At 71.3% G+C, this 192833-nt stretch carries 170 protein-coding genes, 1 rRNA gene and 6 pseudogenes; 81 read left to right on the forward strand and 96 right to left on the reverse strand.

Annotated features, from left to right (window positions below; translation table 11 throughout):
* The 5 genes and pseudogenes from ACZ4Z3_RS34980 to ACZ4Z3_RS35000 all read left to right on the forward strand — a co-directional run.
* Window positions 1-478 (forward strand): annotated as a pseudogene (locus ACZ4Z3_RS34980) (2-oxoacid:acceptor oxidoreductase subunit alpha); the annotation flags it as partial.
* Window positions 471-1571 carry a 2-oxoacid:ferredoxin oxidoreductase subunit beta gene (locus ACZ4Z3_RS34985; protein WP_468504828.1) on the forward strand — a complete coding sequence of 367 codons (1101 nt, stop codon included), beginning with the start codon at window positions 471-473 and terminating at the stop codon, window positions 1569-1571. The pseudogene ACZ4Z3_RS34980 and the gene ACZ4Z3_RS34985, both read left to right, overlap by 8 nt.
* A 207-nt stretch (window positions 1572-1778) precedes the next feature.
* Complete coding sequence (locus ACZ4Z3_RS34990) at window positions 1779-2633, forward strand: NAD(P)H-binding protein (RefSeq protein WP_468504829.1); 855 nt, start codon at window positions 1779-1781, stop codon at window positions 2631-2633.
* 129 nt (window positions 2634-2762) lie between these two features.
* Entirely contained in the window at window positions 2763-3791 is a 1029-nt protein-coding gene (gene rarD / locus ACZ4Z3_RS34995; protein ID WP_468504830.1) for an EamA family transporter RarD, read from the forward strand.
* 320 nt (window positions 3792-4111) lie between these two features.
* Window positions 4112-5065, forward strand: a complete 954-nt coding sequence (locus tag ACZ4Z3_RS35000) for a M28 family metallopeptidase (RefSeq protein WP_468504831.1) — start codon at window positions 4112-4114, stop codon at window positions 5063-5065.
* 220 nt (window positions 5066-5285) lie between these two features.
* Here ACZ4Z3_RS35000 and ACZ4Z3_RS35005 read toward each other — a convergent pair whose 3' ends face one another.
* From ACZ4Z3_RS35005 to ACZ4Z3_RS35020, 4 genes are all read right to left on the reverse strand, one after another.
* Window positions 5286-6089, reverse strand: coding sequence for a hypothetical protein (locus tag ACZ4Z3_RS35005; protein ID WP_468504832.1), 804 nt, complete (start codon window positions 6087-6089; stop codon window positions 5286-5288).
* A complete protein-coding gene (locus ACZ4Z3_RS35010) occupies window positions 6079-8673 on the reverse strand; it encodes a hypothetical protein (protein ID WP_468504833.1) in 2595 nt (864 codons plus the stop codon). Before ACZ4Z3_RS35010 ends, ACZ4Z3_RS35005 begins: the two co-directional genes overlap by 11 nt.
* A gap of 7 nt (window positions 8674-8680) precedes the next feature.
* On the reverse strand, window positions 8681-9523 hold the full coding sequence (locus ACZ4Z3_RS35015) for a hypothetical protein (protein WP_468504834.1): 843 nt from the start codon (window positions 9521-9523) through the stop codon (window positions 8681-8683).
* Window positions 9524-9621: 98 nt separating this feature from the next.
* On the reverse strand, window positions 9622-10659 hold the full coding sequence (locus ACZ4Z3_RS35020) for a peptidoglycan DD-metalloendopeptidase family protein (RefSeq protein ID WP_468504835.1): 1038 nt from the start codon (window positions 10657-10659) through the stop codon (window positions 9622-9624).
* A gap of 541 nt (window positions 10660-11200) precedes the next feature.
* Between ACZ4Z3_RS35020 and ACZ4Z3_RS35025 the strand changes: the two genes are divergently transcribed.
* The 12 genes from ACZ4Z3_RS35025 (at window position 11201) to ACZ4Z3_RS35080 (ending at window position 24091) form a co-directional block, all read left to right on the forward strand.
* Window positions 11201-11749: a DUF6668 family protein gene (locus tag ACZ4Z3_RS35025; RefSeq protein WP_468504964.1), complete on the forward strand. Its 549-nt coding sequence runs from the start codon at window positions 11201-11203 to the stop codon at window positions 11747-11749.
* Window positions 11746-12006 (forward strand): hypothetical protein, encoded by a 261-nt coding sequence (locus ACZ4Z3_RS35030; protein ID WP_055717291.1) that lies wholly within the window; start codon window positions 11746-11748, stop codon window positions 12004-12006. The genes ACZ4Z3_RS35025 and ACZ4Z3_RS35030 overlap by 4 nt, the downstream gene beginning before the upstream one ends.
* 373 nt (window positions 12007-12379) lie before the next feature.
* Window positions 12380-12679: a hypothetical protein gene (locus ACZ4Z3_RS35035; protein WP_055521280.1), complete on the forward strand. Its 300-nt coding sequence runs from the start codon at window positions 12380-12382 to the stop codon at window positions 12677-12679.
* A gap of 34 nt (window positions 12680-12713) precedes the next feature.
* Entirely contained in the window at window positions 12714-13496 is a 783-nt protein-coding gene (locus ACZ4Z3_RS35040) for a DUF8175 domain-containg protein (RefSeq protein WP_468504836.1), read from the forward strand.
* A 1-nt stretch (window position 13497) separates the two neighbouring features.
* Window positions 13498-14700, forward strand: coding sequence for a hypothetical protein (locus tag ACZ4Z3_RS35045; RefSeq protein WP_468504837.1), 1203 nt, complete (start codon window positions 13498-13500; stop codon window positions 14698-14700).
* A gap of 162 nt (window positions 14701-14862) precedes the next feature.
* Window positions 14863-16356: an SCO6880 family protein gene (locus ACZ4Z3_RS35050; RefSeq protein WP_468504838.1), complete on the forward strand. Its 1494-nt coding sequence runs from the start codon at window positions 14863-14865 to the stop codon at window positions 16354-16356.
* On the forward strand, window positions 16353-17846 hold the full coding sequence (locus ACZ4Z3_RS35055) for an ATP/GTP-binding protein (protein WP_468504839.1): 1494 nt from the start codon (window positions 16353-16355) through the stop codon (window positions 17844-17846). Before ACZ4Z3_RS35050 ends, ACZ4Z3_RS35055 begins: the two co-directional genes overlap by 4 nt.
* A 167-nt stretch (window positions 17847-18013) precedes the next feature.
* A complete protein-coding gene (locus tag ACZ4Z3_RS35060; RefSeq protein WP_468504840.1) occupies window positions 18014-19765 on the forward strand; it encodes a type IV secretory system conjugative DNA transfer family protein in 1752 nt (583 codons plus the stop codon).
* 34 nt (window positions 19766-19799) lie between these two features.
* The gene (locus tag ACZ4Z3_RS35065) at window positions 19800-20213 is read left to right on the forward strand and encodes a DUF4913 domain-containing protein (RefSeq protein WP_468504841.1); all 414 of its coding nucleotides are present in this window, start codon (window positions 19800-19802) and stop codon (window positions 20211-20213) included.
* 145 nt (window positions 20214-20358) lie between these two features.
* Entirely contained in the window at window positions 20359-20925 is a 567-nt protein-coding gene (locus ACZ4Z3_RS35070) for a hypothetical protein (protein ID WP_468504842.1), read from the forward strand.
* A gap of 7 nt (window positions 20926-20932) precedes the next feature.
* Window positions 20933-22303, forward strand: coding sequence for a tetrahydrofolate dehydrogenase/cyclohydrolase catalytic domain-containing protein (locus tag ACZ4Z3_RS35075; protein WP_468504843.1), 1371 nt, complete (start codon window positions 20933-20935; stop codon window positions 22301-22303).
* Between the two features lie 378 nt (window positions 22304-22681).
* Window positions 22682-24091: an amidase family protein gene (locus tag ACZ4Z3_RS35080; protein ID WP_468504965.1), complete on the forward strand. Its 1410-nt coding sequence runs from the start codon at window positions 22682-22684 to the stop codon at window positions 24089-24091.
* 39 nt (window positions 24092-24130) lie between these two features.
* Here ACZ4Z3_RS35080 and ACZ4Z3_RS35085 read toward each other — a convergent pair whose 3' ends face one another.
* The 4 genes from ACZ4Z3_RS35085 to ACZ4Z3_RS35100 form a co-directional block, all read right to left on the reverse strand.
* Window positions 24131-25114 (reverse strand): ABC transporter permease, encoded by a 984-nt coding sequence (locus ACZ4Z3_RS35085; protein ID WP_468504844.1) that lies wholly within the window; start codon window positions 25112-25114, stop codon window positions 24131-24133.
* Window positions 25101-26132, reverse strand: coding sequence for an ABC transporter ATP-binding protein (locus tag ACZ4Z3_RS35090; protein WP_468504845.1), 1032 nt, complete (start codon window positions 26130-26132; stop codon window positions 25101-25103). Before ACZ4Z3_RS35090 ends, ACZ4Z3_RS35085 begins: the two co-directional genes overlap by 14 nt.
* Window positions 26133-26208: 76 nt before the next feature.
* A complete protein-coding gene (locus tag ACZ4Z3_RS35095) occupies window positions 26209-27561 on the reverse strand; it encodes a LolA family protein (RefSeq protein WP_468504846.1) in 1353 nt (450 codons plus the stop codon).
* 473 nt (window positions 27562-28034) lie between these two features.
* A complete protein-coding gene (locus ACZ4Z3_RS35100) occupies window positions 28035-29045 on the reverse strand; it encodes a polyprenyl synthetase family protein (RefSeq protein ID WP_468504847.1) in 1011 nt (336 codons plus the stop codon).
* 889 nt (window positions 29046-29934) lie between these two features.
* Here ACZ4Z3_RS35100 and ACZ4Z3_RS35105 point away from each other — a divergent pair.
* Complete coding sequence (locus tag ACZ4Z3_RS35105) at window positions 29935-30702, forward strand: transglycosylase SLT domain-containing protein (protein ID WP_468504848.1); 768 nt, start codon at window positions 29935-29937, stop codon at window positions 30700-30702.
* Window positions 30703-30776: 74 nt separating this feature from the next.
* Here ACZ4Z3_RS35105 and ACZ4Z3_RS35110 read toward each other — a convergent pair whose 3' ends face one another.
* The 3 genes from ACZ4Z3_RS35110 to ACZ4Z3_RS35120 all read right to left on the reverse strand — a co-directional run bounded on the left by ACZ4Z3_RS35110 (window position 30777) and on the right by ACZ4Z3_RS35120 (window position 34206).
* Window positions 30777-31583 (reverse strand): HAD family hydrolase, encoded by an 807-nt coding sequence (locus ACZ4Z3_RS35110; RefSeq protein ID WP_099969771.1) that lies wholly within the window; start codon window positions 31581-31583, stop codon window positions 30777-30779.
* A gap of 102 nt (window positions 31584-31685) precedes the next feature.
* The gene (locus ACZ4Z3_RS35115; protein ID WP_468504849.1) at window positions 31686-32888 is read right to left on the reverse strand and encodes an FAD-dependent oxidoreductase; all 1203 of its coding nucleotides are present in this window, start codon (window positions 32886-32888) and stop codon (window positions 31686-31688) included.
* 43 nt (window positions 32889-32931) lie between these two features.
* Window positions 32932-34206 (reverse strand): carboxylate--amine ligase, encoded by a 1275-nt coding sequence (locus ACZ4Z3_RS35120; protein ID WP_468504966.1) that lies wholly within the window; start codon window positions 34204-34206, stop codon window positions 32932-32934.
* Between the two features lie 231 nt (window positions 34207-34437).
* On the opposite strand from ACZ4Z3_RS35120, the gene fahA reads away from it, so the two are divergent.
* The 7 genes from fahA to ACZ4Z3_RS35155 all read left to right on the forward strand — a co-directional run bounded on the left by fahA (window position 34438) and on the right by ACZ4Z3_RS35155 (window position 43254).
* Window positions 34438-35661 carry a fumarylacetoacetase gene (fahA, locus tag ACZ4Z3_RS35125; RefSeq protein ID WP_468504850.1) on the forward strand — a complete coding sequence of 408 codons (1224 nt, stop codon included), beginning with the start codon at window positions 34438-34440 and terminating at the stop codon, window positions 35659-35661.
* Between the two features lie 432 nt (window positions 35662-36093).
* Complete coding sequence (locus ACZ4Z3_RS35130) at window positions 36094-36897, forward strand: GntR family transcriptional regulator (protein WP_468504851.1); 804 nt, start codon at window positions 36094-36096, stop codon at window positions 36895-36897.
* 63 nt (window positions 36898-36960) lie between these two features.
* Window positions 36961-37188, forward strand: a complete 228-nt coding sequence (locus tag ACZ4Z3_RS35135; protein ID WP_030790138.1) for a 4Fe-4S dicluster domain-containing protein — start codon at window positions 36961-36963, stop codon at window positions 37186-37188.
* A gap of 28 nt (window positions 37189-37216) precedes the next feature.
* Window positions 37217-38560: an ABC transporter substrate-binding protein gene (locus ACZ4Z3_RS35140; RefSeq protein WP_468504852.1), complete on the forward strand. Its 1344-nt coding sequence runs from the start codon at window positions 37217-37219 to the stop codon at window positions 38558-38560.
* Window positions 38557-39519: an ABC transporter permease gene (locus ACZ4Z3_RS35145; protein ID WP_468504853.1), complete on the forward strand. Its 963-nt coding sequence runs from the start codon at window positions 38557-38559 to the stop codon at window positions 39517-39519. The genes ACZ4Z3_RS35140 and ACZ4Z3_RS35145 overlap by 4 nt, the downstream gene beginning before the upstream one ends.
* Entirely contained in the window at window positions 39503-40318 is an 816-nt protein-coding gene (locus ACZ4Z3_RS35150; RefSeq protein WP_468504854.1) for an ABC transporter ATP-binding protein, read from the forward strand. The genes ACZ4Z3_RS35145 and ACZ4Z3_RS35150 overlap by 17 nt, the downstream gene beginning before the upstream one ends.
* A gap of 50 nt (window positions 40319-40368) precedes the next feature.
* Window positions 40369-43254 carry a fumarate reductase/succinate dehydrogenase flavoprotein subunit gene (locus tag ACZ4Z3_RS35155; protein WP_468504855.1) on the forward strand — a complete coding sequence of 962 codons (2886 nt, stop codon included), beginning with the start codon at window positions 40369-40371 and terminating at the stop codon, window positions 43252-43254.
* A 115-nt stretch (window positions 43255-43369) separates the two neighbouring features.
* Here ACZ4Z3_RS35155 and recQ read toward each other — a convergent pair whose 3' ends face one another.
* The 15 genes from recQ to ACZ4Z3_RS35230 all read right to left on the reverse strand — a co-directional run bounded on the left by recQ (window position 43370) and on the right by ACZ4Z3_RS35230 (window position 61809).
* Window positions 43370-45523 carry a DNA helicase RecQ gene (gene recQ, locus ACZ4Z3_RS35160; RefSeq protein WP_468504856.1) on the reverse strand — a complete coding sequence of 718 codons (2154 nt, stop codon included), beginning with the start codon at window positions 45521-45523 and terminating at the stop codon, window positions 43370-43372.
* 275 nt (window positions 45524-45798) lie between these two features.
* Window positions 45799-47448, reverse strand: coding sequence for an NADH-quinone oxidoreductase subunit NuoN (gene nuoN, locus ACZ4Z3_RS35165; RefSeq protein ID WP_468504857.1), 1650 nt, complete (start codon window positions 47446-47448; stop codon window positions 45799-45801).
* Window positions 47445-49016 carry an NADH-quinone oxidoreductase subunit M gene (locus ACZ4Z3_RS35170; RefSeq protein WP_468504858.1) on the reverse strand — a complete coding sequence of 524 codons (1572 nt, stop codon included), beginning with the start codon at window positions 49014-49016 and terminating at the stop codon, window positions 47445-47447. The genes nuoN and ACZ4Z3_RS35170 overlap by 4 nt, the downstream gene beginning before the upstream one ends.
* A 5-nt stretch (window positions 49017-49021) precedes the next feature.
* Window positions 49022-50968 carry an NADH-quinone oxidoreductase subunit L gene (nuoL, locus tag ACZ4Z3_RS35175; RefSeq protein WP_468504859.1) on the reverse strand — a complete coding sequence of 649 codons (1947 nt, stop codon included), beginning with the start codon at window positions 50966-50968 and terminating at the stop codon, window positions 49022-49024.
* Window positions 50969-50983: 15 nt separating this feature from the next.
* On the reverse strand, window positions 50984-51283 hold the full coding sequence (gene nuoK / locus ACZ4Z3_RS35180) for an NADH-quinone oxidoreductase subunit NuoK (protein WP_009310327.1): 300 nt from the start codon (window positions 51281-51283) through the stop codon (window positions 50984-50986).
* Complete coding sequence (locus tag ACZ4Z3_RS35185) at window positions 51280-52107, reverse strand: NADH-quinone oxidoreductase subunit J (protein WP_468504860.1); 828 nt, start codon at window positions 52105-52107, stop codon at window positions 51280-51282. The genes nuoK and ACZ4Z3_RS35185 overlap by 4 nt, the downstream gene beginning before the upstream one ends.
* Window positions 52104-52745, reverse strand: coding sequence for an NADH-quinone oxidoreductase subunit NuoI (nuoI, locus tag ACZ4Z3_RS35190; RefSeq protein WP_468504861.1), 642 nt, complete (start codon window positions 52743-52745; stop codon window positions 52104-52106). The genes ACZ4Z3_RS35185 and nuoI overlap by 4 nt, the downstream gene beginning before the upstream one ends.
* Window positions 52738-54102: an NADH-quinone oxidoreductase subunit NuoH gene (gene nuoH, locus ACZ4Z3_RS35195; RefSeq protein WP_468504862.1), complete on the reverse strand. Its 1365-nt coding sequence runs from the start codon at window positions 54100-54102 to the stop codon at window positions 52738-52740. Before nuoH ends, nuoI begins: the two co-directional genes overlap by 8 nt.
* On the reverse strand, window positions 54099-56609 hold the full coding sequence (locus tag ACZ4Z3_RS35200; RefSeq protein WP_468504863.1) for an NADH-quinone oxidoreductase subunit G: 2511 nt from the start codon (window positions 56607-56609) through the stop codon (window positions 54099-54101). The genes nuoH and ACZ4Z3_RS35200 overlap by 4 nt, the downstream gene beginning before the upstream one ends.
* Window positions 56606-57961, reverse strand: coding sequence for an NADH-quinone oxidoreductase subunit NuoF (nuoF, locus tag ACZ4Z3_RS35205; protein ID WP_468504864.1), 1356 nt, complete (start codon window positions 57959-57961; stop codon window positions 56606-56608). Before nuoF ends, ACZ4Z3_RS35200 begins: the two co-directional genes overlap by 4 nt.
* The gene (nuoE, locus tag ACZ4Z3_RS35210; protein ID WP_468504967.1) at window positions 57961-58791 is read right to left on the reverse strand and encodes an NADH-quinone oxidoreductase subunit NuoE; all 831 of its coding nucleotides are present in this window, start codon (window positions 58789-58791) and stop codon (window positions 57961-57963) included. Before nuoE ends, nuoF begins: the two co-directional genes overlap by 1 nt.
* A 29-nt stretch (window positions 58792-58820) precedes the next feature.
* Window positions 58821-60143, reverse strand: coding sequence for an NADH-quinone oxidoreductase subunit D (locus tag ACZ4Z3_RS35215; protein ID WP_468504865.1), 1323 nt, complete (start codon window positions 60141-60143; stop codon window positions 58821-58823).
* A complete protein-coding gene (locus tag ACZ4Z3_RS35220; RefSeq protein WP_468504866.1) occupies window positions 60140-60883 on the reverse strand; it encodes an NADH-quinone oxidoreductase subunit C in 744 nt (247 codons plus the stop codon). Before ACZ4Z3_RS35220 ends, ACZ4Z3_RS35215 begins: the two co-directional genes overlap by 4 nt.
* Window positions 60880-61434: a NuoB/complex I 20 kDa subunit family protein gene (locus tag ACZ4Z3_RS35225; protein ID WP_007383964.1), complete on the reverse strand. Its 555-nt coding sequence runs from the start codon at window positions 61432-61434 to the stop codon at window positions 60880-60882. Before ACZ4Z3_RS35225 ends, ACZ4Z3_RS35220 begins: the two co-directional genes overlap by 4 nt.
* 15 nt (window positions 61435-61449) lie before the next feature.
* Window positions 61450-61809, reverse strand: a complete 360-nt coding sequence (locus tag ACZ4Z3_RS35230; RefSeq protein WP_009310323.1) for an NADH-quinone oxidoreductase subunit A — start codon at window positions 61807-61809, stop codon at window positions 61450-61452.
* Between the two features lie 713 nt (window positions 61810-62522).
* Between ACZ4Z3_RS35230 and ACZ4Z3_RS35235 the strand changes: the two genes are divergently transcribed.
* Complete coding sequence (locus ACZ4Z3_RS35235) at window positions 62523-63350, forward strand: C40 family peptidase (RefSeq protein WP_468504867.1); 828 nt, start codon at window positions 62523-62525, stop codon at window positions 63348-63350.
* Window positions 63351-63648: 298 nt separating this feature from the next.
* On the opposite strand, the gene ACZ4Z3_RS35240 is transcribed toward ACZ4Z3_RS35235, so the two are convergent.
* Window positions 63649-64953 (reverse strand): geranylgeranyl reductase family protein, encoded by a 1305-nt coding sequence (locus ACZ4Z3_RS35240; RefSeq protein ID WP_468504868.1) that lies wholly within the window; start codon window positions 64951-64953, stop codon window positions 63649-63651.
* Between the two features lie 119 nt (window positions 64954-65072).
* On the opposite strand from ACZ4Z3_RS35240, the gene ACZ4Z3_RS35245 reads away from it, so the two are divergent.
* The 4 genes and pseudogenes from ACZ4Z3_RS35245 to ACZ4Z3_RS35260 all read left to right on the forward strand — a co-directional run.
* Window positions 65073-65579 carry a GNAT family N-acetyltransferase gene (locus tag ACZ4Z3_RS35245; RefSeq protein ID WP_468504869.1) on the forward strand — a complete coding sequence of 169 codons (507 nt, stop codon included), beginning with the start codon at window positions 65073-65075 and terminating at the stop codon, window positions 65577-65579.
* A 139-nt stretch (window positions 65580-65718) separates the two neighbouring features.
* Window positions 65719-66042 carry a PASTA domain-containing protein gene (locus ACZ4Z3_RS35250; protein WP_055539333.1) on the forward strand — a complete coding sequence of 108 codons (324 nt, stop codon included), beginning with the start codon at window positions 65719-65721 and terminating at the stop codon, window positions 66040-66042.
* A 227-nt stretch (window positions 66043-66269) separates the two neighbouring features.
* A pseudogene (locus tag ACZ4Z3_RS35255) lies at window positions 66270-66329 on the forward strand (helix-turn-helix domain-containing protein); the annotation flags it as partial.
* 49 nt (window positions 66330-66378) lie between these two features.
* Window positions 66379-66741, forward strand: a pseudogene (locus ACZ4Z3_RS35260) (RNA-guided endonuclease InsQ/TnpB family protein); the annotation flags it as partial.
* A 73-nt stretch (window positions 66742-66814) separates the two neighbouring features.
* On the opposite strand, the gene ACZ4Z3_RS35265 reads toward ACZ4Z3_RS35260, so the two are convergent.
* From ACZ4Z3_RS35265 to ACZ4Z3_RS35300, 8 genes are all read right to left on the reverse strand, one after another.
* The gene (locus tag ACZ4Z3_RS35265) at window positions 66815-68938 is read right to left on the reverse strand and encodes a zinc-ribbon domain-containing protein (protein ID WP_468504870.1); all 2124 of its coding nucleotides are present in this window, start codon (window positions 68936-68938) and stop codon (window positions 66815-66817) included.
* A gap of 124 nt (window positions 68939-69062) precedes the next feature.
* Window positions 69063-69761, reverse strand: coding sequence for a demethylmenaquinone methyltransferase (locus tag ACZ4Z3_RS35270; RefSeq protein WP_468504871.1), 699 nt, complete (start codon window positions 69759-69761; stop codon window positions 69063-69065).
* Between the two features lie 204 nt (window positions 69762-69965).
* On the reverse strand, window positions 69966-70415 hold the full coding sequence (locus ACZ4Z3_RS35275; protein WP_468504872.1) for a hypothetical protein: 450 nt from the start codon (window positions 70413-70415) through the stop codon (window positions 69966-69968).
* Between the two features lie 4 nt (window positions 70416-70419).
* Window positions 70420-71619, reverse strand: a complete 1200-nt coding sequence (gene mqnC, locus ACZ4Z3_RS35280) for a cyclic dehypoxanthinyl futalosine synthase (protein WP_468504873.1) — start codon at window positions 71617-71619, stop codon at window positions 70420-70422.
* Window positions 71620-71710: 91 nt separating this feature from the next.
* Window positions 71711-72559 (reverse strand): prepilin peptidase, encoded by an 849-nt coding sequence (locus ACZ4Z3_RS35285; protein WP_468504874.1) that lies wholly within the window; start codon window positions 72557-72559, stop codon window positions 71711-71713.
* 185 nt (window positions 72560-72744) lie between these two features.
* The gene (locus ACZ4Z3_RS35290; protein ID WP_468504875.1) at window positions 72745-73272 is read right to left on the reverse strand and encodes a GNAT family N-acetyltransferase; all 528 of its coding nucleotides are present in this window, start codon (window positions 73270-73272) and stop codon (window positions 72745-72747) included.
* A 68-nt stretch (window positions 73273-73340) separates the two neighbouring features.
* Window positions 73341-75122 (reverse strand): serine/threonine-protein kinase, encoded by a 1782-nt coding sequence (locus ACZ4Z3_RS35295; RefSeq protein WP_468504876.1) that lies wholly within the window; start codon window positions 75120-75122, stop codon window positions 73341-73343.
* A 158-nt stretch (window positions 75123-75280) separates the two neighbouring features.
* Window positions 75281-76126, reverse strand: coding sequence for a menaquinone biosynthetic enzyme MqnA/MqnD family protein (locus ACZ4Z3_RS35300; RefSeq protein ID WP_468504877.1), 846 nt, complete (start codon window positions 76124-76126; stop codon window positions 75281-75283).
* Between the two features lie 317 nt (window positions 76127-76443).
* On the opposite strand from ACZ4Z3_RS35300, the gene ACZ4Z3_RS35305 reads away from it, so the two are divergent.
* A complete protein-coding gene (locus ACZ4Z3_RS35305) occupies window positions 76444-76647 on the forward strand; it encodes a cold-shock protein (RefSeq protein ID WP_043442843.1) in 204 nt (67 codons plus the stop codon).
* 202 nt (window positions 76648-76849) lie between these two features.
* On the opposite strand, the gene ACZ4Z3_RS35310 is transcribed toward ACZ4Z3_RS35305, so the two are convergent.
* Window positions 76850-77470, reverse strand: a complete 621-nt coding sequence (locus ACZ4Z3_RS35310; protein WP_468504878.1) for a helix-turn-helix domain-containing protein — start codon at window positions 77468-77470, stop codon at window positions 76850-76852.
* A 68-nt stretch (window positions 77471-77538) separates the two neighbouring features.
* Between ACZ4Z3_RS35310 and ACZ4Z3_RS35315 the strand changes: the two genes are divergently transcribed.
* On the forward strand, window positions 77539-78252 hold the full coding sequence (locus tag ACZ4Z3_RS35315; RefSeq protein ID WP_468504879.1) for an AzlC family ABC transporter permease: 714 nt from the start codon (window positions 77539-77541) through the stop codon (window positions 78250-78252).
* A complete protein-coding gene (locus ACZ4Z3_RS35320; RefSeq protein ID WP_468504880.1) occupies window positions 78249-78566 on the forward strand; it encodes an AzlD domain-containing protein in 318 nt (105 codons plus the stop codon). The genes ACZ4Z3_RS35315 and ACZ4Z3_RS35320 overlap by 4 nt, the downstream gene beginning before the upstream one ends.
* A 24-nt stretch (window positions 78567-78590) precedes the next feature.
* On the opposite strand, the gene ACZ4Z3_RS35325 is transcribed toward ACZ4Z3_RS35320, so the two are convergent.
* Complete coding sequence (locus ACZ4Z3_RS35325) at window positions 78591-79409, reverse strand: hypothetical protein (protein ID WP_468504881.1); 819 nt, start codon at window positions 79407-79409, stop codon at window positions 78591-78593.
* Between the two features lie 441 nt (window positions 79410-79850).
* On the opposite strand from ACZ4Z3_RS35325, the gene ACZ4Z3_RS35330 reads away from it, so the two are divergent.
* Entirely contained in the window at window positions 79851-82664 is a 2814-nt protein-coding gene (locus tag ACZ4Z3_RS35330) for a helix-turn-helix transcriptional regulator (protein ID WP_468504882.1), read from the forward strand.
* Between the two features lie 35 nt (window positions 82665-82699).
* On the opposite strand, the gene ACZ4Z3_RS35335 is transcribed toward ACZ4Z3_RS35330, so the two are convergent.
* Both ACZ4Z3_RS35335 and ACZ4Z3_RS35340 read right to left on the reverse strand, forming a co-directional pair.
* The gene (locus tag ACZ4Z3_RS35335; protein ID WP_468504883.1) at window positions 82700-83287 is read right to left on the reverse strand and encodes a 3'-5' exonuclease; all 588 of its coding nucleotides are present in this window, start codon (window positions 83285-83287) and stop codon (window positions 82700-82702) included.
* Window positions 83288-83384: 97 nt separating this feature from the next.
* Entirely contained in the window at window positions 83385-83519 is a 135-nt protein-coding gene (locus tag ACZ4Z3_RS35340) for an ATP-binding cassette domain-containing protein (RefSeq protein WP_468504884.1), read from the reverse strand.
* A 154-nt stretch (window positions 83520-83673) separates the two neighbouring features.
* Here ACZ4Z3_RS35340 and ACZ4Z3_RS35345 point away from each other — a divergent pair, with 154 nt between their 5' ends.
* The gene (locus tag ACZ4Z3_RS35345) at window positions 83674-84156 is read left to right on the forward strand and encodes a hypothetical protein (protein WP_468504885.1); all 483 of its coding nucleotides are present in this window, start codon (window positions 83674-83676) and stop codon (window positions 84154-84156) included.
* Between the two features lie 108 nt (window positions 84157-84264).
* Here ACZ4Z3_RS35345 and ACZ4Z3_RS35350 read toward each other — a convergent pair whose 3' ends face one another.
* Complete coding sequence (locus tag ACZ4Z3_RS35350) at window positions 84265-86271, reverse strand: AMP-dependent synthetase/ligase (RefSeq protein WP_468504886.1); 2007 nt, start codon at window positions 86269-86271, stop codon at window positions 84265-84267.
* Window positions 86272-86537: 266 nt separating this feature from the next.
* On the opposite strand from ACZ4Z3_RS35350, the gene ACZ4Z3_RS35355 reads away from it, so the two are divergent.
* Complete coding sequence (locus ACZ4Z3_RS35355; protein WP_468504887.1) at window positions 86538-87467, forward strand: MaoC family dehydratase; 930 nt, start codon at window positions 86538-86540, stop codon at window positions 87465-87467.
* A 317-nt stretch (window positions 87468-87784) separates the two neighbouring features.
* On the opposite strand, the gene ACZ4Z3_RS35360 is transcribed toward ACZ4Z3_RS35355, so the two are convergent.
* The 6 genes from ACZ4Z3_RS35360 to ACZ4Z3_RS35385 all read right to left on the reverse strand — a co-directional run bounded on the left by ACZ4Z3_RS35360 (window position 87785) and on the right by ACZ4Z3_RS35385 (window position 92265).
* Window positions 87785-88441, reverse strand: a complete 657-nt coding sequence (locus ACZ4Z3_RS35360; RefSeq protein WP_468504888.1) for a TetR/AcrR family transcriptional regulator — start codon at window positions 88439-88441, stop codon at window positions 87785-87787.
* A 77-nt stretch (window positions 88442-88518) separates the two neighbouring features.
* Window positions 88519-88956, reverse strand: a complete 438-nt coding sequence (locus ACZ4Z3_RS35365; protein WP_468504889.1) for a DUF4229 domain-containing protein — start codon at window positions 88954-88956, stop codon at window positions 88519-88521.
* 108 nt (window positions 88957-89064) lie between these two features.
* Window positions 89065-89589 carry a GNAT family N-acetyltransferase gene (locus ACZ4Z3_RS35370; RefSeq protein ID WP_468504890.1) on the reverse strand — a complete coding sequence of 175 codons (525 nt, stop codon included), beginning with the start codon at window positions 89587-89589 and terminating at the stop codon, window positions 89065-89067.
* Between the two features lie 130 nt (window positions 89590-89719).
* The gene (mqnE, locus tag ACZ4Z3_RS35375; RefSeq protein ID WP_468504891.1) at window positions 89720-90883 is read right to left on the reverse strand and encodes an aminofutalosine synthase MqnE; all 1164 of its coding nucleotides are present in this window, start codon (window positions 90881-90883) and stop codon (window positions 89720-89722) included.
* A gap of 60 nt (window positions 90884-90943) precedes the next feature.
* Window positions 90944-91399 carry an Lrp/AsnC family transcriptional regulator gene (locus ACZ4Z3_RS35380; RefSeq protein WP_055513474.1) on the reverse strand — a complete coding sequence of 152 codons (456 nt, stop codon included), beginning with the start codon at window positions 91397-91399 and terminating at the stop codon, window positions 90944-90946.
* Window positions 91400-91521: 122 nt separating this feature from the next.
* Window positions 91522-92265 carry a UbiX family flavin prenyltransferase gene (locus ACZ4Z3_RS35385; protein ID WP_468504892.1) on the reverse strand — a complete coding sequence of 248 codons (744 nt, stop codon included), beginning with the start codon at window positions 92263-92265 and terminating at the stop codon, window positions 91522-91524.
* 90 nt (window positions 92266-92355) lie between these two features.
* Here ACZ4Z3_RS35385 and ACZ4Z3_RS35390 point away from each other — a divergent pair, with 90 nt between their 5' ends.
* A complete protein-coding gene (locus ACZ4Z3_RS35390; protein WP_468504893.1) occupies window positions 92356-92979 on the forward strand; it encodes a rhomboid family intramembrane serine protease in 624 nt (207 codons plus the stop codon).
* Here the strand turns inward: ACZ4Z3_RS35390 and ACZ4Z3_RS35395 are convergent.
* From ACZ4Z3_RS35395 to ACZ4Z3_RS35405, 3 genes are all read right to left on the reverse strand, one after another.
* Window positions 92969-93397 carry a Uma2 family endonuclease gene (locus ACZ4Z3_RS35395; RefSeq protein WP_468504894.1) on the reverse strand — a complete coding sequence of 143 codons (429 nt, stop codon included), beginning with the start codon at window positions 93395-93397 and terminating at the stop codon, window positions 92969-92971. The genes ACZ4Z3_RS35390 and ACZ4Z3_RS35395 overlap by 11 nt on opposite strands.
* 98 nt (window positions 93398-93495) lie before the next feature.
* On the reverse strand, window positions 93496-94398 hold the full coding sequence (gene mqnP / locus ACZ4Z3_RS35400; RefSeq protein ID WP_468504895.1) for a menaquinone biosynthesis prenyltransferase MqnP: 903 nt from the start codon (window positions 94396-94398) through the stop codon (window positions 93496-93498).
* Window positions 94395-95852: a menaquinone biosynthesis decarboxylase gene (locus ACZ4Z3_RS35405; RefSeq protein WP_055513483.1), complete on the reverse strand. Its 1458-nt coding sequence runs from the start codon at window positions 95850-95852 to the stop codon at window positions 94395-94397. Before ACZ4Z3_RS35405 ends, mqnP begins: the two co-directional genes overlap by 4 nt.
* Before the next feature lie 154 nt (window positions 95853-96006).
* Between ACZ4Z3_RS35405 and ACZ4Z3_RS35410 the strand changes: the two genes are divergently transcribed.
* From ACZ4Z3_RS35410 to ACZ4Z3_RS35475, 14 genes are all read left to right on the forward strand, one after another.
* Window positions 96007-96402 (forward strand): PLD nuclease N-terminal domain-containing protein, encoded by a 396-nt coding sequence (locus ACZ4Z3_RS35410; protein ID WP_468504896.1) that lies wholly within the window; start codon window positions 96007-96009, stop codon window positions 96400-96402.
* Window positions 96403-96724: 322 nt separating this feature from the next.
* Complete coding sequence (locus tag ACZ4Z3_RS35415) at window positions 96725-97060, forward strand: gas vesicle protein GvpO (protein WP_468504897.1); 336 nt, start codon at window positions 96725-96727, stop codon at window positions 97058-97060.
* Between the two features lie 54 nt (window positions 97061-97114).
* Entirely contained in the window at window positions 97115-97567 is a 453-nt protein-coding gene (locus ACZ4Z3_RS35420) for a gas vesicle structural protein GvpA (protein WP_468504968.1), read from the forward strand.
* Between the two features lie 9 nt (window positions 97568-97576).
* Entirely contained in the window at window positions 97577-98290 is a 714-nt protein-coding gene (locus ACZ4Z3_RS35425; RefSeq protein ID WP_468504898.1) for a GvpL/GvpF family gas vesicle protein, read from the forward strand.
* A gap of 26 nt (window positions 98291-98316) precedes the next feature.
* Entirely contained in the window at window positions 98317-98580 is a 264-nt protein-coding gene (locus ACZ4Z3_RS35430; RefSeq protein ID WP_468504899.1) for a gas vesicle protein GvpG, read from the forward strand.
* A 30-nt stretch (window positions 98581-98610) separates the two neighbouring features.
* Window positions 98611-99189, forward strand: a complete 579-nt coding sequence (locus ACZ4Z3_RS35435) for an ABC transporter substrate-binding protein (protein ID WP_468504900.1) — start codon at window positions 98611-98613, stop codon at window positions 99187-99189.
* Window positions 99182-100555 (forward strand): SRPBCC family protein, encoded by a 1374-nt coding sequence (locus tag ACZ4Z3_RS35440; RefSeq protein ID WP_468504901.1) that lies wholly within the window; start codon window positions 99182-99184, stop codon window positions 100553-100555. The genes ACZ4Z3_RS35435 and ACZ4Z3_RS35440 overlap by 8 nt, the downstream gene beginning before the upstream one ends.
* Window positions 100552-101127, forward strand: coding sequence for a gas vesicle protein GvpJ (gene gvpJ / locus ACZ4Z3_RS35445; RefSeq protein ID WP_468504902.1), 576 nt, complete (start codon window positions 100552-100554; stop codon window positions 101125-101127). The genes ACZ4Z3_RS35440 and gvpJ overlap by 4 nt, the downstream gene beginning before the upstream one ends.
* Window positions 101124-101477, forward strand: a complete 354-nt coding sequence (locus tag ACZ4Z3_RS35450) for a gas vesicle protein (RefSeq protein WP_468504903.1) — start codon at window positions 101124-101126, stop codon at window positions 101475-101477. The genes gvpJ and ACZ4Z3_RS35450 overlap by 4 nt, the downstream gene beginning before the upstream one ends.
* Window positions 101467-101865 carry a gas vesicle protein K gene (locus ACZ4Z3_RS35455; RefSeq protein ID WP_055540992.1) on the forward strand — a complete coding sequence of 133 codons (399 nt, stop codon included), beginning with the start codon at window positions 101467-101469 and terminating at the stop codon, window positions 101863-101865. The genes ACZ4Z3_RS35450 and ACZ4Z3_RS35455 overlap by 11 nt, the downstream gene beginning before the upstream one ends.
* A 63-nt stretch (window positions 101866-101928) precedes the next feature.
* Complete coding sequence (locus tag ACZ4Z3_RS35460) at window positions 101929-102381, forward strand: nucleoside deaminase (protein ID WP_468504904.1); 453 nt, start codon at window positions 101929-101931, stop codon at window positions 102379-102381.
* Window positions 102374-103384 carry an isopenicillin N synthase family dioxygenase gene (locus tag ACZ4Z3_RS35465; protein WP_468504905.1) on the forward strand — a complete coding sequence of 337 codons (1011 nt, stop codon included), beginning with the start codon at window positions 102374-102376 and terminating at the stop codon, window positions 103382-103384. The genes ACZ4Z3_RS35460 and ACZ4Z3_RS35465 overlap by 8 nt, the downstream gene beginning before the upstream one ends.
* 134 nt (window positions 103385-103518) lie before the next feature.
* Window positions 103519-104388, forward strand: a complete 870-nt coding sequence (locus ACZ4Z3_RS35470) for a hypothetical protein (protein ID WP_468504906.1) — start codon at window positions 103519-103521, stop codon at window positions 104386-104388.
* Window positions 104385-104759 carry a GntR family transcriptional regulator gene (locus ACZ4Z3_RS35475; RefSeq protein ID WP_468504907.1) on the forward strand — a complete coding sequence of 125 codons (375 nt, stop codon included), beginning with the start codon at window positions 104385-104387 and terminating at the stop codon, window positions 104757-104759. Before ACZ4Z3_RS35470 ends, ACZ4Z3_RS35475 begins: the two co-directional genes overlap by 4 nt.
* Before the next feature lie 34 nt (window positions 104760-104793).
* Here the strand turns inward: ACZ4Z3_RS35475 and ACZ4Z3_RS35480 are convergent, their stop codons facing one another.
* Window positions 104794-105237 carry a DUF7848 domain-containing protein gene (locus ACZ4Z3_RS35480; RefSeq protein ID WP_468504908.1) on the reverse strand — a complete coding sequence of 148 codons (444 nt, stop codon included), beginning with the start codon at window positions 105235-105237 and terminating at the stop codon, window positions 104794-104796.
* Window positions 105238-105239: 2 nt separating this feature from the next.
* Window positions 105240-105449, reverse strand: coding sequence for a hypothetical protein (locus ACZ4Z3_RS35485; RefSeq protein WP_055540979.1), 210 nt, complete (start codon window positions 105447-105449; stop codon window positions 105240-105242).
* 123 nt (window positions 105450-105572) lie between these two features.
* On the opposite strand from ACZ4Z3_RS35485, the gene ACZ4Z3_RS35490 reads away from it, so the two are divergent.
* From ACZ4Z3_RS35490 to ACZ4Z3_RS35500, 3 genes are all read left to right on the forward strand, one after another.
* Complete coding sequence (locus tag ACZ4Z3_RS35490; RefSeq protein WP_468504909.1) at window positions 105573-106529, forward strand: helix-turn-helix domain-containing protein; 957 nt, start codon at window positions 105573-105575, stop codon at window positions 106527-106529.
* The gene (locus tag ACZ4Z3_RS35495) at window positions 106477-106599 is read left to right on the forward strand and encodes a DUF397 domain-containing protein (RefSeq protein ID WP_258193965.1); all 123 of its coding nucleotides are present in this window, start codon (window positions 106477-106479) and stop codon (window positions 106597-106599) included. Before ACZ4Z3_RS35490 ends, ACZ4Z3_RS35495 begins: the two co-directional genes overlap by 53 nt.
* Before the next feature lie 73 nt (window positions 106600-106672).
* Entirely contained in the window at window positions 106673-107593 is a 921-nt protein-coding gene (locus tag ACZ4Z3_RS35500; RefSeq protein ID WP_468504910.1) for a hypothetical protein, read from the forward strand.
* A 237-nt stretch (window positions 107594-107830) separates the two neighbouring features.
* Here ACZ4Z3_RS35500 and ACZ4Z3_RS35505 read toward each other — a convergent pair whose 3' ends face one another.
* From ACZ4Z3_RS35505 to hemL, 9 genes are all read right to left on the reverse strand, one after another.
* Window positions 107831-108949: a CU044_5270 family protein gene (locus ACZ4Z3_RS35505; RefSeq protein ID WP_468504911.1), complete on the reverse strand. Its 1119-nt coding sequence runs from the start codon at window positions 108947-108949 to the stop codon at window positions 107831-107833.
* Window positions 108946-109575 carry an RNA polymerase sigma factor gene (locus ACZ4Z3_RS35510; protein ID WP_468504912.1) on the reverse strand — a complete coding sequence of 210 codons (630 nt, stop codon included), beginning with the start codon at window positions 109573-109575 and terminating at the stop codon, window positions 108946-108948. The genes ACZ4Z3_RS35505 and ACZ4Z3_RS35510 overlap by 4 nt, the downstream gene beginning before the upstream one ends.
* 109 nt (window positions 109576-109684) lie before the next feature.
* Window positions 109685-110773, reverse strand: a complete 1089-nt coding sequence (gene ccsB, locus ACZ4Z3_RS35515; protein ID WP_468504913.1) for a c-type cytochrome biogenesis protein CcsB — start codon at window positions 110771-110773, stop codon at window positions 109685-109687.
* The gene (resB, locus tag ACZ4Z3_RS35520) at window positions 110770-112485 is read right to left on the reverse strand and encodes a cytochrome c biogenesis protein ResB (protein ID WP_468504914.1); all 1716 of its coding nucleotides are present in this window, start codon (window positions 112483-112485) and stop codon (window positions 110770-110772) included. The genes ccsB and resB overlap by 4 nt, the downstream gene beginning before the upstream one ends.
* Window positions 112486-112489: 4 nt before the next feature.
* Window positions 112490-113260: a cytochrome c biogenesis CcdA family protein gene (locus tag ACZ4Z3_RS35525; RefSeq protein WP_468504969.1), complete on the reverse strand. Its 771-nt coding sequence runs from the start codon at window positions 113258-113260 to the stop codon at window positions 112490-112492.
* Between the two features lie 28 nt (window positions 113261-113288).
* Window positions 113289-113891: a TlpA family protein disulfide reductase gene (locus ACZ4Z3_RS35530; protein WP_468504915.1), complete on the reverse strand. Its 603-nt coding sequence runs from the start codon at window positions 113889-113891 to the stop codon at window positions 113289-113291.
* A 76-nt stretch (window positions 113892-113967) separates the two neighbouring features.
* The gene (locus tag ACZ4Z3_RS35535; protein ID WP_468504916.1) at window positions 113968-115242 is read right to left on the reverse strand and encodes a polysaccharide deacetylase family protein; all 1275 of its coding nucleotides are present in this window, start codon (window positions 115240-115242) and stop codon (window positions 113968-113970) included.
* A 472-nt stretch (window positions 115243-115714) separates the two neighbouring features.
* On the reverse strand, window positions 115715-116389 hold the full coding sequence (locus tag ACZ4Z3_RS35540; RefSeq protein ID WP_055717429.1) for a histidine phosphatase family protein: 675 nt from the start codon (window positions 116387-116389) through the stop codon (window positions 115715-115717).
* The gene (hemL, locus tag ACZ4Z3_RS35545; protein ID WP_468504917.1) at window positions 116386-117705 is read right to left on the reverse strand and encodes a glutamate-1-semialdehyde 2,1-aminomutase; all 1320 of its coding nucleotides are present in this window, start codon (window positions 117703-117705) and stop codon (window positions 116386-116388) included. The genes ACZ4Z3_RS35540 and hemL overlap by 4 nt, the downstream gene beginning before the upstream one ends.
* 1357 nt (window positions 117706-119062) lie before the next feature.
* Here hemL and ACZ4Z3_RS35550 point away from each other — a divergent pair.
* Window positions 119063-119500 carry a hypothetical protein gene (locus ACZ4Z3_RS35550; RefSeq protein ID WP_003974483.1) on the forward strand — a complete coding sequence of 146 codons (438 nt, stop codon included), beginning with the start codon at window positions 119063-119065 and terminating at the stop codon, window positions 119498-119500.
* 117 nt (window positions 119501-119617) lie between these two features.
* On the opposite strand, the gene ACZ4Z3_RS35555 is transcribed toward ACZ4Z3_RS35550, so the two are convergent.
* On the reverse strand, window positions 119618-121072 hold the full coding sequence (locus tag ACZ4Z3_RS35555) for a glycoside hydrolase family 43 protein (protein WP_468504918.1): 1455 nt from the start codon (window positions 121070-121072) through the stop codon (window positions 119618-119620).
* A 503-nt stretch (window positions 121073-121575) separates the two neighbouring features.
* Between ACZ4Z3_RS35555 and ACZ4Z3_RS35560 the strand changes: the two are divergent.
* The 3 genes and pseudogenes from ACZ4Z3_RS35560 to ACZ4Z3_RS35570 all read left to right on the forward strand — a co-directional run bounded on the left by ACZ4Z3_RS35560 (window position 121576) and on the right by ACZ4Z3_RS35570 (window position 123818).
* Window positions 121576-122298: pseudogene (locus ACZ4Z3_RS35560) on the forward strand (dienelactone hydrolase family protein).
* A 288-nt stretch (window positions 122299-122586) separates the two neighbouring features.
* Entirely contained in the window at window positions 122587-123279 is a 693-nt protein-coding gene (locus ACZ4Z3_RS35565) for a hypothetical protein (RefSeq protein WP_468504919.1), read from the forward strand.
* Between the two features lie 143 nt (window positions 123280-123422).
* Complete coding sequence (locus ACZ4Z3_RS35570) at window positions 123423-123818, forward strand: TOBE domain-containing protein (protein WP_468504920.1); 396 nt, start codon at window positions 123423-123425, stop codon at window positions 123816-123818.
* 42 nt (window positions 123819-123860) lie between these two features.
* Here the strand turns inward: ACZ4Z3_RS35570 and ACZ4Z3_RS35575 are convergent, their stop codons facing one another.
* On the reverse strand, window positions 123861-124352 hold the full coding sequence (locus tag ACZ4Z3_RS35575) for an ATP-binding protein (protein WP_099969843.1): 492 nt from the start codon (window positions 124350-124352) through the stop codon (window positions 123861-123863).
* Between the two features lie 407 nt (window positions 124353-124759).
* Between ACZ4Z3_RS35575 and ACZ4Z3_RS35580 the strand changes: the two genes are divergently transcribed.
* Window positions 124760-125542: a transglutaminase domain-containing protein gene (locus ACZ4Z3_RS35580; RefSeq protein ID WP_468504921.1), complete on the forward strand. Its 783-nt coding sequence runs from the start codon at window positions 124760-124762 to the stop codon at window positions 125540-125542.
* 21 nt (window positions 125543-125563) lie between these two features.
* Here ACZ4Z3_RS35580 and ACZ4Z3_RS35585 read toward each other — a convergent pair whose 3' ends face one another.
* Both ACZ4Z3_RS35585 and ACZ4Z3_RS35590 read right to left on the reverse strand, forming a co-directional pair.
* Window positions 125564-127054 (reverse strand): HAMP domain-containing sensor histidine kinase, encoded by a 1491-nt coding sequence (locus ACZ4Z3_RS35585; RefSeq protein ID WP_468504922.1) that lies wholly within the window; start codon window positions 127052-127054, stop codon window positions 125564-125566.
* Window positions 127055-127065: 11 nt separating this feature from the next.
* The gene (locus ACZ4Z3_RS35590) at window positions 127066-127803 is read right to left on the reverse strand and encodes a response regulator transcription factor (RefSeq protein WP_468504970.1); all 738 of its coding nucleotides are present in this window, start codon (window positions 127801-127803) and stop codon (window positions 127066-127068) included.
* A gap of 256 nt (window positions 127804-128059) precedes the next feature.
* Here ACZ4Z3_RS35590 and ACZ4Z3_RS35595 point away from each other — a divergent pair, with 256 nt between their 5' ends.
* Complete coding sequence (locus ACZ4Z3_RS35595) at window positions 128060-129361, forward strand: glycosyltransferase family 4 protein (protein ID WP_468504971.1); 1302 nt, start codon at window positions 128060-128062, stop codon at window positions 129359-129361.
* A 116-nt stretch (window positions 129362-129477) separates the two neighbouring features.
* On the opposite strand, the gene ACZ4Z3_RS35600 is transcribed toward ACZ4Z3_RS35595, so the two are convergent.
* The gene (locus tag ACZ4Z3_RS35600; RefSeq protein WP_468504923.1) at window positions 129478-132375 is read right to left on the reverse strand and encodes a glycosyl hydrolase family 95 catalytic domain-containing protein; all 2898 of its coding nucleotides are present in this window, start codon (window positions 132373-132375) and stop codon (window positions 129478-129480) included.
* 173 nt (window positions 132376-132548) lie between these two features.
* Window positions 132549-135356 (reverse strand): DNRLRE domain-containing protein, encoded by a 2808-nt coding sequence (locus tag ACZ4Z3_RS35605; protein WP_468504924.1) that lies wholly within the window; start codon window positions 135354-135356, stop codon window positions 132549-132551.
* A 447-nt stretch (window positions 135357-135803) separates the two neighbouring features.
* On the opposite strand from ACZ4Z3_RS35605, the gene ACZ4Z3_RS35610 reads away from it, so the two are divergent.
* From ACZ4Z3_RS35610 to ACZ4Z3_RS35630, 5 genes are all read left to right on the forward strand, one after another.
* Window positions 135804-136802 (forward strand): LacI family DNA-binding transcriptional regulator, encoded by a 999-nt coding sequence (locus ACZ4Z3_RS35610; RefSeq protein WP_468504972.1) that lies wholly within the window; start codon window positions 135804-135806, stop codon window positions 136800-136802.
* 110 nt (window positions 136803-136912) lie between these two features.
* Window positions 136913-139879 (forward strand): glycoside hydrolase family 2 TIM barrel-domain containing protein, encoded by a 2967-nt coding sequence (locus ACZ4Z3_RS35615; RefSeq protein ID WP_468504925.1) that lies wholly within the window; start codon window positions 136913-136915, stop codon window positions 139877-139879.
* A gap of 67 nt (window positions 139880-139946) precedes the next feature.
* On the forward strand, window positions 139947-141251 hold the full coding sequence (locus ACZ4Z3_RS35620; RefSeq protein WP_468504926.1) for an ABC transporter substrate-binding protein: 1305 nt from the start codon (window positions 139947-139949) through the stop codon (window positions 141249-141251).
* Between the two features lie 100 nt (window positions 141252-141351).
* Window positions 141352-142332, forward strand: a complete 981-nt coding sequence (locus tag ACZ4Z3_RS35625; RefSeq protein ID WP_468504927.1) for a carbohydrate ABC transporter permease — start codon at window positions 141352-141354, stop codon at window positions 142330-142332.
* Window positions 142329-143207, forward strand: coding sequence for a carbohydrate ABC transporter permease (locus ACZ4Z3_RS35630; RefSeq protein WP_468504928.1), 879 nt, complete (start codon window positions 142329-142331; stop codon window positions 143205-143207). Before ACZ4Z3_RS35625 ends, ACZ4Z3_RS35630 begins: the two co-directional genes overlap by 4 nt.
* A gap of 145 nt (window positions 143208-143352) precedes the next feature.
* On the opposite strand, the gene ACZ4Z3_RS35635 is transcribed toward ACZ4Z3_RS35630, so the two are convergent.
* Window positions 143353-144438, reverse strand: coding sequence for an LLM class flavin-dependent oxidoreductase (locus ACZ4Z3_RS35635; protein WP_468504973.1), 1086 nt, complete (start codon window positions 144436-144438; stop codon window positions 143353-143355).
* Window positions 144439-144578: 140 nt separating this feature from the next.
* Here ACZ4Z3_RS35635 and ACZ4Z3_RS35640 point away from each other — a divergent pair, with 140 nt between their 5' ends.
* Window positions 144579-145421, forward strand: coding sequence for a DUF6597 domain-containing transcriptional factor (locus ACZ4Z3_RS35640; RefSeq protein ID WP_468504929.1), 843 nt, complete (start codon window positions 144579-144581; stop codon window positions 145419-145421).
* Here the strand turns inward: ACZ4Z3_RS35640 and ACZ4Z3_RS35645 are convergent, their stop codons facing one another.
* On the reverse strand, window positions 145422-145577 hold the full coding sequence (locus tag ACZ4Z3_RS35645) for a hypothetical protein (RefSeq protein WP_468504930.1): 156 nt from the start codon (window positions 145575-145577) through the stop codon (window positions 145422-145424).
* A complete protein-coding gene (locus ACZ4Z3_RS35650; protein WP_468504931.1) occupies window positions 145577-146353 on the reverse strand; it encodes an SDR family NAD(P)-dependent oxidoreductase in 777 nt (258 codons plus the stop codon). The genes ACZ4Z3_RS35645 and ACZ4Z3_RS35650 overlap by 1 nt, the downstream gene beginning before the upstream one ends.
* Before the next feature lie 103 nt (window positions 146354-146456).
* On the opposite strand from ACZ4Z3_RS35650, the gene ACZ4Z3_RS35655 reads away from it, so the two are divergent.
* On the forward strand, window positions 146457-146894 hold the full coding sequence (locus tag ACZ4Z3_RS35655; RefSeq protein WP_468504932.1) for an ester cyclase: 438 nt from the start codon (window positions 146457-146459) through the stop codon (window positions 146892-146894).
* Between the two features lie 79 nt (window positions 146895-146973).
* Here ACZ4Z3_RS35655 and ACZ4Z3_RS35660 read toward each other — a convergent pair whose 3' ends face one another.
* Window positions 146974-148167, reverse strand: a complete 1194-nt coding sequence (locus tag ACZ4Z3_RS35660; protein WP_468504933.1) for an RtcB family protein — start codon at window positions 148165-148167, stop codon at window positions 146974-146976.
* 215 nt (window positions 148168-148382) lie between these two features.
* Between ACZ4Z3_RS35660 and ACZ4Z3_RS35665 the strand changes: the two genes are divergently transcribed.
* From ACZ4Z3_RS35665 to ACZ4Z3_RS35675, 3 genes are all read left to right on the forward strand, one after another.
* Complete coding sequence (locus ACZ4Z3_RS35665; RefSeq protein WP_468504934.1) at window positions 148383-149276, forward strand: DUF3558 domain-containing protein; 894 nt, start codon at window positions 148383-148385, stop codon at window positions 149274-149276.
* A gap of 142 nt (window positions 149277-149418) precedes the next feature.
* Entirely contained in the window at window positions 149419-150408 is a 990-nt protein-coding gene (locus ACZ4Z3_RS35670; RefSeq protein ID WP_468504935.1) for a hypothetical protein, read from the forward strand.
* Between the two features lie 241 nt (window positions 150409-150649).
* Window positions 150650-152017 (forward strand): DUF2637 domain-containing protein, encoded by a 1368-nt coding sequence (locus ACZ4Z3_RS35675; protein ID WP_468504974.1) that lies wholly within the window; start codon window positions 150650-150652, stop codon window positions 152015-152017.
* A gap of 69 nt (window positions 152018-152086) precedes the next feature.
* Here ACZ4Z3_RS35675 and lysS read toward each other — a convergent pair whose 3' ends face one another.
* Window positions 152087-153832, reverse strand: a complete 1746-nt coding sequence (gene lysS / locus ACZ4Z3_RS35680; protein ID WP_468504936.1) for a lysine--tRNA ligase — start codon at window positions 153830-153832, stop codon at window positions 152087-152089.
* A gap of 429 nt (window positions 153833-154261) precedes the next feature.
* On the opposite strand from lysS, the gene argS reads away from it, so the two are divergent.
* Entirely contained in the window at window positions 154262-156049 is a 1788-nt protein-coding gene (gene argS / locus ACZ4Z3_RS35685; RefSeq protein WP_468504937.1) for an arginine--tRNA ligase, read from the forward strand.
* A gap of 66 nt (window positions 156050-156115) precedes the next feature.
* Here the strand turns inward: argS and ACZ4Z3_RS35690 are convergent, their stop codons facing one another.
* A complete protein-coding gene (locus tag ACZ4Z3_RS35690) occupies window positions 156116-156820 on the reverse strand; it encodes a hypothetical protein (RefSeq protein WP_468504938.1) in 705 nt (234 codons plus the stop codon).
* A 59-nt stretch (window positions 156821-156879) separates the two neighbouring features.
* On the reverse strand, window positions 156880-157587 hold the full coding sequence (locus ACZ4Z3_RS35695) for a hypothetical protein (RefSeq protein WP_468504939.1): 708 nt from the start codon (window positions 157585-157587) through the stop codon (window positions 156880-156882).
* A 186-nt stretch (window positions 157588-157773) separates the two neighbouring features.
* Between ACZ4Z3_RS35695 and ACZ4Z3_RS35700 the strand changes: the two genes are divergently transcribed.
* Window positions 157774-158604 (forward strand): DUF4253 domain-containing protein, encoded by an 831-nt coding sequence (locus ACZ4Z3_RS35700; RefSeq protein ID WP_468504940.1) that lies wholly within the window; start codon window positions 157774-157776, stop codon window positions 158602-158604.
* A 187-nt stretch (window positions 158605-158791) separates the two neighbouring features.
* Here ACZ4Z3_RS35700 and ACZ4Z3_RS35705 read toward each other — a convergent pair whose 3' ends face one another.
* The gene (locus ACZ4Z3_RS35705) at window positions 158792-160015 is read right to left on the reverse strand and encodes an aminotransferase-like domain-containing protein (protein WP_468504975.1); all 1224 of its coding nucleotides are present in this window, start codon (window positions 160013-160015) and stop codon (window positions 158792-158794) included.
* A 185-nt stretch (window positions 160016-160200) separates the two neighbouring features.
* On the opposite strand from ACZ4Z3_RS35705, the gene ACZ4Z3_RS35710 reads away from it, so the two are divergent.
* Window positions 160201-161130 (forward strand): phosphotransferase family protein, encoded by a 930-nt coding sequence (locus tag ACZ4Z3_RS35710; RefSeq protein ID WP_468504941.1) that lies wholly within the window; start codon window positions 160201-160203, stop codon window positions 161128-161130.
* A gap of 55 nt (window positions 161131-161185) precedes the next feature.
* On the opposite strand, the pseudogene ACZ4Z3_RS35715 reads toward ACZ4Z3_RS35710, so the two are convergent.
* Window positions 161186-161380: pseudogene (locus ACZ4Z3_RS35715) on the reverse strand (dehydrogenase); the annotation flags it as partial.
* On the opposite strand from ACZ4Z3_RS35715, the pseudogene ACZ4Z3_RS35720 reads away from it, so the two are divergent.
* Window positions 161378-161768, forward strand: a pseudogene (locus ACZ4Z3_RS35720) (hypothetical protein); the annotation flags it as partial. The pseudogenes ACZ4Z3_RS35715 and ACZ4Z3_RS35720 sit on opposite strands and share 3 nt — an antisense overlap.
* Here the strand turns inward: ACZ4Z3_RS35720 and ACZ4Z3_RS35725 are convergent.
* Complete coding sequence (locus ACZ4Z3_RS35725; RefSeq protein ID WP_468504942.1) at window positions 161734-162636, reverse strand: SAM-dependent methyltransferase; 903 nt, start codon at window positions 162634-162636, stop codon at window positions 161734-161736. The pseudogene ACZ4Z3_RS35720 and the gene ACZ4Z3_RS35725 overlap by 35 nt on opposite strands.
* Before the next feature lie 94 nt (window positions 162637-162730).
* The gene (locus ACZ4Z3_RS35730) at window positions 162731-164191 is read right to left on the reverse strand and encodes a helix-turn-helix domain-containing protein (protein WP_468504943.1); all 1461 of its coding nucleotides are present in this window, start codon (window positions 164189-164191) and stop codon (window positions 162731-162733) included.
* Between the two features lie 275 nt (window positions 164192-164466).
* On the opposite strand from ACZ4Z3_RS35730, the gene ACZ4Z3_RS35735 reads away from it, so the two are divergent.
* Window positions 164467-165234 carry a DUF4232 domain-containing protein gene (locus tag ACZ4Z3_RS35735; RefSeq protein WP_468504944.1) on the forward strand — a complete coding sequence of 256 codons (768 nt, stop codon included), beginning with the start codon at window positions 164467-164469 and terminating at the stop codon, window positions 165232-165234.
* A 99-nt stretch (window positions 165235-165333) separates the two neighbouring features.
* Here ACZ4Z3_RS35735 and hemB read toward each other — a convergent pair whose 3' ends face one another.
* The gene (gene hemB, locus ACZ4Z3_RS35740; protein WP_468504945.1) at window positions 165334-166326 is read right to left on the reverse strand and encodes a porphobilinogen synthase; all 993 of its coding nucleotides are present in this window, start codon (window positions 166324-166326) and stop codon (window positions 165334-165336) included.
* 185 nt (window positions 166327-166511) lie between these two features.
* Here hemB and ACZ4Z3_RS35745 point away from each other — a divergent pair, with 185 nt between their 5' ends.
* The gene (locus ACZ4Z3_RS35745; protein ID WP_468504946.1) at window positions 166512-168347 is read left to right on the forward strand and encodes an APC family permease; all 1836 of its coding nucleotides are present in this window, start codon (window positions 166512-166514) and stop codon (window positions 168345-168347) included.
* On the opposite strand, the gene ACZ4Z3_RS35750 is transcribed toward ACZ4Z3_RS35745, so the two are convergent.
* From ACZ4Z3_RS35750 to ACZ4Z3_RS35760, 3 genes are read right to left on the reverse strand one after another with little or no spacing between them, the layout of a single operon-like run.
* On the reverse strand, window positions 168331-170037 hold the full coding sequence (locus ACZ4Z3_RS35750) for a hypothetical protein (RefSeq protein WP_468504947.1): 1707 nt from the start codon (window positions 170035-170037) through the stop codon (window positions 168331-168333). The genes ACZ4Z3_RS35745 and ACZ4Z3_RS35750 overlap by 17 nt on opposite strands.
* The gene (locus tag ACZ4Z3_RS35755; protein WP_055712897.1) at window positions 170034-171062 is read right to left on the reverse strand and encodes a hypothetical protein; all 1029 of its coding nucleotides are present in this window, start codon (window positions 171060-171062) and stop codon (window positions 170034-170036) included. Before ACZ4Z3_RS35755 ends, ACZ4Z3_RS35750 begins: the two co-directional genes overlap by 4 nt.
* Window positions 171063-171067: 5 nt before the next feature.
* Window positions 171068-171676, reverse strand: a complete 609-nt coding sequence (locus ACZ4Z3_RS35760) for a hypothetical protein (RefSeq protein ID WP_468504948.1) — start codon at window positions 171674-171676, stop codon at window positions 171068-171070.
* Between the two features lie 465 nt (window positions 171677-172141).
* Here ACZ4Z3_RS35760 and ACZ4Z3_RS35765 point away from each other — a divergent pair, with 465 nt between their 5' ends.
* Together ACZ4Z3_RS35765 and ACZ4Z3_RS35770 are read left to right on the forward strand one after the other, a co-directional pair.
* Entirely contained in the window at window positions 172142-174691 is a 2550-nt protein-coding gene (locus tag ACZ4Z3_RS35765; protein WP_468504949.1) for a hypothetical protein, read from the forward strand.
* Window positions 174691-175554 carry an immunity 49 family protein gene (locus ACZ4Z3_RS35770; RefSeq protein ID WP_468504950.1) on the forward strand — a complete coding sequence of 288 codons (864 nt, stop codon included), beginning with the start codon at window positions 174691-174693 and terminating at the stop codon, window positions 175552-175554. Before ACZ4Z3_RS35765 ends, ACZ4Z3_RS35770 begins: the two co-directional genes overlap by 1 nt.
* Before the next feature lie 119 nt (window positions 175555-175673).
* Here the strand turns inward: ACZ4Z3_RS35770 and ACZ4Z3_RS35775 are convergent, their stop codons facing one another.
* From ACZ4Z3_RS35775 to ACZ4Z3_RS35800, 6 genes are all read right to left on the reverse strand, one after another.
* Window positions 175674-175850 carry a hypothetical protein gene (locus ACZ4Z3_RS35775; protein WP_468504951.1) on the reverse strand — a complete coding sequence of 59 codons (177 nt, stop codon included), beginning with the start codon at window positions 175848-175850 and terminating at the stop codon, window positions 175674-175676.
* Window positions 175851-175962: 112 nt separating this feature from the next.
* The gene (locus tag ACZ4Z3_RS35780; RefSeq protein ID WP_079049455.1) at window positions 175963-177714 is read right to left on the reverse strand and encodes a bifunctional uroporphyrinogen-III C-methyltransferase/uroporphyrinogen-III synthase; all 1752 of its coding nucleotides are present in this window, start codon (window positions 177712-177714) and stop codon (window positions 175963-175965) included.
* Window positions 177711-178703, reverse strand: a complete 993-nt coding sequence (gene hemC / locus ACZ4Z3_RS35785) for a hydroxymethylbilane synthase (protein WP_468504952.1) — start codon at window positions 178701-178703, stop codon at window positions 177711-177713. Before hemC ends, ACZ4Z3_RS35780 begins: the two co-directional genes overlap by 4 nt.
* Window positions 178700-180424, reverse strand: coding sequence for a glutamyl-tRNA reductase (locus tag ACZ4Z3_RS35790; protein WP_468504953.1), 1725 nt, complete (start codon window positions 180422-180424; stop codon window positions 178700-178702). Before ACZ4Z3_RS35790 ends, hemC begins: the two co-directional genes overlap by 4 nt.
* A complete protein-coding gene (locus ACZ4Z3_RS35795; protein ID WP_055519708.1) occupies window positions 180421-181176 on the reverse strand; it encodes a redox-sensing transcriptional repressor Rex in 756 nt (251 codons plus the stop codon). The genes ACZ4Z3_RS35790 and ACZ4Z3_RS35795 overlap by 4 nt, the downstream gene beginning before the upstream one ends.
* A 317-nt stretch (window positions 181177-181493) precedes the next feature.
* On the reverse strand, window positions 181494-181772 hold the full coding sequence (locus ACZ4Z3_RS35800) for a glutaredoxin family protein (protein ID WP_468504954.1): 279 nt from the start codon (window positions 181770-181772) through the stop codon (window positions 181494-181496).
* Between the two features lie 158 nt (window positions 181773-181930).
* Between ACZ4Z3_RS35800 and ACZ4Z3_RS35805 the strand changes: the two genes are divergently transcribed.
* From ACZ4Z3_RS35805 to ACZ4Z3_RS35815, 3 genes are all read left to right on the forward strand, one after another.
* The gene (locus ACZ4Z3_RS35805) at window positions 181931-182869 is read left to right on the forward strand and encodes an HAD family hydrolase (protein ID WP_468504955.1); all 939 of its coding nucleotides are present in this window, start codon (window positions 181931-181933) and stop codon (window positions 182867-182869) included.
* 404 nt (window positions 182870-183273) lie between these two features.
* Window positions 183274-184104 carry an ECF subfamily RNA polymerase sigma factor, BldN family gene (locus tag ACZ4Z3_RS35810; RefSeq protein ID WP_468504956.1) on the forward strand — a complete coding sequence of 277 codons (831 nt, stop codon included), beginning with the start codon at window positions 183274-183276 and terminating at the stop codon, window positions 184102-184104.
* Window positions 184105-184401: 297 nt separating this feature from the next.
* On the forward strand, window positions 184402-185631 hold the full coding sequence (locus ACZ4Z3_RS35815; RefSeq protein WP_468504957.1) for a DUF5667 domain-containing protein: 1230 nt from the start codon (window positions 184402-184404) through the stop codon (window positions 185629-185631).
* Between the two features lie 66 nt (window positions 185632-185697).
* Here ACZ4Z3_RS35815 and ACZ4Z3_RS35820 read toward each other — a convergent pair whose 3' ends face one another.
* The 9 genes from ACZ4Z3_RS35820 to rrf form a co-directional block, all read right to left on the reverse strand.
* Entirely contained in the window at window positions 185698-186777 is a 1080-nt protein-coding gene (locus tag ACZ4Z3_RS35820; protein WP_468504958.1) for a lysophospholipid acyltransferase family protein, read from the reverse strand.
* 14 nt (window positions 186778-186791) lie between these two features.
* Window positions 186792-187859 carry an NAD-dependent epimerase/dehydratase family protein gene (locus tag ACZ4Z3_RS35825; RefSeq protein WP_468504959.1) on the reverse strand — a complete coding sequence of 356 codons (1068 nt, stop codon included), beginning with the start codon at window positions 187857-187859 and terminating at the stop codon, window positions 186792-186794.
* A gap of 274 nt (window positions 187860-188133) precedes the next feature.
* Window positions 188134-188232 (reverse strand): 30S ribosomal protein bS22, encoded by a 99-nt coding sequence (locus ACZ4Z3_RS35830; protein ID WP_003948845.1) that lies wholly within the window; start codon window positions 188230-188232, stop codon window positions 188134-188136.
* A gap of 168 nt (window positions 188233-188400) precedes the next feature.
* On the reverse strand, window positions 188401-188613 hold the full coding sequence (locus ACZ4Z3_RS35835) for a helix-turn-helix domain-containing protein (protein ID WP_004984898.1): 213 nt from the start codon (window positions 188611-188613) through the stop codon (window positions 188401-188403).
* Window positions 188614-188742: 129 nt separating this feature from the next.
* Window positions 188743-189558, reverse strand: a complete 816-nt coding sequence (locus ACZ4Z3_RS35840; RefSeq protein WP_468504960.1) for a phosphatase — start codon at window positions 189556-189558, stop codon at window positions 188743-188745.
* Between the two features lie 81 nt (window positions 189559-189639).
* Complete coding sequence (locus tag ACZ4Z3_RS35845) at window positions 189640-190812, reverse strand: acetoin utilization protein AcuC (protein ID WP_468504961.1); 1173 nt, start codon at window positions 190810-190812, stop codon at window positions 189640-189642.
* Window positions 190763-191983 carry an MFS transporter gene (locus ACZ4Z3_RS35850; RefSeq protein ID WP_468504962.1) on the reverse strand — a complete coding sequence of 407 codons (1221 nt, stop codon included), beginning with the start codon at window positions 191981-191983 and terminating at the stop codon, window positions 190763-190765. The genes ACZ4Z3_RS35845 and ACZ4Z3_RS35850 overlap by 50 nt, the downstream gene beginning before the upstream one ends.
* Before the next feature lie 54 nt (window positions 191984-192037).
* Complete coding sequence (locus ACZ4Z3_RS35855; RefSeq protein ID WP_468504963.1) at window positions 192038-192682, reverse strand: HAD family hydrolase; 645 nt, start codon at window positions 192680-192682, stop codon at window positions 192038-192040.
* 82 nt (window positions 192683-192764) lie between these two features.
* Window positions 192765-192833: ribosomal RNA gene (gene rrf / locus ACZ4Z3_RS35860) — 5S ribosomal RNA — on the reverse strand; the annotation flags it as partial.

The following is a 192833-nucleotide window of genomic DNA, read 5'->3' on the forward strand; positions in this document are numbered from 1 at the left end:
CATCCCCGGCACCCCCGGCCTGGAACACCGCATCGGCGGCATCGAGAAACAGGACGGCACCGGCAACATCTCCTACGACCCCGCCAACCACGACTACATGGTCCGCACCCGCCAAGCCAAGATCGACGGCATCGACGTCCCCGACGTCGAGGTCGATGATCCGCACGAGGCGCGGACGCTGGTCCTCGGCTGGGGGTCCACCTACGGTCCGATCACCGCCGCGGTGCGGCGGCTGCGGGCGGCCGGGGAGTCGATCGCGCAGGCGCATCTGCGGCATGTGAACCCGTTCCCCCGGAATCTGGGCACCGTGCTGCAGCGTTACGACAAGGTGGTGATCCCCGAGATGAACCTCGGGCAGCTCGCCACGCTCATCCGGGCGAAGTACCTGGTCGACGCCCACTCGTACAACCAGGTGAACGGCATGCCGTTCAAGGCGGAGCGGCTCGCCGCGGCTCTCAAGGAGGCCATCGATGGCTGAGACGACGACCGGTGCGACCGGCTCGTCCGGGGAAGGCACGGGCACGATCGAGGCGCTCTCGCTCGTCCCGAAGGCCGAGGCCAAGCAGTCCATGAAGGACTTCAAGTCCGATCAGGAGGTGCGCTGGTGCCCCGGCTGCGGTGACTACGCGATCCTCGCCGCCGTCCAGGGCTTCATGCCCGAACTCGGCCTCGCCAAGGAGAACATCGTCTTCGTCTCCGGCATCGGCTGCTCCTCCCGCTTCCCGTACTACATGGACACCTACGGGATGCACTCCATCCACGGCCGCGCCCCCGCCATCGCCACCGGCCTCGCCACCTCACGCCGCGACCTCTCCGTCTGGGTCGTCACCGGCGACGGCGACGCCCTCTCCATCGGCGGCAACCACCTCATCCACGCCCTCCGCCGCAACGTCAACCTCAAGATCCTCCTCTTCAACAACCGCATCTACGGCCTCACCAAAGGCCAGTACTCCCCCACCTCAGAGGTCGGCAAGATCACCAAGTCGACACCCATGGGATCCCTGGACGCCCCCTTCAACCCGGTCTCCCTCGCGATCGGCGCCGAAGCCTCCTTCGTGGCCCGCACCGTCGACTCCGACCGCAAACACCTCACCGACGTCCTGCGCCAGGCCGCCGCCCACCCCGGCACCGCACTCGTCGAGATCTACCAGAACTGCAACATCTTCAACGACGGCGCCTTCGAGATCCTCAAGGACCGCCAACAGGCCGAAGAAGCCGTCATCCGCCTCGAACACGGCCGGCCCATCCGCTTCGGCGCGGACGGCACCCGAGGCGTGGTGCGCGACCAGACGACCGGCGACCTGAAGGTCGTCACCGTCACCCCCGACAACGAGGCCCGCGTCCTCGTCCACGACGCCCACGCCCCCTCCCCCACCACCGCCTTCGCCCTCTCCCGGCTCGCCGACCCCGACACCCTGCACCACACCCCCATCGGCGTGTTCCGCTCCGTCGACCGACCCGTCTACGACACACAGATGGCCGACCAGCTGGACACCGCGATCGAGCAGTACGGCAAGGGCGACCTGGCGGCGCTGCTCGCGGGCGGGGACACCTGGACGGTCGTCGGCTGACGGTCGGCGGCTGACGGTCGGCGATTGACCTGCGACGCACATCCGAAGAGGCCCGGTCCGCACGCTCGCCGTGCGGACCGGGCCTCTTCGCATGGGGCCACCACTGGGGCCACCAGGGGGGTACTTACCTGAAAGTGGGTACTTTCGAAGAGTTAGCGCACCTCCTAGGGTTAGTGGCGCACTCGCCCCCCCTGGAGGAGTTTCATCATGAGCATCGTCGTCACCGGAGCGACCGGGCACCTCGGCACGTTCGTCGTCGAGGGCCTGCTGGAGAAGGTTCCGGCCGAGCAGATCACGGCCGTCGTACGCAACGAGGAGAAGGCCGCCGGGCTCGCGTCGCGCGGTGTGAAGATCGCCGTGGCCGACTACAGCGCCCCCGAGACCTTCGACGGCGTCATCTCCGCCGGTGACAAGGTCCTGCTGATCTCCAGCAGCGAGATCGGCAACGACCGCGTCGGGCAGCACACGGTCGTCATCGAAGCCGCCAAGGCCGCCGGTGCCGCGCTCCTCGCCTACACCAGCGGGCCGGGCACCCTGACGGCGGCGCTCGCGGACGACCACCGGGGCACCGAGGAGGTGCTGCTCGCCTCCGGTCTGCCGTACGTGCTGCTGCGCAACGGCTGGTACCACGAGAACTACACCGAGCAGCTCGGCCCCGTCCTGGAGTACAACGCCGTCACGCACGCCGCCGGTGAGGGCCGCGTGTCCTCCGCCGCCCGCGCGGACTACGCGGCCGCCGCGGTCGCCGTACTGACCGGCGAGGGTCACGAGAACAAGACGTACGAGCTCGGCGGCGACGTCGCGTGGAGCTTCGCCGAGTACGCGGCCGAGCTGAGCCGGCAGAGCGGCAAGGAGATAGCGAACAACGCCGTCTCCGTCGACGCCTATGTCGGCATCCTCACCGGCGCCGGCCTCCCCGAGCCGGTCGCCGCGATCCTCGCGGGCGTCGACGCGTCCGTCGAGAAGGGCGAGCTGGTCGTCTCCTCCGGTGACCTCTCCCGGCTGATCGGCCGCCCGACCACGCCGATCGCGGACTCGATCGCTGCGGCGCTCAAGGCCTGAGCGCCCGAATGACGGCCACCCCCCGGCTGTCATGACCGTATGGCGATACGGGCATGACAGCCGGGGGTGGTCGGCGTTACCTTCGTGGGACCTGGGCCGCGGGGCGCGGCCGGTCGAGAAGGAGGGGCCGTGGCGGCGCAGTCGAAGGGCGAACACCGGATAGGTCTGCTGAACGGCTTCGCGGCGTACGGGATGTGGGGGCTCGTCCCGCTGTTCTGGCCCCTGCTCAAGCCCGCCGGCGCGGTGGAGGTCCTCGCCCACCGCATGGTGTGGTCCCTCGGCTTCGTGGGGATCCCCCTGCTGGTGCTGCGCCGCTGGGCGTGGGCCGGTGAGCTGCTGCGGCAGCCGCGCAAGCTCGCCCTGATCGCGGTCGCGGCGGCGGTCATCGCCGTCAACTGGGGCGTCTACATCTGGGCCGTGAACAACGGCCAGGTCGTCGAGGCATCCCTCGGCTACTTCATCAACCCGCTCGTCACCATCGCCATGGGCGTCCTGCTCCTGAAGGAACGGCTGCGGCCCGTGCAGTGGGCGGCCGTCGGCATCGGCTTCACCGCCGTCCTCGTGCTGACCATCGGCTACGGGCGGCCGCCGTGGATCTCGCTCTGTCTCGCCTTCTCCTTCGCCACGTACGGGCTGGTGAAGAAGAAGGTCAACCTGGGCGGCATCGAGTCGCTCGCCGCGGAGACCGTGATCCTCTTCCTGCCCGCGCTGGGCTATCTGCTGTGGCTGGGCTCGAGCGGCGAGTCCACCTTCGGCACGGAGGGCACCGGGCACGCCTTGCTGCTGGCCTCGACCGGGCTGGTCACCGCGCTGCCGCTGGTGTGTTTCGGGGCGGCCGCGATCCGGGTGCCGCTGTCCACGCTGGGGCTGCTCCAGTACATGGCGCCGGTGTTCCAGTTCCTGCTCGGGGTGCTGTACTTCGGCGAGGCCATGCCGCCCGAGCGGTGGGCGGGGTTCGCCCTGGTGTGGCTGGCACTGTCGCTGCTGACGTGGGACGCGCTGCGGACCGCCCGCCGCTGGGGCGGGCCGCGTACGGCGAAGGCGCAGCCGGAGGCCGCGCCGGCACCCCTGTCGGCGCCCGCGCCCGAGGCCGTTCCGGAGGCTGTCGCCCAGGCTGCGCCCGAGGCCGAGGCGGTCGCCCCGAAGACCGCGGGCTGAGGTACGCCCCCGCTTCCTCACGCGCCGCTCGCACCCGCTCCCACCCGCTCGCACCAGACGGTGATCCTTCAGAATCCCCTCCCCCCACACAACGGCGGGCCGCCTCCCCAGCGGCCCGCCGTCGCCCTGTCCGGCCGCTCCGCCATGCCGTCGGCCACGGTTTCGCCCACTGAGTCCGGCATGCGAACACCCGTGGCCGAATACCGCTCTTGACGGAAAGTCAGCCCCGCCCGCACCATCCAGGCACCTCATTCACCGGGATTCGACATGGACACGCCAACAGCGGTCCACGCGGATCCCTTGGAATTCGGAGCCCCCACATGAAGCTCTCTGTTCCAGTCACCAGGCGTGCCGCTGCCGCCGTCGCCGTCGCGGCGGCCACGCTCCTCACCAGCGGGTCCATAGCCGGGGCGGCTCCCGTCCCGGAGGCGGTGACCGCCGCGCCCGACCTGCCCGTGGCCAACGTCAAGGCCCACCTCACCCAGTTCCAGTCCATCGCCACCGCCAACGGCGGCAACAGAGCCCACGGACGCGCCGGTTACACGGCGTCCCTGAACTATGTGAAGGGCAAACTGGACGCCGCCGGTTTCACCACGACCGTGCAGTCCTTCACGTCCGGCGGCCGCACCGGGTACAACCTGATCGCCGACTGGCCCGGCGGCGACACCAACAAGGTCGTCATGGCCGGTTCGCACCTCGACAGCGTCACCTCCGGCGCCGGCATCAACGACAACGGCTCCGGTTCCGCCGCCGTGCTGGAGGCCGCGCTGACCGTGGCCCGCACCGGCTACCAGCCCACCAAGCACCTCCGGTTCGCCTGGTGGGGCGCGGAGGAGCTGGGCCTGGTCGGCTCGCGCTACTACGTCAACAACCTGTCCTCCGCGAACCGCGCCCGGATCAGCGGCTACCTCAACTTCGACATGATCGGGTCACCGAACCCCGGGTACTTCGTCTATGACGACGACCCCACCATCGAGAAGACCTTCAAGGACTACTTCGCGGGCATCGGTGTCCCCACGGAGATAGAGACCGAGGGCGACGGCCGCTCCGACCACGCGCCGTTCAAGAGCGCGGGCGTCCCGGTGGGCGGCCTCTTCACGGGCGCGAGCCGCGCGAAGACCGCCGCGCAGGCCACCAAGTGGGGCGGTACGTCCGGGCAGGCGTTCGACCGCTGCTACCACTCGTCGTGCGACACGACGTCCAACATCAACGACACGGCCCTGGACCGGAACTCGGACGCGCTGGCGTACGCGGTGTGGGAGCTGTCGAAGTAGGAGCGGACAGCTGGGGGCGGGGTTAGGGGCCCGCCGGCCGGGGGCGCGGGTGCCGTGACGGGCACCGGGCCCTTGAGAGCGGAGCGGTGGCGAGGCGATGCGGCGGTGGGTCGGCGCTCGCGCTCCGTGCGGGGGCTTGTTCGTGTCCGGGGCCGGTCGGCGACGCCATGTTGCCGACCGGCCCCGGAGGCGTGTCGGCCGGGTATCAGTGGTGTGTGGGTCAGCGGCGGTGGGGCGCGCCCGGCCCCGGTGCCGGTCGTACGGCGGGGGTCGGCGGGCGGGTGGTCGGTGCGGAAGTCGTGCGGGGGACGGGCGCGGTGCGGGGCGTCGCCGTGCTCGTGGTGGTGGCTCTGCGGGGCGCGATCGCCGTGTGTTCGGCCGTGAGGGTGTGGGACGGGGGCGTCGAGCGGAGGCGGGAGGCGACCGCCGTGGGCATGCGGGAGCCTCGGGTCAGGTCTGCGGCGACCGCGGAGCGGAGGGCGCCGATCCGGGCCAGGTGCGCCCCGAGCCGCTCCGGGCCGAGCGACGCGACATCGACGTTCAGGGCGGCCCGTACGGACGCCGGGTGCGTCGGAATCGGCGCGGCGCCCCTCGCGGGGGCGCGGGCCGGGTCGAGTCCGGCGGAACGCAACGCCGCGGCACGCACACTCCAGGGGGCCTCACCGGAGCTGCGGGGCCGGGGCGTACGGGCGTGACGAGGGCCGGGGGTCCCATGACCGTCGTGGGCGCGTGCCGGTCGGGCGGCCCGGTCATCGAGCGTGCGCCAACTCATCGTGCCGGTCAGCTCGTTGACGTGGACCTCCACGCGGGGGCGAGCGGTGCGCTCCGGGGGTGGGGACGGCCGCCGCCGGGTGGTGCGGTGGCGGGCGGCCTCCGGGAGGGGGGCGGGGGTGGACGGAGGCGCCGGGGTGCGGTCGTTGCCGGGAGCGGTGGTGTTCCGGGCCGCTCCCGGTGCCGAGCCGCGGCCGGCCGTCCGGGGGGTGGCGTGGTGGTGGGGGCCGCCGTGTCCGTTGTCACTGGCCATGGGCGTGCGGGCTCCTCGCATAGGGGTCGGCGTCCAGCGCGCGGGCCCGTTCGGCGAGGCGGCCCATACGGGTGCGGGCCTTCTCCAACTGCTCCACGTCGTCGGCGGCGGGACCGGAGTCCGCGGCCAGCTCGGCCCACACGGCGATCAGGTCGCGGCCCAGGTGCAGCCCCTGGAGCGGGTCACGGATCGCACGCCAGGCCGCCGCCGCGCTCTGGACGTTGCCGTACGCCGCGCGGGGGTCGCGCAGCCGGTGCCGTAGGGCGGCCAGGTCGAGGGACAGATGGAAGGACCTGAGCGCGTCACCGGCCAAGTAGGCGATGTACGCGGTCAGTTCACGCAGGCGGAGCACCTCGGCGTGCTGGGGGCCGAGGGTCGCCGTCGCCTGGGCCACGGTGTGCTCGGCCATCTCCGCGGCCTCCTGGATACGGCCCATCTTCACCGCCTCGTTGATGCGCGAGACGGGCTCGGCGAAGGGCGAGGGGGCCACCGCCCCGTCGGACTCCTCCAGGTCCAGCACGGACTCGGCGACGTCGAACTCGCGCACCGGCGCCGGCTTGGGCCCGGGGTCCTCGTCCACCACTTTCCACTCCGGAGCGGAGTAGGGGTCGGCCGCGGACTCCTCCGGCGGGGCCGGTACGAGGGCGGGTTCCGGCGCGGTCACCTGCACCGGGGTCGGCAGCGGAGTCGGCGGCGCCGCCGGCGGCCAGGGCTGCGGGTCCAGCGAGACCGGCCCCGATTCCGGGACCACGTCGGAGGGGTGGGCGGAGACGTGCTCGGCCGCGCCGACGGCCGGGTACTCCGCCTCCCCATCGGACGTGCGGGCAGGGCCTTGAGGCACCGGGGCCTGGTGAACCGACGCCTGATGCGGAGGCCACGGCTGCGGCTCCAGGGCGGCCGGACTCAGCTCGGAGGCCGGGGCCGGGGCCTGGTCCATGTCCGGGGCCTGAGCCTGGTCCATGTCCGGTGCCGGGGCCTGGGCCTGGGCCGGTACGGCGTCGGTGACCTCGACGGGGGCCTGCGCCGCCGCCGAGTGCCGCCCCGGTGGCCACGGCTGCGGCTCCAGGGCGCTGGGGCTCAGCTCCGGGGCGCTGGGGCTCAGCTCCGGGGCGGGTGCCGGGTTCGGCGCGTGGGAGGGTGCGGCGGGCGACGGGTGGGTGGGTTCGGCATCCGACGTGTAGGCGGATGCGCCACCCCGCGCGGGGCCGAACTCCCCGACCGGGGGTACGGCGACGCCGGTGGACTGGGCCCCCGCCTGGCCGTATTCACCGGTCAGGGGTGCGGCCTCGTGGCCGGGATCCGCCCCTGCCCGGCTGTACGCGTCCGCCTCCGGCACAGCCGTACCGGCGGGCTCGGCCGCCACCCCGCCGTACTCCCCGGCCGCGGGCGCGGCCGTGGAGGCGGGCTGGGTCGTCCCGCCCTGGAGGTGGGGGGCGTCGTCGGAGGTCGTGGCGGTGCCGGGGGGCGTGAGGGGGAGATCGGGGGTGCGGGACGGCCGGGCGAGGGGGCCGTCCGTGGGCTCCGGGACGGCGCGCAGGACGAAGGTCGACGGGGCGACACCGCCCGCCGCCGGCTTCGCCGCGGTGAGCGGCATCGTCCGGGGCTCCCGCTTCGGCTCGGCGGCAGCAGGGGGCTCCGCCGGGGCGGCGCCCGCCTCCTGGCCGGGAGCGGTGGCCTTCGCGGCCGTCAGCGGAAGCGTGCTCGGCTCCCGCTTCGGCCGCTCGGGAGTCACCGGGTGACCGACCGGGTCCCCGGTTGACGGCGTCGGCTTCACCGCCGACAGACGCATCGTGCTGGGCTCCCGCTTCACCTGCGGCTGCGGCGGCGATTGCGACTGCTGGGGCCGCGGCTCCGACGAGTGCGGCTGTTCCGGCGCGTGCGGCTGCCCCTGCGTGTGGGGCCGCTCCGGCGCGTGAGGCTGCTCCGGCGCGTGGGGCTGCTCCGGCGCGTGGGGCTGCGCCTGGGCGTGACCCTGCGGCTGAGCGTGACCCTGCGGCTGCTGGGGCTGACCGTGGTGCTGCTGCGACGGTGCCTGGGCGTGAACCTGCGGCTGGGCGTGCGGGGATTCCGGAGCCGGCGGCTCCTGCTCGGGCATCCCCCGGGCCGCCGACTCCGGTACGGCCCGCAGCACATACGTCGACTTGTCCCGCCGCGGCCCCGGCGCGGCGACCGGCTCGGCCACGGGCGGCGCGGCAACGGGCTCGGCCACCGGCCGCGCGGGCGGGGCCGCCGGCGCGGGGCGGGACGGTGTCGTGACGTCTCCCCTCGGCTCCGCGACCTGGACCGGCTCGCCCGCGAAACGGCTGGAGCCGTCGACGAGGACCTGGAGCGGTACGACGTAGCCGATGCGCTCGTCGTGGACCGTGGCGAGGACCGGGTGGCCGGTGGCGAGTGCGAGCCGGTGGAGGTAGTCGAGCGCGGCGGTCTGGAGGGACTCCCCCGCGGCCACCGGCACCGGCATGCCGCCGACGGTCGCGCCGGCCTCCGCCGAGACGCGCACGTCGATCGGGGTGAGCCCGGCCGGTGCCGGGGCGCGGTTCGCGCGCTTGAGTTCCCGCTTCTGTTCGCGGCTGAGTCGAGTCATCGTTCCCTCACTCGGGTCGGTCAGAAGGAGAAACGGCGGACGGGAGGTCGAAGGACACCGGTGACACGGGAGACACCGGCGACGTGGGAGACACCGGTTTCCCGCCGGCTCCCGTGTACGACGCTGTGGAAGGCGACGCCGTCGGTGACGTCGGTGGTTGCGCCGCGGCCTCCACCGTACGCACATCGTCGACCCGCCACGGCTCGCCCTTCCCCGAACGCACCAGCTTCAGGTACACCGTGGCCTGTGGACCGGTCCCCGTCCAGCCGTCCCGGCCGTGCGCCTCGCCGTCGACGAACACGGCGCGGTACGCCTCGGTCGCGGTGTCGGAGGGCGCGTCACCGTCGTCGTCGAACTCCACCTCGACGGTCGTCCACGCCTTGTGCGCCGCCCAGGAGTTCCAGTTCTCGCCCGCGCCGCTCGCGGGGCGGTACGAACGCTCCGCCTTCCGCTTGTCCGGGGTGAGCCAGCGCGCGGTGCGCAGGACGGCGTCGTGCGGGCTCATGTCGTACTTGGTGTCGTAGCCGTACGCGACCTCGACCCACGCCCTGGAGACGGAGGTGGCGTCCAGGTCGTCCACGCCGGAGGGGCTCGGTACGCGCGCGTCGTCGCCCAGCGGTCTGCCGGACGGCAGCGGGGCCTTGGGGGCGATCGACGGTTCGGCCGAGGCGCCGGGGCCGCCGCCGACCGTCTCGCGGTGGTCCTGCAGACCGCACGCGGTGAGGACCGCCACGCCGGTCACGGTCGCGAGCACCACCGCCCCGGCCCGGCGGAGCCCGCCGGACGCGCCGCGCCCGCCCGCTCCCGTACGGGCGTCGGGCATCCGGCGCCCGTCGCTCCTCCTGACCATCGTCGTCCCCCTCCTCACCTCGGTGTCCTTCCCCGTCGTCATCGTCGTCCCCGACGTCATCGTCCGTGCCGTCACCACAGGCCTCACCACAGGCCTCACTACAGGCCCAGCCAGGGCGCCGGATCCACGTACTTGCCGTTCCGCATCACCTCGAAGTGGAGGTGGGCGCCGGTCGAGTAGCCGGTGGAGCCCACCGGGCCCACGCGCTGGCCGACCTTGACGTGGTCGCCTGCCTTGACGTTGAGGCCCGCGAGCATGTGGTTGTACGTGGTGGAGATCTGGTCGCCGTCGATGGTCCCGTGGGAGATGACGACGCGGTTGCCGTATCCGTTGGTCCAGCCGGCGAAGGTGACCACGCCGTCGCGCGCGGCCAGCACCGGGGTGCCCGCCGCCACGCCGAAGTCGGTACCGGTGTGCAGCTTGCGGACGCCGAGCGTGGGGTGCATGCGCCAACCGTACGGGGAGGTCACGGGCGGGTTGCCGGCCAGCGGCATCGCCATCTGCTTGCCCGGCGGGAGCTTGCCGGGCGGGTCGTCCACCGACTCGTACTTGGCGATCAGGGACTTGATGCGGACGACGTAGTCCTGGGTCTCCTTGTAGGGCGGGATGCCGCCGTACTGCTCGACCGCGCCGGGGCCCGCGTTGTACGCGGCGAGCGCGAGGTCGAGGGTGTCGCCGCTGGCCTGGCCGCGGTCCTTGTAGCCCTGGACCTGCTTGGCCAGCGCGCAGTCGTAACGGCCCTGCGCCATGATCGCGTCACCGGGGTCGTACGGGGATATCCGGCCGTTGCCGTCGTCGTCGCGGCCCCAGGTCTTCCAGGTGCCCGGCATGAACTGGCTCAGGCCCTCGGCGCCCACGGGGGACTGGGCGTTGGGGTTCCAGCCCGACTCCGCCTCGATCTGCGCGGCGATCACGGCCGGCTTGATGATGTCGCACATCGAGCCCGCCTTGAGCACCCACGGCACGTACTCCGCCGGGACCTGCCCGTCCTTGAGGCCGCCGCCGACGCCGCCCTGTTCCTCGGCATCGGCCTGGCCTCCCCCGCTCACCCCGACCATCAAGACCACGGGCATCATCACGGCCGCGACGCAACCGCCGACCACCCAGCGCGTGGCGGACCCACCCCCGTTGGACATCTGCTCCCCTCAGCGTCGAAGTCCAGTCATGTTCCTGCCAGTCCAGGCCGGCCAGTCGAGTCTCTCCGCTCACCCGCGCTCCCCGCGTCACCAGCACGTCACAGGCTCGTAGCAGGAACTCACGCCCCAATTCCCAAGCGCGCGAACCCCGGTGAAGATCGGAGGCAGGCACCGCGCCGAGGCTGATTCGCCTCGGCTTCGCGCGTCGGCGCGGGTCCACGAAAACCGGCCGACACGGCGCGAAGCCGACAGTCGACAGCGGCGACGCCGGACAGCGGTGAACGACGCGGAGGTACGGCGACGATGACGGCATGACAGACCACATGGCTACGGCGGCATGTCGGCGGCTGGGTAAGACTCGGCGGCAACAACCGTTGGCGGCGCGGCGAGTCGGTCAGCGGCGACAACCGCCGGCGGCGTAGCACGCTGTTCGGCGGCAACAACCGTCGGCGGCGCAACACGCTGGTCGGTGGCTCGGTGTGCGCCTGTCGGCGGCTGAGGTGGGCGTTGGGTCAGGGAGACTTCGGGGATGGCTGTGGACATGGGGGAGAGTGGTGATGCGGTGATGCAGGGGAATGCAGGGCAGGCGACGGCCGGGCCGGAGATCTGGGTGCGGGGGCCCGTCGGGGAGGCGGAGGTGCTGCCGCAGGTGCCGGAGCCCCTGACGGCCGCCGGCGCGCGGCGGTTCTCCTGGGTCGCCACACACGGCGGCGCCGGGTCCACCACCCTCGCCGCGGTCTTCGGCGGTCACGACGCGGGCCGCAACTGGCCCCGGCCGGAACACGGTGAGCCCGGATCCGTGCTGCTGGTGGGCCGGACGCACGCCGCCGGACTCGACGCGGTCTCGCACACCCTCGACATCTTCCGGCGGGGCGACGCGCCGCCGGGACTCGACCTGGACGCGATCGTGCTGGTCGCGGACGCGCCCGGGCGGCTGCCGCGGCAGCTCGTCCAGCGCGTCAAGGTGATCGGTTCGGTCGTCGACGTCCACCGCGTGCCCTGGGTGCCCGCCTGGCGCACCGGCGATCTCACCGGCCCTCCGCCGCGGGAGAGCGCGGCGCTGGCCCGTCTCACCGGGAGGACCCCATGAGCCACACCGTGTACGCAGCGGCCACCACCCTGGCCGGGCCTCCGGGGACGGTCACCTACGAGCTGAACTACGTGCTGAACATCCTCGCCTGGCTGGTGACGGCGGCCGGTGTGTGCGGGCTGCTGCTCGTCGGCTCCCGTATGGCCATCTCACTGCGGTCCGGGGAGGGCGACGAGCACCTCACCCAGTTCGCGATGGTGATGGGCGCGTGCATCATCGGGGCGACAGCGGGGCCGATCGTGGACTTCGTGATGTGACGGAGCGTGACTGACAGCGGGTGACGGCCCGTCGGTTCCGGGGGAACCGACGGGCCGTCACCATATCCACACACCCACCCCCTCTTTCGCACACCGGTACGACACACTCCGCTTCGCCGCAGGTCCGGGGCCTGATGACGGCATGTCACTGTCCCGGACATGACGAGCAGTTCCCGTCTGTCACGACCACGTCACCGCCCAGTGGCGGATCACTACATCGCTTGGCTCAGGGTCACCACAGTCGCCAAGCTCACAGGGCGAACGGGAACCCGAGCAGCTGACTCCGGTCCCGCCAGCATCCCAAGCACCCATCCGCTCAAGTGAGTTGACGTCGACCGCTCCGCCGCGGCCGACCGAAACGGGGAGAAACCACATGCTGAACGCGATTGCCACCAAGGCGCAGCAGGCCGTCTACCTGGCCGACGGGACCGTCCCGAACCCGAACCGCGACGCCCCCGGCGCGCTCACCGGCAAGGTCGACACCGTGCTCGGCATCGTCGCCTGGGCCGGTACCGCGGCGGGCGTCGCGGGCGTGCTGATCACCGGCGCGATGATGGCGATCTCGATGCGCCGCGGTGAGGGCTCGGAGCACATGGGCCGCCTCGGCATGGTCCTCGGCGGCTGTGTCCTCGTCGCCGCCGCCGGCCCGCTCGTGAACTTCGTCTTCGCGTAGTCCATCAGCCGGCGAGTCGAAAGGGGGAGCGACGATGCTGAACTCCGGCCGGGCCCGAGGGGGCAGCGGGGAGTGGGAGCAGCCGTTCTGGCAGCAGCGGGGCTGGATCCTGTCGGCCGGGTTCCTGGGGGTGCTGGTCGTCCTCGCGGTGCTCTTCGCGATCACCGGCAACGGCGCCGACGGGTCGTCCGGCGCGTCCGGCGACCCGAACCCCGCACCGACCTCGGACTCGGGGTCCGGGTCCGGCTCCGGTGACGGCGGTTCGAAGGACCGTCCCGCCGGCTGCCGTACCGACGACAGCGTGCAGGCCCGGCCCACCAAGGCGCCGCGCGACTTCCACTGGAAGGCCAACGGCACCGGTCTGGTCCCGGTGTCGAAAACCGCGGGCCCGCTGAAGTACGACGGTCCGGTCTGGTCCTGCTTCGCCCGCACCCCGATGGGCGCCGTCATGGCCGCCCACTCCATCACCGACCACCTCAGCTACGACGGCTGGCGCGAGGTCGTCGACCGGCAGGTCGTGCCGGGCGCCGGCCGTGACGCGCTGGTCAGGACGCGTGCGCAGTCCGGCGACAAGTCGACGACGGGATCCCCGGACGCGGGCGGCTACACCGGCTTCACGGTCCTGACGTACAACCGCTCGCAGGCGACCGTGATGGTCCTCGTCAGCGGCATGGGGAGCGGCGGCTACGGCTCCGCCTCGGTGACCGTGCGCTGGCAGGACGGCGACTGGAAGCTCGTCCCCGAGGCCGACGGCACGATCTACGGCGGTGTGTCGCAGGTGAGCGGCACCGACGGCTTCGTCACCTGGGAGGCGTGACATGGGCTGCTCCTGGAAGATCTACGACTGCGTCATCGAAGAGGGCGGCAAGCAGTTCACCGAGGGTGCCGTCGTCGTCTTCGCGAAGGCGATCGGTGACGGCGCGTCGGAGGTGCTCAAGGCCCTCAACGGTGTCTGGCTGAACATTGATGTCAAACAGCCGGCGGGCAATGTCACCCACGGCAACCCCACGATGGACCCGGGCAGTCCCATCGGCCTGATCACCGCGGAGATCAACTGGATCGTCGCGTACGTGGCGGTGACCTCCCTGCTCATCGCGTCGATCCGGATGGCGATCGACCGAAAAGGCCAGTCGATGAAACAGGCGTTCATGGGGATGTGGAAGGTCATCCTCGTGGGTGCGGCGGCCGTACCGGTGGTCACCGCGCTGATGAAGGCGTCGGACGCGTACGCGGTGGACGTGTACAAGAAGTCCAATCTCGGTAACACGGCCTCCGAGATGCTGGGTGTGCTGACGCTCAGCCAGCCCGGTCTGGTGCTGATCTTCGGTCTGCTGGTGATGCTGTCGAGCTTCGTGCAGATCGTGCTGATGTACATCCGCATCGGTGTGCTGATCATGCTGGTCGGCACGCTGCCGCTGGCCGCCGCCTCCTCGATGACCGGGTGGGGCGAGGGCTGGTGGAAGAAGCACATCGGGTGGCTCGCCGCCTGGCTGCTGTACAAGCCGGCGGCGGCCCTGATCATCTACTCGGCCACGTCCATGACCAAGGACAAGGAGGATCTGGACGCGGTCATCGCGGGCATGGGCATGCTGATCATGGCGGTGTTCGCGCTGCCCGCCCTGCTCAAGCTGATCGTCCCGGCCACCGCCGCCCTCGGCGGCACCTCGGGCGGCACGGTCGCCCTCAACGCCGCCAACAACATCGCCTCTGGCGCGGTCAGCATCGCGGGCAGCGCCGCCGGCAGCGGTGGAGGCGGCGGCGGAGGCGGCTCCGCGGGCCCGCAGGGCTCGCCGTCCGCGGGCGCGGGCTCCTCCGGGGGCGCCGGCGCGGGTGGCGCGGGCGCGGGCGGAGCCGGTGGCGCGGGCGCGGCGGCCGGTACGGCGGCCGCGGGCGCGGCCACGGCGGGCGCGGCCGTGGCGGTCCAGGCAGCCGCGGTCGTCGTACAGACCGGCATGCAGGCCGCGAGCGAGATCACCAACTCCCTCGGCGACAACGACGGAATGAAGGGCCACAACCAGTAGCCCGCCCCCGCGCCCCGGGAAGGAGGGCGAAGCCCGTCCCTTCCAGGGGCGCGGGGAACTGCGCGACCAGCCACGACGGCCTCGCGGCCGCCCGATCTCCCGAAACCCCCGAGCTCGTAGGCACTCGGAACCCACGAACCACAGCCGGAAGAAGGATTCCCCATGTCCACCGACGCCCTCACGCGTCCCACCTACGGAAACTGGCGCCGGCCCCGCCGCCCCGGCCTCGGCCCGTTGGGCCTCCTCGGCACCGTGGTCGCCTTCGGCGGACTCCTCGTCGCGCTGCTCGCCTCACTCGTCTCGCTGACGGCGGCGATCGTCGTCCTCATCCCCGTCGGCCTCTTCCTCGCGCCGCTCGCGCTGCGCACGGTCGACGGCCGCAACGTCTATCAGGTGGTCGCGGTGCGTATCGGTTGGTTCAGGCGCAAGGCGAACGGCTCCCACACCTACGTCTCCGGCCCGCTCTCCCGCCGTACGGGCGGCCGCTACCACCCGCCCGGTCTGCTCGCCCGGACGCGGATGCACGAGGGCCGGGACGCCTACAACCGCTCCTTCGGCGTGCTCCACCACCCCGGCCGCAACCTCTACACCGTGGTGCTGGCGTGCGAGCCGGACGGCGGTTCGCTGGTCGACCCCGAACAGGTCGACATCTGGGTGGCGTCCTGGGGCGACTGGCTCGCCCGCCTGTCGCACGAGCCGGGCCTGCGCGGCGCCCAGGTCGTCGTCGAGACGGCGCCCGACACCGGGACGCGGCTGGCCGCCGAGGTCCTGCCGCGGATCTCACCGGACGCGCCGGCCGCCGCCCGCGCGGTGATGGAGGAGGTCGTCGCCCGCTACCCGTCCGCCTCGTCGGAGATGCACACGTACATCGCCCTGACCTACGGCCCCTCCGGCGGCCCCAAGCGGAGCATCGAGGACGTCATCACCGATCTGTCCATGCGGCTGCCGGGCCTGCTGTCGGGCCTGGTCGCGGCCGGCGGCGGCTCCGCCTACCCACTGTCCGCCGAGCGGCTCTCGGAGGTCGTCCGGGTGGCGTACGACCCGGCCGTCGCCCCCGATGTGCTGAGCACCCGCGCCGAGCAGTCCACCACCGGCCTGGAGTGGGCCGACGCGGGCCCGGCGGCGGCCGTGGAGTCGGTGCAGTCGTACAAGCACGACTCGGGTGTCTCGCGCACCTGGATGCTGACGCTCGCGCCGCGCGGCACCGTCCGCTCCAGCGTGCTGCGGGGACTGCTCGAACCGGCCGCCGGGACGCGCCGCAAGCGGGTCTCGCTGATCTACCGCCCGATCGACCCGGCGACGTCGGCGCGGATCGTGGAGTCCGACCGTCGTGCCGCGCACTTCATGGCGGGCTCCAAGCGCGGGCTCGTCCAGGCGCGCGCGAGCTCCGAGATGCAGGCGGCCGAGCAGACCGCGGCCGAGGAGGCGGCGGGTGCCGGGCTCGTGGAGTTCTCGCTGATGGTGACGGTCACCGTCGACAACGAGGAGCAGCTCCCGGACGCGGCGATCACCGTCCGCAACCTCCAGGCGTCCTCGCGCATCCTGATGCGCCCCGCCGACCGTATGCAGGCCTCGGCGTTCACCTGCACCCTCCCCGTCGGCCTGCTGCCGTGGGAGCACACCCTCGTTCCGTACCAGATCCGGGAGGCGCTGTGACCAGGTCCAGCACGTCCGCCACTCGTCCCGCACGACCCCAGACGGCGCCCCCGCGCGGCTGGCCCGGCCCCGGCGGCGGACAGGTCGGGCACGTCGACCCGCCCGCGCTGTGGCGGGCGACCACCGTCCAGGCGTGCGGGCTGTGGCCCTTCGCGGCGGGCTCCGGCGCGCCCATGACGGGGGTGCCGCTCGGGCAGCACCTCCAGACGGGCGCCACGGTGTGCGGGGACCCCATCTCCTGGTTCACCCGCGCCCGGTACATCTCCAACCCGTCGCTGTTCATGCTCGGCATGCCGGGCCTCGGCAAGTCCACGCTCGTCAACCGCATGCTCATCGGCATGTCGGCGACCGGGGTCACGCCGCTGGTGCTGGGCGACCTCAAGCCGGACTACGCCGACACGGTGCGGGCGCTCGGCGGCCAGGTGATCTCCATCGGGCGCGGTGTCGGCGGCATCAACGTCCTCGACCCCGGCGCGATGGGCGAGGCGGCGGCCCGCATCGGCGGCGAACGCGGCCGGATCCTCGCGGCCGAGGCCCACGGCCGGGTGCTGAACATGGTCGCGGCGCTCATCACGATCGTGCGGGGCCGCCCCATGGACGACCACGAGCAGTCGGTGCTGTCGGCGTGCCTGCACCATCTGACGGAGCGTACGAAGCCGGGGCGGGCGCCGCTGCTGCCCGATCTGCTGAAGGTCCTCGACGAGGGCCCGGACCGGGTCCGCGCGGTGACGCTGGACCGGGGCAACGAGGCGCGCTACCAGGAGGCCGTCGACCCGCTGCACCGTTCGCTGCTGGGTGTGCTGGACGGGCCGCTCGGCGACACGTTCGCCTCCGAGACGTCGACCCGGATCGACCCGGCGTCCCCCGCCGTGTGCGTCGACATCTCCCGGATCGGTGAGGCGGACACGCAGCTCACGGCGGCGGCGATGCTGGCGGCCTGGTCGGACGGGCTCGGCACGGTGGCGGCGGCCCACGCCCTCGCCGACGCGGGCCTCGCCCCCCAGCGCTGGTTCTTCACGGTCCTCGACGAGCTGTGGCGCCCCCTGCGGGCCGCCTCCGGCATCGTCGAACGCATCGACGCGCTGACCCGTCTGAACCGCTCCCTCGGCCTCGGCGACGCGAAGATCACGCACACGTTGAAGGACGCGGAGGCGCTCGGCAGCGAGGCCGACCGGGCGAAGGCGCGGGGCTTCGTGGAGCGGGCCGGGATGGTGGTGTGCGCGGGCCTGCCGCGTACGGAGATGCGGGAACTCGGCGAGATCGTCGGCCTGTCGGAGCGCGAGATCGAACTGGTCTCGTCCTGGTCGTCCCCGCCGGGGTGGGCCAGCACGGGTGGGAACGAGGAACCGCCGGGGCGTGGCCGCTTCCTCATCAAGGTGGGCGGGCGTCCGGGCATCCCGATCAAGGTGTCGATCACGGACACGGAGCGGGAATTGCACAACACGAACACGCGGTGGAACCGGCCGACGTTGTCCAAGGGCGCCTCATAGCTCGGGGGTGCGGGTTCGTCGGCTTGTGCGGGTGCGTCGTGGTTTCTCGCGCACTTCCCACCCACCCGCGGCCGCTCACGCACCCCACGGCCCCACCCCCTGCCGCGCCCGACCGGGGTCGAAGCGGCGAGGAAGCCACATCAACCGACTGACGGGGGAACCAGGACATGAGTACACGCAAGAAGCCGCACAGCACCGCCGACGATCTGCTCCCATGGGTCGTCCCCGGCGTCGCCCTCCTCGCCGGCACCCTGTTCTTCGCCGCCTGGCTCGGCGGCACCCTCGGCGCCGCCCTCACCGGCAACGGCTGGGACCCACCGCCGTTCACCCTGGAGACGATGTCCACCCTCGTGAAGGAGGGCCCGGCGACCGTCTGGCCGACGACGTCCACCGGCGCGATCACCGCCGGCATCGGCACCGTGTTCGGCGCGGCCGTCGCCCTCCTCATCACCCCGGTCGTCCTGATCCGCCGCCGCGCAGCGAAGCCCACCGGTCTGGCCGGCCGCAGGGAACTCGCCGGTCTCCTCCCGAAGGGCGCCGCCGCCCGCGCCCGCCAACTCCGCCCGTCCCTGCCGAAGTCGGGCCGCCTCGACCCGGACGACACGGGCAACCTCCTCGGCGACCTGGAACCCGGCGGCCCCGAGCTGCGCAGCAGCTACGAGGACGTGGAACTGGACCTGATGGCGCCGCGGGCGGGCAAGTCCACCGGCATCGCCGTCCCCCGCGTGCTGCGCGCCCGCGGCAGTGTCCTGCTGACCTCGAACAAGGCGGACGTCTACAGCGTCACCCGCGCCGAACGCGAACGCGCGGGCACGGTGTGGACGTTCGACCCGCAGGGCATCGCCCACACCCCGCGCGGCCTGTGGTGGGACATGCTCGCCGACGCCGCGACGATCGAGGGCGCCCGCCGCCTCGCCGGTCACTTCGTGGGCGCCGTCAACGACGACGCCTCCAAGCGGGACTTCTGGATCTCGGCGGCCCAGAACACCCTCACGGCCCTGTTCCACGCGGCCAACCGCGGCGGACGGCAGGTCGGGGAGGTGCTGGCCTGGCTGGCGGACCCGGCCGACCGTACGCCCGTCGACCTGCTGCGGGACGCGGGCATGGCGGCCCTCGCCGACCAGCTCCAGGGCACCGTCCAGGGCGCGGTGGAGACCCGCGACGGCATCTACGAGACGGCCCGCCAGTGCGTGGCCTGCCTCCTCGACCCGACGATCGCGGCCTGGGTGAGCCCCGACCCGGAACTCCCGCAGTTCCTGCCCGAACGGCACGTCCTGTCCTCGGACACGCTCTACCTGCTCTCCAAGGACGGCGGTGGCTCCGCGGCCGGGGTGATCGCCGCGTGCGCCGACTCCGTACTGCGCGCGGGCGTCGTCGCCGCCGAGCGGATGGGCGGCCGTCTCGACCCGCCGATGACGGCCGTGCTGGACGAGGCCGCGAACGTCTGCCGCATCTCCGACCTGCCCGACCTGTACTCCCACTTCGGCTCGCGCGGCATCAACGTCGTCACCCTGCTCCAGAGTTACCGGCAGGGCACGCGCGTGTGGGGCGACGCCGGGATGGACGCGCTGTGGGGCGCCGCCACCATCAAGCTGCTCGGCGCGGGCCTCGACGACGCGGACTTCGTGGAGAAGGTCTCCCGGCTGGTAGGCGAGCACGACGTGTCGACGGTGAGCTACTCCCGTAGCAAGGACGGCAGGTCGCGCTCCACGTCGTACCGCCTGGAACGCATCCTGCCCGCCGACCGCATCCGCGCCCTCCCCAAGGGCACCGCGCTGCTTCTCGCCACCGGTGTGAAGCCGGCCCTGGTCCGGCTGCGCCCCTGGTACGCCGAGCCCGGCGCCGACCGTATCGCCCTGGCCGCCCAGGCCGAGGTCAAGGCCATCACGGCCCGCGCCACCGAGAGCTTCGTCCGTTGAGCGCGGGCCACGACGCCCAAGAAGGGAGCCCCCGATGACCACGGCTGTGGACCAGCCCGGCGTGGAGGAAGCGGTGTCCGCCTCACCGCCGTTCATCCTCTACCTCGACGGCGCCGAGTACGCGGAGGAGATGCGCAGCCTGGCCGTCTGGGTCGGTGATCTGCTGCTCCCCGTGTACGGCCGTGAGGTCAGCTCCCAGCAGCCCTGGTGCCCGCGCTGGTGGGAGCACCTGGAGGCGGTGGCCCGGCTGCACGCCCTGTGGCTGGCCTGGCAGGAGCTGACCGACCCGTCGGCGGGCCTGTCCGGCCCGGCCGTCTGGCACCGGGACCACCTGGGCCCCGTACTCGCCGAACTCCGCTCCCCGGCGGGCCCGTTCGCGGGCTGCAAGGCGGGCAGCCACCGGGCCAAGCAGCCGCCGGCCGCCGAACCGTACGGGACGGACCCCTGAGGGCGGCGGCCGGCCTCAATACCCTGGACCGGCGCGCGGTGGATCATCGCGCGGCCGGCAGCGGGAACGCGGTCCCGGCCTCTGCCGTACGCGGGTTCCCGGACACACCGACGGCCGCCGTCACACGGCCGACAGGAGAAACACCATGAGCACTCCGACCACCCCGAACAGCCCCACCGATCCCAGCGACGACGGCAACCACAGCAATCACGGCAACCACGACGGCACCAGCAGCCCCGGTGGCTCCGAGGGCTCCACCAACCCGACGCTCCGGTACTTCGAGGACGTCGTCGACTGGCGCCATCGGCGGGCCGGGCGGGCGCACACGCTGGTGCGTGCCGTCCACTCGACCACCACGGGGCGGGTGGTCGCGGTCGTGTCCGAGCTGGCGAGCAACCCCGACGACCGCGGCGTCACCGACGACTTCGGCAGCGTCGCGGACGCCGTGCTGCCCGCGCTGCGGCGGGCGTTCGGCGCGGAGCCGGTGGAGGTGTTCTGGATCGCCCACTTCGGCGCGTTCTCGTACCACGACCCGACCGGGCCGGAGTCCTTCACCCAGATCCTCCTGACGGCGGGCCCGAACGGCCACGTCGACGACCTGACGGGCGACCGGACGTTCACCGTCCGGGACGTCGAGGAGCTCCTCGGCCGCGCGCTCGAACCGGTCGACCGGGTGCTCGCCCGTATCGACCACGAAGCGACCCGGGGGTGAGCCGGCGATGACCGAGCACGTGTCGGGGCGGGATGTCCTGCGCCAGGCGAAGGAGCTGTACGAGCCCTACCGGAACGACGTGGCCCCGACGGGGCAGCGCGTGGCGATCATCCGGTTCCAGCCCGCGGAGAACGATCCCCCGGACTGGAAGATCAAGCTGGAGGCGTCGAAGGTCTCCGCCGAACAGAAGGTGAAGAGTTTCGAGCACCTCGGTTTCCGGGCGGACCATGTGGTGATGCCGCCGGGCACCACGCGTGCGCAGTTCGCGGAGGTGTTGGAGCGGGCCAACCAGGATCCGCAGACCCGCGCGATCATCGTGCAGTTCCCGCCGCCGGCCCATCTCCAGCCGCTCGTCCAGCGGATGGACCCGGCGAAGGACATCGACGCGCTCACCAAGGGCCGCTCCCCCTACAACGCGTGCGCCACGGCCGAGGGCATCTGCCGGGTCGTGGAACCGTTCGCCAAGGACGACCCGGTGATCGCGGTGGTCGGCAGCAAGGGGTTCGTCGGGCAGGGCGTGGTCACGACGCTGCGCGAGCAGGGCCACCGGCTGATGGAACTCGACGCCGGTGACGACCTGCGGCGGGTGCGCGACGCCGACATCGTCGTCTCCGTCACCGGCAACCCCGGCATCCTCGGCCCCGACCACCTCAGGCCCCACCACCGGCTCGTCGTCGACTCCGGGTTCGTCCCGCAGGCGGACGGAAGTGTGAAGGGGGACGTCCAGCGGGAGGCGTACGGCATCCCGCAGCACCTCACTCCGGTGCCGGGGGGTATCGGGCCGGTCGAGATGGCCACGCTCATGGAACGCGTGGTCCGCCGCGAGGTCGACCCCGACGCGCCCTCCTGGAAGGTGGACCCCCGCCCGTACCTGACCAAGGACCAGCTCAGCCAGGGTGCCCCGGGGGCCCGGGGACCGTCCCCCGGGACGGTGACAGCGACCCAGGCCGCGCAGGCGGCCCAGGCGGGCGAGGGCCGGCAGGTGGCGGGTGAGCGGGCTGTGGTGGGTGGGCAGTCGGTGGGACAGCAGGCGGCAGGGCAGCAGGCGGCAGGGCAGTTGGGGGCCGGTGGCTCTCAGGGGCCCGGTCAGCAGGCGTCCGGAGGGCCGGCGGCCGGGGCGCAGACAGCGGGCGGGGCGGCGGGGCCGCAGAACCCCGGGCCACAGGCGTCCGGCTCGCAGGCAGCCGGTTCGCAGGCAGCCGGTTCGCAGGTGTCCGTCGGCAATCCGATCGCGCAGGCCGCGAGACTCCGTACCGGGGCCGGGCACGGGGGTGTCGGCCCCGGTACGGTCAACCCGACCGCCGGGCCATCCGCACCGACCCGCGCCCAGTCGCCGGTCCCACCGAAGCCGCCGACGCCCGGAGGCCCGGGCCGCTGAGCGCGGGGCACCGGCCGCCGGCCCGGGTGCCGACACCAAGCGGACACGGTTGATGAGCGCGAACTTGGCTGGCGAGCGGCGCGGCCGAGCCATGCGGGAGGGAACCTGGAAGACGGGGAAGCCCGCACCACGTGCAGCCAGCGGGGGCGCCGCCCCATCGCCCCCGCTCCAGACAAGGAGCACTTACCCGCCCGCACGCCCCCGCCCGGCTCCAAGCCGGTTGCCACCCGCACACCCCCGCGCACACCGCGCACCCCTCCGCCACAGGAACCCGAGAAGGCCATGCAGCCGCACCGCTCCCAGCCCCACCCTTCCCCCCTCCACGCCCTCTCCCTCGGCCCCCGACCCCTCGGTGCCCTCCCGCCCGGCGGCTTCCCGATGCCGTCGGCCGTGCGGATCGCCGCCGCCGTGCGGGCCGGGGACGTACGGGCCGTCGATGTCGTCGCCGAGTGTCTCGGGCGGATCGCGGCGGCGGAGCCCGCGTTGCGCGCGTTCGCGGAGGTGTGGGCCGAGGACGCGTTGCGGTGGGCGGCCGACGTGGACCGGCGTGTGGCGGCCGGTGAACCGCTGCCGCTGGCCGGCGTGCCGATCGGGGTGAAGGGCCGGTCGGGGCTGCGTGCCGCACCGGCGCGGGCGCTGATAGCGGCGGGCTGCGTCCCCGTCGGCGCGACCTCGGTGCCAGGTCGCGGCACCCTCTGGCAGACGTGGGGCCTCGGCGCCGGTGGCCGTACCGTCAACCCCTGGCGGTCCGACCGGACCCCGGGCGGCTCCTCGGCCGGTTCCGCGGCGGCGGTGGCCGCCGGCCTCGTGCCGATGGCCACCGGTACCGACGGCGCCGGGTCGGTGCGGATCCCGGCCGCGTGGTGCGGCGTCCTCGGCCTGAAGATCACGAACGGCCGACTGCCGTCCGCGGACCGCACGGGGTTGGCAGCACCCGGCGTCCTCACCCGGTACGCGGCGGACGCGGCGGCGTACTGGCGCTGCGTCCGCGGCGAGGACCCCCAGCGCGCCGAACCGTTCACGGATCCGCCGACCACCGCCCTCGGCCAGGACGGCAGCCCGCCTGGCGAGAACACCCTGCCCGGCCAAGACGGCGACCCGCACGGCGAAAACACCCTGCCCGACGAGGACACCTCACCCGCCGAGAGCCCGCCGCCCGGCGACGGCACCCCGGCCGCCGAGGACGCCCCTTCCAGCGACGGCACCCCGTCCACCGGTGGCCCCCTGCCCGGCGACGGCACCCCGTCCACCGGTGGCCCCCTGCCCAGCGACGGCACCCCTCCCCCCATCACCGCCATCTGGTCGGCAGACCTCGGTTTCGCCGAACCCGACCCCGAGCCCGCCGCTGTCGCCCACGCCGCCGCGCTCCGGCTCGTGGACGCCGGCCTCCTGCGTCTCGTGCAACCGGCGCGGCCCCTACGTCTGGACGACCCGGCCCCTGCCTGGCTGGCTCTACGTGACTCCTCGGCCGCGGATGCCGGGGCCGGGCGCACCGCCGTCGACGCGCTCCGAGCCGGGAACGACCTGCGGCTCGCGGCGATCTTCGCCGACGCCGATCTGCTCCTGACCCCGGCCACCCCCAACGCCCCGCACGGCCACGAAGGCCCCGGTGACCGTTACTCGACGGCCCTCACCTGGGCGTTCAACCTCAGCGGCCACCCCGCCCTGAGCCTCCCGGCGGGCTTCGGCTCCGACGGCTGCCCGGTCGGCCTTCAAGTGGTGGCCCGCCACGGCAAGGAGGACCTGCTGCTCGGCCTGGCCCGCGCGACCGAAGCCGCCCTCGCGTAGGCCCCCAGCCCCGTCCCCGTCCCCGCCCCGGCGGAGCCGCTACGTCGTGATGTCCCGGCTCGTGAACCGTGCCCAGGCCGCCGAGCCGAACACCGCCGCGTACAGAGCCTGGAGGCCGAGGTTGCGCTGGAGTTCGTCCCAGTAGACCGGCTCGCGCATGAGGTCGGCGAAGGACAGCCAGTAGTGGGAGAAGAAGTACGGGTGGAGGGCGTCGAGTTGGGGGATCTGGTCGAGGATCTGGACGGTGATGAGCAGCCCGACCGTGGTCGCCATCGCGGCGATGCCACTGTTCGTGAGGGTCGACACGAAGAGACCCAGCGCGGCGATCCCGATCAGTGACGCGGCCACCGCCAACGCGATCAGCAGCGCCCGGAAGAGTCCCTCACCGAAGCTGATACGTGTCCCGGAGATCGTCGTCACCTCGCCGAGGGGGAACAGCAGCGCCCCCACGGCCAGCGCGGAAGCCGCCACGACCAGGGTCGCGACCAGACAGAACGTCATCACCGTGGCGTACTTGGTGAGCAGCAGCCGGGTGCGGCCGGCGGGCGCGACCAGCAGATAGCGGAGGGTGCCCCCGCCCGCCTCACCGGCGATCGCGTCGCCCGCGACGACGCCGACCGCCATCGGCAGGAAGAAGGGGAGCGTCGCGGCCAGTGCCGTGAACACCAGGAACAGCCCGTTGTTGGTGATCTGCGCGATGAACGCCGGGCCCTCGCCACCGCCGCCACCGCCGCCCGGCCCTCCGCCCATCGACGACCCGTCACCGGTCTCGATCTTCACGGCGATGCCGACGAGGACCGGCACGGCCGCGAGCACGGCGAGCAGCGCGAGCGTCCGCCACCGCCGGAAGGTGGTGACCAGCTCACTGCGGAACAGCCCGAACGTCCACAGCAGGCTCGGCGCCCTGCCCGCCCCGCCCGCCCCGGCAACCGCATGAGACGCGGTGGTTGTGTCGCGAGTCGTGGCCGTGTCAGAAGCGGTGGCCCCGCCGGCAGTGATGCCGTCCCGCTCAACCCGCGACATCGAAGCCCTCCCCCGTCAGTGCCACGAACGCGTCCTCCAGCGAGGCCCGTTCGACGCCGAAGCCGCGGACTCGGACGCCCGCGGTGACCAGCGCCGCGTTCAGTTCGGCGAGGTCGCGGTCCGGTGGTTCCCCGGTCACCCGGTCCTCCGTCACCACGACGTCACCGACCCCCTGTTCCTTGAGCACCCGGGCGGCGTCCGCCGGGTCGGGCGTGGTGACGACGAGCCGTCCCCGTGCCCCGGCGGCCAGTTCGGCGACCGGGCCCTGGGTGATCAGCCGGCCCTGGGTCATGACGGCGGCGTGCGTGCACACCTGCTCGATCTCGTCGAGCAGGTGCGAGGAGAGGAAGACGGTGGTGCCGTCGGACGCCAACGCGCGGACCAGGGCGCGGATCTCCCGCATGCCCTGCGGGTCGAGCCCGTTGGTCGGCTCGTCGAGGACGAGGAGGCGGCGCGGTCGCAGCAGCGCCGCGGCGAGGCCCAGCCGCTGTTTCATGCCCAGCGAGTACGCCTTCGCCTTCTTGCCGGCGGCGGCCGTGAGCCCGACCCGGTCCAGGGCGGCCCCGACGCGTGCGCGCCGGGTACGGGGATCGGCGGTCGGGTCGGCGGCGTCGTAGCGGAAAAGGTTGTCGCGGCCGGAGAGGAACCCGTACGGCGCGGGCCCTTCGATGAGGGCGCCGACCTCGGGCAGTACGGTCCGGGCGGCACGCGGCATGGGCCTGCCGAGGACCTCGACGGTGCCGGAGGTCGGCTCGATCAGGCCCATGAGCATGCGGATGGTGGTGGTCTTGCCGGAGCCGTTGGGGCCGAGGAAGCCGAAGACGCTGCCCGCCGGGACGGTCAGGTCGAGGCCGTCCACGGCGAGTTGCCCACCGCGGTAGCGCTTGGTGAGCGCACGGGTGGAGATCACCGCCGCACCGGTGGCCGTCCTCCTGCCCGCGCCCGCGCCCGTGGCCGTATCCGTGTCCGTGTCCGTGTCCGTGTCCGTGTCCGTGTCCGCGGCGGACGGTTCCCGCATGGCTCCCTCATTCACGTACAGGCGCACGCCGTACGGCCGTACACCCGTTCGGGCATACGGCGTACGGCGCACGGGCCTACTTGGCGGCGTCGGCCGCCTTCACCAGCGCGTCCTTGGTGACGGCGCCCGCGTACACCTTGCCGTCATCGGTGAACAGGACGTTGATCAGGCGGGTCTTGAAGACCGTGCCGGAGCCGAAGTCGCCCTTGACCTGGTCGCCGAGGGAGTTCAGGAACCCGTCGACGCGGCTGTCACCGGACGACTCGGAGTCACCGGTGGGCATGCCGCCCTCGGCCCCGCTGTCGATCACGGCGATGGCGCTCCAGCCCTTGCCGATGGTCTTCAGCCCGCCGAGTCCGCTCGCGAACTCCTCCTCGGCGGCCCCGGCCCCCTTGCGGTCCGCGTCCTCGCCGAGCTCCTTCTCGAAGTCCTTCCCGAACTCCTTCTCGAAGTCCTCGCCGAACCCGTCGACCTTGTTGTCGTGGTGGCCGGACTCCTTGATCTCGTCGGCCTCGGTGACCTTCGCACCCTTCGGCGGGGTGAAGTCGAAGGTGGAAGCGCTCGGCTTGCCGAAGTCGACCTCGGTGAAGCCGGCGTCCACGACGGCCGCGCCACCGCTCGCCGGGGTCAGCGTGAACTTCAGCGGCAGCCCCGTCTTCGCGTCGACGGCGATGGAGATCGCGCCGATCGTCGAACCGGACTGCTTGGGCGCGATCACCAGCTTGTACGCGTCGCGCCCGGCGACCTGCGCGGTCCCGTCGACGGTCACGGACGTGGTGTCGTCGACGGCCTTCAGGGCCTCCTCGGCCAACTGCTGCGGGGTGGCGGGCACGTCCTCGGGAACGTCCTCGCGGCCCTTGCCGTCCTTGCCTCCCTTGCCCTCCTCGCCGGCGCCGGTCGCGTGGTACACCTCGTTCGAGGCGCTGTCGTACGCCCACACCTCGTCGCCGTTGTGGATGAGGCTGTACTCCGAGGTCTTGTCCAGCAGGGACAGCTTCTGCTTGTCCGGGCCGTCGGTGGCGATCCGCAACGTGTGGGTGCCGGAGGCGAGTTCGAGCAGCTTGGAGGACGGGTCGGCGGAGGAGCCGTCGCCGGAGGAGCCCTGCGCCCCCAGGCTGTCGGCGAGACCGCCCAGGTCGGGCAGGCCGAGATCCGTGGTGATCTTCACCGTGCCGGACACGCGCTGTACGTCCGAGGCGGCGATCTTCTCGATGAGTTCCTGCGCGCTGATCTTCGGCAGATCGGGGTCGCCGGAGCCGGCGAAGGCCGGGACGAGACCGATGGTCGCCGCCGCCACGCCCAGCACGGTGGCCGGGACGACGTACCGCGCGGCCTTGCGGCGTCGCGCCGAACGCACCTCCTCGGCCTCGGCCGCGAGCACGGCCGCGTCACCGGCGCGGGCGCTGTCGTCGGATTCGTACGGTGCCATGTGTGCCTTACCTCCGTCGTCGGCGGCGGCGTCCACTTAGAGCCGCCATTCTCACCCGAATCGGTGAGGAGTGGTGATACCCATCTGACCAAATCGGCCGCAGGGAATCGTCAGACTCGGGGCTCAACTCCACGTACTGCTACGGGATGACACGGCGACTGCCCGCCAACTGCTTCGGGATGACACGGGCCGACGACGCCCGAGGAAACCCGTAGGGGTCACGGGAACCGACCCTCCCGCGCCGGGGCGATGGCCGGAAGGGCGGAGGGCCGGAGGGGCGAAGGGCCGGCGGGCCGGAGGGGCGAAGGCCGGAAGGCCGGGGACGGTGAAGGCCGGAAGGCCAGGGACGGTGAAGGCCGGAGAGCCGGCACGGCAGAGGCCGGGCAGCCGGCACGGCAGAGGCCGGACAGCCGGCACGGCAGAGGCCGGACAGCCGCACGGCAGAGGCCGGCGGGCGGGGCGGAGGGACGGGGCTAGCCGGCCCGGTGCACCACCGCGTCGCACAGCTCGACCAGGGCCTCCTTGGCTCCGCACTGCGGCAGGGGTGCGAGCACCGCCCGCGCCTCCTCCGCGTACCGGACGGTGTCCCGACGGGCCTGTTCGAGCGCGGGGTGCACCCGGAGGCGGGCCAGGGCCTCGGCGTGGCGGGCGTCGTCGGTGAGGTCGGAGTCGAGCAGTTCGCACAGGGCGAGGTCGTCGGGCTCACCGAGTCGGCCCGCCCGCTCGCGGAGCCGCAGCACCGGCATGGTGGGAACGCCCTCGCGGAGATCCGTACCGGGGGTCTTGCCGGACTCGTGCGAGTCGGAGGCGATGTCGAGGACGTCGTCGGCGAGCTGGAAGGCGACCCCGAGCCGCTCCCCGTACTGGGTGAGGATGTCGACCACGGTCTCGTCGGCGCCGGCCATCATCGCGCCGAGGCGTCCGGCGACGGCGACCAGCGAGCCGGTCTTGCCGCCGAGCACATCGAGGTAGTGGTCGATGGGGTCGCGGCCGTCGCGGGGGCCCGCGGTCTCCAGGATCTGTCCGGTGACCAGCCGCTCGAAGGCCTCGGCCTGGATGCGGACGGCGTCGGGGCCGAGGTCCGCGAGGACGTGGGAGGCGCGGGCGAAGAGGAAGTCGCCGGTCAGGACGGCCAGGGAGTTACCCCAGCGCGCGTTGGCGCTGGGCACGCCCCGGCGGACCTCGGCCTCGTCCATGACGTCGTCGTGGTACAGCGTGGCGAGATGCGTCAGCTCGACCACCACGGCCGAGGGGACCACCCCGGGCGCGTACGGGTCGCCGAACTGGGCCGCGAGCATCACGAGCAGCGGGCGGAACCGCTTCCCGCCCGCGCGCAGCAGATGCTGGGCGGCCTCCTGGATGAAGGGGACCTCGCTCTTGGTGGCCTCGAGCAGACCCTCCTCGACGGCAGCCAGTCCGGCCTGGACATCGGCTTCGAGAGCCTGGTCCCGCGCGCTCAGCCCGAACGGCTCGACGACGGTCACGAGGGTTCTCCTGTCTGCTGGTCCGCTGACGATCACACGGTCGGTCTAGGTCGGTCTCACGGTCGATGACACAGTTTGTCGATCTGTCGCTGCCATCACCCGAGTCAGCGTATCCGGTCACCTTTCGATCACCACGAGCGCCCACGGGTTCGACTTGGACAACACGGATGGGCGCCCGAAATATTCCTGATCAGGAGATATGTCCGCATATCCGGTGGCGCCCACGTCGCACCGGAGGGCACTCCACCCCGGACCCCCACCGCGCACCCACTCGCACACCCGCTCATGCACCCGCACGACCGGCACCCCGATCACACGGTCCGGGATGACCGAAATCCACCCCTGTGCACCACTCTCGCCCCACCCCCGCGCACCACCCAAACCGGCCTTTCGGACAACCCGAGTTGACCGTTTTGCGCGTTACCCGCACTTCACCCCACTCCTCCCGTGAGTTGAGTCACGCGCGCCGAGTGCCACACCTCGCCACACCCGCCCCGTTTCCCCTTTGCAGTAGGCAAGTTGAGGTGCGCAAAGCGCACGAACCCGACGCCCATTTCGGGCAAACTCAAGGTCAACTACACCCATATCCGGATTCGGGGCTTGTTCCCCTCGTGTGCTCTCGCATACGTTCACACCCCGTCCGGACGGACCGCCGAATCCTGCCGCCGCCCGGACTCCCCACCCGACCACTCGACCACGCACGGCAGGAGCGGGGGAACCAGGTAAGCCGCCGGTCCGGCCTTCCCCACCGGACCGGCTCGGGGTGAAGCCACACACGGACCACCGACGCGCGCCGCACGCACGGCGCACGCCGGACGGCCGAGTGCGGCCGGGCGCCTCCCGTCCGAACCCGACAGCTCACCTCGCAGGCGCCGGAGAGGAATCCGCCATGCCCGGACGAGGCAAGCACCGCCGTCCCAGAACCAACCCCTTCACCCGTGGCGTCGTCGCCGCCGGCACGGGCGGCGTCGCCCTCGTGCTGCCGCTCACCGCGGTCGGCACCGCGAGCGCCGCCCAGCCGACCCAGGCCGCCGCCTCCGTGCAGACGGCCGCGCGGACCGCGCCGGCCGTCGTCCAGCCGAAGTCCGTCACCTACACCGTCGCCCGCGGGGACACGCTGTCCTCGATCGCGCGGAAGTACGGTGTCAGCGGTGGCTGGCAGCGGATCTACAAGGACAACCGCAAGACCGTCGGCGACAACCCGCGGCTGATCCACCCGGGCCTGAAGCTGAAGCTCACGGCGACGAAGACGGCGGCGACGAAGAAGAAGCCGGCGGTCACGAACAAGCCGGCCGGTACGGTGGCCCAGGCCACCCCGGCGTCCGCCACGACGTACCCGAACAACCTCGACGGCTGGATCCGGGAGTCGCTGGACATCATGGCGCGGAACGGCATCCCCGGCTCGTACGACGGCATCTACCGCAACATCATGCGGGAGTCCTCGGGCAACCCCCAGGCCATCAACAACTGGGACTCCAACGCCGCCGCGGGCACCCCGTCGAAGGGGCTGCTCCAGGTCATCGACCCGACCTTCGCCGCGTACCACGTGCCCGGCACCGCCTTCGACCCGTTCGACCCGGTCGCGAACATCACGGCGGCGTGCAACTACGCCGCCGCGAAGTACGGCTCGATCGACAACGTCTTCGGCGCGTACTGATCCCGCCACTGATCCCGCCCGGCCCTCGGGCCGGTCCGCTCCCCCCGGGTCACCGCCCCGGGGGGAGCGGGCGTTCAGGCGAACAGCCTCTCCAGCACCACCGCGATCCCGTCGTCCTCGTTCGACAGGGTCACCTCGTCGGCGACGGCCTTGAGTTCGGGGTGGGCGTTGGCCATGGCGACCCCGTGCGCGGCCCAGTCGAACATCGGGATGTCGTTGGGCATGTCCCCGAAGGCGATGGTCTCGCCCGGGGTGAGGCCGAGATGCTCGGCGGCCAGGGCGAGACCGGTGGCCTTGGTGATGCCGCACGGCTGGAGTTCGACGGTGCCGGGTCCCGACATGGTGACCGTCGCCAGCGAACCGACCGCCATGCGCGCCGCCGAGGCCAACTCGTCGTCCGACAGATAGGGGTGGCGCAGCAGCACCTTGCTGATGGGCTCGCACCACAGGTCGTCGCGGCGCGGTACGCGCAGGGCGGGCAGCGTGGGGTGCGGCATGAGGTAGCCGGGCTCGATCAGGGTGAGGCCGTCGACCCCGTCCTGGTCGACGGCCGCGTACACCTGGCCGACCTCCGCCTCGATCTTGCCGAGCGCGGTCTCGGCGAGTTCCCGGTCGAGGGTGACCGACCAGAGCAGCCGGTCCGCGCCGGGGTCGTACAACTGCGCGCCCTGCCCGCACACCGCGAGCCCCCTGCTGCCGAGGTCGTCGAAGAGGGGTCGCACTCTCGGCGCCGGCCGTCCCGTCACCACGAGGTGCTGAGCACCGGCCTCCGTGGCCTGCGCCAATGCGGCGAGGGACCGGTCGGAGAGCGTGTCGTCACTGCGCAGGAGCGTTCCGTCCAGGTCAGTGGCGATGAGTGAATATGCGGTGGGAGCGGCCATGATCAGAGAATACGGATGCCGACCCCCATCGGTTCGCCCGGAACCAGCCGACGTCAACTCCCCTTGCCCGAACCCGTGTTCATCGCCGGGACTCCACAGCCCCTAGCCGTGCGCGCCCGCGAGGTGCCGGGCCAGCCGGGGTGAGGCGAACTCCGTGCCGCACACGAACCGCATCACCGGTCCGTACGAGGCAGCCGCGGGCAGCCCCGTGAAGTACAGCCCGGGGATCGACGACCGGAATCCCGCTCCCAGCACCGGCGTCCCCCGGCTCACCTCCAGCTCCGTCCGCAGCTCATGGCCGAGGAAGCCCATCGCCCCGAGGTCGACCCGGTACCCGGTCGCCGCGATGACGTGATCGGCCGCCATCTCCTCCGTACGTCCGTCGTGCCCCCGCACCACGAGCCGCGGCCCCCCGTCGATGATGCCGCCGCGCACCACCCGGTCGACCTCCCGTACCTCGACGTGCCCCTCGAAGCGCTCGCGCAGCCACCACGCCCCGAGCGGCCCGAGCACCCGGCGGACCAGGTAGTGCCGGGCCTCGGCGGGCAGATACCGGTAGGGGTGCGGGTAGTAGCTGAGCGCCCACAGCGACCAGGCCCGCCCGAACGGTGACTCCGGCCGCAGCCGCGGCTGTTTCCACGGCGGCGCACCGAACGCCACCGCGCCCCGGCCGCGCGCGACCACCCGTACCCGGGCTCCCGCCTCGGCCGCGAGGACGGCCGTCTCCAGCGCGGACTGCCCCGCCCCCACGACGATCAGTTCCTTGCCTGCGAACCGTCCGAGGTCGTGGTGCTGGGAGCTGTGGGAGACCGGCCCGCTCGGTGCGGGCCCGTCGCCGGCCGCCCCCGCCAGCTCGGGCGGCAGGTGCGCGAGCCCGAACAGTCCGCTGGCCACGACGACGGCCCGCGCGGTGAACGACTCCCCCGAGTCCAGCTTCAGTTCGAAGCCGCCGCCCCTGCCGCGGTCCACGGAGACGACGCGTACCCGCTCCAGCTCGGGCACGAGCCGCTGCTGGAACCACTCGCCGTAGGAGATGAAGGTCTCCACGGGGATGATGTCCTCGTCCGTCACCAGCCGGCGGACGCCCGCCGCGTCGCAGTAGTCGCGCAGGGTGTTGCCGCGCTGCGGCGCGTCGATGCTGGACGCGGCCGGTGTCGACTTCAGGAGCATCCCGGCGGGCATGCTGTCCCGCCAGCTGACCATGGGTTCGCCGAAGACGCGGACCGGAATGCCGTGCGCCCGCAGATGGGCGGCGGTGGACAGACCGAACGGCCCGGCGCCGATGACTGCTACCGGTTGAATCACGAAGTCCCTCCCCAGGACGCGATGTGCCTACTTCGTGTGCTGCCTAGCCGTGGAGCCCGAAGCGGTCGCCCCGCCCGACGCGGTCGCCCCGCCCGGTCCGGCCGGACCGGTTGGCCCGCCACAGTTGATGGAGGTGCTTCGCGCCGGGTCGCACGAAGCGCGCGAGCATCGTGAGGAACGGCAGCGGGTCGTCACCCGCGAGCCAGGCCAGCTCCGTACCGTTCGCGCGGGCGGGCGCGTGCGGTGTGGTGTACCCGCTGCGCCGGTAGGCGAGCAGGGCAGGCAGGTCGATGTTCTCCACGATGTACCGCCGCCCGGCGAGCTGTTCCCCCTCCGGCACCGGGCGTCCGGTCAGATCCAGGTGCATGGCGCGTACGACGTCGATGCCCGCCTGGTTCTCGAAGATCCGGAACTGCGCGCCCATCCGCGGATTGAAGTCGAGCAGCTTGTACCGCCCGTCCCGCCGGTCGAAGCGCAGATCCAGGTCGATGACGCCGCTGAAGCCGATCTGCTTGATGAACCGGGCCGCGATGTCCGCCAGTTCCGGATTGTCCACGATGTACGCGTTCGCCGTCATCCCCGCGTGCGGCGGCCACGAACGCACCTTCACCCCGGTGAACAGGGCGAGCGGCGTGGACTCCGCGTCGAAGTAGGCGTGCACGATCCAGTCCTCGGCCTCCTCCCGGGGCAGGTACTCCTGGAGGATCACCCCGGGTCGCTCGCCCCATCCGCGGGCGAGCCGCAGCAGCGCCTCCGGGCTCTCGATCCGGGTGGTCCCGTTGACGGCGGGCTGCCGGCGCCGCTCGAACGCCTCCCGGTTCTTGGCCACCACCGGGAAACGGGCCCGCCCCGCGAACCGCTCGACCTCCTCGTACGACTGAGGAAAGGCGGCGGCGGGGCTGGCGACGCCGTGCTCGACGCACAGCTCGTGCAGCCCCTGCTTGCTGGCGAGGCGGCGCGGCAGCTTGGCGTCGACGCGCGGGAAGAGGAACACCCCGCCCAGCGCGTCCTGGTGCTCGGCGATGAGCACCGCGGCCTCCTCGTCGGTCGGCACGAGCACGCTCGGCCGCCCGATCGCCCGCCCGATCCTGAGCAGCCCCTCGACCAGCGGCTCGGGCTCCTCGGTCCCGGTGGTGGGCCACACGAACGCCCGCCGCAGATACCGCGAGAGGGCGGCCGGCGTGTAACGGTCCTCGGTGATCGCGTACATGGGCACACCGAGCCGCCCCAGGCTGCGGATCGCCCCGACGCCGCCGTGGTGCAGCGGATAGTCACCGAACTTGACGATGAGCCCGGGGACATCCCGATCCACCGGGATCGGCGCATGCCCGGCGCCCCTGGCCACGGGTCCCCCCACGTGTCCCCCTTACCGGACCCGGACCCACCCCGTCCGTGCCCCCACAGGACGCTAAGCCGGAATCATCCACTCCGACCCTCCCCTATCAGGACATTGCGAACTCTTTAGACACTCCCCGTTCCCGTCGTCGCCCCGTAACGTGTGCCGCGACCAGACGGAACGCCGGCACGCACGAGAGCGAGGCAGCACCCCATGCCCCCCTTCGACGTCCCCGAAGGCCACCCCTTCGGTCCGCACAACCTCCCCTACGGCGTCTTCTCCCTCTCGGGCTCCGACACCCGCACCGTCGGCGTCCGCCTGGGCGACCACGTCCTGGACGCGGCGGCGGCGGCCCGCGCCCTGGGTTCCCCGTACGCCGCCCTCCTCGGCCACCCCACCCTCAACCCCCTCCTCGCCGCGGGCCGCACCGCCTGGTCGGACGTCCGCCGGGCCCTCACGGCCTGGGTGACGGTCCCCTCCCACCGCGAGACGATCAGCCCCTTCTTCCACCCCCTCGCCGAGGTCACGCTCCACCTCCCCTTCGAGGTCGCCGACTACGTCGACTTCTACGCCTCGGAGAACCACGCCCGGAACGTCGGCCAGATCTTCCGCCCCGACTCACCGGACCCCCTGACCCCCAACTGGAAGCACCTGCCGATCGGCTACCACGGCCGGTCCGGCACCGTTGTGGTCTCCGGCACCGAGGTGGTACGCCCCTCGGGCCAGCGCAAGGCGCCCGCGGACCCGGCGCCGGTCTTCGGCCCCTCGGTCCGCCTCGACATCGAGGCGGAGGTCGGCTTCGTCGTGGGGACGCCCACCCGCATGGGCCACCCGGTCCCCCTCTCCGCCTTCCGGGACCACGTCTTCGGCGTGACCCTCCTCAACGACTGGTCGGCCCGCGACCTCCAGGCCTGGGAGTACGTCCCGCTGGGCCCTTTCCTCGGCAAGTCCTTCGCCACGTCCGTCTCCCCGTGGATCACCCCACTGGACGCCCTCGACGAGGCCCGCGTGACCCCGCCGCCCCGCACCCACGACCTCCTGCCCTACCTGGACGACTCCACCGAGGACCCCGGCGGCTACGACCTCCGCATCTCGGTCGCCGTCAACGGCCATGTGGTCGCGGAGCCCCCCTTCTCCACCATGTACTGGACCGCCGCCCAGCAACTGGCCCACATGACGGTCAACGGAGCCTCCCTGCGCACCGGCGACCTCTACGGTTCCGGCACGGTCAGCGGCCCCGCCGCGAACCAGCGAGGCTCCCTCCTGGAACTCACCTGGAACGGCCGCGACCCCCTGGACCTCCCCACCGGCAAACGCACGTTCCTGGAAGACGGCGACGAGGTCACCCTCAAGGCCTGGGCCCCCGGCCCGAACGGCACGGACATCGCCCTGGGCGAGGTCACAGGCAGAGTCGTACCGTCCCCGCAGCAGCCGTAGCCCCCGGACGGCGACCGCACGACACGGCCCGCGACGGCTCCGGGAACCGGCCGGAGCCACGGCGGGCGGGCCGCAACGGCTCCCGGAACCGGCCGGAACCACGGCAGGCGGGCCGCCCACGAACGGAAGGGGCCGTGCCGGTGCGCCAAGCCCGTCGCGTGGAGAAGCACAGAGAACAGCCCCCTCGAACCCCCGAGCAGTAGGGCACCAAGCGACGGGCTGACACACCGGCACGGCCCCGCCCCCAACGCACCCCGACGCGAACCGGCCACCCCCACCCCCGCCCGACGCCCACCCACCGGACACCCCCGGTGGCAGATCTTGCCCCCCACCTCCACGAACCCCCAGGTCAGAGCCCTCCCCGCCACCCCGTCAGATGGCGCAACACTCCGGCAACAGAGCTTTCCCCACCATCTCGGTATGGTTCGAAACATGCCACCCACCGACCGCATCCGAGACCACGCCGGCCAGGGCGCGACCACCGTCGCCGCCCACCGCGCACGTCGCCGGCTGCGCGCGGACCAGGCACGCCAACTCGCCGACCTCCTCCGCCGCCAGATCCTCACCGGCGGCTTCGGCTCCGGCACCCTCCCCCACGAGTCCGTCCTCGCCACCGACTACCGCGCGACCCGCAACACCGTCCGCGAGGCCCTGGACCTCCTCCGCGCCGAGGGTCTCGTCGACCGCCTCCCCGGCGTCGGCACGGTCGTCGTCGCCCGGAAGTACCCCCATGGCCTCGACCGTCTGATGGGCCTCGCGGAGACCCTCCGCGAACACGGCACGGTCACCAACGAGGTCCGCACGATGGGCCCCGCCCCGGCCCCCGCCCCCGTGGCGGACCGGCTGCGCCTCCCGCCCGGCACCGACGTCCTCTACATCGAACGTCTGCGCCGCCTCAACGGCCTCCCCCTCTCCCTCGACCTCACCTACATCCCGCTCACCCTCGGCACCCTCGACCTCGGCACGGCGCTGCTCGGCGCCGACCTGGAGAACACGGACGTCTTCCGCCTGCTGGAGACGATCACCGGCCGCCCCCTGGGGCACGCCGAGATCACCCTGGAGGCGGTGAACGCGGACACCCACTCCGCCGCCGTACTCGAAGCCCCGCGCGGCTCGGCCGTCCTGATGCTGGAACGGCTCACCCACCTCGCCGACGGCCACCCCGTCGACCTGGAGTTCATCCGCTTCCGCGGCGACCGCATCTCGATGAGCGGCCTGCTGCACCGCTCGCTGTAGCGCTCGCCGCACCGCTCGCCGTAGCGCCTCACCCTCCTGTTCCGCCCCTCCCTGGAGACAGCCATGCCTTTGGTGCCCCAGCGGGCCGACGTGCCCGTGACCATCGACGAGTCGAAGTGCATCGACGGCTGCACCCTCTGCGTGGACATGTGCCCGCTGGACTCCCTCGCGATCGACGAGAGCAACGGCAAGGCGTACATGCACGTCGACGAGTGCTGGTACTGCGGCCCCTGCGCGGCCCGCTGTCCCACCGGCGCCGTCACCGTCAACATGCCCTATCTGCTCCGCTGAACGCTCCGGTGAGAGGTCCCGAACTCCCATGAAGATCAAACCAGTTGTCGCCGCCTTCCTGGTACTGGCGCCCCTGACGGCCTGCGGCGGCAACGCCGCGGCCGGGGACGACGGCGCCACGGTCACCGTCACCGTCGGCTACCAGTCCAAGACCATCAACACCGTCACCGCCGGCACCCTCCTGCGCTCCCTCGGCTACTTCGAGAAGCAGCTCAACGCCCTGCACGACGGCCACACGTACAAGGTCGAGTGGCAGGACTACGCCACGGGCGCCCCCATCACCGCCCAGATGACCGCCGGGAAGATCGACATCGGTTCGATGGGCGACTTCCCGCTCCTCATCAACGCGGCCCGCGGCAAGCAGCTCAACCGGCCCACCCGGTTGGTCGCGGCGACCGGCTACAACCTGCGTGGCGGCCTCAACACGATCGTCACGGCTCCCGGCTCGAAGCTGAGCACCCTTGAGGACCTGAAGGGCAGGAAGGTCTCCACGAGCGTCGGCTCGGCCGCCGACGGCACCCTCGTACGGGCCCTGCGGGACGCCGGCCTCGACGCGAACGAGGACATCGAGAAGCTCAACCAGCAGCCGGCGGTCGGCGCGTCCGCCCTCTCCGCGGGCAGCGCGGACGCGCTCTCCCAGTTCGTCGCGTGGCCGGGCCTGCTGGCCTACCAGGGCAAGGCGAAGGCCCTCTACGACGGCGCGCAGCTGAACCTGCCGACCTTCCACGGCGTGACGGCCCGCGAGGACTTCGCGAAGCGGCGGCCCGCCGTGCTGGAGGCGTTCCTCAAGGCGCAGGCCAGGGCGACGGACTACCTGAACGACCACCCGGTCGACGCCGCCGAGAAGGTCGCCGAGGCGACGGGACTCCCCGCGGAGGTCGTCTACCTCTACAACGGCGCGCACGGCATCGCCACGTTCGACCCGGCGCTGAAGCCGGCGCTGATCGCCGCGCTGAAGAAGGACGTACCGATCCTGAAGGCGGCGAAGCTGACGGGCGACGTCGATGTGGACGCCTTCGTCGACGACCGGTACGCACGCAAGGCGCTGGGCGCGTCGTACGCGAAGCGTCTGGCCGCGACGCCGGCGCCGGCGGGGAGCGAGGTCTGGCCCAAGGACGCCGAGGAGACGAAGACGTTCAGGACCCCGGCCGAGCTCCTCTCCTACGTCGCCGGGCACAAGGACGACATCCGCGCCGCGTACGTGCCCGACGCGACGACCGGCACCCAGTGGTTCGCCGACAAGGCGGTCTGGGTGGCCGACGGCGGCCGGCTCCTCCCGTTCGTCGCCCCGGCCACGGCGAAGGCGTACGTGAGCGCCCATCCCGGAGCCCGGGTCATCACGTACGCGGCCGCCCTGGAGCAGGCGTCGTGACCGCCGGCCGAGGACCGACGGGACCCGGGTCGCGCCCCGCGCGACGCCGCCCCCGCCCCGCCGCCCGCTACGGCTTGCGCGCCCTCGCCCTCCTCGCGGCGCTCGCCCTCTGGCAGGCGCTGACGAGCCTGGACGTCGACCTGTGGCTGCGGTTCTCGCAGTTCCCCACGGTCACGGACGTGGCGCACGCCTTCGCGGACCGGGTGTCGGGCCCCGACTACTGGACGGACCTGGCCGACAGCCTCACCCGTATCGTGACGGGCTTCCTCCTGGCCGCGGTCCTCGGTGTGGCCGTGGGCGTCCTGATCGCCCGCTCGCGTCTCGCCGAGGACCTGCTCGGGCCCGTCCTGGAGGTGATCCGCCCCATCCCGGCGATCGCCCTGGTCCCGGTCGCGATCCTGCTCTTCCCGTCGAACGAGCAGGGCATCGTCTTCATCACCTTCACCGCCGCGTTCTTCCCGGTCCTGGTCTCCACCCGGCACGCCGTACGGGCGCTCACCCCGGTGTGGGAGGAGGCGGTCCGCACGATGGGCGGCGGCCGGTGGCGGGTGCTCACGTCGGTCGTGCTGCCGGGCGCGCTACCCGGCATCTTCGGCGGTCTGTCGGTCGGGATCGGTGTCTCGTGGATCTGTGTGATCTCCGCCGAGATGATCTCCGGCCAGTACGGCGTCGGCTACCGCACCTGGCAGGACTACACGATCGTCAACTATCCGGGGGTCTTCGTCGGCATGGCCACGATCGGTGTGCTCGGCTGGCTGACGTCGACGGCGGTGGAACTGGTGGGCCGCCGTCTCACCCACTGGCTGCCCCGCACGTCGGACGCCCCCGCGCCCCGGCCGCGCCCGCCCCGGCCCACCCCCGCGTCTTCCGTTCCGGCCCCCGCCCCCCAGGACGGCACGGCCGACAGGCCCGGCACCGGCCCCAAGCCCGAGGAGGCCCGCGATGAGCACCTCGTCTGACACGCGCGGCGCCCGCGGAACTCAAGGCGCCGGCGGAACTCCTGGCACCCACGGGACTCAAGGCGGCCGAGGCACCCGGCTCACACTGCACGCGGCCGAGTTGGGCCGTCCCGACGCCGTGGCGCTGACGGACGTCGACCTGGACGTCGCCCCCGGTGAGATCCTCACGGTGGTCGGCCCGTCGGGCTGCGGGAAGTCGACCCTGCTGCGAACGCTGGCCGGTCTGCTGCCGCCGCTGGACGGACGGCTCACCCAGGACGAACGCCTGCTGGTCGGCCCGTCCGCCGACCGTGCCCTGGTGTTCCAGGAGGACGCCCTCCTGCCGTGGCGCACGCTGCGGGCGAACGTCGAACTCCCCCTCGCCATACGGGGCCTGCCGCGCGCGGAGCGCCGTACCCAGGCGGAGGCGTGGCTGGCCAGGGTCGGACTCGCCGAGCACGCCCGCCAGTTGCCGCACCGCGTCTCCGGCGGCCAGCGCCAGCGCGCCCAACTGGCGCGCGCCCTCGCCGGGCGCCCCCGCGCCGTCCTGATGGACGAACCGTTCGGCGCGCTCGACGCCCAGACCCGGGCCGGTATGCAGGACCTGCTGGTGGAGGTGTTGACGGGCACGGGCGCCACGGTCGTCTTCGTCACCCACGACGTGGACGAGGCCCTGTTCCTCGGCGACCGCGTGGCCCTCCTCGGCGCCGGCCGCCTGACCGCCGTACGCGACGTCCCGCACCCCCGCGACCGCGCGGCCCACGACTCCCCGGCCCTGGCGGCCCTGCGCCACGACGTCCTCACCTCCCTCGCTTCCTGACGCCCCGACACCCCGGTTCCCAGGTTCCCCGGTTCCCGAAAGGCCCTCTGGTGGAGATCCCCGCCCTCACCGACGCCGAAGAGCTCACCTGCGACGTCCTCGTCATCGGTGGCGGCACCGCCGGCACCATGGCCGCCCTGACCGCCGCCGAGCACGGCGCGAACGTCCTGCTCCTGGAGAAGGCGCACGTCCGGCACTCCGGCGCCCTCGCCATGGGCATGGACGGCGTCAACAACGCCGTCATTCCCGGCCGCGCCGAACCCGACGACTACGTCGCGGAGATCACCCGTGCCAACGACGGCATCGTCGACCAGTCCACGGTCCGCCAGACCGCGACCCGCGGTTTCGACATGGTGCGGCGGCTGGAGTCGTACGGGGTGAAGTTCGAGAAGGACGAGCTGGGCGAGTACGCCGTCCGCCAGGTCCACCGCTCCGGTTCGTACGTGCTGCCCATGCCGGAGGGGAAGGACGTCAAGAAGGTCCTCTACCGGCAGCTGCGCCGCCGCGAGATGCGGGAGCGGATCCGCATCGAGAACCGGGTGATGCCGGTGCGGGTGCTGACGGCGGGCGAGGGCGCGGACCGGCGGGCGGTGGGCGCGGCGGGCTTCAACACCCGCACGGGGCGGTTCGTGACGGTCCGCGCCGGCGCGGTGATCCTGGCGACGGGCGCCTGCGGCCGCCTCGGCCTGCCCGCCTCCGGCTATCTGTACGGCACATACGAGAACCCGACGAACGCGGGCGACGGCTACGCCATGGCGTACCACGCGGGCGCCGAGCTGACCGGCATCGAGTGCTTCCAGATCAACCCGCTGATCAAGGACTACAACGGCCCGGCCTGCGCCTACGTCGCCAACCCCTTCGGCGGCTACCAGGTCAACCGGCACGGCGAACGCTTCGTCGACTCCGACTACTGGTCCGGGCAGATGATGGCGGAGTTCGCCGCCGAGATCGCCTCCGACCGCGCCCCGGTCTATCTGAAGCTCAGCCACCTCCCGGAGGAGTCGGTCTCCGCGCTGGAGTCGATCCTGCACACCACGGAACGCCCCACCCGCGGCACCTTCCACGCGGGGCGCGGCCACGACTACCGCACCCACGACATCGAGATGCACATCTCCGAGATCGGCCTGTGCGGCGGCCACTCCGCCTCGGGCGTCCGCGTCGACGACCACGCCCGGACCACCGTCCCACGCCTCTACGCCGCCGGCGACCTCGCCTGCGTCCCGCACAACTACATGATCGGCGCCTTCGTCTTCGGCGACCTGGCGGGCGCGGACGCCTCCCGGTACACCCCGTACGAGGGCGAGTTGCCCCCCGAGCAGCTCCGTGAGGCGCACGAGCTGATCTACCGCCCGCTGCGCAACCCGGACGGACCCCCACAGCCCCAGGTGGAGTACAAGCTCCGCCGCTTCGTCAACGACTACGTGGCGCCCCCGAAGTCAGGCGCCCGCCTCTCCCTCGCCCTGGGTGCCTTCGAACGCATGCGGGACGACATCGCCGCCATGGGTGCCCGCACCCCGCACGAGCTGATGCGCTGCGCCGAGGTCACCTTCATCCGCGACTGCGCCGAGATGGCCGCCCGCGCGTCCCTGGCCCGCACCGAGTCCCGCTGGGGCCTCTACCACGACCGCCTGGACCACCCCCACCGCGACGACGCCTCATGGTTCCACCACCTCGACCTGTACAAGTCCCCGTCCTCCGGCGCCATGGAGTTCACCGCCCGCCCCGTGGCGCCCTACCTGGTCCCCGTCGAGGAGTTCACCCCCCTCGGCGGCCCTTCCCGCCTCCTGGGCGAGGTCCACGCGGAGGACGTGGCCACGGCCGGGGCGAGGGAAGCGGCACCGGTGGCACGGGATGGGGGAGCGAGCCCGCAGGGCGGCCCCGGCTCACCCGACGCGTCCGGCGCGTCCGGCGCGTCCGGCGCGTCCGACCCGCTCGGCTCGGAGAGGGAGCCCCTCTCCATCACCGCGCAGGCCACGCACGCCGCTCCCCCGCTCTCCTCCGATCCCTCCGCCCGTCTCCTCGAACTCGTCGCCCTGGCCGAGGAGCAGCCCGAACTCCCCTCCCTGCGGCCGTACTTGTCGGACCCTTCGCCTGCCGTGCGGCGCGAGGCCGTCGCCGTCCTCACGGAGACACTGCCGCCGGGCACCGGCCCCGCCCTGGCCGAGGCGCTCCGGGACGACGACGCCGAGGTACGCGCCGCCGCCGCGGCCTCCCTCCGGGAACTCGTCGAGACGCTCCCGCCGGACCAGGCCCTCCGGGACGGTCTGGCGGCCGCCCTGACCGAGTCCGACGCGACCGTCCGCGCGGCCTCGCTGGACGTACTGCGCGCGCTGCGCCTCGGTGACACCACGCTGTTCGCGGCCTCGTTGGCCGACGCCGACACCGCGGTCCGCATCGAGGCCGTACGCGCCCTCGTCTCCGTCGACGCGGCCGACGAACTCGCCCGCGCCGCGACCACCGACCCGTCCCGCGAGGTCCGCGTCACCCTCGCCAAGGCACTGGCCACGGTGGTCACCAACCAAGCGGAACCCCCCACGACCACCGCCACGCGTACGACTCCCCGGACCACTCTCACCGCCCTCACGGCCCTCACCACCCTCGTCGACGACCTCGACGCCCTGGTGCGCGCCGCCGCCTACGGCGCCCTGGGCACGGTCGGCTGCCCACCGCCTCTCGCCGCCCTCGCCGTGACCGCCCTGTCCGACCCCACCTGGCAGGTGCGGGCCGGCGCCGCCACCGCCTTGTCCGCCGCGGACACCGCCGTCGCGGTCCCGGCCCTGGCCCGGGCCCTCACGGACCCGAACGCGGACGTCCGCAAGGCCGTGGTCCTCTCCCTGACCCGCCACACCACCGCCGAGGAGGCCCGCGCGGCCCTCACCACAGCCACGAAGGACTCCGACGCCGACGTCAGGGCCTACGCGTCACGGGCCCTGTGACCGGGGCGGCGGGCGCTGTCGGGTGTCCCGAGCAGCGCCTCGACCGCCGGCGTCGGGGCAACGACCACCGCACCCGGCAGCTCCCCGGACCCGACGTCGACCGAAGCGGCAGACCCTAGGCCCAGTCGTCGTAATCGGGCTCCGGCTCGTCCTCCGGCCAGTCGAAGGAGCCGTCCGCACCGTCCGCACCCCCGACGCCCCCCTCACGCGCCGAGCCTCCCGCCGTTCCGGAAGCCGCCGAGCCTGCCGTCCCCGTGGACGCGGTCGGCGGTGTCTCCTGGGACGTCCCGCCGCCGAGCGACGCGAGCACCCCGAGCACGCCCTCCCCGTACGTGGCCAGCTTCTTCTCGCCGATGCCGCTGATGGTGCCGAGTTCGGCCACCGACGCGGGTGCGGTCGCGGCGATCTCCCGGAGCGTGGCGTCGTGGAAGATCACGTACGCCGGGACGCCCTGTTCCCGGGCCTGCTCGGCGCGCCACGCCCGCAGCGCCTCGAAGACCGGCAGCAACTCCTCCGGCAGTTCCGCGACGGCCGCCTTGGCCTTCCGCTCACCGCGCCCGGACCCCGACGAACCCGAACCCGAGCCCGACGCCGACCGCGAGGTCACCGGCTTCTTCGGCTCCTTGCGCAGCGCCACCTCCCGCTCCCGCCGCAGCACCGCCCCGCTGTCCTCGGTGAGCACCAGCGTGCCGTACTCCCCTTCCACGGCGAGCAGCCCCTGTGCGAGCAACTGCCGTACGACACCGCGCCATTCGCCCTCGGACAGCTCCGCGCCGATCCCGAAGACGGACAGCTGGTCGTGGTCGAACTGGATGACCTTGGCCGTCCGCTTGCCCAGCAGAATGTCGACGATCTGCACGGCCCCGAACTTCTGCCCGCGCTCCCGCTGCAACCGCACCACCGTGGACAGCACCTTCTGCGCCGCCACGGTGCCGTCCCAGGTCTCCGGCGGTACGAGGCAGGTGTCGCAGTTGCCGCAGCCGCCGGGGTCCGGTTCCTGGCCGAAATAGCGCAGGAGCTGTCCGCGCCGGCACTGGGCGGTCTCGCACAGCGCCAGCATGGCGTCGAGGTGGGCGGCGGCCCGGCGACGGAACGCCTCGTCGCCCTCTCCGCCCTGGATGAGCTTGCGCTGCTGTATGACGTCGTTCAGCCCGTACGCCATCCAGGCCGTGGACGGCAGTCCGTCACGCCCGGCGCGGCCGGTCTCCTGGTAATAGCCCTCGACCGACTTCGGCAGGTCCAGGTGGGCGACGAACCGTACGTCGGGCTTGTCGATGCCCATGCCGAAGGCGATCGTGGCGACGACCACGAGCCCTTCCTCGCGCAGGAACCGCGCCTGGTGCGCCGCGCGGGTGCCCGCGTCGAGCCCGGCGTGGTACGGCACCGCCTCGATGCCGTTGGCGCTGAGGAACTCGGCCGTCCGCTCGACCGAGTTGCGGGACAGGCAGTACACGATGCCGGCGTCACCCGGGTGCTCCTGCCGCAGGAAGGACAGCAACTGCTTCTTCGGGTCGGCCTTGGGCACGATCCGGTACTGGATGTTGGGCCGGTCGAAGCTGGCCTCGAAGTGCCGCGCGTGCGGCATGGCGAGCCGCTCGGTGATCTCCCGGTGCGTGGCGCGGGTCGCGGTGGCCGTGAGCGCGATGCGCGGTACGTCGGGCCAGCGCTGCCCCAGCAGGGACAGGGTCAGGTAGTCGGGCCGGAAGTCGTGTCCCCACTGGGAGACGCAGTGCGCCTCGTCGATCGCGAAGACGGAGATCTTGCCGCGGGCGAGGAGGTCGAGGGTGGCGTCGAGGCGCAGCCGCTCCGGGGCGAGGTAGAGCAGGTCCAGCTCACCGGCGAGGAACCGCGCCTCGACGACGCGCCGCTCGTCGAAGTCCTGCGTGGAGTTGATGAACCCCGCCTGCACGCCGAGGGCCCGCAGCGCGTCCACCTGGTCCTGCATCAGCGCGATCAGGGGAGAGACCACGATGCCCGTGCCGGGGCGGACCAGGGCCGGGATCTGGTAGCAGAGGGACTTGCCGCCGCCGGTCGGCATGAGGACGACGGCGTCACCGCCCGCCACCACATGGTCGATGATCGCTTCCTGCTCGCCCCGGAAGGCGTCGTAGCCGAAGACACGGTGGAGCACGGCCAGCGCCTCGCTCTCCGCCGGCCGCCCCGTGCCCGGGCCCGCCGCCGGTGTCGTCCCGCTGTCGTCCGCCCATGGGGTGGTCGGGGCGGCCTCGCCGTCGTCCGGCCCTGCCGTCGTCCTGTCCTCGTCCGCCATCACACTCGTCCCGCCCGTCCCGATCATCGTCCGTCCCCCGTGCCTGCGTGCCCCGTGCCTCGCGCCCCGGGCTCCGTGCCGTCCGCGCTTCCTCCAGCCCCTGCCACGATAGGCGCCCGCACCGACAGCCTCAGAGTTATCCACAGGCTCCACTCTTCGGAGACCTTGGCCCTCTCCCCGGAGTCCTGGGAGAGGACACCCGCGCCACCCACACGAAAGGGACCCGGCCCCCCGAGGGCCGGGTCCCCTTCGCCTCGTCGCCGCCGAGCTGAGCGTCAGCGCACGAACACTCCCGCCTGGCTCGCCAGATCCAGGAAGTACTGCGGCGCCACGCCGAGGACGAGCGTGACGGCCACGCCGACCCCGATCGCGGTCATGGTCAGCGGTGACGGCACGGCGACCGTCGGCCCCTCGGGGCGCGGCTCGCTGAAGAACATGAGCACGATGACGCGGATGTAGAAGAACGCGGCGATCGCCGAGGAGATCACACCGACGACGACGATCGCGCCGGCGCCGCCCTCCGCGGCCGCCTTGAACACGGCGAACTTGCCCGCGAACCCGGAGGTCAGCGGGATGCCCGCGAAGGCCAGCAGGAACACCGCGAAGACGGCCGCGACCAGCGGTGACCTGCGTCCGAGCCCGGCCCACTTGGAGAGGTGGGTCGCCTCGCCGCCCGCGTCCCGCACGAGCGTGACCACGGCGAACGCGCCGATCGTCACGAACGAGTAGGCGCCCAGGTAGAACAGCACCGACGAGACGCCGTCCGGAGTGGTCGCGATGACACCGGCGAGGATGAAGCCCGCGTGCGCGATCGACGAGTACGCGAGCAGTCGCTTGATGTCGGTCTGGGTGATGGCGACGATCGCGCCGGCCAGCATGGTGACGATGGCGACGGCCCACATGACCGGCCGCCAGTCCCAGCGCAGGCCCGGCAGGACGACGTAGAGGAGCCGGAGCAGCGCGCCGAACGCCGCCACCTTCGTGGCCGCGGCCATGAATCCGGTGACCGGGGTGGGGGCGCCCTGGTAGACGTCGGGCGTCCACATGTGGAACGGGACCGCGCCGACCTTGAACAGCAGGCCCATGACGACCATGGCGGCGCCGATGAGGAGCAGCGCGTCGTTGCCCATGGTGCCGGCGAGGGCGGGGCTGACCTCGCCGACGGTGCCGTCGACGACCCGGGCGATGGTGCCGTACTTCACGGAGCCCGCGTAGCCGTAGAGCAGGGCGATGCCGAAGAGGGTGAACGCGGAGGCGAAGGCGCCGAGGAGGAAGTACTTGACGGCGGCCTCCTGCGACATGAGCCGCTTGCGGCGGGCCACGGCGCACAGCAGGTACAGCGGGAGCGAGAAGACTTCCAGGGCGATGAACAGGGTCAGCAGGTCGTTCGCCGCGGGGAAGATCAGCATGCCGCCGACGGCGAAGAGCAGCAGCGGGAACACCTCGGTGGTGGTGAAGCCCGCCTTGACGGCGGCCTTCTCGCTGTCGCTGCCCGGCACGGACGCGGCCTGCGCGGCGAACGAGTCGACGCGGTTGCCGTGCGCCGCGGGGTCGAGGCGCCGTTCGGCGAAGGTGAACACGCCGAGGATGCCGGCGAGGAGGATCGTGCCCTGGAGGAACAGGGCCGGTCCGTCGACGGCGACGGCGCCCATCGCGACGATGCCCGACTTGGTCGTGGCGTATCCGCCGGCCGCGAGCCCGATCACCGCGGCGAAGGCGGCGGCGAGCGCGACGACGGACAGGAAGACCTGGGCGTAGTAGCGGGTCTTGCGGGGGACGAACGCCTCGACCAGCACGCCGAGGACGGCCGCCCCGATGACGATCAAGGTGGGCGACAGCTGCCCGTATTCGATGTCCGGCGCGCCGATCTTGTCGATCGGCTCGGCCGCCGTTGTCCACAGGCTGTGGACGGCTGATGCGCTCACTTGGACGCCTCCACCTCGGGCTGGGGGTCCTTCTTCTGTACGTCGGACAAGGTCTGCTTGACCGCCGGGTTGACGATGTCGGTGACGGGCTTCGGGTAGACACCCAGGAAGATCAGCAGAACGATCAGCGGGGCGACCACGACGAGTTCCCGCACCCGCAGATCGGGCATGCCCTCGACCTCCGCCTTCACCGGGCCCGTCATCGTCCGCTGGTAGAGGACGAGGGTGTAGAGCGCGGCGAGGACGATGCCGACGGTGGCGATGATCCCGATGACCGGGTAGCGGGCGAACGTCCCGACCAGGACCAGGAACTCACTGACGAACGGGGCGAGCCCCGGCAGCGACAGGGTGGCGAGACCGCCGATCAGGAAGGTGCCGGCGAGCACCGGGGCGACCTTCTGGACGCCGCCGTAGTCGGCGATGAGCCGCGATCCGCGCCGGGAGATCAGGAACCCGGCGACCAGCATGAGGGCCGCGGTCGAGATGCCGTGGTTGACCATGTAGAGCGTCGCGCCCGACTGACCCTGGCTGGTCATCGCGAAGATGCCCAGGATGATGAACCCGAAGTGGGAGATCGACGCGTAGGCGACCAGCCGCTTGATGTCGCGCTGGCCGACCGCGAGCAGCGCCCCGTAGATGATGCTGATCAGGGCGAGGACGAGGATCGCGGGCGTCGCCCAGGTGCTGGCCTCCGGGAACAGCTGGAGACAGAAGCGGAGCATCGCGAAGGTGCCGACCTTGTCGACGACCGCCGTGATCAGGACGGCGACCGGGGCCGTCGACTCCTGCATGGCGTTGGGCAGCCAGGTGTGCAGCGGCCACAGCGGCGCCTTCACCGCGAAGGCGAAGAAGAACCCGAGGAACAGCCACCGCTCGGTGCTGGTCGCCATGTCCAGGGTGCCGTTGGCGCGGGCCTCGGCGATCTGAGTGAGGGAGAAGTTGCCGGCGACCACGTACAGGCCGATGACCGCGGCCAGCATGATCAGGCCGCCGACCAGGTTGTAGAGGAGGAACTTCACCGCGGCGTACGACCGCTGGGTGGACGCCGCCTTCTCGCCGTGCTCGTGGGCCCGGTCCCCGAAGCCGCCGATGAGGAAGTACATCGGGATGAGCATGGCTTCGAAGAAGATGTAGAAGAGGAAGACGTCGGTGGCCTCGAAGGAGATGATCACCATCGCCTCGACCAGCAGGATCAGCGCGAAGAAGCCCTGGGTGGGCCGCCACCGCTTGCTGCCGGTCTCCAGGGGGTCGGCGTCGTGCCAGCCCGCGAGGATGATGAACGGGATCAGCAGCGCGGTGAGCGCGATCATCGCGACGGCGATGCCGTCCACGCCCAGTTCGTACCGGACCCCGAAGTCCTTGATCCAGGCGTGGGACTCGGTGAGCTGGTAGCGGTCGCCGCCGGGGTCGAAGCGGACCAGGACGACCGCGGCGAGCACCAGGGTGGCCAGCGAGACGATCAGCGCCAGCCATTTGGCGGCGGTCCGCCGGGCGGCCGGTACGGCGGCCGTGGCGATGGCTCCCAGGGCCGGGAGCACCGCCGTCGCTGTCAGCAGAGGAAAGGACATCGGTATCAGACCGCCCTCATCAGCAGGGTCGCGGCGATGAGGATCGCAGCGCCGCCGAACATCGAGACCGCGTACGACCGGGCATAGCCGTTCTGGATGCGGCGCAGCCGCCCGGAGAGGCCGCCCATGCCGGCCGCGGTGCCGTTGACGACACCGTCGACCAGGGTGTGGTCGACATAGACCAGGGATCGGGTGAGGTGCTCTCCGCCGCGGACGAGGACCACGTGGTTGAAGTCGTCCTGGTACAGGTCGCGGCGGGCGGCCCGGGTGAGCAGCGATCCGCGCGGGGCGACGACCGGGACGGGGCGGCGCCCGTACTGGAGCCACGCGAGGCCGACACCGATGACCATCACGGCGACCGTGGACGCGGTGACGGCGCCGGCGCTGATCGGCGGGTTGCCGTGCGCGTGCTCGGTGACGGGTTCCAGCCAGTGGATGAACCGGTCGCCGATGCTGAAGAACCCGCCGGCGAAGACCGATCCGACGGCCAGCACGATCATCGGGATCGTCATGACCCTGGGCGACTCGTGCGGGTGCGGTTCACCGTGGGCGCCGTGGTGCTCGGCGGCGGGCTCCACGTCCGGCTCCGCCGGGGAGGCGGTCCGCCGGTCGCGCCAGCGCTCCTCGCCGAAGAACGTCATCAGCATCACGCGGGTCATGTAGAACGCGGTGATGGCCGCGCCCAGCAGGGCCACACCGCCGAGGATCCAGCCCTCGGTGCCGCCCTTGGCGAACGCCGCCTCGATGATCTTGTCCTTGGAGAAGAAGCCGGACAGGCCGGGGAAGCCGATGATGGCGAGGTAGCCGAGGCCGAACGTGATGAACGTGATCGGCATGTACTTGCGGAGGCCGCCGTACTTGCGCATGTCGACCTCGTCGTTCATGCCGTGCATGACCGAGCCGGCGCCGAGGAACAGCCCGGCCTTGAAGAAGCCGTGCGTCACCAGGTGCATGATCGCGAAGACGTAGCCGATGGGGCCGAGACCCGCGGCGAGCACCATGTAGCCGATCTGCGACATGGTCGAACCGGCGAGGGCCTTCTTGATGTCGTCCTTCGCGCAACCGACGATCGCACCGAACATCAGCGTGACCGCGCCGACCACGGTGGTCACCAGTTGGGCGTCCGGGGCGGCGTTGAAGATGTCGGCGGAGCGGACGATCAGATAGACGCCTGCGGTGACCATGGTCGCGGCGTGGATGAGGGCCGAGACCGGGGTCGGGCCCTCCATCGCGTCCCCGAGCCAGGACTGCAGCGGCACCTGGGCGGACTTGCCGCACGCGGCGAGCAGCAGCATCAGGGCGATGGCGGTGAGCTTGCCCTCGGTCGCCTCACCGGTGGCCTCCAGGACCGGCCCGAAGGCGAACGTCCCGAAGGTGGTGAACATCAGCATGATGGCGATGGACAGGCCCACGTCGCCGACGCGGTTGACCAGGAAGGCCTTCTTCGCGGCGGTGGCGGCGCTGGGCTTGTGCTGCCAGAAGCCGATGAGGAGGTAGGAGGCGAGACCGACGCCCTCCCAGCCGACGTACAGCAGCAGGTAGTTGTCGGCGAGGACGAGCAGCAGCATCGCCGCGAGGAACAGGTTCAGATAGCCGAAGAAGCGGCGTCGGCGCTCGTCGTGCTCCATGTATCCGATGGAGTAGACGTGGATGAGCGAGCCGACTCCGGTGATCAGCAGCACGAACGTCATCGACAGCTGGTCGAGCTGGAAGGCGACGTCCGCCTGGAAGCCCCCGACGGGGATCCAGCTGAACAGGAACTGGTGCATCGCACGGTTCTCGGGGTCCTTGCCGAGCATGTCGGCGAAGAGGACCACACCGACGACGAACGAGGCGGCGGCGAGGACCGTGCCGATCCAGTGGCCGACGGCGTCGAGACGCCGGCCGCCGCACAGCAGGACGGCGGCTCCGAGCAGGGGCGCCGCGATCAGCAGCGCAATCAGGTTCTCCACGATTCTTCCGACCCCTTACAGCTTCATCAGGCTGGCGTCGTCGACCGAGGCCGAGTGGCGGGAACGGAACAGCGACACGATGATCGCGAGTCCGACCACGACCTCCGCGGCGGCGACGACCATCGTGAAGAAGGCGATGATCTGGCCGTCGAGATTGCCGTGCATACGGGAGAACGCGACGAGGGCGAGGTTGCAGGCGTTGAGCATCAGCTCGACGCACATGAACACCACGATCGCGTTCCGCCTGATCAGGACGCCGGTGGCGCCGATCGTGAACAGCAGGGCGGCGAGATACAGGTAGTTGACGGGATTCACTTCGATGCCTCCCCGCTCTTGCCGCTGTTGGTGCGCTCCAGGCGGTCCTCGGCGCGCTGCTCCAGGGCCTTGAGGTCGCTCAGCGCCTCGGTCGACACGTCGCGGACCTGGCCGCGGTCCCGCAGCGTCTTGCTGACGGTGAGCTCGGACGGGGTGCCGTCGGGCAGCAGGCCCGCGATGTCGACCGCGTTGTGCCGGGCGTAGACGCCGGGGGCCGGCAGCGGCGGGAGGTGCTTGCCCTCGCGGACACGCTGCTCGGACAGTTCCCGCTGGGTCTTGGCGCGCTCGGTGCGCTCGCGGTGGGTGAGCACCATGGCGCCGACGGCGGCCGTGATCAGCAGGGCGCCGGTGAGCTCGAAGGCGAACACGTAGTCGGTGAAGATGAGGGCGGCGAGGCCCTCCACGTTGCCCCCGGAGTTCGCCTGGCCGAGGCCGTTGAACTCGGTGAGCGCCGCGTTGCCGATGCCCCCGACGAGCAGGATGCCGAAGCCGAGGCCGCACAGCAGGGCCAGCCAGCGCTGGCCCTTGATGGTCTCCTTCAGGGAGTCCGCCGCGGTGACGCCGACGAGCATCACCACGAACAGGAACAGCATCATGATCGCGCCGGTGTAGACGACGATCTGCACGATGCCCAGGAAGTAGGCGCCGTTGGCGAGGTAGAACACCGCCAGAATGATCATGGTGCCGGCCAGGCAGAGCGCGCTGTGCACGGCCTTCTTCATGAACACGGTGCACAGCGCGCCGATCACCGCGACGGTGCCGAGCACCCAGAACTGGAAGGCCTCACCGGTGGAGGTCGTGTAGGCGGCGAGTTGGTGCGTCATCGGCGGATCACCTTCTCCGACGCGGGCTCGTCCTCACCGAAGGTGGAGGCGCCCTCCTGCGGCACCTCGCCCTTGGAGAGGGCGACCTGCCGCTCGGTACCGGGCGCGGCCTCGGTGACCAGGCCCCGGTAGTAGTCCTGCTCGTCGGTGCCCGGGTAGATCGCGTGCGGCGTGTCGACCATGCCGTCGTCGAGCCCGGCGAGCAGCTGCTCCTTGGTGTAGATGAGGTTGGCGCGGCTGGAGTCGGCCAGCTCGAACTCGTTGGTCATCGTGAGCGCGCGGGTGGGGCACGCCTCGATGCACAGTCCGCACAGGATGCAGCGGGCGTAGTTGATCTGGTAGACGCGGCCGTACCGCTCGCCCGGCGAGTAGCGCTCCTCGTCCGTGTTGTCCGCGCCCTCCACGTAGATCGCGTCGGCGGGACAGGCCCAGGCGCACAGCTCGCAGCCGACGCACTTCTCCAGGCCGTCCGGATGGCGGTTGAGCTGGTGTCGGCCGTGGAACCGCGGGGCGGTGGTCTTCTCCTGTTCCGGGTACTGCTCGGTCAGCCGCTTCTTGAACATGGCCTTGAAGGTCACGCCGAAGCCGGCGACGGGGTTCTGGAAACCCGGCTTGGTCTCCTTGGGCTCATCAGCCATCGGACGCCTCCCTCCCATTCGAAGATCCGTCACTGTCAGTATCGGACCCACCACTGACAATCAGCTCCCGCTCACGGCGCGGACGCCTGCGCGGCACCGGCGGGAGGATCTGTCCGGGCAGGGGCGGTACGGGGTATCCGCCGGCCATCGGGTCGAAGGCGGCCGGTTCGGCGGGCTGGTCCTGGCTCTCGCGCTTGTCGCGGAAGATGTCCGCGACGAACGACAGCAGGAACAGCACGACGACGGCACCGGCGACGTACAGCGCGATCTGGGCGAAGTCGTAGTTCTCGTTGCGCAGGGTCCGCACGGTCGCGACCAGCATCAGCCAGACCACGGAGACCGGCAGGAGGACCTTCCAGCCGAGCTTCATCAGCTGGTCGTAGCGGACGCGCGGGAGCGTGCCGCGCAGCCAGATGAAGAAGAACAGCAGCAGCTGCACCTTCACCACGAACCAGAGCATCGGCCACCAGCCGTGGTTGGCGCCCTCCCAGAAGGTGCTGATGGGCCAGGGGGCCCGCCAGCCGCCGAGGAAGAGGGTCACCGACACCGCCGAGACCGTCACCATGTTCACGTACTCGGCGAGCATGAACATCGCGAACTTGATCGACGAGTACTCGGTGTTGAAGCCGCCGACCAGGTCGCCCTCGGACTCCGGCATGTCGAACGGGGCGCGGTTGGTCTCGCCGACCATGGTCACGATGTAGATCACGAACGAGACCGGCAGCAGCACGATGTACCAGCGGTCCTGCTGGGCCTCCACGATCGCCGACGTCGACATCGACCCGGAGTAGAGGAACACCGAGGCGAACGCGGCACCCATGGCGATCTCGTAGGAGATCATCTGCGCGCAGGACCGCAGGCCGCCCAGCAGCGGGTAGGTGGATCCGGAGCTCCAGCCCGCCAGGACGATGCCGTAGATGCCGACGGAGGCGACCGCGAGGATGTAGAGCATCGCGATCGGCAGGTCGGTGAGCTGCATCGTGGTGCGCTGGCCGAAGATCGAGATCTCGTTGCCCGCGGGGCCGAAGGGGATCACCGCGATCGCCATGAAGGCCGGGATGGCCGCGACGATCGGCGCGAGGACGTAGACCACCTTGTCCGCGCGTTTGACGATGACGTCTTCCTTGAGCATCAGCTTGATGCCGTCGGCGAGCGACTGGAGCATGCCCCAGGGGCCGTGCCGGTTGGGGCCGATGCGCAGCTGCATCCAGGCGACGACCTTGCGTTCCCACACGATGGAGAACAGCACGGTGATCATCAGGAAGGCGAAGCAGAACACCGCCTTGACGACGACCAGCCACCAGGGGTCGCGGCCGAACATCGAGAGGTCTTCAGCGGCGAGGGAGTACGCGCTCATGCCTCCACCTCCTCGGGGGCCTCGGCGGCGAGCGTCGCGGGGCCGATGCGGACGAGTGCGCCGGGCAGTGCCCCGGTGTCGGAGGCGACGCCCGAGCCCGCGGAGTTCAGCGGCAACCAGACGACGCGGTCGGGCATGTCGGTGATCTGCAGCGGGAGTGCGACCAGGCCCTCGGGCCCGGTGACCGCCAGCAGGTCACCGTTCTTCACGCCGGCCTCGGCGGCCGTCGCGGCGGACAGACGCGCGTGCGCGGCGTGCCGGGTGCCGGCGAGGGCCTCGTCGCCGTCCTGGAGGCGGCCCTGGTCGAGCAGCAGCCGGTGTCCGGCCAGGACGGCCTCCCCGGCGGCGGGCCTCGGCAGCCCGGCGGCGATCTCCACGGGCTCGGTCGCCCGCGAGCCGTCCCAGGCGCCGAGCCGGTCCAGCTCCGCGCGCGTGGTGCGCAGGTCCGGCAGCCCGAGGTGGACGTCCATGGCGTCGGCGAGCATCTGCAGCACCCGCCCGTCGGTGGGTGCCAGACGGCGGGTCATCTGGTCGGGCTTCAGCGCGGCCTCGAACGGCCGGACCCTGCCCTCCCAGTTGATGAAGCTGCCGGCCTTCTCCGCGACGGCGGCGACCGGCAGGACGACGTCGGCGTGGTCGGTGACCTCGCTGGGCCGCAGTTCCAGGGAGACCAGGAAGCCCACCGAGGCGAGCGCCTCACGCGCGCGTGCCGGTTCGGGCAGGTCGGCGACCTCGACGCCGGCCACCACCAGGGCCCCGAGCTCTCCGGTGGCGGCGGCCTCGACGATCTGCCCGGTGTCGCGGCCGTAGCGCAGCGGGAGCTGGGCGACGCCCCAGGCGGAGGCGATCTCCTCACGCGCGCGTGGGTCCGTGGCCGGGCGGCCGCCCGGCAGCAGCGACGGCAGCGCGCCGGCCTCGATGGCACCGCGCTCCCCGGCCCGGCGGGGGATCCACACCAGCCGGGCGCCGGTCAGGGCGGCGGCCCGTACGGCCGCCGTGAGTCCGCCCGCGACACCGGCGAGCCGCTCACCGACGACGATGACGGCGCCCTCGGTGCGCAGCGCCGCGGCGGCCTCGGTGCCGTCCCCTTCGAGTCCGGCGCCGCTCGCGAGGGCGTCCAGCCACTCGGTCTCGGTGCCGGGCGCGGCGGGCAACAGCGTCCCGCCGGCCTTCTCCAGGCCCCGGGTGGCGTGCGTGGCGAGCGAGAACACCCGCATCTTGTGCTTGCGCCAGGCCTTGCGGAGCCTCAGGAAGACACCGGGTGCCTCCTCCTCGGCCTCGAACCCGACGAGGAGGACCGCGGGGGCCTTCTCCAGCGTGGCGTACGTGACGCCCTTGCCGTCGAGGTCGTGGCCGCGGCCGGCGACCCGGGCGGCCAGGAAGTCGGCCTCCTCGCCGCTGTGCACCCGCGCGCGGAAGTCGATGTCGTTGGTGTCGAGCGCCACGCGCGCGAACTTGCTGTACGCGTAGGCGTCCTCGACGGTGAGCCGGCCGCCGGTCAGGACACCGGCCCTGCCGCGCGCGGCGAGCAGCCCTTGGGCGGCGGCCTCCAGGGCCTCCGGCCAGGACGCCGGTTCCAGGACGCCCTCCTCGTTGCGGACGAGGGGGGTGGTCAGCCGGTCGGGGCGCTGCGCGTAGCGGAACCCGAAGCGGCCCTTGTCGCAGATCCACTCCTCGTTGACCTGGGGGTCGTCGGCGGCGAGCCGCCGCATGACCTTGCCGCGCCTATGGTCGGTGCGGGTGGCGCAGCCGCCGGAGCAGTGCTCGCACACGGACGGCGAGGAGACGAGGTCGAAGGGCCTGGAGCGGAATCGGTACGCCGCCGAGGTCAGCGCGCCGACCGGGCAGATCTGGATGGTGTTGCCGGAGAAGTACGACTCGAACGGGTCGCCCTCGCCTGTGCCCACCTGCTGGAGCGCGCCCCGCTCCAGCAGTTCGATCATCGGGTCGCCGGCGACCTGGTTGGAGAAGCGGGTGCAGCGGGCGCACAGCACGCACCGTTCGCGGTCGAGGAGCACCTGCGCGGAGATCGGTACGGGCTTCTCGTAGGTGCGCTTGCGGCCCTCGAAGCGGGACTCGGACTGGCCGTGCGACATGGCCTGGTTCTGCAGGGGGCACTCGCCGCCCTTGTCGCAGACGGGGCAGTCCAGGGGGTGGTTGATGAGCAGGAGCTCCATCACCCCCTTCTGGGCCTTCTCGGCGACCGGGGAGGTGAGTTGAGTCCTGACGACCATCCCGTCCGTACAGGTGATCGTGCAGGACGCCATGGGCTTGCGCTGGCCCTCGACCTCGACGATGCACTGGCGGCAGGCGCCGGCCGGGTCGAGGAGGGGGTGGTCGCAGAAGCGGGGGATCTCGATGCCGAGCTGTTCGGCGGCCCGGATGACCAGGGTGCCCTTGGGCACGCTGATGTCGACGCCGTCGATGGTCAGCGAGACGAGATCTTCCGGCGGGACCGCCGCCTCGCCGCCCGCGGCGGAGCCGCTGGTGGATGGCAGTACGGTCATGCGTTCACCTCCGCGTGCTTGTCCTTGTCGGCCCAGGCGGTCGACTTGGCGGGGTCGAAGGGGCAGCCACGGCCCGTGATGTGGTCCTCGTACTCCTCGCGGAAGTACTTCAGGGAGGAGAAGATCGGGGAGGCGGCGCCGTCGCCGAGGGCGCAGAACGACTTGCCGTTGATGTTGTCGGCGATGTCGTTGAGCTTGTCGAGGTCGCTCATGACGCCCTTGCCGGCCTCGATGTCGCGCAGCAGCTGGACGAGCCAGTAGGTGCCCTCGCGGCAGGGGGTGCACTTGCCGCAGGACTCGTGGGCGTAGAACTCGGTCCAGCGGGTGACGGCACGGACGACGCAGGTGGTCTCGTCGAAGCACTGGAGCGCCTTGGTGCCGAGCATGGAGCCCGCGGCGCCCACTCCTTCGTAGTCGAGGGGGACGTCGAGGTGCTCGTCGGTGAACATCGGGGTCGAGGAGCCGCCCGGTGTCCAGAACTTGAGGCGGTGGCCGGGACGCATGCCGCCGCTCATCTCCAGCAGCTGGCGCAGGGTGATGCCGAGCGGGGCCTCGTACTGGCCGGGGCTGGCGACGTGGCCGCTGAGGGAGTAGAGCGTGAAGCCGGGGGACTTCTCGCTGCCCATCGACCGGAACCATTCCTTGCCGCGGTGCAGGATGGCGGGAACCGACGCGATCGACTCGACGTTGTTCACGACAGTGGGACAGGCGTAGAGGCCTTCCACGGCAGGGAAGGGGGGACGCAGTCGCGGTTGACCGCGGCGGCCTTCGAGCGAGTCGAGCAGCGCGGTCTCCTCACCGCAGATGTACGCGCCCGCGCCCGCGTGCACGGTGAGGTCGAGGTCGAGTCCGCTGCCCAGGATGTTCTCGCCGAGGTAGCCCGCCTCGTAGGCCTCGCGTACGGCCTCGTGCAGCCGCCGCAGGACGGGGACGACCTCACCCCGCAGATAGATGAAGGCGTGCGAGGACCTGATGGCGTAGCACGCGATGACGATGCCCTCGATGAGGCTGTGCGGGTTCGCGAAGAGGAGCGGGATGTCCTTGCAGGTCCCCGGCTCCGACTCGTCGGCGTTGACGACGAGATAGTGCGGCTTCCCGTCCCCCTGAGGAATGAACTGCCATTTCATTCCGGTGGGGAAGCCGGCGCCGCCGCGACCGCGCAGGCCGGATTCCTTGACGTACGCGATGAGGTCGTCCGGCGTCATGGCGAGCGCCTTGCGGAGTCCCTCGTACCCGTCGTGCCGCCGGTAGACGTCCAGCGTCCAGGACCTGTCCTCGTCCCAGAAGGCCGACAGCACGGGTGCGAGCAGCTTCTCGGGGCTGGTGCCCTTGATCTCGGGTGCCAACGTCATCACTCCCCCTCCTCGGCGTCGTGCCCTGCCGGGTGGGCCGGGTCGGAGGCCGATGTCTCCTGCGGCGCGTCGTGCGAGCTGAGGTGCTCGCCCGGTGACGGCTCGTGCACCGTGTCCTGCGGCTCGTCGTGCGGGCCGCCGTCCCGCGGGTGGACCACGCGCGCGGTGCCGGCCTCTCCCTTGGCCAGGCGCAGGCCCACCAGGGAGGCGGGTCCGGCGCCGCCGGTCGCCTCGACGGCCCCGGGCCGCTCGTCGGGGAAGCCGGCGAGGATGCGCGCGGTCTCCTTGAAGGTGCACAGCGGTGCCCCGCGCGTGGGCTCGACCTGGACGCCGGCCCGCAGGTCGTCGACGAGCCGCTTGGCGCTGTCGACGGTCTGGTTGTCGAAGAACTCCCAGTTGACCATCACGACCGGCGCGAAGTCGCAGGCCGCGTTGCACTCGATGTGCTCCAGGGTGACCTTGCCGTCGTCGGTGGTCTCGCCGTTGCCGACGTTCAGGTGCTCCTGGAGCGCCTCGAAGATCGCGTCGCCGCCCATCACCGCGCACAGGGTGTTGGTGCAGACGCCGACCTGGTAGTCACCGCTCGGCTTGCGCCGGTACATGGTGTAGAAGGTGGCGACCGCGGTGACCTCGGCCGTCGTGAGGCCCAGCACCTCGGCGCAGAACCGCATGCCGGTGCGGGTGACGTGGCCCTCCTCGGACTGCACGAGGTGCAGCAGCGGCAGCAGCGCGGACCGGGAGTCGGGGTAGCGGGCGACGACCTCGGCCGCGTCCCGCTCCAGCCGGGCTCGAACGTCGTCCGGGTAGTCGGGCGCGGGCAGCTGGGGCATGCCCAGGCTGACTCCCTCGGGGGTGGTGGTCACCGGTCGACGCCTCCCATCACGGGGTCGATGGACGCGACGGCGACGATGACGTCGGCGACCTGGCCGCCCTCGCACATCGCCGCCATGGTCTGCAGGTTGGTGAAGGACGGGTCGCGGAAGTGGACCCGGAAGGGGCGGGTGCCTCCGTCGGACACGACGTGCACCCCGAGTTCGCCCTTGGGTGACTCGACCGCCGCGTACGCCTGTCCCGGCGGGACGCGGAAGCCCTCGGTCACCAGCTTGAAGTGGTGGATCAGGGCCTCCATGGAGGTGCCCATGATCTTCTTGATGTGGTCCAGGGAGTTGCCGAGGCCGTCCGGTCCGAGGGCGAGCTGGGCGGGCCAGGCGATCTTCTTGTCCTCGACCATGACCGGTCCCGGCTGGAGCCGGTCCAGGCACTGCTCGACGATCCTGAGCGACTGGCGCATCTCCTCCAGCCGGATCAGGAAGCGGCCGTAGGAGTCGCAGGTGTCGGCGGTCGGGACGTCGAAGTCGTACGTCTCGTAGCCGCAGTACGGCTGGGCCTTGCGCAGGTCGTGCGGGAGGCCGGCGGAGCGCAGGATCGGGCCGGTGGCGCCGAGGGCCATGCAGCCGGCCAGGTCGAGGTAGCCGACGTCCTGCATACGGGCCTTGAAGATGGGGTTCCCGGTGGCGAGCTTGTCGTACTCGGGGAGGTTCTTCTTCATCTTCTTCACGAACTCGCGGATCTGGTCCACCGCGCCGGGCGGCAGGTCCTGGGCGAGTCCGCCGGGCCGGATGTACGCGTGGTTCATGCGCAGGCCGGTGATGAGCTCGTAGATGTCGAGAATGAGTTCACGATCACGAAAGCCGTAGATCATGATCGTGGTGGCGCCCAGCTCCATGCCGCCGGTGGCGATGCACACCAGGTGGGAGGAGAGCCGGTTCAGCTCCATCAGGAGCACGCGGATGATCGAGGCGCGGTCGGGGATCTGGTCCTCGATGCCGAGGAGCTTCTCGACCGCGAGGCAGTACGCCGTCTCGTTGAAGAACGGCGTCAGGTAGTCCATGCGCGTCACGAACGTGGTGCCCTGCGTCCACGTGCGGTACTCGAGGTTCTTCTCGATGCCGGTGTGGAGGTAGCCGATGCCGCAGCGGGCCTCGGTGACGGTCTCGCCGTCGATCTCCAGGATGAGCCGGAGCACACCGTGGGTGGACGGGTGCTGGGGGCCCATGTTGACGATGATGCGCTCGTCGTCGGACCTCGCCGCGGTCTCGGCGACCTCGTCCCAGTCGCCGCCGGTGACCGTGTAGACGGTGCCCTCGGTGGTCTCGCGCGGAGTTGCGTGCTGCGTGCTCATGAGTACGACCTCCGCTGGTCCGGAGCCGGGATCTGGGCGCCCTTGTACTCGACGGGGATGCCGCCGAGGGGATAGTCCTTGCGCTGCGGGAAGCCCTGCCAGTCGTCCGGCATCATGATCCGCGTCAGCGCGGGGTGGCCGTCGAAGACGATGCCGAAGAAGTCGTACGTCTCGCGCTCGTGCCAGTCGTTGGTCGGGTAGACGGGGACGAGCGACGGGATGTGCGGGTCGGCGTCGGGGGCGGAGACCTCCAGGCGGATCAGCCGGTTGTGGGTGATCGACCGCAGGTGGTAGACGGCGTGCAGCTCGCGGCCCTTGTCGCCGGGGTAGTGGACGCCGCTCACGCCGGTGCACAGTTCGAAGCGGAGGGCCGGGTCGTCGCGGAGGGTGCGGGCGACGGTGGGCAGGTACTCGCGCTCGATGTGGAAGGTGATCTCCCCGCGGTCGACGACGGTCCTGTCGATCACGTTCTCGGGGACGAGGCCCTGTTCCTCCAGGGCACCCTCCAGTTCGTCGGCGACCTCGTCGAACCAGCCGCCGTAGGGGCGGGTGGCCGGGCCGGGGAGCCGGATGGAGCGGACCAGGCCACCGTAACCGGAGGTGTCGCCGCCCTTCTCGGCGCCGAACATGCCGCGCTGGACGCGGATCTCCTCGCCGCCGTCGCCGCGCTGGCCGGGGAGGTTGGAGGCGGAGAGGTCCTTCTCGGGGTTGGGTCCGCCGTTGCCGTTCGCGGCGCTCATCGCAGCAGCCCCTTCATCTCGATGGTGGGCAGCGCCTTGAGCGCGGCTTCCTCGGCCTCGCGGGCCGCTTCCTCCGCGTTCACGCCGAGCTTGGACGACTGGATCTTCTGGTGGAGCTTGAGGATCGCGTCCATCAGCATCTCGGGCCGTGGCGGGCAACCGGGGAGATAGATGTCGACGGGGACGATGTGGTCGACGCCCTGGACGATCGCGTAGTTGTTGAACATGCCGCCGGACGACGCGCAGACCCCCATGGAGATCACCCACTTCGGGTTCGGCATCTGGTCGTAGACCTGCCGCAGCACCGGCGCCATCTTCTGGCTGACCCGGCCGGCCACGATCATCAGGTCCGCCTGGCGCGGCGAGCCGCGGAACACCTCCATGCCGAAGCGCGCCAGGTCGTAGCGGCCCGCACCCGTGGTCATCATCTCGATGGCACAGCAGGCGAGGCCGAAGGTGGCGGGGAAGACGGACGCCTTGCGTACCCAGCCCGCGGCCTGCTCGACGGTGGTCAGCAGGAAGCCGCTCGGCAGTTTTTCTTCGAGTCCCATGGTCTTAAAGGCCCCTCAGTCCCATTCCAGGCCGCCGCGACGCCAGACGTACGCGTAGGCGACGAAGACGGTGAGCACGAAGAGCAGCATCTCCACGAGCCCGAAAACACCCAGGGCGTCGAAGGTGACGGCCCAGGGGTAGAGGAAGACGATCTCGATGTCGAAGACGATGAAGAGCATCGCCGTCAGGTAGTACTTGATGGGGAAACGCCCGCCGCCGGCCGGCGTGGGGGTGGGCTCGATTCCGCACTCGTAGGCCTCGAGCTTGGCCCGGTTGTAGCGCTTCGGGCCGATCAGCGTGGCCATGATCACGGAGAAGATCGCAAAGCCTGCCCCGAGGGCTCCCAGTACGAGGATGGGCGCATAGGCGTTCACCGCTCCTCGCTCCTCTCAGTCGGCACTGACTGCTGGCGGTTGCGTGGACCGGCTCTCCGCCCCACCTGTCCCACGAACACCGCCCGTCCCGGCGAAGATCGCGAACATGTGAAGCAGGTCACAAGCCCAACTGCCCCGCATCTTATGCCTGCGGGTCTGTGATCTGCGACACGGGGTGCGGCACCGAGTTTGTGATCTCCACCACCTGACGAAGGATCATGAAGTCGGATGAGCGGCGATCTTCATACACGAAGCGCCAGAGTGATCACCAGAAGTGACAATTTCGATCGTTGTCGCAGGTGAGAGGGTGCGTCTCTATATCAAGAGGGTTCCTCTGCATGCAAATTGGTGCTGGACGGGAGCGCTTGCTAGAGGACCGCGTTCACACACCAGAGGGAGACGCGGTGACGAATGTGGACGCGTGCACGCGTTCACGAGCGTCGGCGACCGGCGATCATCAACACGAAGCGGCCACATCGGTGATCACTCTGTGACCTGCGCCACATCGGATCGAGATCAAATCAGCCGGGCTTGGCCACTCGGTGCGATCGATGGTAAGCGCAGGGCAATTCGGACGTAATCACGAAAGCGCATGATCACGGGCTTGACCGGCCGTGTCCGCTTTGCCCGTTACGCCGTCAATAAAGAGTGACGCGCAGGGAATTTGGGGCGTCCGTTGAACAACTGTGGCGCACCACACGTTGCTTGAAGGTATGGACGAGCCCCTGGTACCGCTTGTACCCATGTCCCACACCGCTCACATACGCAGCCACCGGAAACCCCGCCGCAACGCGTCGTCCTCGATCGTGGTGCGCGCCGGAGTCGCCGGTGGCATCCTCAGCACCGTGGCCGTGGCCGGCGCTTCCGCGCAGGCCGTCGCCGCGGAGTCGGTGACGCAGACCCTCGAACTGCCCACCCTCACGGCCGACCTGGCCACGCAGGCAGCGCAGTCCGCGGACGCGACGCAGCAGATGGCGGCCGACTACCAGCTGCAGGCCGAGCGTGACGCGGCCGCGGAGGCGGCGGCCAAGCAGGCCGACAAGGACCTGGCGAAGGCCAAGAAGGAAGAGGCCCGCAAGAAGGCCGCCGAGGAGGCGGAGCGCAAGGCCGCCGCCGAGCGCGCCTCGCGGGACAGCACGCGCACGACCCTCACCACGAACTCCGCCTCGACGGCCCCGCCGGCCAGCGGCAGCGTCGAGACGGTCATCGCCTTCCTCGAGGCCCAGTTGGGCGACGCGTACGTCATGGGCGCCACGGGGCCCAACGCGTGGGACTGCTCGTCGCTGGTGCAGGCCGCGTTCAAGCAGGTCGGCGTGAGCCTCCCGCGGGTCTCTCAGGACCAGTCGATGCAGGGCACGGACATCCCGCTGTCCCAGATCCAGCGCGGCGACATCCTGTACTGGGGCGGCAAGGGTTCCGCCTACCACGTGGGTGTCTACCTCGGTGGCGGCAAGTACCTCGACGCGGCGAACCCCTCCAAGGGTGTCGTCATCCAGGACCTGTCGGGCTACCCGGCGTCGGGCGCGGTGCGCGTGCTCTGAGCCGTCCGCCGACCGCTCGCCGTACGGAAGGGCCGTCCGCCCCTTGGGGCAGGCGGCCCTCCGGCATGCCCGCGTACGGGCCGTGGCGGGCCCTGGGAGGGCCGTTCGGTGCGGGCCGAGGGCGCGCTGAGGGCTGGGGCGGCGAGAGGGCTCGCCGGTGCACTTCAGGCGCTCCGGCCCCGCAACCGGTGACACTTCCGGGCGTTGCATGACGAAAGGGACGTCGGCGAAACGGCCTCGAATGCCTCCGGCCCCGGAGCTCTCGCGTCCGGGGCCGGGTACGGGGCTTGTTCGGCCGTCAGGCCTTGGGGGCCACCTTCGAGAGGCCGTTGATGACGCGGTCCATCGCGTCGCCGCCGGTGGGGTCGGTGAGGTTGGCGAGGAGCTTCAGCGTGAACCTCATCAGCATCGGGTGGGTGAGGCCCCGCTGCGTGGCGAGCTTCATGATCTTGGGGTTGCCGATGAGCTTCACGAAGGCCCGGCCCAGCGTGTAGTAGCCGCCGTAGGTGTCCTTGAGGACCTGCGGGTAGCGCTGGAGGGCGAGTTCGCGCTGGCCCGGGGTGGCGCGGGCGTGCGCCTGGACGATGACGTCGGCGGCGATCTGGCCCGACTCCATGGCGTAGGCGATGCCCTCGCCGTTGAACGGGTTCACGAGGCCGCCGGCGTCTCCGACGAGCAGCAGGCCCTTGGTGTAGTGGGGCTTGCGGTTGAAGGCCATGGGGAGGGCGGCGCCGCGGATCGGGCCGGTCATGTTCTCCGGGGTGTAGCCCCACTCCTCCGGCATCGAGGCGCACCAGGCCTTGAGGATCTCGCGCCAGTCGAGCTCCTTGAAGGCGGCGGAGGTGTTGAGGACGCCCAGGCCGACGTTGGACGTGCCGTCGCCCATGCCGAAGATCCAGCCGTAGCCGGGCAGCAGGCGGTCCTCGCCCGGGCCGCGCCGGTCCCACAGCTCCAGCCAGGACTCCAGGTAGTCGTCGTCGTGGCGGGGGGAGGTGAAGTACGTGCGGACGGCGACGCCCATCGGGCGGTCCTCGCGGCGGTGCAGGCCCATCGCGAGGGAGAGTCGGCTGGAGTTGCCGTCGGCGGCCACCACCAGCGGCGCGCGGAAGGTGACTTCCTGCTTCTCACCCGAGTCCGGGTCGCCGAGCTTGGCCGTGACGCCGATGATGCGGCCCGTGCGGTCGTCGACGACGGGACCGCTCACGTTGCAGTTCTCGTGGAGGCGGGCGCCGGCCTTCTGGGCCTGGCGGGCGAGCTGCTCGTCGAAGTCGTCGCGCTTGCGGACGAGTCCGTAGTCGGGGTACGAGGCGAGATCCGGCCAGTCGAGCTGGAGGCGGACCCCGCCGCCGATGATCCGCAGCCCCTTGTTGCGGAGCCAGCCGGCCTCCTCGGAGATGTCGATGCCCATGGACACCAGCTGCTTGGTCGCACGGGGCGTGAGGCCGTCGCCGCAGACCTTCTCCCTCGGGAAGCTGGTCTTCTCCAGCAGGAGCACGTCCAGCCCGGCCTTCGCCAGGTAGTACGCGGTGGTGGAACCGGCTGGCCCGGCCCCGACGACGATCACATCGGCGGTGTGTTCGGTAAGGGGCTGGGGCTCGGTCACGACGGGTTCTCCCCAAGAGGTAGTTGGAGCACTGGAAGACCAGAAAACATGTGCCGACAGGCATCGGACATGGGCAGTCTATTCAGCGGAACCTGATCATCGGCTGAAGGGCTGCCCCTGTGAACCGAGCTCTGCCCGACGTACGGCTGCGCGTCCCCACCGACGAGGACGCCTTCGCGTGGCACCGGATCTTCGACGACCCCGACGTCATGGAGTTCCACGGCGGCCGGGCCGCCGAGCTGTCCGTCTACGAGGAGCTCACGGCGCGCCAGCGTCGTCACGACGCCGAGTACGGATTCTGCCTGTGGACCATGCTCGACGAGGAGGGCCGGGCCATCGGTTTCACCGGCGCCCAGCCGTGGCCGCGGACCTGGGGGCCGGCCGGCGAGATCGAGATCGGCTGGCGGCTCGCCCGCGACCACTGGGGCAAGGGGTATGTGACGGCCGCCGCCCTGCTGACCCTGGAGCGGGTAAGGGCGGCCGGCGTCCGGAACGTCGTCGCCATGGTCAACGCCCGCAACGAGCGCTCGATCGCGGTCACCCGACGGCTGGGCATGGAGCTGGCGGAGAGCTTCACGACGCCCGTCACGCAACAGGTGGGCCACTGCTACCGGCTGGCCCTCTGAGCCGCCGACGGGGGTTCCGGGCCCCCCCAACCCCCCGTTTCGTGACGCAGGGTAGCGATTTTCGACAGATCGCCACGCAGCGCTTCCGAACGGGCACCCCCGGCGGCTACCCTGCGGGTACCGCTGGGGGTGAACGTCTGTGCGCTTGACACCCAAGTCATTCGAAGTGCGTGTGCCTCGGTTCGTCGGTCTGATGGCCGTGGACGCGCGTGAGACGGCCGCGGCGAGCGGAGTCGGGCTGGCCGCCGGTGACCGGCCCGACGTCGAACTCGCCGTCGTGGACTACGTCGTACGGCAGTACCCGCCGCCGGGCGTCGAGGTGCCGCGAGGCGCGGTGGTGACCGTCTGGTTCGAGCTCGGCGACGACGGCGGGGGCGTGCGCGAACCCCGGCGCGGCGGCCCTCCTCCCGGGTTGCGCAGGGAGTTGGACGAGCCGGGGGAACCGTTCTCGCTGCGGCGATAGGGCCGCGGCGGCGCGGCGCGCGCTTCCGCCGCCCCGCCCGGCCTCCGCTGCCGGGACTCATTGGCAGTGCTCCGGCCTTCAAGCCGGGAGGTGAAGCGAATCCTGTGGTGGCGACGCGGAGCGTCGCGGTGTTGCTCCGGCGGAGCCGGGCAGTGCGCGGTACCGGTGACATCTCGCGCACATGCTCCCAGTGGCGGCGGGTGTTCGAGGTTTCCAAAGTGATCGTCATGCGCCTCCGGTACGCGTTCAGGCTCTATCCGAATGCCGGTCAGCGCGCCGCGCGGGCCAGGGCTTTCGGATGCGCCCGCGTGGTGTTCAACGACGCGGTACGTGCCCGTGCACGATGCCGGATGGGCGCAGTTCATCAGCATGCTGGAATACAAAGCGCAGCGGTACGGCCGCACCCTGGTCAGGATCGGCCGGTTCGAACCGACCTCCCAGACCTGCCACGCCTGCGGCGTCGTAGACGGGCCCAAACCCCTGAACGTGCGGGAATGGACCTGCAACTCCTGCGGCACCGTCCACGACCGGGACCACAACGCAGCGATCAACGTGAAGACGGCCGCCGGACTGGCGGTATCGGCCTGCGGAGCGCCGGTAAGACCGGGAGCGATCCCGGCACAGCGCGAAGAAACAGGAAGCCACGGATTCCCGACCGGAAACCATGCCGCGATGGGGGCACCCCCTGCTCGAACGTAGTTGAGAGCTCGGGGGAGGCACAGCAACCAGTCAAGGAAGGCCAGAATCCTCGCCCTTCAGGGCGAGGAGCAAGTCATTTCTGCAGGAACAGGATCGCGACCGCAACTCCCCCGCCGACCACGAAGGCCGCCGCGATGGTGAGGATCCACATCAGCGCCCGGCCGCGCGGCTTCGCGACGGGCCCGGCCGGGAGCTGATGGCCGAGCTCGACCATCGGAACCTCGTACGGCTCGACGGGCTGGGACGGATGCGCCGCCGACTGGCCCTGCGGAGCCGGCTGGTCCTGCGGGGTCGGAAGGCTATGTGGTGTCGGAAGGCTATGTGGTGTCGGCAGGCTGGGCGGGGTCGGAAGGCTGGGCGGCGTCGGCAGGCTGGGCGGGTCCGGCAGGCTCTGCGAGGTCGGGGGCCAGGACGGGGTGCCGTAGGCCGCGGGGCCGCTCGGCATCGCCGGGAACGGGGGCGCGATCACACCCGTGCGGGCGCCGGCCATCTGCACCAGATAGGGGGCCAGGAACGCCGCCGCGAAGATCCAGACGAGGCCGAAGAGCATGGCCTCGGCGAGGTTGAGGCCCACGTCGACCTGGCCGGCGGCGGAGAGCCCGCCCCCGAAGTCGGTCGAGGCGGAGCCGGACGCCTCCATGGCGAAGCCGCTGATGCCGGCGAGGAGGAGGAAGAGGCCGAAGAAGACACCGGCGGCGAGGAGTTGCTCACCCCGGCCCGAGGACCGGCGGGCGGCCAGGACGCCGAGGACCAGCGCGCAGACCGCGCCGAGCGCCAACGCGCCCACGACCGCCCAGTCGTTGACGGCGTCACCCAGCTCGGACAGCCCGAACGACTCGCGTTCGTAGCCGCCGTAGGGGCTGGACCCGCCGAGGCCGTAGTCGCCGGAGGAGCCGTCCCCGTACGAGTCGTCGCCGTACGACGAGTCGTCCCCGTACCGCGAGCGGCCCGCCTCGCCCTCGACGGACGCGCCCCAGGAGATGCCGAGGAAGGCCACGGCGATGTTGGGCAGGATGAACAGCACGATCAGCAGTGGATTGACGTCGTCCTCCCAGTCGGCCTGGAGCTCGTCGCTCGACGCGAGGGTGATGAGGGCGACGAGCGAGCAGAGGGCGAGCACGATCGCCATGGCGCGTACGGCCGTTCCGGTCGCCCGGAACAGGGAGCGCGGCCCGGGGCGCACGGCCAGCCAGGCGGCCAGGTCGTCGCGGTGCAGCACCCCGCCCGAGACGGCGGCGGTGAGCACCAGCGCGCCCAGCGCGGCGAGCCAGGGTGACGTGGAGACCTCGGCGAGGGCGACGGTCGGCTGGGCGAACAGCCCGAGCAGCAGGACGGCGACGGTCACCAGCAGTGTGACCCGCAAGGCCGCTTCGAGCCCGGCGGAACGACCGGGGACACCAGGAGCGCCGGGAGTGCCGGGTGCGCCGGGGGTGACGCCGCCGGGGACGGTCCAGCCGACGCCGGGTCCGGCGAAGCCGGCGTACCCGGCACGGGTCGCCAGACGGGTACGGAGTTGACGTACGCCCAGGTACAGCGCGACGGCGAACAGGAGGGTCACCGTGAGCGGGACGAGGGTCAGGGTGAAGCCGGCCTCGATGGTCCGGAGTTCGCCGGAGTAGCCGCCGCCGGTCTCGGAGACCTCGAAGCCGCCGCCGACGCCCTGGAGGAGCGAGGCGAGGGCGATGCCCATGCGGTCCCCGAAGCCGACGATGTCCTCCTCGTCCTGGCCGTAGTCGGGGATCGCGAGGGCGACGGCGCTGCCGAGCAGGAACAGCACCGGCCAGAGCGCCGCGAGGGCCGACCCGGCCCAGTCACCCCGGAAGGCCCGCCCCAGGAAGGCGCCCAGCGGCGACGGACGGGCGGGGACCGGGGCGAACTCGGGAGGAGGTGGCGGCGGCCCGACGGGGGGCACGCCCGCGGCCGGCCCCGGCGGCGGTGGAGGCGTGCCGGGGGGCGGGGCCGCCGGAGGGCCGGCCGACGGAGCTGCTGGCGGAGCGGCCGACAGGGTCGACGCGGGCTCGGTCGGCGGGGCGGGTGGCGGAGTCGGGGGTGCGCCCGGGCCGGCGGGCGCGTCCGGTGCCGGGGGCGCCGAGGGGACCGGTATGCGTTCCCGCCCGCACTTCATGCAGTAACGCGCGTCGTCGGGACCGGGGGCCCCGCAGTGCGGACAGTAGGACGTCATGGAACGCTCCGTCATCCAGAGAACTCGTGCCGTGATCAGACATGGGCACACGGGTGCCGCGTGTGCGGTGACATATCAAACGGACGGCGTTTTCCGTTGACCGGTTCCCATCAACAGGGCGCCCTTGGGGGCATCCCCCTTACGGGTGAACCTTGAACCCCCGGTGCAGGGCGACGACCCCTCCGGTGAGGTTCCGCCACGCGACCTTGTCCCAGCCGGCCTTCTGCAACCGCTCGGCGAGACCGGCCTGGTCGGGCCAGGCGCGGATGGATTCGGCGAGGTACACGTACGCGTCGGGGTTGGACGACACGGCACGCGCGGTCGGCGGCAGCGCGCGCATCAGGTACTCGGTGTAGACGGTGCGGAACGGCGCCCAGGTCGGGTGCGAGAACTCGCAGATCACGACCCGCCCGCCGGGCTTGGTCACCCGGTGCATCTCGCGCAGTGCGGCGTCCGTGTCCTGGACGTTCCGCAGGCCGAAGGAGATGGTCACCGCGTCGAAGGTGTCGTCCTTGAACGGCAGCCGCGTGGCGTCGCCCGCGGTGAACGGCAGCCAGGGGGTGCGTTCCTTGCCGACCCGGAGCATGCCGAGGGAGAAGTCGCAGGGGACGACGTACGCGCCGGTCCGCGCGAAGGGCTGTGAGGAGGTGCCGGTGCCGGCCGCCAGGTCCAGGACCTTCTGGGCGGGGCGGGCGTCCACCGCCCGCGCGACCTCCTTGCGCCAGCGCCGGTCCTGCCCGAGGGACAGCACGTCGTTGGTCAGGTCGTACCGTTCCGCCACTCGGTCGAACATCGAGGCGACTTCGTGCGGCTGCTTGTCCAGGGATGCGCGGGTCACGGGCCCATTGTGGCAGTAGGGGCCGAGCGGCCTCGCAGCGCCCGTCCCGGCGACCACGGGGCGAATGACGCTCTGACCGACTGCAGCGGGGTCGAGCGGGAGGACGGCGCGTTCGCGGAGGCGTTCTCGGGATGAGCGGGGCGGCGGCGCCCCCGCCACGGCGCCCCCGCCACGGCGCCCCCGCCGTCAGCGGCGCCCGTGCCGTCAGCGGCGGCGGTGCACCAGGCGGCCCGCGCAGACCGTCGCCACGCAGGTGCCCGCCTCGTCGAAGACCGCCAGGTCCGCCCGGCCGTCGTCGACGATCGCCGGCGGGCGGGGAGCGGCGAGCACGACGACGTCGTTCCGTTCGGCGGCGGCGCGGAGTTCGGGGATGTCCGCGTGGTCCGCCAGCACGGCGGTCGCCCCGGACTTCAGCACCACGTGGACGCGTTCCCGGGGGGTGGGCGCGTCGGGGAGCGGGCCCTCGTGGACGCGGGCGGGGCCGAGCACACCGGGCCACCGGCGCACGCGGGCGCCCGGGAACCGCTCCTGGATCTCCTCCAGCGGTCCCGCGGCCCGGACCCGGATGCCCTCGACGACCACGGCGCCGTCCTTGACGGGCTCCGGGTCGTCCCAGGTGAGGCGTAGCTCGTCGGCGGCGTGGATCGTCAGCATGCGGCTAGTTGGACGCGAGGATCTTCAGCTCGGGGTGGGCCGTGCCGCCCTCGATCGCCGTGGAGGAGATGTGGGACACCACGCGCGCGTCGACCGGGTCGTTCGCCGGGTCGTCGTGGACCACGAGGTGTTCGTACGTCGTGGAGCGCTGGGCCGGGACCCGCCCCGCCGTGCGGATCATGTCGATCATTTCCTGGAGGTTGGAGCGGTGCTTGGCACCGGCCGCCGAGACGACGTTCTCCTCCAGCATGACCGAGCCGAGGTCGTCCGCGCCGTAGTGCAGCGTGAGCTGGCCCGCGTCCTGGCCGGTGGTCAGCCAGGAGCCCTGGATGTGGGCGATGTTGTCCATGAACAGCCGGGAGATCGCGATCATCCGCAGGTACTCGAAGATCGTGGCCTGGGTGCGGCCCTTCAGATGGTTGTTCATCGGCTGGTAGAGGTACGGGATGAAGGCGCGGAACCCGCCCGTGCGGTCCTGTACGTCACGGATCATGCGCAGGTGCTCGATGCGCTCGGCGTTGGTCTCGCCGGTGCCCATCAGCATGGTGGAGGTGGACTCCACACCCAGGTTGTGCGCGGTCTCCATGATCTCCAGCCAGCGCTCGCCGGACTCCTTGAGCGGCGCGATGGCCTTGCGGGGACGCTCGGGGAGCAGCTCCGCGCCGGCGCCCGCGAAGGAGTCGAGGCCGGCGGCGTGGATCCGCTGGATCGCCTCCTCGACGCTCACCTTGGAGATGCGGGCCATGTGCTCGACCTCGGACGCGCCGAGGGAGTGGATGACCAGCTGCGGGAACTCCTTCTTGATGGCGGCGAAGTGCTTCTCGTAGTAGTCGACGCCGTAGTCCGGGTGGTGGCCGCCCTGGAACATGATCTGGGTGCCGCCGAGTTCGACGGTCTCCGCGCAGCGGCGCAGGATGTCGTCGAGGTCGCGGGTCCAGCCCTTGTCCTTGGCCGTGGGCGGGGCGTAGAACGCGCAGAACTTGCACGCCGTGACGCACACGTTGGTGTAGTTGATGTTGCGCTCGATGATGTACGTCGCGATGTGCTCGGTGCCCGCGTACCTGCGGCGGCGGACGGCGTCGGCGGCGGAGCCGAGCGCGTGCAGCGGAGCGTCGCGGTAGAGGTCGAGCGCCTCCTCCGGTGTGATCCGCCCACCCTCGGCGGCACGGTCGAGAACGGACTGGAGGTCGGCCTTCTCGGTCACCGGGAGCGTCCCTTTCGTAAGGGTTGGACGGACCACGCCAGCCTACGCCAGCCGCCTCGAACGGCCGACGTCAGCCCGGACGTCCCTGACCTCACGCCGCGTAGGCCTCCAGGAGCAGGCCCAGGTACGCCCCCGCGATCATGAACGGACCCAGGGCGACGAGCTGTCGGCGTGCCGCCCGGCCGCGGACGGCTTGGACGACGGTCCAGACGCTGCCGACGAGCGCGCCGGCGAAGGTGCCGACGTACAGGGCGCCCCAGCCGTACCAGCCGAGGACCGCGCCCAGGCCCACGGCGAGCTTCACGTCGCCGAAGCCGAGGGCGAGGGGGCGGACGAGGAAGAGGAGGAAGTACGCCCCGCCGAGGGTGAGGGCGCCGAACAGCGCGGTGCGCCATTCGCCCGCGTGTTCGGGGAGGAGGGCGGCGCCGCCCAGCAGAAGGAGCGCGAGGGCGGCGAAGGGGAGGGTCAGCGGGTCGGGGAGGCGCTGGACCTTGAGGTCGATCAGGACGAGGAGAACGCCGAGCGGGGCGAGAAGAAGCCAGACCGCGAGCTCCGGGCGCACGCCGGTGGCCAGGGCGAGCGTGGCGCAGACGAGGGCGGTGAGGAGGGAGACGGTGGGGGTGCTCGGACCGTAGGTGCAGGGGGTGGGGGCCGGGGGTGTCGGGGCCGGGGGTGTGGGGGCCTGGGGCGCGGTGGAGTCAAGGGTCGTTGTGGCGGGGCCGGTTGTGGTGGCGGTTGGGGTGGGGGCCGTGCAGCGGGCCCGGCCCAGCCAGCCGCGGGCAGGGCCGGTGAGGGGGTGGCCCGCGGGGCATGTGGTCTGCCAGGGGGAGTCTTCGTCGACCGCGAACCGGTAGGCGGGGCGGGGCAGGAGGGCGCCCGCCGCCACGCCCCAGAGGGCGGCGACTGCCGTCAGGGCGATCAGCCAGAGATCCGGATCCACGGAGGTCAGCCTAGGGGGATGGGGCGCGGGGGCCGCGGGGGTTTTCCGCTCCCGCCGCCCCTACCCGTCCCGTCCTCCAGGGGCTGCCGCCTCTTCGACCCCGCGCTCGCCGTTCAGCTCGGGGTGCGGGGGTTTCATCCGCGGGTGCGGGAACGGCGTGGGCTCGTCGCGCGGTTCCCCGCGCCCTATCGGGTCGCGGGTGCCGCGTAGCAGCGGACCTTGACGGTCTGCTCGGGGCTCCAGCGCTGTTCGAGCGTGGCCAGGCGGTGCCAGCCGAGGCGTTCGTAGAGGGCCGCGGCCGCGGCGTCGGACTCGACCACGTCGAGCACCGGGTGCAGGCCGCGGGCCCGTGCCTCCGCCGTGGCCCGCGCCACCAGCAGCGCACCGATCCCGTGGCCCCGGGCGGCCGGGGACACGAACAGCCGGTTGACCACGGCGGTCGTCTCGGCGCCTGCCCCCGTGCGGGCGGCCCAGAGGCCGGGCGCCGCGTCCGTGTCGTCGGCGCGGGACAGCCCGATGTGGCCGACGACGCGGCCGTCGAGCTCCGCCACCCACGCGGCGACGAGCGGGTCCGGGGTCAGCCAGGTGTGCGGGTGCTCGGGCCAGTTCACGGGATAGCCGTCCTGCTCGTGGACCGCCGCCAGGATCCGCGTACAGGAGTCGAGGTCGTGGTCGGTCCTGGGCCGGACGCTCGGCGGGTGAACCGGGGGCATGCCGGGGGCACTGTCGCTGATCACCACGGCATCGGACCACGGCCCCACGCCCGCGACCAGTGAATTTCCTACTTCAGCCTCGTCAACCGGGCCGTCGGGTCGCCGGCGTCCGCGTTGTCCGCCGCGTACTGGAGTGCGTCGCCGTCGAGGGTGAGGGTGACGACATGGGTGTTGCTGGTGCAGGTGCCGGGGTTGTTCTCGGTGTCGGCGATGCTGGTGGCGAGGACGTGCGCGTCCGTCACCTCCTTGAGGACCAGCTTGTCGTCGCAGGCGCCGCCCAGGGGGTCGACCGAGCGGAAGGTGCCGAGGTCCTTTCCGACGACGGCCTGTCTCAGGGTGACCCGGAAGGTGCCGGCGGGCAGCTTGCCGTCCAGGGCGTAGCCGTCGCCCTCCCACGTGCCGAGGTACTTCGCCGGTACGTCGCCCTTGGTGTCGCCCGGGACCTCGGAGGCGTCCGCGCTCGCCGACGGTGCGGGGGCCGCACTGTCGCTGTTGCCGTCGTCCTCGCTCCGGAGCATCCCGAAGACGAACACCGACCCCACGCTGACCGCCGCGAAGGCCCCCGCCACGGCCAGCGCGACCGAACAGCTCACTCTCCGGCCGCGCCCGCCGGCCTCGGTCGTCGAGGCGGCGGCCACGCTCAGGGAGATCTTGCCGGGCGCGGCCGGCGGCGGCACGGTGTCCGCCACCGCGGCCTCCGCGCGTGCGCCGGGCACGTACGTGGCGGGACCGGGGTGCGCGGGCGGCGCCGACGGCATGGACGGCGCTGACGGCAGCGACGGCGACATGACGGGCGGCGGCCCGAACGTCCCGCTCACCCCACCCATCCCGCTCATCCCACTCATCGCGCTCGCCCCGCCGCCCGACGTGGCGTCCCTCGGCGTCGACGTCGACGTACCTGGCTCCCCCACCGAAGGGCTGCTGAATCCCACCGGCCCGGAGGGGCCCGGTTCCGTCGCGTCCAGGTTGAGGAGCTGGACGGCGCTGCGGCCGACCTGTTCGACGAGGGAACCGGGGAGCCAGCCGGCCGTGACCAGGCGGGCGGCGCCGTCGGGGGCGAGGGCGCGGGCGACCTCGTCGGGGGCGGGCCGGGCGCCCGGCTCCTTCGCGAGGCAGCGCTCGACCAGGTCCCGCAGGTCGCCCCGCAGACCGTCCAGCCGGGGCGGCTCGTGGACGACCTTGTAGAGGAGCGCGGCGGAGGAGTCGCCCGGGAAGGGGGACTCGCCGGTCGCGGCGTAGGCGAGGACCGCGCCGAGGGAGAAGACGTCCGCGGCGCCGGTGACGCCGTGGCCGAGGATCTGCTCGGGGGACATGTAGCCGGGGGAGCCGATGGAGACGCCGGTCGAGGTGAGGGAGGCCGTGCCGTCGGTGGCGCGGGCGATGCCGAAGTCGATGAGGAGGGGGCCGTCCACGGTGAGCAGTACGTTGGAGGGCTTCACGTCGCGGTGGACCAGGCCCAGCGCGTGGACCGCGGAGAGGGCCTCCGCGAGGCCGGCGCCCAGCACCCGGACGGTGTGCTCGGGCAGCGGGCCGCCGTCCGCGACGGCCGCCGAGAGGGAGGGGCCGGCCGCGTACCCGGTGGCCACCCAGGGGACGGACGCCTCCGGGTCGGCGTCGAGGACGGGCGCGGTCCAGGCGCCGCCCACCCGCCGGGCGGCCTCCACCTCGCGGCGGAAGCGGGCGCGGAACTCCTCGTCCAGGGCGAAGTGCGGGTGCACGACCTTCACGGCGACGGTGCGGCCGCCGGCGCTGCGCCCGAGGTAGACCCGGCCCATCCCGCCCGAACCGAGCCGGCCGAGCAGCCGGTAGGGACCCACGACCGTGGGTTCGCCGACGTCGAGCGGCTGCATGGCCCCCACCCCTCCCCCGTGCGTCCACTCCAGGACTCCCCAGCAGCGTAGTGCCGTACGCCCGGAGGGGAATGCGAACGCCGACCGTCAGTCCCACAGAACCCGGAATTCGTCAAACGAATTTCCGGCGACGGCCCGGTGGCCGGCGGAGGAAATGCTCAGGAAAGGAGATCCACCTTCACATCCGCCGGAAATCCCGTCGTGGGCCCGACCCGGCGCGCGAACTCGGCGACGGCCCGCAGCTGCGGGTCGCCGAAGCGGAAGTCGAGGGTGGTGAAGTAGCGCTCCAGGACCCGCTCGTCGAAGGCCTCCCAGCGGGCGGCCTGCTCCGCGACCTTGGCGACCTCGACCAGGGACAGGTCCCGGGAGGCCAGGAACGCCTCGTGGACCTGCCGGGTGACCTGCGGGTTCCGCTCCAGGTAGTCCCGGCGCGCCGCCCACACCGCGAAGACGAACGGCAGCCCCGTCCACGCCTTCCACATGGCGCCCAGGTCGTGCACCTGAAGGCCGTAGGCGGGGCCGTCGAGCAGGTTGGCCCGCAGCGCCGCGTCGCCGATCAGTACGGCGGCCTCCGCCTCCCGCATCATCAGCGAGAGGTCGGGCGGGCAGGTGTAGTACGACGGCCGCACGCCGACGTTCTCGGCCAGCAGCAGCTGGGCGAGGCGTACGGAGGTGCGCGAAGTGGAGCCGAGGGCGACGCGGGCGCCGTCCAGGCGTTCGAGGGGGACCTGCGAGACGATGACGCAGGACATCACCGGGCCGTCGCAGCCGACCGCGATGTCGGGGAAGGCGACCAGGTCGTCGGCGTTGCGGAGGAACTCGACGAGGGTGATGGGGCCGATGTCGAGGTCTCCGCGCACCAGCTGCTCGCTGAGCTTTTCCGGCGTGTCCTTGGTCAGCTCGAAGTCGAGGAGCGTGCCCGTTCTGGCGAGCCCCCAGTACAGGGGCAGGCAGTTCAGGAACTGGATGTGGCCTACGCGCGGCCTGGTGCGAGAATTGTCCACATCGCGAGACTAGACCGCATGGGGTACGGTCCGGGGTCCGGGGTACGAGCGGCGGGCACGAGGCGATCGAGGGACGGTCGTCAATCCGGCGCAACGATCACTCAAACATCTGGGTGACGTGATCTTGACCTCTATTGCTTTCGGCTGCCCGCGTGCTAGGCTCGCCGCAAGTTGCAGTTTGGTTTCCCTTGCAGTACAGAGCCTGCGGAGCATGTAACCGCAGGCTCTAGTCGTTTTCAGACGTATGCAGTTGTGCGGCACTGTTTCACACTTGCAGGTTCTGGAGCAGGGCGACCCTTTGGGCCCAAGGAGGGCTTATGGCTACCGGAACCGTTAAGTGGTTCAACGCCGAAAAGGGCTTTGGTTTCATCGCCCAGGAAGGCGGCGGCCCCGACGTCTTCGTTCACTACTCCGCGATCAACGCCAACGGGTTCCGTTCGCTTGAGGAGAACCAGCAGGTCTCCTTCGACGTGACCCAGGGTCCGAAGGGCCCGCAGGCGGAGAACGTCACCGCCATCTGAGACCGTTCCAGTCTCTGATCCGGACCTGAAAGCAGTACCCAAGGAGTCCCGCGCCGCACGGCAACGGGACTCCTGCCTTTTTCCGGCCCTTTTCTGAATGGGGCCGCGCCTTCCCGAGGGGCCGCGCCTTCCCGATGGACCGCGCCTTCCCGATGGACCGTGTCTTCCCGATGGACCGCGTCTTTTCCATGGACCGCGTCTTTCAGATGTGCTGCATGACGAGCACGAACGACGTCCCCGGCGCCAGCGCCTCGTACGAGTGCGGGACATCGCCTCGGAACGCCATGTAGTCGCCCGGCCCGAGCACGACCTCCTCGCCCCTCGGGCCCGCCTTCACCCGGCCCGTGCTCACGGTGAGGTGCTCGACCGTTCCCGGGATGTGCGGCTCCGACTCCCGCACCGAGCCCGGTTCCAGCCGGGTGCGGTAGATGTCGCGGCGCGCGCCGGGCGGGCTCGCGGACAGCAGGACCGCCGTGTAGCTGGAGTGCTCGGAGTGGACCGTGGGCCCCTCGCCCGCCCTGATGACCTGCACCGCCGGCGCGGGCGGCTCGATCAGCGCGCTGAACGGAACCCCGAGCGCCACGCCCAGCGCCCACAGCGTCTCCATGCTCGGGTTGCCGCTCGCCGCCTCCAACTGGGACAGCGTGGACTTGGCGATTCCGGCGCGTTTGGCCAGCTCGGAGAGGGAGAGTCCGGCGCGTGTGCGCTCCCGGCGGAGGGCGGCGGCGATCCAGTCGAGCGGGAGGCGAGCCGGGGGCTTCCCGTCGTCCCGCGTCTCGCCCCGTGTCTCTCCGGCTCCGTTCTCGGGCGCTGTGTCGGCCATGTCGTTCGCTCCAGAAGTACGATCGTTCGCCTTGACGAACAAGGTGTCTGCTGTTCATTGTAGAAAACATGCGTTCGCTTCTCCGAACAGGCGGCGTCCGGCGTCCGGACGTACCCGACCCCGAGCTGCTCCGCGACATCGCCCTGGTGTGCGCGGCCGGTGGTGTCGTCGGGCTCTCCTTCGGCGCGATCTCGGTCGCGGGCGGGCTGCCGGTGTGGGTGCCGGTGGTGATGTCGCTCGTGGTGTACGCGGGGGCGGCGCAGTTCAGCGCGGTGGGGATCCTGTTGGCCGGGGGCGGCCCGTTCGCGGCGGCGGCCACGGGGCTGCTGCTCAACACGCGTAACGCGGCGTTCAGCCTGGCGGTCGCGGACGTCCTGGGCCGGGGCAGGCTCGCCCGACTGGTGGGCGCGCACCTGATCACCGACGAGACGGCGGCCTTCGCCCTGGCCCAGCGGGATCCGGTACGGCGCCGGGTCGCGTTCTGGGTCTCCGGGATCGGCCTGTTCACCACGTGGAACGTGTGCGTCCTCGCGGGCGCGCTCGCCGGGTCCGCCCTGGGCGACACCGCCACGTACGGCCTCGACGCCGCCTTCCCCGCCGTGCTGGCCTCGCTCGTCCTGCCCGCCCTGCGCGAACAGCCGCCAGTACGGCGCGCCGCGCTGCTCGGGGCGGTGGTGGCGCTGGCGGCCACTCCGCTGACCCCGACGGGAGTCCCGGTCCTCCTCGCGCTGGCCGGTCTGCTCCTCTGGCGGCCCTCGGGGCGGCGGGAGGCGGCGGCATGAGCGGTGGGGTCGTCGTCGCGATGCTGGTCCTGGCGGTGGGGACATACGCCCTCCGGCTCACCGGGCCGCTCCTGCACGGGCGGGTCGAGATCCCCGCACGCGTCCGGGAACTGCTGGCCGCCGCGGCCGTGGTGCTGCTGGCGGCGCTGCTCGCCACGGGCGCCCTGACCGAGTCGGCCGACTTCGCCGGCTGGGCCCGCCCCGCGGGGGTGCTGGTGGGAGGCGTACTGGCATGGCGGAGAGCGCCGTTCGCGGTGGTGGTGCTGGGGGCGGCGGTGACGGCGGGGGCGCTGCGGGCACTGGGGGTGCCGTAGGCGTCGGGGTGTGTCCGCGATGACCTATCCGCCCCTGGCGACCAGTTCCTCCATTACTCGGCGGACGCGGACACCCGGGCCCAGGTCGGGTTCGAGGCCCTTGCCTTTCAGGAGGGCGGTGAGGGATGCCTGGACGACCTCGGCGCCCTCGGGGGCGACGTGCTCGGAGACCTCCAGCCACTCCAGCGGCCCGGCACCCGCCGGGCTGCCGTCCAGCGTCCAGTGCTCCAGCGTGACCTCGTGGTGGTCGAGCCGTACGCCGCGCCGGTGGACCGCGTGGACGGGTCCGAGGACGTCGAGCGAGCCGAAGCCGACGCTGACGTCGGCGCAGTCGGCGAGGAAGGCCCGTTGCCGGTCGGAGAAGACGAGCTCCAGCGGCTTCGCCCCCGTGGCCGCCGCCTCCACCGCCGCCCGATCGCAGTCCGAGACGAGCGTGGCGGACAGGACCCGGCGGTCGCCGGACCAGGTGTCCGCGAGGTGGAAGGAGTCCGGTCCCTGCTCGCGGAAGCGCAACCAGCGCTCCGAGAGCCGGGACCGGCGGCAGGGCCGCAATTCCGCGGTCGCGGCCCCGACCCGCCCGCTCCCCGCCCGTAGGCGCAGGATCAACCCCGCGTCCAGAAGCGGCAGATGACCTGGCGCCGTGGAGCGGGCGAGAGCCTCACAGAAGTAGACGCGGCGCCGGGCTCCCCCGGTGTCCGGCGCCAGCGCCCGGGTCGCGGCGGCCGCGCCCGCACCCGAGAACGTCACCTTGATCTCGACCGAGTCGAGCCGGTCGAGCGAATCCGACCGGCCCGGCCGGTCGGACCCGGAGGTGAGATCCCCGCGTTCCACGGATGCCGGCATGAGCCGTCCCCCTTGTTCCGCGACCTCGTTCATCCCCTGGTCTTCCCTCGGTCCCCTGAATCCCTCGGGAAGTCCTTCGGGGTTCCCCCTTGCACTGATCCCTTTCGATTCCCTGCTGTTCCCGACTACCTGCTGTGCTCGGCTACCTGCTGTTCCTGATTCCTGCTGTTGCCGATTTCGTGCTGTTTCCCTTGATTCCCTGTGCTGCGCGGTTCCCCGATCCCCCGTTCAACGAGGTGCCGCGAGACATCATTGAAGCCCCCGACGGACCGGGCCCGCTTCCGGGAAGTCCCTACATCTCGCCCCGACCGATCCCGGCTTCCACCTTCTTGGCCCGCCCTCCGCGCGGCATGATGGACGACGCGGGGCGGGCGCGGGCGGGCACCAGGGGGTGGCGCATTGTTACGGGGACTCGTCGGTCGGGAGCGGGAACGCCGGCTGATGGACGACCTGCTCGTGGCGGGTGGGGCGGGTGGGGCGGCGCTGCTCCTGTGGGGCGAGCCCGGCATCGGCAAGACGGCTCTCCTCGACTACGCGGCGGAGCGGGCGGCGGCCGGAACGTCGGGCTCCGCACCGGTGACGCTCCTGCGGGCCCGGGGCATCGAGACCGAGACCGTGCTCCCGTTCGCCACTCTCGGCGACCTCCTCATGCCCTATTCATCCCTTTTCAGGGAACTCCCCGGAGCGCAGCGCGCCGCCCTGGAGTCGTGTCTCGCGCTGGGCGGTGACCCCGCCGACCCGCCGGGCAATCCGTACGCCGCCTGCATGGGCGCCCTGAACGTCCTCGCCGCGCTCGGCGACGAGCGTCCCGTCGTCGTCCTCGTCGACGACCTCCACTGGGTGGACCCCTCGTCCCAGCGCGTCCTGCTGTTCATCGCCCGCCGCCTCTCCAGCGAACGCGTCGCTCTGGCGCTCGGCTCCCGCGAGGACCACGGGGAGTCGGGGCCGCGCCGCAGCATCCCGGCCGTGCAGGTGGGCGGGTTGACGGCGGAGGAGTGCGCGGAGCTGCTGGCGGGGACGAGAGCGGGGGCGGCCGGCGCCGGCGGCCGGGCGGCGGGTGATGCCGTGCGGCGGCCTGGTGTCGCGCCCAGCGTGCTCGCGGACCTCGTGCGTATCAGCGGCGGCAACCCGCTCGCCCTGCGGGAGATCGCGAGCGGGCTGACGGAGGAACAGGCGCGTGGGGAGCGGCCGTTGCTGGACCCGCCGTCCCTCGGCAGTCATCTGGAGCGCGCCTGGGCGACCCGTATCGACGCGCTGCCCGACCCGGCACGCCGAGCGCTGGTCGTCCTCGCCGCCGGTCGCTCGACCGCGGCGGGCCCGCTGCGGAAGGCGCTGGAGGCGGCCGGGCTGTCGCTGGACGCCCTCGCCCCCGCGGAGGAGGACGGACTGATCACGGCGACGGCGGACGGCCTGGACTTCCACCATCCGGTGCTGCGCGCCCTGGTCCTGGGCCGGGCCCCCCTCGCCCTGCGCTACGCCGCGTTCCAGGCGCTGGCCGAGGTGAGCACGGGCCCGCTGCACGCCTGGTACCGGGCGTCCGCGACCTCCGGCCCCGACGAGGACACGGCGGCCGCGCTCGCCGAGGCCGCGCTGGAGGCCCGGCGCCGCAGCGCGTTCGGGGAGGCGGCGCTGGCCTGGCGCCGGGCCGCCGACCTCACGCCCGAGCCGGCCGCGCGCGCCGGGCGCCTCCTCAACGCCGCGTCCGACGCGCTCCTCAGCGGCTCCCCCGCAGGACCCCAGTGGTGCGAGGAGGCCGTCCGCATCACCCCCGACCCGGCGATGCGCGCACGGATCCAGGGCCTGCTGGGCCGGATGTACACCTGGAAGGGCGAGACCGCGCAGGCGTACGGCCTCCTCGTGAACGCCGCCGACGCCGTACGCGACAGCGACCCGACCCGCGCCTGCCTCCTCCTCGCCGAGGCCACGGCCGCCGCCCGCCTCGACGGCCACGTCCCGGCGGCCGTACGCGTCGCCGAGGAATCCCTGGCCCTCGCCTCCGGGTCCGGCCCCGAGCGCTGGTACAGCCTCACCCTCCTCGGCGGTGCCCTCGTCATGGCCGGCCGTACCGCGGAGGGGCGCGCGATGCTGGAGTCCGCGGACCGGCACGGCGCGGGCGACCCCGTACGCGACCAGCAGGTGTACGCGATCGCCGGGCAGGCGTGGAGCCGTGTCGAGGAGTTCACGCGGGGCCGCGCCCTGCTCAACACGGCGGTGGAGTCGGCGCGACGCCACAGCGCGGTCGGGGTCCTGGGCTTCACCCTCGCCGTACGGGGCGAACTGGAGACCCGGATCGGCCAGTGGGCGTCCGCCCGCGGCGACCTGACGGAGGCGCTGCGCTGGGCGGAGGAGCTGGGCCAGCTCACCTGCGTCAGCTACGCCCTGTACTGCCTGGCCCGTCTGGAGGCGCTGCGCGGCGACCGAGTGGAGTGCGAGGAGCATGTGGCGCGGGCCCGGCGGGAGTGCGGGGCGTACGGCATCGGCTGCCAGGAGTTCCACATGACGGCCGTACTCGGCCTGTCGGCCCTGGCGTACGGCGACCACGAGGCGGCCGCCGACCAGTTGGAGCAGACGTGGTCACTCGCCGTGGAGCAGGGCATCGGCAACCCGGAGGTGGTGCCGTTCGCGGCGGACCTGGCGGAGGCACACGTACGGGCCGGGAACGCGGCGCGGGCCGGTGAGGTGGTCGCGTGGCTGGAGGAGCGGGCGAGGGAGACGGGCCTGGCCTCGGCGGAGGCGGCGGCCGCACGCGTACGGGGCCTGCTGGCGGGGACACCGGAAGAGGCGGAGGCGTGTTTCGTGGCGGCGCTGAAGGCGCACGGGCGGACGACGGGCCCGTTCGACTGGGCGCGGACACTGCTGTGCGAGGCGGAGGTGCTGCGCCGCCACCGGCGCCCGGCGGCCGCCCGGTCGCCCCTGTCGTCCGCTCTGGCCTGCTTCGAGCGCCTGGGCGCGGTGCCGTGGGCGCGGCGGGCGGCGAGCGAACTGGCGGCGGCCGGGGGTCTGCCGGCCACCGCCCCGTCCGGGTCCGGTTCCGGTTCCGGCGGCATGGGCGGGGTCCTGGACCAACTGACACCCCAGGAGTTCCAGGTGTCACGGGCGATCGCGAGGGGCCTGAACAACACGGAGGCGGCGGCATCGCTGTTCGTGTCACGGAAGACGGTGGAGGCGCATCTGACGCGGATCTACCGGAAGTTGAAGGTGCGGTCGCGGACGGACCTGACGAGACTGCTGACGGCGGCGGACCTGGTGGATTGAGAAGGGGCTTCTGGACGGGCGGATCGCGAAGGCTTCTAGACGACTGTCGCCGTGACCGGCCACGCTCCGCGGTCCAGCAGATCGAGGACGAGTGCGGCGATGTTCCACGCGTCGTCCTCGCCACGGTGATGGCGTCCTTCCAGTGGCAGTCCGGCGATCTGCAGGGCGTTTTTCATGCCGGGTTTCTTGCGCAACCCGTACGCCGTGGCGAAGACGGCCTTGGCGTTGGTGTGGGTACGCTCCGTCGGATGGCCGAACGGGTAGGCCACCCCGTCGGCCTGGCTCTGCCGGGCGAATTGCAGACGGTCGTACTCGCCCCAGCTCGCCCAGGGACGCTCCCCGGCCCCGTACTCCTCGACGAGGATCCGGCAGGCCTCCGCGAAGGTGACGCCCCGTTCGACTTCGGCTTGGGTCAGTCCCGTCAGCTCAGTGCAGAAGTCACTCACCGTCGATCGGGCGGGCCGCACCAGGAGACGGTGCCGGGACACACGGCGCCGGGCCGATACGTCCACGACGGTGAGACCGACCTCGATGATCTCGCTCACGGAGCCGGGCGGCGGCTGCCCGTCCCAGCAGGTGGCTTCCACATCGATGACGTTCAGCAGGGCGGATGGGTGACTCACGGAGCGAGGGTAGGGATCCGGGTCCGGAGCAGGCACCTCAATTTCTGAGCGCCCCCGTCCCATCAGCTACCGCGACCCGAGCTGTACGGGCCGGCGCTCACGGGAGCTGATCCGTCAGCGCCCGGGCCAGTGTCGACTTGCCCGCGCCGGGGTCGCCGAGGAGGACGAGCTCCCGCCCGGCGCCGATCGCGCCGTCACCACCGGCATCGACCTGATGCGCGTCCTGCCCCATGGGGCGACGGTAGCGCCACGGGCTTCGCCGCGTGCTCACCGCGACAATTCCGGTGGGAATCGCCCTCCGTGCAACCGTAGCCGTCCGCCAGGGATCTACCGGGGAGACCGCCTCCGGGACGGCCGACGGCGGGACCAACGAGAGGACGGGACTGATGCGCAGACGGGTCTTTCTCTGGTGTGCGGGCGGTGTGCTCGTCGCCGCCCTCGCCGCCGGGGGCGTGTGGTGGAACGGGATTCGTGCGCCGTACGCCCTCGCGGACTCGCCGCGGATCGATGTGACCGTGCGGGCGGAGAGGTCCAGGTACCCCGACGTACGGGAGACCGCCGAGGACGTGGACACCCTCGTCCGGGTCTACGTCCAGCGGCTCGGAGCCGGGGACACGGAAGGGCTCACCCGGCTCGCCGCACCCTCGTACCAGGGGGTGGAGGCAGCGGCTGCCGACGCGGTGCACACCTACGGGAAGGCGGCGAGCGGGCACGTCGAGGTGACCGTGCTGGAGGGGGTCGTCGACTACCTCAACCCGGTCCGGGTGACCTTCGAGAAGACCGGTCAGCAGCAGGAGTTGCTCCTCGTGAAGGACGGCGGTCACTGGTGGCTCGCGCTGGGTGAGGGCGACCCTGCCGGTGGGGCGTAGGCGGCGGGTCGGCACTCCCTGACTCTCGCACAGCCCCCGTCTGAGGCCGTGGGCCCACCACCGGGGGGGGCGACCGGTCGGATCCCCCGGGGCGGCCGGTTGGCCGTCCTACCTCTCGTACAACCCCTCGATCTCCGTCGAGAACGCCTCCTCGATCCTCTCCCTCCGCAGCTTCATCGACGGGGTCAGATGGCCCGCCTCCTCCGTGAAGCCGCCGGGGAGGACGGTGAAGCGGCGGATGGACTCGGGGCGGGAGACGAGGCGGTTGGCCTCGTCGACGGCGCGTTGGAGGACCCTCAGCAGTTCCGGGTCGTCCACGAGGAGTTCCGCGGGCACGGCGTGCTTGCCGTTCATCTGGCGCCAGTGGGTGATGCCCTCGGGGTCGAGGGTCAGCAGGGCGGTGACGTAGGGGCGGCGGTCGCCGATGACCATGGCCTGGGCGATCAGCGGATGGGAGCGGAGCCAGTTCTCCAGCGGGGCCGGGGCCACGTTCTTGCCGCTGTCGGTGACCAGGATCTCCTTCTTGCGGCCGGTGATGGTGAGGTAGCCCTCCTCGTCGAGCCGGCCGATGTCACCGGTGGCGAACCAGCCGTCGGGGCCCGTCGGGACGACTCCGCCGGCCTGCGGGTCCCAGTAGCCGCGGAAGATCTGGCCGCCGTGGAGGAGGACCTCGCCGTCGGCGGCGATGCGCACGCGCGTGCCGGGCAGCGGCCAGCCGACCGTGCCGAGGCGGGGACGGACCGGTGGGGTGACCGTCACGGCCGCCGTGGTCTCCGTCATGCCGTAGCCCTCGAAGACGTCGATGCCGGCGCCGGCGAAGAAGGCGGCCAGGCGGCGGCCGAGCGGGGAGCCGCCGCAGATGACGTAACGGACCCTGCCGCCGAGCGCGTTGCGGATGCGGCGGTAGACGAGGGGGTCGTAGAAGGTGCGGGCCGCCCTGAGGAAGGCGGTGGGGCCGGGGCCGGTGCCGTGCTGCTCGGACTCCAGTGCCTCCCCGTAGCGGCGGGCCACGGCGGCGGCGCGGTCGAAGGAGGAGGCGCGGCCCAGGCGTTCGGCGGAGGCGCGGGCCGTGTTGAAGACCTTCTCCAGGACGTACGGGATGAGCAGCAGGAACGTCGGCCGGAACGACTTCAGGTCGGCCAGCAGGTCCTCGGTGCGGAAGCTCGGCGAGTGACCCACGCGGATCCGGGCCCGCATGCACGCGATCGCCACCATGCGGCCGAAGACATGGGCGAGCGGGAGGAAGAGGAGCGTCGACGCCTCCTCGTCGGTCTTCGCGCGGAAGATCGGGTAGAGGAGGTCGATCGCGTTGTCGACCTCGGCGAAGAAGTTGCCGTGGGTGAGGGCGCAGCCCTTGGGGCGGCCGGTGGTGCCCGAGGTGTAGATGAGGGTCGCGAGGGTGTCGGGGCCCAGCACCCCGCGCCGTACGGCGACTTCCTGGTCGGACACGTCCCGGCCCCGCTCGGCGAGGCGTTCCGTGTGGCCCTTGTCGAAGACCCACATGTGGCGGAGGTCGGGGAGGCGGTCGAGTTCGGGGCCGAGGGCGGCGGCCTGGGCGGACGTCTCCACGGCGAGGGCGACCGCGCCGGAGTCCTGGAGGATCCAGCGGGTCTGGAAGACCGAGGACGTGGGGTAGATGGGTACGGTGACGAGGCCCGCCGCCCAGGCCGCGAAGTCCAGGAGCGTCCACTCGTACGTCGTCCGCGCCATGATGGCGATACGGTCGCCCGGCATCAGGCCCTCGGCGATCAGGCCCTTCGCCACGGCGAGCACCTCCGCCGCGAACTCGGCCGCCGTCACGTCCCGCCAACGCCCGTCGTCCCCACCTGGGTTGCCGCCGCCGTTGCCGCTGCCGTTCGTGTCCTCACGGCCGTCCCCGGGGCCGCCGACCCGGTCGTCCTTCCCGTTGCCCCTGCCGTCGCCCCTGCCGCTGTCCTTGCGGCTGAGGACGACCGCGCCGGGCTCGTGGTCCGCGTTGTCGAAGGGGATGTCCGCGAGGGAGCCGTAGGTGCCGGGCGTGACCAGCGGGGGGATGTACGCCTCTCGTACCGTGCCGTCCAGCCGCTTCAACTCGGGTGCCACGAGCAGGGGTTCGCTGCGATCGAGGGGGGACACGGGCGGCTCCTGGGCGTTCGGTGTGCCCGGATCGTACGGGGCCGGTGTGTGAGGTTCGTGTGAGTGTGGGGGTGGTCCGGGGATGTTCCGGGGGCGGGGATGTGCAGTGTCGTGCGGCGCTCCGCCACAGGTCAAGGCGGCGTCAAATTACCTGAGAGTCGTTCATCTCCCCTGCTCGCACACCCTGCTTCCGGGAGCTTTACCTCGGGTAACCTGACTGGGGAGTAAGGAAGTGCGCCGCACCGGGGAGAAGGGGAAACCGTCCGATGCCTCAGCTCACCCTCACGGACCCGCCTCTTCTCCCGCCCCTCCTCGCGCGGGGCGCCCTGCTCTCCCCGTGCAAGAGCCGCAGGCTGCCCCGTACGGCCGGCCCGCACGGCGACGGCACGGTCGGCCGCCTCGATCACCTCGACCGGCTCGTCCTGCCCGGCGTACGGATCGACCTCGCGCGTCTCGCCGCGTACGAACGGGTCTGCGGCTTCCCCACCGGCGAGGACGCCGTCCCGCTCACCTATCCGCACGTCCTCGGTTTCCCCCTCGCCATGCGGATCATGTCCGGCCGCGACTTCCCGCTGCCCCTGCTGGGGCTCGTCCACACCTCGATCGAGATCACCCGCCGCCGCCGGCTGCCGGCCACCGGGGAGTACGAACTGACCGTGTACGTGGACGGGTTGACGCCGCACCGCCGGGGCACCGAGGCCACGGTCGTGACGGAGGTACGGGACACCGGCGGTGAATGCGGCTGCGACGAGATCGCCTGGGAGTCCCGCAGCACCTACCTCGCCCGGCACCGGGTGGACGACGCCCCGAGCCTCACCCGTGAGAGCAGGCGGTCGGCGGCCGCGCCGCTCCCCGCGCTCGCCGAGTGGCGGCTCGGCGCGGACGTGGGGCGGCGCTACGGGGCGGTCTCGGGCGACCGCAACCCCATCCACCTCCACCCCCTCGGCGCCCGCCTCTTCGGGTTCCCGCGCGCCATCGCCCACGGCATGTGGACCGTCGCCCGCTGCCTCGCCGAACACGGCACACCCCCGGCGGCCCTGGTCCGCGCGGAGTTCCGCGCGCCGGTACCCCTCCCGAGCACCGTCACCTACGCGGCGGACGGCCGCCCCGGCGGCGACTTCGAACTCCGCGGCACGGAGCGGAAGGGCGGGGGGCGGGTGCATGTGACGGGAAGCGTGTACCCGCTGATCCAGTGAGCGGTGGCGGACGTCACCGCCCGAGACCACTGGCGGAGGTCATCGGCAGAGGTCAGCGGCGGAGGTTGTCGCCGAAGGTCAGCGGCGCATCGTGCGGGGCGCCCCGTAGGCGCGAGCGGCGTCCGGCCGCCAGTTCGTGACGGCCCGCAGTGCCCATTCGACCGGGCCGTACCGGTACCGCACGAGCCAGCGTCGGCGCAGCTCCAGCCAGGATCCGTGGTGGGGCCGGCCCCACGGGTCGGCTCCACCGGTCGTCGCCGGGTCGACCCGCGGCTCGCCGGGGAACGTCCGGCAAGGCGCCGGCGGACGCGGTGGACCTACGGCGTGGCCATGTCGGCCGGTGGGGTCCAGGGGTGGCCGTCCATCAGGTTGCCGAGGCCGGACCAGGCGAAGTTCATGAGGGTGGCGGCGGCCTGCCTTGCCGTGAGGCCGGGCGTGGCGTTGGCCCAGGCCGCGAGGGCCTCGGCGGCGCCGACGAGCGCCTCGGCGAGGCCGGCGACCTCGCGTTCGGGGAGGGACGGGTCGCGGCGGGCGTCTCGGGCGGCGACCAGGATCAGCCCCGTCACGAACGCCACCATCTCCTCGCGCATCGCCGCGACCTCGGCGGCGAAGGGTTCACCGTGTGTACGGGCCTGGAGGTGCAGGACGGCCCAGGCGTCCGGGTTGCGCGCGGTGTGCGTGAAGAACGCCCGCAGCCCCTCCCAGAGTTGCCGGTCGGCGGGCAGCCGGGGGTTGACGCCCTCGCGTACGGCGGTGGTGAGCGCCTCGGCCTCGCGGCGGATGCAGGCGGTGAAGAGGTCTTCCTTGGAGTTCAGGTACAGGTACACCAACGGCTTGGACACGCCCGCCAGTTCGGCGATCTCGTCCATGGAGGCGGCCCGGTAGCCGCGCTGCCCGAACGTCCGCACGGCCGCGTCCAGCATCTGCTGTTCCCGTACCGCCCGGGGCATCCGTTTGTTCTTCACAGCACCCATGCGGGCAAGCGTACGGTTTTGCCGCCGGGAAAGATCCCGGCCGTTTCCGGGGCGGCCGCCTGGCCACCCTGGCCCGCCTAGGAAGCCTTGACGCCCTCGGAAGCCTTGACGCCCTCGGAAGCCTTGACGCCCTCGGAGTCCGGGCCGCTCTCGGCGGCCTTGGCGTTCCCGGCGTCGGTGTCGTCGGCGGCGTCCTTGGCGGGGGCGCCGCCCGGGGCCGGGGTACGGGTCGCGTCGTCCGCCTCGTCCTCCTGGTTGCGGTTGGTGGCGAGGTTGGACTTCACGCGCTCGATGGAACGGTCGAGGCGCGGGGCGATCCGCTCCGAGGCCCGGTCGCGCTCCTTGCGGAGGGCGACGAAGCTGATCGGTGCGGAGACGACGAGGGCCAGCATGATCATCCACATGCCGTTGGAGGCACCGAGACCGCGCGGGGCGATGCCGGAGTAGACGAGGGCCCAGACGACCACGAAGCAGCCCACGAAGATCCCGAGGCGCATCAGTGTGTAGCGGAGCATCTCAATCCACTCTTCCGTTTCCGTACCGGACGTTCCCAAAGGCCACCGTCCAGTGAAGCACGGTCGGGGGGCGATCTTGCACGGGGGTGCGGGCGGTGCGGGCGCGGCTCAGGTCAGGGACAGGAGCATCGTGATGTCGTCGCGGTGGTCGTCGGGAGCGACCCGGATGGCGCCGGGGACGCGGCCGACCTCCTTGTAACCGCACGCCGCGTAGAAGTGCTCCAGGCCGAGGCCGCCGCGGCAGGTGAGGCGGACGGCGTCGATGCCGTCGAAGCCGCGGGCCGCCTCCTCGGCCGCCTTCATGAGGTCGCGGCCGTAGCCCTTGCCCTGGTGGGCGGGGTGCACCATCACCGTGTACAGCCAGACCCAGTGCGTCATCAGGCGGTGCGTGTTGAAGCTGAAGAACGCGGTGGCCGCGGGCGCGCCGGCCGCGTCGAACCCGACCAGCAGCCGCTGCCGGCCCTCCACCATGCCCACCATGTGCTTCACCAGCTCGGGCCGTATCGCCTCCGGCGCCACCGGCGCCACGAACCCGACGGCACCACCGGCGTTGGAGACGTCCGCCCAGAGACCGAGGATGCCGTCGCGGAGGTCGGGGGTGAGGGGAGGGTCGAGCTGGAAGGCAAGGGTCATGGACCGAGATTCGCACAGTCGGGCGGGCCGCAGGCCCGTTCCCTTCAGGGGCGCGGGGAACCGCGCGAGAAACCCCGCACCACCCGCACCCGCCGACGAACCCGCACCCCCGAGCCACCAGGCGCCCCGCTCACACCCTCATCGGCTGAGGAGACTCCCGCCGCAGCCGATCCGCCCCCTCGTACTCCCGGATGATCTCGTACCGCGTGTTCCGCTCCACCGGCCGGAACCCGGCGTCGCGGATGAGGTCCAGCAGGTCCTCCCGGGTCAGCTTGTTCGGCGTGCCGTAGTTGTCCGCGTCGTGAGTGATCTTGTACTCGACGACCGACCCGTCCATGTCGTCGGCGCCGTGCTGGAGCGCGAGCTGCGCGGTCTGGACGCCGTGCATCACCCAGAAGACCTTCACGTGCGGGACGTTGTCGAACAGCAGCCGCGACACCGCGAAGGTCTTCAGCGCCTCCGCGCCCGTCGCCATACGGGTCCGCGCCTGGAGCCGGTTGCGTACCTTGCCGTCCCGCACGTCCACGAAGTCGTGCTGGTAGCGCAGCGGGATGAAGACCTGGAAGCCGCCGGTCTCGTCCTGGAGCTCCCGCAGCCGCAGGACGTGGTCGACGCGGTGCCGGGGCTCCTCGATGTGGCCGTAGAGCATGGTGCACGGGGTCTTCAGACCCTTCTCGTGCGCCAGACGGTGGATCCGCGACCAGTCCTCCCAGTGGGTGCGGTGGTCCACGATGTGCTGGCGGACCTCCCAGTCGAAGATCTCCGCGCCGCCACCCGTCAGGGACTCCAGGCCCGCGTCGATCAGCTCGTCGAGGATCTCCGACGCCGACAGCCCGCTGATCGTCTCGAAGTGGTGGATCTCCGTGGCCGTGAAGGCCTTCAGCGAGACGTTCGGGAGGGCCGCCTTCAGCTCCCGCAGCGAGCGCGGGTAGTAGCGCCACGGCAGGTTCGGGTGCAGGCCGTTGACGATGTGGAGTTCCGTGAGGTTCTCCGACTCCATCGCCTTGGCGAGCTTGACGGCCTCCTCGATGCGCATCGTGTACGCGTCCTTCTCCCCCGGCTTGCGCTGGAAGGAGCAGTAGGCGCAGGAGGCCGTGCACACGTTGGTCATGTTGAGGTGACGGTTGACGTTGAAGTGGACGACGTCGCCGTTCTTCCGCGTCCGTACCTCGTGCGCGAGCCCGCCCAGCCACGCCAGGTCGTCCGACTCGTACAGCGCGATGCCGTCCTCGCGGGTCAGCCGCTCGCCGGAGCGGACCTTCTCCTCCAGCTCGCGCTTGAGCCCGACGTCCATGCCTCCGCCTTCCCTCAGTCTTCCCTCAATGGACAACCCAGCCACCGTACTCCCCGAGGTCTACTGCTCCTCGGGCAGCTCACCCACCCTGTTCTCCCACTTCGTGGAGAGCACGATCGTGGTACGGGTCCGGGAGACGCCCTTCGTGCCGGACAGCCGGCGGATCGTCTTCTCCAGGCCGTCGACGTCGGTGGCGCGCACCTTGAGCATGAAGGAGTCGTCGCCGGCGATGAACCAGCAGTCCTCGATCTCGTCGAGGTCGCGGAGCCGGTTCGCCACGTCCTCGTGGTCGGCCGCGTCGGAGAGCGAGATACCGATGAGCGCGATCACGCCGAGGCCGAGGGAGGCCGCGTCGACGGTCGCGCGATAGCCGGTGATGACACCGGCGGCCTCCAGCCGGTTGATGCGGTCGGTGACACTGGGTCCCGACAGGCCGACGAGGCGCCCCAGCTCCGCGTACGAGGCCCGGCCGTTCTCCCTCAGGGCCTGGATGAGCTGCCTGTCCACCGCGTCCATGCGATCGGTTGCCTTCCGCTGAAGAGTTGCTTGTCCGGTGTTGCTGATGAGGAGTTGCTGACGGGTAGTTGCTCTGTGTGACGAGCGTGGTGCGTGGTGCGCGCGGGGTGAGCGGATGCCGCTCAGGTGACCCTGGGTGCCGTGGGGGCCGCCGTACCAGTACCGCTCGTGTCGCTCGTCCCCGAGGGGCGGGACCCGCCGATCTCGCCCTCCCAGCGCCGGTACAGGGTGTGCGGGACGCCCGCCGCGTCCAGCACCCGCCCGGCCACGAAGTCCACCAGGTCCTGGATGTGCGTGGCCCCCGCGTAGAAGGCGGGGGAGGCGGGCAGTACGGTCGCGCCCGCGTCGTCCAGGGTCACCAGATGCCGCAGGGTCTGCCCGTTCAGCGGCGTCTCCCGTACGGCGACGACGAGCCGGCGCCGTTCCTTCAGGGTGACGCTCGCCGCCCGTTGCAGCAGGTCCTTGCTGAGCCCCAGGGCCACGCCCGCGACGCACGCCGTCGACGCGGGGACGATCAGCATGCCCTTGACGGGGTACGAGCCCGAGGACGGTCCGGCGGCCAGGTCGCCGGCGCTCCAGTGCCGTACCCGGTCGCCGTCGACGTCCACCGGGAACGTGCCGGGCTTGCCGTCGGCGCCGCGCGACAGCCATTCCCGCAGGTCGTCACGCCAGTGCGCGTCCCGGAACGCGATGCCCGTCTCGTCCAGCAGGGTCAGCCGCGAGGCACGGGACACCACGAGGTCGACGCTTTCGCCCGCGGCGAGGAGCGCGCGCAGCACGGCGGCGGCGTATGGGGTGCCGGATGCGCCGGAGACCCCTACGATCCAAGGCGTACGCGCCGTCTCTCCTGGCTTGACTCGGTTCACGACACCGAGCCTATCCGGCGCCGTGCGGCGGGAACCGGTCAAGGGGGCACGGCCGTTCCACTGAGGGGACGAGTTGAGTCGGGGGTTGACATGGCAGGTGGAGTGCGCGGGGCGCTGAGCCCTGATCGGGAGTGGTCGCGGGGGCACCGCGCGAAGGCCGCCGCCAAGCTGATGGCGGGCTGGGTGGCCCTGCTGTGGATCCTCGAAGTGATCGACGTGGCCGGCGGGAACGCGCTGGACGACTTCGGCATCATGCCGCGGTCGGTGCCCGAGCTGGTCGACGTCGTGCCCGCGTCCTTCATCCACTTCGGCTTCGGCCATGTCGCGGCCAACAGCGTGCCGCTGCTGGTGCTCGGCTTCCTCGCGGCGCTGGGCGGGCTGCGCCGGTTCCTCGCGGTCTGCGCGCTGATCATCGTGGCCGACGGTCTGGGCGTCTGGCTGATATCCCCGGACAACACCAACACGGCGGGCGCCTCCGGCGTCGTCTTCGGCCTCTTCGGCTTCCTCGTCGTCAGCGGCTTCGTCGAGCGCCGGCTGCTGGGGGTGGCGGCGGGGGTGCTGGTGGCCGCGATCTGGGGCGGCGCGATCCTGGGTGGTATCGCCCCCACCGAGACCGGGATCAGTTGGCAGGGCCACCTGATCGGATTGGTGACGGGGGTGGTGGCGGCGTTCCTGTTCCGGCGCCGTCAGTCCCGCGGGGCGCTCACCGCGTAGGGGGCGCCTTCGGGTCCACGGTGAGGCGGCCGGTGGCGATCGTGAGTTTGCCCAGCGGCGAGTCGCCGGTGACGTCGGGGCCGTAGGGAATCGTGTCGCGCCCCCGGTAGCCGTCGGGGCCGGGGTTCCACATCGTGACGCAGTGGCCTTTGAGCGGGTCCAGGATCAGATAGTTGGCGATACCGCGAGGGGCGTACCAACGTGGCTTGAGTTCGTAGTCGCGGCGGATGCTGCCCTGGGACACGACCTCGACGACGACTTCGACGAGGTCGGGTGAGTACGCTCCCTCGTTCTGCTCGACCTCCACCGCGGGAATGACGGCCAGGTCCGGGCAGAACTCGTTCTCCTCGTCGAAGGGGAAGGCGACATCGCTGGTGATGCTGCCCTCGACGATCTCCATGCGGTAGCCGGGGAACATGTCCTCGAACCGGCTGAGCTGCGAGTGCAGGCGGTCGGTGCCCGAGAGTCACGCCGGCCTCCCTGGGTTTCTGGCCTCGGTGATGGGCCGCACCGTATTCAGGGAGTCAGACCCCGCACCAGAAGATCGAGCAGCGCGCACACGAACAGGGCGATGCCGATGAAGCCGTTGACGGAGAAGAACGCGCGGTTCAGCCGCGACAGGTCGTGCGGGCGCACGATCGTGTGCTCGTAGACGAAGGCGCCCGCGACGATCGCGAGGCCCAGCCACAGGAACGCGCCCGCGTCCGTCGCCAGCGCGTACCAGACGAACAACCCCGTCGTCAGGGCGTGGCACACCCGGGCCGCCCACACCGCCGCCGGGATGCCGAAGCGGGCCGGGACCGACAGGACGCCGGTGTCGCGGTCGGAGTCGACGTCCTGGCAGGCGTAGATGAGGTCGAAGCCGCCGATCCAGATGCCGACGGCCAGGCCCAGGATCACCGCCTCCCAGGACCACTCGCCGGTGATCGCGAGCCAGCCGCCGACGGGGCCCATCGCCTGGGCGAGGCCCAGGATGGCCTGGGGGTAGTTCGTGAAGCGTTTGCCGTAGGGGTAGACCACCATCGGGATCACGGCGACGGGGGCGAGCGCCAGGCAGAGCGGGTTCAGCAGCGCCGCCGCGCCCAGGAAGATCACCAGCGCGATCAGGGCGCCGGTCCAGGCGTGCTTCACGGACATCGCGCCGGTCACCAGCTCACGGTGCGCGGTGCGCGGGTTCCGCGCGTCGATCTCGCGGTCGATGATCCGGTTGACCGCCATCGCGAACGTGCGCAGCCCGACCATGCAGACGGTGACCAGCAGCAGCCGTACCCAGTGGATGTTGCCGTCCAGCTGGAACATCGCCGTGAGCGCGGCGATGTACGCGAACGGGAGCGCGAAGATCGAGTGCTCGATCATCACCAGGCGCAGGAAGGCCTTGGTCCGGCCCGGCTGGGGGATCGCGGCGGAGGCGCTGGTCACAGGCCGTACTCCTTCCAGCGGCGGTCGACGAGCGCCGCCGTGGCCGGGTCCGACTCGACCATGTCCGGCCAGCCCCCGTCCCGCGTGTAGCCCTCCTCGATCCACTTCTTCGTCGCGTCGATGCCGGCCTTGCCGCCCCAGAACTGCTGGTAGGAGGCGTGGTCGAGGTGGTCCACCGGGCCTTCGACGACGGTGAGGTCGCGGGCGTAGTCCGTGTTGCCGAGGGCCCGCCAGGCGACCTCGTGGAGGTCGTGGACGTCGCAGTCGGAGTCGACGACCACGATCAGCTTCGTCAGGGACATCATGTGGGCGCCCCAGATGGCGTGCATGACCTTCTGCGCGTGCTTCGGGTACTTCTTCTCGATCGAGACGATCGCGCAGTTGTGGAAGCCGCCGGACTCGGGGAGGTGATAGTCCACGATGTCCGGGACGATGATCTTGAGGAGAGGGAGGAAGAAGCGTTCCGTCGCACGCCCCAGCGGTCCGTCCTCCGTCGGGGGACGGCCGACGACGATCGACTGGAGCAGCGGGCGCTTCCGCATCGTCACGCAGTCGATCTTCAGCGCGGGGAACGGCTCCTGCGGGGTGTAGAAGCCGGTGTGGTCGCCGAAGGGGCCCTCGGGGAGCATCTCGCCGGGCTCCAGCCAGCCCTCGATGACGACCTCGGCGTTGGCCGGTACCTGGAGCGGCACCGTCTTGCAGTCGACCATCTCGATCCGCTTGCCCGCGACGAACCCGGCGAACAGGTACTCGTCGATGTCGCCGGGCAGCGGTGCCGTGGAGGCGTACGTCACGGCGGGCGGGCAGCCGAAGGCGATGGCGACCGGCAGCCGCTCACCGCGCTTGGCGGCCACCTGGTAGTGGTTGCGGCTGTCCTTGTGGATCTGCCAGTGCATGCCGATGGTGCGCTTGTCGTGGCGCTGGAGGCGGTACAGGCCGAGGTTGCGGACGCCGGTCTCGGGGTGCTTGGTGTGGGTGAGCCCGAGGTTGAAGAAGGAGCCGCCGTCCTTGGGCCAGGTGAACAGCGCGGGCAGCTGGTCCAGGTCCACGTCGTCGCCCTGGAGGACGACCTCCTGCACGGGGGCGCTGTCCGCCTTCACCTTCTTCGGCGGAACGTGAACCATCGCGCCGAGCTTCCCGAACGCCTCGCGCACGCCCACGAAGCCCTGCGGCAGCTCCGGCTTGAGCAGCCCGCCGATCTTCTCGCTGATCTCGCCGTACGACTTCAGGCCGAGGGCCTTCAACAGGCGGCGGTCGGTCCCGAACACGTTCATCGCGAGCGGCATGCTCGACCCGCGGACGTTCTCGAAGAGGAGGGCGGGACCGCCGGCCTTGTTGACCCGGTCGACGATCTCCCCGACCTCCAGATACGGGTCGACCTCGGCCTTGATCCGCTTGAGATCGCCCTCGCGCTCCAGGGCGCGGAGCAGGGAGCGAAGATCGTCGTAAGCCATGCGGTCCAGTATCCCCGAGGGGCTACCCTGACCCCGTCACGGGGCCCGGCGTAAGGTCATGGCTTTCCGCCGCACAGGGTCGGCGCCGCACGGCCCCGCCGGTCACCACCGGGTCCGGCGGACGGGCCCACCACCGCTTTCCAGGGGGCGTTCCATGCTCAGGGTGTTGATGTACCTCGTGCCGTTGGCGCTGACCATCTACGCGTTCATCGACTGCCTCAACACCCCCGAGGACGAGGCGAAGCACCTGCCCAAGATCGCCTGGGTGTTCATCATCCTGCTCTTCTGGATCGTCGGGCCGATCGCGTGGCTCGCCGCGGGCAAGCTGCGCGACGTCCCCGCGAACGGGCGCACGCCCTCCCAGTGGCACCGCAACCACCGCGCGCAGTACGTCGCCCCCGACGACAATCCCGAGTTCCTGAAGTCGCTCTCCGAGGAGAACAAGAAGGACGAGTCGCTCCTCAAGAGCTGGGAGGCGGATCTGCGGCGCCGCGAGGAGGAACTGAAGCGGCAGGAGAGGGAGAAGCGCGAGAAGGACGGCGAGGAGTAGGGCTCCGGCGCCTGATGCTCGGGGGTGCGCGGTTCGTCGGCGGGTGCGGGTGCGTCGTGGTTTCTCGCGCGGTTCCCCGCGCCCCTGGAGGAACGGGCCTGCGGCCCGCCCTCCCCATGAGAAGCACGGGGCGCAGCCCCGGTCGCTTTTCAGGGGCGCGGGGAACTGCGCGACAAGCCCCCGCGCACCCGCACCCGGCCGAACCACCCGCACCCCGTTCCCCCGCCCTCCCCGCACCGCCCGATCCACGTTTTCCCGGACCAATTGCCTCAAAAGTGTTATGCATGCTTTTTTCGGGCACACGGCGAGATGAGGAGAGAAGGTGAGAGCCACGAACGGCCATGAGTCGGAGAAGGACCGGTCCTCGTCGCGGCAGGAGCCCGCTGAGGAGCGTCTCTCCGCGCCCGAGGCCATTCGGAGCGCGCTCGAGCAGCTCGCCGAGGTGCTGGGACGCGTTCCGGAGTCCGTTTCCTCGCTCAAACCGACAGAACAGGGCTGGGAGGCCGAGGTCGAGGTCGAGGAGCTGGAGCGCGTCCCGCAGACGAGCAGCGTGATGGCGAGCTACCAGGTGGTCCTGGACCCGGCGGGCAAGCTGCTGGCGTACGAACGCGGACGCCGGTACACCCGCGCGCAGATCGACCGGAGCGGCGGTCGCTGAGGCGACCGCCGCCGCGCACGGACTCCCGTGCCCGGAAGGGATCACATCGTGACTGTGGTGCCGCAGGGCGAGGGTGCGCTCGCCTCCCGCGGAGGCGGGGGTGGCGGCTCGGGAAACCTCTACGACGTGCTGGAACTGGTCCTGGACAGGGGCCTCGTCATCGACGCGTTCGCACGGGTCTCCCTGGTCGGCATCGAGATACTCAAGATCGACGCCCGCGTGGTCGTGGCAAGTGTCGACACCTATCTGCGCTTCGCGGAGGCGTGCAACCGCCTGGATCTGGAATCGGGGCGCAAGGCCCCCGCGCAACTGACGGACATGGTCGGCGAGGCCACCGAGGCGGGCGCACGAGGCAAGAGCAAGGGGGCGCTGTCGGGCGCGGTCGAGGCCGTCACCGAGTCCCTCCAGAAGGGGCGCGAGGACCGCGAGTCCGGGCGCGAGAAGCAGCGGGTGCGTTCCGAACGCGGTGCGAGCCGCCGCTCCTCGAGGCACGACGACGAGGAGTGAGGCGAGCCGATGTCCGTGTACGTCTACGCCATCACCAAGTCGGAGCACCCTCTGGACCTCGACGACGTCCACGGCGTCGGGGAGGACGGCGGCGATCTCCACGCGGTGACCAGCGGCTCCCTGAGCGCCGTCGTCAGCGAGGCCCCGGCCGATCTCGCGGTCGCCCGCCGGGACCTGGAGGCGCACCACGACGTCCAGGAGAACCTCTGGGCCGGCGGGGCCATCCTGCCGCTGAGCTTCGGTTTCGTCGCCCCGGACGAGGATTCCGTACGCGCCTTGCTGGACGAGCGGGCCGAGGCCTTCTCCCAGCGGCTGGACGAGCTGTCGGGCACCGCTGAGTTCAACGTGAAGGGGGTCACGGACGAGGATGTCCTGCTGCGCGCGATCCTCACCGACTCCGAGCAGGCCCGGACGCTGAACGCATCGATCCGCGACGGCGGCGGCACGTACGAGGACCGGCTGGCCCTCGGCGAACTCGTGGCCCAGGAGGTGCAGAACCGGAACGCGGCGCTCGCCGAGGAGGTTCTCGCCGCCCTGCGTCCGCTGGTCGTCTCCGAGCAGGTCGCTCCGCCGTCCCAGCAGTACTTCGTGAACGCCTCCTTCCTGGTGGAGGACGCCCGGTCCGAGGAGTTCACCCGCGCCGGCGGGGAACTGGCCGAGCGCCTGGGAGAGGGCGTCGAACTCCGGCTGCGCGGCCCTCTGCCGCCGTACAGCTTCGTATGACCACCGCGCTCCGAGGAGGCGAGGACGTGGGACTGGTCGGAACGATCGTGACGTTGCCGTTCGCCCCCGTGCGCGGCATCGGCTGGGTGCTGGACAAGGTGCGGCAGACCGCCGAGGAGGAGTACTACGACCCCGCCCCGATCCAGGAGGAGTTGGTGAACCTGGAGCGGGCGCGGAGCGAGGGACGCATCGACGAGGAGGCGGCCACGCGGCGCGAGGACGAGTTGCTGCGCCGGTTGCAGGAGATCAGCGCCTACCGGGCCCAGCAGGGGACGGGTCCCGGTCCGTGACGCGCGTGGGTACGGAAAGAAGACAGGATCATGAAGAACGCGACGATCGGCGCGGCCGTCCTGGGGGGCTACCTCCTCGGCCGGACGAAGAAGGCGAAGCTCGCGCTCGGCGCCGGGGCGCTGCTGGCCGGCGCCAAGGCCAGGCCGGGGCAGCTCGCCGGCCTGCTCGACTCCCCCTTCCTCAGCAACGTCACCCAGCAGGTGCGCGGGGAACTGACGGAGGCGGGCAAGGCGGCGGCGACCCACGTGCTGACGGCGAAGGCGGACAGCCTGGCCGGCGCCCTTCACGAACGCACCGAGGGGCTCCGCGAGCGGGCCCACCCGGACGACGGCGAGCCGAAGGGCGACGAGGAGCGGACCGAACCGGACGACCAGCAGGACGACCAGCAGGACGAGCCGGACGACCACAACGAACAGGACGAGCCGGACGCCGAGAGCGGCGGGGACGGCGAGGACGGCGGGAAGGGCCGGCCCGCGGCGAAGGGGAGCCGGAGCGGCGGCGGATCGCAGCGCCGGAGCGCGGCGTCGCGCGCGAAGAAGCAGACCGCTTCCGCGGGCCGCACCAAGAGCGGGAGCGGATCCAGGTCGAGGAGGCACGACGATGGCTGAGGGCAAGGGAGCGAAAGGCGGTGCCGGCACCCTCAGCAGGGCACGGGACGAGGCGCTGCACAACCCCGGTACGACCCGGCTGAAGGAGGAGCTGGAGGAGTACATCGAGGCGCGGCTGGCCGTGATGCTCGAAGGCGCGGGCCAGAAGATCGGCGAGGGCGCCCGCCGGATCGGCGAGGGCCACCTGACGGACGGCCTGGCCTCGACCGCGTCCCACGCCAAGGACGCGCTCATGGACAAGGCGAAGGGCGCGGGCGGCAAGGCCATGGACGTGGCCGGGAAGGCGAAGGACGCGGCGGGGAAGGCCAAGGACTCCGCCGCCGGCAAGAAGCACGGCAAGCAGCCCGAGGGCGGCACCGGCCGCGGGCACACCATCATCGAGGACATCGACGTGGGTGTACCGGTGCGCGAGGCGTACGACCAGTGGACGCAGTTCCAGGAGTTCAGCCGGTTCGCCAAGGGCGTCGTCGCCGTCGATCAGCAGGACGACACCACGACGCAGTGGCAGGTGAAGGTCGCCAAGTCGAAGCGGCGCTGGCGCGGCAACATCACGGAACAGGTGCCCGACCAGCGCATCGCCTGGACCTCCGAGGGCGAGAAGGCCACGACCAAGGGCGTCGTCACCTTCCACCCGCTCGGCGAGAACCTCACCAAGGTACTGCTCGTCATCGAGTACTCCCCCAAGGGGCTGTTCGAGCGGACCGGCGGTCTGTTCAGGGCCCAGGGCCGCCGCGCCCGCCTCGACCTCAAGCTGTACCGCACGTTCGTGATGATGCGCGGCGAGGCCACGGGCGGCTGGCGCGGCGAGATCCACGACGGCGAGGTCACCGAATCGCACGAGGACGCCCAGGACGCCGAGGACGCCCGGAACGCCGAGGACACGGAAGAAAGGGAAGACACCGAGGCCACCGACGCCGACGACACCGACGCGGACGACCAGGACGACGAGGGGCCCGAGGACACGGACGAGCCCGAGGACGAGGACACGGAACCGCGGGACGAGAAGGACGAGCCCGAGGACGAGGACGAGGACGGGGAACCGCGGGACGAGAAGGACGAGGAAGAGGACGAGGACGAGCAGGAAGAGGACGACGAGGACCAGGACACGGAGGCACGGGACGAGGACGAGGACGAGGAGGACGGTGCCGAAGAGGGCCGGGCCGAAGAAGAGGACGACGACGAAGAGGGCGAAGCGGACGACGAGGCGGACGAGGACCAGGAGCCGGATGACGAGGCGGACGAGGACCAGGAGCCGGATGACGAGGCGGACGAGGACCAGGAGCCGGACGACGAGTACGTAGACGAGGAGGAGGACGACGACGCGGACGAGGAGCCGGAAGAGGAAGCGAGGTCGAGCGCGTCGTGAGCCGGCCCGCCGACTCCCCCGCCCAGACCCCGTCGCGGGCCTTCACCCCGTACGGCGGCGGCCAGGGGTCCAGCGCGAACCTCGCCGACATCCTCGAACGGGTCCTCGACAAGGGCATCGTCATCGTCGGCGACATCAAGGTGAACCTGCTCGACATCGAGCTGCTCACGATCAAGCTGCGTCTGCTGGTCGCGTCGGTCGACAAGGCCAAGGAGATCGGCATCGACTGGTGGGAGCACGACCCCGCCCTCTCGTCGCGCGCGTCCCGCTCCGACGGGCGCCGCTCCCTGGAGGAGCAGAACGAACGCCTCCGCGAGGAGGTCAGGGAACTCCGGGGCCGCCTGGAGGAGGCCCCGGCGGAGCTGCCCCCGAGCGACTCGTCGTCGTCGGAGCGTCGCCGCGCCGCCGAGCCCGAACGCAGGGCCCGCGATCCCGAACGCAAGGCCCGCGCCGCACCCCGCCGGGCGGAGGGCCGTCCGGATGAGGCGCGCCCCAAGCGGCGCAAGGCGCCCGCCACGCGGCCCGACGACGAGCGGGACGACGACGAGCGGGACGAGGACCGGCACCGATGAGTGCGTACGACGCGCCCGCCGCGTACGACGACGAGTACGACCGCCCCCTCAGCGGACGCCAGGTCGCGCTGATCGATCTGCTCGACCGGCTGCTGAGCGGGGGTGTCGTGCTGACCGGCGACGTCGTGCTGAGCATCGCGGACATCGACCTGGTGCGGATCTCGCTGCGCGCGGTGATCGTCGCCGTCCGCGAGCAGATGGAGGAGCAGTGGGCCCCGATCCTGCCGCCCGCCACGAACGCGGACCCGGCGCGCACGGGCCCGGCGCGCACAGACCCGGCGCACACGTACCCGACCCGCTCGGACCCGGCGTACACGGAAGGGCGCGGTCATGGTGCCGATGCCCTCTGAGGGACCGCCCATCGACCGGCTGCGGGAGGTGGCGGAGGCCGCGCGGCGCGCGTTCTCGGTGCTGCCCGCCCGGCCGGAGGAGATCGCCCCGCCACCGCTCTCCCGCGGCGGGGCGGTCGCCCACCGGCTGCGGACCGATCCGGACACCGTGGAGCGGGACCTCGTCAAGCTCGTGCTGACCATCGTCGAACTGCTGCGCCAGCTGATGGAGCGCCAGGCCCTCCACCGCGTCGACCAGGGTGGGCTGACCGAGGAGCAGGAGGAGCGCCTCGGGATGACCCTGATGGTCCTGCACGACCGCATGGAGGAACTCTGTGACCGGTACGGCCTCACCCTGGACGACCTGAACCTCGACCTCGGTCCCCTGGGCACCCTGCTCCCGCCGTGATCCCCCTCCGTATACGTGGCCTCCGCATACGTGGGCCCGCCCGTTCCGGGGCAGAGTGAGCCCATGGCTGACGAAACGACGGCACGGGCGTGGCTGGCCACCGCCGTGGCGGAGGCGCGGGCCGGTCTCGCCGAGGGCGGCATCCCGATCGGCGCGGCGCTCTACGGCCCGGACGGCACCGTCCTCGGGCGGGGGCACAACCGCCGGGTCCAGGACGGCGACCCGTCCACGCACGCGGAGACGGCCGCGTTCCGTGCGGCCGGCCGGCAGCGGACGTATCGCGGTACGACGATGGTGACGACGCTGTCGCCGTGCTGGTACTGCTCCGGTCTGGTACGGCAGTTCGGCATCTCGCGGGTGGTGATCGGCGAGGCCGTCACCTTCCACGGAGGTCACGACTGGCTCGCGGAGCACGGCGTGGAGATCGTGGTCCTCGACGACGCGGAGTGCGTGGCCCTGATGCGTGACTTCATCGAGAAGAACCCGGCTCTATGGAACGAGGACATCGGTGAGTAGTCCCAGCAGCCCCGGTACCCCCAGCAGCCCCCGTGGCCCCGGCAGCCCCCGCGTGCCGACCATCGACCTGGCCCCCTGGTTCGACGGTGACGAGGAGGACCGGGCCCGGATCGCGCGCACCGTCGACGAGGCGCTCCAGACCGCCGGGTTCCTCCTGGTGACCGGGCACGGCGTGGACCCGGCGCTCCGGACGCGCGTGCGGGAGGCGGCGCGGGCCTTCTTCACGCTGCCCGCGGAACGCAAGCGGGCGTACGAGGTGAAGGTCGGCGGGAGGGGGTGGCTGGGGCCGGGGGCCGAGGCGAACGGCTACGCGGAGGGGACCGAGACCCCGCCGGACCTGAAGGAGTCGCTGACGTTCGCGACGCACGAGCCGTTCGAGGACCCGGTGGTCAACGCGGAGTGGTACCAGCCGAACGTCTGGCCGGCCGAGGTGCCGGAGCTGCGGCCGCTCTGCGAGGAGTACCTGGCCCGGATGGGTGAGCTGGAGCGGCATCTGCTCACCCTGCTCGGCGACGCGCTCGGCCTCGAACGGGACTTCTTCGCCCGGCACATGAGCCACCCGACCTACGGCTTCAACATCAACTGGTACCCGGGCCGGGACGTCCTCGGCGACCCCGCTCCCGGCCAGTTCCGTATCGGCCCGCACACCGACTTCGGCACGGTCACGATCCTCGACCGGCAGGCGGGCAAGGGCGGGCTCCAGGTGTACACGGACGACGGCGGCTGGGAGGACGCACCGTACGACCCGGCGGCCTTCACCATCAACATCGGTGACCTGATGGCCCGGTGGACCGGTGACCGCTGGCGCTCCGGACGACACCGCGTGCTGCCGCCGCCGGCCGACGAGCCGGCCGAGGAGCTGATGTCGCTGGTCTACTTCGGCGAGTGCACACCGGGCACGGTCGTCGAGTCGGTGCCCGCCCCGGTCGGGCGGGTCGCGTACCCGCCGGTCGACTCGCACGTCTACCTGCGGGAGAAGCTCGACGCGATCACCGTGGGCTGACGGTCAGCGCGGCGGCGGAAAGCGGTTGGAGACTCCTCCTCGACACCCACTTGTATCGAGCGTTTGACACAACGTCCCGGTCGGGCCATCTTGTATCCACAACTTGGTACAAGACGATCCGGGGGGATCTCCACATGCTCGACAGCGCCCCGCTCCCGTACCGGCTGCTCGAACACGCCGATCATGTCGCCCGCTGGTCCGGGCTGGCCGTCGGCGTGGTCGTGGCGCAGGCGGTCTCCACGCTGGGAGACGGAGACGTGGAGTTCGAGCAGCGCGTGGTGTTCTGCATCACCGCGTTCGGCCTGTGCGCGGTGGCCGGCGTCCTGCTCGCCGATGCCCTGACCCTGCGCCCGCAGGAGGCGGTACGGACCGCGAGTCTCGCGCCGCGCCTGGTCAGAGACCATGTGCCACCGCACATGGGCCCCCTGATCGCCCTCCAGGGGGTCTCCCTCGTGGCGCTGCTGGTGATCGCCGCCGCCACCGCCTCCGTGGACCCCGACCGCGCCCTCAGCACGGGGAAGGTCGTCCACATCACCTGCAACGGGATGCGCGCGAGCCTCGGCCCGTGGCCCGGCCTGTACTACAGCCTCCCCATGTTCGGCGCGCTCGCCATAGCCACCCCCACCTGCGCCTGGGCGCTGCGCCGCATCGCCCACGGGCCGGGCGGGGACCAGCAGCGCCGCGACCGCGCGTGGGCGGTCACCGGGGCGTGGGGCCTGCTGGTGTCGAGCCAGCAGCTGTACGCCGTGCTGATGATCTCCGTCGCGCTGACCGAGACGGGCTGCGCGGGGGTGGTGGGCGCGCTCACCTTCTGGGTGTTCTACCCCCTGGCCCTGCTGAACCTGTTCACCGTCGTCTGGTCCCTGGTCACCGTGGTGGCCCCGAGGGCGGTCGAGGACGAGAAGCCCCTCGACGACACGGCGGCCTTCGACGACGCGGCGGACCTCGATGACATGGCGGACCTCGACGACGAGCGCGCCGCCGAGGGGACGCTCCGCCGATGACCGATCACGCCGTCCGCGTCGACACCACCAGCCAGGTACCGCCGTACGAGCAGATCCGCGCGCAGTTGGCCGCGCTGATCCGCACCGGCCGGCTGGTCGAGGGCGAACGGCTGCCGACCGTACGCCAGCTCGCCGCCGACCTCGGCCTCGCGCCGGGCACGGTCGCCCGCGCCTACCGCGAGCTGGAGGCCGGCGAGCTGATCCGCACCCGCCGGGGCGCGGGCACCCGGGTCGCCGCCCTCCCGACCGGCCCGCGCACCCACGACGCCGACCAGCTCACCACCCTCGCCCGAGACTTCACGTCGGCCGCGCGGGCGCTGGGCGCCGACACGGAGGACATCCTGACCGCCGTACGCGACGCGATGGCGTGAGGACGCCCCTCGGCGTGACGGCACCGGGAGCAGGTCAGGGCGTCGTCCTCTCGCGGGACACGTCCTCCTGCGCCTCGAACACCGCGTAGTCGCCGAAGGTGCGCCGGTAGCGCCGATGCCCGGTCTCCTGCGTGTGCCCCCGCAGCCACTCCTCCACGTCCGCCGGGCCGCTCCGCACGCCCGACCCGGCGCCGCACTCCGTCTCGTCGCCCGACACGCACCGCGCCTCGTACTCCGGTTCGGCCGTCGGGTCCTGCGCGAGGACGTACGGCACGTACCGGAAGACCCGGCGCCCCCGGACGCCTCCGCCGTGGTCGCGCCGCTGGTGGTGCCGGAGCAGGACGTTCGCGTCCGTCTCCGCGCTCCCGTCGTACCGGGCCCGGGCCTCGTCCCGCCGCGCCGCCAGCTCCGCGCACGCGGCGCAGCCGGGGACCGGAACGGGTGGGCGGCCCGGTTCGCCCTCGTCTCGCCGACGCACCCTCACACCCTCCTCTTCGTACGCCGGTTCGCCGCGCGTACCTGCGCGCCGATCCGCTCCGCCTGCGTCGCCGGCCGCAAGGCCGCCGGGTCCGCCTCCCACTCCCGGCCGCCGCCGACCGGTCGCAACAGCGCGTACGGGCCGACCTTGTCCCGGTACTCGCCGACCCGCCGCGTCATCGGGTCGTAGACAAGCTGTCCCTCTGGTTCCACATGCACTCCACAGCCCTGTCGGTAACTCTGGGTGTACACAGCGTCGCCGAGGGGAACGGTGGCAATCAACGCGGGACGTGTGGCACTGGGCCTTTGCCACGCCAGGAGCACGAGGGGGACGCGGTGACGAGGCGGAACGCGGACGGGGCGGGAGGGGCGGGGAGCGCGGCCCTGTTCGGCGAGGTGCTCCGGCACTACCGCGAGGCGGCGCTGCTGACACAGGAGGCGTTGGCGAGGGAGATCCCGTGCGACCGGTCGCAGGTGGCGAAGATCGAGGCGGGCACGAGGGTCCCGAGCGACCAGTTCGCGAAGCGGTGCGACGAAGTACTGGACACGGGCGGGGTGTTGACCCGCATGTGGGGCAAGATCGACTGGTACCCGGCCGTCCAGCATCCGGATTGGTTCGAGCGGCGGGTGGAGATGGAGGCGGTGGCGGTCGGGCTGCGGCAGTACCAGGAGCAGGTGGTGCCGGGTTTGTTGCAGACGGCGGATTACGCTCGCGCGCTGTTCTCGCGCTCCGCGACCGGCGACGAAGTGGAGGAGCGCGTCCGCGCCCGGTTGAGTCGACAGCCGCGCTTCCTCTCCGACGACGGCCCGCTGTACGTCGCCGTACTGGACGAGAGCTGCCTCCGCACCGGAGTGGGGAGCCCGGAGGTCATGCGTGACCAGTGCGCGCACTTGCTGAGCGTCGGGCAGCGTCCCAACATCCGTATCCAGGTGGCTCCTGCCAGCCACTTCGGGGCTGTCCGCCCCAGACAGTCCATGTCGCTGATCGAGCTGCCCGAGGAGCGATGGGTCTACTCGGAGTCGCTGGATCGCAGCCATTTCACCAACGAACCAGCCGCTTACGCCCGTTATAGCCGGACCTATGATGTGCTCAGGGCAGACATCCTGTCAGCCCACGATTCCGCCGCCCTGATCAGCGACGTGATGGAGGGGTACGAGCAGCATGGACAGCTACGAGCTGAGCGCGGCGATCTGGATCAAGAGCAGCCACAGCGGCGACAACGGCGGCGACTGCGTCGAGGTGGCCCCCGGTATCCCCGGCGTCGTCCCCGTCCGCGACAGCAAGAACCCTGACGGGCCCGTACTGGTCATCAACCGGTCCGCCTGGGCGCACTTCGTGGACGCCGTTCCGACATTCTCGTAGTACGAACGGACAACCTGCCCCCTAGTCCGTAACAACTGCCCCTCGTGCCTCGGCTCTTGATACCCACGCTGCTATGACGCACGCGAAGGATGAGCCGTTCGTGGTGCTGGCCGACGCCCGGGGCCCGGGCAAGAGCACGGCACTGCGGGAGCTACGGGACGCGTACGAGGGCCGTACCCCCGTCGCGTTGATGGACGGCGAGGAAACACGGTTCGAGCGGCCACCGCCGGGTCGCCCGGCGGAGTCGTGGTCGCCCGTCTACGAGGCGCTGTCGACGATCGCGGAGCAGCTCACCGCACCGGTGGCCGGGGCGGGGCGCGTCGCGTTCCCCCGGCTGGCGTGCGGTCTGCTCGCCGTCGCGGCCGGCGGGTGGAGCGATCGGGAGGCGCCGAGGCTGAGGGAGGAGGCCGAACGGGCGCTGCTGCTGAGCGGCACGGGCGGGCTGCTGGGGAGACCGGCGGGCCGGTGGACGGGCAAGGTGGTCGCACGGCTCGTGTCGTCGGTGTCGACGTCGGGGACGGGCCCGGTGGTGGAGGCGATCGTCGAGGCGGCGCTGGAGGCGTTCACGGAGGGCATGTCGTCGTCGTACCGGCGGCTGCGCAGGGGTGCGGTCTGGTACCGGGACTACCCGTACGCGGCCGGCAATCCGAAGCTGGGGCTGGTCCTGCTGTCCCGGCACTTCCGGGCGGGCGGGGACGCGCGGGCGCACGCCGAGCGGCATCTCGTTCGGGCGTTGCTGGCGGACCTGGGGGACGCGGGGGCCGGGGGCGGGCGGCCGGTGATCCTCATAGACAACGTGCAGGAGACGGCGGGGCTGAGGGTGATGGAGTCGGTGCTGCGGGACCGGGCGGCCGGGATAGCAGACCGGGCCGTGTTCTACGCGGGGTTGCGGGGGCGGGACCACCCGGCGCTGCGGCACGCGACACGGACGAGCGACTGGGTGCCGGGGCGGGCGCCGTCGTCGCGGGCGCTGCTGGTGTCGCTGCCGCAGTGAGGCCGCCGGGCGCCTAGTGGGGTGGGGGTGCGCGTGCTTTTGGCGGGTGCGGGTGCGCTGTGGTTTCTCGCGCGGTTCCCCGCGCCCCTGAAGGGTCGGGCCTGCGGCCCGCCCTTCATCTGGAAAAGCACGGGGCCGCAGGCCCCTGCTTTTCCAGGGGCGCGGGGAACTGCGCGATCAGCCCCCACTCACCCGACCCGCCAAAAGCACGCGCACCCCCGAGTCATTAAGCGCCCCTCACGGCCGCTCCCCCGCCCGGTCCACCACCCCCCGCTTCAGAATCGCCTCCGACGACACCACGTCCCCCACCCGCAGCGACTCGCACTCCTCGTCCAGCGCGTCGAGGTTGACCGAGTTGAACGCCAGGAACGCCGACGTCCGCTCGTCGAAGAGAAGTTCGTAGCGGGACCGGCCCTGCCCGAAGTCGTTGAAACGCCCCGCGATCCCGACGGACACGCCCGAGCGGCCCACCGTGTCCCGCGCCCGCTCGTACACGGTCAGCCCGGGGATCCGGGCCAGCGCCCGGTACAGCGCGACCTCCACCTTCGGCGGCAGCAACTGCCCGGCCAGCAGCTCGGCGCCCTTCTCGAACGCCTTCCGGTCGGCGCGCTTGTCGCCGGCCTTCGGCTCCTTGCCGGCCTTCGCCCCGTACAGGTACCGGTACATCCCCTCGACCTCGTCGGGCAGTTCGTCCTCGGCCTGCCGGTAGGAGGTGATGAAGCCCTTCGTGCGCGGCTGCACGGGAAGACGGCGCTTGACGATCTCCCCGAACTCCTCTTCACGGGCCAGCCCGACGTGCTTGCCGTCGACCGACCTCCAGAACTCCCGGGTCCCGAACGGATGCCCCTCCAGGGTGCTGGGGCAGTCGGAACCCATGAAGTCCTCGTCCATCTTCCAGTGGTAGTCCTCCTGCTTGATGTAGACGAACTGGTCGTCCTCGATCGCGGGCGGCTTCCGCTTCCCGACCGCCTCGGCGGCCCGCTCCAGCACCTCGGCGGCCCTCCGGTCGCTGAGGGAGCCGCCCCACTCGTTCCCCTTCTTGAGCACACTGGGCGCCGGGGGCTCGGCGATCACCGCGGAGCCGACGACCACGGCGACGGTCAGGGCGGCGGCCACGGCGGGCGCGGCGAAGGCGGGCCGCCGCCACAGTGGCCGTACGGCCACCGGACGCGACGTGTCCGCGCTCTCGGTACGGTTCTCGATCTCCCGCATCAGATGCTCCCTCAGGACACGGTGACGGCCCGGCGGCAACTCCCGCTCCACAGCGACCGGAACCTCGGGGGAAGCCGCCGTGTCCGGCGAGGGCGAGGCGTCCGGTGGGGACGGGATGTCGTGGGGGGACGGGTTCTCGTTCACTGGTTCCCCTCCTGGATGGGCCCGGCCACGGGTGTGCGGCCGCCTTGTGTCTGTCCGCGCCCGGCGGCGGGTTCCCCGGCGAGCGCCGCGGCGAGCTTCGCGCGGGCGCGGGAGAGCCGGGAGCGGACGGTGCCCACGGGGACGCCGAGCGCCTCGGCCGCGGCGGCGTAGTCGAGGCCGCCCCAGGCGCACAGCGCGAGCACCTCGCGCTCGGGCCGCCGCAGCCGGTCCACCGCCGTGCGCACCGCCCGCAGGTACGCCGTGTCGTCGAGCTTCCCGGCCACGTCGTCGGCGAAGTCCCGCACCGACTCGGGCCTCGGGAGCCGCGCCACGGCCGCGGCGTGCCGCCGCGCGGTGCGGCGGCTGTTGCGGGTCACGTTGGTGGCGATGCCGAGCAGCCACGGGCGCGGCGAACCGCCCTCCCGGTCCAGCCGGTCCCGCAGCCGCCACGCCTCCAGGAAGGTCAGCGACACGATGTCCTCGGCCGTCGACCAGTCCCCCGTCAGCCGGAAGGCATGGTTGTACACGGAACGCGCGTACGCGTCGAAGACCTCGCCGAAGGCCTCCGCGTCCCCGTCCCTGATCCGGGCGCGCAACGCGCTCCGGTCCCCCTGATTCGTCTCCACGTCCTCCCCCTGTCCGTACGCCGAAGGCCGGTTCCCGTGACCCACGTCACAGGAGACCGGCCTTCGGCGGATGAAGTTGTACGGGAGAGGCCGGCGAGGCCCCCTGCGGTCAGACGCCCGCGTAGGAGTGCTTGCCGCTGACGAAGATGTTGACGCCGTAGTAGTTGAACAGCCAGCAGGCGAAGGCGGCGAGCGCGATGTACGCGGCCTTGCGGCCCTTCCAGCCGGCGGTGGCGCGGGCGTGCAGGTAACCGGCGTAGGCGACCCAGGTGATGAACGACCAGGTCTCCTTGGGGTCCCAGCCCCAGTAGCGGCCCCACGCGTCGCCCGCCCAGATGGCGCCCGCGATGATCGTGAACGTCCACAGCGGGAAGACGGCGGCGTTGACGCGGTACGAGAACTTGTCGAGGGACGACGAGGCGGGCAGCCGCTCCATGACGGAGGTCGCGAACCGGCCCGGCCGGCCGCCGCTCGCCAGCTTGCTCTCGTAGGAGTCCTTGAACAGGTACAGGATCGTGCCGACCGCGCCCACGTAGAAGACGGCGCCGCAGAAGATCGCGGTGGAGACGTGGATGTACAGCCAGTACGAGTGGAGGGCGGGAACCAACTGGTCGCTGGCGGTGTACAAGACAGTGACGGCGAGACCGAGATCGAGGAGGACCGTGGTGATCAGCGGCAGGCCCAGCCAGCGCACGTTCTTCCTCAGCGCGAGCAGCACGAGGAACACCCCGACGGCCACGGTGGAGAAGGTGATGTTGAACTCGTACATGTTGCCCCACGGCGCCCGCTGCACCGACAGCGCCCGCGCGAGCACACCGGCGGCCTCGACGGCCCACGCCAGCACCGTGAGGGACACGGCGATACGGCCGTAGAGGTCGCCCTGCTCGTCCCCTCCGTGGGCGCCCGGCCCGTCCGGCACGTCCCGCGCGCCGGCGGCGGCCCGCACGACCACCTTCGGCCGCTCCAGCACGGAGGTGCCCCCGGCCGACTTCACGGTCACCGAGGGCGCGGCCGTCTTCTTCGCCGCCCCGTCCTGGGCGGTGAGCGCGGCGGCCGTCCGGCCCACCTTGCTGCGGCTGCCGAACAGCCATTCGGCGATGTACGCGAAGAAGGCCAGCGTGTACACGGCCATCGCGGAGTAGATCAGCGTGTTGCTGATGTTCGCGAGATTCTCGTTGGTCGCGGCGGCGAGAGTCACTTCTCAGCCCCTTCGGCAGTGACGACTGGGGGTTCGGAGTCGGGATCGGGGTCCGGGTCGGGGTCGACGTCCGGGTCGGGCGCGGTGGGAGCCTCGTCGTGGATCACCCCGGCCAGGTCGCCCAGCTCCTCCGGCACCTTCGCGGACTCGCTGCGGCCGAGGCCGGCCATCTCGACCACGGTCACCCCGTCGGGCCCGGCTACCGCGCGGACCCACACCCGGCGGCGCTGGATGAAGAGGGACCCGGCGAGACCGAGGATCGCGGTGATCGCGCCGCCGAGAGCCCAGCCGCTGCCGGGCTGCTGGGTCACCTGGAAGCCGGCCCACTCCTTGACCCCGTCGAACGTGATGGTGCCCGCCCCGTTCGGCAGGGTCATGGACTCGCCGATCTCCAGGTTCTCCCGCACCTGTGCGCCCTTGGCGTCGCGGAACGCCTTCAGCTTCGACTTGTCGAGCTGGTACACGCTCTGCGGGAGGCCCGCGTTGACCCTCAGGTCACCGTGGTACGGCGTCAGGTTGAGCCGCGGGTTCAGCAGCGCGGGGAACTGCGACACGACCGCCGAGTCCTTGCCGCCGTAGGTCGGGAGGAAGAACGCCTGGATACCGAGCTGGTCCCACTTGCCCTTGCCGTCGCGGTAGCCGTCCATCACCTTGATCGCGCCGGTGGAGGTGACGTTGGAGTCCAGCGGCAGCAGCGGCACCGCGTCCTCGAAGACGACCTTGCCCCGGCCGTCCTTGATGGTGATGACGGGCGCGTAGCCGTGGCTGACGAGGTAGACCTTGGAGTCGTCGATCTCCAGCGGCTTGTTGACCTCGATCCGGGTGGTCTTCTCCTTGCCGTCCGCGCCGACGGCGTAGACGACGTTCGCCTCGTAGATCCGGGGCGTGCCCTTGTTGGGTCCGGTGGCCTCGTAGGTGCCGCGGAAGTTCTTGAGGTCGAAGCTGAACGGGTTGAGGTCGTCGGCGGAGAAGAGGTTGCCGGACTTGAAGTCGTCGTACTGCGGCAGGACGTTGGAGAACCCGTCGCCCTCGACGATCAGCTTGTTGCCCTCGGACTTGTAGAGCTGGCCCCAGGCGAAGGCGATGAGCATCACGATCAGCGCCAGGTGGAAGGCGAGGTTGCCGGCCTCCCTGAGGTAGCCCTTCTCCGCGGCGACCGCGTCCCCGGCGACATGCGCGCGGAACCGGCGCCGCTTCAGCGCCTTCAGCGCGACCTCGCGGACCTGCTCCGGGCTGGCCTCGGTGCGCCAGGTCGCGTAGGCGGGCATGCGCGTCAGCCGCTTCGGCGCGCCCGGCGGGCGGCCGCGGAGCTGGCCGACGAACTGCCAGGTGCGGGGCACGATGCAGCCGATGAGCGAGACGAACAGCAGGATGTAGATCGCGGAGAACCACACCGAGCTGTAGACGTGGAACAGCCCGAGCTTCTCGTAGACCGGCCCCAGGGTGTCGTGCCGCTTCATGAAGTCGGCGACCCGGGTCTCGTCCTGCCCGCTCTGCGGGATCAGTGAGCCGGGGATCGCCGCGAGCGACAGCAGGAACAGCAACAGCAGCGCGACCCGCATGGAGGTCAGCTGCCGCCAGAACCAGCGGGCCCAGCCGATCACCCCGAGCTGGGGGACGTTGAGGGCGTCCTCCTGCGGGGCGGTGGACAGCCGCGAGCCGACGACGTCGAGTTCGCCGTCGTCGCGCTTGCCGGAGTCGGTCGTCGTCATTGGCTCAGATCCCAGGGGTGAAGCCGGTGGACCAGACCTGCATCTCCTGCACGATGCGGTCCCAGGCGCCGGTCAGCATGAGCACGCCGATGGTGATCATCATGCCGCCGCCGATGCGCAGCACCCACGCGTAGTGCCGCTTGACCCAGGCGAACGCGCCGAGCGCCTTGCGGAAGGCCACCGCGGCGAGCACGAAGGGCAGGCCCAGCCCCAGACAGTACGCCACCATCAGCAGCGCGCCGCGCACGGCGCTGCCCTCCTGCATCGCGAGGACGTTCACGGCGGCGAGGGTCGGGCCGATGCAGGGGACCCAACCTATGCCGAAGAGCGCGCCGAGGACCGGGGCGCCCACCAGTCCGGTGGCCGGCTTGGTGTGGAAGCGGAACTCGCGCTGGGTGAGCCAGGGCATCAGCCCCATGAAGAAGAGCCCCATGAAGATCATGAATCCGCCGAGCACCTTGGTCAGCACCTGCTGGTGCTCCAGGAGCGTCGTGCCGAAGTACCCGAACAGGGCCCCGCTGGAGACGAACACCGCGGTGAACCCGAGCACGAACAGCCCGGCCCCGGCCGCCATCCGCCCCTTGCGGGCGTCCGCGAGGTCGGTGCCGCCGACGCCGGTGACGTACGACAGATAGCCGGGGACGAGGGGCAGGACGCAGGGCGAGAAGAAGGAGACGAGACCGCCGAGCAGGGCGACCGGCAGTGCGAGCAGCAGGGCCCCGCTGGAGACGGTCTCGGTGAGGCTGGAGGCGTTGGTGGTGAGGGCGGTGTTCAGCACGGTCGCGGTCGTCGTTCCCGGCACGTCACTTCTCCGCGAGGACGGGCTTGATCATCTTGCGCAGCAGTTTCTCGGTGAGCGGCGTCTGGGCCCGCGCCGCGAGCCTGCCCTCCCGGTCGACGACGATCGTGGAGGGGATCAGCTGCGGGTTGAGGGTGCCCTTCTCGAACCGGAGCAGCAGCTTGCCCGTGGGGTCGTACAGGCTCGGGTAGGTGACCTTGAACTCTTCCTCGAAGGCCAGCGCGGGACGGGTGCTGGTGTCGCGGGTGTTGATGCCGACGAACTGCACGCCCTGACCGGCGAGGTCCTTGGAGACCTTGACGAAGTTGGCCGCCTCCGCGCGGCACGGCGGGCACCACGAGCCCCAGACGTTCAGGACGACGATCTTGCCCTTGTAGGCGGAGGCCACATCGAGTTCGCCCCCGTCGATGGTCCTGCCCGCGAGCTTGGGGGCGGTGTCCCGCTCCCCCTTCTTCACGGTCGCGATGCCGTCGGAGCCGGCCACGAAGCCGGTGCCGCCGCCACCGCCCTCGATGCCTCCGCCCGAACAGGCGGACAGCACCAGCGCCAGGGCGACGGCCCCGGCGGAGAGCAAAGCGGCACGACTGCGGCTCGTACGGACACTCATGTGAAAAGTTTCGCATGCCCGTTTCGTCGACCTGCGGCGGGGTCGAGCAGCCCGCCCGGTCGTGCGTCCGCCGAGGTCAGGCGGTCGAGCCCGCCTTCAGGAAGTCCTTCCAGCCGCCCGCCGGCTCCTGCCCGACCCCGAGGGTCCGGAGCTTGGCGAGGACCTCCGGCTTCTGCGCGTCCATCCAGTCGACGAACTGCCGGAAGGAGACGATCCGGATCTCCCCGTCCTTGGCCTTCTCCTTGGCCCGGGCGATGTGCTTGAGGGCCCCCTCGACGGCGTCCATGTAGACCCCGCCGTTCCACTCCTCGAAGTGGTTGCCTATGAACAGCGGCGCCCGGTTCGTCTCGTACGCCCGCTGGAATCCGGCCACGTACGCGCCGGTGGACTGGGTGCGGTAGGCCGGGTAGTTGGCGGGCGGGGCCTGGGTGGAGTTCTGGGACTGGTTGTACATGATGTTGTAGTCCATCGACAGGACCTCGAAGCTGCGGCCCGGGAACGGCACGGACTGCAACGGCAGGTCCCAGATGCCCTGCTTCTTGTGGGGCCAGACCTGGAGTCCGCCGGGCGAGGAGGAGTCGTAGCGCCAGCCCAGTTCGCGCGCGGTGGGCAGGAGGTTCTGCTGGCCGAGCAGACACGGGGTGCGTCCGCCGACCAGCTCCTTCTCGTAGTCGAAGGGCAGCGGGTCGAGGTCGGTCCAGCCGCTGTTCGTCTTCCACTCCGTCACGAACGACTTGGCCTGCTCTATCTCGCTGCGCCACTGCTTGGGGGTCCACTTGCCGACCGACCCGAAGCCGTCGCCGCAGAAGTGGCCGTTGAAGTGGGTGCCTATCTCGTGGCCGTCGAGCCACGCCGTCCGCAGGTGCTTCAGCGTCGACTTGATGTGCTCGTCGGTGAGGTAGCCGATGTCGGAGGCGCCGGGGGCGTTGTTCGGGGGGAGGTACTTGCGCTTCTTCGACTCGGGCAGGAGGTAGATCCCGGAGAGGAAGAACGTCATGTGGGCGTCGTGGTCCCGGCCCGCCTTCAGGAACCGCTCGAAGAGGCCGTTCCCGACGTCGCCGGCGCCGTCCCAGGAGAACACCACGAACTGCGGCGGGGTCTCGCCCGGCTCCAACGGCCGCGGCTTCTCCGGCTGGTGGGGCTGCTTGCCGGTACGGGCGGTGGAACCGTCCCCGATCGGCGTCACCTTCTTCTTCGGCTTCCCCTTGCCCTTGCCGCCACCCCCGGACCCCCCGGAACCGCCGGCCTCGCTGGGCTTGCCCCCGAGCCCCGTGCCACAGCCGGTCAGCCCCAGCCCGGCGGCGGCCCCCGCCCCGAGCCCGAGCACTCCCCTGCGCGATATGTGGCCCATTACGTCCCCCCTTTGTTCAGGTCACGCCCCGCTCGACGTGAAGCACACCGTTTTAGAGGTCAGGGGAATCGCCGGGGTTCCGCCGATCTTGCACATATTGCAGAGCCTTTGACCGAAAACGGTTGTATGCGCCCTCCGTACGCCACACACCGAAGCGCACGCCGGGGGCGCGCACGTAGGCACGACCCCCCGAGCAAGAGAGCACGCCTCATAGGACAGACGTACGGACCGCAGGGTTCCATTTGATCAAGACCAACGCGAAGCGGGTCGGTTGGGGGCGCAGGGAACCGCGCGCTTGTCAGGGACGCGAGGGCCGGCGGGTGCCATTGAGGCCGAGGGCAACCGCACGCTTCTAGGGGCGCGGGGAACTGCGCGACCAGCCACAACGGCCCCGCAGTCACCCACCGACCTCAGTCATCCACCCACCTCAGTCACCCGGCACCCCGAGGTCACCCGGCACCAAGCGGAGCGCTCACGCTCCGAAGGCCTTGTCCTTACCCTTCACCGGCTTCGCCCCCGCCAGCAGATGCGCCGGCACCAGATCCCGCGCCGGCTCGCTGTACCCCACCGACACGATCTTGTCGCCCTGGTACGTGAACGTCGTCAGCGAAGCCAGCGTGCACTGCCGCCGCCGCGGATCGTGCCACAGCCGCCGCCGCTCGACGTACGACCGGACGATCCAGATCGGCAGCTGGTGCGAGACGAGCACGGCCTCGTGCCCCCGCGCCGCGTCCTTCGCCGCGTCCAGCGCCCCCATCATCCGGACGACCTGGTCGACGTACGGCTCACCCCACGACGGCTTGAAGGGGTTCACCAGGTGCTTCCAGTTCTCCGGCCGCTTCAGCGCGCCGTCGCCGACCCCGAAGGTCTTGCCCTGGAAGACGTTGTCGGCCTCGATGAGCCGCGCGTCGGTCGCGAGGTCCAGCCCGTGCGCCTTGGCGATCGGCGTGGCCGTCTCCTGTGCCCGCTCCAGCGGCGACGCCACGACGTGGGTGACGTCACGGGTGGCGAGGTGCTCGGCGACCCGGTCGGCCATCCGGCGCCCGAGGTCGGAGAGGTGGTACCCGGCGAGCCGCCCGTAGAGGATCCCGTCCGGGTTGGCGACCTCGCCGTGCCGCATCAGGTGGACGACGGTGATGTCACTCATGCTGCTGTGGCCTCCGCTGCCGCTCGCGCCGCCGCCGGGAGGGCGTCGGCGATTCTCTGGACCGCCTGCTCGTCGTGTGCGGTGGACACGAACCACGACTCGAACGACGACGGCGGCAGATAGACGCCCTGCGACAGCATCGAGTGGAAGAAGGCGTTGAACCGGAAGGACTCCTGCGTCTTGGCGTCCTCGTAGTTCCGTACCGGGGTGTCCGTGAAGAACACGGAGAACATGTTGGAGGCGTTCTGCAGCGTGTGCGCGACGCCCTCCTTGGTGAGCGCCTCCGTGACGAGCCCCTGGATCCGCAGGGCCACCTCGTCGACGACGTCGTACGCGGCGTCGTCGAGCAGCCGCAGCTGGGCGAGCCCGGCGGCGGTGGCGACCGGGTTCCCGGAGAGCGTGCCGGCCTGGTACACGGGCCCGGCGGGCGCGAGGTACGCCATCACGTCGGCACGGCCGCCGAAGGCCGCCGCGGGGAAGCCGCCGCCCATGACCTTGCCGAAGGTCATCAGGTCGGGGACGACCCCGTCGATCCCGTACCAGCCGGCCCTGCTGGTGCGGAAGCCGGTCATGACCTCGTCGGAGATGTACAGGGCCCCGTTCTCGGCGCAGACGTCCTTGAGTCCCTGATTGAAGCCGGGCAACGGCGGTACGACGCCCATGTTGCCCGGGGACGCCTCGGTGATCACGCACGCGATCTCGCCGGGGTGGGCGACGAACGCGGCGCGCACGGCGTCGAGGTCGTTGTAGGGGAGGACGATCGTGTCGCCGGCCTGGGCGCCGGTGACGCCGGGGGTGTCCGGCAGCGCGAACGTGGCGACTCCCGACCCGGCGGCGGCCAGCAGCGAGTCGACGTGGCCGTGGTAGCAGCCGGCGAACTTGACCACCTTGGTACGGCCGGTGAAGCCGCGGGCGAGCCGGATCGCGGACATGGTGGCCTCGGTCCCGCTGGAGACGAGCCGCACCTGCTCCAGCGGCCCGACGCGGTCGACCATCTCCTCGGCGAGCGCGACCTCGCCCTCGCCGGGGGTGCCGAAGGAGGTACCGCGCGAGACGGCGTCCTGAACGGCGGCGATGACCTCGGGACGGGAGTGCCCGAGGATCATCGGCCCCCAGGAGCACACGAGGTCGACGTACTCACGGCCGTCGGCGTCGGTGAGGTAGGGACCGGTACCGGACACCATGAACCGGGGCGTACCGCCCACGGCGCGGAAGGCGCGCACGGGAGAGTTCACGCCGCCGGGCGTGACGGCCGCCGCGCGCTCGAAAAGAGTCTGCGAAACTGGGGCTTCGTACGGATAGCTCACACAGGCCATGGTGTCAGAGGCTCCGAAGATCCTGCCGACTGGTGTTTGCGCGCACGTTTCGGCGGGCGGTCGCGGGGGAGGTCACTGACACGATGATCGGGTTGCGCGGCGGGGATCACGTGGCCCAGAAATGCGTTCGGGTGGAGATATGCATCGCGGTGGCGGACTGGGCGACGGGACCGGTGACCTCGGCCCTCGTCGTGCCCGGCGGGGAAGGCACCGGCGCGACGCGGAGGAGACTGCGGAGACCCCACGACAGGAACGAGGCGGGTCCGGCGCGTCCGGCACCGCGTCGAGCGGTAGCGGTACGGGCGGACTGAGCGGACTGCTGGGCGGGCTGAGTGGGCTGGGTCGACCGGGCGGATCCGGTGGACCGAGCGGTTCGGCCGGGCAGGGTGGACCGAGCGGCTCGACCGGGTCGAGCACGCCGACCGGCACGGGCACGCCGTCGGACGGCCCCGGCGGTGTGATCGGACCCGGTGCACAGGACGGCCCGACTGGTCCTGATGGGCCGGGAGGTTCCGCCGTACCGAGTGGCCCCGACGCAGCCGCGGACACCGGATCCACCGGCCCCGCAGGACCGGCGAACGGACCCACGGGACCGACGGGCCCCCTGCGCGGTCTGGGGCCGCTGGGTTCCCTGGGAGCGCTGGGCTCCCGGAGGTTGCGCGGCGGACAAGGGTCGCAGGGATCGTCGCAGGGGTCACAGGGCCCGCAGCCGGCGTCGGACGGCGCCGCGCAGCCGCCGACGCCGTCGGCTCCCCCGTCACCGCACTCACCGCCATCACTCCCCTCACCTCCCACACCCCCCTCACCGTCGGCGCCCCAAGGGTCGCCGGGGTCACAGCCCCCGTACGGTCCGCACGGCCCGCAGGGCGTGTACGGTCCGCAGGGTGCGCACGGCACATACGAGACCCAGGACAGGGCGAACCCGGCCGACGGGTCCGTCGGCATGCCCGGGCTGGACGGAGCGGACGACCCGCAGCAGGAAGGTGCGCGGTTCTCGCGCCGCCGACGGGCCGCACGCCACGGTTCCGACCGCGTCGAGGACGGTTCCGACCGCACCGAGACCAGCCCTGACCAGCCGGAGAGCGATTCCGGCCGACTCGAGCGCGGCGGTGCCGACCGGATCCAGGGCGGTGGCCCTGAGCGGATCGGGCGGCGCAGCCGTATGGAGGGTATGGACCGTATGGATCGCGCCGAGCATGTGGATCGTGTCAATCGTGACGGAATGGATCAGACGGGCCAGACGGACCGGCCTGACGCCGTCGACCGTGAGAGCCGTGCGTCGCGCAGGCGCCGTACCGACCGCCTCGACCAGGTGGTCAACCGGCTCCACACGGCCGGGAGCAGGAATGGTGGTCGGGTGGGGGTGACGTACAAATACTTCGGCGCGCCCGACGGCGCGACCGCGGCCCGTGTCCCGATCTCGATGCGCCCCGAGGAACTCGGCGGCGACGAACTCGGTATGAACGGCATGTTCACCAAGATCAAGCCGGAGACGATGGCCGCGATGGTGCTGACCGGCATCGAGGGCGTCCCCCTGCACAAGGTCCCGCCGCTGGAGCTGGTCGTCCTGCACCCCGACTACGCGGTCGTGAAGCTGCCGATGACCGTCGTGGACCCGCTGCGCGGCATCGGCGAGGAAGCGGTCGGCGCGGCGGCCTTCATCTGGTCCACGGTCCCGGACCGCGGCGGCCCCCGCGACGCGTTCAACGTGTACCAACTGCTCCACGAATGGCAGGACTTCAGCCACCGCCTCCACGAGGCGGGGCACCAGCCGTACTGCCTGGTGTGGCCCTGAGCCGAAGCCGGACCGAGCAGGAGGAGGCCCTCACCGGTGGTTCCGGTGAGGGCCTCCTCCTGTCGGCTTGGACCGCCCCGGAGGCTTTCGCCCCCGGGGTCGGGTCTCATCCACGGGTCAGCTCGTCACCTTGAAGGTGGCGTCGCTGCGTGCCGTCGCGGTGGTGATCGGGTCGAGCTTCAGGTAATAGGCGTAGTGGCGGATGTACCGGTCCGGGTGGTTGTACGACTGGAACGACGACCAGGTCGGGTCGGCGAGCCCGGCCACCTTGTTGAAGGTGGCGTCGGCGGCGAACTGGGCGGTGCCGTCGTTGTAGGCGAGCTGGAAGTCGTAGTTGGAGTGCCGCAGGAAGTAGCCGGGCATGTTCACCGACTCGAAGGAGACGGTGCCGGTGCCGGTGAGGCCGGTGCGCAGGCGGAAGCGGGAGTCGTCGACGGGGCTGACGTTCGGGTCGATGCGGACGTCGAAGTTGGTGTGGCGTACGTAGCGGTCCTGGAAGTTGTAGGACTGCAGTCGCTGGCCGGCGGTGTTGGGCCAGCGGGCGAGTACGCGGCTTTCCTCGGCGGCGGTGAGGTTCATGATCCAGCCGTGGCGCTTCTTGGTGCCGCCCATGTTGTAGCTGGTCGAGGCGAGCCTTTGGTAGGCGGCGGGGTTGGATGGGTCGGTCGTGGTGACGGGCATGTAGCCGCCGTTGGTGGCGTACTGGTCGACGTAGAGGGCCCACTTGTTGGTGCCGTTGAACTTCATCCACATCGGGCCCTCGACCGTTGTGCTGCCGGCCGTGCCCTGAGTGCCGGTGAGGCCGATGCCGGTGAGGTCGCCGAGCCTGGTCCAGGTGCCGAGGATGGAGTTGCTGCCTTCGAGGGTGATCTGCCCGTCGCCGGAGGCCCGCACGTAGCGGTAGTTCCCGACACCGGCCGGGACCTCGATGATCTGGGTGTCGATGATCTCCTGGGTGCCGGGGCGGTCGATGTAGATCTGCGGGGTGGTGATGGTGCGGAAGTCGCTGGTGCGGGCGTAGAAGATGCGGTGCTTCGTGGCCCCGTTCTGGGGCACGTTCGTCGCCCAGTACAGGACGTAGTCGTTGGTGGCCGGGTCCCAGATCGCCTCCGGCGCCCACGCGTTGCGCCCGTCGGGGATCGCGCCGGCGACGTTCAGCAGCCATGGCTTCGACCAGGTGACCAGGTCGGTCGACTCCCACACCACGAGGTTGCGGCTGCCGTCGTTGATGGACTGGCTCCAGGTCTGTCCGCAGGCGATGCACAGGTCGGTCGCGATGATCCAGTACTTGCTGCCGTCGGGGGATCTCACCAGTGCGGGGTCGCGCACTCCCTTCGTACCGACCGTTGAGCGCAGGACCATGCCGCCGCCGTTGAGGTCGTTCCAGTGCACGCCGTCCGTGCTGTGCGAGAGGTACATCTGCTGGTTGGTCGCCCCCTCCCCGGTGAAGTGCACCATCAGGTAGCCCGCATCGGCGGCTGCTGCCCGCTGCGGCGTGGTCAGGGCTTGGGACGTGAAGAGCAGACAGGCGGCGACCAATATCGTCGCCAGTCGGGAGAGGAGTGGGCGCATGCGCGTTCCTGTCTTTGCTTGCGGGTGCGGGTTCGTCAGGTGCGCAGATCGACGACCGACGACTATTGTTCGATATTCAGAATGGCGTCTGAAAATTCGGCCAGACGCTATAGGCGCCGCAATAAGGTGTCAAGACGTCCGGAAAGAGAAAGCCGGTCACAATGACGACGAGAGGGACGGGGAGTGACGCGACGATCCGTCAAGCCAGGTCAGTACTTGTTCGACTAGCCGAACATCGTTCGGCATCTATTGACGCGCCTCGCGTTTCCATTCACACTCGCGCAGCGCGAGGTCAATAAGGGCCAGGCCTTTTCAGGGGATCGCGGTGAAAACCCTTTGGCGGCCCGCGGTGGCCGCTGTTACTTTTCCGGCAGGCCGTGCGAGAGGACGAGGAGGTGGTACCCGTGAGCGCTGTATCGACATGGGTGCTCCCCTCTGGGGTCACGGTCGGGCGGTAGGTCGTCCGGGAGCGCCGTTCTCGCGCACTCCCGAAAGGCACGACCATGCGTTTCACTTCCGAACTGCGCCTCGACGACGGTGTCCTCTAACGCGAGTTCCTCCTCGGCGAGATCCCCGGCACCCTGTGGACGCCCGAGTCCGCCGCGCCGGTCCCGCTGATCCTGACGGCCCACAACAACGGCCTGCCCAAGAGCGATGCCCGGCTGGTGGCCCGGGCGCGGAAATCCGCCGCGTACGGCCACGCGGTGGCCACCATCGACGCCGCCGGGTGCGGTGACCGGCCCCGTTCCGCCGCCGACGAGCAGGCCCGCGCCGACCTGCGGCGGGCGATGCGGGCCGGCGAGCCGGTCGACGAGATCTTCGAGTCCCTCGTCGGCCCGCTGGTCGAGAAGGCGGCCCCGGAGTGGCGGACCACCCTGGACGCGCTCCTCGCGCTGCCCGAGATCGGCGGCCCGGTCGGGTACTCGGGGTGGACGGCCCTCGGCATCCGGCTGGCCGTGACCGAGCCGCGCATCGCTGCGGCCTGCTGCTTCGCCGGGGGCTTCGTGCCCCGCGCCCAGCGCGAGGAGGCCCGCCGGGTCACTGTTCCGCTGCTGCTCCTGCTGCAGTGGGACGACGAGGGGAATCCCCGGCAGCGGGCCCTGGACCTGTTCGACGCCTTCGGCTCCGGGGAGAAGACGCTGCACGCCAACCTGGGCGGGCACACCGGCACCCCGTGGTTCGAACTCGACGACAGTAACCGCTTCTTCGCCCGTCACCTGAGGTGACGCCGGGCCCGCCCCGGCCGACGGCGAGCGGCTCGGCACGCCGTTCGCACCGGCGGTGGGGGCGGGCACCGCTGACGGCGGCGGCTGGGGCCGGCCGCCCGCCCGACGCCGCCGACGGCCACGACGGTGCCGGCCGCCCGCCCGGCGGCACTCCCGTTCCGTACCTCCGGGGGTGGCCTTTCGGGAGGTGCCCTTTCGGGTGGTGGCTGGAGAGACAATTTCGGCCAAGTTCCCCGGTTCGTAGGGTCGTTGGCGCAGCCAACAGCCACGTGTCACGGGGAGCCCCACATGTTCACTTCCACCACAGGTCGTCTGACGTCCGCCGCCGTCGCCACGGTGGCCGGTCTCGCCGTCCTCGCACCCGCCGCGCAGGCGGTGGAGCAGGGTCCGGCCGAGCCGTTGGCGCCGCGGCTGACCGTCGCCGGGTACACGAAGTACCTCAAGGCGCAGTCCACGCCGGAGGCGAGGAAGGCGCTGAAGAGGTTCCTGGCGCTCACCCGGGGGCAGCAGACCGTCTTCGTGAAGGACCTCCAGGACCGCCGGATCCACAAGGCGCTCCTCGGCAAGGTGGCGGCCCCGATCGGAAAGCCGGTCAGCATCACCGACCCGTACAACAAGGAGGTCCGGTTCGTCACCCAGGCGACCTCCAAGGTCGGCAAGGACAAGGACCGCACCACGACCGTCAGCTTCACCGTGACCCAGGAGATCTTCCGCATCCCGGTCACCAGCGAGACGCTCACGATCAGCTACCCGACCGCCGGGCAGGGGCCGAAGAAGATCACCGGCAAGGCCAGGGTCACCAACGTCAACGCGGCCATCGCCATCAAGGACAACCCCCGCGTCGTAGTCAAGGGCTCCGACGCGCAGACCCTCTGGGTCGCGATCCCGCAGGTGAAGTCCTTCGGCAAGCCCGTCCACAAGAAGCAGCACATCCAGCGCACCGCCCCCGGCTTCCGCGCCCAACTCACCGACCTGGGCTGACAGACACGGGACAGACGGCCGGCCGGGGGCCCGGCACCCCGGCCGGACCGATGGATGCGGCAGCCCTTGCTGTGGCGGTCGCGGGCCGCCGTACTCGCGTCGTCACCTGAGCGTTCGCTCTGACCGGCGCCTATCTTGACCCCATGCAGTCCTACACGATCGGTCAGGCCGCGCGGTTGCTCGGGGTGAGTCCGGACACCGCACGGCGGTGGGCGGACGCGGGGCGGGTGGCGACCCGGCGCGACGACAGCGGGCGTCGGCTCATCGACGGCCGGGACCTCGCCGCGTTCTCGGTGGAGCTGGCCGCGGACGCCGCCGCCGAGGACGACGTCCCGTACACCTCCGCCCGCAACGCGTTCCCCGGCATCGTCACCGCTGTCAAACTCGGCGATGTGGCCGCGCAGGTGGAGATCCAGGCCGGGCCCCACCGTCTGGTCTCGCTCCTGACGCGGGAGGCCGTCGAGGAGCTGGGCCTGGAGGTCGGGATGGAGGCCACCGCCCGCGTGAAGTCCACGAGCGTGCACATCGACCGGACCTGAGGTCGACACCCATCCCGCCGACGGGCGACCCGCAGGGCAGGTCTACGCTCGCGCAGCCAGGTCGAACCAGACCGCCTTGCCGTCGGGGTGGACCAGGCCGCCGCCGTAGGGGAGGGCGGCGGCCGTGCCCCAGTGGCCCTCGGTGAGGGCGTCCACGAGGTACAGGCCGCGGCCGCCCTCCTCCCACCCCTCGGGGGTCAGGTCCCGCATGACCGGGGGGCTCTCGTCACCGTCGTAGACGATCACCCGGACCCGCCAGGTCTCCACCGCCAGCCACAGAACCGATCCTCCACCTTTGGCGTGCACACACGCGTTCGTGACCAGTTCGGAGGTGCACAGGGCGGCCGCGTCGACGAGGTCGTCCAGGCCGAGGGCGCGCAGCACCGTGGCGACGAAGTCCCGGGCGATGAGGGGGGACGTCTCCAGGGGCGGACAGAACAGGGTGTAAGTCGTCGCCGTCGGCGAGACCCAGGGGGTGGGGGACGGGGTGCGGGGAGAGGGGACGGCGGGGAGGTTGGGGGCGGTATCGGGCATGGCTGACCAACTCCGTTGCGACGAGAAGGGATGGGGTGGGTCCCTACCGCGTCTGGCTCCTCCTCGGGTGTCGACGGCCCGGGGCGCTTTCAACTGGCGGTACTCAGGGGGGAATTCTGTAATTGTTGCGCTTTGTACATCAGTTGAGCACTCTCCGTGAGCGCAGGAATGACCGTAGTCGGCATATTTGCACCGCCGCAATGGGGTCGCGGGAAGTACTACGAAAGCGCGTCGCCGGGGCGTGCCGAGTCAGGGCCCCAGGAGGTGAGCGGAACGCCCGCTCCCCGGGGGAGGGGGACGGCGCGGCCTCGGACGCGCCCCGTGTGAGGATGGCGAAGGGCGCTCGCCGGGTATACGGGACGGGGGCCCGCAGGTGAGCGGCGGGGCACACGGGGAACGGGGACGACATGACCAGTCGGTTGCTCATGGCGTACGGCGCGCGGGAGAAGCGGGCCGGTGCGGCGGTACGGGGCGCGGACGACGTCCGCGGATCCACGCGGGCCACGCCCATCCTGGACCACGACGACCCGCTGGTGCGGGCGATCGCGGGCCGGGTGGTGAGCGAGGCGACCCCGCTGGAGGCGCTGCGCGCCGCGCACCGGATCATCGCGCGGAACGTGCGGCCCGTGTACTCGGTCGAGGACCGGCGCCGGGTGTCCCGGACCCTGCGGCTGGGGCGCGGCTCGTGCAGCCAGCGGATGGCGGCGCTGGAGGCGGTCGCTCGTGCCGTCCGGGTGCGGACGCGGGTCCGCGGGCTGCTCGTCGACGGCGCGTTCTGGTACCCGCGCTTCCCGCGGCTGAAGCCGTTCGTGCCGGCGCAGGTCCTGCTGGCCTGGCCGGAGTTCCGGATCGACGGCGCGTGGCTGCCGATCGGCGAACTGTTCACGGGGCCCGCCGCGGGCCGCCACTACGCCAACGACGGCGGGGAGACCCTCTTCGACGCGGTGGCCCGCACCGGCATCGACTGGGACGGCGGTTCCCCGGCCGAGGTGAACACCTGCGCCGCCGACCGGGGATCCTGCGACCTGTCCGCGCAACTCGTCGCGGACCTCGGCCACTTCGACGACCGCGACACCCTCTTCGACCGCCACGGCCAGACCCTCTGCCGGACGGCCCGCACCCTGACCGAGCCCGTCCTCGGCCGCTGGACCCCGACCACCCGCACCCCGGCCTCCCGCACCCCCGCGTGAGGCCCCGCCTCGGCCGGTCCGTCAGGCGTCGGCACCCCGTACCGTGAAGCCGATCACCAGCCCCCCGCCCACCCGCCGGAAGGCGAACGGGGTGCCGCCGTGGGCGGCTGCCACCGCGCGGACGATGGACAGGCCGAGGCCGGAGCCGGGGAGGCTGCGGGCGTCGGCGGCACGGTAGAAGCGGTCAAAGATGCGTTCGAGGTCGCAGTCGGCGACGCCGGGACCCCGGTCCAGGACCTCCACCCGGACCACGTCGGGCCCGTCGCCCTGGCCCACGTCGTCGAGGTCGACGAGGTCACCGCCGCCCCGCGCCGGCCCCCGCGCGACCACCACCTCGATCGCCCCGATCCCCGCGCGGTCGAACTTCGCGGCGTTCTCCACCAGGTTGGACACGGCCCGCTGCAACGCCCCGGCCCGCCCCTCGACGGTCGTGTCGCCCTCCACCCGTACGGCGACCTCCCGACCGGTCCGCCGCCGCGCGGTCGCCGCGACGTCCTCGGCGATGTCGGCGAGCTGCACCCGCTGCACGGGCTCGGTGCTCGACTGCCCGGCCGCGAGGTCCACCAGCTCGTTGACGAGGTCGGTCAGTTCGCGGGCCTCCTGGGCGAGGTCGTCGACCAGTTCCTCCCGCACCCGGGCGGGCAGTTCGTCGATGCGCCGCAGCAGCGAGATGTTCGTCCGCAGGGAGGTCAGCGGGGTCCGCAGCTCGTGCCCCGCGTCCTGCACCAGCCGCCGCTGGTCCTCCTCCGACTGGGCCAGCCGCACCAGCATCCGGTCGAAGGACCGCCCGAGGCGCCCCACCTCGTCCCGGCCCGCCACCGGCACCTGGATCCCCAGGTGCCCCGTCCTGGCCACGTCCTCCGCCGCCCCGGCCAGCTGCACCAGCCGCCGGGTCTGCCGCCGCGCCAGCCACCAGCCGAACAGCCCCGCCGAGACGACGACACCCGACACGAACAGCAGGGTCCGCTGCTGCAACTCCCGCAGCAGGTCCTCCGTGTCACTGAACTCCTGTGCCACCTGCACGGCCCCACGGCCACCACCGAGCGCGACGGTCGCCACCCGGTACCGGCCGCCGCCCACCTCGACCTCGCCGTGCTCGACCATCGTCCCGGCGAACCTCGCGCCCGCGGTCCTGCGGTCGGCCGGCCGGACGGGCAGACCGGGGTCGCCCTTGTCGAGGACCTGCCCCTCGGGGCCGAGCACCTGGACGTCCGTACGGCCCGAGCGGATCAGGTCGTCGCGGGGGCCGCCGCTGTCCGAGGGCGCGAAGTCCTCGGGCCCCAACCGGTCCTGCTCCACCAGCTCCCGCAGATCGCGGACCACCTCGGCGAACACGGTCTGCTGGTCCACCCGCACCAGCCGCGCCGCCGCGCTGTAGCTGAGGATCCCGACGAGCACGGTGACGACACACGCCACCGCCACGAACGACACGGTGAACGTCGCCCGCAGCGACGGCACCGGACGCAGCCGGGCCGGCACCCGCGACAGCAGCCGGACGAGACGCTGCGGCACCGCCCGCCGCCTCAGTCTTCCCGCAGCGCGTACCCCACACCCCGCACGGTGTGGATCAGCGCGGGCGCCCCGGGCTCGTCGAGCTTGCGCCGCAGATAGCCGACGTAGACGGCGAGGTTCTTGGAGCCGGGCCCGAAGTCGTAGCCCCAGATACGGTCGTAGATGGTGGCGTGGTCGAGGACGATCCCCGCGTTGCGCACGAGCAGTTCGAGCAGGTCGAACTCGGTCCGTGTCAGCTCCAGCTCCCGCGACCCCCGCCACGCCCGCCGTGCCTGCACGTCCATCCGCACCCCGGCCGCCGACACCAGCCCGGACTCCTGCGCGGGACTCGCGGCGCCCGCCGCGACCGGAGCCGAGGACTCCGGCGACGACTTCCCGGTGAGCTCACCGGCGTTGCCGGTCCGGCGCAGCAGCGCGCGCAGCCGGGCGAAGACCTCCTCCACGTCGAACGGCTTGACGACGTAGTCGTCCGCGCCGGCGTCGAGCCCGGCGATCCGGTCCGCGGTCTCCACCAGCGCGGTGAGCATCAGGATCGGCGTCCGGTCGCCCTCGGCGCGCAGCACCCGGCACACCTGGAGACCGTCTATGCCGGGCATCATCACGTCGAGGACGAGCACGTCGGGCTGCCTGCGGTGCGCCTGCGCCAGCGCCTCGACGCCGTCGGCGACCGCCGTCACCTCGTAGCCCTCCAGCGTCAGCGCCCGCTCCAGGGCATGGCGGATGGCTCGGTCGTCCTCGGCGAGCAGCACGTTCTGGGGCACCCCCCCAGTCTGCCAAGGTCACGGCCGCGCACCACCTCGCCGGGTGCGCCCGAACGCCCCTTCTTACCGGCCTCTCACCGCGACCGCGCGGTCGGCTTACCCCGCCGCAGGACGGTGTTCGTGTGACACCGGCCAGCAAGGGAACCCGGGCTGAGAGGGCGGATGCAGTAAAAAGGGTCGGAACCCGCCTCAATTCTCCGATACACCGTCAATACCGTCGGGAAGGTAGTGCATGAGCCGCCGGATGAAGATCGTGTTCCTGCTGCACAACGCGTACGCCATCGGCGGCACCGTCCGAACGACCCTCAACCTGGCGTCGGCCCTCGCGGACCACCACGACGTGGAGATCGCGTCGATGTCGCGCCACCGCGACGAACCCCGCTTCACGGTCGACCCCCGGATCACCCTCGTGCCCCTGGTCGACATCCGCGCGAACAGCGCCGACCTGCGCGATCCGGCCCAGATGCAGCCCGCCGTCGACTTCCCGACCGCCGACAAGCGCCACCGCCAGTACAGCCGCCTCACCGACCGGCGCGTCCGTGGTTATCTGGCCGGCTGCGACGCCGACGTCGTCATCGGCACCCGCCCCGGCCTCAACGTGTACGTCTCCCGCTTCGCGCCCCGCCGCGCCCTGCGCATCGGCCAGGAACACCTGCGCCACGACGCCCACTCCAAGCAGCTGCGCGCGGTCCTCGCCCGCCACTACCGCACCTTGGACGCGGTCGTCACGACCACGGCCGCCGACGCCGAGGTGTACCGCGCGCGGATGAGGCTGCCGGGCGTACGGGTGATGTCCGTGCCCAACATCGTCCCCGTCACCGGCGTCGCCCCCTCGGACGGCACCGCCCCCGTCATCGCCGCCGCCGGACGCCTCGCCCGCGGCAAGCGCTTCGACCTCCTGCTGGAGGCATTCGCCAAGGTCGCCCCCAAGGAACCCGACTGGGAGCTGCGCATCTACGGCGGTGGCCAGCAGAAGGGCCGCCTGCAGACCCTCATCGAGGAGCTCGGCCTCACCGGCCGCGCCCATCTGATGGGCCCGCACACCCCCATCGAGGACGAGTTCGCCCGCGCCTCCCTCGTGGTCAGCGCCTCCGACGCCGAGTCCTTCGGCATGACCCTCGTCGAGGCCATGCGCTGCGGGGTCCCCGTGGTCAGCACCGACTGCCCGCTCGGCCCCGCCGAGATCATCACCGACGGCGTCGACGGCCGCCTCGTCCCCGTCGACGACCCGCACGCCCTCGCCGACGCCATCCTGGACCTCGTCACCGACGACGCGCTGCGCCGCGCCATGGGCCGGGCGGCCCTGAAGTCGGCCCACCGCTACGACCCGGCCCCGATCGTGGCGCGGTACGAGGAACTGTTCGAGGAACTCCACGCGACCCGGCTCCAGCGCACCTGGGAGAGCTGGACGACGAGGGCGCGCGTCTGGCTGCACCGCAGGGCACGTTCCTGGAGGGGCCCCGCTCTTGCTTTCACGAGTGCGGGACCGTCCCCTGCGCGGCTCCGCCGCCCGGGTGCGAGCAACCACCAACGACACGCGGCCTGAACCGGGCCGACGCCGGGGCGTCGCTCGGCATCGGAGAGGCCACCTGGCCATCCTGTGATGCCGGAGCCAGGCCGCGGCGGCGAATCGGATCGCCGCCGCTCACATGCCCAGGGCCGTCACAGCCCCACGGGCTGCCATTCCTGGTTGGAGCCGCCGTTGGCGGGCCACTGGATGATCTTGGCGCCGTCGGCGGTGGATCCACTCTGCACGTCCGCGCACAGTCCGCTCTTGATGTTGACGAGGCGGTAGTAGCCGCTGGTGGCCGCCGGAACGAGCTTCCACCACTGGTGGGTGCCGTTGGCGTCCGACCGCTGGTCCAGCGCTGTGCCGTTGCTGGTGGAGCCGCCCGGGACGTCGAGCACCTTGCCGCTGTTGACGTTGGACAGGCGGAACGAGCCGTCGTGGTCGGGGAGCAGCTTCCACTGCTGGTTCGCGCCGCCGGACGACGTGTACTGGATGACGGGCGCGCCGTCGGAGGTGGAGGAGCCGGAGACGTCCATGGCCTTGCCGCTCTTGCGGTTGACCAGCTTGAAGGGGCCGGTCAGCAGGCCGATCGTGATCGTGGTGCTCGTTCCCGCGGTCAGCGACACCTTCCGGGCGTGGTTGCCCAGCGACGACGTGGTGACCGTCGCGCCGGTGCTGATGGACGTGATGCCGCGCCGGCAGATGAAGGTGATGTTCTGGTCGATGTCGGAGGTGAGCGTGACGGTGGCCGTGCGGGCCGCCGTGTCCCAGGACAGCGACTGGACGGTGATGCGGTTGCGGCCGCGGACGCCCTTGATGGTGCCCTTGTCCAGCTGGTCGGGGAGGGCGGGGAGGATCTCGAGGACACCCGGGCGGCTGTAGACGAGCGCTTCGCCGAGGACGGCGGGGATGGCGTTGGCGGCGTCGCAGTTGTAGATGTCCAGGTTGGGGTTGTGGGAGGTCATCAGACTCCGCCACACCATGTTCTTGCCGTAGATCTTCAGCAGGTTGCCGTAGACGCCGGGGCCGTCCTTGAGGCGGGCGCGGGCCAGGGCGCGGTGGAGGCTGCCGTGGGCGGAGTAACCCCCCTCGCCTCGCTTGTCCAGGGCCCTGGCCGCGTACTTGACGAGGTCGGGCTTGTCCTCGGGGTTGATCTCGTGCAGCGGCCAGGCGCCGTACAGGTGCTGGACGTGCCGGTGGTCGTAACGGTCGGTCAGGCCCGGCCAGGACCACTCGGCCAGTGCGCCGTCACCGTTGATCGTGTAGTCGGGCAGCTTGGCGAGCAGGGCGGTCCAGCGTTGCACGCCCTGGCCGCTGCCCTGCTCCAGGCCGAGGGTGTCGGCCGCGTCGATCGCCGCCTGGAGGGCGTGCCGGCCGGCCATGATGTCGCCGGTGGCGTTGATGGAGAACGCCTGGCTGGTGCTGAGCGGCCTGTTCTCCATGGAGTAGGAGGGGACGAAGACGGCCTTGCCGCTTGAGTCGGTGCGGGTGAGGAAGTCCTCGTAGAACAGGGCCAGTTCCATCAGTGCCGGGCCGAGCTTGTTCTTGTAGAAGGCCGCGTCGCCGGTGACCTGGTAGTACTCCAGAAGCGGGTAGAGCAGCCAGTCGGCGCCGCCGGTCCAGGCCTCGCCGGGGAAGCTGGTGTTGTTGAAGTGCAGCATGTGCCCGTACTCGCCGTCGGTCCGGGACGGGGCGAGGAAGCCCCGGGCGCCGTAGAGGTTGGTGGCGTTGTCGCGCCAGTGCTGCAGCTGCCCGAGGACCAGGTCGAAATAGCCCTGCATGGCGTCGGTGAGGTCGAGGATGTTGCCGCCGGCGACCTGCAGGTTGACGTTGGCGTCGGTGGTGAAGTCGTCGGCCCAGGAGCCGTTCCAGGTGCCGGTCCAGATGCCGGTCAGGCGGGGTGGCAGGACGCCGCTGGAGCTGATGAAGAGATAGCGGCCGGAGTCGTACATCCGCTCCAGCAGGGCGACGTCGATGGCCGACGCGTCGCTGTTCTGGCGGGCTATGAGCTCGCTGGTGGCCAGCCGGCGGTCGGCGGCGGAGACGTTCAGGTCGATGCTGGAGCGGTCGTACATGGCCTGGTGCTTCGGTACATGACGGCCCAGGAGGGTGACGTAGTCGGCCGTCAGCGCGGCGAGGGCGGTCTGCAGGGGCTGGCTGTTCCAGCCGGTGGAGGTCTCGTACCGGCCGAGCTTGGTCAGCAGCAGCACCTTGGTGGCCTTGGCGACCACCAGGGTCTGTCCGTCGGCGGTGACGGAGGAGCCGCTGCCGGAGACCACGACACGGGTGACGCCCTCGTAGCCGTACGCGCCGCCGGAGGGGTAGGTGCCGCGCAGGTTCAGGTAACCGTCGCCGCTGGTGACGGTGGCGGTGGTGGAGAAGGACACTCTGGTCGGCACGCCCGTAAGAGCGGTGTTGACGCTGATGGTGGTGTCCACGGTGCGGCCGGTGGCGGGCAGCAGCTCGTGGACGATGACCTGGTCGGCGCGGGAGACGAAGACGCGGCGCTTCCAGGTGCCGTACTGGTCGGTCCAGGTGTGGGTGACCTCTCCGGTGCGGAAGTCGGTGATGCGGGCGAAGTCGTCGACCGTGGTCATGCCCGGGGTGCTGAGCTGGAGTTCGTAGCCGGGGTGGAAGGTCTGGGTCCAGCGCAGGCTCCAGCCGTGGGCGAAGGTGGAGGAGGCACCGGAGTAGTCGCCGGCCAGCGCCTGGTCCCGCGCGGCCTCGAGATACGGCGAGAGCACGGGGGGCATGACACTCCGGGTGCCGTTGGGCAGCACGAACCGGTGATGATTGAAGATCATCTTCTCGAGCGTCGGCGCCCCGTAGTAGACGGCCCCGTACTCGCCGTTTCCGCTCAGGAATCCGTCGGTCCAGGCGGAGGCGGTGGCGTTGTCCCAGATGCCGCGGTCGGGCAGGGTGACCTGCGGCGGTACGGCCGCGGCGGCCCGGTCGGCGAAGACGAAGCCGGGCAGGGCCGCGGCGCCCGCGGCGAGGGCGGCCGTGGTGAGGAAACGCCGACGGTTGAGGGGAAGCTCGGGCAGTGACATGGGGCGACTCCGTTGTCGGACGGTGAGTGCAACTGGGCACAGGGGTGCCATCGGTGCGGGCGGTGGTGGACAACAGCGCTTTGTCAGACCGGCGGTGGCTGGATCGGCCGTCGGCGGCAGAACCGGACGGCAGAGGCCGGCCCGCCCCTCGGGGACGGGCCGGCCTCGCGTGACTACGGGGTCACGGTCAGCGCGGGCACCATGTCGGCGTCCGCGTTGGTGAGCTTCCCGGCGCCGGTGGCGCCTTCGGAGCTGACGAAGCGCAGCTCGTGGTTGGTGCCTCCCGCGTTGCCGACGGCGAGCAGCAGCGTGGACTGCTTGGCCGCGTAGGCGTTCTGGACGAAGGAGGTGATGTCGACGGTGATGACGCGACCGTCGATGGCGTTGCCCTGGTGGTTGCCGCCGCCCTCGGGGATGACGGTCGAACCGAGGGTGAAGGTGGCCGACTTCGCGACGGAGGAGTTCGTGGCCGTGAAGCTCGGCCGGTTCTGCCAGGTCATGGTGTTGACCGGGCAGGACGTGCCGCCGCCGGTGCAGGTGGTGTCGCTGACGGGTTGCACGAGGAGTTGGTCGGTGTCAGTCGACGGCACCGACGAATAGCGGTGTCCGACGTAGGTGAGTCGGAGTGTCGCCTGGGTCGGCGCCTTGGTGATGCCGTTGAGGGGGAACTGGATGTAGGAGAGCTTTCCGTCTCCGGATCCTGTGGTGTACTGCTCGCCCATCAGGCCCACGCCGGTGTTGCGGGTGATGAGCGTCAGGTCCGAGGAGTTGTTCTTGCTCAGGTCGCCGGTCCACGCGCCCACCCAGGTGTCGCCGTCGGCGGGGGCGCCGGTCCTGACGTTCTGGGTCTGGCCGTTCGCGTCCGTGTAGGTGCTGGTCAGCGTGCCGATCCCGCTCGGCGCCAGCGGGAACTGGCTGGAGTACTTGACGATCTGGCCGCCGACGCGGAGGTTGTTCAGCGTCACGTTCGTGGCGCCGTTCAACGGGCTGCTGTTCGTCCTCTGCTGCGAGAACCACACGTTGTCGAGCTTGAAGGTGCTGATCGGGGTCTTGGTGTACGTGTACGTGGCGCCCGACCCGTCGGGGTTGGGGGCGAGCCCGTAGTTCGCCTGGTCGTCGGCGGTGATGGTCTGGATGGATCCGTTGCCGCCGTTGAGCCTGATCGGTCCCGACGTGTACCGGGAGGTGTCGAACGAGCTGTTCTTGATCACGATGCTCGAGATGCGGGGGTACGGTTTGGGGCTGTTCTGCGTGAAGATGCCGCCGGCCCCCTGCGAGATGGAGTTGAGGTTGTCGAACGTGTAGTTGTTGAGCTTGTATCCGAACGAATTCCATCCGATGCGGATCGAGTTGCCGGCACCGGCGGACCAGCTCAGCGTGTTGCTGACCGAGATGTTCTTCGAGTCCGCGCTGTCCCAGTGGTAGTTGTCGAACCCGAGCTCGCCGGCGACGGTGTCGTGGGCGCCCACCGCGTTGGCATAGCCCTGGATGTCGGGGGTGGAGGTGCCGAGCTGGAAGTTGTTCCACACGCCGGGGGCCAGCGGGGTGAATCCGTCGCTGGGGTTGTAGTGGCCGGAGGCGAACGCGTCGTCGTTGCCGAGAGTGAAGACGCCGTTGGCGGTGATGTCCTGGCCGCTCGCGAAGTCGATCCCGTCGATCCACGGCTGGGGGTACGGGGTGAGGCCCTTGATGTTGTTGAACGTCACCCTGCTGGCGGTGTGGGTCTCGTAGTTCCACTGCTTCGAGTCGCGCAGGTAGGTGTCGTTGAACGTGATGTCCGACGAGTGCATGACCATGACGCCGCCCTGGTGCTGGCTGCGGTAGGCGTCGTGCGAGTCACCGACGCTGCGGGCGTTGTAGTTCGCAACGCCGTTGCCGTCGAAGACGCCGCGACCGTCGACTTCGATGTTGCTCGAGTTGATGATCGCGACCGCCGGCTCGAATGCCTCCATGTACCCCTGGATGCGGTTCTTCACCAGGGCACCTTCGTCGGTGTAGATCTTCAGCTTGCCGCCCTTGAGCTTGCTGCCGTCCACACCGTTGACCAGGAGACCGGACGATATGTACGTACCGTTCGGGAAGTAGAGCGTGTTGAGCGCCGTGGGGTTGGCCTTGATGGTGTCGATGGCGGCCTGCAGGGCGTACGTGACGTCGTCGGCGGCCATCGCCCGCACATTCGGGTACCGCACATTGACGGTGCTCGCGCTCACCAGGGTCCCGGCCGAGGTCTTCTGACCGGCGGGGATGGCGGTGCCGTTGACGGTCTTGCCGGCCATGGAGCTCGTCGTCGCGGCGGGAGCCTTCTGAGCCGTGCTGTTCGGGTTCGCCGCGAGGTACTTCGCGGCGAACTGCTGGAAGTTGAGGACACCGGTCTGCAGGTTGACGCCGGAACCGTCGGGTGCGCTCGTGGTGTTCGGGCGCCGCGCCGGGTCTTCCAGAGGGTCGTTGATGACCGCCAGGTAGGGCTGTCCGGAGGCGGTGGTCGAGTCGCCGTTGACCATCACGATCGCTTGGTTCAAGCCGGCGTCGGCTGACATCTGGAATGTCAGGGAGTGCTTGTCCGCGCTCACCGAGACGCTGCTGGACGGGTAGTAGCGCGCCGGGTAGATGTTCACCGTGTCGATCGTGGTGCTGGGCAGCGTGACCGTGATCGTCGGTGTCCGGGAGTCCGACGCGAAGCGCGCGATGTCGAAGTTGTTGCGGTTCGCGGTGTACCGCACAGCCTGGACGGGCGTGCCGGCGACTCGCACCTGGTACTTGGTGGACGCCACGTCCGGTGACGTCGTCGTACCGCCTCCCACTCCCGTCGGTGCGTACGTGTGGACGGTGGTGGCGGCCTGTGCGGGGGCGGCGCCGGTGAACATGAGGCTCGCCGCCGCGATGGTGGCGCTCGCGGCTGCCGCGATGACGCGCTTCACGCGCGATCCGCGTCGGGCGGGGGCGGGGTTCGGGTCGGCGTCGTCGCCGGCCGGTCGGGTCATGCCTGTCTCTCCTCAGGACGAGACCTTCACAGGTCTGTTCAGGCGCTCCCCGCCTGCCGGAGACGGCGCGGAGCATGCGCGATGCCACGGCCGGGGTGGGGCCGCCGGCGCCGTCGCGACCGAGAGGACCACTGCGGCGCCTCGAGGGCGATGGCGCCGAGTGACATGGGGGGTGGTTCCGCGCGGTGGGCCGCGACGGTTCATCTCGTTGACCGATCCATGTGACCGATGTGGCCGGGATGTTAATGTCGTATTTCTGGAGCCGTCAACGGTTCCGTCGCCTTTCCGATGGTGAACGGGGTGCGATGGGCTCCGTTCTCAGCGTGTGCGCGTAACCGCTGGATCACGACAATCTGTCCAAAGTCTTGCTCTGTTACGAGAGCCGACCTACGCTGTCGCCACTTTCGTGGATCGATACATGTTCTGGGGGTACGGCTCGTGGTGACGATGGCGGAGGTGGCCGCTCGGGCAGGAGTCGCCAAGCAGACCGTCTCCAACGTGGTGTCCGGCAAGAAGGTGCGGCCGGAGACCCTGGCGAAGGTGAACACGGCGATCGCGGAACTCGGCTACAAGCCGAACCTGGTGGCGCGCTCGCTGAGAACCGGCAGCACGTCGACCGTGGGCCTGTTCGTGCCCCGGGTGGCCAACCCGTTCTATTCGGAAGTGGTCGAGGAAGTCGAGAACGTGCTGGTCGGCCATGGGTACAACCTGCTGCTGGCGACGACCCGCGACGACCCCGACCACACCCGGGCCCATCTGGAGAACCTCGCCGCGCGCTCGGTGGACGCACTGCTGGTCGCCGGGGACAACGGCGTCGAGCAGCAGTTGCCGATGCTCGTCGAGGCCGCCTTCCCGGTCGCGCTGTGCGCCTGGGAGGGAGACGCGCCCACCACGCTGCCGGTGGTGTCCATCGACTACGAGCACGCCGGGTTCCTGGCCGGGCGCTACCTGAGGGATCTCGGCCACCGGAACGTCGCGGTGATCGCCGACCTCCCCGCGCACTCGCCGCGCGTCCGCGGACTGCGCCGGGCGTTCGCCGACGACGGGCTGACCATCGACGACCGCCAGGTGTTCGCCTGCACCAGGGACGACGCCGCCGGCGGGTTCGCCGCGGGGTGTGCGGCGCTGGAGGCGGATCCGGAACTGACGGCGATCTTCGCCACCCATGACGTCCTGGCCATCGGCGCCATCCAGGCGGTCGTCCGGTCCGGGCGGCAGGTCCCCAGCGACGTCAGCATCGTCGGCTTCGACGACATCTCCCAGGTCGGACAGATCCAGCCCGCGCTGACCACGGTCACCTTCCCGAAGAGGGAGATGGCCCAGCAGGCCGTCGAGCTGCTGCTGCGCGCCGTCGACTCCGGCCGGCCGCCGACCAACGCATTGACGCTGCTGCGCCCCACCCTGACCGTCCGGGACAGCAGCGCCCCACCCCGGGCGACCGGATAGCACCGGGCTCCGCTCGACCCGCGCGTCGCCCCCATATGAGTCGAGGGCGCCGTCCTGCCTGCCGGTTTCCCGTCACCGCCACGAGTCCCGACACAGAAAGCCCTCCACTGATGACAGATCTCGACCCCCACGCCTACGTCGAAGACCGGTCGCCGGGCACCGGACGGCTGCGGCCGCGCGCCGCGTTCGCCACCGACCTGCCCACGATCGCGCTCGACGGCGACTGGAGATTCCGTCTGGCGTCAGGGCTGGACGACCTCACCGGGGACTTCGCCGCGCCGGAGTTCGACGACGGCGCCTGGGACCTGCTCGCCGTGCCGTCCTGCTGGCAGATGACCGGCCTGCCCGGCGAGCCGCGCTACGGTGCCCCCGCCTACACCAACATCCTGTACCCGTTCCCGGTCGACCCGCCGCGGGTGCCCCGGCAGAACCCGACCGGCGAGTACCGCCGCGCGTTCGACGTTCCGGACGGGTTCCCGGCATCGGCCGCGGTGCTCCGGTTCGAGGGCGTCGACTCCGCGTTCGCGGTGTGGCTCAACGGGATCCGGCTCGGCGACGGCAAGGGCAGCCGGCTGACCACCGAGTTCGATGTCTCCACCGCCCTGCGGCCCGGCCGGAACGTACTCGCGGTGCGTGTGCACCAGTGGTCGTCCGGCAGTTACCTGGAAGACCAGGACATGTGGTGGCTGTCCGGGATCTTTCGGTCGGTGACCGTGGCCGCCCGCGGTGTCGAGGACTTCTTCGTCCACGCCGCCTACGACCACACGACGCGGCAGGGCACCCTGGCCGTCGACGTCACCGCCCCCACCCGCGTCTCCCTTTCGGTGCCCGAGCTCGGCATATCCGGCGCCGATCCGGCCGGCCCGCACGTGATCGACGGCATCGAGCCCTGGTCGGACGAGCAGCCGCGCCTGTACACGGGGGAACTGGTATCCGAGGCCGGGGAGCGGATACCGCTGCGCATCGGCTTCCGCACCGTGGCCGTCGTGGACGGTGTCCTGACCGCGAACGGCAGGCCGATCTCCCTGCGGGGCGTCAACCGCCACGAATGGCATCCGCTGACGGGGCGGACCCTGACCGAGGACACCATGCTGACCGACGTGCTGCTCATGAAGCAGCACAACATCAACGCGGTGCGCACCAGCCACTACCCGCCCGACCACCGTTTCCTGGACCTGTGCGACGAGCACGGCCTGTGGGTGTTCTGCGAGGGCGACCTCGAGACGCACGGCTTCGAACCCGGCGGCTGGCGGCACAACCCCAGCGACGACCCCGCATGGCGCGAGGCCTACCTGGACCGGGCCGAGCGGCTGGTGGAACGCGACAAGAACCACCCCTCGGTCATCGTCTGGTCGCTGGGGAACGAGGCCGGCACCGGGGTCAACCTGGCCGCCTCGGCCGCGTGGATCCGGCAGCGTGACGACAGCCGCCCGATCCACTACGAGGGCGACTTCGCGAGCTGCGCGTACGTCGACCTGTACTCCCGCATGTACATCGGCGTGGACGAGCTGGCCGCCGTGGGACGCGGCCAGGAGGCACCGACGGCCGACCCGGCCGACGACGCGCACCGCCGGGCCCTGCCGTTCGTGCTGTGCGAGTACGGGCACGCCATGGGCACCGGCCCGGGCGGACTGTCCGAGTACCAGCAGGTCATCGAGGCACATCCGCGTCTGGCCGGCGGATTCATCTGGGAGTGGATCGACCACGGGATCGCCCGGCTCACCGGCCAGGAGGACCCCCACTCGTTCTACGCCTACGGCGGTGACTTCGGCGAGGAGGTCCACGACGGCAACTTCGTCGCCGACGGGCTGCTCTTCCCCGACCGCACACCGTCGCCGGGCCTGGTCGAGTACAAGAAGGTCATCGAACCGGTCCGGATCCGCGTCGACCCGGCGACCCGGCAGATCGGCGTGCACAACCTGCACCACGTCCGCGACAGCGGCTACCTGGACTTCCGGTGGACCGTCGAGGACGGCGGCGAGCCGGTGGGCTCCGGCGACCTGACCGTGCCCGCGACCGCTCCGGGTGCGACGACGACGATCGCATGGCCCGCCGACGTCACAGCCGCGCTCGACGCCGCGCGGAAGAACGACTCCGGCCACGAGGTGTGGCTGACCGTGACCGCGGTGCTCGCCGCCGACGAGACCTGGGCCGGGGCCGGCCACGAGATCGCCTGGTCCCAGGGGCTGGTCGTGGCTCCGGCCGCCTCGCCCGCGCCCTTCACACTGGCGCCGGCGATCGCCCACGACGGGTACATCGCCCTGGGCCCCGCGCGGTTCGACGCCCGCAGCGGGGTGCTGACACGGCTCGGTGACCTGGAGCTCGACGGTCCGCGACTGGACATCTGGCGGGCCCCCATCGACAACGACCTGCTCAGCGCCTTCGGTGAGCCGCAGACCGACGCCTGGTTCGCCGCCGGACTGCACCGGATGCGCCATGACGTCCTGGCTGTCGAACCCGACGCGTCGGGCCTCACGGTCACCGCCCGGCTGGCCGCCGCCGGGTCCTCCTGCGGGCTCGACGTGGTGTACCGCTGGACGGCCTGCGAGACACCGCACGCGGGTCAGGCCCGGCTCCGGCTGGACACCCTCGTCACCCCAGACGGCCCGTGGTCGGTGCCACTGCCCCGACTGGGCGTCGCGATGTCGCTGCCCGGCACCGACGCCGAAGTCGAGTGGTTCGGTCCCGGCCCCGGTGAGGCGTACCGCGACTCCCGCGCCGCGGCGCGCGTCGGACGCCACCGGTCGACCGTCTCCGCGATGCAGGTCCCCCAGATCCGCCCGCAGGAGAACGGCAACCGCCACCAAGTCCGCCGCGCCGGGATCACCACCCCGGACGGAACCCTGCTCATCACCGGCGACCCGGTCATCGACCTGACCGTTCGTCCCTGGAGCACCGAGGCCCTGGCCGCCGCGGCCCACCAGCACGACCTGGTCCGCGACGGCCGACTCCATCTGCACCTCGACCACGCGCACCACGGTCTGGGCAGCACGGCCTGCGGCCCGGGCCCTTCGGCACCGGACGTCCTGGCCGCGGTCACCACCGCGTTCGCCGTGGAATTCAGCACCGGCCGATAGGCGGGCCTTGCCCGCCCGCCCATCGGCCATCCAGCAAGTCAGCCCCCGTCACAGAAGGTTCCCTCGCATGGACAACACCACCATACGCACCCGCAGACTCCTGACGTTCGCCACCGCGGCACTCCTCGTGGCAGGCGTCAGCGGGTGCAGCACCGACAGCTCCTCCGACACCGCCGAAAAGGGCCAGAGCGGGCCGGTGAAGATGGAGTTCTGGGGCTGGGCCGGCTACGAGAAGATCGTCGACCAGTGGAACGCCTCCCACCCGAACACCAAGGTCACCTTCAAGAAGATCCCGTCGGGCCCCAAGGGCGGCTACACCCAGATCAGCAACGCGCTCACCGCCGGCGAGGGCCCGTGTCTGGCCCAGATCGAGTACCAGGCCATCCCGTCGATGCTCGTGAAGAACTCGGTCATGGACATCACGGAGTACGCGAGCGACGGCATGGACAAGTACGTCCCGTCGGCCGTCTCCTCCTCCAGCGTCGGCGGCAAGATCTACGGGGTTCCGGTGGACGTCGGCCCGATGGTCCTCTTCTACCGCAAGGACCTGTTCGCCAAGTACGACATCACCAAGCCGCCGGCCACCTGGGCCGAGTACAAGGCCGACGCCGAGAAGGTCACCGCCGCCGACCCCGATGTGAAGTTCGGCCCCATGCTCGGCGACGCCGGCAGTCTGGCGGCCTTCACCCTGCAGACCGGCCAGTCCTGGTACTCGGCCAAGGGAGACAGCTGGACTGTCAGCATCGACAACCCCGGCACCCGCAAGGTCGCCTCCTACTGGCAGGACCTGAAGGACCAGGGACTGGTGGCGAAGCACGGCAGCGCCTGGGACCCGCAGTTCAACAAGGCCTCCGAAGGCGGCAAGGTGCTGACGTTCGTCGCCCCGGCCTGGGCCGCCGGCGGTCTGAAGTCGGACCTGAAGGCCCTGGCCGGCAAGTGGAGGGTCGCCCCGATGCCGACCTGGGAGGCAGGCGACGGCACGAGCGCCAGCGGCGGCGGCTCGGCCACCTCGGTGATGACCGGATGCAAGACGCCCCGCGAAGCAGTGCAGTTCGCCGATTTTCTGTCCAGTGACCCGCAGGCCGTGAAGACGGGCATCGAAGGCGGGCTGTACCCCGCGTCGAAGGCCGGACAGGACGACCCGTCACTCACGGAGGGTGACCCGTACTTCGGCGGCCAGAAGGTCGGTGACGTGTACAAGACCTCCGCCGCGCAGGTACCCAGCACCTGGACCAACGGCCCGACCTTCCAGCAGGTCGAGACGGACTTCACCGGAGCCGTGGGCAAGGGCACCCTGCCGGACGCGGTCACCAAGGTCCAGACCTCCACGGTCGCCGCGATCAAGAAGCTCGGGCTGTCGGTGACCAACTGAGTCAGCGGGACTCCCGCCGCCCCGATGGATTCCCGCGGCCGCCCATGTCCGGCGCCGCGGGGATCCGCTCCCTGACGACGAACCGCCCAGCGAGGTTTCCATGAGCAGTCCCAGCAGCACCCGGACCGCGTCACCGCCGCGGCCGGTGCCCGCGGTCACCCGCCGCGCCTCCCCCGCCGGCCGGCCGCGGCGCACCGGCCGCCGCAGCGCGTTGACCGCGTCGGGTTTCCTGGCGCCGTTCGCGGTCCTCTTCGTGACCATGATGGTCGCGCCGATCGGCTACGCGATCTACCAGAGCTTCTTCACCGTCCGCCGCGCCGGGCTGTTCGGCGGTGCGCAGACCAGTGAGTTCACGGGGCTGTCCAACTACACCGACGCCTTCGGCGACCACGACTTCGTCGCGTCGATCGTCCGGGTCGTGCTCTTCGGCTGCGTCCAGGTCCCGGTCATGCTCGGTCTGGCCCTCCTGCTCGCGCTCCTGCTCGACTCCCGCTCGGCCCGGCTGCGCAAGACCTTCCGGCTCACGTTCTTCCTGCCTTACGCGCTGCCGGGTGCGATCGCCGCGCTGATGTGGTCCTTCCTCCTGGTGAAAGACCTCTCGCCGTTCACCGGACCGCTGTCCCACATCGGAATCGACACCGACTTCCTGTCGCCGTCGTGGGTTCCGTTCTCGATCGGGAACATGATCACGTGGGGCTGGACCGGCTACAACATGCTGATCATCTACTCCGCGCTGCAGACGATCCCGGCCGAGGTGATGGAGGCCGCCGCGCTCGACGGCTGCACCGGATGGCGCCTGGCGTGGGCGGTGAAGATCCCGCTGGTGCGTCCCGCGCTGGTGCTCACCACGGTGTTCTCCATCATCGGCACGGCGCAGATGTACACCGAACCGGCCGTCTTGGTCGGCGCGCGCATCCCGGGCGTCGACCCGAAGTTCTCCCCGATCATGAACACGACCGTGGCCATGGACGTGGGCGGCCAGAACCTGGCGGCCGCCCAGTCCGTCATTCTCGCGTTGATCACCCTCGTGCTCTCGTTCGGATTCCTCAAGTACAACCAGCGCAAGGGAGCGATGGGATGAGCGTGACTTCGGCCGGCCGACCGACCCGACCGGCCCGCCGCGGCCCCGACCTCGCGAGCAAGGCCGTCGTCAACGGCATGCTGGGCCTGATGGCCCTGTACACGCTGATCCCGCTGTGGTGGCTGTTCGTCTCCTCGACCAAGGAATCGGGCTACCTCTACACCGGTACGCCGCTGTGGTTCTCCCACTTCGACCTGGTCACCAACATCAGGAACGTGTTCAGCTTCGAGGGCGGCATCTTCTCCACCTGGCTCGCCAACAGCGCGCTGTACAGCCTGGTCGGCGCCACCGTCGGCACCCTGCTGTCCGCGATGGCCGGCTACGCGCTCTCCAAGTTCACCTTCCGCGGCCGCGAAAGCGTGTTCAACGTCATCCTCGCCTCGGTCCTCATCCCGGCGCCGATGTTCGCCCTGCCGCTGTTCCTGCTCATGGCCAAGCTGGACATCACCAACTCCTACTGGTCGGTGCTGCTGCCCAGCTGTGTCAGCCCGTTCGGCGTCTACCTGTGCCGGATCTTCGCCGCGGCGTCCGTCCCGGACGAACTGCTCGAGGCCGCACGGCTAGACGGAGCAGGTGAACAGCGCACCTTCTTCCGGATCGCCCTGCCGCTGATGTCCCCGGCACTGGTGACCGTCTTCCTGTTCCAGTTCGTCGCCGTCTGGAACAACTACCTGCTGCCCTCGCTCATGCTCAACACCCCCTCACTGCAGCCCGTCACGGTGGGCCTGGTGCAGTGGCGCGCGCAGTTCGCCAACGGAGTGCCGCCGCTAGTGCCGATCACCGGTGCGTTCCTGTCGCTGATCCCCCTGCTCGTCGCCTTCGTCAGTCTCCAGCGGTTCTGGCGCAGGGGCCTGACCGCGGGTGCCGTCAAGTAGCGCGCCACCGGTGTCATGGAGCGCCGTCACGCTCGGCTGAGTCCCGCACCCGCAGGACGCCCACGAGGGCCGGCCGAAGGAGACGCCCCCGATCAGTCGGGAGCTGTCGTCCTTCGCCGGCCCTTCGCGCTGTCTCAGCCCGTGCTCAGCCCGTGCTCACCCCGGCGGAGGCCCGCAGGGAACCGTGGGTGGGCGCGTCCGGGACGTCCGCCGGCCGGCCCTTCGCGAACTCCTCCCGCAGCACCGGCACGACCTCCTCCCCCAGCATGTCGATCTGCTCCAGCACCGTCTTCAGCGGCAGCCCGGCGTGGTCGACGAGGAACAACTGCCGCTGGTAGTCGCCCGCGTACTCGCGGAAGGCCAGCGTCTTCTCGATCACCTGCTGCGGCGACCCCACGGTCAGCGGCGTCTCCTTGGCGAAGTCCTCCAGGGACGGCCCGTGGCCGTACACCGGCGCCACGTCGAAGTAGGGCCGGAACTCCCGTATCGCGTCCTGGGAGTTCTTCCGCATGAACACGTGCCCGCCGAGCCCGACGATCGCCTGCTCGGGCGTGCCGTGCCCGTGGTGGGCGTACCGCTCCCGGTACAGCTCCACCATCCGCTGGGTGTGCTCGGCCGGCCAGAAGATGTTGTTGTGGAAGAAGCCGTCACCGTAGAACGCGGCCTGCTCGGCGATCTCGGGCGAGCGGATCGACCCGTGCCAGACGAACGGCGGCACCCCGTCCAGCGGCCGCGGCGTGGACGTGAAGCTCTGCAGCGGCGAGCGGAACTTGCCCGCCCAGTTCACGACGTCCTCGCGCCACAGCCGGTGCAGCAGCGCGTAGTTCTCGATGGCGAGGTTGATGCCCTGGCGGATGTCCTGCCCGAACCACGGGTAGACCGGCGCGGTGTTGCCGCGGCCCATCATCAGGTCCACCCGGCCGTCGGCCAGGTGCTGGAGCATCGCGAAGTCCTCGGCGATCTTCACCGGGTCGTTGGTGGTGATGAGGGTGGTCGCCGTGGAGAGGATCAGCCGCTCGGTGCGGGCGGCGATCCAGCCCAGCATGGTGGTGGGCGACGACGGCACGAACGGCGGGTTGTGGTGCTCACCGGTGGCGAAGACGTCGAGCCCGACCTCCTCCGCCTTCAGCGCGATCTCGACCATCGCCTTGATGCGCTCGCGCTCGGTCGGCGTACGGCCCGTCGTGGGGTCCGGCGTCACATCACCGACGCTGAAGATCCCGAACTGCATCATCGTTGCCACCCTCTCAGGTTGTTTATGATTCAACCATAGCGCCAAACAGGTGCTCCGCTTCCACTATTCCGCCGGCACCCCTGACCGGCCTCCCCACGCCCGCGCAGAATGTCAGTCCCCGTCCCTACCCTCTCCCCATGGCCGCCCCACGCCGTGACACCCGAGGCATCGTGGACGCCGCGGAACTCTTCGCGCGCGTCCGCTTCCGCCGCCGTGAACCCGCCGCACCGCTCCGCCCCTATCTGGAGCACTACTGGCTGATCGACTGGGACCTGCCCGAGCCGTACGTCTCCCAGGTCGTCCCGCACCCCTCGGTCAACATCGTCTTCCAGCGGTACGAGGGACAGGCCCCCTTCGCCGAGGTCTCCGGCGTCGGGCTCGACCTCTTCACCCAGAAACTGGAGGGCGCGGGCCGGGTCTGCGGCATCCAGTTCCGGCCCGGCGGCTTCCGCCCCTTCGCCCCCGCCCCCGGCAGCCCCGTGTCCGACTGGACCGGGCGCCGCGTACGGCACCCCGAGGTGTACCCCGACACCGACCCGGACACCGTCCTCGCCCCGGACGACGAGGACGCCCGCGTCGCCGCCCTGGACGCGTTCCTGCTGGGCCTCGACCCCCGCCCCGACCCCCAGGCGGACCTCGCCATGACACTCGTCGACCGTGTCCGCACCGACCGCCGTGTCCGCCGCGTCTCCGACTTCGCCCGCGCCGAGGGCCTCTCCGTACGGCTGCTGCAACGTCTGTTCGCCGCGTACGTCGGCGTCGGCCCCAAGTGGGTCATCCTCCGCTACCGCATCCACGAGGCCCTGGAACGCGCCGAGACCGAACGCGCGGTCGACTGGGCCGCCCTCGCCGCCGACCTCGGCTACGCGGACCAGGCCCACCTCGTCCGCGACTTCACGGCGACGGTGGGCGTCCCGCCGAGGGCGTACGCGGAGGCCGTGACCCCCTCCGCGCCACCCGGACCACCCGGACCCGGCTGATCACTTGGCGTGCGTGACCGCGTAGATCATCACGAACGCCACGAGGTGGATGCCGAAGAGGAAGTACGCGAGGTACCACCACACGTACCGCTCGTTCTTCTTCTCCTCGACGAGCCGGCGCCGCTCGGAGTCGAGATCCCGCTCCTCGGGCGGCATCACAGCTCCCGATGGACCTTGGTGTTGGACGCCTGGGCGCGGGGGCGCAGCACCAGCAGGTCGACGTTGACATGGCTGGGGCGGGTGACCGCCCAGGTGATCGTGTCGGCCACGTCGTCGGCGGTCAGCGGCTCCGCGACCCCCGCGTACACCCGCGCGGCCTTCTCCTCGTCACCGCCGAACCGGGTCAGGGCGAACTCCTCGGTCTTCACCATCCCCGGCGCGATCTCGATGACCCGCACCGGCGTCCCGACGATCTCCAGCCGCAGCGTCTCCGCGAGGACGTGCGCCCCGTGCTTGGCGGCGACATAGCCCGCGCCGCCCTCGTACGTCCCGTGCCCCGCCGTCGACGACACCACGACGACCGTGCCGTCACCGCTCGCGGTCAGCGCGGGCAGCAGGGCCTGGGTGACATTGAGGGTGCCGATGACGTTCGTCTCGTACATCCGCCGCCAGTCGGCGGGGTCGCCGGTGGCCACCGGGTCGGCGCCGAGCGCGCCGCCCGCGTTGTTCACCAGGACACCGATCGTCCGGAAGGCCGTCGCGAACTCGTCCACGGCCGCCCGGTCCGTGACGTCCAGCGCGTACGCGGTCGCCTGGCCGCCCGACGCGTTGATCTCCTCCGCCAGCGCCTCGATCCGGTCCTTGCGGCGCGCTGTCAGCACGACGCGGTACCCCGCCGCGGCGAGCCCCCGGGCCGTGGCGGCGCCGATGCCGCTGCTCGCACCCGTGACGACGGCGATACGGGAGGCGGCGGACGGTGCGGCGGTGGCCATGAGTGCTCCTGGTGCGCGGCGACTGAGTTGCCCGGCCAGGATAGGCATGCGGTGGGACAATGGGATGAACGAGACGGGTGATCCCCTGTTCAGGAGGTGGATCATGGGACAGGCGCGCGAGGTCATGGACCAGCTCACCGAGGCCCTCACCACACATCAGGACCCGAAGACCATCGGCAACCTCTTCGCGGAGGATGCGGTCGCCCACACGCCGGACGGCGGAGAGATACACGGCCGGGAGAACATCGCCGAGTACTGGCGCCAGATGACGGACGCCGTACCCGAGGCCCGCTTCGAGTCGCTCAGCTCCTTCGAGGTCGGCGACACCGCGATCGACGAGGGCATCTACAGCGGCAGGAACACCGGTCCCCTGGCATTCCCCGACGGCACGACCCTGCCGGCGACCCAGAAGGACATCAGCATCCGGGGCGTGGACTTCGCGAAGGTGGAGAACGGCCAGATCACCAGCTACCGGCTGTACTTCGACCAACTGGAGTTCCTCAGCCAACTGGGCCTGCTGCCCGAGGCACTGACGCAGTAAGAGCTGACGCCGTAAGAGCTGATACGACGGCAGGAGCGGGCGGGAGGCGGCGGCGCCGCACCGCCTCCCCCACCCGTGTTCACCCCTTGACGCAGACGACCTGCTTCAGCTTCGCCACGACCTCGACCAGGTCCCGCTGCTGGTCGATGACCTGCTCGATCGGCTTGTAGGCGCCCGGGATCTCGTCGACGACGCCGGAGTCCTTGCGGCACTCCACGCCCCGCGTCTGCTCCTCCAGGTCCTTCGTCGTGAAGCGGCGCTTCGCCGCGTTGCGGCTCATCCGCCGGCCCGCGCCGTGGGACGCGGAGTTGAAGGCCTTCTCGTTCCCGAGGCCCTTCACGATGTACGAACCGGTGCCCATCGAGCCGGGAATGATCCCGTAGTCGCCGGAGCCGGCACGGATCGCGCCCTTGCGGGTCACGAGGAGGTCCATACCGTCGTAGCGCTCCTCCGCCACGTAGTTGTGGTGCGCGCTGATCTCGGGCTCGAAGGTCGGCTTCGCCTTCCGGAACTCCTTGCGGACGACGTCCTTGAGGAGCGCCATCATGATCGAGCGGTTGTACTTCGCGTACTCCTGTGCCCAGAACAGGTCGTTGCGGTAGGCCTCCATCTGCGGGGTGTCCGCGACGAAGACGGCGAGGTCGCGGTCGACCAGGTCCTGGTTGTGCGGCAGCTTCTGGGCCACGCCGATGTGATGCTCCGCGAGTTCCTTGCCGATGTTGCGGGAGCCGGAGTGCAGCATGAGCCAGACAGAACCGGTCGAATCTGTGCAAATTTCGACAAAGTGGTTTCCGCTGCCCAGGGTTCCTATCTGCTTCTGCGCCCGCTCGTGACGGAATTTGACCGCTTCCGCCACACCGTCGAAACGCCCCCAGAAGCCGTCCCACCCCGCCGAGGCGAAGCCGTACAGCTGCCCCGGGTCGACGGGCTCGTCATGCATCCCCCGCCCCACCGGAATCGCCTGTTCGATCCTCGACCGCAGGCGGGAGAGGTCGCCCGGCAGGTCGTTGGCGGTCAGGGACGTCTTCACCGCTGACATGCCGCAGCCGATGTCCACGCCCACCGCCGCCGGGCACACCGCCCCCCGCATCGCGATGACCGACCCGACCGTCGCGCCCTTGCCGTAGTGGACGTCCGGCATGACGGCCAGCCCCTTGATCCAGGGGAGGGTCGCGACGTTGCGGAGCTGCTGGAGGGCGACGTCCTCCACCGACGCGGGGTCGGTCCACATACGGATCGGCACCTTCGCGCCCGGTATCTCTACATACGACATCTCAGCCTCATTCCCCCGTGATTGCAGCAAAAGTCTCACAACGCAAAACCGGCGCCAAGGTCAACGAAAGGGATGCCGGACCGGCGTCCGCGGCAGTGCGTGCGATACACATGGTGCCCGGGGGTCACCCCCGGTCGGCAAGTGAAATTCGCACAGGCCACAGGACAGAACTGCGCAGGCGTCCCCCAGGGACCCCGTCGAGAGGAGCCCCCACGGTGCAGCGGAAGGCGTACGTACCCGGCGTCGCCGTGCTCCTCGCGGCAGTGCTGACCGCGTGCACGGGATCGGGCGACGACGGCACCCCGGACGACCCCCGCCCCGGCGAGATCACCGCGTCCGCCTCGACCGCGCAGCCCGGCCGCTACGACACGCTCCCCGAAGCCTGCGGCTCCATCGACGACGACACCCTCGAAGCCCTCCTCCCCGGTCTGAAGCAACTCCCGGACGCGGAGCAGCGCGAGGAGGCGTACGAGGGCCGGGCGACGCTCACCTACGACACGGACCGGAAGGCCGGCTGCCGCTGGAAGGTGGAGTCGCCGACCGCCACCGACTATCTGTTCGTCGACTTCGAGCGCGTGGTGTCGTTCAACGGCGCGGTCAGCGACGACAGCAAGGCGCAGGAGGTGTACGGCGGCAAGGTGGCGGCCGCGGACCTCCCGGAGCCGTCGCCGAGCACGACCGAGGGGGACGGCGAAGGGGACGCAGGGGATGGAGGGGAGGGTGACGGCGGCTCGTCGGCTGCTCCGTCGCAGAGCGCTTCACCTTCCGACTCCCCCAAGTCCTCCAAGTCCTCCAAGTCACCCAAGACGTCCGAGTCTTCCGGTTCATCCGGTTCTTCCGATGCGCCCGGTTCCGCTTCCGCGTCCGCCACTCCGGCCTCTCTCCAGCCCCGCACGCTCGACGGTCTCGGGGACGAGGCGTTCCTCGACGACGCGCTCGGGACGAGTCGGCAGCGCACGGTGACTGTGGTGTTCCGCACGTCGAATGTGATCGTGACGGTCGAGTACGAGGAGCAGCCGGCGACGACGACGGATGTGCCGGACAGCGAGGAAATGCAGGACAGGGCCCGGAATCTGGCCGAGTTGCTCGCGGAGGCGTTCGACGAGTGAGCGGTTTCCGGGGGTGCGGCGGGCGGCCCGCCGAACCCCCTGATTCAGGACCGCGTTTCCTCCTCACCGCGTACCGTGGCCCCTCGGACCCGATCCGACCGCAGGAACCACGAGCGTGATGAACGTCATGAGTGAAGGAACCATGCAACGAGCCGCAGAGTCAGGTCATCGTCAGCAGCAGTCGCGTACCGCGCGGGGCACGGGCGTCGCGCGTGCCGGGCGTCCGGGGCGGGCACGGGTGCTCGTCGGCGCCGCTGTCGTCCCGGTGATGCTGGTGGCGGTCGGCTGTTCGTCGGACTCCGGCTCCGGCGGCGCGTCGGGGGACAAGCCGTCGGCGGGGGCTACCTCGGCACCGGCGAAGTCGGCGACGCCGGAAGTGGTCGAGGCGGCGTACGCGGTGCTGCCGGACGCGTGCGAGGTGTTCGCGTCGAAGACGCTGAAGTCGCTGGTCCCGCAGGGCACGAAGTCGGGCAAGGCGATCAACACCGCCGAGGAGAACGTGACCGGCGACTGCCGCTGGACCAGCCTCGACAACAACGGTGTGGACGGCTCGCAGTACCGCTGGCTGAGCGTGTCGCTGCACCTGCTGGCGTCGGACGCCACGAACGGTCCGGGTGAGGACCGGGCGCACGAGGCGTTCGAGTCGAAGGTGACCGCCGCGAAGGCGGTGAAGGGGGCGAAGAACGTCAAGACGGAGCCGGTGACGGGCACGGGCGACGAGGCGACGGTGGTGCGTTACGACCTGAAGAAGGACGGCGACACCTTCAAGCAGCAGACGATCGTGGTGCGCACGGAGAACGTGGTCGTCACGCTCGACTACAACGGCGCCGGTCTGGCCGGTGACAAGACCCCGGACCCGGCGGCGCTGCTGAAGTCGGCGAAGTCCGCCGCGAAGGAGGTCGTGGAGGCGGTCGAGGACGCGAACGACGGCGACGGCGACGGGTCGTCCCCGTCGGCGAGCGCGTCGAAGTCGCCGTCCAAGTCGCCGTCCAAGTCCGCGTCGAAGTCGCCGTCGAAGGGCGCCACGAAGGCGGCGGGCTCGGGTTCCGGTTCGGATCTGGGCACAGGATCCGACTCGGGATCCAGGACCTCGACGAGCGGCTCGTCGTCCACGCGGAAGACCTCGCGGTAGCGGACGCGCACGACCGGTCGGCAGCGGGCCGGCCGAGCCGGGCCGGCGTAGTGCCCAACTCGTAATGCGCGGCGGGTGACGACCGCCCTCACCAGGGCTTTCGACCGGGCCCGGCCCCCTCGCGGGCCGGGCCCGATGCGTACCGGCAACCCGTTTGCCGTACACATGTGCCACCCTGTTGCGCGCAACAACACGCAAGGGGAGGGGAGTACGGGTGGCCGCGCCAATGCAGCTGACTCGAATGCACCGCGTTCTCATCGGCGTGGTCGTGTTCGGCGCCGTCATCATCGCCGGGATCGGCTTCGCGGGTTCCTACGCGGCGGTGCGGGAACTGGCCGTCAAGAAGGGCTTCGGGAACTTCTCCTACGTCTTCCCGATCGGTATCGACGCGGGTATCTGTGTCCTGCTGGCCCTGGACCTGCTGCTGACCTGGATCCGCATCCCCTTCCCCCTGCTGCGTCAGACGGCGTGGCTGCTGACGGCGGCGACGATCGCGTTCAACGGCGCGGCGGCCTGGCCGGACCCGCTGGGTGTGGGGATGCACGCGGTGATCCCGGTGCTGTTCGTGGTGTCGGTGGAGGCGGCGCGGCACGCGATCGGCCGTATCGCCGACATCACCGCCGACAAGCACATGGAGGGCGTGCGCCTCACGCGCTGGCTGCTCTCGCCCGTTCCCACGTTCCTGCTCTGGCGCCGGATGAAGCTGTGGGAGCTGCGCTCCTACGACCAGGTGATCAAGCTGGAGCAGGAACGTCTCGTCTATCAGGCCCGCCTGCGCTCCCGCTTCGGCCGGGCGTGGCGCCGCAAGGCCCCGGTGGAGTCCCTGATGCCGCTGCGCCTGGCCCGTTACGGGGTCCCGCTGGCGGACACGGCCCCGGCGGGGCTGGCGGCGGCGGGCATCGAGCCGGCGTTGCTGCCGCCGGCGCCGCAGGTCGAGGTCGACCTGGCCACGGGGGACCGTGGCTCCGGTACGGCCCGGGCGGGCGTGGCCGCGCCCGCCGCCGAGCAGCGCCGTCAGCTGGAGGGCGTCCCCGCCCCGCGGCAGCCGGAGCACCCCGAGTGGGAGCAGCAGGGGTACGCCGAGCAGGAACCGCCGCCCGAGGAGAGCCCCTGGCTCCACGCCCGCCACCCGCAGGAGGTCCCCTACCAGGGCGGCTACGACCCGTCGTACGACCCTGAGGAGGAATACGAGCGGTGGTACGAGGAGCAGGACCCGGAGCAGTACCAGCGGGAGCAGTACCCGGCCGACCAGTACCAGGCGGAGCAGTACCCGGCCGAGCAGTACCAGCAGCAGCGGTACGAGGAGACCGAGGGGCCGGTGGAGGAGCCCTCGCCGGAGGAGACCGGCAGTTTCCCCATTCCGGTGGCCCCGGGCCGCACCCGTGAGCTGGGCGAGGGCGGCGGTACTCCGGAGCCGGACGAAGAGGCGTACTACCAGGTCTTCAAGCAGTCGATAAGTGCCGGCAGCGGGTACCCGACCCCCCGTGAGTTCAGCGACAACATCCAGATGACCTATGGCGTCAGCGTCCTGGACGCCGAGGCCAAGCGCATGGTGCTGCGCTTCCAGAACCGCCACACCGCGGAGCTGGAGGACGACCACATCGCGTGACGGCGTGAAACGCGTGGAGGGGGCGCCCGGTGATGATCACCGGGCGCCCCCTCGGCGTAGGTGCGGGTGCTACTCGCCGAGCAGTGCCCGTACCCGGTCCTGGCCCACCGCGAGGAGCAGCGTGGGCAGGCGCGGGCCGGTGTCACGGCCGACGAGCAGGTGGTAGAGCAGGGCGAAGAACGACCGCTGGGCGGTCTTGATCTCCGGCGGGAGCTCCTTGGGCGTGGCGTCCGCGGAGAACCCGGCCTGGACCTTGGGCACGCCGTAGACGAGGTGGGTGAGCCCGTCGAGGGACCAGTGGTCGGCGAGTCCGTCGAGCAGCAGCCGCAGTGAACCCTGCGCCTGCTCGTCGAGGGACTTCAGCAGCTCGGCGTCGGGCTCGTCGCGCACGATGGTCCGCTGGTCGGCGGGGACGTGCGTGTTGATCCAGGCCTCGGCCTTGTCGAGGCGGGGCCGTACGGCGTCCAGGGAGGACAGCGGGTCGGTGGGGTCGAGCTCGCTGAGGATGCGCAGGGTCTGGTCCTCGGCGCCCGCGGTGATGTCGGCGACGGACGCGAGGGTCCGGTACGGCATCGGGCGGGGCGTGCGGGGCAGCTCACCGGCGGCGGTGCGCACGGCACGGGAGTGGGCGGCCACGTCGGCCGGCAGCGCGGAGCCGTCGGCGACCTTGGCGTCGAGCTTGTCCCACTCGTCGTAGAGGCGCTGGATCTCCTGGTCGAAGGCGATCTTGAAGGACTGGTTGGGCCGGCGGCGGGCGTAGAGCCAGCGCAGGAGCTGCGGCTCCATGATCTTCAGCGCGTCGGCGGGGGTGGGCACGCCGCCCTTGGACGACGACATCTTGGCCATGCCGCTGATGCCGACGAAGGCGTACATGGGGCCGATGGGCTGCTTGCCGCCGAAGATCCCGACGATCTGCCCGCCGACCTGGAAGGACGAACCCGGGGACGAGTGGTCGACGCCGCTGGGCTCGAAGACGACGCCCTCGTACGCCCAGCGCATCGGCCAGTCGACCTTCCAGACGAGCTTGCCGCGGTTGAAGTCGTTCAGCGCGACGGTCTCGGCGAAGCCGCAGGCGGTGCAGGTGTAGGACAGCTCGGTGGTGTCGTCGTCGTAGGCGGTGACGGTGGTGAGGTCCTTCTCGCACTGCCCGCAGAAGGGCTTGTACGGGAAGTACCCGGCGGAGCCGGAGCTGCCGTCGTCCTCGGCGGCGGCGCCGGAGCCCTCCGCGGCCTCCAGCTCGGCCTCGTCGACCGGCTTCTGGGACTGCGGCTTCTTGGCGGGGTCCTTCTTGGTGCGGTACTGGGCGAGGATCGCGTCGATGTCGCCGCGGTGCCGCATGGCGTGCAGGATCTGCTCGCGGTACACGCCGGAGGTGTACTGCTCGGTCTGGCTGATCCCGTCGAACTCGACGCCCAGCTCGGCTAGCGCGTCGACCATCGCGGCCTTGAAGTGCTCGGCCCAGTTGGGGTGGGCGGAGCCGCGGGGGGCCGGGACGGAGGTGAGGGGCTTGCCGATGTGCTCGGCCCAGGTGCCGTCGACGCCCTCGACGCCGTTGGGGACCTTGCGGTAGCGGTCGTAGTCGTCCCAGGAGATCAGATGCCGGACCTGGTGACCGCGCCGGCGGATCTCGTCGGCGACGAGGTGCGGCGTCATCACCTCGCGGAGGTTGCCCAGGTGGATGGGGCCGGACGGGGAGAGCCCGGACGCGACGACGACCGGTTTGCCCGGGGCCCGACGCTCCGACTCCTCGATGACCTCATCCGCGAAACGGGAGACCCAGTCGGTGGTCTCGGTGCTCTGAGCCACGATCGGCACGTCCTCTTTTTCTGAGTGTTCTCCGGGGCCGACCGGTACGGTCCCCGGCCGACGGGGCCCATTCTCCCAGCTCTGGCCATAACCACGAAACCGCGTTTCGAAGGGGGCCGGGCGCCTGATGGCTCGGGGGCGCGCTCTCGTTGGCGGGTGCGGGCGGGTGGGGGTTGTTCGCGCAGTTCCCCGCGCCCCTGAAAAGCGACCGGGGCTGCGCCCCGTGCTTTTCAGCTGAAGGCCGGGCCGCAGGCCCATGCCTTCGGGGGCGCGGGGAACTGCGCGAGGAACCACACACCACCCGCAGCCGCCAACGAGAGCGCACCCCCGAGCTATCAGGCGCCCGGCCCGAGCCATGCGGCGCCAAAAACCCCTTTACCCCCCGTGGGATACTGAACGACATCCATCCGTACCCCGAGGAGAACGGCTCCCCATCTCATGGCTCCGGTCACGTCCCTCACCGCCTCCGTCCACCAGCGCCTCGCGACCGCCCTCTCGGCCACCCTGCCGGAGGCCCCCGCGGACCCGCTGCTGCGACGCAGCGACCGGGCGGACTTCCAGGCCAACGGCATCCTCGCCCTGGCGAAGAAGGCCAAGGCGAACCCGCGGGAGCTGGCGACGCAGGTCGTCGCGAAGGTCGAGTCGGGGGTGACCAGCGATCTGATCAAGGAGATCGAGGTCTCGGGCCCCGGCTTCCTCAACATCACCCTCACCGACGCGGCGATCACCCGTAACCTCGCGGAGCGCTACGCGGACGAGGTCCGCCTCGGCGTGCCGCTCGCGGAGCACCCCGGTACGACGGTCATCGACTACGCCCAGCCGAACGTGGCGAAGGAGATGCACGTCGGCCACCTCCGCTCCGCGGTGATCGGTGACGCGGTCGTCCAGATCCTGGAGTTCACCGGCGAGAACGTGGTCCGCAGGCACCACATCGGCGACTGGGGCACCCAGTTCGGCATGCTGATCCAGTACCTGCTGGAGCACCCGCACGAGCTGGACCACAAGGCGGACAGTGAGGACACGGCGGTCTCCGGCGAGGAGGCCATGTCGAACCTGAACCGCCTGTACAAGGCGTCGCGGGCGCTGTTCGACTCCGACGAGGAGTTCAAGACGCGGGCCCGGCGCCGGGTGGTCGACCTCCAGGCGGGCGAGCCGGAGACGCTCGCGCTGTGGCAGCGGTTCGTGGACGAGTCGAAGATCTACTTCTACTCGGTCTTCGAGAAGCTGGACATGGAGATCCGGGACCCGGACATCGTCGGCGAGTCGGGTTACAACGACATGCTGGACGAGACGTGCCGGCTGCTGGAGGAGTCGGGGGTCGCGGTCCGCTCCGAGGGCGCGCTCTGCGTCTTCTTCGACGACATCAAGGGCCCCGAAGGCAACCCGGTCCCGCTGATCGTGCAGAAGTCGGACGGCGGCTACGGCTACGCGGCGACCGACCTGTCCGCGATCCGCGACCGGGTCTTCAACCAGAAGGCGAACACGCTGCTCTACGTCGTGGACGCCCGGCAGTCGCTGCACTTCAGGATGGTCTTCGAGACGGCACGCCGGGCGGGCTGGCTGAACGACGACGTGAAGGCGCACCAGCTGGCGTTCGGCACGGTCCTCGGCAAGGACGGCAAGCCGTTCAAGACCCGTGAGGGCGAGACGGTCCGGCTGGAGGACCTCCTCGACGAGGCGGTGCAGCGGGCGACGGCCGTGGTCCGGGAGAAGGCCGAGAAGGTGGGCCTGGCCGAGCAGGAGATCGTCGAGAACGGCCGGTACGTGGGCATCGGCGCGGTGAAGTACGCCGACCTGTCGACGTCCGCCGTACGGGACTACAAGTTCGACCTGGACCAGATGGTGTCGCTGAACGGCGACACGTCGGTGTACCTGCAGTACGCGTACGCCCGTATCCAGTCGATCCTGCGGAAGGCGGGCGAGACCCGTCCGGCCGCGCACCCGGAGCTGGAGCTGGCCCCGGCGGAGCGGGCGCTGGGCCTGCACCTGGACCAGTTCGGCGAGACGATCGCGGAGGTCGCGCAGGGGTACGAGCCGCACAAGCTGGCCGCGTACCTGTTCAAGCTGGCGACGCTGCTGACGACGTTCTACGACCAGTGCCAGGTGCTCTCCGCGGACAACGCGCCGGAGGTCGTGGAGAACCGGCTGTTCCTGGTCGACCTGACGGCCCGCACCCTCCACCGCGGCATGGCCCTGCTCGGCATCAGGACGCCCGAGCGTCTCTGAGCGCGGTACGCGTCACCCCGTCGCGCGGGGGCACCCCCACGTAGTGCCCCCGCGCGACGGTGTCGGTCAGCGGTTGGCGAGCCGGGCGCCGAACTTCGCGCTGGTGCCGAGGGTGGTCTGCGTCTTCACGATCGGCGTGGTGCCGGCGGACTTGTAGAGCGGGGTGTACTTCCAGGTGGCGACCCCCCACACACCGCTGCTGATCCTGACGCTGTCGGCGGCTCCCCGCGTGACGGCGAAGGCGCCGTTGAGGTTGGTCAGGGAGCTCTTGAACTTCGGCGACTTGTAGCCGGAGCCGGGGCGGTAGGTGTAGCTCAGGACCGACTTGTGGCTGATGACCGGGAGGTCGTAGATGCTCTCGGTGGCGGTGAAGGTCAGCGTGGTGTGGCGTCCGGCCTTGTCGCTCCTGGTGACGGCGCGGACGTCGCCGGTGAAGCGGACGTCCTTGTTGTAGTCCTCCCAGTTGCGCTTGTTCGTGGTCACATAGCCGCCGAGCGCCGCGTCGAACGCCTTCTGGACGGCGGCGCTCTGGAGATAGCCGACGAACTTCTGCTGCTTGGCCTTCGGCAGCCTGTCGAACGACTTCAGCAGCGTGGCGGAGGAACCCCCGCCCTTCTTCAGGAACGCCCGGTAGTCCTGGACGGTGAGCTTGGCCTTCGGTGCCTGCGGTGCGGCCAGGGCGGTGCCCTGTGCGGCGGCACCGGTGAACAGCAGGGCACCGGTGGTGGCGGCGAGGACACCGGTACGGGTGGCGAGGGCGAGTGTGCGCATGGTGAGGGTGCCTTTCGGGCGGAGGGCGAGGAAGGGCCCGCGGTGCGGGGGCGGGGCGGTCAGCGCTTGCCGACCCAGGCGTTGAACTTCACGTTCACCGTGGAGGTGGTCTGCGGCAGGGCGAGCGTGGTGGTGCCGGCGGAGCGGTACAGCGGCTTGGCCTGCCACGCTGTGGTGGCCTGGATGTTGCGGCCGCCGACCTTGACGGCGTCCTTCTGCGGCGCGGTGATCGCGAAGGCCCCGTTGAGGTTGGTGACGGAGCGCTGGTACTTCGGCGACTTCACGGCGGTGCCGTAGTCGTAGGACAGGACGGTCTTCTGGGTGATGACCGTGATGCCGTAGATCCGCTCGCTGGCGGTGAAGGTCAGCGTGATGTGGGACCCGCCCGGTGCGGCCTTGCGGACGCCCTTGACGTCGGCCACGAAGCGGACGTCCTTGTTGTAGGCCTGTTCGTTGTGGCCGCCGCGGTTGATGTAGCCGCCGGCCCGGACCTTGTACGCCTCCTGGACCTTCCGGTTCTGGAGGTAGTCGACGAACTTCTGCTGCTTGGCCTTGGGGAGCTTGTCGAACGCCTTGAGCACCTTGATGGAGGCGGCGCCCTCGTCGTTGTTCTTCAGCCAGTCGCGGTACTTGGCGACGGTGAGCTTGCTCGCCTTGCCCTGCGGCGCGGCGACGGCCGTGCCCTGGGCGGCGACACCGGTGAACAGCAGGGCGCCGGCGGTGGCGGCGAGGACACCGGCGCGGGTGGCGGTGGCGAAGGTACGCATGGGTCAGGGGGGCCTTTCGAGACGGTGGTGAAGGTGCGACCACCGTAAATTCCGCGCGAGTCGGCCGAAATCGTCTCTTGGGGCATTGCCCTTTGGGACACGGCGGAGCGGCGGCCCGCGAGGCGGCGGGGCCTTCCCGGGCCGCCCTGCGGACCCGTTGTCAGTGCCCGGCCCTACAGTCGCGGCATGGCGACACTTCCCAACCCGCTGCCCGGCCTCGCGGCGGACCCGACCGGCCGCTCCCTCGGGCTGGAACGGCCCCTTCCGCCCGGCCGGTTGATCGACACGACGGACGAGGGGCCGTGGCACGAGCCGCTGCTGTGGTACGCGGACGAGCCGGCCGAGCCCGGCGCCTGGGCGGCCGCGCAGCCCGCCCGCCGCACGGCCGGCCTCCTCCCGGTGCTGCTGGACGTCGGGGACGGTCAGGGCGGCCCGGAGGGATGGGAACTGATGCCGGGCGAGATGTCGTACCCCGGTGACCACGACCCCGAGGAGGTCCTGGCGGACCTCTGGGACACCGTCGCGCCGGGCGGCGACACGGCCGGGGACGGGGCGGGCGCCGAGGACTGGCCTGGGCTCGTGGACACCGCCGGCCCGGACGACGGCGACCCCGACCCGGACGCCCTCGCCGCCGAGGTCGCCGACGCGCTCCTGGCCGGCCGTGCGCGGCTCAAGGAACCCCGCCTCGCGCTGGTCCCGGCCCGCCGCAGCGCCGACATCCCGGCGGCCATCGGCTGGGGCGGCCCGCTGAACCACGAGAGCGACGTGGCCCGCCTGTGCGCCGTCCTGCGCTCCTGGGAGGACCGCTTCGGCATACGCGTCGTCGCCCTCGGTTTCGACCACCTCACCGTCTCGGTGGCCACCCCGCCCACCACGGAGGCCGAGGCCCGTCACCTGGCCGCCGAGCACTTCGCCTTCTGCCCCGACAACATCTTGCAGGGCCCACGCGACGCGACGCGCGAGACGTACGCGAAGACGCTGCTCGAAGCGGACACGTGGACGTTCTGGTGGGACTGAGGGGCCTGCAGCTGCGGGCCGGTGGGGGCTGATCGCGCAGTTCCCCGCGCCCCTGAAGGGCACGGGCCCGCGGCCCGCCCCTTCATGAAAAGCACGGGGCGCAGCCCCTGCTTGTCAGGGGCGCGGGGAACTGCGCGAGAAACCACGAACCACCCGCACCCGCCGACGCGCACGAACCCCCGAGCTCCTAGGCCCCCAACCCCTCCCCCAGCCTCCGCAACCCTTCCCGAATCTCCCCCGGCGCCTGCGTCACGAAGCACAACCGCATCGTCGAGCGGTCAGGGGCGCCCGCATAGAACGGCGCCCCCGGCACGTACGCCACGTCGTGCTCGACCACCCGCGGAAGCAGTGCCGTCGTGTCGTACCCCGCGGGCAGCCGCGCCCAGAGGAACATGCCGCCCTCGGGACGGTTCCAGACGGAGCCCTCCGGCAGCGCCCCCGCCAGCCCGGAGAGCATCGCGTCGCGGCGCTCGCGGTACGCCGCCGCGACGCGGGCCACGTGGGCGTCGAGGTCCCGGTCGGCCAGATACCGCGCCGCGGCGAGCTGGTTGACGGTCGGCGTGTGCAGATCGGCCGCCTGCTTGGCGACCGCGCAGGCCCGCCGCAGCGCGGCCGGCGCCCGCAGCCAGCCCAGCCGCATGCCGGGCGCCATCACCTTGGAGAAGGAGCCCAGCAGCGCCGTACGGTCCTCGGCACCCGCGCACGAGGCGATCCACGGCACCCGCTCCCCCTCGAAGCGGAGTTCGCCGTACGGGTCGTCCTCGACGATCCACAGCCCGAGCCGCGCGGCGACGGAGGCGACGGCCGCGCGCCGCTCGGCCGGCAGGGTGCGCCCGGTGGGGTTCTGGAAGGTGGGCACGGTGTAGAAGAGCTTGGGCCGGGTCCGCGTCACCAGTGCGGCCAGCGCGTCGGGGTCGACACCGTCCGCGTCGCCCGGCACGGCCAGCACCCGTGCCCCCGCGAGCCGGAACGCCTGGAGCGCGGCCAGGTAGCAGGGGTCCTCGACGAGGACGACGTCGCCCGGTTCGAGGAGCGCCGTGGCGAGCAGCGACAGCGCCTGCTGCGACCCGGTGGTGACGAGCACCCCGTCGGCGTCGGTGGGCAGCCCCCGGGCGCCGTACCGGGCGGCGAGCGCCTCGCGGAGCACCGGCTCGCCCTCGGTCGTCGCGTACTGCAGCGCGCGCCCGGCCGACCCGGCGAGCACGTCCCGGTAGGCCGCCGCCATCCCCTCGGTGTCGAACAGCTCCGGGGCCGGCAGACCGCCCGCGAAGTTGACGACTTCGGGCCGTGAGGTGACGGCGAGGATGTCCCGTACGGGGGAACCCCCGACGGAGGTGACGCGCTCGGCGAGACCCGGCACGGGCGCCGCGGCGACCTCGTCCGACCCGGCGCGCACTTCGCCCGCAACCATCGAACCCCCGACAAATCCCACGTCGTTCATGGCCCGCACAGCGTCCACAGCACCCACCCCACACCCGTAGTGGCATATTCAGGGCGGTTCGGCTCCGCCCATGCCCTCACTCTAGAGAGATGCATGCCCCTTACATCCACCGGTTTCGCGATACGGACGCGGCCTCGTACCCCTAGGCTGCGCGCATGCTGCCCAGCGTGGACACGAACGACGAACTGGAAGAAGTCGTCGGTGACGAGGCCCTGCTGCGACCGGCCGCCCAGGATCTCTGTGCTCAACTCGGTCTCGCAGGCGCGCGAATCGTGCGTTTCCCCGAGGGCTCGTTGCCGGTGTACGCGGTCGGTGACGCCCTCGTCCTGAAGCTCTATCCGGGCTTCGAAGCGTCGGAAGCCGTGCGGGAGGCCCGGCTGTTGTCCCATCTGTGGGGGCGACTGCCGATCCCCACGCCCCGGTTGCAGGCCGCCGACCAGTACAAGAACGGCTGGCGCTTCGTCCTGATGTCCCGGCTGCCCGGCGAGGACCTCAACGAGGCCTGGCCGCGTATCCCGAGGGCGGACCAGGAGCGGATCGTCGCGGATACCGCCGAGTGCCTGGCCGCCCTGCACGCCCTGGATCCGGGCCCGGTGGCCTCCGTCGTCGGACCGCCCGACTGGTCGCGGTTCCTGGCCGGTCAGCGGGCGGCCGCGGTCGAGCAGCAGGCCGGCGGGGGCCTGGCGGAACCGTGGCTGGAACAGATCCCCGACTTCCTGCACTCGGTGCCGCTCACCGCCCCCGCCCGGCCGGTGCTGCTCCACACGGAGCTGATGCGCGAGCACCTCACGGTCGACCCGCACGACGATTGGCGCCTCACCGGCCTGTTCGACTTCGAGCCCGCCATGATCGGCGCGCCGGCGTACGACTTCGTCAGCGTCGGCCTGTTCCTGACCGCCGCCGACCCGGCCCTCCTCAAACTCTTCTACGAGGCGTACGGCCAGCCCCCGTTCGACCCCCGGGAACTGATGGCGTACACCCTCCTGCACGTCTACAGCGACCTGAACTGGTACCTGCACAGGCTCCCGACCCCACCCCGCAAGGACCTGGACGCGCTGGCGGAGACATGGTTCGCCACGGGTTGAGCTGAACGGAGGCGGGGCGGCCGCCAGTGGACCGATCACCCGGCCCAAGGTCAGGTCACCAGGGCACGACGCCGCTGTCGTCGAACAGCTGACCGGTCGGGCCGTCGTCCGGCAAGGTCGCCAGCCGGACGGCGATCGCCGCCCTGCTCGGGGGCCGCGTCCCCCTGAATCCGTTGAGGTCGGTGGCCACGTAACCGGGGCAGGCGTTGTTGATCAGGACGTTGGTGCCGCTCAGCTCCTTGGCGTACTGGTGCCGGCCTCACACCCGCTCGCCGCCCGCTCCGAGGTCCGGATGGCCGACGTCACCGCACTGCCGGAGCTCCCGATGGCCCGCTGGCCCGGTCCCGGCGGCAGCTAGCCGGAAGGACCGGGCGCGGAGATACGGAATCCGACACAGCTCTTCCAGCTGACCGCGCTAGGCCGTACCACCGTGGTCATTCCCGAGTCAGCCGGCGCCGACCTGCGCCGGGACCTCGCCGCGGTGCGGGTCCTGGATGCTCCGCCTGTGAACGGTGATCGCCTGGCCGCCGCAGAGCTGCCTCCGTGCGGTTGCTGACCTGGTCCGCGTTGCGACACTCCTTCGAAGTCGGACGAGGAGGGCGGTCAGCCCTTCCGGCCGGTGGCCGCGTACACGTTGATGTCCGCGTCGGTCACGTCGTTGATGTCCCGGTAGCGGACCTTCTCGATGTCGTCCAGCGCGGCCGACGTGTGCGGCTCCAGTTCGGGAGGCAGCGGCGCGCCCCCCTCGAACCGCCAGTGATGGACGGGAACGACGCCGGGCTCGTCGACGACGAGCCCGCTCTGCTCGAAGAACCGCGCCACCTCGTCCCGGGAGCGCAGCACGAAGGTGAACCCCCGCTTGGTGTACGTGTCCCGCACCGCGCGGATCTTCGACGGGTTGAGGTCCTCCGTGAGGTGGGTGAGGACGAGCCGGCTCCCGGCGGGCAGCGCCTCGACCAGTTCGCGTACGGCGGGGTAGGCGACCTCGTCCTCGACGAAGTGCAGCAGCGCCACCAGGCACAGCGCGATCGGCTCGTCGAAGTCGAGTGTCCTGGCGGCCTCTTCGAGGATGCGGGCCGGTTCCCGGAAGTCGGCGTCGATGTAGTCGGTGGCGCCCTCGGGCCCGCTGGTGAGGAGCGCGCGGGCGTGCGCGAGGACCACGGGGTCGTTGTCGACGTACACGACCCGGGTGCCGGGGGTGATGTCCTGGGCGATCTGGTGGACGTTCTCGGCGGTCGGCAGCCCGGTGCCGATGTCGAGGAACTGCCGGACCCCCTCGTCCTTGGTGAGCGTGCTCACGGCTCGGCGCAGGAAGTCCCGGTTGTGCCGGACGTCGAGGTAGCCGCGCGGATTGGCCGCGAGCGCCGCGCCGGCCGCCTCGCGGTCCACGGGGTAGTTGTCCTTGCCGCCGAGGAAGACGTCGTAGACGCGTGCCGGGTGCGCCTTGGTGGTGTCGATCCTCCTCCGCAGGTCGGCGGGGTCCTGGCTGAGCGCGTCTCCGGCCATGAAGCCTCTCCTGGGGGTGTCATTGAACGCACAACAACCTAGCCGTAAAAGGGAGTTCGCAACGCCGAAATCCGGACGCCTTCCCCGCCCCGGCTCAGCCGTCCCCGCCGAGGGTCGTGCCCTCCTTCACCCACTGCTTCCCGTTCAGCGGGTACTCGTAGGCCGGGCGCCCGTTGTTGCCGCTCGTGCGGAACGGTCGGCCGCCGTTGTCCACCTTCAGCGTGTCGCTGCGGGAACCCGACGACCACATGACCTCCAGGTACCAGCTGACGTCGTACACCGAGGCGTCGGCCTTGATGAAGTACACCTCCGGGTCGGACTCGCTGACGGAGTACGGGAAGTCCCTGCTCCCCGCCTCGGGCTTGACGACGGGCCGCGCGGCGTCGAGGGCGACCGTGAAGGACCGGGTCGGCACACCGGCCCCGCACCCGACACCGGGATACCCCATGATGTAGTCGTTCCAGGCCAGGGGCTGCCGTTTGGCGACCGTGCGGACCTTGACGCTGTTCACGACGACCGTCTCCTTGCCGGTGCCCTGGACGGTGAGCCTCAGGTACTGCCCGCCGGACGAGACCGCCCCCGTCCGCGCCACCCAGGACGCCGCGTCCGGCTCCGGCGGCGGCTCCGGGACGTCCGTGGGCGGCCGGTTCACCAGATACCGCTGGTCGCACGGGCTCTCCCAGAGGTACGGCTCCACCTTCACGGACAACGGCGGGTCGAGGGACGCGGAGTCACCGCCGCCCGCCCCGGAACCCTTCGGGCCGGCCGCACCGGCGGACGCGGGCGCATCCTTCCCGTCGCCCTTCGCCCCCTTGCCGTCCTTCGCGCCCTTCCCGGCCGTCTCACTCCCGGAGGGTGAGGGCGAGGCGTCGGACGGGGACGGTGAGCCCTTCTCCAGCCGGTCCCCGGCGGGCACGTCGGCGAGGGAGCGGCGACCGCCGTCGTCCCCGGACTCGCCCGGCGGCAGGCTCACCGCCAGCGTGACGGCACCGACCAGCGCGGCGACGGCCACACCCGCGACGAGGGCGACCCGGGCCCGCCGACGTGGCCGGGGAGCCGTACGGAACGACCGGGCCCCCGGGCCGCCCTCGACGACCTCGCCCTCGGACATGGGGTCCCCGGCGGCCTCGCCAGCCCCGGCGGCCCCGGCGGCCCCGGAGGCCCCAGCGGGCACGGCCTCCGCCGGTGTCGGCGTCTCGCGCTCGCCGGCGGCGTCCCCTGTGCCCGCCACCGGGGCCGGCCTCTCGTGCGCGACCGCGCCCCCGTCCGAAGCCGCCGCGGAATCCCCGCCGGGCGCACGGAGATCGCTCCCCTTGCGTCCGCGCGTCGCGTCCGCGAGCACCCATTTGCGGTGCAGCTCGACCAGTTCCGCGGGCGTTGCCCTGCAGAGGCGGGCCAGCCGCTCCACGGGCGCGTAGTCCGTCGGTACGGCGTCCCCGTTGCAGTACCGGTGCAGGGTCGACGTACTCATGTGGAGCCGCTTGGCGAGCACCCCGTAGCTCAGCCCGGAGCGCTCCTTCAACTCCCGCAGTTGTTCCGCGAAACCAGCCGCCATGCCGTTCCCGGCACCGCTCCCCGACACGTTCTCTCCGTCCCCTCACATCACCGGCGTCCCGTTCCGCGTTCCAGGGAAGGGACGTTCGCCCAGGTCACAGGCGTTGCGAGCATTCCAGCGTCCCTGATAGCCCGCCGGAGGTGGCGGCCGGGACGGATCACCCCGCAAGCTCTGGTCATCCAAACACGCCGCTCCCGAAAGTCCGGTCGAGCGGCGCGCGTTCGACCACTTGTTCTCAGCCTTCTCCACCGGCTTTGTCCGAAAGGGACTCCGTCATGCGTACGTACCGCACCGCCCGCACCGTCCGCCCCTCCCGTCTGCTCGTCGCGGCCGGAGCGGCCCTCGCGGCGCTCTCCCTCACCGCCTGCGGCGACGGCACGGGCATGAAGGACGAGGGCGCCGCGCACGCCTCGGTGTCCACCTCGGAGGGCTCCCAGCGGACGGACGCGGGCAAGGGCACGGGCACCGGCACGGGCGGCAACAAGACGTCCCCGAACGGGCAGACGGGCGCCGAGACCTCCGCGGCCGGGGGGCAGCAGGGCCAGGGCGCGGGCCAGGGCAAGGGCACCGTGGACCAGGCGTCGAAGAAGGGCGGGGACCCGTTCGACCCCGCGAACCGGGTCACCTGCAACGGGGCGAACACCGCCGTGACCATGAAGCCGGTCGCCCGCCCCCTCAACCACATGCTCATCACGGTCAAGAACACCGGCACGAAGGTCTGCGACCTGTTCTACTACCCGACCGTCCGCTTCGACGAGGTCCAGTGGGCCCCGCGCGTCATGGAGGAGTCCCAGCCGCAGGCCGTGGTGACCCTCGCCCCCGGTGAGTCCGGCTACGCGGGCGTCCTGCTCTCGGCCGCCGACGGCAGCGGCGAGAACGGCACCACCGCCAAGAAGGTCACCCTCCGCTTCCAGGGCTCGAAGCCCGGCAGCAACGGCGGCGCCGTCGCGTCCCCGTCCCTCCCCGCCAAGGGCGTCTACTACGACAGCACCCTGGCCGTCACGTACTGGCAGTCGACGATCGACGACGCCCTGATGTACTGACCGAACGATGTACTGACCGAACGCCCCATGACGGGAAACGGCCCCGGCCGACGCACGCCGCGTCGCCCGGGGCCGCCCCCGTGCGGGGACACCGCCCGCTCAGCGCACCATGCGGGCGGCCTCGACGGCCCAGTAGGTGAGGATGTTCTGCGCGCCGGCCCGCTTGATGCCGGTCAGCGTCTCCAGGATGGCCCGCTCCCGGTCGATCCAGCCCTTCTCCGCGGCGGCCTCGACCATCGAGTACTCCCCGGAGATCTGGTACGCGGCGACCGGCACGTCCACGGCGTCCGCGACCCTCGCCACGATGTCGAGGTAGGGGCCGGCCGGCTTCACCATCACCATGTCGGCGCCCTCCTCCAGGTCGAGGGCCAACTCCCGCAGCGACTCCCGCACGTTGGCGGGGTCCTGCTGGTAGGTCTTGCGGTCCCCCTGGAGCGAGGAGGCGACGGCCTCACGGAAGGGCCCGTAGAACGCGGACGCGTACTTGGCGGTGTAGGCGAGGATCGCCACGTCCTCCCGCCCGATCTGGTCGAGCGCGTCGCGGACGACGCCGATCTGGCCGTCCATCATGCCGCTGGGCCCGACCACGTGCGCACCGGCGTCGGCCTGCACCTGCGCCATCTCGGCGTACCGCTCCAGCGTGGCGTCGTTGTCGACGCGGCCCTCGGCGTCCAGCACACCGCAGTGTCCGTGGTCCGTGGTCTCGTCGAGGCACAGGTCCGACATCACCAGCAGTTCGTCGCCGACCTCGGCCCGTACGTCGCGGAGCGCGACCTGGAGGATCCCGTCCGGGTCCGTGCCCGGGGTGCCCAGGGCGTCCTTCTTGGCGTCCTCCGGCACCCCGAACAGCATGATCCCGGAGACCCCGGCCTCGACGGCCTCCGCGGCGGCCTTCTTCAGGCTGTCGCGCGTGTGCTGCACGACCCCCGGCATCGCGGCGATCGGCACCGGCTCGCCGACCCCCTCCCGCACGAACGCGGGGAGGATGAAGTCCGCCGGGTGCAGCCGTGTCTCGGCGACCATCCGGCGCATCACGGGGGAGGTGCGCAGCCGCCGCGGCCGCGTACCGGGAAAGGATCCGTACGTCGACATACCTCTACGCTACGCCCGCCCCGGCACCCCCTTTACCGACGTACCGTCGGCGGCGCCGCTCCCCCGCACCGTAACGATCCGCTCCCTTGCGCGGTGACGATCGCGTCATTCGTCTCACCATGCGTGTCCGCGCGTGCGTAACCTGCGAGGAGGGCAGTGCGCGCCGGTACTCAGGTCAAAGGGGGATGACGTTGGGTCTTACGGGGGAGCGTGACCTCACGTGTGAGAACACGGCGGAGGCCGCGGACGAGCGACGCCGTCTGTCCACCCTCGACCTCGTGGGCCTGGCCGCCGGGGGTGTGGTGGGCTCCGGGTGGCTGCTGGCGGCGGGGCCCGCCTTCTGGGGGCTCGGCGCGGGCGCCATATGGGGGTGGGTGGCCGGTGGGGCGCTGATGCTGCTGATCGCCGCCGTGATGGTCGAACTGGGCATCGCCGTGCCCAAGACGGGCGGGCTGATCTTCCTGCCGCTCCAGGCCGCCGGGCCGCTCGTGGCCACGGTCGTGGCCGCCGGCCTGTGGATCGTCTACGCGGCGAACCCGGCGAGCGAGGCGGCGGCCATGGTCCGCGGGCTGGCGTACAAGTACCCGTGGCTGCTGGAGAACGGGGACCGGCTGGAGGGGGCCGGCGGGCTCGGCGGGAGTGTGGCCCGGCCCTACGACCTGTCGAACAGCGGTCTGCTGTGCGCGGTGGCGTTCCTGGCGTTGATCATGGCCGTGAATCTGCTGCCGCAGCGCCGGCTGATCCGGCTGAATCTCGTGGTCACCGTGGTGAAGGTCCTGATCCCGGTGCTGATCGTGGTCTGCCTGTGGCGCTACACGCTCGACACCGCGCACAGCTGTGTGCCGAAGGACGTCTGGTACCTCAGCGGACAGGAGGACACCAAGGCGGCCCTCCAGGCGAGGGCCGGGCATCCGAAGCCGCAGGACTTCCTGTACATGGTGCTGGGCGGCAGCATCATCTACGCGTACATCGGCTTCCAGGCCCCGCTGGACTTCGCGGGCAACGTCAAACGGCGCGGCAGGGGCGAGGCCGCCCGGCTGCGGTGGGCGGTGTACGGCACGCTCGTCGGCGCGTTCGTGCTGTACACGGCGCTCCAATGGATCTTCGGTCGGCTCTGCGGCGAGCTGACCGGCAACATGCTGGCGTCCCCGTACGCCCAGTTCGCCACGGCCCTGGGCGGGATGTGGCTGGTCTGGCTGATCCGGCTGAACGCGGTACTCTCCCCCATGGGTTCGGGGATCGTCTTCACCCACGCCCTGACCCGCGAGGTCGCCGCCCTCAGCCGCGCCCACCTCACCCACCGGGGGCTGCAGACCGCCCGGCGGGCGTCGTTCCGGTTCCGGGGCGCCGAGATCGACGCGTTCTGGATGATCCTGCTGGTCAACTTCACCATCGGCCTGGTGATGCTGCTGCTGGTCAAGGGCAGCTGGGAGGACCTGGTCGCCCTCAACAGCGTGCCGGCGCTGGTGGTGTACGCCATGCCGGGCGTCGTCCTGGTGGCGTTGAAGCCGCCGGGGTTCCCGGGCGCACGCCGGGTACTGCACCTGGTGCTGTCCGCCACCGCGTTCGTCGCGATCGCCGTGGTGATACACGAGGCCGGGTGGGGCAAGGTGTGGCGGGGCATGGCCGCGGTCGCGGTGGGCTCGGCCCTGCTGCTCGGCCTGCCCCTGCTGGCCCGGCTCGACCTGCCGTTCCTGGGACGCCTGTTGCGCCGCTACGACGCCCGGGACCACGTCTCCCGCTTCGCGCGCCCCGACGACCCCGCCGTACGGCCGGTGCTCCTCTTCCTCACCCATCTGGCGGTGCTCGTGCTGTGCACCGGCCTGCGGGACGCCCTGGACGAGCACTTCCCCGACGTGGGCCTGGTGACCCTGCCCGTCGCCGCCCTCTCCGCGGCCGTCCTCTTCCCGCTGCTGGTCACGGCGTGCCGCCGCTACATGGCCGCCGTACCGCCGACCCTGCCCGGCCCCCGGCGCGAGGCGGAGCCGGAGCCGAGGGCGGCGGTCACCGCAGGGACTTGATGACCCACTCCGCCGCCTCGCGCCGCCCGGCGTCGCGCAGCGCGGTCACCGCGTCGTCGCGGTGACCGACGTCGGACCAGCGGCCCACGGTGGCGCGCAGCAGCAGTTCCGCGTCCGGCAGCGGCAGCGCGAGCACCCCGCCGACGACCTCGACCACATCGGCCGGGGTCACCAACTGCTCGTTCTCCAGCAGCCGTTCGAGCAGGGTCCAGGCGATTTTGTGCAGCCCGGCGCGGTGCAGCCGTCCCGCGACGTCGGCGACCAGCGCGGCGTCGACCGTCAACGCGTGGGAGGGGTCGGACAGTTCACGGCACGCGGCGCGTACGGCGACGGAGTACCGGGCGTCGTGCAGCGCGCGCAGGCAGTCCGCGAACCGGTCGCGATCCGCGTCCGGCCGCATCACGGCCATGGCGAGCCGGCGTCCCACCGTGTCCGCGGCGCGGGTCCGGTCGCGGCTGCGCACGACCCGGCCCAGCAGGGTCACCAGGTCGGCGCCGGAGCGCCCCTCCACATGCACGGCGGCCGCGTGCCCCAGCATCCGGGAGCACTGCGGGTCGGCGTCCTCCACCCGCAGCCACTCGTCCAACTGCCGCAACTCGTTCAGTGTGCGGGGCACGGCCCCCGAACCGCCGGGCCCCGCCCCCGCACCGCCGGGCCCCGCCACGATGTCCGTCAGCAGGTCACGGGTCGTGCGCGTCAGGGCCGGCTCCTTGTGCCAGAACGTCACCAGCACGGCGAGCTCCTGCACGTTCTTGTGCCCGGCCGCGTACCGCCGCACCAGGGCGCACTTGGCGGGGGACGCCGTGTCGCCCCTGGCGAGCAGCGCGCAGAGCTTCACCACGTGGCGGGGCTGCGCGGTGCGACCGATGTGCTCGGCGAGGGCGTCGTGTCCGGCGCCGCGCCGGGCGATGAGCCGCGCCACCAACTCCCTCGTGCGCTCCACCTCCGTGGCGTCCGAGGCGTTCAGCCGTTCCTCGACCCAGCGTTCCAGGACGCGCCCGGCGGGGCTGAGGTGCTGGAAGGCGCCCGCGAGGTCGGCCATCTCCTCACCCTCCTCGCCCGCCCCACCCGGCCCGGCGGCACCCGGCGGGCTGTCGGCGATCGCCCGCAGGGTCAGCCCGAGCAGCCGGTCGGCCTCGCGGTGGCATCCCTCGTCGCGCAGCGCGGTGTGCAGCAGCGCCTTGTCGAGGTTGGTGCGGCCTGAACCGGGGCTCGCGAACACCTGTACGGTCCGCTTGGCGAGCGTCGGCTCCCGCTGCTCCAGGACCCGCACGAACACCGCCACGTCGAACGCGGTGCGCTGGCAGGCCACGTCGTGCACGATGCTCGCGGTGATCGGGGCGCGCTCGCCGCCCGACTCCGCCTCGTACTGCATCAGCGCCAGCTCGGCCGCCTCGCCGACGGGCCGGGACAGGGCCGCCGTCGCCATCAGCATCACCGCGTCCCGCCCGTCGAAGTGGTCGGCGAGCCGGACCAGTTCGTGGACGGGGCGGCGCAGTGCGAAGGCGTGCAGGGCCCGCATGGCCATGGCCTCGCGGTGCTCCTCCCGCATCCGGCTCAGGATGCCCACGAACTGGGCGACCTGGATCCGCGCCACCCAGGCGTACGCCTCGTTGAGCGACTCGGCGAGGTCCAGCTGGAACAGGTGCTCGGTCCGGCGGCCGGCCGCCCGGCCGTGGGTGCCGCTCATCCGCCGCCCAGCATCGCGGGTTCGATCTCGCCCCAGTACCTGACGAAGTCGACGGGGTCGGGCAGGAGTTCGGCGGCCCGCCGGTCCACGCGGTGGGCCAGCTCGCGGCTCTGCTCGTCGCCCGCCTTCAGTCGCACGACGACCCGGCCCGCGAGGTCGGGGCGGCGCATCAGGTCGGGCAGGTTGCGCTCCCCGTTGAGGAGCAGCTCGCGGACCCAGCCGTCCACGGTGTCCAGGACGCGCGCCCGGGGCCGGCGGCCCTTCGCGTGGTTGGTGAAGAGGGTGGCCGCCTCGGAGGCGTCGTTGAGCAGCATCCGGGGTGCGTGGTGGACCCCGCACTCCTGCATGCTCTCGTCGATCCCGGCGCGGAGCGCGCCGAGGGTGAGGTCGTCGGGGTGGTCGGGCATGCCCTCGCCGAGGACGTTGAGCAGATGCCCGCTGAACGGGGTGCAGGTGTCGAGGGGGCTCGGGAGATTCGCGCAGGCGTCGGCCCAGGCGTTGTGGACGGTGCCGCCGACCGCCGTGAGGACACAGGTGCCCTGGTAGCGGGTGCCGAGGGCGCCCGGCAGCGCGGACTCTGGTCCGAGGTGGGGCAGCATGTTGGAGTAGCAGCAGTCGGCGATCAGCACCTTGAGGCCGGCTTTGCTCTTCCTGATGGCCCGGTACACGTACCAGGCGGACAGCCAGGTCCAGGGCTCGTTGATCCGGGACGAGCCGACCGCGAAGTGGACCTGCCCGCCGGGTACGTCCTGCCAGTAGGCGCCGTGCCCGACGTACACCACGAGCAGGGTGTCCTGGGGGCCCTCCCCGGCGGCGGCCGCGTCATGGAGGGCCCGCATCACCCCGTCCGCGGTCCGGGTCCGCTCGGGCTCCAGCACGGCGGCGCCGGCCTCCGCGCCCCACTGCGGGTCCCGGGCGAGCGCCGCCCCGTACGCACGGGCGCTCGCCTCGATCGTCGGATACCCGTCTATGCCGGAGTCGTCGTCATACGCCCCGACACCGATCACCAGCGCCCGCGACGCCATACCCGTCAGCTCCCTTCGGGGGTGCCGGGCCTCGTAGGACCGCCGACGTCATCACCGGGGACCTGCGGCGACTCGGGATCCTGGGGCGGCTCGGGCGTGCCCGAGGCCGTCGGCGCACCCGCAGTCCCCGGATCCCCCGGCGTAGTCGGCGTTCCCGACGTGCCCGGCGTGCCCGCAGTCCCCGGCGTAATCGGCGTACCCGGCGCACCCGCAGTCCCCGGCACTGGCGCCACTCCCGGCGCTCCCGCAGTCCCCGGCACTGGCGGCACTCCCGGCGCTCCCGGCGCTGGCGGCGCTGGCGGCGCCCCTGGCACCGGCGGCGCTCCCGGCGTCTGCGGCATCTGAAAGACGATGGTGACCGTCGGCGGGTCGAGCCGCCGCCCGCGCCAGGTGTCGACCGCCCGCTGCGCGGCGACCCCCACCGCGGCTCCCACCGCGCCCTCCAGCAGCGCCTCCAACAGCGTGAAGGCGAGATCGCCGCCCAGCGTGCCCTTCTGCCCGACCGTCTCCAGCCGCCAGTCGAGCCCCGTCTCCCGGCCCAGCTCCTCCAGGAGCTCCTGCGGCTCGTCCAGCCCGACCGGCCCCTCGACCTTCACCGAGATCATCGCTGTCATGCTCCCGTGCCTCCCCCGTCGGCCCGCGCGATACACGTCCACTCTGCCAGCGACAACACCCGCTCCGCGAGGGTGAACTGACGCACACCGCGGCCTTCCTACGCCCCCTGAACGCCACCCCCCCCTGCGCAGGCGAGGAAGCCGGCCGGACGCTCGACGAGGGCGGGCAGGTCGGCCGTCATGGCGTGGTGCACCGCCCTCGCGCTGGCACCGTTGTGGAACCAGGCGATGACAGCCGGAGTGAGACGGCGCACGTTCCGCCAGGAGGCGTGAACCGGTCGCCAGTACGGCGAAGTCCCATGAGCGGGGCGAGCTTTGGCCAGAAGTACATGGGATCGCGATCGCAATTTTGGTACAAATGATCGACTCAGCGTTCATGTGTGTCCATGCGTCACAGCGTGAGACGCCCCGAGCGTGGCATCGAGTTGAGGGAACGAATCTGCGAGGGCGTCCACGGGGGTAGGCGTGAGCGAGGACAGGCCCGTTGTCTCTGCCGAGATACCGGAGTTCACCGGGAATCTGGAGCAACTGGAGACGGACGCCGGTGACATCGCGTTCGACGGCATGGCGATCGGTGCGGCGGGTCTGCTGATCGACGCCAACTTCAACCTGCTGGAACCTTTCTACAAGGCCCCCGAGGCCGACCAGCTCTTCGCGACGACGGCGCCCGTCTCGTCGGCCGGCCACGACCTGCAGACCGAGCTGGGCACGGTCTCCAAGGCACTGCTCGACTACGCGACCGAGGTCCGGCCCCTGGTCGACCGGCTCAACACGCTCCGCGAGGAGGCGGCGGCGTTCGAACGGCGCGTCGCGGACGACGACGACTGGGTCGCGGACGGCGACCTCATCGACGAGAACACGGCCCGCCGCAACGCGGTGAACGCGGCCTGGTCTGCTTTCCAGGCCGCCGAGCGGGCCTGCCACAACAAGATCGTCGCACTGGTCGGCGGGGATCCGCTCGTCGTCGACGACGGCTCCGGCAAAGAGAACATGTACGGCTACCGCGCCGAGGACCTCAACAACGCCGGGGGTCTGCCGTGGGGTGACGTCGTCGAGGAGTCCAACCCCTGGTACTACTTCCACGAGCACGCCTGGGACTTCACGGTCGGCTTCGTCGTGGACGGCGTGTGGGGCACGATCAAGGGCCTCGGCACGCTGGTCGGCTTCAATGGCTGGGACGCGGCGGGACAGGCCTGGACCGGCCTCGGCAAGCTCGCGACCGGCGTCCTGATCACGGGAACGCCGCTCGGTGCCGCGTACTGGCTGGCCCCGGCCGACAAACTCCCCTCCTGGCTGCGCGACTCCCGTACGGCGGTCGTGGAGACCGGGAAGGCGCTCATCGCGTACGACGAGTGGGGCAAGAACCCCTCCCGGGCGGCCGGGGCGGTCACCTTCAACGTCCTCACCACCGTTTTCACGGGTGGAACGGGAGGCGCGGTCGCGGCGACCGGCAAGGCCGGTGCGATCGCGAAGGCCCTCTCCTTCGCAGGCAGGGCAGGGCGGATCGTCGACCCGATGACGTACATCGCGAAGGGCATCGGCGGGACCGCCGTGAAGATCAGTGACGTCATGTCCGGGCTGCGGGGGATCACGAACGGCACACACATCAGACTCGGCGAAGGCACGTACCGGATAGCCGACACCCCGAACATCGCCGACGCCCTCCCGGCCGGCCTCACCCCCGAGAACTCCGTCCGCATGACCACCCCCGGGGGCGAGGTCGTCTACCTCGACACCAAGACCCTGATCATGCACAACGCGGACGGGACGGTACGGGAGTCCCTGGACGCCATCCGACACGAGCGGACGGCGGAGCAGCGCGGCGCGGAGACCGGCGAGCGGGGGGAGCACACGCGGGGCGCGACGGGTGTACGGGAGACCACGGCAGTCGGAGCCCGCGGGGGAGACGGTGCCGGGGCCGTCGGCCGTGGAGGAGACAGCGGCAGCACGGGCGGTGGGCGGGGCGGTGACGGACTGCCACCCCGGTCGGGTGGCTCGGGCGGGTCCGGCTGGCTGGACGATCTGGGGCCGTCCGGCGACGAGGCGGGTGGACTCGGGGACGAGGCCGCAGCGGGCGGCAGGACGGACGAAGCGGCCGACGGCGCGGGCGAGCCGCATTCAGGACGCGCCGACCAGATGGACGCGCGTGCCGTCATGCAACGCCACGTGGATCTCGCCAACAACGATCCACGCTGGTTCAAGGACCATTACCGGTCCAACGGTTACCGCAGGTCCGCCTCGGCCGAGGTGTTCGGACAGCGACTGCCCATTCTGGTCCGGGATCCGGCGGATCCCACCAAGTGGATCTCCAAGAGCGATCTGCCGCCCGCGATCCAGGCGCGGTACATGGACCCCAATCCCCATGGGACGGGGGTCCGGACGAGCGTCGACAGCGGCGTGCTGAAACGCCTCGATGAATGGGCGACCTCGCGTCGCGACGCGATCGTGGCCGACAAGGCGGCCGAGAAGTCGCTGACCGCTGCCGAGAAGGAGTACCTGAAGCACCGAACCGCCGAGGCGGAGGCGGCGATGGACGCCGCCGAGGCCGCCCACTCCCCGCTGCACGGCGACATGCTCAAGCAGAGCGAGCTGTTCGGTGAGCGGGTCGCGGAGCACCACGCCATACCGGAGCGCTATCCGGGAGCGCGGCGTGTGGACGACGGGGCCTTCGGCAACAACCGGTTCGACCAGATCTATGAGAAGCCTGGCGGGGGTTACGTCGTCGTCGAAGCCAAGGGATCCACGACCGCGAAGATCGGGGAGCGGACGAGCCATCTGGGCAATCGCGTAGAGCAGGGCACCCGCGAATATTTCGAGACCATCCTCAAGGAGATGGACAAGCGGGCCGACAGGACGAAGGACCAAGCCGAGGCCGACCTCGCCAGCAAACTGCGCATAGCCCTCGCCCTGGGGAAAGTCGACTACGTCCTGGTCAAGGCGGACGCCACACCGGGCGGCAAATATGCTGGTTATGAGATGCAGCAGTTCATCATCGGCAAGCCCGGGAGCAACTGATGGTCGTACGTGTGCCGCGGGGCGATGACGCTTCACCCGCGGATGCAACGGATTTCATCGAGGCGGCTGACCGGCGCTTGCTCGAAGAGACAGAGGTTCTCTCGGAGCATCCCGAGATGTTCGGCCTGATCTTCAGCAGCGCCTTGAGCAAGGCGGCGCTGCACTGCCTCCACGACGCCACCGCCGACAAGTCCGAGACCTGGGAAGCCTGGGTGGCGGCGATGCAGCTCGGCTCCGCCATGTTCGCGGCGGCCACCACGGATCAGGAGACGGTGGAGTGCCGGATCGCGCACAAGGTGCGCACGATCCGGGCCATTGGTGCTCAGCACTTCACCGACGCGGGTAACTGGATCACCGCGTTCTGGCTGGCGGTCATCTGCCGGGACCAGGACCGCATGACACGTCTGTCCGACGTGCCGCTCGACCTGTTGCACGGTTCAGGGGCGGTTTACGACGACTACGTCTACGACTGGGTCGATGCTCTCCAGACGTACTGGATGGAGCGTCCGGGGCTCGGCGACAAGTTCACCGCAGCCTTTCGGGGGACCGACCCTGATCGGCTCCGGGTTGCCGACCGTGAGCTGATGCTGAAGGTCCTCTACCCGCCGCTCAACCTGTTTCTGCAGTTCCTCAAACGGGACGAGGAACAGTTCAACACCGCCCTCGTCGAGGCCCTCCGACTCCACAAGGAGTACTGGACGGCGAACGAGGACCGCGAACAGAGCACCGACGGAGCCGTCGCCCTCGGTCCCCTCGCCATGGCTTGCCTCGCCTACGACGTGGGCATGCCCATCACCGTCGAGTCCGAGTACCTGCCCAAGCACTTGCTGGAGCGCTCCTGGGTGGGCGAGTTCGAGACCTGAGACCCCCGTTCCACGCTCGGCCGGAAGCAGTCTGCCAGGGCTTCGATTCCGGCAGACGGCTCAGGGACACCTTCATCAGTTCCCCTGACCTTGCGAGGAGCAGATCAGGGATCTCGTCCTCATAGAACCTGATCTGACCGATGACACCTTCCGTGGCCGAGTGGAACGCCAGCAGTTCCGGCGAACCCCTCCCCCGTCCCCTCAAGACCGAGGTGTCGGCGCAACTCGGAGAGCACCGCGTCCGGCACCGTAGCCGCCAGGTTCATGGAGACGTCGACTGCAAAGAGGTCGGCCATACGCGCAGGGTACTGATGCCGCCGGCCGGCCGCTGACACAGCGACCGCACAAGACGGAGGGGCGGCGGTCCCGAGAACCGCCGCCCCTCCCGTACGCCTACGACCGACCCGCTCAGGTCGTGTTGCGCCTCCGCCGAGCCCCCGGCCGCCGCTCGCTCGGCCGTGTCACCGGGTCCCCCGCCTCCAGCGCGGCCGCGCGCCGCCGGAGGCCGAAGTCGGCGAGCGCCTCGGCCAGCTTGTGCACGGACGGCTCGGGAGCCATCACGTCCACCCGCAGCCCGTGCTCCTCGGCGGTCTTCGCCGTCGCGGGGCCGATACAGGCGATCACGGTGACGTTGTGCGGCTTGCCGGCGATGCCGACCAGGTTCCGCACGGTGGACGACGACGTGAACAGCACGGCGTCGAAGCCACCGCCCTTGATCGCCTCACGGGTCTCCGCCGGCGGCGGCGAGGCCCGCACGGTCCGGTACGCGGTCACGTCGTCGACCTCCCACCCGAGCTCGATCAACCCGGCGACCAGCGTCTCCGTGGCGATGTCGGCCCGCGGCAGGAACACCCGGTCGATCGGGTCGAAGACGGGGTCGTACGGCGGCCAGTCCTCCAGCAGCCCGGCCGCGGACTGCTCACCGCTCGGCACCAGGTCCGGCTTCACACCGAACGCGACCAGGGCCCTGGCGGTCTGCTCACCCACCGCGGCGACCTTGATCCCCGCGAAGGCCCGGGCGTCGAGCCCGTACTCCTCGAACTTCTCCCGTACGGCCTTGACCGCGTTCACCGAGGTGAAGGCGATCCACTCGTACCGTCCGGTCACCAGGCCCTTGACCGCGCGCTCCATCTGCTGCGGGGTGCGCGGCGGTTCGACGGCGATCGTCGGCACCTCGTGCGGCACGGCCCCGTAGGACCGCAGCTGGTCGGAGAGCGAGGCGGCCTGCTCCTTCGTGCGCGGCACGAGGACCCGCCAGCCGAACAGCGGCTTGCTCTCGAACCACGACAACTGGTCGCGCTGGGCCGCGGCGGAACGCTCACCGACCACGGCTATCACCGGCCGGCCGCCCTCCGGCGAGGGCAGCACCTTGGCCTGCTTCAGCACCTGCGCGATCGTGCCGAGCGTGGCGGTCCAGGTCCGCTGCCGGGTCGTCGTACCGGCGACGGTGACGGTCAGCGGCGTATCGGGCTTGCGGCCGGCGGCGACCAGCTCACCCGCGGCGGCGGCCACGGTCTCCAGCGTCGCCGAGACCACGACGGTCCCGTCGGACGCGCCGACCTCGGTCCAGCACCGCTCGGACGCCGTGCGCGCGTCCACGAAGCGCACGTCCGCGCCCTGCGCGTCCCGCAGCGGCACACCCGCGTAGGCGGGCACGCCCACGGCGGCCGCCACACCGGGCACCACCTCGAACGGCACACCCGCCGCGGCGCACGCCAGCATCTCCCCGGTGGCATAGGTGTCCAGGCCAGGGTCCCCGGACACCGCACGGACGACCCGCTTGCCGCCCCTCGCGGCCTCCATGACAAGATGTGCCGCATCCCGCACAGCGGGTGCACCAACGGTTGTCGACGCGCCGTCAACAACCGTCAGCTGAGGCGTGCCTGTGCCCGAAAACGTATCCGCTGAAGTAGCCGCGGAAGAGGCCGAGGGCGCCGCGGCCACGGGCGACGGCGGGCCCGTGTCGGTGTCCAGTACGGCGACGCCCGGACGGGCATGCGCGCGCACCACGTCGAGCACGTCGTGCTCGGCGACGAGGACGTCCGCGTTCGCCAGCGCCTCCACGGCGCGCAGGGTCAGCAATCCCGGATCTCCGGGTCCGGCACCGAGGAAGGTGACGTGACCGTGGTCCGGACCGGCGGAAAGGGTGGTGGGGCTCAATGTGCTCGCTCCCCCATCAGACCGGCCGCGCCCTTGGCGAGCATCTCGGCCGCGAGTTCACGGCCGAGCGCCATTGCCTGGTCGTGCGTCTCGGGCACGGGACCGGTGGTGGACAGCTGCACCAGCGTCGAGCCGTCGGTCGTGCCGACGACGCCGCGCAGGCGCATCTCCTTGACAGTCTGCCCGTCGGCCAGAAGGTCGGCGAACGCACCCACCGGGGCGCTGCAACCGGCCTCCAGGGCGGCGAGCAGGGACCGCTCGGCGGTCACGGCGGCCCGTGTGAACGGGTCGTCGAGTTCGCCGAGCGCGGCGACCAGCGACGCGTTGTCCGCGACGCATTCGATCGCCAGTGCCCCCTGGCCGGGGGCGGGCAGAACCGTGTCGACCGACAGGAAGTCGGTCACCTCGTCGATCCGGCCGATCCGGTTCAGTCCGGCGGCGGCCAGCACGACGGCGTCCAGCTCACCCTTCCGCACGTATCCGATCCGGGTGTCTACGTTCCCGCGGATCGGCACCGTCTCGATCGTCAGGCCGTGGCTGCGCGCGTACGCGTTCAGCTGGGCCATCCGCCGCGGCGAGCCGGTGCCGACGCGGGCGCCGTCCGGCAGCTGGGCGAAGGTCAGGCCGTCGCGGGCGACCAGCACGTCCCGCGCGTCCTCGCGCACCGGCACGGCGGCCAGCGCCAGCTCGGCGGGCTGCGCGGTCGGCAGGTCCTTGAGGGAGTGCACGGCGAAGTCGACGTCGCCGCGCAGCAGCGCCTCCCGCAGGGCGGTGACGAAGACGCCCGTGCCGCCGATCTGCGCCAGATGCTCGCGCGAGACGTCGCCGTACGTCGTGATCTCCACGAGTTCGACGGGCCGCCCGGTCACCTGCCGGACCGCGTCCGCCACCAGCCCGGACTGGGCCATGGCGAGCTTGCTCCGCCTGGTCCCGAGCCGCAGCGGCCCATCGGCTCGACGCTGGGGCGCCTCACGTGCCTGCTCACTCATGATCGCCCTCGGTTCTCGGCGTTCTCTTGGCTGTCATCGGCCCGGGACACGGCGGCGACCGTCTCCTGGTCCAGGTCGAACAGGGTCCGCAGCGCGTCCGCGTACCCGGCGCCGCCGGGTTCGGCCGCGAGCTGCTTGACCCGTACGGTCGGCGCGTGCAGCAGCTTGTCGACGACGCGCCGCACGGTCTGGGTGATCTCGCCGCGGTGCTTGTCGTCGAGGCCGGGCAGCCGGCCCTCCAGGCGGGCGATCTCGCTCGCGACGACATCCGCGGCCATGGCGCGCAGCGCCACGACGGTGGGGGTGATGTGCGCGGCCCGCTGGGCGGCGCCGAAGGCGGCCACCTCGTCCGAAACGATCCTCCGCACCATGTCCACGTCGGCGGCCATCGGCGCGTCGGCGGAGGCCTCGGCGAGGGACTCGATGTCGACCAGGCGGACACCGGGCAGCCGGTGCGCGGCCGCGTCGATGTCCCGCGGCATGGCCAGGTCCAGCAGGGCGAGCACGGGCTCGGGCCGGGGCGCCTCGACGACCGGCTCGGGCCGGCGCAGTTCGGTGATCCGGCCGGTGACGGCGAAGGTCGCGGCGAGCGCGGCGATCAGCTCGGCGTCGCCGGCGGGTGTGCGGCGGGCGGCGGTGCGCCGGTCGACGGTCGCGTTGTCGACCCAGGCGGCGTGCTGCTCCAGCGTCGCCGCGTCCATCCCGGCGACCGCGGCCTCGCCGTGCACGGAGAAGCCGCCGCCCTGGACGGCGGGGAGGTCGAGCGGACAGTCCTCGTCGGTGCCGACGGACGTCGGCGGCAGCACGGGCCGTATGTCGCCCCGCGTGTCCGCGCGGTGGTCGCGCCCGGCCACGGCCGTACCCTCGGGCACCCGCCCCTCGACGGCGGCGGCGACGGCGTCGGCGGTCAGGACCAGGCCCGTCGCACCGGTGCACGAGACGACGACATCGGCACGTGTCAGCTCGGAAGGCACCGATTCCATCGGTACCGCGCGAGCCAGCACGTCCGTTTCACCCTTTTCGCCCTGCTCGCCGAGGATCTGCGCGAGCCGCTCGGCCCGGTCGTACGTCCGGTTGGCGACCACTATCTCGGCGACCCCGGCCCGCGCCAGCGTGGCGGCGGCCAGCGACGACATCGACCCGGCACCGATCACGACGGCCCGCTTGCCCCGGGCCCACTCCTCGACGGCACCACCGGCGGTGAACTGCTCCAGACCGAAGGTCACCAGCGACTGCCCGGCCCGGTCGATCCCGGTCTCGGAGTGCGCCCGCTTGCCGACCCTGAGGGCCTGCTGGAACAGGTCGTTCAGCAGCCGCCCGGCGGTGTGCAGCTCCTGCGCGCGGGCCAGCGAGTCCTTGATCTGCCCGAGGATCTGCCCCTCGCCGACGACCATGGAGTCCAGCCCGCAGGCCACCGAGAACAGATGGTGGACGGCCCGGTCCTCGTAGTGCACGTACAGATAGGGCGTCAGCTCGTCGAGCCCCACCCCGCTGTGCTGGGCGAGCAGCGTGGACAGCTCGGCGACACCGGCGTGGAACTTGTCGACGTCCGCGTACAGCTCGATGCGGTTGCAGGTGGCGAGGACGGCGGCCTCGGCGGCCGGCTCGGCGGCCACCGTGTCCTGAAGCAACTTGATCTGCGCGTCCAGGGACAGCGCGGCCCGCTCCAGCACACTCACCGGAGCGCTGCGATGACTCAGCCCGACGACCAGGAGACTCATGCCGGCATCACGGCGGGGACATCCCCGTCGGGCCCTTTCCCGGACTCCTTGGGAGCCAGCGGCACGGCCGCGGACTCGCCCGCGGCCTCCTCCCCGGCCTTGCGCTGCTCGTGGAAGGCGAGGATCTGCAGCTCGATCGAGAGATCCACCTTGCGTACGTCGACACCGTCCGGCACGGAGAGGACGGTGGGCGCGAAGTTCAGGATGGACGTGACCCCGGCGGCGACGAGCCGGTCGCACACCTGCTGGGCGGCTCCGGCGGGGGTGGCGATCACGCCGATGGAGACCCCGTTGTCGTCGATGATCTTTTCCAGGTCGTCCGTGTGCTGCACCGGGATGCCCGCGACCGGCTTCCCCGCCATCGCCGGGTCGGCGTCTATCAGCGCGGCGACCCGGAACCCACGGGAGGCGAACCCGCCGTAGTTGGCGAGGGCGGCGCCGAGGTTACCGATACCGACGATCACGACCGGCCAGTCCTGGGTGAGGCCCAGCTCACGGGAGATCTGGTAGACGAGGTACTCGACGTCGTAGCCGACGCCCCGCGTCCCGTACGAACCGAGGTAGGAGAAGTCCTTGCGGAGCTTCGCGGAGTTGACCCCCGCCGCGGCCGCCAGTTCCTCGGATGAAACGGTGGGTACCGAGCGCTCCGACAGCGCGGTCAGGGCACGGAGGTACAGCGGAAGCCTGGCGACGGTGGCCTCGGGAATCCCTCGGCTGCGGGTCGCCGGTCGGTGAGTTCGGCCAGTTGCCACGGTGCTCCTGCGGGTAGAGCGGGGCTGCGGGCGGTCATGCGTCCCCAGACCGCCCCGTCGACAGCAGGCTATGTCTTTGTGAACGCGTGCACAAAGATGGTGTCCGATTTGCCCGGCCAACGTGACCGGGGTCACGCACGCTCGACGCGCACGCGCGGAACCGACACGGACGTGCCTTCGTTCCTCACGCGACGCCCAGCTCGGCGCCTTGCTCCACGGGGGCAAAACCGCACACTCTCCTCACGAATCCCGCCCCCGAGACCAATCAGCCCGTCGATCCTAAGCGACTTTCTGGACCACTTGGACTGGCCGGTCAGTCACATCTGTGTAAGGGCTTTGCGCAGACGCGCCTCGTCCACCCGCCAGAACGTGTGCTGCGCCCCGTCCACCAACACGACCGGGATCTGCTCCCAGTACGCGCGGTGCAGTTCCTCGTCCTGGGTGATGTCCTTCTTCTCCCAGGGCACCCCGAGCTCCCCGCACACCTTCTCGATCACCGACTGTGCGTCATCGCACAGATGACACCCCGGCTTGCCGATCAGGGTGACGAGACGCTCCCCCGACCCACGCGACCGTCGCCGAAACATGGCACTCATGCCCCCATTGTCGCAGCGCGCGACGCGCCCCCTCGTCACCCGTCCCGCACCCGGACACGCCGCACGGACCACCTCTTTAACGACAAGGTCGTGCAGAGTTCACACCTTGCGAACCTCTTGGCTCCGGAACCACCGAACGGACTGGCTATGCTCACGACATGGCCGCTCTAGGATGGCTCACTCCTCGTAGGCGCTCCGCCACGGCACGGAGTGTGTTGGCAGGCGAGGCCTCAGCCGAGGCCGCGCGCAAGTCCTCCCGGGATCTGGAGGACCTCGCTCCCGCGCCCGACACCCCTGCCGCCGAACCGGAGTTCCCGGTCCTCGGCGACGAGAAGGCCGCGGCCTTCTTCGACCTCGACAACACGGTCATGCAGGGCGCGTCGCTGTTCCACTTCGGCCGGGGCCTGTACAAGCGGAAGTTCTTCGAGACCCGCGACCTCGCCCGATTCGCGTGGCAGCAGGCGTGGTTCCGGCTCGCGGGCTCCGAGGACCCCGAGCACATGCAGGACGCCCAGAATTCCGCGCTCTCCATCGTCAAGGGCCACCGCGTCGCCGAACTGACCATCATCGGCGAGGAGATCTACGACGAGTACATGGCCGAGCGCATCTGGCCGGGCACCCGCGCCCTCGCCCAGGCCCACCTCGACGCCGGCCAGAAGGTGTGGCTGGTGACGGCCGCGCCCGTGGAGATCGCCCAGGTGATCGCCCGCCGCCTCGGTCTGACCGGGGCGCTCGGCACGGTCGCCGAGTCGGTCGACGGCGTCTACACCGGCAAGCTGGTCGGCGAACCGCTGCACGGCCCCGCGAAGGCGGAGGCCGTCCGTGCCCTGGCTGCCGCCGAGGGCCTGGACCTCTCCCGCTGCGCCGCCTACAGCGACAGCCACAACGACATTCCGATGCTGTCCCTGGTCGGCCACCCCTACGCGATCAACCCGGACTCCAAGCTCCGCAAGCACGCCCGCTCCATGGACTGGCGGCTGCGCGACTACCGCACGGCCCGCAAGGCGGCCAAGGTCGGCCTCCCGGCCGCGGCCGGCGTGGGCGCGGTGGCCGGCGGCACGGCCGCCGCGATCGCGCTGCACCGCCGCCGCCGCTGATCCACCCGATCGCTCAGCACCTTTTTTCGACCACACCTTCTTTCGAACGCCGGAGGGGCGGGAAACCGCCCCTCCGGCGTTCGGCGTTCCCGCACGCCCGCACGCATTCCGGCTGTCATACCCCCACCGCCCGCCCCTCAGTCCCGCCATCCGCACCCGACCACAACCCGCCCCGCACCCAGACGGAACGCGAACCCAATCGATCAAGAATCGATCACGCACCGGCACTTGAGCAGCCGTCAATCGGTAACAGAAGCGACGTAATCGATGATTTGAGCAACTGGGTGTAGCAGTGCCTGCACGAAGCGTTATTCTCCTCAAACGCAAACCGGTACCCCTCCGTCGCTACGACGGGTGAATGGTTCCGTACTGCACGTGATGGAAGCTCTGCCTCTGGGAGTCCCGTGTACCCACACGTCGGGGTTGACGCCTCGGGCCTGGCTACGCTGCGCGCGACGGTCAACAACCTGTTGCGCGGCTTCGTCCCCACCGCGTACGCCGTCCCCGCCCTCGCCTCCGCCGCCGCGCCCGTAGGCCCGTGCTACGCACTCGCCGACAGCATTGAACAGGGGTCGGCGCGCAGCGCCGTCGTTGGGGGGCGGAGGTCGGGTGACGGGCGGGAAGTGGGCAGACGAGGCCGTTCGGGATCCACCGCCACCACCACCCGCCGTCCCGCCGCGGACAGCGACAGCGCCCGCATGATGGACCTCGTCGAACGCGCCCAGTCCGGCGAGGCCGACGCCTTCGGCCGCCTGTACGACCAGTACAGCGACACCGTCTACCGCTACATCTACTACCGCGTGGGCGGCAAGGCGACCGCCGAGGACCTCACCAGTGAGACGTTCCTGCGCGCCCTGCGCCGCATCGGGACGTTCACCTGGCAGGGCCGCGACTTCGGCGCCTGGCTGGTCACCATCGCCCGCAACCTCGTCGCCGACCACTTCAAGTCCAGCCGCTTCCGGCTGGAGGTCACCACCGGCGAGATGCTCGACGCCAACGAGGTCGAGCGCTCCCCCGAGGACTCCGTCCTGGAGTCCCTCTCCAACGCCGCCCTCCTCGAGGCCGTACGCCGCCTCAACCCCCAGCAGCAGGAGTGCGTCACCCTCCGCTTCCTCCAGGGCCTCTCCGTCGCCGAGACCGCCCGCGTCATGGGCAAGAACGAGGGCGCGATCAAGACCCTCCAGTACCGCGCGGTCCGCACCCTCGCCCGCCTGCTGCCGGACGACGCCCGCTGACCCGCCCGCCCCCGGCAGGACCCATCCCGGCGACCCATCGCCGACCCCGCGCCGAGCACTGCGTCCGGACACGCTCGGCGACCTTCAACTCACCCTCCGTCGCCTTCCGTTGACTTCTTCGCCGGTTCATCCTCCGTCCGTAACCCAAGTGCCGCACCACTCGTTGAGCGGGATACAGGCTCCCTGTGGTCACGGCCCGGCCGACATCGATCACTCGATCGTGTGCATTGGTCGGGGACGTGCAACCCTCAGGACCCCCTGGGGAGTCGACCGTCATGACGAGAGGAGGTGCCGCCAGTGATCGCGAACGTATCGGCGCACCGGCGGGCGAACGCCTTCGCCCAGGCCCTGGAGGAGCTGTCCGACCAGGGCACGGCGGCCGAGCAGCCCGAGGGATCGGCACCGGCCCCGGCAGCGGAACAGACCGATCAGGGACGCCTGTTGACCCTGGCGACCGGTCTCGACGAGCTGCCCAAGCCGGAGCTTGACCCCGAGGTCAAAGTGGTCCAGCGCGCCCAACTGGTGGCCGCGATGGAAGCCATGCTGCGGGACGGCACGCTCGCGGGGCGCGAGGCGAAGGACTCTTCGGTGCCCGAGCAGCGATCCGGCAAGGCGCGGGGCGCCCACCGGGCGAGCCCGCTGGGCAAACTGCGACCGCGTTCACGGCTGACGAAGGGCCTCGCCGCGGGCGGGCTCAGCGTCGGAGTCGCCGCGGGAGCCTTCGGCGGTGTGGCCGCCGCCAGCTCGGACGCCCTGCCCGGTGACTCGCTCTACGGCCTCAAGCGCGGCATCGAGGACGTGAAGCTCACCCTGGCCGACGACACCGACGACCAGGGCCGGCTCTATCTGGACCAGGCGTCCACCCGGCTCAGCGAGGCCCGCAGGCTGATGGAACGCGGCCGCGGCGGACACCTCGACCACGAGTCCCTGGGCGACATCCGCCGGGCCCTCACCGGCATGAAGCACGACGCCGCCGAGGGTCACCGCCTGCTGCACGAGGCCTACCAGCGCGACCCGGGCTCCCTCGGCCCCATCCAGGCCCTGTCGACCTTCTCCCGGTCCCACCGGGAGGCGTGGGACGCGCTGCGCGAGCGGCTGCCCGTCCAGCTCGGGGACGTCAGTCAGCAGGTGTCCTCGGTCTTCGACGCCATAGACGAAGAGGTCGCCCCGCACCGGTCGCAGCTGCCGCTGCCCCCCGCACCGGGCGGCGACGACAAGCAGGGCCGCTCCCCGGGCTCCCGGGCCCCCGGCGCGGCCGACTCCGGCCGTCCGGCGCCCAGCACCGGCGGCGGCTCCGCGGACGGCCAGGAGAGCGACGGCAAGCCCGACCCGTCCGCGTCGGACAGCGGCGAGAACCTCGTCGGCGGCACCACCGGCGGTCTGCTCGACCCGCCCGAGGACGACACCTCCAGCACCTCCCCGTCCACCGGCAGGAGCACCCCGGCCCAGGAGCCCGACGTCACCGTCCCGCCCCTCCTCCCGGGCCTCCTGCCCGGCCTGGGCATCGACGGCGGCGAGACCGACTGACCCGGCACCACGATGGGGCGCCCTTCGCGAGGAAGGGCGCCCCATCGTCGTACGTCGGCGAACGTCTCAGAAGAACACCGACCGCCGCTGCACCAGCAGCTTGTACAGGGTGTGCTGGATCTGCTCCCGTACCTGGTCCGTCAGGTTGAACATCAGCATCGGGTCCTCCGCGGCCTCCGGCGGATAGCCGTCGGTCGGGATGGGCTCACCGAACTGGATGGTCCATTTGGTGGGCAGGGGGATCGCGCCGAGCGGGCCGAGCCAGGGGAACGTCGGAGTGATCGGGAAGTACGGGAAGCCCAGCAGGCGGGCGATCGTCTTGGAGTTGCCGATCATCGGGTAGATCTCCTCCGCGCCGACGATCGAGCACGGGATGATCGGCGTGCCCGCGCGCAGCGCGGTGGAGACGAAGCCGCCTCGGCCGAACCGCTGGAGCTTGTAGCGGTCGCCGAAGGGCTTGCCGAGGCCCTTGAAGCCCTCCGGCATGACCCCGACCAGCTCGCCCTGCTGGAGCAGCCGTGAGGCGTCCTCCGCGCAAGCCAGGGTGTGCCCCAGCTTGCGGGCCAGCTCGTTCACCACCGGCAGCATGAACACCAGGTCGGCCGCGAGCAGCCGCAGATGGCGCCCGGCGGGGTGGTTGTCGTGCACGGCGACCTGCATCATCAGGCCGTCCATCGGGAGCGTCCCGGAGTGGTTGGCGACGATCAGGGCGCCACCCTCCGCCGGGATGTTCTCGATGCCCTTCACCTCGACCCGGAAGTACTTGTCGTACAGCGGCCGCAGCAGCGACATCAGTACCTGGTCGGTGAGTTCGGCGTCGTAGCCGAAGTCGTCGACCTCGTAGTCCCCGGTGAGCCGCTTGCGCAGGAAGGCGAGACCGCCCGCGATCCGTCGCTCCAGCGCCCCGGCGTCCACTGCCTCGGCGGCCTCCTGGGGCGGCTCCGGCTTCTCCCGTGTCACAGGGACATCATCCGTGCTGCCCGCCAGTCCTGGGAGGGCCTGGACCTCACCGGATTCCCGGACGTCGCGTACGGCCGCGTTCTCACCCTTGCGCCGGCTTCCCGCGCTCCGGCGGCGCGGCGGGCGCTGCGCGGCGCCCCCACGGGTCCGGTCGTCGTCGAACGGAATGACCTTGGCATCCGCCATCGTTGATGCGCTCCTCAGTTGGCGCTCTGCGTCGGGGTGTGGCCGCTGCCCGGAGCGGGCACCGCGAGTGCGGCGAGCCGGTCCACGGCCTCCGCGACGGCCTCGGGGGGCAGCAGGCCGGGTCCCCTGCCGCGCGCGAAGTCCGCGAAGGTCTCCGCGGTCGTGTACCTGGCCCGGTACCCGAGCGTCTCGCGCATCTGGTTCGTGGACACGACCCGGCCGTGGGTCAGCAGCCGCAGCTGCTCCGGCGAGAAGTCCGTCACCCCCAGCGTACGGACCATCGACCCGACCCAGCTGACCGCCGGCATCAGCAGCGGCACCGTCGGCCGGCCGAGCCGCCGCGCGCACTGCGACAGCAGCAGGACTCCGTCGCCGGCGATGTTGAACGTGCCGCTGTTGAGGGTGCCGCGCGCCGGCTCGTGCGAGGCGATCCGCAGCACCTCGATCACGTCGTCCTCGTGCACGAACTGCAGCCGCGGGTCGTAGCCGAGCACGGTCGGCAGCACCGGCAGCGAGAAGTACGAGGCGAGCGGCGAATCGGCGCTCGGCCCGAGGATGTTGGCGAACCGCAGCACGCACACGGCCACATCGGGCCGGCGGCGCGCGAAGCCCCGCACATAGCCCTCGACCTCGACGGTGTCCTTCGCGAAGCCGCCGCTCGGCAGGGATTTGGGCGGCATGGTCTCGGTGAACACGGCCGGGTCGCGGGGCGCGGAGCCGTACACGTTGGTACTGGACTTCACGACCAGACGCTTGATCAGCGGGGACTTCTGGCAGGCACCGAGCAGCTGCATGGTGCCGATGACGTTGGTCTCCTTGAGCGTGGCCCGGCCGCCGCTGCCCAGCGGGGTGCCGGTGACGTCCAGGTGCACCACGGTGTCGACGTTGTGCTCGGCCAGCACACGGGCGATGGCGGGATGGCGGATGTCGGCCTGCACGAAGTCCGCGCCGCCCAGATGGTGCTCCGGCGGCACCGCGTCCACCGCGATGACGCGGTCGACCTCCGGGTCACGCTGGATCCGACGTACGAACCGGCCGCCCAGCTGACGGGCCACCCCGGTCACGAGCACGACCTTCCCCAAGATCAGCGCCTTCCTTCCCAACGTCGGCGCCCGTAGGCGTATCCCTGCTCGTCCTGTGCCGCGTTCCCCGTGTGCGGCCACGTTAGCGGGTTGTTGTTGCGCTGTGATGACTGCGACTCCGCCAACGACCGGCAAAAACACTGAGACCCCCCACCGGAATCCGGTGGAGGGTCTCAGCAACGCGCTCTCCACAGCGCTCGCACAAGCGTGCAAGGCGTGCGACGCCCGTACGGGACGGGCGTCCACCGGGCCCCTTTTCAGGGGCCTGGCCGCCTTACTTCTTGTTGCGACGCTGAACGCGGGTGCGCTTGAGCAGCTTGCGGTGCTTCTTCTTCGCCATCCGCTTGCGCCGCTTCTTGATAACAGAGCCCACGACTACCCTCGCTCACTTCTCATCACTCGGTGTTTGGGCGCCATGGGCCCATACGACCTACGAGGGGCCAGCCTACCCGTCCGAGCGCTGAGGTCGTAATCGAGGGTGAACCAGGGGTATCCCGGACGCCCCGCGGGGGCCTCCGGGAACTCCTGGACCCGGTGACCGTCAGGCAGTCTCCACCCCCACATAGCTCTCGCGGAGGTACTCGTGAACCGCTTGCTCCGGCACCCGGAAGGACCTGCCCACCCGGATCGCCGGCAGATGACCGCTGTGCACCAACCGGTACACGGTCATCTTCGACACTCGCATCACCGAGGCGACTTCCGCCACGGTCAGGAACTGAACCTCGTTCAGAGGCCTCTCGCCAGCTGCAGCCATGACACACCTGAACCTTCCGCACTCGACGGCCACCGGCTTCCCCTTCCGGTGACTCTTCGTCGCTGCGTGCTCACTCCCCAATGTAGGGGCGGGTGATGCGAGTGGGGAAGAGGGGATGCCGTCGGCGGCCTACTGTGACAGACACGCCCGATTGAGTACGTAGCGGGTCAGCGGTCGGTAGTAATCAGACCGCACACCGTCATCAAGTGGAACGACGACGGACACCCGCCCCTCGGCCTCCCCCACGAAGGGCGCCGGATCGTCCGTGTCGGCCAGCCCGATCGCCTCGAACCCCAGCTGACCTGCCCCGCAGACCCAGCCGTGGTCCCCGACGACGAGTTCCGGGAGGGGCCCGCCGCCGTCCGCGGCGGCCGCCAGAACCGTCCGGATCGGGAGCGGCGAATGCGTGTGCACGCCGGTCGCACAACGGGAGCGCGAAGCGGTCGCCTCCCGGACCACGGAGACACCTCGTACGTAGTCGAGGTTGTACGTGCGTAGACCGAACCGGGTCGTTATGTCGACACGTCTACCCGTCGCTGGGGTGAGGACCTCACATCCCGCCGCCGACAAAGCGTCCGCGAGAGCGCCGTAGAAGCCGATCAGCCGATGCGGGTGCCCGGTACCGAGGAGCACCGGCCCACCACGGCGAGCGACCGCGGCGAGCCGCTCCGCGAACCGGTCCAGCGCCGCCAGGGTGAACCCCGGGTCGATCACATCCTGCCCGGTCGTACACCCCGGGTCGGCCGAAACCCCGCACTTCCGGGCCATCAAACCGAGCACATCCCGCTGTCGCCAGGTCATTTCGGGATCAAGCCCGATCAGAAACCGAGGATCGCGGGCCGCGAAGAGCCGGTAGCTCCGCAGGCTCGACTCCCGCGAGGTGGCCACCCTCCCGGCCAGCCCGACCGCCACCAGATGAGCCCGTAACGCCCCCGCACTCCACACACCCCGATGCTGACGCACCCGCCCCACGCCACCACCGGAATCCCTGGCCGAACCACACAGTTGGCCTAACGGCCGCCGCCCCTACGGCAGCAGCCCCCGCAGCGGGAAGACAGCCTTGCGCGCGGCCAGCACCGCCTGGTCCAGCCGGTCCGCCGGGTCGTACCCGGCATCCCACCCGGCCCACTCCACGGGCCACCGCCCGTCGGTCATCCGCACCGGCGCCAGCTGCCGTGTCCGCGCGAAGACCTGCTGCCGCCACTCCTCGGGAATCATGGCCTCGGGCGCGATCTCCCGCCCGGCCACGATCCCCACGAGATGGGTCCACGACCGCGGCACCACGTCCACCACCGCGTACCCCCCGCCGCCGAGCGCGACCCACCGCCCCTCGGCATGCTCGTGCGCCAGGTCGTGCAAGGCCACCTGTACCGCCCGCTGCGCGTCCAGCGACACCGCCAGATGCGCCAGCGGGTCCTCGAAGTGCGTGTCGGCGCCGTGCTGGGTCACCAGAACCTGCGGCCGGAACTCGGCGAGCACCTCCGGCACCACCGAGTGGAACGCCCGCAGCCACCCCGCGTCCCCGGTCCCGGCCGGCAGCGCGACGTTCACGGCCGACCCCTCGGCCGTGTCCGCCCCGGTCTCCTCCGGCCAGCCGGTCTGCGGGAACAGCGTCCGGGGGTGCTCGTGCAGGGAGATCGTCAGGACCCGCGGGTCCTCCCAGAACGCGGCCTGGACCCCGTCCCCGTGGTGCACGTCCACATCCACGTAGGCGACCCGTTCGGCGCCCAGCTCAAGCAGCCGGGCGATGGCGAGGGAGGCGTCGTTGTAGATGCAGAACCCGGAGGCGCCGCCCGGCATGGCGTGGTGCAGGCCGCCGGCGAAGTTCACGGCGTGCAGCGCGTCGCCGCGCCACACGGCCTCCGCCGCCCCCACGGACTGCCCGGCGATCAGCGCGGACACTTCGTGCATCCCGGCGAACGCCGGATCGTCCATGGTCCCGAGCCCGTACGAGCCGTCGGCGCCACCGGGGTCGGCGGACGCGGCCTTCACCGCCGCCACGTAGTCCTCACGATGCACGAGCCGCAGGGTCGACTCCCCCGCCGGCTTCGCCGAGACGACGTCCATCTCCCGGTCGAGCCCGAAGGCGCTCACGAGACTCCGGGTCAACGCGAGCCGGACCGGATCCATCGGATGGTCAGGGCCGAAGTCATAGCCCGTTACTGCCTCGTCCCACATCAACTGTGCGCGGCCGCTCATGCCCGCCACCGTATCGGTCCGGTTCAGTCTCGAACGACCGGGCGTACACCAACGTCACCAGCACCAACGCCATCGGCACGAGCATCGCGCCGCGATAGCTCCAGGCGTCCCCCAACGCCCCCACCAACGGGGAACCGATCAAAAAGCCCACATAGTTGAAGATGTTCAGCCGCGCCACGGCCGCATCCGAAGCCCCCGGGAACAGCCGTCCCGCCGCCGCGAACGTCTGCGGGACGAGCACACACAGCCCGAGCCCCAGGAGCGTGAACCCGAGCATCCCCACCCAGGCCCCCGGCGCTCCCGCCACCACCGCGAACCCGGCGGCCGCGATCACCGCGCCGGCCCGTACGACGGCAGCGGCCCCGAACCGCCGCACCCCCAGGTCCCCGATGGACCGCCCGAGCAGCGTGGTGACCATGTAGACGTTGTACGGAACGGTCGCCATCTCGTCCGAGCTGCCGAGGACGTCCTCCAAGTACTTGGCGCTCCAGTTGGAGACGGTCGAGTCCCCGATGTACGCGAAGCACATCACCAGACAGAGCGGCAGCAGCAGCGAGAAGGCGACACGCCCACCCGCGGCACCGGACTCCGCGGCGGCCTTGTCCTCGGGCCCACCCCCGTCGACGTACCACCGGCTCCCGACCAGAGCGGCCGGCAGCAGTACGAGGACCACCGGCAGATACGACACGAGCAGCGGCAGATCCCAGTGCGCCCCCACCCACGCCAGCGAGGCCCCGGATATCCCGCCCAGGCTGTACACGGCGTGGAACCCGAGCATGATGCTCCGCCCGTAGGACCGCTGCAGGCTCACCCCGAGCATGTTCATCGAGGCGTCGAGCGCCCCGACCGCCAGCCCGAACGCGGCCAGCGAGATCCCGAGCTCGACCATGTGCTCACCGGCTCCGACGCCCAGCAGCGCCAGGAGCACGACGGGCTGCGACCAGCGCAGCACCTGGCTCGCCGGGACCTTCTTCACCAGCTGCTCGGTGCAGACGCTGCCGACACCGGCGAGCACCGGTACCGCGGCGAGGAAGGCCGGCAGCAGCGCGTCGGAGACCCCGTACCGGTCCTGAATGGCCGGAATCCGCGTCACGAGCAGTGCGAAGGCGACGCCCTGAGCGAAGAAGCTGAACGCCAACGCGGCCCGGCCGCGCCGCAGCACATCTGTCATGGCGGAACAGTAGGGGCCGCCCGCTCCCCCTGGGTAGAGGAAGTTGAAGATTGCTCAACTAAGCAGAGGGAGCAGCTCCGCCATGTCCGAGAAGTGCCCCTGGACCCCGGTCAGTTTCTCCGCCGGCGTCATCGCGGTGAACCCGTACACGTCCATCCCGGCCGCGAGCCCCGCCCGAACGCCGAGGGGGCTGTCCTCGACCACCGCGCACCGCTCCGGCGCGACTCCCATCCGCTCGGCCGCGTGCAGGAAGAGATCGGGTGCCGGCTTCCCACGCCCCACGTCCTGCGCGCTGAACACCAGCCCCTCCCCGAACCACCGGTCGAGCCCCGTCGTCCGGTGACCGACCCGGATCCGCTCATGGCTCCCGGACGACGCCACGCAGTACGGCACGCCCTCCGCCACCAGCTTCTCCAGCACGTCGAAGACCCCGTCGACCGGCGCCAGCTCCCGCTCGAACGCGGCGAACACCCGCGCGTGGAAGACGTCGTCGAAGTCGTCGGGCAGCCGCAGCCCCGTCCGCTCGTGGATCAGCTCATGAACACGGTGCATCGCGGAGCCCATGTAGTCACGGATGGACTCCTCGTACGAGGTGGGGTGCCCGAGCTCGGTCAGATAGGCGGCGAGGTGCCGGTTGGAGATGGGCTCACTGTCGACGAGCACACCGTCGTTGTCGAAGATCACGAGGTCGTAGCGCATCCCAGCACTCTACGAAGCCGACGCATGAACCGCTAAAAGCAGAAAGGCCCACACCGTAAGGTGTGGGCCTTTCCCAATATTTGTTCGGCGGCGTCCTACTCTCCCACAGGGTCCCCCCTGCAGTACCATCGGCGCTGTGAGGCTTAGCTTC

It is taken from the genome of Streptomyces sp. NPDC030296, from assembly GCF_055572815.1.

What these genes read in the sequence shown, in the direction of transcription:
- ACZ4Z3_RS34985 (WP_468504828.1), top strand. Translation starts at nt 471, where the DNA reads ATGGCTGAGACGACGACCGGTGCGACCGGCTCGTCCGGGGAAGGCACG.
- ACZ4Z3_RS34990 (WP_468504829.1), top strand. Translation starts at nt 1,779, where the DNA reads ATGAGCATCGTCGTCACCGGAGCGACCGGGCACCTCGGCACGTTCGTC.
- ACZ4Z3_RS35000 (WP_468504831.1), top strand. Translation starts at nt 4,112, where the DNA reads ATGAAGCTCTCTGTTCCAGTCACCAGGCGTGCCGCTGCCGCCGTCGCC.
- ACZ4Z3_RS35005 (WP_468504832.1), bottom strand. Translation starts at nt 6,089, where the DNA reads ATGGCCAGTGACAACGGACACGGCGGCCCCCACCACCACGCCACCCCC.
- ACZ4Z3_RS35010 (WP_468504833.1), bottom strand. Translation starts at nt 8,673, where the DNA reads ATGACTCGACTCAGCCGCGAACAGAAGCGGGAACTCAAGCGCGCGAAC.
- ACZ4Z3_RS35015 (WP_468504834.1), bottom strand. Translation starts at nt 9,523, where the DNA reads ATGGTCAGGAGGAGCGACGGGCGCCGGATGCCCGACGCCCGTACGGGA.
- ACZ4Z3_RS35020 (WP_468504835.1), bottom strand. Translation starts at nt 10,659, where the DNA reads ATGTCCAACGGGGGTGGGTCCGCCACGCGCTGGGTGGTCGGCGGTTGC.
- ACZ4Z3_RS35025 (WP_468504964.1), top strand. Translation starts at nt 11,201, where the DNA reads ATGGGGGAGAGTGGTGATGCGGTGATGCAGGGGAATGCAGGGCAGGCG.
- ACZ4Z3_RS35030 (WP_055717291.1), top strand. Translation starts at nt 11,746, where the DNA reads ATGAGCCACACCGTGTACGCAGCGGCCACCACCCTGGCCGGGCCTCCG.
- ACZ4Z3_RS35035 (WP_055521280.1), top strand. Translation starts at nt 12,380, where the DNA reads ATGCTGAACGCGATTGCCACCAAGGCGCAGCAGGCCGTCTACCTGGCC.
- ACZ4Z3_RS35040 (WP_468504836.1), top strand. Translation starts at nt 12,714, where the DNA reads ATGCTGAACTCCGGCCGGGCCCGAGGGGGCAGCGGGGAGTGGGAGCAG.
- ACZ4Z3_RS35045 (WP_468504837.1), top strand. Translation starts at nt 13,498, where the DNA reads ATGGGCTGCTCCTGGAAGATCTACGACTGCGTCATCGAAGAGGGCGGC.
- ACZ4Z3_RS35050 (WP_468504838.1), top strand. Translation starts at nt 14,863, where the DNA reads ATGTCCACCGACGCCCTCACGCGTCCCACCTACGGAAACTGGCGCCGG.
- ACZ4Z3_RS35060 (WP_468504840.1), top strand. Translation starts at nt 18,014, where the DNA reads ATGAGTACACGCAAGAAGCCGCACAGCACCGCCGACGATCTGCTCCCA.
- ACZ4Z3_RS35065 (WP_468504841.1), top strand. Translation starts at nt 19,800, where the DNA reads ATGACCACGGCTGTGGACCAGCCCGGCGTGGAGGAAGCGGTGTCCGCC.
- ACZ4Z3_RS35070 (WP_468504842.1), top strand. Translation starts at nt 20,359, where the DNA reads ATGAGCACTCCGACCACCCCGAACAGCCCCACCGATCCCAGCGACGAC.
- ACZ4Z3_RS35075 (WP_468504843.1), top strand. Translation starts at nt 20,933, where the DNA reads ATGACCGAGCACGTGTCGGGGCGGGATGTCCTGCGCCAGGCGAAGGAG.
- ACZ4Z3_RS35080 (WP_468504965.1), top strand. Translation starts at nt 22,682, where the DNA reads ATGCCGTCGGCCGTGCGGATCGCCGCCGCCGTGCGGGCCGGGGACGTA.
- ACZ4Z3_RS35085 (WP_468504844.1), bottom strand. Translation starts at nt 25,114, where the DNA reads ATGTCGCGGGTTGAGCGGGACGGCATCACTGCCGGCGGGGCCACCGCT.
- ACZ4Z3_RS35090 (WP_468504845.1), bottom strand. Translation starts at nt 26,132, where the DNA reads ATGCGGGAACCGTCCGCCGCGGACACGGACACGGACACGGACACGGAC.
- ACZ4Z3_RS35095 (WP_468504846.1), bottom strand. Translation starts at nt 27,561, where the DNA reads ATGGCACCGTACGAATCCGACGACAGCGCCCGCGCCGGTGACGCGGCC.
- ACZ4Z3_RS35105 (WP_468504848.1), top strand. Translation starts at nt 29,935, where the DNA reads ATGCCCGGACGAGGCAAGCACCGCCGTCCCAGAACCAACCCCTTCACC.
- ACZ4Z3_RS35110 (WP_099969771.1), bottom strand. Translation starts at nt 31,583, where the DNA reads ATGGCCGCTCCCACCGCATATTCACTCATCGCCACTGACCTGGACGGA.
- fahA (WP_468504850.1), top strand. Translation starts at nt 34,438, where the DNA reads ATGCCCCCCTTCGACGTCCCCGAAGGCCACCCCTTCGGTCCGCACAAC.
- ACZ4Z3_RS35130 (WP_468504851.1), top strand. Translation starts at nt 36,094, where the DNA reads ATGCCACCCACCGACCGCATCCGAGACCACGCCGGCCAGGGCGCGACC.
- ACZ4Z3_RS35135 (WP_030790138.1), top strand. Translation starts at nt 36,961, where the DNA reads ATGCCTTTGGTGCCCCAGCGGGCCGACGTGCCCGTGACCATCGACGAG.
- ACZ4Z3_RS35140 (WP_468504852.1), top strand. Translation starts at nt 37,217, where the DNA reads ATGAAGATCAAACCAGTTGTCGCCGCCTTCCTGGTACTGGCGCCCCTG.
- ACZ4Z3_RS35150 (WP_468504854.1), top strand. Translation starts at nt 39,503, where the DNA reads ATGAGCACCTCGTCTGACACGCGCGGCGCCCGCGGAACTCAAGGCGCC.
- recQ (WP_468504856.1), bottom strand. Translation starts at nt 45,523, where the DNA reads ATGGCGGACGAGGACAGGACGACGGCAGGGCCGGACGACGGCGAGGCC.
- ACZ4Z3_RS35170 (WP_468504858.1), bottom strand. Translation starts at nt 49,016, where the DNA reads ATGTCCTTTCCTCTGCTGACAGCGACGGCGGTGCTCCCGGCCCTGGGA.
- ACZ4Z3_RS35185 (WP_468504860.1), bottom strand. Translation starts at nt 52,107, where the DNA reads ATGACGCACCAACTCGCCGCCTACACGACCTCCACCGGTGAGGCCTTC.
- nuoI (WP_468504861.1), bottom strand. Translation starts at nt 52,745, where the DNA reads ATGGCTGATGAGCCCAAGGAGACCAAGCCGGGTTTCCAGAACCCCGTC.
- nuoH (WP_468504862.1), bottom strand. Translation starts at nt 54,102, where the DNA reads ATGAGCGCGTACTCCCTCGCCGCTGAAGACCTCTCGATGTTCGGCCGC.
- ACZ4Z3_RS35200 (WP_468504863.1), bottom strand. Translation starts at nt 56,609, where the DNA reads ATGACCGTACTGCCATCCACCAGCGGCTCCGCCGCGGGCGGCGAGGCG.
- nuoF (WP_468504864.1), bottom strand. Translation starts at nt 57,961, where the DNA reads ATGACGTTGGCACCCGAGATCAAGGGCACCAGCCCCGAGAAGCTGCTC.
- nuoE (WP_468504967.1), bottom strand. Translation starts at nt 58,791, where the DNA reads ATGCCCCAGCTGCCCGCGCCCGACTACCCGGACGACGTTCGAGCCCGG.
- ACZ4Z3_RS35215 (WP_468504865.1), bottom strand. Translation starts at nt 60,143, where the DNA reads ATGAGCACGCAGCACGCAACTCCGCGCGAGACCACCGAGGGCACCGTC.
- ACZ4Z3_RS35220 (WP_468504866.1), bottom strand. Translation starts at nt 60,883, where the DNA reads ATGAGCGCCGCGAACGGCAACGGCGGACCCAACCCCGAGAAGGACCTC.
- ACZ4Z3_RS35225 (WP_007383964.1), bottom strand. Translation starts at nt 61,434, where the DNA reads ATGGGACTCGAAGAAAAACTGCCGAGCGGCTTCCTGCTGACCACCGTC.
- ACZ4Z3_RS35235 (WP_468504867.1), top strand. Translation starts at nt 62,523, where the DNA reads ATGGACGAGCCCCTGGTACCGCTTGTACCCATGTCCCACACCGCTCAC.
- ACZ4Z3_RS35265 (WP_468504870.1), bottom strand. Translation starts at nt 68,938, where the DNA reads ATGACGGAGCGTTCCATGACGTCCTACTGTCCGCACTGCGGGGCCCCC.
- ACZ4Z3_RS35275 (WP_468504872.1), bottom strand. Translation starts at nt 70,415, where the DNA reads ATGCTGACGATCCACGCCGCCGACGAGCTACGCCTCACCTGGGACGAC.
- ACZ4Z3_RS35290 (WP_468504875.1), bottom strand. Translation starts at nt 73,272, where the DNA reads ATGCCCCCGGTTCACCCGCCGAGCGTCCGGCCCAGGACCGACCACGAC.
- ACZ4Z3_RS35295 (WP_468504876.1), bottom strand. Translation starts at nt 75,122, where the DNA reads ATGCAGCCGCTCGACGTCGGCGAACCCACGGTCGTGGGTCCCTACCGG.
- ACZ4Z3_RS35305 (WP_043442843.1), top strand. Translation starts at nt 76,444, where the DNA reads ATGGCTACCGGAACCGTTAAGTGGTTCAACGCCGAAAAGGGCTTTGGT.
- ACZ4Z3_RS35310 (WP_468504878.1), bottom strand. Translation starts at nt 77,470, where the DNA reads ATGGCCGACACAGCGCCCGAGAACGGAGCCGGAGAGACACGGGGCGAG.
- ACZ4Z3_RS35315 (WP_468504879.1), top strand. Translation starts at nt 77,539, where the DNA reads ATGCGTTCGCTTCTCCGAACAGGCGGCGTCCGGCGTCCGGACGTACCC.
- ACZ4Z3_RS35320 (WP_468504880.1), top strand. Translation starts at nt 78,249, where the DNA reads ATGAGCGGTGGGGTCGTCGTCGCGATGCTGGTCCTGGCGGTGGGGACA.
- ACZ4Z3_RS35325 (WP_468504881.1), bottom strand. Translation starts at nt 79,409, where the DNA reads ATGCCGGCATCCGTGGAACGCGGGGATCTCACCTCCGGGTCCGACCGG.
- ACZ4Z3_RS35330 (WP_468504882.1), top strand. Translation starts at nt 79,851, where the DNA reads ATGGACGACCTGCTCGTGGCGGGTGGGGCGGGTGGGGCGGCGCTGCTC.
- ACZ4Z3_RS35340 (WP_468504884.1), bottom strand. Translation starts at nt 83,519, where the DNA reads ATGGGGCAGGACGCGCATCAGGTCGATGCCGGTGGTGACGGCGCGATC.
- ACZ4Z3_RS35345 (WP_468504885.1), top strand. Translation starts at nt 83,674, where the DNA reads ATGCGCAGACGGGTCTTTCTCTGGTGTGCGGGCGGTGTGCTCGTCGCC.
- ACZ4Z3_RS35355 (WP_468504887.1), top strand. Translation starts at nt 86,538, where the DNA reads ATGCCTCAGCTCACCCTCACGGACCCGCCTCTTCTCCCGCCCCTCCTC.
- ACZ4Z3_RS35360 (WP_468504888.1), bottom strand. Translation starts at nt 88,441, where the DNA reads ATGGGTGCTGTGAAGAACAAACGGATGCCCCGGGCGGTACGGGAACAG.
- ACZ4Z3_RS35365 (WP_468504889.1), bottom strand. Translation starts at nt 88,956, where the DNA reads ATGCTCCGCTACACACTGATGCGCCTCGGGATCTTCGTGGGCTGCTTC.
- ACZ4Z3_RS35370 (WP_468504890.1), bottom strand. Translation starts at nt 89,589, where the DNA reads ATGACCCTTGCCTTCCAGCTCGACCCTCCCCTCACCCCCGACCTCCGC.
- mqnE (WP_468504891.1), bottom strand. Translation starts at nt 90,883, where the DNA reads ATGGACGTCGGGCTCAAGCGCGAGCTGGAGGAGAAGGTCCGCTCCGGC.
- ACZ4Z3_RS35380 (WP_055513474.1), bottom strand. Translation starts at nt 91,399, where the DNA reads ATGGACGCGGTGGACAGGCAGCTCATCCAGGCCCTGAGGGAGAACGGC.
- ACZ4Z3_RS35390 (WP_468504893.1), top strand. Translation starts at nt 92,356, where the DNA reads ATGGCAGGTGGAGTGCGCGGGGCGCTGAGCCCTGATCGGGAGTGGTCG.
- ACZ4Z3_RS35395 (WP_468504894.1), bottom strand. Translation starts at nt 93,397, where the DNA reads ATGTTCCCCGGCTACCGCATGGAGATCGTCGAGGGCAGCATCACCAGC.
- ACZ4Z3_RS35405 (WP_055513483.1), bottom strand. Translation starts at nt 95,852, where the DNA reads ATGGCTTACGACGATCTTCGCTCCCTGCTCCGCGCCCTGGAGCGCGAG.
- ACZ4Z3_RS35410 (WP_468504896.1), top strand. Translation starts at nt 96,007, where the DNA reads ATGCTCAGGGTGTTGATGTACCTCGTGCCGTTGGCGCTGACCATCTAC.
- ACZ4Z3_RS35425 (WP_468504898.1), top strand. Translation starts at nt 97,577, where the DNA reads ATGTCCGTGTACGTCTACGCCATCACCAAGTCGGAGCACCCTCTGGAC.
- ACZ4Z3_RS35435 (WP_468504900.1), top strand. Translation starts at nt 98,611, where the DNA reads ATGAAGAACGCGACGATCGGCGCGGCCGTCCTGGGGGGCTACCTCCTC.
- ACZ4Z3_RS35440 (WP_468504901.1), top strand. Translation starts at nt 99,182, where the DNA reads ATGGCTGAGGGCAAGGGAGCGAAAGGCGGTGCCGGCACCCTCAGCAGG.
- ACZ4Z3_RS35450 (WP_468504903.1), top strand. Translation starts at nt 101,124, where the DNA reads ATGAGTGCGTACGACGCGCCCGCCGCGTACGACGACGAGTACGACCGC.
- ACZ4Z3_RS35455 (WP_055540992.1), top strand. Translation starts at nt 101,467, where the DNA reads ATGCCCTCTGAGGGACCGCCCATCGACCGGCTGCGGGAGGTGGCGGAG.
- ACZ4Z3_RS35460 (WP_468504904.1), top strand. Translation starts at nt 101,929, where the DNA reads ATGGCTGACGAAACGACGGCACGGGCGTGGCTGGCCACCGCCGTGGCG.
- ACZ4Z3_RS35470 (WP_468504906.1), top strand. Translation starts at nt 103,519, where the DNA reads ATGCTCGACAGCGCCCCGCTCCCGTACCGGCTGCTCGAACACGCCGAT.
- ACZ4Z3_RS35475 (WP_468504907.1), top strand. Translation starts at nt 104,385, where the DNA reads ATGACCGATCACGCCGTCCGCGTCGACACCACCAGCCAGGTACCGCCG.
- ACZ4Z3_RS35500 (WP_468504910.1), top strand. Translation starts at nt 106,673, where the DNA reads ATGACGCACGCGAAGGATGAGCCGTTCGTGGTGCTGGCCGACGCCCGG.
- resB (WP_468504914.1), bottom strand. Translation starts at nt 112,485, where the DNA reads ATGACGACGACCGACTCCGGCAAGCGCGACGACGGCGAACTCGACGTC.
- ACZ4Z3_RS35530 (WP_468504915.1), bottom strand. Translation starts at nt 113,891, where the DNA reads ATGAGTGTCCGTACGAGCCGCAGTCGTGCCGCTTTGCTCTCCGCCGGG.
- ACZ4Z3_RS35535 (WP_468504916.1), bottom strand. Translation starts at nt 115,242, where the DNA reads ATGGGCCACATATCGCGCAGGGGAGTGCTCGGGCTCGGGGCGGGGGCC.
- ACZ4Z3_RS35540 (WP_055717429.1), bottom strand. Translation starts at nt 116,389, where the DNA reads ATGAGTGACATCACCGTCGTCCACCTGATGCGGCACGGCGAGGTCGCC.
- hemL (WP_468504917.1), bottom strand. Translation starts at nt 117,705, where the DNA reads ATGGCCTGTGTGAGCTATCCGTACGAAGCCCCAGTTTCGCAGACTCTT.
- ACZ4Z3_RS35555 (WP_468504918.1), bottom strand. Translation starts at nt 121,072, where the DNA reads ATGCGCCCACTCCTCTCCCGACTGGCGACGATATTGGTCGCCGCCTGT.
- ACZ4Z3_RS35565 (WP_468504919.1), top strand. Translation starts at nt 122,587, where the DNA reads ATGTTCACTTCCACCACAGGTCGTCTGACGTCCGCCGCCGTCGCCACG.
- ACZ4Z3_RS35570 (WP_468504920.1), top strand. Translation starts at nt 123,423, where the DNA reads ATGCAGTCCTACACGATCGGTCAGGCCGCGCGGTTGCTCGGGGTGAGT.
- ACZ4Z3_RS35575 (WP_099969843.1), bottom strand. Translation starts at nt 124,352, where the DNA reads ATGCCCGATACCGCCCCCAACCTCCCCGCCGTCCCCTCTCCCCGCACC.
- ACZ4Z3_RS35580 (WP_468504921.1), top strand. Translation starts at nt 124,760, where the DNA reads ATGACCAGTCGGTTGCTCATGGCGTACGGCGCGCGGGAGAAGCGGGCC.
- ACZ4Z3_RS35595 (WP_468504971.1), top strand. Translation starts at nt 128,060, where the DNA reads ATGAAGATCGTGTTCCTGCTGCACAACGCGTACGCCATCGGCGGCACC.
- ACZ4Z3_RS35600 (WP_468504923.1), bottom strand. Translation starts at nt 132,375, where the DNA reads ATGTCACTGCCCGAGCTTCCCCTCAACCGTCGGCGTTTCCTCACCACG.
- ACZ4Z3_RS35605 (WP_468504924.1), bottom strand. Translation starts at nt 135,356, where the DNA reads ATGACCCGACCGGCCGGCGACGACGCCGACCCGAACCCCGCCCCCGCC.
- ACZ4Z3_RS35610 (WP_468504972.1), top strand. Translation starts at nt 135,804, where the DNA reads ATGGCGGAGGTGGCCGCTCGGGCAGGAGTCGCCAAGCAGACCGTCTCC.
- ACZ4Z3_RS35615 (WP_468504925.1), top strand. Translation starts at nt 136,913, where the DNA reads ATGACAGATCTCGACCCCCACGCCTACGTCGAAGACCGGTCGCCGGGC.
- ACZ4Z3_RS35620 (WP_468504926.1), top strand. Translation starts at nt 139,947, where the DNA reads ATGGACAACACCACCATACGCACCCGCAGACTCCTGACGTTCGCCACC.
- ACZ4Z3_RS35625 (WP_468504927.1), top strand. Translation starts at nt 141,352, where the DNA reads ATGAGCAGTCCCAGCAGCACCCGGACCGCGTCACCGCCGCGGCCGGTG.
- ACZ4Z3_RS35630 (WP_468504928.1), top strand. Translation starts at nt 142,329, where the DNA reads ATGAGCGTGACTTCGGCCGGCCGACCGACCCGACCGGCCCGCCGCGGC.
- ACZ4Z3_RS35635 (WP_468504973.1), bottom strand. Translation starts at nt 144,438, where the DNA reads ATGCAGTTCGGGATCTTCAGCGTCGGTGATGTGACGCCGGACCCCACG.
- ACZ4Z3_RS35640 (WP_468504929.1), top strand. Translation starts at nt 144,579, where the DNA reads ATGGCCGCCCCACGCCGTGACACCCGAGGCATCGTGGACGCCGCGGAA.
- ACZ4Z3_RS35645 (WP_468504930.1), bottom strand. Translation starts at nt 145,577, where the DNA reads ATGCCGCCCGAGGAGCGGGATCTCGACTCCGAGCGGCGCCGGCTCGTC.
- ACZ4Z3_RS35650 (WP_468504931.1), bottom strand. Translation starts at nt 146,353, where the DNA reads ATGGCCACCGCCGCACCGTCCGCCGCCTCCCGTATCGCCGTCGTCACG.
- ACZ4Z3_RS35655 (WP_468504932.1), top strand. Translation starts at nt 146,457, where the DNA reads ATGGGACAGGCGCGCGAGGTCATGGACCAGCTCACCGAGGCCCTCACC.
- ACZ4Z3_RS35660 (WP_468504933.1), bottom strand. Translation starts at nt 148,167, where the DNA reads ATGTCGTATGTAGAGATACCGGGCGCGAAGGTGCCGATCCGTATGTGG.
- ACZ4Z3_RS35670 (WP_468504935.1), top strand. Translation starts at nt 149,419, where the DNA reads ATGCAACGAGCCGCAGAGTCAGGTCATCGTCAGCAGCAGTCGCGTACC.
- ACZ4Z3_RS35675 (WP_468504974.1), top strand. Translation starts at nt 150,650, where the DNA reads ATGCACCGCGTTCTCATCGGCGTGGTCGTGTTCGGCGCCGTCATCATC.
- argS (WP_468504937.1), top strand. Translation starts at nt 154,262, where the DNA reads ATGGCTCCGGTCACGTCCCTCACCGCCTCCGTCCACCAGCGCCTCGCG.
- ACZ4Z3_RS35690 (WP_468504938.1), bottom strand. Translation starts at nt 156,820, where the DNA reads ATGCGCACACTCGCCCTCGCCACCCGTACCGGTGTCCTCGCCGCCACC.
- ACZ4Z3_RS35695 (WP_468504939.1), bottom strand. Translation starts at nt 157,587, where the DNA reads ATGCGTACCTTCGCCACCGCCACCCGCGCCGGTGTCCTCGCCGCCACC.
- ACZ4Z3_RS35700 (WP_468504940.1), top strand. Translation starts at nt 157,774, where the DNA reads ATGGCGACACTTCCCAACCCGCTGCCCGGCCTCGCGGCGGACCCGACC.
- ACZ4Z3_RS35705 (WP_468504975.1), bottom strand. Translation starts at nt 160,015, where the DNA reads ATGGTTGCGGGCGAAGTGCGCGCCGGGTCGGACGAGGTCGCCGCGGCG.
- ACZ4Z3_RS35710 (WP_468504941.1), top strand. Translation starts at nt 160,201, where the DNA reads ATGCTGCCCAGCGTGGACACGAACGACGAACTGGAAGAAGTCGTCGGT.
- ACZ4Z3_RS35725 (WP_468504942.1), bottom strand. Translation starts at nt 162,636, where the DNA reads ATGGCCGGAGACGCGCTCAGCCAGGACCCCGCCGACCTGCGGAGGAGG.
- ACZ4Z3_RS35730 (WP_468504943.1), bottom strand. Translation starts at nt 164,191, where the DNA reads ATGGCGGCTGGTTTCGCGGAACAACTGCGGGAGTTGAAGGAGCGCTCC.
- ACZ4Z3_RS35735 (WP_468504944.1), top strand. Translation starts at nt 164,467, where the DNA reads ATGCGTACGTACCGCACCGCCCGCACCGTCCGCCCCTCCCGTCTGCTC.
- hemB (WP_468504945.1), bottom strand. Translation starts at nt 166,326, where the DNA reads ATGTCGACGTACGGATCCTTTCCCGGTACGCGGCCGCGGCGGCTGCGC.
- ACZ4Z3_RS35745 (WP_468504946.1), top strand. Translation starts at nt 166,512, where the DNA reads ATGACGTTGGGTCTTACGGGGGAGCGTGACCTCACGTGTGAGAACACG.
- ACZ4Z3_RS35750 (WP_468504947.1), bottom strand. Translation starts at nt 170,037, where the DNA reads ATGAGCGGCACCCACGGCCGGGCGGCCGGCCGCCGGACCGAGCACCTG.
- ACZ4Z3_RS35755 (WP_055712897.1), bottom strand. Translation starts at nt 171,062, where the DNA reads ATGGCGTCGCGGGCGCTGGTGATCGGTGTCGGGGCGTATGACGACGAC.
- ACZ4Z3_RS35760 (WP_468504948.1), bottom strand. Translation starts at nt 171,676, where the DNA reads ATGACAGCGATGATCTCGGTGAAGGTCGAGGGGCCGGTCGGGCTGGAC.
- ACZ4Z3_RS35770 (WP_468504950.1), top strand. Translation starts at nt 174,691, where the DNA reads ATGGTCGTACGTGTGCCGCGGGGCGATGACGCTTCACCCGCGGATGCA.
- ACZ4Z3_RS35775 (WP_468504951.1), bottom strand. Translation starts at nt 175,850, where the DNA reads ATGGCCGACCTCTTTGCAGTCGACGTCTCCATGAACCTGGCGGCTACG.
- hemC (WP_468504952.1), bottom strand. Translation starts at nt 178,703, where the DNA reads ATGAGTGAGCAGGCACGTGAGGCGCCCCAGCGTCGAGCCGATGGGCCG.
- ACZ4Z3_RS35790 (WP_468504953.1), bottom strand. Translation starts at nt 180,424, where the DNA reads ATGAGTCTCCTGGTCGTCGGGCTGAGTCATCGCAGCGCTCCGGTGAGT.
- ACZ4Z3_RS35800 (WP_468504954.1), bottom strand. Translation starts at nt 181,772, where the DNA reads ATGAGTGCCATGTTTCGGCGACGGTCGCGTGGGTCGGGGGAGCGTCTC.
- ACZ4Z3_RS35805 (WP_468504955.1), top strand. Translation starts at nt 181,931, where the DNA reads ATGGCCGCTCTAGGATGGCTCACTCCTCGTAGGCGCTCCGCCACGGCA.
- ACZ4Z3_RS35820 (WP_468504958.1), bottom strand. Translation starts at nt 186,777, where the DNA reads ATGGCGGATGCCAAGGTCATTCCGTTCGACGACGACCGGACCCGTGGG.
- ACZ4Z3_RS35835 (WP_004984898.1), bottom strand. Translation starts at nt 188,613, where the DNA reads ATGGCTGCAGCTGGCGAGAGGCCTCTGAACGAGGTTCAGTTCCTGACC.
- ACZ4Z3_RS35845 (WP_468504961.1), bottom strand. Translation starts at nt 190,812, where the DNA reads ATGAGCGGCCGCGCACAGTTGATGTGGGACGAGGCAGTAACGGGCTAT.
- ACZ4Z3_RS35850 (WP_468504962.1), bottom strand. Translation starts at nt 191,983, where the DNA reads ATGACAGATGTGCTGCGGCGCGGCCGGGCCGCGTTGGCGTTCAGCTTC.
- ACZ4Z3_RS35855 (WP_468504963.1), bottom strand. Translation starts at nt 192,682, where the DNA reads ATGCGCTACGACCTCGTGATCTTCGACAACGACGGTGTGCTCGTCGAC.